The organism is Serratia sp. Tan611 (genome assembly GCF_905188235.1).
Classification (GTDB): Bacteria; Pseudomonadota; Gammaproteobacteria; order Enterobacterales; family Enterobacteriaceae; genus Serratia_B; species Serratia_B rhizosphaerae.
In genome coordinates this window covers 2,295,222-2,523,536 of record NZ_LR994655.1, presented here as the reverse complement: position 1 = coordinate 2,523,536, position 228,315 = coordinate 2,295,222, and the positions used below count along the sequence as shown (strand labels likewise).

Here is a 228,315-nt window from a genome sequence, read left to right as displayed (position 1 = left end):
AGTCCGCGCACCGAGGTGGTCGGCGTCAGCCTCAGCGACGGGGCCGCCATGTGGCACAGCCTGCAGGCGGGGAAACCGGTCAGCGTGCCGGAGACGCCAAGCCTGGCCGACTCGCTGGGCGGCGGTATCGGGCTTGATAACCGCCACACCCTGGCGCTGGTACGCGCGACGATGGACAGCCACTATCAGGTGCCGGAGACGGCCATCGCCCGGGCGATGGTCACCCTGCTGGAGCAGGAGAAGATGTTGCTGGAAGGGGCCGCGGCCGTCGGGCTGGCGGCGATAGAACACCACCGGATCCCGATCGCAGGCAAGGAGGTGGCGTTGGTGCTGAGCGGCAACAACGTCGCGCTGGAAACCTTCGATCGGGCCAGACAGGAGCAGGCACAGGATGCAGATCTATAACCGACAGCAGATTAGCGCCGTGGTGCGGCTGGATGCCGCCGCGCTGGCGGCGGTTGAGGCAGGATTCCGCGCCCTCGGCACGGGCAATGTGGTGCAGCCGCCGATCCTTTCGATGGCGCTGCCGGAGGTCAACGGCGAAGTGGACGTCAAAACCGCCTGGATCCGCGGCAGCGACAGTTTCGCCATCAAAATCAGCCCCGGATTTTTTGATAATCCCCGGCGCGGGTTGCCCAGCCTTAACGGGCTGATGGTGGTGCTGAGCGCCGAAACCGGCGTCCCACGGGCGCTGCTGCTGGATGAGGGCTACCTCACCGCCGTGCGTACCGCGCTGGCCGGGCTGCTGGCAGCCAAATATCTTGCCCGGCCGGAGAGCCGGCGCATCACGCTGATTGGCGCCGGCGAACAGGCGCGGCTGCAGCTGGCCGCCCTGCGTCTGCTGTTTCCGGTCGAACAGGTATCAATCTGGGCGCGGCGCACGGAGGCGGCGCAGCGGTTGGCCCGGGAACTGTCGGATGCCGGGCTACAGGCGACGGGATACCCGGAGAGCGGCGCCGCCTGCGCCGGGGCGGACATTATCGTCACCACCACGCCGTCCCGCGAGCCGCTGCTGTTTGCCGAGCACCTGCCTCCCGGCGTACACGTCACCGCCATGGGATCCGACAGCCCGGACAAGCGGGAGATTGATATCAGCGCCCTGCTGCATGCCGACCACGTCGTCTGCGATCTGCGCAGCCAGAGCGAGCACAACGGCGAGCTGAAAGCGTTTAACGGGCAGACGCCGCCCTTCACGGTGTACGAACTGGGCGCATTAGTTGCCGGCGGCACCCCGCTGCGCCTTACGCCGCAAGACATCACCCTGTGCTGCCTGAGCGGCACCGGGGTGCAGGACAGCGCCATCGCCGCCTTTGCGCTGGCGCAGTTGGAGCAGTTGGAGCAGTCGCAGTAACCCCGCGCCCTGGGTACAGGGTAAACAGGCCGGCGTTTCCCCGCCGGTCAGGGCTTCCACGCTTGCGATGAGTGATAAAACAGCATGTTGACGAAAACTTTGCCCTTCACACGCGAAGAGTACGACCAGCGGATCGCCAAAACCCGCGCCGCCATGGCGCAGCAAGGCATCGATCTGTTGGTGGTCAGCGACCCTTCCAATATGGCCTGGCTGACCGGTTACGACGGTTGGTCTTTTTACGTGCATCAGTGCGTGCTGCTGGGGTTGGAGGATGAACCGGTGTGGTTCGGCCGCCAGCAGGACAGCAACGGCGCGCTGCGCACCTGCTGGATGGCCGACGAGCGGATTATCGGTTACCCGGAGCGGCTGGTGCAGAATCCGGACGAACATCCGATGCGCACCCTGGCTCAGGAAGTGCTGCCGCTGTTCGGCTGGAGTCAGGCGCGCATCGGCGTGGAAATGGATAACTACTACTTCTCCGCCCTGGCCTTTCTGAACCTGCAGCTGAACTGCCCGCAGCAGGAATTTATCGACGCCACCGCCTTGGTGAACTGGTGCCGGGCGGTCAAGTCGCCGCGCGAGCTGGCGTATATGCGTATCGCCGCGCGCATCGTCGGCAGGATGCATGAGCGCATTTACCAGATGGTGGAGCCGGGTCTGCCGAAAAACATGTTGGTGGCGGAGATCCAGCGCTGCGCCATCGAAGGCTGGGTGGACGACGACGGCGTGCGTTTCGGCGGCGATTACGCCGCGATCGTACCGCTGTTGCCGGGCGGTGCCGACGCGGCCGCGCCGCATCTCACCTGGGATGACCGACCGTTCCGCCGCGGGGAAGGCACCTTCTTTGAGATCGCCGGCTGCTACCGTCACTACCACGCGCCGCTGTCGCGCACCATTTTCCTCGGCGACGTGCCGGATCACTTCCGGCGCGGTGAAGAGGCGCTGCTGTCCGGCATTGAGCTGGGGCTGGCCGCCGCCCGTCCGGGCAACACCTGCGGCGATGTCGCCCGGGCGCTGGAAGGCGCCATGCGTCGTGCCGGCATCGATCGCGGCGGCGCACGCTGCGGCTACCCCATCGGCATCAGCTACCCGCCGGACTGGGGCGAACGCACCATGAGCCTGCGCGCCAGCGACGAAACGCCGCTGCAGCCGGGCATGACTTTCCACTTTATGCCCGGTCTGTGGATGGATGACTGGGGGCTGGAGATCACCGAAAGCATCGTTATCACCGCACAGGGCGCCGACGTCCTGTGCGACTACCCACGACGTCTGTTCGTCAAATAAGGAGCCAACAGCATGAGTCATGAAAAGCCCAGCCCCGTGTATGCCGGGGTGGATTTCGGCCAGCCCGGCGTGCAGCACGGCTTCCTGAAGCTGCCCTGGTCCCACGACAACTCCGCCTGGGGCGCGGTGATGATCCCGGTGACGGTGATCAACGGCGCGCCGGGGCCGACGGCGCTGCTGACCGCCGGCAACCACGGCGATGAGTACGAGGGCATTATCGCCCTGCTGAAACTGGCCAACACGCTGCAGGCCGACGAGGTTCAAGGGCGGGTAATCATCATTCCGATGATGAACGCGCCGGCGGTACAGGCCGGTAAACGCACGTCTCCCATCGACGGCGGCAATCTCAACCGCAGCTTTCCCGGCGCGCCGGACGGCGGCGTCACCGCGCAGATTGCCGACTATTTTACCCGGGTGCTGGTGCCGATGTGCGACGTGGCGCTGGATCTGCACTCCGGCGGCCGCACGCTGGAAATAATGCCCTTCGCCGCGCTGCACGCGCTGGATGACGAGCGTCAGCAGGCCGATAACCTGGCCGCCGCGCAGGCCTTCGGCGCGCCGCTGACCGTGATGATGTATGAGCTGGACGCCAGCCAGCTGTACGACACGGTGGTGGAGAGCCAGGGTAAGGGATTTGTCACCACCGAGCTGGGCGGCGGCGGCACCACCACGCCGCAGCGCCAGCAGTTGGCGGAACGCGGCGTGCGCAACTTTCTGGCCCATCACGGCGTGCTGGCGGAGACGCCGCAGCCCTGGGAGGGAGAAACGCAGCTGCTTGATATGCCGGATGCATCCTGCTATGTACAAAGCGAGCACTGCGGCATTCTGGAATTTCTCTGCCCACTGGGCCAGCGCGTAAACGCGGGTGAACTGTTGGCCCGCGTTTATGACCCTTCCCGCAGCGGCCAGCCGCCGGTGGAGTACCGGGCGTTGCGCGACGGCATTGTGCTGGCGCGGCGCTTTCCGGCACAGGTTGCGATGGGGGACACGCTGGCCGTTATTGCCCGGGAGATCGTATCGCCATAGCGATTAACGGCCCCGGCGCGTCGGTCGCCATTAAGGATGTAATTACCGTATGAAACTCGATCGCTATGACCTGAAGATCCTCGACATTCTGAGTAAAGACGGCCGCATTACCAAGTCGCGGCTGGCGGAGTCGATAAACCTGTCCGTCAGCCCCTGCTGGGAGCGGGTAAAACGCCTGGAGCAGGCCGGACTGATCGAAGGATATTACGCCAGGCTCAACGCCCGGGTGCTGATGAAGCGCCTGCCGATTTGGGTATCGATCGAGCTTAAACAACATAACGCAGAGAGCTTTGCCCGTTTTGAAAAACGCGTGCTCAATACGCCAGAACTGACCGAATGTGTGGCAGTGGGCGGCGGCGTGGATTACTGGGCCAAATTCGAAACGCTGTCTATTGACGAGTATCAGCGTCTGATTGACAGCTGGCTGGATTCCGACCTGGGCATCGAACGCTATTTTACCTATATCGTCACCAAAAACGTAAAGTCCGTCGCGGCGCTGCAAAGCCTGCGCCGTGAAGGCGACATAGAGGTATAAACGCAGGGAATATGGGTAATGCCGTGGGCGGCGCTTCGTTCCCGCCGCCCCGCTCTCCAGATTAATCATGGAGAAAAATAATGAATAGCAACACATCACCTGCATCACAACATCATGCTGACGCCGTCCCCGATGTCACCATCATCGACAAATCCCTGGTGAAACGCGCCGTGGCGGCGGCCTCACTGGGCAATGCCATGGAGTGGTTCGACTTCGGCATCTACGGCTATCTGGCCGTGACCCTGGGGATGGTCTTCTTTCCGGAGATCAGCCCCGGGGCCCAACTGCTCTCCACCTATGCCGCCTTTGCCGTCGCCTTTCTGATCCGCCCGCTCGGCGGCATGTTTTTCGGCCCGCTCGGCGACCGTATCGGCCGCAAACGGGTACTGGCGCTGACCATGATCATGATGGCGCTCGGCACCTTCGCCATCGGCCTGATCCCGAGCTACGCCAGCATCGGCCTGTGGGCGCCGGCGCTGCTGATCGTGGCGCGCGGCGTACAGGGGTTTTCCACCGGCGGCGAATACGGCGGCGCCGCCACCTTTATTGCCGAATATGCGCCGGACAGAAAGCGCGGCCGGCTGGGCAGCTGGCTGGAGGTAGGCACCCTGCTGGGGCTGATCTTCTCCGCCGCGCTGGTCACCGCCATGACCCTGCTGCTGGGCAATGAAGCGATGCGTGAATGGGGCTGGCGGGTGCCGTTTCTGATCGGCGGCCCGCTGGGGCTGATCGGCGTCTGGCTGCGTCTGCGGTTGGAAGAGACCCCGGCCTTCGCCAAACATATGGAAAACAGCGCGCCGCCGCCGGGGCTGCGCCAGCAGTGGCGAGAGATTGTCACCCATCACCTGCGCGCCTTCCTGCTGTGCATCGGCATGGTGTTTATCCTCAATCTTGCCGACTATATGCTGCTGACCTGGATGCCCGGCTATCTGAACGTGGTGCTGGGGCTGAGTGAGCTGGAGGGGCTGACCATCGTGGTGGCGGCCATGCTGTGTATGATGGTGGTGCTGCCGTTTATGGGCGCGCTGTCCGACAAGATCGGCCGCAAGCCGCTGTGGACCCTCGGCTGCGTCGGTTTTCTGCTACTGACGCTGCCCTGCTTTTACGCGCTGGGCAGCAAAAACCTGGCGCTGACCTTTATCGGCATGCTGGTGATGGGGCTGCTGCTGACCTGCTTTCTCAGCACCGTGGCCTCAACGCTGCCGGCGCTGTTCCCCACCGCGGTGCGCTATGGCGGGCTGGCGATCGCCTATAACCTCTCCACGTCGCTGTTCGGCGGCACCGCGCCGCTGCTCAGCGCCTGGCTGGTCAACGTCACCGACAACCCGTTGGCGCCCGCCGGCTATCTGATGTTCGGCGCGTTGGTGGGGCTGATTGCGGTGCGGATGAGTAAAGAGAGCGCCTGTCAGCCGCTGGAAGGCTCGCCGCCGGCGATTGAGTCGCGGGCCGAGATTATGGATCACCTGTATCGGCACCAGCGCCGCAAGCGTCTGCGCCTCAGCGCCCTGTCCAGCGACGGCTGAGGATGAAAAACGCCGTCCGGCTGATGTTGCCGGACGGCGCAGGCAAGATAACGGGTCTGGCCGTCGCGCCAGACCCGGGTTAACGCGTTATTGCGCGGCGCTGATGCGCCAGACGCTGTCGCCGGCGTCATCGGCAATCACCACGCCGCCCTGCTTATCCATCGCCAGGCCGACCGGCAGGCCGCGCACCTGCTTCTGGTCGTCGGTCAGGAATCCGGTCACCACCGGCTGCGGCTTGCCGACCGGCTTGCCGTTTTCAAACTTCACCCACACCACCCGGTAGCCGTTGAGCGGCGTGCGGTTCCAACTGCCGTGCTCGCTGATAAACGCCCCGCCGCGGTACTGCGGCATATTGTCGCCGGTGTAGAACAGCAGCCCCAGCGGCGCGACGTGTGAGCTGAGCGCATAATCGGGCTTGATCGCCTTTTCCACCAGATCCGGCCGCGGCGGCTGTACGCGGCTGTCCACATGCTGGCCGAAATAGCTGTACGGCCAGCCGTAGAAGCCGTTCTCCTGCACCGAGGTCATATAGTCCGGCACCAGATCGGAACCGATTTCATCACGTTCGTTGACGATCGCCCACAGCTTGCCGCTTTGCGGCTCCCACTGCAGCCCGGTCGGGTTGCGCAGACCGCCGGCATAAATACGGCTGGCGCCGCTGTCGGCATCCACTTCCAGCACCGCCGCGCGGCGATACTCCGCGCCGATGCCGTTTTCCGTGATATTGCTGTTGGAGCCGACCCCGACATACAGCTTGCTGCCGTCCGGGCTGGCGAGCAGCGCTTTGGTCCAGTGGTGATTGAGCGGGCCGCCCGGCAGTTCGGTCACTTCAACCCCCGGCTCGCGGATCTCGGTTTGCCCCTCCTGGTAAGGGAATTTCACCAGGCTGTCGGCATTGGCCACCCACAGCGTGTTGCCGATCAGCTGAATGCCGAACGGCGAGCGCAGATTTTCGATAAAGGTATGTTTCTGCCACTGGCCGTCAACGTTACGCAGCAGCGTAATGCGGTTGCCGCCCGCGCCGCCCTTGCCGGAAGATTTCTGCACGATGCCCATAATCAGCTGCTTCGGCCGCGTGGTGGGCTTGGCCGGCCCGTTGGATTCGGCCACCAGAATATCGTTATTCGGCAGCACGTAAACCTGGCGCGGGTGCATCAGACCCTCGGCGATTTTTTCAATTTTCAGCCCTTCGGCCACCTTGGGCATCTCGCCCTGTTTCCAGGCGGTGCCTTCCGGCACCTGCATCGGCGGCATCAGGAAGTTTTTCGCCTGCGGCAGCTCCGGGTCTGGGCCTATCTGCTTTTGCGGATCCAGCTGTGAGCCGTTGTCGCACCCCGCCAGCAGGGCGCTGAGGACGGCGGCGGTCAGGACGGTATTGAGTTTTTTCATGGTCGGCTTCTCCTTAAGCGGCACGTTGACGTAACGCAAATTGCACATTGCCCAGCAGCAGCAGGATCACCACCAGGGTCGAAAGCGTGACGCCCAACGGCACCACCGCGTAGGCGTCGCGGCTGTGAATAAAGGCGTTGACGATTGCCAGCAGGATGGCCAGCAGGTTCAGCCAGAAGTGCAGTTTCGCCCCGCTCTCACGCGCGCTGCCGCTGAACCAGACCTGCACCAGATTAATCAGCCGTGGAATAATGGCGATCACCAGCCCGATGGCGATCAGCCAGCTGGCGGCGTGGGTCCACATCAGTACAAAAGTTTTCAGGTAAATAATGTCAAAGACCCAGGCGGCAACAAAGAATCCGAGCGGAATCGGGTTCAGCAGTTCATACAGCGCCACGGCAAGCGTCGATTTTCCCGAGGTATTATGGTGGATAGTCATTTCCGTCTCCTAAACGCATCCAAAGGTATGCGCAGCCGCCAACATGCGACCGCGCCTGTAATAGATTAGTAAAGATGATGGAACGTGCGGGCGCGCAGGACGAAAAAAACGCGAAAAAAAACAACGAAAAAATCAGGGGTAATCAAATTTAGAATCATCCTGCCCCCGATATATTGTGGCAATAAAATTAAGGGTATATTTCACCGGCGCGTGAATAGCCATAAATAACGTACGATATTTGATGATTAATAAACCATGCGCTATCGCTCTGTGACGGGTGACGCATTAATTGTTCATCGGCCGCGCTTCCCGCCTCAGGCCGCATGATTACTGGCCTGAGGCGCTCTCCAGCCGGTGTTGCGGCGGTGAAAAAACGTGCGTCTTACCATTAAAGCTCTACCATATCTGTGAAATAAGTCTCATACTTGCGCATCTTTATTGATTCCAGGGTCAATAAAGCGACCGGCCGAACGCTATTTTCGGCCCGGTGAAACAAAAAAACAGAATGCTTTTTGAGATTTGGCTTATTCTCAAAATGAAGCTTTTTTAATTCACGGTGGTTAATTCTATGGAAAAAAAACACCCCTCATCCATCCTGATCCTATTAACAGCACTGTTCGCTGCGTTAAGCGGCGTATATCTGTTAGTCGGCGGGATATGGTTGACCAAACTTGGCGGCTCGTTCTATTACATCGTCGCCGGTCTGGTAATGTTAATAACCGCATGGCTGCTGTATCGTCGTCGTGCTACTGCTTTACTGTTGTACGCCCTGTTCCTGTTGGGCACGGTGATCTGGGCGCTGTGGGAAGTCGGCCCTGATTTCTGGGCGCTGACGCCGCGTCTCGACGTCACCTTCTTCTTCGGTCTGTGGATGGTGCTGCCGTTCATTTACCGCAAACTGGTTGCCGGCGGCAAACTGGCCTACGGCGCGCTGAGCGCGGTGCTGGTGCTGACCGTGGTGGTGCTGGTCTATGCGGTGTTCAACGACCCGCAGGAGATCCACGGCACGCTGGACCCGGCGCAGACGCAGGCGGTGGTCGATCAGGCCGCGCAGGCTGACGGCGCTGACTGGCCGGCCTACGGCCGTACTCAGGAAGGTACCCGCTACTCGCCGCTGAAGCAGATCAACGACAAAAACGTCTCTCAGCTGAAAGAAGCCTGGACCTTCCGCACCGGCGATCTGAAAACCGAGAACGACCCGGGTGAGATCACCAACGAAGTGACGCCGATTAAAATCCGCGACACGCTGTATCTGTGCACCGCGCACCAGAAACTGTTCGCGCTGGACGCCGCTACCGGTAAACAGAAGTGGCAGTTCGATCCGCAGCTCAAATACAACTCGACCTTCCAGCACATCACCTGCCGCGGCGTTTCTTATCATGAAACACCGGCTGCGGCGCAGGCCGATGCCAATCATACGCCGGCTGCCCAGTGCGCCCGCCGTATTATCATGCCGGTGAACGACGGTCGTCTGTTTGCGTTGGATGCGGAAACCGGCAAACGCTGCCCGGACTTTGCCAACAACGGCGAGCTGAACCTGCAGAGCAATATGCCGTATGCGTCGCCGGGCCGTTATGAGCCGACTTCGCCGCCGGTGGTCACCGATAAAGTGATCATCATCGCCGGTGCGGTCACCGATAACTACTCCAACCGCGAGCCTTCCGGGGTAATCCGCGGCTTTGACGTCAACAGCGGCAAACTGCTGTGGGCCTTCGATCCGGGCAGCGCCGATCCGAACAAGATCCCTGCCGACGAACACCACTTCGTGCCGAACTCGCCGAACTCCTGGGCGCCGGCAGCCTATGACGCCAAACTGGATCTGGTTTACCTGCCGATGGGCGTTCCTACCCCGGATATCTGGGGCGGCGACCGTACGCCGGAAATGGAGCGTTACTCCAGCAGCCTGGTGGCTCTGCATGCCAGCACCGGTAAACTGGCCTGGTCTTATCAGACCGTGCACCACGACCTGTGGGACATGGATATCCCTGCCCAGCCGACGCTGGCGGATATCACTGATAAAGACGGCAAGAAAGTACCGGTCATTTACGTACCGACCAAAACCGGCAACATCTTCGTGCTGAACCGCGCCACCGGCAAACTGGTGGTGCCTGCACCGGAGCGCCCGGTACCGCAGGGCCCGGCGAAAGGCGACCGTCTGTCACCAACGCAGCCGTTCTCCGAGCTGACCTTCCGTCCGGAAGAGAAACTGACCGGTGCGGACACCTGGGGTGCGACCATCTACGATCAGCTGGTCTGCCGCGTGATGTTCCACAGCCTGCGCTATGAAGGCACCTTCACCCCGCCGTCCGAGCAAGGCACGCTGGTGTTCCCGGGCAACCTGGGGATGTTTGAATGGGGCGGCCTGTCGGTGGATACCGACCGTCAGGTGGCGATCGCCAACCCGATGGCGCTGCCGTTTGTCTCCAAGTTGATTCCGCGCGGTCCGGGCAACCCGATCGAACCGGATGAAAATGACAAAGGCGGCACCGGCTCCGAGTCCGGCATTCAGCCGCAGTACGGCGTACCGTACGGCGTAACTCTGAACCCGTTCCTGTCGCCACTGGGCTTCCCGTGCAAACAGCCGGCCTGGGGTTACATTTCTGCGGTCGATCTGAAAACCAACAAGATCGTGTGGAAAAAACGTATCGGCACCGTGCGCGACAGCTCGCCGGTTCCACTGCCGTTTAAAATGGGTATGCCAATGCTGGGCGGTCCTGTGACCACCGCGGGTAATATCTTCTTTATCGGCGCTACCGCAGATAACTACCTGCGTGCGTTTAACGTCAGCAACGGCGATAAACTGTGGGAAGCGCGTCTGCCGGCCGGCGGCCAGGCAACGCCAATGACCTATCAGGTCAACGGTAAGCAGTACGTGGTGATCGCCGCAGGCGGCCACGGCTCGTTCGGCACCAAAATGGGCGACTACATTGTGGCCTATGCCCTGCCAGACGGCACCGAAAGCAAGTAATCTGACGCGCTAACGCGTGTGAGTACAGCAGATGGCCGCCCTTCGGGGCGGCCATTTTTTTGTGATAGCTTAGGCAGGGAAAGTGGGGAGACGATCAGTCATTTCAACCCGCCATGAACGTTATCGTTATAGGGCGCGCTCTGCGCTCTATCTGAACCTGCGGTTACCTATCCAGACGATAAGTCCAGCGAGCAGTAGGGAGAGCGGGATAGTGATGTAGGCGTACAGGTCAATAATCCCTTCCGCGCCGTAGATATCGAGTCTTTCAGCCAGCGCATAAACCATTTTCTTCGGTAGTACGGCTGTTAGGATAAACATCAAGATGATATCCAGCACCACAAAGACTACAAGGCTCAAGAGTGTTCGTTTCATATGACTCTGACCTCACCATAAGCCCGAAGGTTGGAACCGGGAATGAATGTTATAATTATAGGACGCTCTCTGCGCCCTATCTGAACCTGCGGTTACCCATCCAGACGATCGGCAGAGAGAGCGCCGCAGACGCTATGAGAGTCACATCTGCAAGCAGGTTTGTTATTCCCTCCGCATCGTGGATATCAAGCAGGCTCGCCAGTGAGCGGATCAGACTATCCGGCATAATAGCCCCCAGAATAAACATCAGGACGATAGCCAGCACCACAAAGGCTATCAGGCTCAAGAGAATGCGTTTCATATCACTCTGACCTCACCGTAGGCGTAAAGGTTTGAGCCGGGGATTTTGAACTTTGGAGAGTTGAGGATACGCCACCGGAGCACATTGAATTCACGCTGATTGAACAGAGTGATGCAGCCCTCAGAAATCTTACGCGGCCCCGCTGGATGCAACCGGAATCCACCACGCATAACGCCCTGTGTGAACGTCACATCATCTATCTTTCCATCGTCCCGGAACAGGCCAAACCATAGACTTCTATCAGTTCTGTAAATGTGTTTGAGCATAGCATCACGTAGTGGCCCCATCCGCCCGCCGGTTGGCCTTTCTACGATGTAGTAGCGACCGTTGAGGAGTGCGCCAATGCTGGGGACATGCGTCATGTTAGGGTTGTTGCGCCCTTCACCAATGCCAGACCAAGCAGCAAAGGAGCCAAACCCATCAACACAGAGACAAGACATGTATTGATTATTCAAATGAAAGGTACATTTTAACTTCATGATATCTCACTCCTTGAGACAGTGAATAAGCCCCTTTTAATGTTAATGATTAAAGGTTGTTCAAGGCAATCAGACCGATCCTGTTTGTGGGTGTACAACAACCGAGGGTAAAAGATGGGAAAACAGGTGTCACACAGGCACTGCTTTAACTCGTCACAAAAAAAATCAAGAAATTGCGTCCTTCGGGGCGGCCATTTTTTAGCGACTTGCCGCACAAACCACCGTTCGGCAAGGTCGGCGGTTGCCCTGTCCCGGCAGATCGGGGAACATAGACGCCTACCTGCCGACAGAGCGAAACCACCATGACGACCCCAGCGCCCCACGCCGTATTTGACGGCCATAACGACCTGCTGCTCAAACTGTGGCTTGACCACCCCGACGATCCGGCCGGCGCCTTTTACCATCAGGTGGCGGGCGGCCATCTCGATTTTCCGCGTATGCGGCGCGGCGGTTTCGCCGGCGGGCTGTTTGCGGTATTTATCCCGCCGGTGGCGTATGTCGCCCAGCAGCGCGGGCAGTCTGAAGCGCAGGTGCAGGACTATTTCGATCCGCTGACCATCGTCGAGCAGCAGATCGCTATTATGCATCAGCTGGAGCAGGCGGCGCCGGAACGGCTGCGCATCTGCCGTACGGTCGACGATATCCGCCAGTGCCGGGCCGACGGACGGATCGCCGCGGTGCTGCATATTGAGGGCGCCGGCGCGCTGGACGCCGATCTGTCGCAGCTGGATCATTTCTATCAACTGGGCGTACGCAGCATCGGCCCGTTCTGGAATGTGCCCAACGCGTTTGGTGAAGGGATACGTGGCGCGTTTCCCGGCTCTCCGGACAGCGGCCCCGGCCTGACCGCCGCCGGCAAAGCGCTGATTGCCGCCTGCAACCGACGCCGCATCATGATCGACGTCTCGCATATGAACGAAAAGGCTTTCTGGGACACCGCCGCGCTCAGCAACGCGCCGTTGGTGGCGACCCACTCCAACGCCCATGCGCTCTGCCCGCAGCCGCGTAACCTCACCGACGCGCAGCTGGAGGCCATCGCGCACAGCGGCGGTATGGTCGGCGTCAACTTCGGCACCGCATTTTTGCGCGCCGACGGCAAACGAGACAGCGCCAATACCGATTTGACCGAAATTGTTAAACATATTGAGTTTCTAATCGCTAAACTTGGTGAAGACCACGTTGGATTCGGTTCGGATTTTGACGGTGTGAATGTGCCGCAGCCGCTGGGAGACGTCAGCGGGCTGCCGACGCTGATTCAGACGCTGTCGCTGGCGGGTTTTGACCAACCGCTGCTGGACAAGCTCTGTTGGGGCAACTGGATAAAAACGCTTGATGTCAACTGGCGCGCGTAGCCAAAAACTTTTACCCTTTAAAGGTTGCGAAGTTCATCACATTTATTCAACATCGCAGCGGCCGAATGTAAACGGTTTTCTAAATGGGCGCTTTTTGCCCGCGACTATAAAATAGGAGTACGACATATGACCACCTGGACTAAACCTGAATTCGTCGACCTGCGCCTGGGCCTGGAAGTGACGCTGTACATTTCCAACCGTTAATTGCCCGTCATGCCCGCCCTGTGCGGGCATCTCTTTGGTTTTCCCTTATCTGGTCCACACATGCAGATTAAAGTTCTCGGCTCTGCGGCAGGCGGCGGTTTCCCTCAGTGGAACTGCAACTGCAAGAATTGTCAGGGCGTGCGTAACAACACCATCAAGGCGTCGCGCCGTACCCAGTCCTCCATCGCCATCAGCGACGACGGTAAAAACTGGGTGCTGTGCAACGTCTCCCCCGATATCTGCCATCAACTGCTGGCTTCGCCTGAATTGAATAACCCCGACGTGTTGCGCGGTACCGGCATCGGTTCGATTATCCTGACCGACAGCCAAATCGATCACAGCGCGGGTTTACTCAATTTACGTGAAGGCTGCCCACATCACGTCTGGTGCACCCGTGAAGTGCACGACGATCTCAGCAACGGCTTCCCGCTGTTCACCATGCTGTCGCACTGGAACGGCGGGCTGATCCACCACCCGGTTGAACCGCTGGAGAGCTTCCAGACGGCGGTCTGCCCGACCATCCGCTTTACCGCCATCCCGCTGCTGAGCAATGCACCGCCCTATTCGCAGTATCGCCACCGTCCGCTGCCGGGGCATAACGTCGCCCTGTTTATCGAAGATACCGCACGCGGCAGCAACCTGCTGTACGCGCCGGGGCTGGGCGAGCCGGACGATGCCCTGCTGCCGTGGCTGCAGCGCGCCGACTGCCTGCTGATTGACGGCACGCTGTGGCGCGACAATGAGCTGGCGGACACCGGCGTCGGCCGCAACACCGGCAAAGACATGGGCCACCTGGCGCTGGCCGAGGAACAGGGCCTGGCGGCGCTGCTGGCTTCGCTGCCGGCAAAACGCAAAATCCTGATCCATATTAATAATACCAATCCGATCCTGGACGAAGATTCCGCCGAGCGTCACAGCCTGACGCAGGCCGGCATCGAAGTGAGCTGGGACGGTATGAACATCGACCTGTAGGTTAACGCCATGACACAGCAACATCCCCTTTCCCCGGCCGAATTTGAAGCGGCGCTGCGGGCGAAAGGCGCGTATTACCATATTCATCATCCGTACCATATCGCTATGCACAACGGCGAGGCGACGCGCGAGCAGATCCAGGGCTGGGTCGCCAACCGTTTCTATTACCAGACCAGCATCCCGATCAAGGACGCGGCGATTATGGCCAACTGCCCGCAGCCGGACGTGCGCCGCAAGTGGGTGCAGCGTATTCTCGACCACGACGGCTACGGCGGCGGCGAAGGCGGTATCGAAGCCTGGCTGCGGCTGGGCGAAGCGGTGGGCCTGCAGCGCGAGACTCTGCTGTCTGAAGAGCTGGTGCTGCCGGGCGTGCGCTTCGCCGTCGACGCCTATGTCAATTTCGCCCGCCGCGCCTGCTGGCAGGAAGCGGCCTGCAGCTCGCTGACCGAACTGTTCGCACCGCAGATCCATCAGGCGCGCCTTGACACCTGGCCGCAGCACTATCAGTGGATTGAGGCCGAAGGCTATGACTACTTCCGCAGTCGCCTCGGCCAGGCCAACCGCGACGTAGAGCACGGCCTGGCGCTGGCGCTGGAGTACTGCGACAGCGTAGAGAAGCAGCAGCGAATGCTGGAGATCCTGCAGTTTAAACTGGATATTCTGTGGAGCATGCTGGACGCCATGACCATGGCCTATACCCTGAACCGAGCGCCGTACCACACCGTGACCGATGCGCGGGCGTGGCATACCCAGAGGCTGGTGTAATGACCCTGAATCCAGAACAAACCCCGATGTTCCGCCGTGGCTACCGCCTGCAGTGGGAAGAGGTGCAGCAGAGCCATGTGATTCTGTACCCTGAGGGCATGGCCAAACTGAACGACAGCGCCGCCGCCATTTTGCAACTGGTGGACGGCAAATCGACGCTGCAAGGCATCATAGACCAGCTGAACGCGCGCTTTCCCGGCGCCGACGGGCTGGCGCAGGACGTGCTGGAGTTTTTCCAGAGCGCCTACGAGCAAAAATGGGTAATTTTCCGTGACTGAGAATGCTGTAAAACCGTCGGTTAACCCGCCGCTGTGGCTGCTGGCGGAGCTGACCTACCGCTGCCCGCTGCAATGTCCCTACTGCTCCAACCCGCTCGACTTCGCCGCGCAGGAGCAGGAGCTGACCACCGAACAGTGGATTGAGGTGTTCCGGCAGGCACGGGCGATGGGCAGCGTGCAACTGGGCTTTTCCGGCGGCGAGCCGCTGGTGCGCAAAGATTTGCCGGAGCTGATTGCCGCCGCGCGCGATCTGGGATTCTATACCAACCTGATCACCTCCGGCATCGGGCTGACGGAGAAAAAGCTGCAGACTTTCGCCGACGCCGGTCTGGACCATATCCAGATCAGCTTCCAGGCCAGCGATGAAACGCTGAACGCGGCGCTGGCCGGTAACCCGAAAGCCTTCCAGCAAAAGCTGGCGATGGCAAAAGCGGTCAAGGCGCTGGGCTACCCGATGGTGCTGAACTTTGTGCTGCACCGGCATAACATCGACCAGATCGACCGTATTATCGAGCTGGCGATTCAGCTGGAGGCCGACGACGTGGAGCTGGCGACCTGTCAGTTTTACGGCTGGGCGCAATTGAACCGCGAAGGCCTGCTGCCGACCCGCGAGCAGATTGCCGATGCAGAACAGGTGGTGCAGCGCTATCGTGAAAAAATGGCCGACAGCGGTAACCTGGCCAACCTGCTGTTCGTCACGCCGGACTACTACGAAGAACGGCCGAAAGGCTGCATGGGCGGCTGGGGCGCGATTTTCCTCAGCGTGACGCCGGAAGGCATGGCGTTACCCTGTCACAGCGCCCGTCAGCTGCCGGTGAAATTCCCGTCGGTGCTGGAGCACAGCCTGGAGCACATCTGGTACGAATCATTCGGCTTTAACCGCTATCGCGGCTATGACTGGATGCCGGAGCCATGCCGCTCCTGCCCGGAAAAAGAGCAGGATTACGGCGGCTGCCGCTGCCAGGCGTTTATGCTGACCGGCGATGCCAGCAATGCTGACCCGGTGTGTTCGAAATCAGCGCACCACGGCACCATCCTGGCGGCACGCGAGGCGGCGAACCAGACGCAGATCGGCATCGATCAGCTGCGCTTCCGCAACCGCGCCAACTCCCAGCTGATCTTCAAAGGTCAGGCCTAACCATGCCCCAGCCCCCGGTTACGCTGCGGCTCGCGAGCGGCCTGCAGCTGAAACTGCTGGCCGATGCGGCTGCCCCGCGCGCGGCGGCGTTGATGCAGATTGACGCCGGCAGCCACCACGAACCGTCGGCCTGGCCGGGGCTGGCGCATCTGTTGGAACATATGCTGTTTCGCGGCAGTCGCACCTTTGACGACGATCAACGCCTGATGAACTGGGTGCCCGCCCACGGCGGCCGCCTCAACGCCACCACCCGCGAAACGCAAACCCACTTCTTTTTTGAAATCGACGGCGAACGCTTCGCCGACGGTTTGGCGCGGCTGATCGACATGCTGGCCGCCCCGCTGCTGGCCCTGCCGGCGCTGGCGCAGGAGGTTGAGGTGATCGAGGCCGAATACCGTCTGTTGTGCAAAGACGCGGATACGCTGTGCGAGGCCGCGCAGCAGCAGGCGTTTGACGGCATCGCCGCCATGCGACGCTTCACCATCGGCAACCGTCAGGCGTTTGGCGAGGATATGCCGGCGTTACGCGCCGCCCTGTGCGATTTCCATCGTCGCCATTACCACGCTGCCAACATGACGCTATGGCTGCAGGCGCCGCTGCCGCTCGACACTTTGCGACAGCTGGCCGAGCGGCTGACGGCGACGCTCCCTGGCGGCGATGTGGTCCTACAGGCGGAACCGCCGCGGCTGATCCCGCAAGCCGATCGCCGGCTGTGTCTGCCGGGACTGCCGCAGCTACGCTTAACCTTTGCGCTTAACCAGCCGGACGCCGCCGCCCGTGACGGACTGCGCCTGCTGGATGCGCTGCTGCAGGACGAAGCGCCCGGCAGCCTGATGGCGCTGCTGCGCCGTGAAGCCTGCTGCGACGGCGTCCGGCTGCAGCATACGCCCTGCGCCGAAGGACGCGCGCTGCTGACGTTTATCTTTAGCGTCAACCGGGGCAGCGCGGCGGAAGCCGCAAGGATTGAAAGCGCCCTGCTGAACTGGCTGCGGCAGCTGCCGTCGCTCAGCGCAGCACAGCGCGAGCACTACATGCGGCGTGGCAATCAGGACTTTATGCGCTTGCCGCCGCTGGATCAGCTGCGGGCGCGGGCGTTCGGCCTGCCGCCGGCGACTGAAGATGCACTGTGGACGGCCTGCCTGGCCGCACTGACGGCGGGCAATCTGCGTCGTCTGCTGGTGACCCCGGAGGGAACGGCAACGCCGCGCATACTGCAAGGGTTACCGCTGGCGCTGGCCCCCTTTGTCGCCACCCACAGCGCGCGCATTGCGCCGCGCTATCGCTTTTATCCGCACAGCGACGCCCCGCCGCCGCCGTTGATGCTGCCCGCTGAACGGGCACCGCTGACATGGCATTCTGACGGCGATCATCCGCCGGTATTGCTGCTGCGCCCCGCGCCGGCAACGCCGCTGGCGTCGGCGCAGGCCAGTTTACTGACCTCGGCGCTACGCACGCTGGCGGCAGAAACGGCGCATCAGGGCGGCTATCTCGGCGTGACGCAGAGCCACGGCGTCTGGACGCTGCAGCTGTCCGGCGACGCCCCGCTGCTGGGCCGGGCGCTCAGCCAGATCAATCAGCGTCTGACTTCCCTTGACGATGCTCTTAAACAGGAGGCGGCGCGCAGCTGGCAGCGTACGCAGCTGCGCGCTCAGGGCGATATCGCCGTGCGCCGTCTGGCGGCGCAATTACCGGAGGTTCTGACGTCGCCGGGCGACGCGGTGTGCTGGCAGGCGACGCTGTTTGCCGGCGATGCGGCGCTGCATCAGCAGCTCAGTCAGTTGCTCTCCGCCTTTCCGGCGCAGATCGTCGCCGTGCAGGATGCCGCAATGATCACCGACGCACGGCCGGTGATACTCAGCGACGAAGATGACGATCGGACCCTGCTGCTGTTCTATCCGCTGGCAGACGTCACGCCGACGTCGCGACTGGCGCTGCGGCTGCTGGCGCAGCTGTATGCGCCCCGCTTCTTCCAGCGGCTGCGGGTCGAGCTGAATATCGGCTATGTGGCGCACTGTGCCTATCACCGCTGCGCCGATCGCGACGGCATGCTGTTTGCCCTGCAGTCGCCGCACTGCAGCCTTGCGCAGTTGCAGCGCTATACCCACGAGTTTTTACAGCAGATGCGGCAGGAATTAGCCGTGCTGAACGATACGGCGCTACAGCAGGCGAAACAGACGCTGGCGCAAAGCCTGCAACCCTCCGCCGGCGACTATTTGCAGCGCACGCGTGAAAGCCTGTTGGAACAGCGGCCAGACGCCGCCGCGCTGGCGGCGCTGGATTTGCCGGTGCTGCTTGACGGGCAGCGCCGGTTGTTCCCTTCGATCTAAATCTTCACATTAATCCTTTTTATACAACACATATCTGTAACGACAAAAACGAATCAAATGGTACAATAAAGCCTTCTTAACGGTTTAATTGCCCCGCCATGCGCCGCGTTCGTGGCGCAATACCGGCTAACGATTACACTTTGTTAACACACAACGATAAGTAACATGATTCGGGAGAGTCACTGATATGTCTGATACAAATGCCCGACCGGGCATGAAAATATGGTGCGCGCTATTGGGGATCGTCCTCGCCGCCACCGGGCTGTTTTTCGCCATTGCCGGCGGCAAACTGGTCTCGCTGGGCGGCAGTTGGTACTTTCTGATCGCCGGCGTGGTGACGCTGCTGGCGGCCATCCAGCTGTTCCGCCGCCGCTCGTCGGCGGTGGTGCTGTTCCTGCTGGTGTTTATCGGCACCCTGATCTGGTCGGTGATTGACGCCGGCTTCGACTTCTGGCCGCTGGTGTCGCGCCTGATGGTGCCGACCGGCCTGATGCTGCTGGCGTTTCTCACCTGGCCGGCATTGCGCAAGGCGGAAGGTAAAGCGCCGCTGGGCAAACTCTCCTACCTGCTGTCGGCGCTGCTGGCCGTCGGCATGGTCGTGACCTTTGTGCAGATGTTCCAGCCGCACCCGACCGTTGCCTTCAGCGGCGAGCCGCTGCCATTGGTGCCGGTGGATAAAGCCAAACAGCAAAAAGACTGGGACAACTACGGCAACACGCCGGGCGGCGACCGTTTTGTGGCGCTGGACCAGATCACCCGCGATAACGTTAAAGATCTGAAAGTGGCCTGGACCTTCCACACCGGCGATACCCCGATGAGCCCGGACGGCAACGGTGCGGAAGATCAGCAGACGCCGCTGCAGGTTGGCAACCGCATTTTCCTCTGTACCCCGCACAACAACGTGATTGCGGTTGACGCAGACAGCGGTAAAGAGATTTGGAAGCGTGAAATCAACGCCAAATCTCAGGTCTGGAACCGCTGCCGCGGTCTGGCCTATTTCGACGTTAACAAGCCGATCCCGCAGCCAAGCGTTCCCGGCTCCACCCCAGCCGCGCCGGTTGCGCTGGCGGCCGGCGACACCTGCCAGCGTCGTATTCTGATGAACACCATCGATGCGCGTCTGGTGGCGATTAACGCCGACAACGGCGAGTTCTGCCACAACTTCGGCCAGAACGGCATCGTCGATCTGAAAGCCGGCCTCGGCGACGCCGCCGATCCGAAATATCAGCTGACCTCCGCGCCGACGCTGGCCGGCACCACCGTGGTGGTGGGCGGCCGCGTGGCGGATAACGTTCAGACCGATATGCCGGGCGGCGTGCTGCGCGGCTTTAACGTGATCACCGGCGAGATGCGCTGGGCGTTCGACCCGGGCAACGACGATCCGAACGCGGCGTTGAAACCGGGCCAGAACTATGTGCGCAGCACCCCGAACTCCTGGGCGCCGATGTCCTATGACCCGGCGATGAACACCGTGTTCCTGCCGATGGGCAGCTCGTCGGTGGACCTGTGGGGCGCCAACCGCACCAAGCTGGACCACAAATACGGCGCGTCCATCCTGGCGCTGGACGCCACCACCGGTAAAGAGAAATGGGTCTACCAGACCGTGCATAACGATCTGTGGGACTTCGATATCCCGATGCAGCCAAGCCTGATCGACTTCCCGATGAAGGACGGCAGCACCAAACCGGCGCTGGTGTTTGGCGCGAAAACCGGTCAGATCTTCGTGCTGGATCGCCATACCGGCAAGCCGCTGACCGAAGTGAAAGAACTGCCGGTGAAAACCCGCAACATTCCGAACGAGCAGTATTCCGCCACCCAGCCGTTCTCGGTCGGTATGCCGCAGATTGGCGCACAGAAGCTCAGCGAATCGGATATGTGGGGCGCCACGCCGTTCGACCAGCTGATGTGCCGCATCAGCTTTAAATCGATGCGTTATGACGGCCTGTTCACTGCACCGGATACCGACGTATCCCTCAGCTTCCCTGGCTCGCTCGGCGGCATGAACTGGGGCGGCCTGTCGGTTGACCCGAACAACCACTATATCTTCGCCAACGATATGCGTCTGGGCCTGTGGGTGCAGATGATTCCGCAGAAACAGGAAGACGCCAATGCGCCTGCCAGCACCGGCGGTGAATCGGTGAATGCCGGGATGGGCGCGGTGCCGCTGAAAGGCACGCCATATGCGGTGAACAAAAACCGCTTTATGTCGCCGCTGGGCATTCCGTGCCAGAAGCCGCCGTTCGGCACCCTGTCCGCCATCGATCTGAAGACCCAGAAAGTGGTCTGGCAGGTACCGGCCGGCACCGTGCAGGACACCGGCCCGTTCGGCATCAAGATGCGTGCGCAGATGCCGGTCGGCATGCCGACGCTGGGCGGTACGCTGGCGACCCAGGGCGGCCTGGTGTTTATCGCCGGTACGCAGGACTACTACCTGCGCGCCTTTGACTCGTCAACCGGCAAAGAGGTGTGGAAAGCGCGTCTGCCGGTCGGCAGCGGCGGCACCCCGATGAGCTATATTTCACCGGAAACCGGCAAGCAGTACATCCTGATCTCCGCCGGCGGCGCACGTCAGTCACCGGACCGCGGCGACTACGTGATTGCCTACGCGCTGGATAAATAATTCCGTACAATAAGAACCAGCCCGCTTGGTCGCCAAGCGGGCTTTTTTATGGCGCCTGTGAACACTGGCTCAACGTTAAGTTTTTAACGTTGGCACTTTCTTCTAGTATTGGGGATATGTCCATATGACTATTTTAGGAAGGGGAAATAATTATAATGAATATTGTAATTATTACTTTTTTTATTAAAGGCCGGAGGCGAGATGCCCCCGACCTTAATTACATTTTCGTAGTCATCAGCTGTAGTCAAGATAAATTATTTTGGTTCTCACATAGGTTCGATACCCATGCTCACCGTCGTCTCCACCTAGACCTGAACTTTTCCAACCTGCGTGGTAACCATTAATTTCTTCTGGCCCCGTACGGTTGATGTACACCTCGCCACTTTCCAGTGCGTCAGTTAGCTGCATGGCGGTACTCAGGTCTCGAGTGTAAACATAGGCGCTCAATCCATATTCACTTCGGTTGGCCCATTCTACAACCTGCTCCAACGTCGTGAACTCAATCACTGGCAAAACAGGGCCAAATACCTCGCTTTGGAATATTTCAGCGTCCGCGGGCAAATCTGTAAGGATTGTTGGTGGGACCCAGAAACCTTTGCCTGTCAAGTCAGAGGGCGTGCCAGAGTATGCCACCTTCGCACCTTGCTCCTGTGCCTTGGCGATATGCTTTAACACATTATCGCGCTCTGCCGCACTGACTTTCGGGCCTATATCTGTTGACTCGTCGTGAGGGTCACCGATTGTCAGTTGACTTGCAGCCTTGAGCAGCGCTTCCATAAATTTTGGATAGATGCTGGTATGCACATATGTACGCTCATTAGAAATACACGCCTGGCCACAGTTGTACATACGAGAAGCCAGCGCAGCCTGGGCTGCGCGCTCAACATCAGCATCTGCCATCACGATAAATGGCGCCTTTCCTCCCAGCTCTAACGACACAGGCAAAATGTTTCCCACGGCAGCAGCCAGGATTTCACGGCCGGCACGAGTCGAGCCAGTCATAGTTACCAAGTTTGTCTGTGGGTGACGAACCAACGCATCACCGACCGTCCTGCCCTGGCCGGTCACAACGTTGACCACACCGGCTGGCAGGTTTGCCCGCTGGCATAGCGTAGCCATTGCTAAAGCAATTAAGGAGGTGTTTTCACTTGGTTTGATAACAATGGTATTGCCAGCTACCAACGCCGGCGCTAACTTACGAACAAACATCGCCAAAGGAAAGTTCCAAGGAATTATTGCAACCACAACACCAACAGGTTCGTCACGAATTATCGTGCTGCGTTGCTGATAGTTAGCAGCCATCAAGCTACCGGTCTGGCGAAAACCAAAGCCAGCGTAGTAGCGCAGCATGGTTAAGGCCATACTGACCTCATCACGGGCTTCCTTGATCGGCTTTCCCTGTTCGGTGACCAGCAGGCGAGCTAGGGCTTCAGCATTATCCTTTACTTGCACCATAACATCCTGAAGATAGTTGGCGCGTGCGGAAATACTCAGAGCAGCCCAATCTTTCTGCGCTTGGTGGGCATTTTCCACGGCTATGGTAGCAGTACTGCTATCACCCTCTGCCACTTGCCCGATTACCTCTTCCGTTGCCGGGTTGAGTGAGTCACGAACGGATTCGAAGGCATGCCATTGACCGCCGATAAAATGTGCTGGGACATCAGGCAATAGTGATTGAAATTGAGTGTCATGCATCGTCTGGCTCCTGTAGTTAAAAAGAGCAGCGCAGGGGCTTGCTGCTATGTGCCTAGACTAAACAGGCTTATATGTTCTATAAATTGAAAAATCATGAAGCCAACATTTCTAATTTGAGAATAACTCATGCAACTATCCCAATTACGTGCGTTCTGCGCGGTCGTTTCTACAGGCTCTATCACAGCTGCGGCCAAGGTACTCAATCGTGTGCCGTCCGGCGTGACGATCCGAATCCAGCAACTTGAAGATGATCTGCAATGCCAGTTATTCGTGCGAGAAAAAAAACGCCTCACGCTGTCTCCCGCCGGGAGACAGTTGCTGGAGTATGCACCTCAACTCATTGAACAGGCTGATAAACTGCGTTCTCTTATGCGTAATGAGCAGGCGCAGGGATGCTTGACGATTGGCGCGATTGATCTGGGGTTGATTGCGTTCATGCCGACCCTTATTGGCCGTTTCCGGGAGCGCTATCGCGGGGTCAATATGGATATACGCTGCGAACCATCGGAGAGACTGGTTGAACAAGTGCTCGACGGTACACTAGACATTGCCTTGACCGACGGCCCGGTACAGTCGCCTTCACTTGAAAGTGACTACGCGTTTTCCGATCAATTAGTACTGATTACGGAGAAAAACCATCCCATCGTCACCAATGCAAGTGAGTTATGTTGCCAGGAAGTCTATGGATTCAGACAAAACTGTTCATATCGGCTGCGGCTTGATAGTTGGTTGCTGAAAACTCCTCAGGCACATTTGAAGGTGGTTGAAATGGAGTCTTATCATACGATGTTCTCGTGTGTCAGCGCAGGAGTCGGGGCCGCCTGGATACCTCAGACTGTACTCGACGGGTTGCCAGGACGTGACTCGGTAAAGGTGCATACACTGGGCCCGTCGGCTCAAAGCGATCTCTACTTTATCTGGCGCAAAGGCCACTTGACCGATAATGCCAAGCGGATTTTACAACTGCATCATGTGGGATGAGCTAAATAGCCGCACCGAATAGTAGCTCACTTTGAGGGAGCTCAGCCCGGATTGTGCGTTCTGATCATCACAAACCGGACTGAGCGATGCCGATCATAGCACCAATTCCTCTTGACGAATGACGTCTGATGCAGAAAACGGATGACAAGAACCATGCCTGCGGGCTAACCGCGATGCTGATGCTGCTGCACGTGTCAGCGATGTTGCCCACACTCTCCGCTGCGCCCTTTCATCCGTTGTGCGCTGGATAAACTGGTTTACGCTTTCGGGCATCGAAGGTCTGAGCACATTAACCGACGGTCAGCACAATTTTGCCGATATGTTTACCGCTGTCCATTTCCTGATGGGCGCGCGCCACATCGTCTAATGGCCAGGTCTGGTAGATCAGCGGCGGGCGGCACTGGCCGCTTTCCAGCAGCGGCCAGACGTGCTGCTGCAGCTCGCGGGCAATCTGCGCTTTTTCTTCTTTGCTGCGTGCGCGCATGGTGGAGCCTGTCACCCGCGCACGCTTCAGCACCAGCTTCATCAGGTTGGCCTTTTCCGCCTCGTTGCCGCCGAGGAAGCCGATAATAATCAGCTGGCCGTCCTTTTTCAGTACCTCAATATTCTGGTTAAAGTAACTGCCGCCCATAATATCCAGCACCGCATCAACGCCTGCGCCATCGGTGTGCTTCTCAATCGCCGCAACAAAGTCATCGCGACGGTAGTTGATGCCGATGCCGCCCAGTTCGGCGATGGCGGCGCATTTCTCATCGCTGCCGGCGGTGGCGTAGGCGGTAATGCCCAGCGCCCGGCACAGCATCAGCGCGGAGGTGCCGATGCCGCTAGTGCCGCCGTGAATCAGTACGCTGTCGCCCGGCTTCACCCGCTGGTCGGCCAGCAGGTTGGCCCAGACGGTAAAGAAGGTTTCCGGCAGCGCCGCCGCCTGCTCCATGCTGAACCCCTGCGGTATCGGTAGCAGTTGGGTTTCCGGCACCACGCAGTATTCGGCATAGCCGCCGCCGTCGGTCAGCGCGCAGACGCGTTCGCCAAGGGCGAAACGCGTCGCCCCTTCCCCGCATGCCACGATCTCGCCGGCAATCTCCAGCCCGGGAACCGGCGTGACGCCGGCAGGCATCGGGTATATTCCCTGCCGCTGCATAATATCAGGGCGATTAATCCCCGCCGCCCGGACGCGGATCAACACTTCACCGGCGCCGGGGCGCGGCAGCTCGGCGCTGACTACCTGTAACACCTCGGGGCCGCCGGGTTCGCGGATAATGATTTGCTTCATACTGGTCGGCAGCGTCGTGCCGTTCGCTTCAACTGACATCTGTGTATCCCGTTTTACGTTAACTCTGTTACCATTTAGCTTAAACTTGGTACACGCAAGCCACAAATGCCAGTTTTAGAATTCATTGTTGCAATATTGGAACGTAAAGATGCAGAACCTGGATGATATGTATTACTTTGCCCGCGTGGTCGAACACGGTGGCTTCAGCGCCGCCGGGCGCGCGTTGGGCATTCCCAAATCACGGTTAAGCAGACGTATCAATGCGCTGGAAGAGCGGCTGGAGATCAAACTGATTAACCGCTCCACCCGGCAGTTTTCCGTCACCGAACTGGGGCACGCCTACTACCGCCACTGTATGGAGTTGACTGCGGCGGCGGAGGCTGCGCAGGCCATCGTGCACCAGAGCCAGACCGAACCGAAAGGCGGCATCCGCATCGCCTGCCCGACGGCGTTGCTGAACTTCCTGGTGACCGGCATGCTGGCGCGCTATATGAAACGCTATCCGAACGTCGAGATTTATCTGGAGAGCACCAATCGCCAGGTGGATATTCTGCGGGAGGGTTTTGACCTGGCGCTGCGTATCGACGTGCCGCCGCTGCCTGACAGCGGGTTGGCGAGCAAACGGCTGTCGCCCTGCACCTATCAGCTGGTCGCCAGCCCGCAGCTGCTGGAAACATACGGTACGATCGGCGATCCGGCGGCGCTCGACCGCTATCCCAGCCTGTCGGTCTCCACCGCCTATCAGTCGCACGAATGGCAACTGCACGGCCCCGACGGCGCGGAACGTCGTATCCGCCACAGCCCTAATCTGGTGACCGACGATATGATCACCCTGCGCCGGGCGGCGCTGGAAGGCCGCGGCGTGGTGCAACTGCCGACCTTTGTGGTGTACAAGGATCTCAAACGCGGCAAACTGAGCACGGTGCTGCCGGCCTGGCAGCCGAAGCCGGCGGAGGTAAACGCCCTGTTTCCGTCGCGGCGCGGTCTGATGCCCGCCATCCGTAGCCTGCTGGATGCGCTGACGGAAGAGTTCGCCCATATTGACGTGGCCGCGCTGTACGCCCGTTACCAGCAAAGCGGCGACGGCGACGCCTGTATTCTGATGGATGAATCCTGACGCCGTGTGCATTGCCGGGCAGCAACGCTAGCCGATAACCAGGATACCTAAGCGCTCCATCAGCTGCGACGCCTGATAGCTGTCCAGTTTGACCCCTTGCAGATCAACGTTGCGCACGTCCAGCTCGCCCAGTTCCGAATTGGTCAGGTCGCAGTGGGTAAAATCGGCGGCGCGCCAGTCGAACGAAGCAAACTCGCCGCCGGAAAGGTCGGAGCCGCTGAAATTTGCCCCCAGAATCTGAGCGCCGTTCCAGCGGTTTTCCCACAGTTCGCACTTCTCCAGCACCACTTTTGAAAAGTTGGCGTAACTCAGGTTGCTCTTGGTGATGTAGGCGCTGCAAAACCAGCTGCGCGAGGTGATCATGTTCATAAAGCTGGCGCCGCGAAAGTCCGCGCCCTGCGCTCGGCATTCACGGATTTCAATGCCCAATGCACTGACGTTTCTGAAATCCGTCATGGATAAATCACAGCTTTTGAAGCTGGCGTCCTTCAGCTGCGCCCGGCTGAAGCGGCACCCTAACCGGCTGTCGCGGTCGTAGAACGTGCAGCCGATAAACTCGCTGCCGGTCAGGTCCGCCCCCGAAAAATCACAGTTGTGAAAGGTCGCATTTTCAACTTTTGCACCGATAAAGCGGTTGCGGTCAATCTTTTCGCCATCCAGGGTCAGCGTCATAGCAAATACCTGTTTATCCATACATGAGTTGCGTATTGTAGCCCCCTTTTTGCCGCCGGGTAAACTGGTTAATAGCGCCTGGCCTGTGCTATTATTCGCCACGTTTCCTTTTCCCATCTCACCCTGAGGCATTGATGCTGGAGCATGTAATCATCTGATAATTGGTTTCCCATTTCTCTGAAAACGGGACTGATTATCACCACGCTAAAACTTTTTACGCTGACACCCGGTGTCGGTTCGTTTTTGCATATGATGATTACAGGTAATTAACAGCATGAATATCTCCCGTCAGGAACAGCGGACGCTCCACGTCCTCGCCAAAGGCGGACGCATCGTCCACACCCGGGCCGCCTCCGGCCGCGTAATCGCAGTGGAATGTTACAGTCGTGAAGGACTGCTGCTGAGCGACTGCACGCTTACGGTATTCAAAAAACTGCGGACGAAGAGACTGATTAAGTCAGTCAATGGCCAGCCGTACCGCATCAATACCACCGGCTTGGCGCACGTCCGCGCACAGCTCGACAACCGTTAAAACCCCATTGCCTACCGGCGTGATCGGCTCCGCCGGTAGGCTTATTGACGTGACAGCAATATCTATCAGGTAACGATATGAACATAACCATTAGTTTAGAAACTCCGCAGGATATCCCCCAGGTGCAGCAGGTGATTGCTGATGCTTTCGGCTCCCACGAAGAAGCGGCATTGGTGAATCAGCTGCGCCAGGACCCGGGCTGGCTTCCAGCGCTGTCGCTGGTTGCCAAAGACCGCCATGGTACGGTTATCGGCCACGTTGTCTGCACCCGCGCCAGCGTCGGCGCACATCCGGCGGTAACGTTGGCGCCGCTGTCGGTGCATCCGGCACATCAGGGTTCCGGCGTCGGCAGCGCACTCATGCTGGCCTGCATTGAGGCGGCGCGCGCCGCCGGCGAGAAAATCATCACCGTTCTTGGGCATCCGCAGTATTACCCGCGTTTTGGCTTTATACCGGCGGCCGGCTGTGGGGTGACCTGCCGCCTCAATAACGGCCCTGACGACGCCAAAATGGTGATGTCACTGGATGGCGCGCCGATTCCGCCCGGCGAAATGGGATTTTGCCGCCCGATGACCGAGGCGATTCAGGCCTATCAGCCGGCGGCGGATAACACGTCGGCAGCGCGTTAAGCCCTCCGCCCGCAGCGCCTGATAATAAGGCGCTGTTTTTTCGGTCGACATAGGCGAACCAGTATTGAAACGGCACGGAGATTAGGTAGTATCCGCTGTGCGAATTATGCACAGCGGCATAGTGAACAAGGACAGGAAGGATTCTTAGGGATGAGCAAACGTTCAGATATACTCGACGGAAAATACGCTGCGACTGAAAAATATGGTCTGGTTTATACAGAAGTACTCGGTTGGATTGATCTAGGCCATGCGCAAGGAACTGATATTCATGCTTTGCTGAATAAGCTAGCCCGTGGAGAATTATCCGGACATAAATACTATGATGTGACTTATTCTCAAGGCATGAGAGACCCATTTAACTTAATCCGCTCGGGTAAAATGATAACGTGGCGTATCAGACGTGGCCGCCCTTTTTGGGAGCAAAAAAGCATCGCGTTGGCGATGATGATGACACTGGCGCGAAAGTTTGAGGCTTTCCAGGGCACATTCCCTATCAACTTTGTGACTGACAGCGGATACAGCGGTGAAGATCTGGTTTCTGATTTGCTCGGTTTTTATCGCGCCGTGTCGATTCAGAACCCTTTTCCTATGCTGCGCCCGGTCAGCAAGGTGGAAGCGCTAAGACGCTGGGATCATTACGGAAAAATTGGCGCATGGAAAAACGAAGAATTTAAACCGCTATTGTTTCCCGACCCGAAAAAATTTCCTTATGCCAGACCACGTAAAGGCATGCTACCGCCGTTTATGCAAACGATCGTACCCTATAAGGATTTTTTATCGGGGAATGTGATTTTACCACGCCGTGATAAAACGTTTTTCGTTATAGGTACAGGTAACGGCAGGATGAAACTATGAAGACGTTTAGAATACTGACAATCGTGCTCGTTGCCATCGGCGCTATGTTCGCCTTCGCCTGGCCCTATATAAAAATGGAATTTGCCGGTAGCGCATACTATACCCAGCAAGATAGTCGGGAATATGCGTTCTACACGCCTGAACTGCTGAAAAACATGCCGCGTATCGCGGAGCACTATAGCTTTGAGTTTGGTAACGTCAGCGGGCCGGAGGCGCAGGTCTTTACCGTTAGATTCGACAACGCAACGGATACAAGCAAAATTCGCAGTTACCTAGCGTCTGCGGGCTATCAACCACAGTCTCGATGCGACGTTGAAGCAGAGTGCTGGCGCACTCCGCAGTCCAAAGATGTTGTGACCTTAATTAAATATACTTCGCCAAATAGCGTTGTGGTTCAAATCTACCGCAGTCCGCATACCGAGTAAGCCTGATGGGTTTCCCCTCATTCATTTTGAACAATGGCGGCAAGCGCTTTTTCAGGGTGTCGATCGGCATAACGGTTATGGGTATGGTTTTATTTTTCGCCTGGCCGTATATAAAAATGGAGTTTGCCAGCAGCGCATATATACCCAGAAAGAGCGACTGAACGGTCATCGCCAGCCAGCAGGCCAAATCCAAACGTAGCAATGTGATCAGCACTGCCCCTTGGCGTCGGGAAGAGATACACTGGTGAAAACAACAAGATTAAGGGAATGAAAATGCGCCAGAGAGTCATCGTGTGCCCGGTGATAAAAAACAACGGCGAGTATCTGCTGGCTAAAATGGCCGCCGATCGCGGGGTTTTCCCGGGACAATGGGCTTTGCCCGGCGGCGGAATGGAACCCGGCGAAACCATGGAAACCGCGCTAAGGCGCGAAATCATGGAAGAATTAGGCGAAAAACTCTGCATCACTGATGTTAAACCATGGGCGTTTCGTGATGATATCCGGACCAAAACCTATCCGGATGGAACCACCGAAGAAATTTACATGATTTATCTGATATTTGACTGTGTGAGCACCAACAGGAAGATTACGTTTAACGAGGAGTTTCAGGACGTTATCTGGGTGCCGGCCGAAGCGCTGAAAAGCATGGATTTGAATGAAGCGACCCGGTTCACGTTTGCCCAGAAGGGGCTCATTTAGCGCGCCAGCCCTGGCCTTCACGGCTTAAGGGCAAAAAGGCCGGCAGCGCTATCACGCCAACAGGCAAACCCGCGCCTCGTAAGGGCGCAAAGTATGTGACACCGTAACATCAGGATAATTCCCCAAGCTTGTTCATAAGGCTACGCGGATAAATCTGGTACACCACCGCCTCTTTCCACCACCGTTGTTTCATGCCTGCTCCTTCGGTTAGTGCGCCTGCTCGGAGGGAAGCTGGCGCGGGAACGCCCGGCCGTAATGATCAAACAGATAGCAGCACTCCACCGGCAGCCGCACGCCGACGGTCTCGCCCGCCGTAATCGGCGAACGCTGCGGATTACGCAGCACCCAGGGTTCGCCGGCGTTGCCGTTGTCCAGGTAGAGGTAGGTCTCGTTGCCCATATGTTCGACAAACATCACCTCCCCCTGATATTCGCACTCCTCCAGCCGGCCGCCCTGAATATGCTCCGGGCGGATGCCGAGGTTGACGCTTTGCCCTTCCGCCGCCTGCGGCGTCGCCACCGGCAGCACCAGCTGCTTGCCGTTATCCAGCTCCACCACGCTCTGCCGTTCGCCGGCGCGCTTGAGCACCGCCGGGATCAGGTTCATTTTCGGCGAGCCGATAAACTGGGCGACAAACTCATTGGCGGGATGATCATACAGCTCCAGCGGCGTGCCGACCTGTTCGATATGCCCTTTGTTCAGCACCACGATGCGGTCGGCCAGCGTCATCGCCTCCACCTGATCGTGGGTGACGTAAATAATGGTGGCGCCGAGGCGCTTATGCAGCGCGGCCACCTCCATCCGCATCTGTACGCGCAGCGAGGCGTCCAGGTTGGACAGCGGCTCGTCAAACAGAAACAGTTTGGGTTCGCGCACGATGGCGCGGCCGATCGCCACCCGCTGGCGCTGGCCGCCGGACAGGTCTTTCGGCTTGCGGTCGAGCAACTGCTCCAGCTGCAGCACGCGCGCGCTGTCGCGCACCCGGCGGTCGATTTCGCTTTTGCCGACCTTCGCCAGCTCCAGCGCAAAGGCCATATTCTGGTACACCGTCATATGCGGATAGAGCGCGTAAGACTGGAAAACCATGCCGATGCCGCGTTCGGCCGGCGAGTCGTCGTTGACGTAGTTGCCGTCGATATACATACCGCCGCCGCTGATCGCCTCCAGCCCGGCGATCATCCGCAGCAGGGTCGATTTGCCGCAGCCGGACGGGCCGACGATCACCACGAATTCGCCGCTGTTGATCTGCAGATCCAGCGATTTAATCACCTCGGCGTGGTTACCGTAGCGTTTTTGTAGTTTTTCCAGCGTGAGTTGCGCCATAGGGCCTCCTGTTTGCGACATCAAGAGCGGCGGAGCATCCATGCGCCCCGCCGCTGCGGCTTACTTCAGATAGTCCAGCCACGGGCTCTGGCGGGCGATCATCAGATCCACCAGCTCCGGAATGGCGCGGCACTTATCGTTCACCGAATCCACCAGCAGCGCCTGGATCACCAGATCGCGCGAACCGTTGATCACCGCCTCGGCGGTCAGGTCGTGCACCGCAATCTGGTTGCTGAGCAGCCCGCCGATACCGGCCGGCATCTCCACCTTAATGCCGTGAATGCCCTTCTTGTCGACGATCGCCGGCACCTCCACCGCGATAAACGCCGGCAGCTGTTTGATAAAGCCGCGGTTGGGAATATTTACCGCCGCCTCTTCATAACCGGCGTCGGTCAGCATGCCTTCCATAATCGGCACCACGCGCTCTTTTAGCTTCAGTTCAATGCGCGGTTCGACGTGGCCGAGATAGTTGCGGTAGAAGGTGTAGAAATCGAGAATGCCACGGTGATCGCTCACCTCGTAGGCCCAGCGGATATACTCGCCGAAGTGACTGTCGCCGGTGATCGGCAGGTGGTGGAACTTCTCCAGCACCTCTTTGAACAGCGTGCGGTCCGCCCACGGATAGAGACTGTCTTTGCCGCCGAGCGCGTCGCGTTCGGTGCTGCCTTCCGTCTCCACCAGTTTGCCGTGCTGGCGGGTGTAGGCCAGAATATCGCTGTAGCCCGGCAGGCGCTCAAAATAGCCCGGCGCCTTGGCGCGCACGTCCGGATAGGCGTCGCGGCCGCTGTCTTTGTAGCTGGCCTCCAGCAGTACGCTGAAGTGGTTCAGGCCGGCGGCGCGCAGCTGCAGGTTGCTGAACGGCGTGCCGAGCATTTCCGGCAGATAGCGCTCCAGCGAGGCGATTTCGTGACACATGCCGACAAAATTCAGCTCGGGGAACTTACGCTGCACCGTGGTGCAGATGCGGCTCATGGGGTTGGAGTAGTTAAACACCCAGGCATTCGGGCAGATGTCGGCAACGTCGGCACAGATATCGAGGATCGGCGGGATAATGCGCAGCGAATGGAACAGCCCGCCCGGCCCGCCGTTTTCACCGTAAACCTGCTGGATGCCGTACTGCTGCGGGATCTGCCAGTCCTGATCCCACAGGGCGAAGCGGTCGCCGACTTCGATGGAGATAATCACGAACTCGGCGCCCTGCAGCGCGCTTTTGCGGTCGGTGGTGGCGCTGACGCTGAACGGCAGATCCTGCGCCGCCAGGAAGTCGCGCGCGGTCTTTTCAGTTACCGCCAGCGAGGCGGGGTTGATGTCGTGCAGCACAATCTCACTGCCGTACAGCGTCTTGCTCTGGAAGATATCCCCCAGCGTACCGAAGCCGAACTGTGCGCTGCCGGCACCTACCAATACGATTTTTGTCGCCATTGCTTTTTCCTCTTACCTCAGGGTTAGTCGATATATCAGCCTTTTACGGCACCGTTCGTTAAGCCGCTGACGATGCGACGCTGGAAGATCAGCACCAGCACCACGATCGGCAGCGTGACAATCACCGAGGCGGCCATAATCGCCCCCCACGGCAGTTCAAACTGCGAGGCGCCCTGCAGCATGCCGATAGCCACCGGCACGGTGCGTTTGCCGCTGGAGATGACAAACGTCAGCGCGAACATAAATTCATTCCAGGCGCCGATAAACGCCAGCAGCCCGGTGGTCACCAGCGACGGCCCCATAATCGGCGCGAAAATGCGGCTGATAATGGTCCAGGTGCCGGCGCCGTCGACGATCGCCGCCTCCTCCAGCTCCAGCGGGATGGATTTCATAAAGGTGGTCAGCACCCAGACGGTGAACGGCAGCGAAAAGGTGGCGTAGGACAGTACCAGCGCCCCCAGCGAGTCATACAGTCCGAGAAAACGCACCAGCTCAAACATGCCTGACAGCACCGCCACCTGCGGGAACATCGACACGCATAAAATGGTGAACAGCAGATACTTGCGCCCGCGGAACGAGATACGCGCCAGCGCGAACGCCGCGGTGATCGACACCAGCAGGCACAGCCCCACCGTGACGCCGGCCACCAGTATCGAATTCAACAGGCTGCGGGCGATGCCGTTCTCCATCAGCGCGGTGACATAGTTGCCCCAGTGCCAGGCGTCCGGCAGATAGGCGACGCGGAACAGATCCTGCCCGCCGCGCAGCGAGGTAATCAGCGCATAGTAGAAAGGAAACAGGCAGATCACGCTGGCCAGCGCCGCACCGGCGTAGATCATCGCGCGATGGCCGAACTGCTGTTGTTGCCGCGTCAGTTTCATGCGCGTTTCTCCTTATCGTTCAGACGGGACAGCGTCAGGAAGCAGGCGGCGATGCCGGCCACCATCATAAAGACCAGTACCGAAGCGGCCGAACCGGCGCCCATCTCCTGGTAGCTGACCATCTGGTCGCGGGCATAGCCGGAGACCGATACCGTGGCCTCGCTGTTGGAGGTCAGCACGTAGATCAGGTCAAATACCCGCAGCGCATCCATTACCCGGAAGATCAGCGCCACGATCATCGCCGGCATAATCAGCGGCAGCGTAATGCGGCGGAAGCGCTGCCAGGCGTTGGCGCCGTCCACCCGCGCCGCCTCATACAGATCGCCGGGAATCAGCTGCAGCGCCGCCAGCAGCATCAGCGCCATAAACGGCGTGGTTTTCCACACGTCGGCGATCACCACCGCCCACATCGACAGCCCCGGCTCGGCCACCCAGGCCAGCGGCGTATCGATCAGACCGATTTTCAGCAGCAGGTCGTTCACCACGCCGTACTGGTCGTGGAACATCCAGCCCCACATTTTGGCGGAAACGATGGTCGGAATGGCCCACGGCACCAGAATGGCGGTGCGCACCAATCCCTGCCCACGGAATTTCTGATTCATCAGCAGCGCCAGCAGCATGCCGAACAGCAGCTCCAGCGACACCGACAACAGGCTGAAGCGCAGCGTATTGCCCACCGCCTGCCACCACAGCGGGTCCGCCAGCACGCCGTAGCTGCGTTCGTCAGCCAGATCGAGATAGTTGGCGAAACCGACAAAGCGCCATTCGCCCGGCATATCCAGCATGGCGTCGGTAAAGCTGTAAAACAGCGTGCGCAGCAGCGGCCAGCCGGCGATCGCCAGCAGTAACAGTAAGGCGGGCGTGACCAGCAGCCAGGCGATGCGGCTGCGTTTTTGCTGATAATTCAGTTTACGGCTCGTTTGCGCGCGCTTTTCCAGCGGAGGATGGGCCACCGTCAGAGACAAAGGTTGCGTATCGCGTTTCATGGCATAAGGCTCCTGATGGTTAATCGGCGGCGCTTAGCGCCATCCCCGGGCGCGAATGCGTTCCAGACGCGCCTGCAGCGTCTGCACGGCATCGGCGCCATCGCTGTCGCGACGCAATACGTTGAATGAGGTGTTGTAAATCGCCTTGGAGACCTGGGCGTATTTGCGTTGAGTCTGGGTTGCCGGCCGCGGCGTGGCCTTGGCCAGAATGCCGCTGAAGGTTGCCAGATACGGCGCCTGCGCCAGCACCTGCGGATCCTGATACAGCGCCTGGCGTGACGGCGCCCAGCCCAGCAGCGCCTGCGCTTTTTTCTGCGATTCGGCATCGCTGACGATTTTCAGCAGCGCCACCGCCGCCTGCGGATTTTTGGTGTAGCTGCTGATCGCCCACTGCCAGCCGCCCAGGGTGCTGACCGACTGGCCGTCGACGCCGCCCGGCACCGGCATCACGCCCACTTTGCCGCGTATCGCGCTGCTTTTATCCTGCGTCAGCACATAGGCGTACAGCCAGTTGCGCATAAACACCGCATCACCGTTCTGAAACAGCGCGCGCCCCTCTTCCTCCATATAGCCCAGCACGCCGGGCGGCGCGATGGTGCCGACCCAGCCGGCGGCCATCTCCAGCGCCCGCGCCGCGCGCGGATTGTTGATGGTGATGTTGCCGTCGGCGTCGATAAAGGTGCCGCCGCCCTGCGACGCCACCCACTCCAGCGCGTTGCAGGTCAGCCCTTCATAAGATTTGCCCTGAAACACCAGACCCCAGAGGCCTTTATGCCCGTTCTCACGCTCCGCCTGCTGAATGCGCGCGGCGATACGCGTCAGCTCGGCCCAGGTTTTCGGCGGCTGTTCGCCGTACTTCTCCAGCAGGTCTTTGCGGTAGTAGAGCGCGCCGGTGTCCATATAGGCGGGAATCGCCTTAACGCGGCCGTTCACCATGTCGTTGCGCCAGGCGGCGGGAAAAAAGTCCTGCTGCATATCGCTGACGTATGGCGTCAGATCGAGCAGATGTTTATTGAGCACGCCGATCCACACCGTGTCGGCCTGGAACAGATCGATGGCATTAGCGTCTCTGGCGGCAAACAACTGCTGAAACAGCGACAGCTTCTCGTCAGAGGCGCGGGGTAAATCGATAAAGGTCAGGATGTGCCCGGTCTGGGCTTCAAACCGCTGTTTGACGTAATGGCAAAACTCACGTCCTTCTTTGCTGGGCGAGCACTCCATCCTCAGCGTATCGGCCTGCGCCAGCGCCGGCAGCAACGCCAATGAGCAGGCGGTCAGGTTTAACAACAGTTTTCTCATGGCGTCCCCTGTGCGGAATCAATCGGCATAGGTGCACGCTATCGGCTGGGCGTCATTGGCGGAAATTGTTTTTCGCACCTACGATATAGAAATCTTCTATATCAACAGCGGAAAACATGATCGTGGACAAAATTCTGCGCCAGTTTATCGAAGTCGCCATGTTTAAAAATGTGAGTCATGCAGCAAACAAACTCTGCCTCAGCCAGCCGACGCTGACGCATAACATGAAGAAACTGGAAGAAAATCTGGGCGTGCAGCTGCTGGAGCGCACCTCCAGCGGCGTGACCACCACCCAGTATGGCGAGCTGCTGCTGGAGCAGGCGCAGATGATGCAGCGTATCTATGATAATACGCTGCTGAAGATGGCGGCGATCAAAGCGCGTCAGGCGCAGAGCCTGCGTATGGGCAGCGGCCACGCCTGGTGGTATATGTTTGTGCGCGACTGCTTTAACAATTACCGCGAGCAGCACGCGACGGTCAATATCCATATTGACCTGGGCAACCACCTGCGGCTGATGGATCTGCTGTTAGGCGGTGATATCGACCTGTTTATCGGCCATGAAATTCAGGGGCTGAACCCGAAGGCCGGCATTACCTTTCTGCCGCTGTTCGCCACCGCCGACACGCTGTTCGCCCGTCAGGATCATCCGCTACAGGGGCGCGCCGTGCGACCGGACGACCTGCTGGATTACCCCTGCGTAGAGCTGACGCCGGATGAAACCCGCTATCAGCATATGGTGGCGGATATGCAGCAGAAGAAGCTGACGCGCAACCGCCAGCATCTGGCGGAGCGGGTAATCTGGTCCACCAACTCGATGATGTCAGCGATTGATATGGTAAATGATTCTGACGCGGTGATGCTGACCTATCCCCGCTGTATGGCCGGCTACTTTGCCCGCTACGGCATTGCACCGCTGAATATGGAATCCCACAATGTGTGCACCGTGGGTATGTATCTGATACGGGAAAAGGCGGACGCGCCGCAGGTTCAGCAGATGCTGGCGCTGATGCGCCAGCATATCGAACGGCTGGGGCCGCAGCTTCAGTAGTCGCGGCCGGCGGATTCGCTCAGCGCCTGATACAACGGCCTGGCGTTGCCGGGGCCGACTACCAGTTGGTACTCAACGCCGCCATGTGTGTCCGGCACTTCCAGCAGGGCCTTGATGCCCTCCAGCCCGGCGATGCCGTCCCGGTTCAGCCTGCCATCTTCTTTGAGCGAAACGCGGATACGGCTGGCGCAGTAGCGCAGGCGATCCACATTCTGCGCACCGCCGAAGGCCGCCAGCAGTACGTCGGCCAAATTGCAAAGCGTCATAAGTCTCCCTCCGAAAGCATGGCGATATACTTTCAGCATAGAGCGGGCGTAAGAGGAAGGGAAATTGATTTAACCCACGGGGATATAGATTCTTTCTATGTCCGGCGTGCAGCAAGCAGAGGAGCAAGTCAGCATGCGCTATTCATCCGTGGATTTTTATCCACACCTGCCGGTTACTACGCTGGCGCCGTCATGGATTCAGCAAAACGCCACCACCCGGCTGTCGGAAAAGTGGCAAAAAGCGCTGGTTTCTTTTTTTGTCAGAAAAGCGCACAGCGTCAAGGAGGCGCAGCTTATCGGCAGCGGTTTTTTATATATGCTCGGCGGTGTTCAACCCTGCATCTTCACCGCGTCGCACGTGGTCAACGAACTGCTCCAGGGCGATACCCCTTTCTTTTCGATCAACGGTGAGAAATTCCGCTTCCGCAACCTGGAGTACTACCATAACGAGCAGCAGGACTATGCGGTGATTCCCTTCAGTCAAGAGATGCTGGCCGCCGAGCGCAGCTATACGCTGTTTCGCGGCGAGGAGCGGGCGCTTCTGAGGAAAACCTCCTCATTCGTCATTATGGGCTACCCATCCAACCGAAACCGGCTGCACGTGGATCGCAACAATGACGGGCTATACCTGCAAAACATCACCTTCCACCATTTCAGTTACGACACGGACAGCGAGGACATCTATTTTGCCTTCGACCCGAAGGCAAAAAAAAGCGGCTTTACCTATGAACAGGCGAGTAGCCGTACCTCGCTCTCTTCGCTGGCCGGCATGAGTGGCAGCGTGATAGCCCAGATTATGGAACATCAGATCACCGGGGATTTTACGCTGCGCGCGGTGGGTATCTTTAAAGAGCAGCCGAAAAAACGGCAGGGAAAGGATAAATTTTTGGTGGGATGTACGCTGATTCAGTTTGCCGATGAGGTGAACGACCTGATCCGGCTGAGGACGATTATGCGTAGTGAGGCGTGACAAAACGCCGGCCCAGTGGCGGGGCCGGCGCAGAGATCAGGAGCGTTGTTCCTCCTCATCCTCCGTCAGCTGCTGCTGGCGCTGCCTCATGACCACCACCTCCTGCGGACTGGAGAGATGCACCTGCTCCTGACGCAGCAGCTTGAGGATATTGAACAGCAGCTCGCTTTTGGTGGCGCCGACCATGCGCGGGCTGGCGACATAGCCGGTAACGCTGAGGATAATGCCCTCCGGGCCGAGCTGGCTGAAGCGCACATAAGGCGCCGGCGACTCCTGAATCGCCTCATATTCCTGGTAGGCGGTCAGCAGCAGGTTGCGCACCTGCTCGGGGTCGATCTCGGTCGGGAAGGTCAGCGCGATGGTCACCACCCCCTGCGCGTTGCCCATGGTGGCGTTACGCACGTTTTGCGAAATCAGCTGCGAGTTCGGCACGATCATGGTGGAACGGTCGCTGAGCTGGATCTCGGTAGCGCGCACGTTGATACGCCGCACGTCCCCTTCCACGCCGCCGATGCCGATCATATCCCCCACTTTCACCGGCCGTTCGGTCAGCAGTATCAGGCCGGAAATGAAGTTCTTCACAATCTCCTGTAGGCCGAAACCGATACCCACCGACAGCGCACTGACGATCCAGGCCAGGTTATTCCACTGGATGCCCAGCGCGGCCAGCGTGATCAGAATCAGCAGCACATAGCCGACGTTGGTGAACAACGTCACCAGCGAGGCGCGGATGCCGACGTCGTTGATGGTTTTCGGCAGCAGTTCGTTATTCAGCCAGCGGCTGCTGGCGCGCAGAATATAGCCGCCTATCAGCAGGCAAATCAGCGCGTTAATCAGATTGCCGGGCACGATATGCAGCTTTTTCAGCCCTTCGCCGCTGAGAATGGCGACGATTTTTTCCAGCAGCGAGTTCGGCGTGGTGGTGCCGAAGGTGCCGTTGAGCAGCGCCACGATCATCAGCAGCAACAGCCCGCACTTAAAGGCGGCGGTAAAGACGATGGTCAGCTGTTCCAGATGGCGCTCGCCAAGGCCGAGCGAGCGCATCAGCGAACGGCCGCTGGCGGTATGCGACGAGAAAATGGCGCTCCAGACGTCGGTGGAGAACTGAATCAGGAAATAGAACGCCATCAGCACCAGCGTCGTCCAGATCGCCTGATAAATCAGGAAACGGGCAAACGAGATATAACCGATGAGCAGCGCCAGCAGCACCACTAACGACACCAGCAGCGTGGCGAGCTGCGCCAGTCCGCCGATCATCGAGCGTTTTTCCAGCTGTTCGCCCTGCCGTTCGCTGCGCTGGCGCAGACGATGGGCGCGCAGCGTTATTGCCAACAGCACCAGCGCCATCAGCGCAGCCAGCAGGCCGTTGCTGAAAATGGTGGAGCCAAGGCTGGCACCAATCACGTTGTTAATCAGTTCGACCGTGCCAAACGCCAGCACCAGCGCCGCCAGCAGCGGCGAGAAGTTACGCAGGCCGGCGGCGATGGTGTCGTCAATGGCAGGCAGACGCCAGGAGGGACGACGGTTGGACAAAAATGCCCTTCCCAGACCGGCGATCAGCGCGCAGAAGATGCCCAGACGGGTGAAACCGTCGGCAAAGTCCTGCAGCATCGATGACAGTTCGGTCGCGCGGGTGAACGCCTGATACAACAGATTAAGCGCCAGCGCGGTGGTGCACAGCGTAATCAGCGCGGTGCCGAGTGCGGTAAAGCTGCGGCGCAGGCGGCCGTCCGGCAGATAGCGGATGCTGAACCAGGCGAGCGCCTGTTCGGAGAAATAGCGTCCCAGCGACCAGATCACCCCGGCCAACAGCAGCAGGCCAGCGGTGCCGTAACGCCACGGCGCCTGCCAGCTGGCGTCCCAGACGGCGCGCAGTTCAGCGGCGAACTCCGTCAGGCGCTGTTTGTCCTGCGGCTGCGGCGCAATCACCGGTGTCCAGAACGACAGGCTGAGCACGCTGCCGGAATTCAGCGCCAGTTGGGACTTGAACGCCACGCGGCGTAAATCGCCGATCTGCTGCGTCAGCTCATGGGCGCTGCCGCGAATGGCCTGCGAACGTTTTACCGAATCATCCAGCAGCTTTTTACTATTGTTCAGACTGTTACGCTGTTGCGCCACCGCGGCGGTTTCCGCCTGCGCACCCGGCGCCGGCGGCGGGCCGAGCACATCCAGCTGCCCTTTCAGCTTCTCCTGCATCGGCTGCAGGTCGGTCAGAAACTGTTCGGTATTGCCCGCCAGCTGCTGCGTACGCTCCTGCAGTTTGCTCAGTTGGTTATCGGTGGTGGCTTTGGAAACCTGTTGCTTAATATCGTCCAGCTCTTTTTGATAGTTTTTCAGCGCTGCGGCAATATCCTGCTGGCTCAGTTCGGCCCGCTCGGCAGGCTGCGCCTCTTCGGCGGCATAGCCGCTGTGCGGCGACAGCGGCAGCCCGAACAGCACCAGTAGCAACAGAACGATCTGTAACGGCCTTATCATAAATCTCGATGCCCAACATAGTTGATAGATAGATAAAACAGATGAGACAGCCGGGCTATCCCGTCTATAACAATAAACCGAGATTATGATAGCTGCTTAATGATAGGCAGAACATCGGAATCCTGCGCGCTGTGCGCAGAGCGGTAACGCAGGCCGTCAGCGCTGCGATTTATGGCGTTTTCGTTCACCGCGCCGGCCGACAAAGCGCCATATTACGCCCAGCAGCACCAGAGTGCCGGAGAAAGTCAGCAGCAGGCTGATAAAGAATTCGGATTCACCGGTGGAGGAAAAGTAGATCTCATTGATGCCGACGGAGATCATCAGGATGGCATATAGCAAAACAAAAATTGAAATAATCATGATAGCAACACACTGTGCAACCGCATCCAGGTTAGGTCGTTACGATCTCCTCCCCGTAATACGCAGTGTGATTGCGGGGAGGAGCTGACTGGGTGGATCGTTAAGATTCATTTAGTCGTCCCATTTGATGCTCATATAGGCTGCCAGCAGTCCCAAGGTGCTGATCAGGCCCAGAAAGCCGAGAAATACCGTCATGTTTCCCATTTTCATATCCTCAAGTTAAGTGTTTTCGATAGTGACCTCGCGTCGTCGCATTAAGAGTTTCAACCTCCCTATCCTTGATGGCATAAGTTGCCGTTTCAGATGTGCGGTGCTGGTGGTTTGATGGCAAAAAAACCGCCCCGCTACGCTGTTTATGCGGCGGGTCGTCAGGAGAGTAACCAAAGAGGGAGTGCAGGAAGCCTATCTCCGCGTCCAGGTTTTAGCACTATACAACGTATCTGAATGAAATATCAGAAGTTACCTTGGGCTAAACCTTAATCCGATCAAGCCTGTCTTAACCTTGGGCATCTCTCGATGTCGTCAGATCAGTAACCTGTGTTTGTATAGGAGCCTCGCCAAACGAGATATCGCTATAAACGTCGCGGGGATTATAAGCAGGATTGATTTATGTTGCCGATAAATATGCCTTTTGTTTAGGCGATGTTTAATAACCGCCGCTAACGCCTGACTCACCGCTCCTCTTTCGGTGTTTGGCTACAAAAAATCAGGTAATCTCCTATTTTGCTATAAAAGATGCAAACCGCTAATTAAAAAATTTATGCCACGGTTTATGTTGTCCGTTCGCAGGAACAGCGTTTTTTATATCAATCATGGATAGAAAATATGGCACTATACGGAAAATTTATAGTTAATGATGCGGATTATTCACCGCTGACTCTTTATGGTATCGGTACGTTTCTCGCCTTCTCCGGCAACGGGAATTACCGGAACGCGCCGGGGTGCGAAGCAATCCCCGACAACGGCCCAATCCCGGCGGGGAAATACTGGATTGTGGATCGCCCCTCTGGGGGCGTCAGGGAGCCAATAAAGACGTGGTTTAGTGACGTGGTAAACCGTCACTTATATAACGTGCCAACGAGTAAAAATGACTGGTTCGGACTATTCAGGGACGATGGTTCGATAGACGATTACACATGGATAAACGGGGTTAGGCGAGGAAACTTTAGACTACATCCGGGCACTCTGTCCCTTGGCTGCATTACGTTAAAACACCACTCGGATTTTGCTGCAATTCGTACCGCGTTGCTTAGAACTAAGACAGTCCCCGTCAGAAATACGAGATTTCGTGCTTATGGTATGATTGATGTGATTAGCCACGGAGAATGCAAGGTAAACGGATGAAAAAGTCATTTTTAATACTGGCAAAGATAGCTGTTTTCATCGTACTAATGATAATTATGGGTGCGTGGTTACCATATTACTATTTCATTAGAGTAAACATGAGTCATATCATGTCATTGGATACTGCAATATATATAACGGATATTATCGGTGGATATCCAGAGCCATATGATCTTGCAGCGCTATTAATTGCATTTGCTTTAAATGTTCTTATATCAATAGTGTGTTGCAAGTTGATCTTCATGTTAGCCCGGCGATTGAAAAAAACAATTACCCCGTCAAATTAAATCATGGCCGGTTAACACCGGCCGTTTTCCATCCGAGCGCCCGGGGAAACTACGCCCGGGCGTGTTCATATTCACGCTAGATTATACCGGCCACCACGCGCCGATCGCCACTCTCAGGCCTGCGGGTGTTACCTGCCTCATCCTGTCACTTCCGGGGTAAAAGCAATAACAATAAAATCAACATATTGAAAAGCTACGCCTATCGCAGCCATAGGTTAATAAAATCACCGGGGTAAACTACGATTAAGGAGCATCCGGCAGCAACAGCGCCGGATACGGTATGAGCGCCCCACGCCGGGGCGCCCTTTCATTAACGGGTATATGGCGCCCGCAGCGGCGCCGAGTCAAACGCCACACGGCTAAGCAAGGTTAATTATGGCACGCACTACCCCTATCGAACGTTACCGCAATATCGGCATCTCGGCACATATCGATGCCGGCAAAACTACCACCACCGAGCGGATTCTGTTTTACACCGGGGTCAGTCACAAGTTGGGCGAAGTGCACGACGGCGCAGCAACGATGGACTGGATGGCACAGGAACAGGAGCGCGGGATCACCATCACCTCGGCGGCGACCACCTGCTTTTGGAACGGCATGGAACATAATTATCCGCAGCACCGCATCAATATTATCGACACCCCGGGACACGTCGATTTTACCATTGAGGTCGAGCGCTCGATGCGCGTGCTCGACGGCGCGGTGATGGTCTATGACTCGGTGGGCGGCGTTCAGCCGCAGTCGGAAACCGTCTGGCGGCAGGCCAATAAATATCATGTGCCGCGGCTGGCATTCGTCAACAAGATGGATCGCGTCGGCGCCAACTTTTTCCGCGTGCGGCAGATGATGATCGACCGCCTGAAGGCCAACCCGGTGCCGATTGTCATTCCGATCGGCGCTGAAGATAACTTCAGCGGCGTGGTGGATCTCATCCGTATGCAGGCCATTTTGTGGGACGACGCCAGCCAGGGCATGACCTTCCGCTTTGAGGCCATTCCCGTCGAGCTGCAGGCCGAGGCCGACGAATGGCGGGAGAAAATGGTGGAAGCCGCCGCCGAAGGCTCAGAAGCGCTGATGGAGAAATACCTGGCCGGCGAAGCGCTGAGCGAGGCGGAGATTACCGCCGGCCTGCGCGCGCGCACCATCGCCGGCGAAATTCAACCCATGCTGTGCGGTTCGGCGTTCCGCAATAAAGGCGTGCAGCGCATGCTGGACGCGGTAATAGAATTGATGCCCTCGCCGCTCGACGTACCGCCGATGGAAGGCCACGATGAGGATGATCGGATCGTGGTGCGCCATGCCGACGATGAGGAAAAATTCTCGGCGCTGGCGTTCAAACTGATGACCGATCCGTTCGTCGGCCAACTGACGTTTGTGCGCGTCTACTCCGGCGTGCTGGCGAAAGGCAGCAGCGTCTACAACCCGGTGAAAGGCAAGAAAGAGCGCATCGGCCGCATCGTGCAGATGCACGCCAACGACCGCAAAGACGTCGATGAGCTGCACGCCGGCGATATCGCCGCCTGCGTCGGGCTGAAGGACGTCACCACCGGCGATACGCTGTGCGATCCCAACGCGATTATCACGCTGGAGCGTATGGTGTTTCCGGAGCCGGTGATCGCCCAGGCGATCGAACCGAAAACCAAAGCCGACCAGGAGAAGATGGGCATTGCGCTGCAGCGCCTCTCTTCCGAAGATCCGTCGTTTCGGGTACGTACCGATGAGGAGTCCGGTCAGACCATTATTTACGGTATGGGCGAACTGCATCTGGAAATCATCGTCGACCGCATGCGGCGCGAATTCGGCGTGGACACCAACACCGGCAAGCCGCAGGTGTCGTACCGCGAAACCATCCGCAGCAAAGTGAGCGATGTGGAAGGCAAATTCGTGCGCCAGTCCGGCGGTAAAGGCCAATACGGTCACGTGGTGTTAACGGTCGAACCGAACGAAGCCGGCAAAGGCTTCGAGTTTTTCGATGAGATCAAAGGCGGCGTGGTGCCGGGGGAATATATCCCGGCGGTGAAAAAAGGCGTTCAGGAGGCGCTGAACAACGGCATTCTGGCCGGTTTCCCGGTGGTGGACGTCAAGGTGCACCTGACCTTCGGCTCTTACCACGACGTCGACTCTTCGGAGCAGGCGTTTCGCATGGCGGCGATTTTCGGCTTTAAAGAGGCCTGCCGTCAGGCGAACCCGGTGATCCTGGAGCCGATTATGAAGGTGGAAATAGAGACGCCGGAAGAGTATGCCGGCGGCGTGATGGGCGATCTGTCATCCCGCCGCGGTCAGTTGCAGGGCATGGAGGATATCGCCGGCGGCGGCGGTAAGGAGATCCATGCCAAAGTGCCGCTGTCCGAGATGTTCGGCTACTCCACCACCCTGCGTTCAATGACGCAGGGGCGCGCCACCTTTACCATGGAGTTCAGCCACTACGCGGAAGCGCCGCGCAATGTGGCCGATGAGATCATCAGCCAACGCGCGCGTTAACCCCCTGTCTGCCGCCGTCGGCGGCAGACATTACGCCTTGCTGTCCAGCGAGACCACTACCGGCTCCGGCCGGATGCGCATGGCGTAAATCACCCCGATCATCAGACAGGCGATGCCGGCACTGGTCAGCAGCGGTGGCCAGCTCTGGCGCAGAATAAACGTGTAGGCCAACCCCGCCAGAATCTCGAACACGATCAGCGGCCCGACCAGCACCGTCGGTAAACGCTGGCTGGCTTCGTTCCAGCACAGCGTGCCGATCCACGAGCAAAAAATCCCGAGCACGACCATCAAAGCGACAAACACCCACGGTCTGGGGCCGAACGGCAAGGCAAACTCAGGCTGTGTCAGCGCCAGCTGACCACAGACCAGCAGATAACCGACCAGCGACAGTGGCAACGTCGCTACCCCCATTGCCGTCGCCCAAGTGGTCGGCCGCAGCTGCGGATGTTCGCGCAGCCAGCGCGCATTGCGCAGCGGATACCAGGTCCAGCAGGCTACCGCCAGCAGCGCCAGCGCCAGACCGCTGACGTAGCGCCAGAGATCCACAGGCACCGTGCTGCTGCGCAGTTCCGCGACATTGACCAGCACCAGCCCCAAGGCGATAAGCAGCAACGCCGGCGTCAACCGTCGCCAGGAGAGCCGCCCTTCATGACGGCCGTAACACAGGTTGGCGGTGACCGACATCACCACCGGCAAGGTGCCGATAATCATGGTGGAAATCGGCGCGCCGGTGCGTTGGATGGCACTGGCCAGACACACGTAATACAACAGGTTACCGATGGCGGTAAACTTCAGCGCTTCCAGCCAGTCCTGACGCCGCAGCTTTTTCAGCCGCTGGCGATCGAGCCAGGCCAGCGGCAGCGCGATCAGGCCAAACGCCAGATAGCGACCGGTGGACTGCAGCGCTGCAGGGTAATCCGGCACGATCAGCGGCCCGACGAAAATCAGCCCCCACATCAGCCCGGCAGACAGCGCAAACATAATCCCTAAAAACATGGTGACTCCATAAAAAGAGCCAGAGCGCATACGATAACGCTCTGGCAGTGTGCGAATAACCGGTAATGGGTGCCAATCTAACGCAATTAGGCATGGCTGGCTTGTAGCAAATTGCTGTTTTAAAAGTTATCAGGCAGAGAATACCTGTTTTTGATAACCGGCGGGAGTGACGCCGTAACGGCCGGCGAAGGCACGTGTCAGGTGCGCCTGATCGCTCAGCCCCACCGCCGCTGCGACCTGTGCAGCCGGCAACCCCTGCGTCAGCAGCTGTTTGGCACGATACAGGCGGATCGCCATCAGCATCTGGTGCGGCGTTACGTGGAATTCCGCCTTGAATTTACGTTGAAAGTGGAACGGGCTGAGCATCACCAGCGCGGCCAGCTGCGCCAGCGTCACCGGTTGGGCGTAGTTGTCCCACAGATATTCCCTCACCACCGCGAAACGGTGGGCGGTTTCAGAACGCGTCGGCCGCGCAAGCCGCGCGTGGGGGCGGAACGTATCGACGATATCCAGCAGCAGGCCGTCCTGCGCCAGCGGATCGTCTGTCCGCCACAGCGCGCTCAGCGTCACGGCAATGCGCTGAGAAGCCTGCGGATCGTGACGTACCGCATCGCTGAACCACATGTCCGCCTCGCCGCTGATTTGCGCCAGCGTGGCCGGTTCCAGATAGATCATGCGGTAATGCCAGCCGCCGTCGCTGGCGGATTCGCCGGTATGCAGTTCATCGGGATTCATCAGCACCAGCGAGCCGGGCGCCGCCAGATGCTGCGCACCCTGATAGCGAAAACGCTCCGCGCCCTGCACCACGGTGCCAATGCCGAAGGCATCATGCGTATGGGGCGCGAAGGCGTAGCGATCGATATAGGCATGATAAAGCTCTACCCCGGCATGCTGCGACAGATGGCGAAAATGGGCATGATCTTTTTTATCGGGGAATCTGTCGGGTACGCCTTGCATATCAGAGCATCCTGTTGGCAAAAAAATCCTGTAGCGATCATAGTAAAGAATTGCCTGGTTTTTGAGTAGTACGTTCACATCCTGTGCGTTGCCGGAGCGAAAAACCACACTGGGCTAGAATTAGCCTGGCGAACATGCCACTCTAGACGACTGGTCTAATCCCACTGAAGGAACCCATGATGAAAATTCTAATGGTGCTCACATCGCATGACCAACTGGGCGATACCGGCAAAAAAACCGGCTTCTGGCTGGAAGAGTTTGCCGCGCCCTATTATATCTTCAAGGATGCCGGCGTGCAGCTGGTGCTGGCTTCGCCGGCCGGCGGACAGCCGCCGCTGGACCCGAAGAGTAATGAAGAGGAATCGCAAACCGCCGATACCCGCCGTTTTGTCAACGACGCGCCGGCGGTAGCGGCGCTCTCTTCCACCCGGAAACTGGCGCAGATCGTGCCGCAGGAATTTGATGCGGTATTCTATCCGGGAGGTCACGGGCCATTGTGGGATTTGGCCGAAGACCACCACTCCATCGCGCTGATCCAGGAGACGCTGGCGCACGGCAAGCCGGTGGCCACCGTGTGCCATGCGCCGGGCGTGCTGCGCCATGTCAAGGATTCCCGCGGTCAGCCGTGGGTGAAAGGCAAGTCCGTCACCGGCTTCAGCAACAGCGAAGAGGATGCGGTCGGTCTGACTGACGTCGTTCCGTTCCTGGTTGAAGAGGTGTTGAAACAAAATGGCGGCCGCTATAGCAAAGGCGAGGACTGGGCATCGTACGTGATCACCGACGACCTGCTGGTGACCGGCCAGAACCCCGCTTCCTCGGCGGCCACCGCCAAAGCGCTGCTGGCGCTGTTGAATCAGAAGTAAGACATTAAAAAGAGGCCATATGTACCCAAATACGCAATTATTTATCGATGGTGAATGGCGCGACGCCGTCGCCGGTAAAACCCTGACCGTCACCAACCCGGCCACCGATGCCGTTATCGGCCAGGTGGCGCACGCCGGCGAAGCCGATCTGGAGCTGGCACTGGCCGCCACCGAGCGCGGTTTTAAGCTGTGGCGTGAAACCTCCGCCCACCGCCGCGCCGCCATTATGCGTCAGGCGGCGGTGCTGCTGCGTGAACGCGCCGGTGATATCGCCAAAGTGATGACCGCAGAGCAAGGCAAGCCGGTAGCGCAGGCAAAAGCCGAGATCCTCGGCGCCGCCGACGTGATCGACTGGTTCGCCGGCGAAGCCAGCCGCACTTACGGCCAGATCATTCCGTCGCGCCAGCAGGACGTTCAGCAGCAGACGCTGAAGCTGCCGGTCGGCCCGGTGGCCGCCTTCACGCCGTGGAACTTCCCGATTAACCAGATCGTGCGCAAGCTGTCCGCCGCGCTGGCGGCCGGCTGCTCGATCATTGTCAAAGGCCCGGAAGAGACCCCTGCCTCGCCGGCCGCGCTGATTCAGGCCTTCGTCGACGCCGGCATTCCGGCCGGCGTTATCGGCCTGGTGTACGGCACGCCGGCGGAGATCTCCGAATACCTGATCCCGCATCCGACCATCCGTAAAATTTCCTTCACCGGTTCCACCCGTGTCGGTAAACATCTGGCGGCGCTGGCCGGCCAGCATATGAAAAAAGCCACCATGGAGCTGGGCGGTCACGCGCCGGTGCTGATTTTCGACGATGCCGATCTGGATGCCGCGGCCAAAGAGCTGGCGGCCTCCAAGTTCCGCAACGCCGGGCAGGTGTGCATCGCCCCGACCCGTTTCCTGATCCAACAGGGCGTTTACGAAGCCTTCGTTGAGAAGTTTACCGCCGAAGTGAATAAACTGGTGGTGGGCAACGGCCAGGAGGACGGCGTCACCATGGGACCAATGGTGCTGGGCCGCAGCGTCGACGCGATTGAGACCTTTGTTGAGGACGCGATTGCCACGGGCGCCAAGCTCACCACCGGCGGGAAGCGTCTGGCCGGCAACGGTAATTTCTTTGCGCCGACCGTACTGCGCGACGTGCCGCTGAACGCGCGCGCCATGTCGGAAGAGCCGTTTGGCCCGGTGGCGCTGCTGCGTCCGTTCAACGACTATGACGAAGCCATCGCTGAAGCCAACCGCCTGCCTTACGGCCTGGCGGCGTATGCCTACAGCCGCAACATCGCCACCGTCAACGCGCTGGGTCGCGATGTCGAAAGCGGTATGCTGACCATTAACCATATCGGCTTCGGCCTGCCGGAAACGCCGTTCGGCGGCGTGAAAGACTCCGGCCACGGCACCGAAGGCGGCAGCGAAGCGATCGAAGCCTATCTGGAAACCCGCTTCGTCACCGTCGCTGGCCGTTAATTTACCCTCGCCCGTGCGATACACAACCGGTTAGCGAACGCTAACCGGTTTTTTTTATCCCCGTTTTCCGTCACGCCTGCCGCTGCATAAAACGACGGCGCCACGGCTGCAGCACCCACAGCGCCAGGCCGGCGGTGATAAAATCCAGCGCAATGGCGCAGCCGAATACCAGATGCCAGCCGCCGGTATATTGATACATCAGCGCCGCCAGCGGCCCGCCGAGGATGGAGCCAATGCCCTGCGACATGTATAACCAGCCGTAATTGGCGGTGGCATGCCGACTGCCGAAGGTATCCGTCAGCGTTGACGGGAACAGCGAAAAGATCTCGCCCCAGCCAAAAAACACCACGCCGGACAGCAGCACAAACAGTACGGCGTTATCGCGCGACATCAGCCACAGAGTCATCGCGCATCCTTCCAGGGCAAACGCGATAAACATGGTTTTTTCCCGGCCGTAGCGGTCGGAGATAAAGCCGAACAGCGGCCGCGTCAGGCCGTTGGTAAAGCGGTCGAGCGTTAACGCCAGCGGCAGCGCCGCCATGCCGAACACCACCACGTCAGCGATGCCGAAGTCACGGGCAAATATCGCCATTTGCGAGGTCACCATCAGGCCGGAGGTCGACATCATGGCCATCATCGCAAACATCAGCCAAAACAGCGGCTGGCGCAGCATCTCGCCGGAGCGGTACTGGCGCGACGACTGCGCCACAAAACGGCTGGCCGGCTCTGTCACCTCGTCCAGCGGCGCTTTCAGCCCCTGGCTGGCCAGCAGCCCGACCAGCGAAAAAATAGCGCCGAACAGCCACAGCGTGTGTTCAAGACCGTACGCAGCCAGACTGTTCGCTACCGGAAAGGTGGTCAGAATGGCGCCCATGCCGTAGCCGGCGGCAACCGCACCGGCGGCGAACCCGCGCTGCTGCGGGAACCAACGCACCATCAGCCCGACCACGCCGACATACACGATACCGGTGCCCAGCCCGCCAAGGCAGCCATAGGCCAGATACAGCCCGGTCAGGTTGGTGACCTGCGAGGCCAGCACCCAGCTCAGCCCCGACAGCAGCGTACCGATAGCGATCAGCCGGCGCGGGCCGAAGCGGTCGATCAGTTTGCCCTGAAACGGGGAGAAAAAGGTTTGCAGGATAATCAGCAGCGAGAAAGTCACCTGCAGCTCCGCCAGGCCCACGCCCATTTTCTCCGCCAGCGGACGGGTTAATAATGTCCAGACATATTGCGGGCTGGATATTGACGCCATACAGACCAGCCCAAGAAATAACTGAATCCATTTGGTGCGTGCGCTGACAACGACGGGAAGGTTAAGCGTAGTCATATTTCCTCCGGCAAAAGGCCAGGCGCCCTATTTGGCGCAGGCAACGATGCGTTATATTGAATAAGCGTGCTCACAGAGGTATGCATCAGGCATGCCACTATTAATAAGCCATTATTAAACAGTGGGTAACAACAGGTGTGCGCTATTTATTTGCGGCATAAACTCACTGCGGACGTGCAGCGGGAGTTATTTTAGTGCAGCCAGATTGTGCTTATTTTCCATTAATGAAAAATATCACTATGTCTATTAATTAAATCTATTACATCTTCACATGATCAATAAACGCCCGGAGCTTCGGCGCCAAATATTTTCTGCTGGGGAAATAAAGATAGAAGCCGGGGAAAGTCGGTAGCCATTCATCCAGCAGCGTCACCAGCTCACCGCGTGCGAGGTATGGCAGAAAGGTCTCCTCCATGCCAAAGCTGATACCGCCGCCTGCGCAGGCGGTGCACACCATCACGCCCATATCGTTCGTGGTGAGCTGAGGATTGACGGCCACATCAAAATCACGCCCCTGCTCGGCAAACTCCCAGCGGTAGGGAGAGGCACCAGGCTCTTTACGCCAGCCGATGCAGCGGTGATGAATCAGCTCATGCGGATGCTGCGGCGTGCCGTGCCATTCTTCCATTTGCGCCATATCACGAAACCCGACCTTCATCCGGCGTCCTGCCGTTTCTGCTGCTACTTTCTTTAGGCCGATCGCGGCGCCGCTCTGCAGGCTGCTGTCCGGTAAGGAAAAACCTAATAAGAATCTACCCTACAAGGAATCATTATGCAGACTCGTCTGTTCAAAATCCTGACGCTCAGCGCCGCCATCATGGCGACCAGCACCCCGCTGCTGGCGGCGGATCTCACCGCCGGCGCCGTCGCCGCACCGGATGAATACGGCGCCAAAGCGGCGGCACAGATCCTGAAGGCCGGCGGCAACGCGGTGGATGCCGCAGTAGCGACAGCATTTACGCTGGCGGTGACCTATCCGGAGGCCGGCAATATTGGCGGCGGCGGTTTTATGACGCTGTACGTCGACGGCAAACCCTACTTCCTGGATTACCGTGAAATCGCGCCAAAGGCCGCCAGCAAAGGCATGTACCTGAATGAAAAAGGCGAAGTGATTGAGAACCTCAGCCTGATCGGCAGTAAGGCCGCCGGCGTGCCGGGCACGGTGCTCGGGCTGTGGGAGGCGCACAAGAAATTCGGCAAGCTGCCGTGGGCGGAGCTGCTGACGCCGGCCATCGGCTATGCGCAACAGGGCTTTAAGGTCGCCGGCCAGCAGTATCAATACCGTGAAGACGCCAATAAGCTGTTTGCCGGCAAAACCAACTTTGGCGACTACTTTGGCAAGATGCAGCCGGGCGTAGTGTTTAAACAGCCGGAGCTGGCGAAAACGTTGACCAGAATTGCCGATAAAGGCGCGGCGGATTTCTATCAGGGGGAAACCGCCGCCCTGCTGCTCAGGCAGATGCAACAGGACGGCGGGCTGATCAGCGCACAGGATCTGAAAGACTACCGGGTGAAGTGGCGCGAACCGATGCAAATCAGCTGGCGCGGCAACACCCTGTATACCGCCCCGCTGCCCAGCTCCGGCGGTATCGCGCTGGCGCAGCTGCTGGGCATTAAAGAAGACCGCGCGGCAGACTTTATCGGTGTTAAGCTGAACTCGGCGCGCTATATCCACCTGCTGGCAGAAATTGAGAAGCGGGTGTTTGCCGATCGCGCCGACTATCTGGGCGACCCGGATTTCAGCGACGTGCCGGTAGCAAAACTGATCGCCGCTGACTATCTGCAGCAGCGTGCGGCAGAGGTCAATCCGCAGGCGATCTCCGCCACCGAGAAGGTGCGGCCGGGGCTGGAGAGCCACCAAACCACCCACTTCTCCATCGTGGATGCCGACGGCAACGCGGTCAGCAACACCTATACCCTGAACTGGGACTTTGGCAGCGGCGTGGTGGTCAAAGGCGCCGGCTTCCTGCTGAATGACGAAATGGACGATTTCAGCGCCAAGCCCGGCGTCGCCAATGCGTTTGGCGTGGTCGGCAGCGATGCCAACGCCATCGAACCGGGCAAACGCATGCTCTCCTCGATGAGCCCGACCATTGTCACCCGCGACGGTAACGTGACGCTGGTGATCGGCACGCCGGGCGGCTCGCGGATCTTCACCTCGATTTTCCAGGTGCTGAACAATATTTATGACTACCACCTGCCGCTGCAGCAGGCGGTGGCGGCACAGCGGGTGCATCATCAGCTGTTGCCGAAAGACACCATTTACTTCGACAGCTTCGCGCCGTTAACCGGCGAGGTGGCGGCACAGCTGAAGACGATGGGCTATACGCTGGAAGATCAGGGCTGGAATATGGGCGATATTCAGGTGATTCGGGTCAATAACGACACGCCGGAAACCGCTTCGGATCCGCGCGGTCGCGGCACCGGTCTGGTGGTCGCCAAGTAAACGCACAGCCCGGCAACTGCCGGGCTGTGGCCATTACGCTTTATTCAGCTTGCCGTTGACGGCCGCCGCGACGGTTTCATAGCGCTGCCGCATCTCCTGCGCCTCAAGGTAGTTGTCATACAGCGCCTGATAACGCTCGGCACAGTAAATCAGCACGATAGGCAGCAGACTGCAGAGATAAAACGGCACAAAACTTTGCGGCAGCTCCATCGCCTGGAAAAGCAGGCAGATCGCCACGCTCCACAGCGCTACCACCACCAGCCAGATAACCAGCCGCCACGGGCGCGTCAGCCTGGCAGTCAGCGACCAGGGCGCGCAGGGGGCGAAGTCCGCAGCAATATTGCCGATCAGCATATCGCCCAGGAGCACATAACGGCGTGGGCGGATGGCGAAGAAGAACATAAACAGCATCACTATCGTCAACAGAATCATAAACGCGACGATAAACGCCGGATTGCCGTAACCGGCCGCCAGACTGAACTCGGCCTTACGGCCGATGGGCAGCACCAGGGCAAAGTTGATCAGCAGCCCGAGCAGCAGATCCTCCGCCAGACAGCCCGGTAAACGCCGCGGCCGCGGCGTATGGCTTGCTTTATCTTTATGAATCATCATCGCCTGACGGATTAAAAAGGGAATGGAACGATACAACTGCCATAACATCACTGCCGGCAGCAGCACCACGCCCAACAGACCAATCAGCGGATAACGGTACTGCGGTCCGCACAGCCATGCCGCCAGGCTCAGCGCCACTACCACGCCCAGCGTCACCAGCGAAGCGCCAAGCGGCTGATAAAACAGCCTAGACGCGCCGCCCAGCGGCAGGTGTTCAATACGCCGTGCGATCTCCTCCGGCGTTTCGTACACCCGCATCGTATAGACCGTGTAAACCCAGTAGCCGCGCCCGTCACGCATCATGCTCCAGACGATCGACAGACAAATCGTCCCCAGCCCGGCCAGCATCTCCCACAGGCTGATATCGATCACATTGCGCAGCAGCGATGAGGTCAGCAACGCAGAAACCAGTACGACAGGAATGCGCGCCGCCCGCAGGTAGCGCGTGCTGAAGGTATCAAAATTCGGGATCATCCGCGTTACCCTGCCTGCCGCTGCGTGTCGCGCTGTAGCTGATAGTAATGCTGAATGTCATGCCCGCTTTCTGCGGCATAGTGCTCATGCAACAGATGGCCCAGTATTTTTTTATTGCCGATCTCCAGAAAACGGCGGTAGCCCATGCTTGACCACAGATCCATACTGTCGCGCCAGCGGACGGTATCGGTCAGGTGATGCGCCAGGTTCTCCTTAATCTGGGCGATGGCGTATTCCGCCCGGCCGCTGCGGTTCATAATCACCGGGCAGCTCGGCGAGGAGAACGGCAGCACTGCCAGCGCTTCACGCATCTGCGCCACGCCTTCCGCCATCAATGGCGTATGCCAGGCGCCGTTAACCGCCAGCTTGATGGTGGTCACACCCTGCCGCGCCAGCTGATTGATCAACGTTTTCAGCACCGCCACCTCGCCGCCGACCACCTGCTGCTGGCGGCCGTTGTCGCAGCAGACATTCAGCCGATCGCCCAACTGCATCTCGTCGATCAGCCGCCGCAGTGCCGCATACTCGTACGGTTTCACCACATACATCGCCCCTTTGCGCTGTTCCGCCAGTTGCTGCATGATGGCGGCCCGCCGGCTGACGGCGTGGAACAGGGTTTCCAGATTCATGACTCCGGCAGCGTACAGCGCGCTGTATTCGCCGGCGCTGTGGCCGGCATAGCCGCTTTCCGGCAGCGTATGGCGTTCGCGCAGCAGCGTCAGCATCGCCGTATTAACCGTGGTGACCGCCAACTGCTGATACAGCGTTTTGGTCAGCCGCGTCATCGGCCCTTTCTGACAAAGTTTCCGCATGTCGATACCGGAGATATCGCTGGCGCAATCCCACACCGCACGGGTGCCCGGTGAAACATCGCATACATCGCCGCCCATGCCGATCGTCGGCGATCCCTGCCCCGGAAAAATCACCATCCAGCCCTCGGCCAGCGTGGACGCCATAAAACGATTACCAACTGATTCGCATACCTGCATACAGATTCCCTTTTTCGCCAAAGATGCCAAATTCGCTGTCCCTGCGGCCAATACTGGCGACGGCGCCAGCGTACAATTCAATATTGTTTTTCATCGGCGCGCGGAGATGCACATTCAGTACCGTGCTGTAATCGACCAGATTGGCCATGCTCGACACGGACCAATCGATCTCCCCGACCCGTTCCTTGTTGGTACGGGTATAAAATGTCAGATAGTGTTTGCCGAACAGGTTGCCGCCGCGGCTGACGTTGGTGGTTTCCGCCGCCATCAGGCGTGAATATTGCTGAAAACTGTCGCGCACCACCGGCAGCCAGAACGGATCCAGCCGGTCGGCATAGCCTCCGTTGATAAACCTGATGGTATCAGTGTTATTACGCCATTCGCTGCGGCTGTACCCCTGGCTTTGGCCATAGTATTCCACGCCGAATTCCGTTTGTTCGGCCGTGGTATAACGCAAGCCGACGCCGATCTCCCCTTCAATGCCCTTGCCGTTTATCCGGTAGGCTTCTTCGCGATACGCCAGATCCTCACGCATGTCACGCGCGTAGCGGCTGTCCAGATGTCGCCAGGTTTCCCCGTGGGACACGGCGCCCTCAATGCTCAGGATCAGGTTATCGGTCAGATTGCCGCTGGCTCCCAGCGCCAGCGTTTTTTGCTGGCCCGCCAGCAGCGATACCGTCGGGTTGAATGTGTTCAGCCCGGTAGAGGTGTAACTGGCGTAATAGCGTTCGCTGCCGTTGGTGCGCAGCAGCGCATCCCATTCCGACGCTGCCTCGCGCCGCGGCGGAAAACGCTTCAGCCGCGGCAGCACCGCCAGCGTATAGGTGCCCTCTTTGCGGTACAGCGTGCCGCCGGCGCCGTAGCTGCCTTCATCGTATAATCCGCGCCAACTGTCGCCGGTGGCGTACACCCGCGCGGTGCGCAATCCGCCGCTGACGTTGCGCAGCAGATCGAGCGGCGCGCGTGAGAACAGATAGCCGCTGGTATGACGCAGTTTGCCGAGATCGAGATAGAAGTTATCGCGCACCGCCAGGCTGGCCACCAGTTCGTTGAGGATTGCCACGCCCTGCTGCCGTTTATCCTCCAGCTCACCGGGCCGGCGCGCCTGCTGCGTATAGGCGCCGCTGGCCTGCCCCTTGATGCTCAGCGTTTCGCCGAGGGTGCAGCGCGCCACCGACGTCAGATACAGGTTGGCGATGGCGTTGTTGCGAAACGCCGGGTCGTCGAACTTCCATAACGAACCGGACGTCAGCGCCGCCACGCCCTCCACGCCGGCGAAACCGCGCTGCAGCCGGCACTCCGCCGCCGCCCAGGCGTTACCGCCACAGGCCAGCAGCATCAGCCCCGCCAGCGGCAGCCGGTTGACGCGGTTCATCCGTTCAGTCTCATCAGGTACTCTTTCTGGAAATTACTCTCCGGCAGCGACTCCAGCTCCAGATTGCTGTATTGCATGGTGGTGTAATTGTCCTTGCGCAGCGCGTCTTCCACCACGATGGTGCCCGGCCGCAGGCGGCCCAGCGCCTGCTGGTAATCGCGGTAATAAGAGCGCTTGATCAGCACGCCGTCCGCCGACAGAAAGTCCGCCCGGCTGGGGTTGCCGGTGTCCTTTTCCACCCAGTAGTCGATCGCCGGGTAAGTCACATAAGGCCAGCGGCGCTTCAGCGTCAGCTTGTAGCAGGTTTTGTCGCCGCAGGCCTCTTCACCGACCAGCGTAGAGATGTAGGAATAATCAAAGTCCGCCGCCACCACGTCGCCGTTAGAGACTTGCCCCATCAGCCGCTGCTGACGCGATATCGGAATCGGCCGCCGCAGGTCGGGGGCGTAATACCACATCTTGTCCAGATCGGAGAGCAGCGCTTTGCCGCGATCGCGCGCCGGCGACACAAAGCGCACCAGCGCACGCGCGTCGCCTTTCTCATAGCGTTCCGACGGTTTATAAAAACGCATCGAAACATCCAGCACCTGCTGGTTCTCGGTAAGATCGCGCCCGCCGCGATGCTCGGTCAGCGTCAGGGTATAGCGGAACGGTTGCTCCGGCGCCCTGACCCGGTCCGCGTTGCGGATAATGTCGCGCGCACGCTGGTCTTCCTGCGTCAGTTTCTCCAGTTCGGTGCGATCCAGTGATTTCGGCAATGACTCATCGGCCCATACGCTGAGCGACATGCCGCATAGCAGCCAGCCGGCGATAATCGAAATTCTCATGGCCTGTTCTTCCGTAAATAGGGGTTAAGCTTCCAGCGACATGCCCAAATCAGCGATCAGCGTGGTGCCGCGTATTGCGCTTGAGCGATCGGAAATCAGGAACGAGACGATATCCGCCACTTCCTGCGGCTCCAGCAGCCAGCGGCGCGGCAAGTGCTCGTATCGGTCGTGCAGCGAGGGCCACAGATCTTTCAGAAACTGCGACATATCGGTGTTGACCATGCCGGCGCACACGCCGTTAACGCGGATATTGCGCGGATGCAGTTCCACTTCGAGGTAGCGCACCAGATTCTCCAGCGCCGATTTGGCGATGCCGAGCGGATATTTCGGCAACACCCGCTGGCTGCCCATGCTGGAAATGGCGCAAATCGTGCCGCCGTCTTTCATCAGCGGCGCCACTTCCTGCACGCAGGCGGTGTTGCCGATCAGGTTGGTGTTGAACAGCAGCTTCCAGTCGCTGCGCGTCATCTCCATAAAACCTTTGAACGGTGCGGCGGCGGCGTTCAGCACCAGGTGATTGATGCGTTCCACGCCGTCTGCCCGCAGCTTTTTCATCATCTCCTGAATATCACGCGTTTCACCGATGTCGGCCTTTGCCAACCGTACCTTGACGCGGGTTTCCGCCGCCTGAAAGCGCTGCAGGTTGGCGGCGCTTTTGCCCTGATCCTTGCGATAGTTGAGGATCAGGTCATAGCCTTCCGCCGCCAGCGTTTCCGCCACGGCCATGCCGATGCCGCGCCCTGCGCCGGTAATCAGTACGGTTTGTCCTTTAGTCATTCATGTTCTCCCTGAGTGTTAAACGAAACGGAACGCTTCTGCGATCACCAGTTTTGAGGCGCGACGCGCCGGAATAATGGAGGCAATCAATGCGGTCACCAGCGGCAAGGCGCAGGAGAACCAGAACAGGTTGATGTCCTGATCCCACATGACAAAGGCCAGATAGCCCTGGGTATAGCCCGGCGACGGCGGCATCGGAATGCCGTTGATATTGATGATGGAGGCGATCAGAATGCCGAAGCTGACGCTCAGCACCGAACCGATAATGCCGATAATGATGCCTTCCAGTACGAATAAGCGGCCGATATAAGATTGGCTTAACCCCAGCGCCCGCAGCGTGGCGATTTCGCGCGTGCGCTCCACCACGTTCATCATCAGGGTGTTGCCGATCATAAACACCACAATCACGCTGACGATGGATTTGATAAACAGGAAGATGCCTTCGAACAGGTTCACCACCTGGTGGTAGAACACCGCCAGATCGTCCCAGGAGCGCGCCTCCAGCGGCAACTGGTGCTGTTCAATCAGCCGGTTGATCTGCGCCAGCACCGCCGGCGTCCGCTCGGTATCCTGCAGCATGATGATGATCTTGCTGACATCACTGGTTTGCAGCAGTCGCTGCGCGGTTTTCAGCGGCAGTTTGATCGCCGTGTCGTCATACTCTTTAATGCCGGACTGGAACACGCCGCGCACCTGAGACGACATGGCGTTCTGCCCTCCCTGCGGGTTCACCACCAGCATATCCACCCAGTCGCTGTAGCCGGCCGACAGCGCATTGGCGATGCCGGAGCCGACGGTGATGTCCTGCTGCTCCACGCGCGACAGATCGCTGCCGGAAACAATGCGATCCAGCGAACCCAGCACCAGCGACGTCTCCGGCTCAATGCCCACGCCGGTAAAGAAGGTTGAGGTACCGGTATCGTACTGGGAAATAATGCCGGAAAACGCCAGCTGCCCGGTGACGGTGGCGATCTGCGGCGCGATCTGCGCATCCGCCAGCAGCAGCCGTTTCACCTCGTCATAGTTTTTGATGGTGTACTGCAGCGAATTATTGGCGCCGCCGGTGAGGTAGCCCTTCTCATACAGCTGAATATGCCCGAGGTTGGTGCGGATGGTTTGCTCCCGCAGCGCCCAGAACGAATAGTCGACAAAACCGCCGAAAATAAACACCGCCACGCCGCCCAGGGTGATGGCCAGCAGCGTTACGCCGGAGCGACGGCGCTGGCGGAACAGGTTAAGGAAGGTGTAACGGATATCGGTCGGCTTGCGCAGCGCGGTGACGACCACCACCAACAGCGCATACACGATGATGATATTGGAGATCCAGAACAGGATATTCATCATAACGCGCCCTCCGTCAGCGGCCGGATCACCAGGCTCAGCTCCGCAGGCGCCCACGCCGGTGCTGGCTGATTGCGCAGCGCCAACAGCCGTTGCCCCTCTTCCCCCTGCCTGCCCAGCGCCGTCCAGGCGGCGGCGGCCTTTTCCTGCTGCTTGCAGGTCTCCAGCGCGCGCGCCGACATCAGCGTGACCATCGGCCGCAGCGGCGCAGGCAGCGATGCGCTCTGCTGCAGATAGTCGGTATCTTTTACCGCCACCACGCAGCGGCCGTTGCTGGCCGGTACGAAAGCGTCCATCCGCGCCCGTAAAAAGCGCAAGCGCCAGTCGCCGTCATCGGTTTCCGCCGCCTCATCAATGTAGAAAAATCCCAGCTTGGAGGATTCGGCGGCGCGCAGGTAGTTCTTTTTCTTTAAAAAATCCGTGGCGATAAACAGCTGCCCGTAGCCATAGAACATCTTGCCGACGCTGTAATCCGCATGTTGCTCAAACTGCGCCTTCAGGCTGGCGGTGGCGCGGTTCAGATCGGCGATCGGCGCCTGCGCGTTAATCGTCAGAATGGTCTGTAGCCGCCCGCTCTCCGGCGCGGCGCGTTGGTCGGCGGCAGAAGCATTGACGCCGATGGCCAATAATATTGTGACACCGTAACGCTTAAGCATTGTGAAAGTCATTTTTCAGCTCTCCGTCCTTGATTTCCAGCACGCGTCTGGCCTGATCGCGCAATTTCAGCGAGTGGGTCGAAATCACAAAGGTGGTTTTCAGCTCCTGATTCATCGTCAGCAGCAAATCGACAATCTCCTGCCCGGTGCGGGTATCCAGGTTACCGGTCGGTTCGTCGGCGACGATCAGCCGCGGGCGCTTGACCAGCGCGCGGGCAATGGCCACCCGCTGCTGCTGGCCGCCGGACAGCTCGCCGGGCTGGCGGCGGTAGTGGTCGACCAGCCCCACTTTCTCGATCATGTCCATCACCTGATCCTGCGCTACGCGGCGGCTGAAGCCGTTGAGCATCAGTGGGTAATAGACGTTATCGAACACGCTCAGTACCGGCAGCAGATTGAAGAACTGGAAGACAAAGCCGATGGCGTCGGCACGCAGACGCGCGGTCTGTTTATCGTTCAGCGTCGCCAGATCGTTGCCCAGCAGATAGACGTGGCCGCCGGTTGGATAGTCGATGCCGGCCATCAGGTTCAGCAGCGTACTTTTGCCGCTGCCGGACGGCCCGCACAGCGCGATAAACTCGCCATCATGGATCTCGGTACTGATCGCCGCCAGCGCGGTGATTGCGCCGGGGCCTTTGCCGAAGCGTTTGCTGGCCTGTTGCAGGGACACCACGGGCAAGGGTTGTGCAGCGTGTATCGTCATAATCCTTTTTCCTGAACGTTGGGCGGTAAATGGGATGCCTCCGGCACCAGCCGCAGGCGGTAATCGGCAGAGATTTCGTACACCAGATAGCCGTCCCGGTTGACCCAGGAGCGGTGATTCGCGTCCCGTCGCGGGCCGCTGCTGACGATCTGGCACAGCCCTTTGGTCACGGCGCTGTCGCCGGGCAGCGTAAAATCGCCGACGTCGACATAACGGCTCTCGACCTGCACCACTTCACCGTCAATCGGCATCAGCATCCGGTGGCTGCGCTGCGTCCCCGCCTGCTGCGGCGAGCAGGGGTTGGGAAAGCGCAGGGCGAACAGCGGGAAATCAAACGTCTCTTTCGCTACCGTCTTCGCCTCCTGACGCCGCTCGTACCGTGTCGCCAGCGTCAACGCTCTTTCATTAGGACGCCAGCGGCCGCTGACCTGACGCGTCTTGCCGTCGTTATCTTCTTCAATCCGGTAGCTGAACCCGCCGTCGGCGCCGTAGCGCACTTCATCGCGGTAGCGGTACTGGTGCGAGCGCAGCAGCACCCGCCAACGAAACTGAATGCTGGCCTGCTGCAGGTAGCTATTGCTGTCCGGCTGCCAGCGCTGACTGACGCGGTATTCCCCGATCGGCACGTCGCCGCGCAGCGGCAGGATGTGGTACACCGCCTGGTAATCGGGCCGTGGCGCGGCCGAAAGCGGCGCGGCGGCGATCAGCATCAACAAGCCGTATTTCTTCACGGCATCGCCTCCGTCAGCCAGCTCTCCAGCAACCAGGCGCCGTCCTGGCCATCCAGCACGTTCAGCAGCGCATGGCCCGGCGGCATCGGGAACTGCTGCAGATAGCGCCAAAACAGCGCGGGGTTCATGCAGCCGCTGTCGCCGTACAGTTCGTTCAGCGCCCGATGTGCCAGCGTAACGGGCAGGCGATCGAACGCCTGCTGCTGCAGCTGACGCAGCGCGCCGGCCGGCGGCGTAACGCCCAGTACCTGACGGGTATTGGCGCCGCAATGCTGCAGCCAGCTGTCCGCCAGATACTGCGCGGCCTGGCGCGACGAGTCCGGCAGCCGCAGATAGCGGCTAAGGTGCAGCCAGGGGCCGCCGGGGGCGGTTTTTTTCAGGATCAGGCAGCCGATCCGTTCTACGCTGGCCTGGCTGTTGCTCTGCGTACCGCCGCGCGCGCGGGCATAACGCTGCATTTCCGAGAAGGTCAGCACCGGGATGCTGCGGAAGTGGCCGCAGATAATCACGTTGTCGCTGAGATCGCTGTTCAGCATGTCCTGCGCGATCAGCAGCGCGCTCATTAACCCGTTGCGCTCGCCGCGCAGCTTGCCGCTGAAGCCGTTGATGCCATAGTCGCGCACGATATTTTTCGGCAGGATGTCGACGCTCAGCGCATCGCGCCAGCTGTTGACCTCTTCAAAGGTAGTGGTTTCTCCCCAGGCGTCGACGTACAGCAACGCATTACGCTCATGGCGCAGCTGAAATTCACCTTTGGCGCCCAACTGCGCCACCGCCTGATGGCAGGCGTCGCCCAGGCCGTTCAGCCAGTCGCGGTAATTGGTTTTGCGCAGTGCCTCGGCGGGCAGCATCGCATCATCAATTCCGAAGCGGCGCAGCAGCCACTGGCGGCTGCCGGATCTGGCGTTGGCTTTTTTATACAGCGACGCCTCCCAGACGTTGAACCAGGTCGGCTGAAAACGCTGCAGCAGCGTGTTCGGCTCCAGCAGGGAAAAACCGGCCAGGCGGACGGCGTCCGCCGGTATCTGACGTTCAGACGGTTTACTCATGGGGGCTCTCCCGGCAGTCTGAGAGCACCATGGCGATCACCGAGCCATCCAGCCCGATGCCGGACTTGAGCAGGTGCGGGGTATGCAGAGGCAGCGGCGGCGCGTCCATATGCACATGGATCGGTAAAGCGGCGTCGACCGGATGACGGCCGGCGGCGGCCAGCAGGCGCCGCTGCAGCAGGGCATCCGCCGCCAGCATAAAGTCCAGCACGCCGCTGCAGGTGGCGACATAGCCCGCCTGCCCTTTGTAACTGACGACCGGAATGCCGCCTTTGCCCCACACTTTCTGCAGCGCCATCGCTTCGGCCTTGTCGCCGGCGACGGTGCCGTTGGCGTGCGGCAGTGCGCAGGCGATATCCTGCGGCGTCAGCCCGGCCGCCAGCAGCGCGCTGTCGATGGTTTGCGCAATGGTGCGAAAATCGGCGGTAAAGGCGCCGCCGCGCCCGCCGCTGCTCTGGCGGCACACCGAACTGCGGATGGCGACCGCCGGCGTGACGCCGCGCCGTCTGGCGTGATCTTCACTTTCAATCACCAACGCCACCGCGCCGTCGGCCAGCAATACGCTGTTGTCCTGATTGCTGAACGGCTGCGATTGTCCATTGCCGAGCATGCCTTGCCCGCCCATAAACACCACATCCTGCAGCACGATCTTCAGCCAGCCGGCCACCAGCGCCACATCGAGCCGGCCGGCGGCAATGCCGGCCTGTGCCAGATGCAGCGCCGTCAGCGAGGAGTTGCTGGCGCTGTACACCGAAGTTGGTGGCCAGTCGAGGCGATAAGTGTCGACAAAGCGGCGCGCCAGCGCGTCCTGCGCGTAACTGTCGGCATGCAGCCGTTTGATCGCCGGGAAAAACAGCAGATCTTCCACATCATTACGATCCTGATAGCCGGCAAAGTCGGCGATATTCGGCCGCACGCCGTTGCCGGCCAGGAATGCCCGCACGCGCGGCCCCTGCAAAGCGGACGCCTGCAGGCCGGCCATCGCCAGCGCCTCGTCAATCACCGGCTGCAGCTGCTGCCACGGCTCGGCGTCAGCGCGCGGTGCGTGCACCGTATGCGGATTACTGCCCAGCCGCAGGTTCTGCCAGTCATCGTCGTTGTCGAACCAGGGGGTGCCCGTCGCACAGCGTCCGGCGGAAATCGCCTCAATCAGCGCCGGAAAATCCGCCGCCAGCGGGCTGCACTGCCCCCAGCCGCTGGCTATCACCCGCGGTTTCACGCTGCCTTCCTCAGCACCACGGCGTAGTGGTTACCGCCTTCTGTGGCGCCGATCACCAGCGCCGTATTCACCGTCTGCTGCAGTGGCGCGTTAACGAAGTGGAAATCTTCGGCGCAGAATTCCTGCGTATACGGAATCGGCAGGATTTCACCGCGCCGCATGATTTCACTGACCACGGCGATATTGAGCAGGCCAATGCTCGATTCGACCAGACCGAACCAGCCGTTATAGTTGACCAGCGGCACCTTGCGACGCGCCTCACCCAGACTACGGCGCAGCGCGTCGACTTCCACCGCATTGCGCAGCGGCGTGCCGTCGCTGGTGCCGCACACCAGATCTAACTCATGCGGTTCGAGCGCCGCTTCCTGCAGCGCCTGTCCGATGGCGCGCGACAGCGAGGCCGACCGGGCCACAACATCATGGGGATCAAAGAAGCTGCCGTCGTTGTCTTTGCCGTAGCCGATGATTTCGGCGTGAATATGCGCCCCACGCGCCTGAGCATGCTGCAGATCTTCCAGGAGCAGCATCGCCGCGCCTTCACCGGGGATGTAGCCTTGTGCATGATTGCTGTACACCTGAAAAGCCGCCGCATCGCAGGTCAGCTGCAGATCGCCGCTGAGCGCCTGCAGATACACCGCGAAGGTGCTCATGTTTTCATCTGCGCCGCCGACGATTACCTGCGGCTGCAGCGCCTGACGCACCAGCTCGTAACCATAGGTCAGCGCCCCTAATCCGGCGTTGATGCCGGTCGCCAGCGAGGTGTTATACCCCTTGATGCCTTCGGAGATGGAACAGAAGGTGGAGATGGCGTTCATCAGCGAGCCGGGGAATTCCGACGTCCGCACTTTGGTCGGATCCGGGAACAGGCTCTGCAGATAGCGATCCACCGTCGCCTGCGGGCCTTTGGACATGCCGAGTATCATGCCCAGCGTCTGGCCGTCGCGTTTGATTTTGCGCCCGGCATCGTTCATCGCCTGCGTCAGCGCCAGCAGCGCAAAGGTGCTGATCAGGTTGGCCTTGCGCGGATCGAAGCGGCGCAGCGTCTTGCGCGGATCCAGACCGGTGATTTGGTGCAAGCCGGTCGCCTTGTCCAGTTCGGCGTCGATGTCCATACCGGCGAAGCGCTGGTTCAGGAAGGCGCGGGATTCACTGTTCTGGTTGACCGCACCCAGCATCTGCCGGAACTCTTCACGCGTCTCCTCATCCAGCAGCAGCGGTTGCAGACTGTCCGGCGTCTGCTGCTGCCACATACGCTGCAGCATCGCCTGCAGCGTGTGGCCGGCGGCGCTGACCGCGCCCATCCCGGTGATTGCCACGCGCTTCGGCGCGTAGACGCTGGGAGGACTCTGCTCCGGCTTTACGCTGGCGATGACGCAGCAGTTATTGCCGCCGAAGGCGTAGTTGTTTTTCATAAACAACCTGACGTCGCCGTCCTGGAACTCGTTAGGCACGTAGTTGAGATCGCAGTTGGGACGGGGGGTGGTGAAATTAAGCGTCGGCAGGATTTTGTTTTCCGGCAGCGTCAGGAAGCAGGCGATCAGCTCAATGATACCGGCGGAGCCGATATTGTGGCCGACATAGGCCTTGGTGGAGCTGACCGGAATGTCCATGATGTTGGGAAACACTTTCTTCATCGCCAGCGTTTCACAGCGGTCGTTGGCCTCGGTGCCGGTGCCGTGCGCGTTGATATAGCCGATATCTTCCGGCGTCAGCGCCGCATTCTGCAGCGCGTGGCGCATCACCTGTACCGCGCCCTCGCCGCGCGGATCCGGCGCGGTTTCATGGTAGGCGTCGCAGGAGGTGGCGTACGACACCATTTCACCGTAGATGGTCGCGCCGCGCGCCAGCGCGTGCTCATACTCTTCCAGCAGCAGCGCGCCGGCGCCTTCGCCGATCGACATGCCCGGCGAGCCGGAGAACGGGCTGGACGGCGTGCGTTTCATGGCATGCAGCGCATAGAAGCCGGCGAAGGTCGGCAGATAGATAGGTTCGGTGCCCACCACCAACGCGGTGCTGTTCTTGCCGTTCTGGATCAGGTCATAGCCGATACCCATGGCGTTGGTGCTGGCGGTACAGGCGGTGGCGACCAGTTCAAAGCCGCCCTTCAGCCCCAGCAGCGAAGAGACAATGGCGCTGCACGAGGCGAAACTGCCGGAAATGATGGCTTTCTGCAGTGAAAACGCCTCCATACGCTGCTCGATCAGCGGAATAAAGGCTTCGGTGCCGGCCGAGGAGACGCCGATAATTAACGCCGTTCTGTCACGCAGCGCGCCCGGCGGCAGTTCCCCCTGCTCCAGCGCTTCATGGCCCACCTTATAGGCCCACAGCGCGGCGTTATCCAGCGAAGCAACCATCTCGTCGGACAGTCCCGGCCAGCTCAGCGGCTGCAGCACTTCCGAAGCGTTGGCGTCTTCAAACCATTCCAGGTACTTTTCACTCGGTTTAATACCGCAGGTTTTATTGAGCAGCGCCTGCTTAAACTCAGGCACATTGGTGGCGATGGAGGAGAGGTGCCCCATCCCGGTTATCACCACGCGTTTGCGAGTAACAGTCATAATGTCTTCCGTGTCATGTCTTGCGTGTCGGCACACCCGAATTAAGGGTGACGCGCCCCGAACCGGGCGCGTCGTGAGCGTCAGGCCTGCGGCGGCTTGTCGGCCGATGCCTGCTCTGCCTGCTCCTGCGCGGCTTTTTCCGCCACTTCCTGTTCTTCCTTGATGCGCTGCCATTCAAACTGCTGCAGCAGATCGCGCGGACGCGTGCTGTCGACGTAGCTGTGCTCCGACGGGTTAATCAGGAAGCTGTAGTTGCGGGCGAACGGCACCGCAGCGGTGTTCACCGTCACCAGCGCGTCGCCGCACTGCACCTGATAGCAGTCGATATCCGCCCAGGCCCAGGCGTTGCGCAGCATCAGACGGCCAAGGCTGGCCTCCAGATCCGTGGAGTAGTCGCAGACGATCACTTCGCCGATGCACTCGCCGTTCAGCAGCACTTTATCGCCGCGCTGCGGCATCGGTTCACTGCGGCCGGCGATGGTCATGCCGACGGCGCGCTGGGCGACGCCCTGCTCTACGCGCTCGCCGATGGCCTCCTGACCGGTGAACTGGTCTTTGTCATAACGCACCGTCCACTGCATCTGCAGTTCGATCGGGCAGCGGCTGTAGTCATTGAACAGCCCCGGCTCCCAGCAAGGGTTCTCCAGGCGGGCCAGACGCTGATAATCCAGACCGCCGGTGCGCAGATCGAACTTCTCGCCGGCTTCCTGCAGTTGCCGCCATACGTCGGCCAGTTCGTCACGCGGCCCCATCAGCTTGTAGGAGAATTCGCCGTGCTTGCCGCTGCGCAGCAGGATCAGTTCGTCAACGTGCATATGCTCCTGGAACGGCAGGCCGATCACGTCCATACCGTACAGCTCCGCCAGCAGTTCCCAGGCGTACGGCCCTTCAAGGTGCAGCGTGCCCCAGTCCGGCGTCAGCGACTCGATGGTTTCAATCTCGTCAAACTCTTCCTCATTGCCCGCCAGCCGATCGCGCAGCAGCTGGCACAGAGCCTCGCCGGTCATCCATTCGGAAATCAGCAGGAAGCGTTCATCATCGCAGGCGATATACAGATCGCTGACGATCATGCCGTCGCGATCGAGGATCAGGCTGTACATCGCCTGTTCGTCACGGATGGAGGAGACATCGCCGGACACCACCTGGTTCAGCAGCGCCCAGGCGCTGTCGCCGCTGACGCTGGCAATGCCGAAATGCGAGTAGTCGACCAGTAGAATGTTCTTACGCAGCGCCTGGTGCTCGGCGGCGGCGTCGAAGTAGCGCAGTGGGACGGCGACGCCGTTGCGTTCGCCCATGATGGCGCCATTTTGCTGATGAATATCGCTCAGTTTCATGCCTTTTCCGCCTCTTCTGCTGCCTTGGCTGCCGCCATTTCTCCCTGCTTGCCGATCACAAACGACGCCAGGGTGTTCACACTGCGCATATAGGAAGGATCATCGCCCTCCTTCACCCGGATATTGAAGGTTTCATCGAGCAGTACGATCACCTCGGTGGCGTCTACCGAATCCAGCTTCAGCCCGCTGCCGAACAGTGGCGTATCGTCATCAATCTGCTGTACGTTCTGGTACAGGTTGAGGCGCTCGATCAGACCCGCCTTGATTTTTTCCAGTACCTGTTGTCGTTGTTCAATCACGGCGTTTAGCCCGGTGTTACTCATGGTGTTGGTTCCCCGCGGTTAGTTAATCTGTATGCCCTTGGCTTCCGCAATGCTGCGGTCGATGCGGAAATTGACGATACGGCCGGCGCAGGCGATATGACGCCCGACGCGGGCCTCCACTTCGTAATGGTGGAAGCCGTTGGGATCGGCGAACGCCAGCTTGCTGTGCACCTCAATGGTGTCGCCCGGATTCACCACGTGGCGGTACTTGACGTCCTGCGACGCCAGAAAACCGATAATGCGGTGGCGCTCGGCCATCACCCGCTCGACCCCTTCGGCATTCGCCAGCGAACGCGCCACGTCATCGAACTTTTTCAGCGGCGTTGCGGTTTCCCGCTCATGGCGCTGGCAGTAATCGCACAGCAGGCTGAAATACTCGCTGGCCTGGCCGAAAATCTCGGCGATCAGCACGCCCGGCATCACCGGGTTATCCGGGAAATGCCCCGGAATATACGGTTCATTGAAGGTGACGTGCTTGATCACGGTGATCGAGCCTTTCTCGCCGGGGGTAAAATCCACGATGCGGTCGACCATAAAAATAGGTGCTCGCCAGGCGCCCATCCGTAGCAGCACCGAAGGGGTAACCAGACTTTTGTTATAGTTAGGCATGCGACTTTCCTGTCTGTTAACGCATAATCAGGCCGCCATCGACGATCAGGGTCTGACCGACGATGTAGCTGGATGCGTCCGAACTCAAAAACGCCACCACGTTGGCGATCTCGTCGACATGACCAAGACGCTTGAGTGGAATGGCGGACATCACGTTGCGCACAATCTGGCGCGGGACTTTTTTTACCATGCGTGATTCGATCATCCCCGGCGCCACCGCATTCACGCGCACCCCTTTGGCGGCCATCTCGGCGGCCAGCGTGCGGGTAAAGCCGACGATGCCGGCCTTGGCCGCGCTGTAGTTGGTCTGACCGAAGCTGGACGTAACGCCGGATACCGACGAAATATTGACGATCGCCGCCTGACGCGCGAGGCGCAATAAGCGCATAAACTGCTTGGTCATATTGAAGGTGCCGTACAGGTTGACCTTGATCACCTGGTCGAACTCCTCAAAGCTCAGCGCGCTGAATAAATTATCTTTATAAATCCCAGCATTGTTAATTAGTACATGAATAGAGCCGGCCTCAGCATCGAGCGTATTCACCAGTTCATCGACGGACTGAACGTCCGAAACATTGCACTGATGAATATTTAGCGCCTGCCCCTGCGGATGTTTATTTTTTAATTTTTCCAGCCCGCTGGCATCATTGTGATAAACAGCATAAACCGTCGCGCCTTGGTCAAGATATTTCTTGCATATAGCCAGACCAATATCTCCGCTTGCGCCGGTAATCAGCACATTTTTCCCATTTAAATCAGGATATATCGACATAAATAATCCTTTATATTAACACGTCAACTGAATGCCGCCGCCGCAATAGCATGCGTCCGGCAATGTGAAATACTCAGCGTAGATTGCGCCAGACCACGTTCTTTCATCAGGCGTGCAAATTCACCCGAGAAAAAATAAAAAGGCCGGCCTAATTTATCGTGGCGCACTTCAATGTCGTGAAAGGCGATACCGAGGCGAAAGCCGGTTCCCAACGCTTTCACTGCAGCCTCCTTGGCCGCCCAAAAGCCGGCGACGCGCTCGCAGTTATGCGTAATGTCGCCCAGTTCTCGCCGCTCATCATCGGTTAAAAGGCGGAGCAATAATTTATCTCCGCTGCGTTTTATTGCCATTGCGACGCGATCTATTTCTATAATATCGACACCAAGATTCACTCTGACTTTATCCTTAGTCATGCAATCCAAAAAAATATTGCACGGCGAACGCGGGCAATATTTAACGGTTGGAATGGAGACATCCATTCCCGGAGGCTGAGTGCGAATTTTATTGATTAAGTACGGCGGAATCCCATCCGCGTCTGATGAAGAATGTTAGCGCATGTTATTTCAAACAATCAACAAAGCGCCAAATAAAAACAGCCGCGCATATCAAATTGGAGTTTTAGCCTAAAAAACAAAGAAAAAACAAAATCAATACGTGAAAAAATAAAAATAATCCAATTTAAAAACCACGGTAACATAGTGAATCGATATCTTGCGCTGCAAGAATAATCCTTGCGCGTTAAAATCATCCCAACCAGGCAGGAGTATTTTTTGAAAATAACCAAGAAATCACTTGAAGATTGATTATTGATATAAAAATATATCAAATAATAAAGCTGACTTGTGTTTAATTTTAACGGATAAATGCAGTAAAGCTCGCTCCATGCCTTAATGTCCGGATGGAGCGGCCTGCTTGTTTTAGACGGCGATACCGATTATTTCGCCAGTTGAGTGGAATAGTTGGCCGGCACCCAGCGATAACCGTTGCCCTGACGCTGCACATGACCCAAGCCCGGGAAGGAGATATGCGCAGCGGCCACCCAGAAGCCCTCTTTCGCCGCCTGCGCCAGGATGCGTTCGCGCGTGGCGATCGCCTGCCGCCGGTCGACGTCAAAGTGAATCGCCACCTGTGGTTCCGGCATCTGCACCGCTTTGGCGTGGATAATATCGCCCCACAGCACCAGCGTCTGCCCCTCGCTTTCTATGCGGTAGGTAACGCTGCCCGGCGTATGCCCGTAGGCCGCCTGCGCCTGAATGCCCAGCGGCAGCCGCGCCGGCGCGCTGAAGGTTTTCAGTTTGCCCGCGGCGATCAGCGGATTGAGCGCATCGGCGGATTCTTTAAAGGTGTGGCGCTGTCCCTCTTCCACCTTGCTTTGGTTGGCATCGTTCAGCCAGAAATCCGGATCGCGTTTATCAACATAGACATCCGCATTGGGGAACGTCGGTTTGCCCTGCTGCGACACACCGCCGGAGTGGTCGCCATGCACGTGCGTCAGCAGTACCGCGTTGATGCTGTCGGCCGGGTAGCCCGCCGCACGCAGGTTTTCCAGCAGATGGCCGCCATTGTTGCCGAACAGCTGGCCGGCGCCGGTATCCACTAGTACCCGCTGTTTGCCGTCGTCAATCACAAAGGTATTGAGCGAGGTTTCCGCCTGCGGCGTCATCGCGTCCTCCGCCATCCGGCGCTGCAGCGTTTCCTTGTCAATCGGCACCAACAGCTGATCGAGCGGGATGGTCACCGTGCCATCAGACACCGCGGTGACGGTCAGTTTGCCCAGCGTCATCCGGTAATATCCCGGTGCCTGCCGCTGCGTATCGGCGGCCTGAACCGCGGCGGTGGTCATTAGCAGGCCGGCGGCCAGCACTAAATGTCGTTTCATAAACTCCCCATATGAGATTTAACGTCGTCTTTAACGCTGGCAGAGATTATTGTATTGTCCAATAACATCATTCAAATTGATTAGGTTGATTGTGAACATCAGAGAAAATGATTTTAATCGTATCGATCTGAATTTACTGACGGTATTGCTGGTGCTGTACCGTGAACGCAGCGTGACGCGCGCGGCGCAGAAACTGTTTCTTGGCCAGCCGGCGGTCAGCGGCGCGCTGGCTCGCCTGCGCGAGATGTTTAACGATCCGCTGTTTATCCGTTCGGCCAAAGGCATGGAGCCGACGCCCCGCGCCGTATCGCTGGTGACGGAACTGACGCCGCTGATGGAAAATATGCAGCAGGTGCTGTTTCAACAGCCGGAGTTTTCCCCTGCCCGCGCCCGGCAAACCTTTCGTCTGGGCGTGACCGACTGGGTGGAAAGCTGGCTGATCCCGCCGCTGTATCAGTTTTTGCGCCACAACGCCCCCGGCGTCCGCCTGCAGGTGACGGCAACCGACCCGTTTCAGGACGCCGCGCTGCTGGTGCGGGACGAGATCGATCTGGCGATTTCCGTCGCCAATGACGCCCCGCACGCGGTGGTGCGCCAGGTGCTGACCACCATGGACTACCAAACTTTCTGGCACCCGCAGCAACAGCAGCCGCCGACGCCGCTGACGCTGGATGCCTATACCCGCGCCGACCACCTGCTGGTTTCCTACCGCGGTGCTGACAGCAGCCTGATCGATCGCCAGTTGGCCGAGCTGGGAAAGCGTCGCCGGGTGGTTTACACCACGCCCCATTTTGCCTCGCTGCCTCTGCTGCTGCAGCGCAGCGCGGCCTTCGCCACCGTGCCTGCAGGGCTGGCGGCGGGCTGGCGGCAGCATTACGGGCTGTGCGTCAGCCCGCCGCCGCTGGATATCGCCCCGTTTGAGGTAGCGATGCTGTGGCACCGCCGTCGCGATCGCGAGCCGGCGCTGCAGTGGCTGCGTCAAGCGGTGATCTCACTGCTGGCAGAGGCAGAATGCGCCGTCTGATGGCGTAAACAGACGGCGATTTTGCCCTGTTTTTCTCCCTTTGCTTTCTTTGCGTGCGGATTAGAGTGACCGTTGGTGTTGTAGCAAGTCTTACACAAGGTCTTTCTGAGCGTGACGAAACCTTTTTTACGCAGCGGCAGTCTGGATAAGCTGGTCGCTCTGGGGGAAAATGGCCAACCCATTTACGCCCAGGCGCAGTCAATCCGCGAGGCGCTGCGCCTCAAGAATCAACCGGCAATCGCAGACTGTCTGGCTATCCCGCAATTAAACCTCCGGCAAGATCGCATCGATTGGTATGCGCCGTTCAGCGGTGAGATCCGCCCGTGGACGGAGGCCGACGATAATGAACGACGTGCGGCGCTGGCGCAGCTGGACGCCTGCCTTACCGAAGTTGAGGTGCTCAGCCGCCAGGCCGTTGCCGCGCCGCAGGCGGCGCAGCAGCGCTTCGGTACTCTGTTGCGTTATCTGCTGCGCTTCCCTGATGCGCAGCAGGTTTATCTGGTCGACGGCAAACCGGTGCTGACGTTCTGGGGGTTTGACCATGCCGAACAAGGCGGCGGCAGTGACCCGTTTGCCTGCCTGCGGTCGGAGGAAGCCGCGCCGGTTACCGCTGCCGAAACGGCGATCGGCGCGCCCTCCGCGCCGCAATATGACGTCCGGCCGCCGCGCGCCGGCCGTCCAGGCTGGCTGCTGGCGGCTATCGTCATGGTCATGACGCTGGCCGCGCTGGGCTGGCAATGGCGGCAGTCTCACGACGCTGCGCCGCAGGCCGCCGCACCCGCGCCGGTGCTTCCGATGCCGCCGGCCGCACCGCCTGCGATCACGCCCATGCCGCCGTTGCCACTGGCAAAGGCGACGTTGCAGCCGGCGCCCCCTACGCCGGAGCCTGCCGCGCCGCCGAGCGATAACCACGCCCTGATCATGCCCGCCGCAGCGGTGAAAGCCGGTTCCACCCGTTTTCTTAACGGCGAATGGCGCGCCGTGCCGGATGTCAAAACGCCGCTGACCGGTCGGCTGCCCAGCCTGCGGTACCGGTTGCATAACGGTAAAGGCAGCCTCAGCATCCGCCAGGCGGATAACGTGCGCTGCCGGGTTGACGTCGAAACCGGACTGATGCCGTCCGGCAACCTGGTGATTAACAGCCGCACTAAGGCGCGCTGCAGCGACGGCTCCCGCTATCAGATACCGGAAATCGTCTGCCAGCCGCAGGAGGACCGCCCCGCCGCGTGCAGCGGCCGCTACGGCGCCGACACGCTTTACCCCATGACCATCACGCGCGAGAAAAAATGATGCTGGCGACCCTTCCCCATTACCCCGCACAGATCACGCTGGTGCAAAACAGCGGCGTACAGTTTCTGGACTTTGGTCTGCCGCCGGAGAATGCTGCACCAACGCTGCCCGGCGCCTATGTGCGTAAAACCGCCAACGGCCCGCTGCTGCGGCTGCGCTTCGATACGACGTCAGGCAAGCACTTGCTGAACCACGACGACAGCACACCGCCGGAAACGGTCCGACCGGAGCTGCGTCTGCCGTTTGAACGTTCGCTGGCACTGCTGGCAGAACAGTGGCTGCCGTTGCCTTTCTTCCGTTTCAGCCCGGCGGGCGGTTTTCTCAACGGCCCGGCAAACTGGGCGCGGATGCGCTTTACGCCGTTGACGCAGCCCGACGAGGATGGCTGCCTGTGGCGCATTACCCTGACGTTTGATACCCAGTTGCGGGAGGCGGATACCCCGTCGCTGGCGCCGGATGCGAATGACGTCAACGCCGGTCTGGCGTTTGCGCTGGCGCATCACAGCCGCGATCTCGACGAGTTTCTCGATCAGACCTGGGTCGACGGCTGGCTGCGGGACGTGTTCCGTCAGCAGGCCGCCGAGCGCGAGCAGCGCAGCGAAAACGCGCTGCGTGGCGCGCTGAAAGCGTTCGAATATCAGGCGCATTATCTGAACCTGCTGACGCTGCTGGCAGAGCGGCTGCAGCTGCCGGCGATCCGTCTGATCGCCGCCGGCGGACAAACGGCGCCGATTCCGGTCGATTTGATCCTCGACGTCGGCAATTCCCATACCTGCGGCATTTTAGTCGAGCAGCATGCGCAAGAGCGTGACGGCCTGAAGCAGACCTATGCGCTGCAGCTGCGGGATTTCAGCCAGCCGCACCAACTGCATCAGGCGCCGTTCTCCAGCCGGGTGGAGTTTGTTCAGACACAGTTTGGGCCGGAGAACTACTCTTTTCAGAGCGGTCGCGAGCGGGCATTCTGCTGGCCGTCGCTGGTGCGGGTCGGCGATGAGGCCAGCCGGCTGGCGGCGCAGCGTCAGGGCGCCGAGGGCGCCACCGGCCTCTCCAGCCCGCGCCGCTATTTGTGGGACGACGCCCCCTATGACCACGGCTGGCGCTTTAATCAGGCGCAGGAGCCAATGGCCGCCGCCGCACCGCTGTCGTTATTACTGAACGACGAAGGCCAGCCGTTATCTGGCCTCGCACCGTCACAGCAGCTGCCGGTATTCAGCGCCCAGTACAGCCGCAGCGCGCTGATGACGCTGATGCTGAGCGAGCTGCTGGCGCAGACGCTGATGCAGATCAACAGCGTGGCCCAGCGTCTGACCCAGCCGCACGGCAACACGCCGCGACGGCTGCGGCAGATTATCCTTACCCTGCCCGCCGCGATGCCAAAGCCGGAGCGCGAGCTGTTTCGCCGCCGCATGGCCGAAGCCATCGGTCTGGTCTGGACGGCGCTCGGCTGGCAGACGCACGACGCGCCGCCGCAGCCTGAGATCCAGATGGAGTGGGATGAAGCCACCTGCGGCCAGATGGTGTACCTGTATAACGAAACGCAGGTCAATTTTGCCGGCGACAGTAAGGCGTTTTTTGCCGCCATGGCGCGCCCGGATCGCCCTGCCGCACAGCGCGGTACGGCGCTGCGCATCGCCTCGATCGATATCGGCGGCGGCACCAGCGATCTGTCGGTCACCCAGTTCTCGCTGGACGACGGTCTGGGGCATAACGTAAAAATCATCCCGCAGCTGCTGTTCCGCGAAGGTTTTAAACTGGCGGGAGACGATATCCTGCTCGATGTGATCCAACGCTATCTGCTGCCTGCGCTGCGGCAGACGCTGGAGCGGGCCGGCGTGGCGCACCCCGCCGCGCTGATGGACACGCTGTTCGGCAATCAGGGACGGCTCGACGGCCTGTCAACGCGGCGGCAGCAAACGGCGCTGCAGCTATTTATTCCGCTCGGCCAGGCGATTTTACAGGCCTACGAAACGTACGATCCGCTGGACGCCGGCGCCGAACTGGCGGCCACCTTCGGCGAATTGCTGCCGCAGCGGCCGACCGACGGCGTACTGCACTTTATCAACGCAGAGGTGCAGCGCCAGCTTGGCGCCGATGCGCCGGCCTTCGACATTCTGCACACCCCGCTGCTGCTGCCTCTGCGCGATCTGCACGCGGCGTTTCTATCCGGACAGATCCGCATCAAAGCGTGCCTGCTGGCACTCAGCGAAGTGGTGGCCCATTACGCCTGCGATGTGCTGCTGCTGACCGGCCGCCCCTGCCGCCTGCCGGGCGTGCAGGCGCTGCTGCGCCATTTGCAGCCCCTGCCGGCGGGCCGCATGCTGTCGCTGGACGGATATCACGCCAGTCAGTGGTATCCGTTCGCCCGCCACGGACGTATCGACACGCCGAAATCCACCGCGGCGGTCGGCGCTATGCTGTGCTTACTGGCGCTGGACCTGCGCCTTGGCAGTTTTTATTTCAAGGCCGGCGATTTCCGGCCTTACTCCACCATCCGCTATCTCGGCATGCTGGATGCCCGGCAGAGCCTGAGCGACGATAACGTCTACTATCGCGATATCGATCTGGATCGCCGCGACTTCATGCTGGATAACCGCGCCTTTACCCTGCGCGGCCCGCTGCGCCTGGGTTTCCGTCAGTTGGACAATGCGCGCTGGCCCGCCTCGCCGCTGTACAGCCTGCATATTGTCGATACGCAACTGGCGCGCCGGCTGGCCGGCAGCGCGGTGCTGCAGATACGGCTGCGGGTTGCCGACGGTGAACGCTTCGAACTGGCCGACGCCACGCTGGACGATGGCGAAGCGGTGCCGCTGACGCACCTGCAGCTGAAATTAAATACCCTGGCGGCCGGCGACGGCGCGGCAAGCCATTACTGGATCGACAGCGGGAGCGTGTTTCCATCATGAGTGATATTTCTTTACCGGCGCAACGCCTGCACGACGTTGCGCAACGGGCGCTCGACTGGCTGCAGGACGCTCGCCATGATTCAGCGCGGCTGGCGGCGGAAGCGGAGAGTCTGGCGCTGCGCCTGCGCCGCTGTCGGCGCGACGCACGGCGGCTGACCATTGCCGCTGACGAGAGTTTCAGCCTGGGTATTTACGGCAATGCGCGGCAGGCAAAGGCCGCACTGCTACGCCAGTTGGGCGTTACCCCGCACCCCGTCGGGCAGCCGGCGCTGACGGTGCGCTATCACCAGACGCCTCAGCCGGCCACACCACGCCTGACGCTGCTGGAGGAAAACGACCTCGTTGGGCTGCTGTTTTTCGCCGCCGGCGCGCAGCCGCCGGATCGCCGGCAGCTGGCGACAGGTTTATCCGCCCTGCGCCGTCAGCCCCACGCGATACCGGCAGAGGGCGTTGACGAAGATCGGCTGCTGACGCTGTGGGAGACGCTGAGCCACTACCATCCGCAGCTCGCCGACGATCCGTTCTGGCCGGCGGCGCTAGCGCTGGCGCCCGGCCTGAATATCGATCAGCGCGCAACGCTGTTTGCTCCGCTGTGGGGAGAGCGGCCAGCGTTCACCGCCCTGTATCGTCAGCTGGCGCACCGGCTGCGGGAGCTCGGCAGCCGCCAGTTCACGCTGACGGAAGATATCGACACGCTGAGCGCGGTGATCGACGGTTCAGCAGCGGCCTGGCTCAACGGCGAAGGCGACCGCCATACCGTGCTGCTGCCGCTGACTGAGGCGCAGACGCCGCAGCGCTGTTCACAGGCGGAACTGGCGCTGCTGACGGCCGAACTGACGCTCACCACGCCGTCAGGCGACGGCATCTTTGGTCATCCCGTCGTTCTGCTGGATATCCCCGGCGTTTCGACAGGATGTGAGCAGGCGCTAACATCCTCTCTGCTGTCTGCCAAACGCCGCTGGCTGTTGCACCACTGCAGCGAGCGCAGCCAACCCACGCTGCTGCTGGTCAGCGGCGCGGCGACCGATCGACAGACAGTATTGCCGGCCGCCAAAGCGCTCAGCCATTGGCAACAAGGCGGACTGCCGGCCCCGGATGAGGCAGGCAAACCGGACCTGATCTGGTTGCTGACCCCGCGCAGCGCTGCGGCGCAGGATTATGAAGCCGCCGTGCAGCGCCATATCGGCGAACCGGGCGTACACTGGGGGACGTTGCTGGCGCAGGATGAACACGATCACCGGCGCCTGCTGGCCTATCTGACGACGGCGGTCGATAACCGCATCCGTCAGCGGCGGCTGACCAAACGGCTGCTGACGCTGCACACCGTTCTGACGAAAGCGGTGCTGGGCGACTGGCTGCCGGCGGCGGATGGTGATGAACGGCCGCAACAGCAGCAGGTCGCCCGGCGCCTGCTGCAGACGCTGCAGGCCCGCACCGGGGTGCACGGCGAGTTGCTGCAACAGCTGCTACCGCCGCAGGAAGCGCTGCTGCATCTCTATCAACAGCCGGCGCCGCTTACCGGCGGTGAGCCGTTGGGTATCGGTATCGAGCTGGATCTGCTGGCGCCGGTTGCGGACGGCAGCGATATTTCCCCGCCGACATCGCGTTTTGCCGACGCTGCATTCCGCCTGTGGCTGGAACATCTGCGCCGTCTGGCGGATAACCGCGCGCTGAAGCAGCAACTGGATATCGACAGCCGCTGTCTTAGCCTGCTGGCCGATACGCTGATTAACGCCGCCTGGCGGCTGGGCATTGACCGTCAGCTGCGCGACGCGCTGATGACCGACAGCGGCAATGCCCAACGTCAAACCTCACTGGCGCTCGGCGTACTCGGCGATTTTGTCGCCTGGCTGGGCTTCCAGCACTGCTTGCCGCAACGACGGCCAACCAGCCGCATCCAGCAGGGGCAGCCGATCTTTACCTCTCCGCACGCGCCGTCCGGCGATCTGACGCCGCCGCGTCTGACCCGGCTGGCGGCCGCACCGGTCAATAACGCCGCCTTCTATATTTATGACTGGCTGGTGGGATTAAATACGCTGGCGGCAGACAACGTCGGCCATCGCGCAGCGGCCAGCCTGCCGGCACGGCAGCAGCGGCGTTTGGCGCAGATCGTGGCGGCGCTGGATGATGGCAAATTGGCGGGGGAATAATTTACAGACTGTGACGTACGGGTCTTGGCTGTACCGCGTGAATAGCGGCCCGGAGTCACCGTTATCAGGTCAACATCCTTTCATCTTTCTGGAGATAAAATCTATCCCCTTATGGATAAGGTAAAACGCCACCACCGTCGCGGTGATGGATGTCAGACGCGCAGTCACCGTTTCAAAGTGAAAGAAAAAATAGACGCATAGCGCCAACATGAAGAAAAGCATCAGTTGAAACAGCACATCCCGGAAAAAACCAATGCCTCGTTTGAAAATTCCAGCGTTTTTCATTGCGCTTTATGTTCCAGAATCTGAAGTATCTTCATAAACTCCCCTTCGCCGTATCGGCTACGAACACTCAGTGCATTAATGAAAGGTTCCAGATACGGTTTCAGTAAGAAGTAAAAGAAGTCCCGGTTACCAGCCTGCCTTAATTTGTAGTACACCTGCACATTCTTGCGTTCTAACTCGAAAGATTTATATATGCAGTGCTCAATAAGCCCGCCGGTCGTCAATATGAAGCCCACTGAACCCGCTACGGTTTTAGATAAAAACGCAGCACTACCTGCTGCGATCACTCGATTGGCGATAGTAGCGGCAATGATACCCGTTGTAAGCACTCTTCCTGCAACCGGTGAAGCCATCCCTCGGTAAACGCGATCTTGCATATCTTTAGGAATATAACTCACAAAAACATCAATAATGATACCGATTGCTCGCATTATTTGGTGATGGTTAAGCATGCCTGAACGTATGGCTGTGATGAGACGGATTCGTTCTGTCTGCATACGCCAACGATTACCGGTATCGAAAACACTCAGCGCCAAATACCCTAGATCGATGGGCACCGACATAGCGCCACGCGTTAACCCGGTAATGGTTTCCGGTGACACTACCACCTTAGCTATCCGTTCTGCTATATCAGAGTAATCCATTTACTCCTAGTCCCTTATATTTTAAAAGTAAAAAGACCAATCATTGGTCTTTGCATTGGTATGGGGCCGTAGCCCCATACCGGAGACGATCAGTAACGATCGACGCTGACAATCTGCTCGAGAGGCAGTTTGCCGATGCGCGGATAAGGCTGGCTGACGCCTTTGCCGATCGCCACTATCAGGGCGATCTGGTAATGGTCCGGTTTGTTGACGATCTTGCCGACCGCGTCAAAGTCGAAGCCATCCATCGGACAGGAGTCATAGCCCTGCGCTTTGGCGGCCAGCATCAGCGTCTGGGCGAAAATACCGCTGCTGCGCATGATTTCATCGCGCTGCACCTGCGGTTTATCGCGGTAATACTGGTCAATCGCCGGATAGATAAACTGCTGCACCGGTTCTGCCGCCTCGTGCCAGATGTTTTTCACCTGTGATTCCCAGCTGGACAGGTCGCCGCACAGCAGCACCAGCATGGAAGCATCGGTCACCTGCGCCTGATCCCAGGCCGCTTCGCGGATCGCCGCACGCTGGGCGGCATCTTCTATCAGCAGCGGACGCCAGTGTTGCAGGTTAAATGCGCTCGGCGCATTCTGCAGCGCGATATCCAGCAGCGCTTTTTTCTCATCCAGCGTCATGACATGCTGGCTGTCGAACTGTTTGGTAGCCCGTCGTTGTGTAATCGCGTCAAGCGTATTCATCCGTTACCTCATAGAATTAACATTTAGCGTCGCCATTATTCTCAGAATATTTCGCCGGATGTCCAGCCTGCGCACGCAGACGCGCACGTTTTGTCATATTCCCTGCCGCAGGTAGGCGGCCATTTCGTCCTCCGGTACCATGCCGCCGCCGGTGGCCCACACCACGTGGCTGGCATTTGCCATCTGCCGTTCGCTCAGGCCTTGCTGCATCAGCCACTGCGGGTTAGCAACCACTCTCCACGGCCCCGGCATGCCGGCCAGCGCCGAAGGCTCCAGCCGGATGTGTTCATGGCGATCCAGCAGCGCCAGCAGCTGATACATCTCTTCATCGCTCAGGGTATAAAAGCCGTCCAGCAGGCGCTCCATCGCCCGGCCGACAAAGCCGGATGGCCGCCCCACCGCCAGGCCGTCCGCCGCCGTCAGGTTATCGATGCCGATATCCTGCACCGCAATCGCGTCGTGCAGGCCGGTATGCACGCCCAATAACATGCAGGGGGAATGGGTCGGCTCGGCAAACAGGCAGTGGACGTGGTCGCCAAAGGCCAGCTTCAGGCCGAACGCAACGCCGCCGGGGCCACCGCCCACGCCGCACGGCAGGTAGACAAACAGCGGGTGCTGTTCATCCACGACAATTCCCTGCCGTTCACACTGTTGTTTCAGCCGGCCACCGGCCACCGCGTAGCCGAGAAACAGCGTTTTTGAGTTTTCATCGTCAATAAAGAAACAGTGCGGATCCGCCGCCGCCTGCTGACGCCCCTGCGCCACCGCTACGCCATAATCTTCCGCATATTCGATGACGTTCACCCCGTTTTCCCGCAGTTTCTGCTTTTTCCAGTCGCGGGCGTCGGCGGACATATGCACGCTGACGTTAAAACCCAGTTTGGCGCTGATAATACCGATCGACAGTCCCAGATTACCGGTCGACCCCACGGCGATGCGGTACCGGCTGAAGAACGCGCGAAAATCGTCGGAGAACAGGCGCGTATAATCATCCTCCAGCTGCAGCAGCCCGGCGTCCGTCGCCAGTTTCTCCGCATGGGTCAGCACTTCATAAATGCCGCCGCGCGCTTTGATCGAGCCGGAGATGGGTAAATGACTGTCTTTTTTCAGCCATAGCCGTCCCGTCAGCGCACGCTCATAGCGGCCGTTCAGCGCCTGGCGCATCGCGTCGATCGCCACCAGTTCCGATTCGATGATGCCGCCCGCCGCGCGGGTTTCCGGAAAGGCGGCGCTCAGATAAGGCGCGAAACGCGTCAGTCGCTGCTCCGCCTGCGCCACCTCCTCCCGCCCCAGACCGACGAACGGCAGCCCCTTTTCCAGCGTGGTGGCGCGCGGATTAAACCAGGTGAGCGGCTCAAAGGCCTGCAGTCTGGCGACCAGCGGATAATCGTTTATCAGGGCATTCAGTTGTTGTTGATGCATAACGGCGGCTCCTTGCGGGGGGAATAACAGCAGCATGACGCAATATCTGTGATAACGGTATCTTTTTCCTGCATTTTCCCTCCCCGTTGCGGAGAGGGAAAACGTCGCTTACGCTTTATTGGCCGCCGCCTCCAGCGCGGCGATATCAATTTTACCCATTTTCAGCATCGCTTCGGCCACGCGCTGCGCCCTGGCGCGATCGTCACCCCGGATCAGCTCGCCCAGCCGTTTCGGCACCACCTGCCAGCTGATGCCCCAGCGGTCCTGCAGCCAGCCGCAGGGTTCGGTCTTGCCGCCTTCGCTGAGCGCCGTCCACAGCCGATCAATTTCCGCCTGATCGTCACATTCGGCGGCAATCGCAAAGCGGTGGGTAAAGGGATCGATCGGCTGCGCCTCAAAGGCCAGATAACGCTGATCGCCAAGGATAAAACCGGCCATTTTGACGCTGCCCGCCGGGCCGGACGGCGACTCTGCGGGTAGCGTTGTATGCCATTCCAGCCTCGAACCGGGAAACAGCGCGATATAACAGGTCAGCGCTTCTTCCATCTCTTGCGCAAACCACAGTTGCTGCCTGATGATGGCCATAGCGCCCCCCTTTACTCGTCGAGCAGCGTGGAGAAACCGCCAAAAATCATCCGCGCGCCGTCAAAAGGCATCTCATTACCAAACTCCTGCATCCGCGGATCGCTGCGCATCCTGCCGTTTGCCTCGTCGCGCACCTGTTTGGACGGGTACTCAATCCAGCTGAACACCACCACCTCATCAGCCGTGGCCTTTACCGCGCCGCGAAAATCGGTGAGTTTGCCGTCGGGCACGTCGTCCCCCCAGCACTCCACCACGCGCGTGGCGCCAAACTCCTTAAACAGCGGCGCGGCTTTCGCCGCGAGCGCACGATACGCCTCCTGATTGGCGGCGGGCACCGCCACCACAAAACCGTCTACATATGTCATGCTCAGGCTCCTCTGTCTTATCAGACAGTCAGGTTGTCGATGGCGCCGACGAAAAGCCGGCGCCCCCTACCATTTTAGTCGCTGAACAAGATAGTCACGCAGGTTAATCAGTTTTATCCGTCGCCGGCCGTGCGCTACCGCCGCCCATCACCTTATACAGCGTGATCAGATTTTGGTAATGGGTCTGCTGCACGGCGATCAGCGACTGACGCGCGCTGTACAGCGTACGCTGCGCCGTCAGCAGGTTCAGATAGCTGTCAACGCCGTGGCGGTAACGCAGCTCCGCCAGATGCGCATACTGCTGTGCCGCCGCGACGTTGCCGCGCTGCGCGCTCAGTTGCTGATGGAGCGTCGCGCGGCGCGCCAGCGCGTCCGACACCTCCTGAAAGGCGGTCTGCACCGTTTTTTCATAGCTGGCGACATCGGCCCGCTGCTGGGCGTTGGCGTAGTCCAGCGCCGCCGAGTTGTAGCCGCCGCTGAAAATCGGCAGGCTGATGCTCGGCGCGAACGACCAGATGCCGGCCCCCCGGCTGAACAGCGATGACAGCGACGCGCTGCCGACGCCGCCGCTGGCGGTCAGCGAAATGGTGGGGAAAAACGCCGCCCGCGCCGCGCCGATATCCGCATTGGCCGCCTTCAGCGTATGTTCCGCCGCCAGCACGTCCGGCCGGTTCAGCAATACCTGCGAAGAGACGCCCGCCGACAATTCCTTCATGCTGCCGGCCAGCGCGTCGATGCCGTCCGGCAACAGGTTGGCCGCCACCGGCTGGCCGACCGCCAGCACCAGCGCATTGTTGTCCTGTTCCACCAAGGTGGCGTATTCGGCCACGTCGGCGCGCGCCGCCTGATAAACCGTTTCCGCCGAGGCGACGTCCACCAGAGAGACAATGCCATGCCGCTGGTTGTTGCGCGTTACCGTCAACGAGCGCTGTGCGCTGGCCGCAGTATCCTGCGCCGCCGCCAGATTACTGCGGTCGGCCGCCAGCGCGATCCAGGCCTCCACCACAGTGGCAATCACCGTTAAGCGCGTGCTGCGCGCCGCTTCGGCGCTGCTCAGGTAACTCTCATACTGGGCGCGCGTCTGGCTGCGGTTCTTGCCGAACAGATCCAGTTCAAAGGCGCTGGTGCCGGCCTCCGCCTGATAGCTCTGACTGATGGTGGTGGCATTGCCGCTGCCGGTCAGCGCCCGCGAGCGGCTGCCGTCAAGGCCGGCGTCGAGGGTCGGCAGCAGCGAGGCGCGGCTTTCGGCATACAGCGCGCGGGCGGCGGCGATATTGGCGATCGCTTCGCGCAGATCGCGGTTGGCATCCAGGCTCAGCGCCACCACCTGCCGCAGCCGGGCGTCGGTGATATAGTCGCGCCACGCCAGCTGTGAATAGCCGTCCGTGTGGTCAGCCGCGGCGCTGTCGCCGAGCGTGACCGGCAGCGCCGGCCGCTGATAGTCAGGATCAAGGGAAAGGCAGCCGGCCAGTAGCCAAGGCAGGGAAAACACGGCCAGGCGTTGCCACCGTTTATTCTGCATCATGTGAAGCGCCCTTATCGGTCAGTCCCTGCGGTTTGCCGGAAAACACGCGGCGCACCAGAACGAAGAACAGAGGAACAAAGAAAATGGCCAGTACGGTCGCGGTCAGCGTACCGCCGAGGATACCGGTGCCGATGGCGATCCGGCTGTTGGCGCCGGCGCCGCTGGACAACGCCAGCGGCAGGATGCCGGCGCCAAAGGCCAGTGAGGTCATCAGGATCGGCCGCAGCCGCAGCGCCGCAGCCTCCACCGCCGCCGCCGTCAGCGTGGCCCCGCGCCGGTAAGCGTCTTCGGCGAACTCGACGATCAGAATGGCGTTCTTCGCCGACAGACCGATCACCGTCAACAACGCTACCTGGAAGTAAACATCGTTCTCCAGACCGCGCAGGCCGATCGCCAGCAGCGAGCCAATAACGCCCAGCGGCAGCACCATCATCACCGAAAACGGTACCGACCAGCTTTCATACAGCGCAGCCAGACACAGGAACACCACCAGAATCGAAATGGCATACAGCGCCGAGGCCTGCCCGCTGGTCAGTTGCTCCTGATAGGACAGGCCGCTCCAGGCATAGGTGGTGCCGGCAGGCAGTTGCTGCGCCAGTTTGACCATTTCCGCCATCGCCGTGCCGGAACTGACGCCGGATGCGCCCTGACCCTGAATCTCATACGCCGCCAGGCCGTTGTAACGCGACAGGTTCTCCGGCCCGTTGATCCAGCGGCTGCGGGCAAAGGCTGAAAACGGCGTCATGCTGTCGTCGCTGCCGCGCACAAACCATTTATCAATATCCTCCGGCTTGCTGCGGAATGGCGCATCGCCCTGCAGATAGACCTTTTTCACCCGGCCGCCGTCGATAAAATCATTGACGTAACTGCCGCCCAGCGCGCTGCTGAGCGTGCTGTTGATATCGCTGGTGCTCAGCCCCAGCGCGCCGGCTTTGGCATCGTCGACGTCCACCTGCAGCTGCGGCATATCCGGCAGCGTGTTGGCGCGCACCGCCGACAGCGCCGTATTCTCACCGGCCTGCTGCAACAGTTGGTTACGCATCGCCAGCAGTTGCGCCCGCGTGGTGCCGGCGCGCGCCTGCAGCTCAAAGGTAAAGCCGTTCGACTGGCCCAAACCAGGCACCGACGGCGGCGTCAGCGAGAAGATCTGCGCGTCGCGCTCGCGGGAGAAATAAGCCATCGCCCGTTTGGCAATCGCATCGGCGCTGTTCTCGCTGCCCGGCCGCTCGCTCCAGTTCTTCAGCGAGACAAAGCCCATGCCGGCATTCTGCCCGCTGCCGCTCAGGCTGAAGCCGGATACGGTGAACACTACGTTGACGTTGTCTTTCTCTTTGGTCAGGAAGTAGTCCTTGATTTTATTGCTGATGACCGCCGTTCGCGCGTCCGTCGCGCCGGCCGGCAGGGTGAACTGCACCATCACATACCCCTGATCTTCCGTCGGTAAAAAACCGGTCGGCAGGCGGAAAAACATCAGCGCGCAGCCCGCCAGCACCAGCGTATACAACAGCAAATAGCGCGCCGGACCGTGAATCACCCGGCCGATACGCCGCTGATAACGCGTCTGCAGCCGCTGGTAACCGCGGTTGAAGCGGCCAAACAGCCCGCGGGTGCCGTGTTGTTCATCTAATGGCTTCAGCAACGTGGCGCACAGCGCCGGGGTCAGCGTCAGCGCCACCACCACCGACAGCACCATGGAAGAGACGATGGTGATCGAGAACTGGCGGTAGATCACTCCGGTCGAACCGCCGAAGAACGCCATCGGCAGGAATACCGCCGACAGCACCAGCACAATGCCGAGCAACGCGCCGGTAATCTCCCCCATCGACTTTTCCGTCGCCTGGCGCGGCGGCAGCCGCTGTTCGCGCATCACGCGCTCCACGTTTTCCACCACCACGATGGCGTCGTCCACCAACAGGCCGATAGACAGCACCATGCCGAACAGCGTCAGCGTATTGATCGAGTAGCCGCATGCCGCCAGCACGCCGAAGGTGCCAAGCAGCACCACCGGCACGGCGATCGCCGGGATCAGCGTGGTGCGCAGGTTCTGCAGGAACACAAACATCACCGCCACGACCAGCACCATCGCTTCCAGCAGGGTTTTCACCACCTCTTCGATCGAGATATGAATAAAGTCGGTGCTGTCCAGCGGATAGGCCACCTTATAGCCCTGCGGCATGCCGCGCTGGAAGTCGGCGATGGCGGCTTTCACCGCCTGCGCCGTTGACAGCGCATTGGCGCCCGGCGCCAGCATCACCGCGATCCCCGCCCCCGGGTGGCCGTTGACCTGTGAATGAGCGCTATAATCTTCCGCGCCCATCTCCACCCGCGCCACATCGCCCAGGCGCACCAGCGCGCCGCTGCCGGCACTTTTGACGATAATCTGGCGGAACTGCTCCGCAGTCTGCAGCCGCGAACGCGACATTACCGTGGCGGTCAGTTGCTGATCGCCGCCCGACGGCAGCGCGCCGAGTTTGCCCGACGACACCTGGGTATTCTGCGCTTCGATAGCGCTGGTCACGTCTGACGGCATCAGCGAGTAGGACGCCAGTTTGGTCGGATTGAGCCAGATGCGCATGGCATGCTGCGCGCCGAACACCCGCACGTCGCCCACGCCCTGCACCCGCGCCAGCGTGTCCTGCATATTACTGACCAGATAGTCGGAGATATCGTTGGCGCTGCGGCGGTCGGTGTCATCGTACAGCGACATTATCAGCAGAAAGTCGCTCTGCTTTTTGGTCACCGTAATGCCCTGCGCCGTCACTTCGCTCGGCAGGCGGCTTTCCGCCTGCTGCACCTTGTTTTGCACCTGCACCTGGGCGATATCCGGGTCGGTGCCCTGATCGAAAGTGACATTGATGGAGACCGAGCCGTCGGAACTGCTGGAAGAAGAAAAATAGAGCAGACCGTCGAGGCCGGTCAGCTGCTGCTCAATCACCTGCGTCACGCTGTTTTCCAGCGTTTCCGCCGAGGCGCCCGGATAGGTGGCGGAAATGGCCACCGACGGCGGCGCTACGTCCGGGTATTGTGAAATCGGCAGCGAGCGGATCGACATCAGGCCGCACAGCATAATGATAATGGCGATCACCCAGGCAAAGACCGGGCGGCGGATAAAGAATTTCGCAAACATATTACTGCACCTTATCCTTGGCGGCCGTCACTTCGACAGCGTTGACCCGGCTCCCCGCCTTCACCTTATCGGTACCTTCGATAATCAGCCGGTCGCCCGCCCGCAGGCCGGAGGTCACCAGCCAGTTGCTGCCGACCACCCGGTCGGTAACCACGCTGCGCTGTTCAACCTGATTCTTCGGGTTCACCACCCAGGCCGTGGCGTTGCCGTCGGCATCGCGGCCGATCCCCTGCTGCGGCGCCAGAATGGCCTGCGGATCGACGCCGTTTTCCACCGTCGCCCGTACATACATGCCCGGCAGCAGCTGGTGCTGCGGATTGGGCACCACCGCACGCAGGGTAACCGAGCCGGTTGACTCGTCCACCGCCACTTCGGTTAACGCCAGTTTTCCCGGCTGGGCATAGGCGCTGCCGTCTTCCAGCTGAACCTTTACCGGCACCGTCTGCGCCGTTTGGGCGGCCGTCAGACGTTTGCGCAGCGTCAGCAGCTGGCTGCTGGACTGCGTCAGGTCGATATAAATCGGGTTAAGCGCACGGATGGTGGCCAGCGCGTCGCTCTGACCGGCGGTGACCAGCGCGCCGGGCGTTACGGCGGAAATGCCGATGCGGCCGGCAATAGGCGCCCGCACTTGGGTATAGTCCAGGTTGATTTTGGCGCTGGCGACCGCCGCGCGGTACTGCGCAACCGACGCAAGCGCCTGTTGATAGGTCGCTTGCGCATCATCGGCGTCCTGCTGAGATACGCCGTTTTCTTTTACCAGCGCCGCATAGCGCCGGGCCTTGAGGCGGCTGGATTTCACCGTCGCCCGGGCATTTTGCAGCTGCGCCAGCGCCTGATCGTAGCTGGCCTGATAGCTGGCCGGATCGATCTGATACAGCAACTGACCGGCTTTCACCTCCGCCCCTTCGGTAAACAGCCGCTGTTTGATAATACCGTCAACCTGCGGACGCACCTCAGAACTCATCGCGGCGGTCACCCGCCCGGAAAGCTCGCTGCTCAGCGTCACCGGCCGGGCCTGCAGCGTCCGCACGCCCACATCCAGCGGCCCCGCCGCCGGCGTGTCCGACGGCCGATCGCAGGCGCTTAACAGCAGCGACAGGCTGAGCAGCACAACACTTCTTACTTGCATAGAAAATCACCGACACATAGAGAATGAACGTTTATTCTCAATGATAAGGAGATCGCCGTCTGGCAACCGTCAGGATTGGGTAAAGGTTAACGACGCAGAGTGAAAAAGTGGTTAACAACGGCGAATATCGGCACACAGTGTGCAGAGGTGCAGAGGTGCAGCCAAAAACGGCGGCTGAGGGAAAAGTGCAATAAAAAAGGGCCGAACCGGATAGCGATTCAGCCCTGTTTATTGGCGTAACGTGATTACGCTTCGGCGTTGGCGGCCGCGGGTTTGACGCGCGCTTCCGTAGCCGGTTTCGCCTGTGCAGCGGCGGCTGGCGCGGGTTTTTCTTGCTTCTTGCCGGCGTTGGAAATCAGGTTAAACAGTTCGCCCAGGCCATAAATCACCCCCAGCAGAACCGCAACCATGACCGGCACCAGAATAACCACCGTAGCCAGGCTTTCTAACATCTCAATCATCGTCGTCTCCTGGTCAAAATAATCTCTGACGACGCATTTGGCCGTCAGTCGAAAAATGAGCGAAACATCCCCTCCCGAAGAGAGTGATTTCTCAGGGATTTTCCTCATCGAATAAGCGTGTCTTATATGTGACAAAAGTGGTCACACTTTTGACGTGGATCAATGTAACGTACACAGTTACATTAAATCAATGCAAAAAAATGCTCTTTAAAGAGCCAATGATTCACGGAATTGATTAATTAGGCAGGTTTGTTGTCGATGCGGGTTCACAGGGGGTGAAAGGATAGCCGGCACAGGCTTCTACCCGGCCGACGATATCAGCCAGCGTGGTTTTCTCCAACGCATGGTCCATCTGGCGGCTGATACGTTCAAACTCCCCTTCCAGTACGGGCACAATGGCGTGTCCGATGTAGCAGGCATCATTGGGCTTGGAGCGGTGCAGCGGGAAATAGGGCTGCTCTTCCACCGCATGGTAAATATCGCGCAGCGTAATGTCGTCGGCAGGCCTGGCCAACAAGGCGCCGCCTCCTTGCCCCATCTGCGAGTGCGTCAGCCCGGCCTCCGCCAGCGCGCCGAGAATGCGGCGCACCACCGTAGGATTGGTATTCACACTGCGGGCAATATCCTCTGAACGCACCGCCTGGCCGCGAAACAGCGTAATATTGGTAAGTATGTGAATAGCAACGGCAAAACGGGTTGAGGTAGACACGCTGGCACCTGCTGAATTTCTTATGACCGGATAAGAATGTCATATTAGTGACACGAGAGTCCCATACTGAATAGCAGGCCGCCAAAAGTCAATGAACGCGGCGTACGCCGTTAGCTTTTTGTGTCATTGATAACACAATTGCGCGTAGCGGCTCTTCACGCCGGGCGTGCCCCACCGTGCGGCATGGTTGGCTATTTCGCCCCAAACGGCGATTTCCCGCACAGGCAAATAAGATTCCCTCTACAAAAAATTAAGAATATTTCCCTATTTTATTTTTGAACGGCGGAATACATTCACTGCAACTTTTACCGAGGCATTAATCTTTACGTTGTCGTTTATTAATTCCTCACTTTTACCAGGAAACAATATGAACATTAAACGTGCCGCTGGCGTAGCTGTTTTGATTCTGTCAACGCTGTCTGTCACTGCGTGTGGCCACATGTCCAATCGCGATCGTAATACCGCTGTCGGCGCCGGCGTCGGCGCGCTGGGCGGTGCCGTACTGACCGACGGCAGCACCCTGGGAACCCTGGGCGGCGCTGCGTTGGGCGGCATCATCGGCCACCAGACCAGCCGTTAATCGCCCCTGTAATCCGACGTTGCCGCCGCTCCCTGGCGGCACGTCGGATAATTAATTTTCTTCCTTATTAATTAGTCCATTTCCTTTCTTCCGCGGGCAATGAAAAATGTCGCTGCACCGCCACCGTCTATTTTCTGGTTATTTTTATAGCGCAGCCACTTATTCCAGCGCTTTATCACCGGTTTCCTCAAAACGGGCCACCGCCAGCAGCGAGATTAATACGCAAATCATCATATACCAGGCCGGCGCCATTTTATTGCCGGTAACGTCCAGCAGCCAGGCGGCCACCAACTGCGCCGTACCGCCGAACAGCGACACCGCCACCGCGTAGGCGCTGGCCATATAGCTGGCGCGGATATGACGCGGGAAGCTTTCCGGCATCAGCGCATAGGCCGGCGCGGAACCCATGGTGTAGAACAGCATCAGCACGATCATCACCGACATCACCGCCGGCAAGGTGGGAAAGTGCGTCATGGCCCAGAATGCCGGGTACAGCAACAATAGCAGCATCAGGCGGCCGAACATCGCCAGCGGCTTGCGTTTGCGCAGTTTATCCGACCAGGCGCCGTAGATCGGGCACATGACAAATGAAATCACGCTGGTCGCCAGCGCCACCATAATCGACAGCCGCTCCGGCAGCCCCAGTTGCTGGATGCTGTAGGTCGGCAGATAGTAAATCATGATGTAGCTGGAAACCGACATGCCCATGATCGAAAACACCGTCAGCAGCCAGTTGCGCACGTGGCGCGCCTCGAACACCCGCCGCTCTGCCGGTTTGGCCGCCGGCGGCTCGTCAACGATATGCCGGCGCAGGTAAATGCCCACCGGCACAATCAGCGTGCCGAGCAGGAACGGAATACGCCAGCCCCACTCCGCCAACGCCTCCGCCGACAGCGTGAAGGTGAGGATCGCCGCGACGGCCGCTCCCAGCAGCGCTGCGGCCCCCTGGCTGGCGAGCTGCCAGCTGGCGCGAAAACCGCGGCGCTCGTCGGAACCGGTTTCCAGCAGCGTGGCGGTGGCGGCGCCGAACTCACCACCCTGGGCAAAGCCCTGAATCAGCCGCGCCAGTACGATCAGCGCCGGCGCGGCCACGCCGATAGCGGCGTAGTTGGGCGCCAGGCCAATCATCGCCGCCCCCAGCGCCATCAGCATAATGGTCAGCGTCAGCGCCGCACGGCGTCCTTTCTTATCGGCATAATAGCCCAGCACCACGCCGCCGAGCGGCCGGGCAACGAAGCCGATGGCAAAGGCGGAAAACGCCAGCATGGTGGAGATCACCGGATCGTGACTGGGGAAAAACTGCTTACTGATCGCCAAGGCGAAATAGCTGTAGACGGTAAAATCATAAAATTCGAGAAGATTACCGAACACGGCAGCGACAATAATCTTTCGCTGCGAGGTTTCAACCGTGTGCATAGACACTGCTCCTGTCTGTTAACCCTGTCTGTCATTAAAGCCGCGCCAGGCGGCGTGTTGTTGTTATGGTTATGCCGTGAGGAAACGTTCCGTCAGCCGCGCCCAATAAGCGGCGCCGACCGTCAGGTTAGCATCGTTAAAGTCGTAGGCGGCGTTGTGCAGCATGGCGCTGTCGCCATTGCCGAGACGCATAAAGCAGCCCGGGCGCTGCTGCAGGTAGTAGGCGAAATCCTCACTGCCGGCGATCGCGGGAAACGGCGCGACCACCTGTTGTTCGCCCAGCAGCTCTGTGGCTACCTGACGGGCGAACTCAGTTTCCTGTTCGTGATTGATCAGCACCGGGTAGCCCGGCAGGATATCGACCTCGGCGCGCGCGCCGTAACCGGCGGCATGCTGCTGCGCCAGCTGGCTGATGCGCTGTTTTAACTGTTCGCGCACCTGTGGATTAAACGAGCGTACGCTCAGTTCCATCGTGGCGCTTTGCGGGATAACGTTGGCGGCGTGGCCGGCATGCAGCGAGCCGATGGTGACCACCGCCGCCTCGGTCGGGTCAATATTGCGCGCCACCACCGTCTGCAGCGCCATCACCAGGCTGCTGGCGGCGACCAGCGGATCGACCGCCAGATGCGGCCGCGCCGCATGGCCGCCCTTGCCGTGCAGCGTGATGGTGATGGTGTCGCAGGCCGCCATAAAGGGACCGCTGCGGAACATCATGGTGCCGGCGGGATAGCCGGGATGGTTATGCATGCCAAAAATGGCGTCGCACGGGAAACGCTCGAACAGGCCGTCGGCGATCATGCGCTGCGCCCCGCTGTTGCTGCCGATCTCTTCCGCCGGCTGAAACACCAGGTGCAGGGTGCCGGAGAAGCTGCGGCTCTGCGCCAGGTAGCGCGCGGCCCCCAGCAGCATGGCGGTATGGCCGTCATGGCCGCAGGCATGCATCACGCCCGCCTGCCGGCTGCGGTAGTCGTGGTCACCACTTTCTTCGATCGGCAGCGCGTCCATATCGGCGCGCAGCGCCAGGCGCTTGCCGCCGTCGCCGATCTGCAGCGTACCCACCACGCCATAGCCGCCGATGCCGGTGGCGACCTGATAGCCCCACTGCCGCAGTTTGTCTGCCACCAGCGCGGCGGTGTGCTGCTCAAAATTGGACAGTTCAGGATGCTGGTGCAGATGACGCCGCAGCGCGGTCAGCTCCTCCTCCAGCGGCGCGACATCCGCCAGCCCCGTATAATTACCGTTACTTTTCATTTGGTTACACCAATAATTCAGCAAAGGGAACCATCGAGTCTAGCATCGGTTTTTTACTGCTCACATAACATACCGCGTGCTATTGTGTTGCTTTTAAGTCAACAGTTGAGGCAGCAACAATGCGTGGGGACAGCTTTGTCAGCGAGGTGGATGAACGCCAGCTGCGTTATCTGTATGAAGTGGCCAACTACGGCGGCGTGCGGGCCGCCGCCGATAAACTGGGCGTTAACGCCTCCGCCGTCAGCCGCCAGTTGGCCCAACTGGAACACAAACTCGATATGGTGTTGCTGGAGCGCCAGGGGCGCGGCGTCACGCTGACGGAAATCGGCCTGCATCTGGTGGATTTCTACCGCGAGCGGCTGCAGCGCCAGCAGGAACTGACCATGCAGCTGCAGGAGTTTCGCCAGTTAAAACGCGGCCATATCGCGATCGGCGTCGGCGAAGGGTTTATCGACCGGCTGCTCGGCCGCGCGCTGCGCGATTTCAGCGAGCACTACCCGGATATCGTGGTCGATGTGCGCTGCGGCTCTACCGCCGAGATTATCGCCATGGTGCGCGAAGGCCAGGTGGATATGGGGCTGTGCACCGGTGTCGATGACTTTGACCCGCTGCTGAAAGTGCGTTCATTCCGCGGTGCGCCCTTTTCCGCCGTGGTCAGCGTCAGCCATCCTTTGGCCAAACAGCGCAGCGTAACGGTGCGTGAACTGCAGAGCCAGCGGCTGATTTTTATGCCCGATCACTTTGGCGTGCAGCGCTATTTACACGCGCTGGCGCAGGCCGAGCAGATCCACTTCGCCCCGTCCTACCGCTGCAATATGTTTACCGCCGCACAGGCGATTGCCGCAGCCGGGCTGGGCGTGGCCTTTATGTCCAGCGACGCCACCCGCCATCCGGTCGACGAGCGGCGCGTCACGGCGATCCCGATCGATCATCCGATCGCCCGCGCCTTTCCCAGCCAGTTGATCTGCCGCGTCGGACGACGTATGACGCCGGCGGTCAGCTACCTGTGGAAACAGCTGGAGCACGGGATGATGCGGACGGGCGTGAAGTAGTAACGGGAGCAAGCAGCCTGCCGGAACGACATCCGGCAGGCCGTGGGGTTTAGCCTTTAATGTGTGACACCACGTTCAGCGGCTGGGCGTCCGGCAGGATATTCATATGTTCCAGCACCTGGCCCATGATTTTGCCGAACACCGGGCCGGCCACCGAACCACCGAAGTGCTTGCCGGCTTTCGGGTTATTAACCATCACCACCAGCGCCACCTGCGGATCGCTGGCCGGCGCAACGCCGGCGGTGTAGTTGATATAGCCGCCGTCGTATTTGCCGTTGGTACCCATTTTCTCCGCAGTACCGGTTTTTATCGCCAGACGGTAGCCCGGCACCGCAGCGCTGACGCCGCTGCCGCCCGGCAAGGCGTCACTTTCCATCATATGCACCACCGACTTCACCACCGAGGCCGGCATAACGCGCTGGCCCACCACCGGCGGCGTCACCTTGGTGATCGACAGCGGCCGATAAACGCCGAACGCACCGATCGCCGCGTACTCACGCGCCATCTGCAACGGCGTGACCCGCAGGCCGTAGCCAAATGAGAAGGTGGCGCGTTCGATATCCGCCCAGCGCGTGCGGTGCAGCGGCAGGTAGCCGCTGCTCTCATTGCCGATGCCCAGTTCGGTCGGTTTCCCCAGACCGAAGTTCTGATACACCGCCGGCAGAATGGTGGCAGGCATCGCCAGCGCAATATGCGACACCGCAATATCGCTGGATTTTTGCAGCACGCCGGTGATGCTCAGCTTCGACCAATGGCCCACATCGCGGATCAGATGGCCGTTGACCCGGTACGGCGTGGTGTCCAGCACGGTATCGGGCTGGATCAGGTGGCGGTTCAGGCCGACCATCACCACCAGCGGTTTCACGGTCGAACCAGGTTCAAAGCTGTCGCTGCTGCACACGTTGCGGATATTCTGCGACGGCGCGTTGGCGTAGTTATTCGGGTTAAAGGTCGGGTAGCTCGCCATGCCGAGCACTTCGCCGGTGTTGACCTTCACCAGCACCGCGCAGCCGGAATCCGCCTGGTTGGCGATCACCCCGTCGCGGATCTGGGCAAACAGCACATACTGAATAAATTTATCAATGCTCAGCGTGATGTTCGGCGGCGGCACCGGGTCGACGTTTTTCAGCACGTTAATCACCGCACCGTTGCCGTCTTTCTGGTACACCCGCAGGCCGTTTTTGCCCTGCAGCAGGTGGTTAAAGCCGCGTTCGATGCCCTCCAGCCCCTGGTTATTCTGACCGACGATGCCAATCAGCCCGGCGGCGTCTTGCCCCATCGGATAAAAGCGGCTGAAGTCCTGCTCGCTGCTGACCCCGGTCAGGTGCAGCTTCTTGATATATTCCGCATTGTCATCCTCCACTTTACGCGCCAGGTAGACGAAGCGTTTGCGGGCGTTACGCTGGATCAGCGCCTGAATATCGCTCAGCGGCATTTTCAGGATATTCGCCATACTTTGCCAGCGTTCGTCGCCGGTGTTGGTCTGGCTGTCGATAATATGTTTCGGGTCGAGCACGATATCGCGCGAAGATACGCTGACCGCCAGCGCTTCGTTGTGGCGATCGCTGATCATGCCGCGGTTGGTCGGCACCACCTGGGTACGCACCGAGCGCTGATCCGCCTGACTGGTCAGTTGCCGGTGCTCCAGCAACTGCAGATAGCCGACGCGCAGCATCAGCAGGATAAAGCAGAGCAGTATCCCAGCGCAGATCCAGCCAAAGCGCAGCGAAGAGTAATTTTTAACGTTTTTTTTTGAAGATGGTGCCACTGTTAACCCTGCGTTTTTATTCGGATTATTTATCCCTGCAGTCTACTCAGAAAAATCCAGTAGGAAGATTGCAGTTTGTAAGAAAGTAACAATAAGCTTCAGTTACTGTTGCACATCAGCACTGTCGCTCATCGGCGCTTTCACTTTTTCCGGCTCGCCGGCCGGCGGCGCGTTGGCCGGGTCGAAAATATGGTCGAGGATCGCCCTCGCGGTCGGCCCGGCCACCACGCCGTCTCCCCCGCCGTTTTCCAGAATCAGCGCCATCGCCACTTTCGGATGTTGGTACGGCGCAAACAGGGTGTAGAAAATATGGTCGCGCAGCCGCACCGGGATCATTTTGGCGTTATAGGTCTGGTTCTCCTTCAGCCCGAACACCTGCGAGGTGCCTGATTTGGCGGCGATGTGGTAAGGCGCGCTGTGGAACAGTTTATAGCCGGTGCCGTTGGGCAAGTTGGCCATGCCGTACATGCCGTTACGCACGATGCCCCAGTACGGCGAGTTGGGATCGCCGACCTGCGCGCTGGGCGCCGGCTGCTGATAACGGTTTATCTGCGCGCCGCGCTTCATCGAATACAGCAGATGCGGATTTTTCACCTTGCCGTTATTGAGCAAAATGGTCAGCGCTTTGACCATCTGAATCGGCGTGGCGATCCAGTAGCCCTGGCCGATGCCCACCGAAATGGTGTCGCCCTGATACCAGGTCTTTTTATGCACCCGCTGTTTCCATTCGCGGCTCGGCAGCACGCCGTTGTACTCTTCGTTCAGGTCGATGCCGGTCGGTTTGCCGTAGCCGAACTGGCTCAGCCAGCTGTGAATGCGGTCGATCCCCAGATCGAAGGCTACCTGATAGAAGAAGGTATCAGCGGATTCCTCAATCGCCTTGGTGACGTTCAGCATGCCGTGGCCGCTTTTCAACCAGTCGCGGTAGCGGCGTTTGGTGCCGGGCAGCGTCCAGGTCGGCGCGCCGAAATAGGTGGTGCTCGGCGTGATCACGCCGGAGAATAAGGCGGACAGCGCCATATAGGGCTTCACCGTTGACGCCGGCGGATACAACCCCTGGGTGGCGCGGTTAATCAACGGCAGATCGGGGTTGGACAGCAGCGATTTATATGATTTGTAGCTGATGCCCTTCACAAACGGGTTGGGATCGTAGCTCGGGCTGGAGACCATCGCCAGAATGCCGCCGTCGCGCGGGTCTTCCACCACCACCGCCGCACGCTGGTTTTTCAGCACCGATTCGATGTACTGTTGCAGGCGCACATCCAGCGTCAGGTAGATGTTTTTACCGGCCTGCGGCGGCTGTTCTTTCAGCAGCCGCACGATGCGGCCATGGTTATCCACTTCAACTTCCCGATAGCCGGTGACGCCGTGCAGCGCCTTTTCGTAATAGCCTTCGATGCCCTGCTTGCCGATATTATGGTCGGCCGCATAGTTCTCCATCTCCCCGTTTTCGGTCAGCCGTTTGATGTCGCGATCGTTGATTTTCGACACATAGCCCACCACGTGCGCCAGCTGCGCGCCGTAGGGATACTGCCGCTGCTGATAGCTGTCGACAGTGACGCCGTTGAAGCGGTATTGGTTGACGGCAAAGCGCGCCACCTCCGTTTCGCTCAGTTCGCTTTTTAACGTTACCGGCTTATAGCGGCTGGTGTGCGCCATCTGATCGCGGAAACTGCTGATATCGTCCGGCGTTAAATCGACGATCGGCGTCAACGCCTGCAGCAGCGCCGACATATTGGCGATTTTGCTGGGAATGACCTGCAGTTGGTACAGGGTGAGATTGCGTACCAGCGGCACGCCGTTACGGTCATAGATCAGCCCGCGGCTGGGGGCAATCGGCACCATTTTGATATCGTTCTGGTTGGAACGCGTCTGATAGAAATCGTGTTGTTTCACCTGCAGGCGGTACAGGTTGTAAATCAGCGCGCCGAAGCAGGCCACAACGACCAATAACGCCACGCCGGCGCGGCGGACAAACAGCATTTCCTCGGCGGAATGGTCGCGAATTTTCTCTTTTAATAGGGCCATGCGGGGCGGGTTACCTGTTTGACAGCTTATTCCCGCTGTAAAAACAACGGGTTGAAAAACGGCCAAGCATAGCGTTATTCATCACGCTGCCCCATGAAAAGGTTGCTAATGATGTGGCAGAAATGTTTCAGCATGTTTGAATGTGTCGCGAAACGGTAATTTCCTCCGGCGAAGGCATTGAGCCGTAAATCAGGGTGGTGCTACAATGTGATCAGGATCACACTACTGATCCTGCTTTTTCTTCACGTCGCTTCCACCGCTCTGCGTTATCGGCACGCCGAATTGAGACGGACGAACGCCAATTTTGTAGTCAAGGATCAGTTTCGATGAGTACCATAGCCACGGGCTTTATCATGATGCGCTGGGAATTGCTGAGCGCCGTCATGATGTTTATCGCCAGTCAGTTAAACGTTGTTTGCCGCAAAGCCAGCCGTAACGGCATGGCGTTTATCTTCAGCAGCCTCGGGCTGTTTACCACCATCTGGTTCGTCATGGGGTTAATGGGCATCACCCTGACCCAGGAAGGCGTGTCGCACTTCTGGGCGGTGAGCAAAGATGTGTTTATTGATGTGATGAGCAATATGCCGACCGACTGGCCGATCCCCTGAGCAGCATACGCGCCGGCCTGAAGACCGGCGCGTCACGCTTATGACGCCGGCGGCAGCGGGCAGCTGGTATCACCTTCCGGACACGCCAGCAACTGTTTGAACTCTGCGGCGCGCGCCTGCGTTTTATCCGTCAGGCAGTTACTCAGGACAAATCCGTGCAGCGAACCGCCTTCGCTGGCGCCGGCGCTGAACTGGCAGTCCGCATCACGAAAGCCAATCCAGGCGCGCTGCGCGGCAACCAGCCGCTTAGCGGCCGCCGCATCGCCTTTTAACCGGTTCTGTAGCTGTTTATACAGCGTATTAAGCTGCGCATCCGCCTGTTTGTACTCGTCTGCGGCGCAGATGTTCATTTCGGTCTGGCTGTTTTTATCGCCGCACGCCTGTGCCGCCCAGACCGTTTGCGATGTCGCCATCAGCAACGCGGCGCCCAACAGAGCTACTTTCATAATGCCTCCCGGCCAGTTTTGTTCTTTCGTTACGAATCTGCCTAGTGTGCTGTCAGTGTAATCCTCTTAATCAAACGGTGAGTTGTTTTTTATGATGGGGGTTTCTTTCGGGTACATCCATGAGTACAACATCTATCGCAGTGCGTTTTATTACCTGCTTTTCATTCGCCAAGTAAAGGCGAACTCATTGCGATCGCTCTGAGCACTTAAGGGCCGCTAACTTTTTCTCAGCTTTTTGCTGTACCAGCGTGAAGAATTCCTGCACCGTGGTTCCCCAACTCTCCGGGACAAAATCGGCAGAAAATTGTATAGCCATCTCCTCGCTCAGACGCCCGGCATAGGTGGCTTGGAACTCTCTCACCTCCTCAAGGATATCACCGATCACCTGATAGCCGTTTTGTTCTAGAAAGCCATCAATCACCCCCTCTACCGTTTCAGCATCGGTAAACAGGTCGTAGTCCTGGCCAAAGTAGAGGTTAATCAAATGGTTTAATTCGCTGAAATCTCCATGAAATCGCATAGTTACCTCAAAAATCGGGAAATGCAGTGAGTATGAAATAGGACTTACCCGTTGGCCGACGCCGCAGTACGGAGCCGGCGCACGGTGCTCAATCCTTCAGCTGTTTCTCCATAATATCCGCCGTTTCGGCCGCTGCCCCCTTATACAAATCCATATGCTTGTTCGTTTTCTTGCCGATATAAATAAACATGCCGGCCATCAGCAGGAACGGGCCGGCCACATATATCCCCAGGAAGCCCAGCCCGAAGAGCAACGGAACCAAAAGAATGATTGCGGAGATAATTAAGCAAACCCAGCCCAGCCGGCTAAAACTTTTGCCAAACTTCTGCACGCCATTGGTCTGAGCTTCCAATAATTTCCTGGTATGACTCATTAGCAAACTCCCTGTTTGTTATCGATGAAATTAAACCGTCTCAACCACGACGGTTGATATCGGCTGCGCTGATTCTATGCCTGAGCCAGATAAAATCAACGCCCCGGAACGCAAATTTACACCTTATAAAACAATAACATCGGAATCTCATTTGCTATGAAAAATAAAGACGAATGACTCATCATAAAAATGAATTCACGACTTCACCTGTAAACGAAATATTCACAAAAAACGGTCATTGCACGCGCTCAAAATATCTATTTAACACACAGCCCGGGGCGGCTGTTGTTGCTCCGTTCCGGCCACCACCATGCCGCTGATGATTTCTCTGGCTTCCTCTCATCAAATCCATCCTGTGGCGGTGAAACTTGCACGAACCGAGATAACCCATTAGGGTTAATTGTGACGTACGTCACAAAATCCACGCTGAGGCGCGCGCTCCGCATCTGCGGCGCCACGTAATGACCGATGGGGATAAGATGCTGACGCTGAAAGACAATTTGCTGATTTTTACCGATCTGGACGGCTCTTTGCTGGATCATGACAGTTACAGCTGGCAGGCGGCGCAGCCCTGGCTGGGCCGCCTCAGCGCCGCGCGGATACCTCTGATTATCGCCAGCAGTAAAACGGCGGCGGAAATTGCCATACTGCAACAGCGCCTTGGCCTGAGCGCCTTTCCTTTTATCGCCGAAAACGGCGCGCAGATCGTTTTCCCGCCCGGCTGGCGTCAGCCTGCGCGTATCTTTGGCGCGGACTATGCCGCCATTGTCAACGCATTGCACCGCCTGCACGCCAGTTTCGCTTTTCGCGGCTTTGCCGACGCCGACGATGCGACGGTGGCGCAGTGGTGCGGATTTACCCCGCAGGAGGCCCGGCTGGCGCGACAGCGCGCAGGCTCCGAACCACTGTGCTGGCTGGACGATCAGCAGCAGCTGGCGCACTTTCGCCATGCGCTGGCGCAACAGCGGCTGACGCTGACCCGTGGCGGCCGCTTTTACCATGTGATGGGACGCGGCGTCAGCAAGGGGCGCGCCGCCCGCTGGTTGATCCGGTACTATCAGCGACGCCATCAACGCCCTTTCACCACGCTGGCGCTGGGCGACGGGCCGAACGACCTGCCGCTGCTGCAGAGCGCGGACTATGCCGTGCTGATCCGCGCCCTGCGCTCTGAACCCCTTCCATTGCCAGCGACACGGCGCGGCCGGCTGTACCGCAGCCGACAAACCGGCCCGGCCGGCTGGAGCGAGGGACTGGACCACTTTCTGTTACCCGGTAAAGCGCGGAGGATTGCCCATGAGTGAGTTTTATCAGGATGGCATCATCACCAACTTCCATAATCTGACCCGTCGGCCAATTGCCGAGCTGGAGTATGAGCTACAGGTGTTCGCCGGCCGCACGCCGCTGGGGCTGATTTTACCTTCGCTCTATACGGAGCTTGAAGGGCCGGCGCTGGACCATATCGTCGAAACGCTGGCGCAGGTGCCCTATCTGCAGGAGATCGTCATTGGCCTGGATCGCGCCGACCGGCAGCAGTTTGAGCATGCCAAACGCTTCTTCTCCCGCCTGCCGCAGCGGCATCGTATCTTGTGGAACGACGGCCCGCGCCTCAGCGCCATCGCCAGCCGGCTCAGTGACAAAGGGCTGGCGCCGAGTGAACCCGGCAAAGGCCGCAACGTCTGGTTTTGCAGCGGCTATACGCTGGCGTCACGCCGCAGCAGCTGCGTAGCACTGCACGACTGTGACATTGTCACTTACGATCGTCAGCTTCTGGCCCGCCTGCTCTATCCGCTGGCCAATCCGCACTTTCATTATGATTTTTGCAAAGGCTATTACGCCCGCGTGGCGGACGGAAAACTAAATGGCCGGGTCGGCCGGCTGCTGGTATTCCCGCTGCTGAAATCGCTGCAAAAAGTGTATGGCAACTCAGACTTTCTGGAGTATCTGCGCAGCTACCGCTATCCGCTGTCCGGTGAATTCGCCATGCGCACCCATATTCTCAACAATCTGCGCATTCCCAGCGATTGGGGGCTTGAGATCGGCGTACTGTCGGAGGTGCAGCGCACCACCGCCACCAACCGCATCTGTCAGGTGGATATTGCCGATAATTACGATCATAAACATCAGCCGATGTCGGAACATGACCCCGCCGGCGGCCTGCAGCGCATGGCCATTGATATTACCAAGGCGCTGTATCGCAAACTGGCGATCCAGGGCGTCAGCATCACCAGCGACTCTTTTCGCGTGCTGCGCGCCACCTACTACCGCACCGCGCTGGATATGATTGACGCCTTCGACCACGATGCCAGAATCAACGGCCTGACGTTTGACCGCCACAGCGAGGAGTCAGCGGTGGAGCTGTTCGCCCAGGTAATTACGCAGGCCGGCCAGCAGTTTATGGACGCGCCGGCGGAGAGCAAACCGTTTGTACCCAGTTGGAATCGCGTGCAGTCGGCCTTCCCCGATATTCTGCAGCAGCTTTATCAGGCGGTGGAAGAAGATAATCAGTAGGCCGCTCAGGCCGATGTTGTACCCTGGCGCATTTGCTGCGGCGTCATGCCGTAATACGCCTTGAAGCGGTTGCTGAAGTGGCTGGCGGAGCTGAAACCGCAGGCCAGCGCAATCTGGGTCACCGGCAATACGCCGTGACGCAGCAGGTGCGCCGCCCGCTGCAGCCGCGCCCGCATCACGTATTGGTGCGGCGCCAGACCGGTATCGTGTTTAAACATGCGGGCAAAGTGAAATTCGCTGAGTCCGGCCTGCGCCGCCAGTTCACCCAGCAGCAGCGGCTGCTCCAGATGTTCATTGATAAAATCGCACACCCGGCGCAGCACCGCCGGCGCCAGCCCGCCGCGTACCGACGGCAGCCGCCACTGCAGCTGCGTATAATGCTGCAGCAAATGCGCCATCAGCATGCCGGCCGCGCTGCTGATGGTCAGTTGATTGGCGCTGTCCTGCCAGTCGACGTTCAGCAAAAACTGACGGTAGAGCCGCGTAATCTGCGTATCTTCGCCGAAAGAGCGCGCCTCAACGTTGATAGACGCCGGGCTGCGGTCCCAGGTCTGCTCGACCAGCTGCCGCAGATGACGATCGGTGCAATACAGATGAGCGAACGACAGATTGCTGCGCACGTCCCAGGTTGACTCATACTGACGCGGCATAATGCAAAAATGGTCCGGCCCGCCGCCGTTGCGCCAGCCGTCCGGCACCTTTTGGTAGCACTCGTAGCCGTCGGCGACGTACAGGCTGAGGGTATGGTGGTCGGCGCTTTCCTGAGTAATGCGATCGTCACAGTTGGACCAGGCCGCCAGCTCCACGCCGGACGCGAGATGCAGGTGATGATGCAGCCGGGCCTTATGCTCCTGCAGTGTGGTAAACGCCTTGTACGCTGACATGCCTGGCTCCGAGGATGATAAACAGGCTTCCAGTGTAAGGAGTCGCGAGCCGCGGCACCACTGCGCCGGTAAAAAAAGCGCAAGAATATGCAACTCGCCGCAGGCGTCTGCAAGCGCTCCACGGTCCGGCAACGCATAATCGCCCCTCTTTCCCGCTGGAGTGATTACCTGATGAATGCGTTGTTATACCTGGCGGTGGTGCTGATCTGGGGCACCACCTGGATTGCGATTAATCTGCAGCAACAGGGACCGGTCGCCATTCCGGTCTCCATCAGCTACCGTTTCGCTATCGCCGCGCTGGTGATGTGGCTGGCGCTGCTGCTGACCCGCAGGCTGCGCCGCATCAGCCTGCGCGACCATCTGTTCTGCCTCCTGCAGGGCTGCTGTGTGTTCGGCTTCAACTTTTACTGTTTCTATCTGGCCGCGGCGGCCGTCAGCAGCGGCCTGGAGTCGGTTATTTTCTCCATGGCGGTGCTGTTTAACGCGCTTAATGGCCTGATATTCTTCGGTCAGCGCCCCGGCCCGAACCTGCTGCCCGCCGCGTTGCTCGGCGTCAGCGGCATTGTCGCGCTGTTCTGGCACGAGCTGCGGGCCGCACAGCCGGCACCGGAGCTGCTGCACGGCGTGGGGCTGTGCCTGCTCGGCACGCTGGGTTTTTCGCTCGGCAATATGATCGGCAGCCGCCACCAGCGCCACGGGCTGGATATTCTGTCGACCAATACTTACGCCATGAGCTACGGCGCGTTGTTGATGGGGCTGCTGGCCTGGGCGCAGGGGGCGTCGTTTCAGATTGAGTGGAACAGCCGCTATCTGGGGTCGCTGTTATATCTGGCAATTTTCGGTTCGGTGATCGCGTTTGCCGCCTATTTCAGCCTGCTGGGACGCATCGGCGCCAGCGCCGCCGCTTACAGCACCCTGCTGTTTCCTCTGGTGGCGCTGACCATTTCGACGCTGTATGAGGGGTATATCTGGCATGGCAACGCGGTGATCGGCCTGTGCCTGATCCTGCTCGGCAACCTGGTTATGTTCAACAATCCCCGCTGGTTCAGACGGTTAGTGCAACGCCGCATCGCATAACCTGCATGCCTCATGGTGCAGTTGCCCGGCCGCCGTGATGCGTTACAGTGCAACGCTGGCCGGGAACCACAATAAATCAATGAGTTACAAGTTGGCACGATTCCTGCCCCTGCTCCTTGCCACGATTTTTCAGCAAGGAGAAGTGCAGATGCAAGACAGCCATACATTGAATGTAAAACGCAGACAGTTATTAAAACTTTCGGGTGCTCTGGCCGGCGGCGTCGCGCTGGCGGGACTGAGCCGCAGCGCCCTGGCCGATGCGCAGCCGTCGTCCTCGGCCGGCTTTACCACACCGACGGCCGAACATCCTATCCGCATCAATTTCAATGAAAATGCGCTCGGCATGTCGCCGCGGGCGCAGGCGGCGGCGCGCGACGCCGTGGTCAAGGCCAACCGCTACGCCAAAGAGGAAATTATCGCGCTGCGCAGCCAGCTGGCCGGCCGTTATCAACTGCCAGACGAGTCCATTCTGCTGACCGCCGGCTCTTCGGAGGGCATTCGCGCCGCTATCGAGGCTTACGCCACATTGGATACACAGCTGGTGATCCCGGCGCTGACCTACGGCGACGGCGAGCACTTCGCCGCCATCGCCGGGATGAAAATCACCAAAGTGCCAATGCTGGACGGCTGGCAGTTCGATATCAACGGGCTGAAACAGGCGGTTGCCAACCACGCCGGCCCGTCGCTGGTGTATCTGGTCAACCCGAACAATCCCACCTCCACCATCACGCCGGCCGACCTGATCGAACCCTGGATCGCCAGCAAACCGGCCAATACGGTGTTTATTGTTGATGAAGCCTATGCCGAATTCGTCAACGACCCGCGCTTCCGCTCGGTCGGCCCGCTGCTGAAACAGGGCGCCGACAACGTGATCCTGCTGAAAACCTTCTCCAAAATCTACGCCATGGCCGGCATGCGCGTGGGATACGCCGTGGCGCAACCGGCGCTGATCGCCCGCCTGGCCAATCACGTGGCCGGCGAAAAGATCAATTTTTGCGGCGTGGACGCCGCTCTGGCTTCGCTGCACGATGAGGCCTTCGTCACCTACAGCAAGAAAAGCAATGATACTTCGCGGCAGATATTGCTGAAGACGCTGGACGAATTAGGCCTCGACTATCTACCGTCGGAAGCCAATTTCGTGTTCTTTAAGCTCACCACGCCGCTCGCCGCCTTCCAGCAGCAAATGAAACAGGCAGGCATTCTGGTGGGACGTGCTTTCCCGCCGGCCGATGACTGGTGCCGCATCTCGCTGGGAACGCCGCAGGAAATGACCTTTGTCGCCCACACCCTGAAGCAGTTCCGCAGCCAAAAGCAGCTGTAGCCGTCCGTCGCCCCGCCGCCAGAGCGGGGCTATATGCCGCAGCGTTGACCGTTCTTTACCCTACGCGCACGCATTAGCCACTATACTCAGGACTCTTTCGCTTTTTATAAGGACTTCAGGATGTTAAAACTTTCCCGTTGCGCCCTGCTGGCGGGCGTGCTGTTGCCCTGCGCCGTCGGCGCCGCTGAAAACCCGCAATATGGCGTCGAACTGCAAGGTTTTCACTACCCTTATCCGCTGCAAAAATTCAGCTTCCGCTCGCAGGGTCAGACCTTAAACATGGGTTATATGGACGTCGTGCCCGACGGCGACGCCAACGGGCAGACCGTGGTGCTGATGCACGGTAAAAACTTCTGCGGCGCCACCTGGGAAGATACCATCAAGGCGCTGAGCAAGGCCGGTTACCGGGTGATCGCCCCGGATCAAATCGGTTTCTGCAGCTCCAGCAAGCCGCCGCATTACCAATACAGCTTCCAGCAGCTGGCGCAAAACACCCACGATCTGCTGAAAAAACTCAAGATCTCCTCAGCGACGCTGGTCGGCCACTCGACCGGCGGTATGCTGGCCACGCGCTATGCGCTGATGTATCCGCAGCAAACGCGGCAACTGGTGATGGTCAACCCGATCGGCCTTGAGGACTGGAAGGCGAAAGGCGTGCCCTGGCGCAGCGTCGATCAATGGTTTGAGCGCGAGCTGAAAACCAGCGCCGCCGGCATTAAACAGTATGAACAGAAAACCTACTACGGCGGCCGCTGGCAGCCGCAGTATGACCGCTGGGTCGATATGCTGGCCGGGCTGAACAACGGCCCCGGCAAACGGCTGGTGGCTTGGAACTCGGCGCTGATCTACGACATGATCTATACCCAGCCGGTCTATTACGAATTTAAAAACCTGCAGATGCCGACCACCCTGCTGATCGGCACCGACGATACCACGGCGATCGGCAGCGACATTGCCCCGCCGGCGGTCAAGGCGCAGATTGGCGACTATCACCAATTGGGCAAGCAGGTGGCGAAGCTGATCCCACAGGCGACGCTGGTCGAGTTCCCGGGTCTGGGCCATGCGCCGCAAATGGAACAGCCGGAGAAATTCCACCAGGCGCTGCTGAAGGCGCTGCGCTCACGGGGGTGAATTGGCAGAGTCGGCGTCAGCGCTCTACCCTTAAAAGGTAATAATCAACCGAGGGTAGCATTATGCGACGGATTATCGTTGGCGCCTTTCTCAGCCTGGACGGGGTGATGCAGGCGCCGGGCGCGCCGGAAGAAGATCGCGCCGGCGGGTTTCGCTACGGCGGCTGGACGGTGCCCTACTGGGACGACCAGATCGCCGCCGCCATGGGCGATCTGTTCTCCCGCCCGTTCGACCTGCTGCTGGGGCGCAGAACCTATGACATTTTCGCCGCGCACTGGCCCTATGTGGAAAGCGACCCTGCGGCCGGCAGTTTCGATCAAATCAGTTACGATGCGGCGCGCTTGTTCAATCAGGCGACCAAATACGTTGCTACCCATCACAGCGACACGCTCTGCTGGCAGAACAGCCACTCTCTGGGCCAGAATGTGCCGGCGGCGCTGAATGCGCTGAAGGCCGAAGACGGGCCGGATTTAATCGTGCAGGGCAGCGGCGAACTGGTACAGCAGCTGTTGTCCTACGATTTGGTGGATGAACTGCGGCTGCTGATTTATCCGGTACTGCTGGGAGACGGTAAACGGTTGTTCGCCGAGGGGCTGACGGCGATGGCCTTTACGCTGGAAAAAGCGCTCAGTACCCCCAGCGGCGTGGTAATTGCGCACTATCAGCGCGGCGGGGAAATCGAGCTGGGCACCTTCGCACTGGAACATGCCCGCGAGCCGGAACACCCCTGGTAAAATTGGTTATGGCAGAAGCTTTAGTTTCTGCAGCAATGAGTCGGCATGCCTGCGCTTAAAGGGCGCAGGGCACCTCATCTCAGGCAATCAACAGCCCCAGCAGCGCGCCGCCGGCCAGTACCCACAGCGGATGCAGCCGTTTGTGCATACTCAGCAGCGTGGCGACGCCAATCAGCAACGCCAGACGCCAGTTGCTGGCCGATGCCTCGGCGATCAACGCGCCGCTGGCGGCGACCAGCCCCACCGTTACCGGCACCAGCCCGGCCTGCACGTAGCGCCGCCACGGCCGATCCTTGAAACGCTTCCACACCTGCATCACCAGTAAGGTGACCAGCGACGACGGCACAAACTTGGCCAGCGAGGACACCAGCAACCCTGCCCAGCCGGCGACGTGCCAGCCGATCAGCGGCACCACCATCATATTCGGCCCCGGCGCCGCCTGTGCCATAGCGAACAACGCACTGAACTCCTGCGCGCTCATCCACTGATGCACCTCAACCACCTGTCGCTGCATCTCCGGCAGAATGGTGATGCCGCCGCCGAACGCCATCAGAGAAAGCTCGCTAAAGATGACCGCTAACGCGATAAGCACTGGAATCATAACCATTTTCTCCAGGCCAGCAAAATGCTGAGCGGCGCCAGCGTCAACATGGTCGGCAACAGCGGCAGACGCAGCCAGGCGATCGCCAGCAGACACAGCGCGGCGACCGCCAGCGCCAGCCAGCGGCCACGCAGCGGCTGCAACATTTTTAACGCGGTCGCCAACAGCAGCCCGGCGGCGGCGGCGGCCAGCCCGGCGAACAGATGCTGAATATGAGCGTCGTTCTGAAAACGCGCATAGACCGCGCCCAGGACAACCACAATTGCCGTCGGCGCGCAAATCAGCCCCAGCAGCGCGCTGCAGGCGCCGCGCAGGCCGCGAAACTCCATACCAACCGCCACCGACAGGTTAATCACATTGCCGCCGGGCAAAAACTGGCACAGGCCGAGCAGATCGGTAAACTGCTCGCCGCTCAACCAGCGCCGCTCTTCAACCAGCATCCGCCGCGCCAGCGGCAGCACGCCGCCGAAGCCGATCAACCCCAGCATTAAAAACCCCTGAAACAGCGCCCAGTTGCCGGGAACCACCGTTTCTGTTGATACCTTCACCATGTTCGTCTCAGCCATGACGCCTCTCACTTGCCGTTTGATGGCTGGTATGATGCGCGCACGCATGCCATGATGTCTAATGCATTTCCTGGATACAAACCATACCTTGAGGGTATTGATATGATTGAACTGCGCCGGCTGAAAGCCTTTGTCACCGTGGTTGAGGAAGGCAATATTACCCGCGCCGCCGAACGGCTGTGCATTCAGCAACCGCCGCTCAGCCGCCTGCTGCAGGGATTGGAGGAGGAACTGGGCGTGCAACTGCTGCAGCGCCTGCCGCGCGGCGTGCGCGCCACCGACGCCGGCGATGTGTTGCTCCGTGAGGCGCGGGCGCTGCTGGCACGCGCCGCAACGCTGGGGGATGCGGTACGCCGCGCCGCCCGCGGTGAACAGGGGCATATCGCCATCGGCTTTACCAGCTCGGCGGCGCTGCACCCGTTCGTGCCCAACCTGCTGCGCCGCTACCGCGAAATCCTGCCGGACGTCGCCACACAGTTGGAAGAGGCCGGCAGCGGGGAGTTGATGGATGCGTTGGTTGACGAGCGGCTTGACGCGGCCTTTGTGCGTTCGCCGGTCAGTGAAATTCCCGGTTTAAGTATTGAACCGGTGCTGCGCGAAAGTATGCTGATCGCCCTGCCGGTCGGCCACCGGCTGGCTGACAATGCCCAGACGCCGCTGCCGCTGACGGCGCTGGCCCATGAAGCATTTATTCTTTACCGCCGCCCGGCGGGACAAGGGCTGTACGACGCCATCCTCGCCGCCTGTTACCGCGCCGGCTTCAGCCCGCGCATCGTGCAGGAGGCCCCGCGCCTGCCGGCGACGCTCAGCCTGGTCGGTGCCGGCCTGGGGCTGTCAATCGTGCCGGCGTCGATGCGCCGCCTTGGCGGCGACGGCATCGTTTATCGCGCCATCCGCGATGCCGATGATCTGGCCGCGCCGCTGTATCTGGCGCTGCGCGGCAACCGACACTCGCCCATCGTCAGCCGTTTTCGCGAACTGGTCAGCGAAGCGGTGGCCGCAGAAAAGTAGCCTGCTTATTATTAATCGTGGGGCGTTTGCTCAAAACCTCGCCCCGTTCCCCCTATTTTCTCCACATTTGCTCGGCAGACTCATGACGGTATCTGTTAATCGTTTTAGTCAAAAGTCACGGTGTCATGTCATTGTTTAATTCTCTTTCCCGCCGGCTGATAGCCGTCGCAGCCGCCTGCGTCATGCTGTCCACAGTCTCTATTGCACAGGCTTCCGCCCCGCTCGCTCTGCACTCCCGCGCCGCTCTGGTGGTCAATGCCAAGACCGGCAAGACGCTGTATCAGAAACAGGCCAACCGACGTATGCCGATTGCCTCACTGAGTAAACTGATGACCGCCATGGTGGTGCTGGATAATAAACGCCCGCTGGGCAATAAAATAAAGGTGACCCGCGCCGACCGTGATTTACTGAAGAAAACCCACTCGCGTCTGACCGTCGGATCCGTCCTCAGCCGACGCGATATGCTGCATATTGCGCTGATGTCGTCGGAAAACCGCGCGGCGGCGGCGCTGAGCCGTTACTATCCCGGCGGGCGTCCGGCATTCGTCGCCCGGATGAACCGCAAGGCGCGCCAGATCGGTATGAAAAACACCCGTTTCCGCGATCCGACCGGGCTGACGCCGCGCAATGTCTCCACCGCGCGCGATCTGCTGAAAATGGTGAAGCACGCCTACCGCTATCAGACCATTCGCGCCTTCAGCACCGATAAGCAGCAGATTGTGCACCCCGGCCACGGCCAACTGGTGTACCGCAGTTCCAACGGTCTGATTAACAATCATGCCTGGGATATCCGGCTGCAAAAAACCGGCTACACCAACGAGGCCGGCCACTGTCTGGTGGTGCGCACGGTCATTAAGGGCCAGCCGATCGTGATGATTTTGCTGGGTTCACAGCAGCGCTATGGCCACTACAGTGACGCCATCCGCCTGAAGAACTGGCTGGAATCCTGACCCCGAACGGCCGCGTCACGCGCGGCCGTTGCCGATGTTTTCTGCTGTCGCCCCACTCCCCGCTATCTTGCTATCGCTTATTGCCGCGCACGGCGCGATAATCAACCGTAAACTCTTTTTCGGTTAAGGAAGCGCCCATGCCACAGTTTTCCTCTTTGTCGCCTGCGCCGATCGATGTGATCAGCATTCAGTCACAGGTCATTTACGGCAGCGTCGGCAACGGCATTGCCTACCGCACTCTGCTGGCCAAGGGGTTACAGGCGCTGCAGGTGCCGACGGTGTTATTCGGCTGTCCGCCCTATTATGGCCTGCCGCACGGCGGCGTGATCCCCGACGACTGGTTCGGCGGCTTTCTCGACGATCTGCTGGCGCGCGGTGTGGCCCAGCGGGCGCGTGCGGTCATTGTCGGCTATTTGGGTAATGACAGCCAATGTCAACTGCTGGCGAACTGGCTGCGGCGCGTCAGAGAACTCAATCCGCAGGTGTTGATCGTGATTGACCCGGTGATGGGCGATTACGGCGAAGGGGTTTACGTCAACCAGCGGCTGGTCGACAGCTACCGGTCACCATTCCTGCAACTGGCCGACGGGCTAACGCCCAACGGCTTTGAGCTGGAGCAGATCTGCGGTGAAACGCTGACCAGCCCGGAACAGACCATACGCGCCGCGCGGGCGCTGCTGAATGATGTCACCCGCTGGGTGCTGGTAACCAGCGTCCCCGACCAGCGGGCCGATCCACAGGAGATCGGTCTGCTGTGGGTTACCGCCGAGGAAGCCAGATCCATCAGCCATCGCAAAATTGACGCCAACGTCAAAGGCACCGGCGATATGTTTACCGCGCTGCTGGTCAGCCGGCTGCTGGCCGGCGAACCGGCGGAGAACGCCGTTTATCACGCGATTGAAGAGGTATGTGCCGCTCTGACGGAGGCGGCTCGTTACGGTTGGGGAGAAATTGGCCGTCTGTCGGCGTCAGAATAAAGCAGGCCGGCGCGGCACGCCGCGCCGCTCAACGTTTTTTCTTTTTGTTGAAGTCCAGATCGAATGCATACACCGCGCTTTGTAATTTGCGCATTGTGGCAGGACTGACATCGGTAAAACGGCAGGAAAGGCGGGAAAAATGCCGGTTATCCTCTTCATCTTCCGGGCTGACGTCGTGATCGTCGGAGATCGCCAGCAGTTCCATATTCACTTTGAAGGTGCCGTAACTGTCCAGGTTCAGCTGGACTTTGTGGAACATAAAGCCGGGGTGCAGAAACGACGGAACCTCGCCGTCCAGGCGCAGGCCGACGCCGCCCACGGAAATATCATGGATGCGCAATTGCAGAGGCGAACCGTCGGGGCAATCGCCGTGACAATAGAAATCGCGCCAGTAAGGCGTAGTAATCCGCGGCTGACGGCGACGTTGAATGTACTTCAGTTCTTTCGGCAGTTGGGCAGAAAATGCCTCGTTTTCCTGATGACGTATCCGCTCGGCGCTATCGACCAAAAACTCGATTTTGGCGTCATAGCCTTCAATCACCACCTGCAGCTGACCGCCGGTGCACTGCTGACAATCGCTGCAGTCAAAGACGATATTGCCGGCGCCCACGCTTAATAGCTGGCTGTAAAAGAATTGTTGCTGTTGATTAGCGATGCGCATCGGCGTGCGCTGCTTGTAGATATCTCGCAAAATGGCCAGAACTTCAAAACGCTCTTGCTTGATAAACAGTCCGTTATTGAGCTGCTCCACTCGTCTCTCCTGACTTTTTCACTCATACTTACAAATTCCTTACGCTTATCATTACTGCGAATAATCTTAAAGTCAAATTTACATATTTTTACATCTAAACAAAGAAATATCTGCTAGTTACGTATTTCCGGGTGAGGCAGCGGCAGGCGAAGCAACGCGTGCCCCTGACTATTCTTTTGTCAGGAGCAGCGTAAACGGCAGGATAACGGGTTAAGGCGTGATGCGCTGGCGGTGCTCGTCTGCACCCTGCGTCGGCTGATGGATGGCGATATAGCGCTGATAGCGGGCCGGTTTGAGTCTGGACAGATCGACCAGCACCAGCCCGTCGATACAGTTATTAAAGGCCGGATCGGTGCCAAAATCGATAAACTGTACGCCGCCCGGCTCGCACAGCTCGCTGTACTGTTTGTAAAGCGTCGGAATCGAACAACCCAGGTTATTCAGCAGGCTTTTCAGCCGAACCAGATCGCCCTGATAGTCATCGCCGGCAAACTGCGCCAGCACCTGCGGCAGCGAAGCAGGATAAGGCTGACGCGACTGGGCCAGCGGATTGTCAGAGGCAAAATAGAGCCGGTAAAAGGCAATCAGCAGATCCCGCGCCGCAACAGGCATGCCACCGGAGATCGACACCGGCCCGAACAGATAGCGATATTGCGGGTATTTGGCCAGATAAGCACCAATGCCCAGCCACAGATAGTCCAGCCCGCGTTTGCCCCAATAGGTCGGCTGAATAAAGCTGCGGCCCAGCTCAATGCCCTGCGCCAGTATCGGCATCATATCGCGGTCATAATCAAACAGGCTGTTGCTGTAGATGCCCGCCAGCCCTTTGCGTTCCAGCTGTTCGCCGGTGGGAATAAAGCGGTAGGCGCCGACGATATCCAGCGCCTCTTCATCCCACAGCACCAGGTGATAATAGTCGTCGTCGTAGCTGTCCAGATCGCGGCGGCGGCCGGAGCCTTCCCCCACCGCGCGGAATGCAATCTCCCGCAGGCGCCCCAATTCCCGCAGGATTGGCGAGCGCGCGTCATCCTGCCGCCGATAGAGGAAAATCGCTTTGCCATCGGGAGTTTTTCCCAGTTGTTCACAGGCTTTCAGCGCTTTTTTCAGTTCCTGGCGGTCTTCCGGCAAGGCAATGGGCGACTCGCTGGCAAACAGGCCGCTTTTCCCCTGACCCAGGCGGTACACATGGCGGCGAAAACGTTCGGCCAGATCGCGGGCGCTGGTGTGGCCGTCGTGCCAGCTGTTAAACGGAATCCGCCCGCCGATACGCATTTTGATGCGACCGCCGCGCTGCTGGAACATTTCGCGCACCAGCAGCAGCGTCGACAAAGGGCGATACGCCAGCGAGGCGAGATAAAACAGACTGCTGTTGCGGGCGCTGATATGAATCGGCACGATTGGCGCCCGTGCTTTGGCCGCCAGCCGCAGAAAGCCGGTATGCCAGTGGCCGTCGCGGATCCCCTGCGGGCTGATGCGCGATACCTCTCCGGCCGGGAACATAATCAGCACGCCCTGCCGTTCCAACTGCTGCTGCATGGCCTGGATCTGCTGACGGCTGGTCTTGTACGCCACATTGTCGACCGGGACAAACAGGCTGCTCAGCGGCTCGATATAGCTCAGCACCTGGCTGGCGACCACTTTCACATCCTGACGCACCGCCGCCACGGCGCGCAGCAGCGCCAGGCCGTCCAGCGAGCCTATCGGATGATTAGCCACCAGCACCACCGGCCCCTGGCTCGGGATATTCTCCAGATCGCCGTCCACCAGTTCACAGCTGAGGTTGAAGTAGTCCACCACCTGCTCAACCAGGTCAAGCCCGCGCAGATGCGGATAGTCGGCGGCAAACTGTTTGAATTCTTTTTCGAAGAGCAGATTTCTCAGCAGGCTACGCTGCCAGGCGGGGGGATTGCGATGCGGAAAAGCGTCTTGCAGCAAAGTGTCCAAGCTAAACATCGTGTTATCTCCTTGGCCTAGTCGCAGCAAAGTTAAGCCAGCGGTATGACTGCGACATGTCAGAAAGATGACGAAAAAATTAAACCTCCCGCCCCGCCGCACGTCCCGGGCGGTGAAAAAGGCATCAGGCTTTATTGAGCATAGTCCGGCTTTGAGCCTGATTCAAAAATACGCGCGCAACCCTGCTAATCCCTTGTGGGTAATGTGCAGGTTAATGTCCGAAAGCCGCCATCGCCGCGCGTGGTTTCATGTAATAATCGGCCCATCAGTGAAGAGGAGTGAACGTATGCAGACATTTTTAATTGACCGGATGCCTACGCCGATAGGTGAACTGGTGCTGATTGCCGATGAGCAAGGTCAGCTGCGCGCCGTCGACTGGAGCGACTATTACGACAAGCTGATCAAGCTGCTGAATACCCATTACCGCCGCGGCGGTTTCCAACTACAGGAGCAGCGTGACCCCGGCGGTCTGAGCAGCCTGATGCAGCGCTACTTTGCCGGCGAGCTGGAGGTCATCAACAATATCCCGGTCATGACCGCCGGCAGTGAATTCCAGCGCACCGTCTGGCGGCAGCTGCGCCGCATCCCCTGCGGGGAAACCATCACCTACGGCGAGCTGGCAAAACGTATCGGACGACCGACCGCCTCACGCGCCGTCGGCATGGCGAACGGCTCCAATCCCGTCAGCATCGTGGTGCCCTGCCATCGGGTGATTGGCTCCCAGGGCGCGCTGACCGGCTATGCCGGCGGCGTGGCGCGCAAACAGTGGCTGCTGAAACACGAAGGCTTTTTACCAAAAGATTTGCTGTAGCGTTTTTAAAGCCGCGCACCGGCCCGTGTGCGGTTTTTCATTTCAAATCATATAGTTTGCTCGCGAACAGCATAAAAGCACAGCGAAATGATTAAATATCGCACACTATGCCCCTATTCTTCCTATTGATACCCTTATAACCTGCCGCAAAAGATGTTAAAATTGACGCATATCAATTATTGCGTGAGCGTAATCTATGATCCCTGAAAAACGCGTGATCCGTCGTATCCAGTCCGGTGGTTGTGCGATCCACTGTCAGGACTGCAGCATCAGCCAGCTGTGCATCCCTTTCACCCTCAATGCCCATGAGCTTGACCAGCTCGACAACATCATTGAAAGAAAAAAGCCGATCCAAAAGGGTCAAACGCTGTTCAAGGCTGGTGATGAACTGAAGTCCCTGTATGCCATCCGTTCAGGAACCATCAAGAGCTACACCATTACCGAACAAGGCGACGAGCAGATTACCGGCTTCCATCTGGCCGGCGATCTGGTCGGCTTTGACGCCATCGGCTCGCTGAAGCATCCGAGCTTTGCCCAGGCGCTGGAAACTTCGATGGTCTGCGAAATCCCGTTCGAAACGCTGGACGATCTGGCCGGTAAAATGCCGAATCTGCGCCAGCAGATCATGCGCCTGATGAGCGGCGAGATCAAAGGCGATCAGGACATGATCCTGTTGCTGTCGAAAAAGAACGCGGAAGAGCGTCTGGCGGCGTTTGTCTATAATCTGTCGCGCCGCTTTGCCGAACGCGGTTTCTCGCAGCGCGAGTTCCGCCTGACCATGACGCGCGGCGATATCGGCAACTACCTCGGTCTGACGGTAGAAACCATCAGCCGCCTGCTGGGCCGCTTCCAGAAAAACGAAATTCTCAGCGTCAAAGGCAAATACATTACCATCGAGAATGCGGATGCCCTGTCGCAACTGGCCGGCACCCCGCGCATCAGCGTCGCTGCCGTCTGATACCATCGCCGGATCAATAATTTCTAATTATTGATCCGGCTCATCCTCTCTCCGCTGTTCTGTTTTTCAATGTTGGGTTACTCTGTAAATTAACAGACTGTTGATTTCAGCTGTAAGGAGGCCCTAATGGCGATGTATCAGAATCTTCTGGTGGCTATTGACCCCAACCAGGATGACCAGCCGGCGCTGCGCCGGGCGGTATACCTGGTCAAGCGGAATGGCGGGCGCATCAAGGCCTTCCTTCCTATCTATGACTTCTCTTACGAAATGACCACCCTGCTGTCGCCGGATGAACGTACGGCAATGCGCCAGGGCGTTATCAGTCAGCGCGCCGCATGGATCAAGGAACAGTGTCGCTTTTATCTGGAAGATGGCGTGCCCATCGAAATCAAAGTGGTCTGGCACAACCGTCCGTTTGAGGCCATTATTCAAGAGGTGCTGAACGGACAGCATGATTTACTACTGAAAATGGCGCATCAGCATGACCGGCTGGAATCGGTAATCTTTACCCCGACCGACTGGCATCTGCTGCGTAAGTGTCCGTGTCCGGTGTGGATGGTGAAAGACCAACCCTGGCCGGAAGGCGGCAAGGCGCTGGTGGCGGTCAACCTGTCCAGCGAAGAGCCGTACCACGACCCGCTCAATATTCGTCTGGTGCAGGAAACCGTCGAACTGGCGGAAAACGTTAACCAAACGGAAGTCCATCTGGTCGGCGCCTACCCGGTTACGCCGATCAATATCGCCATCGAGCTTCCCGATTTTGACCCCAGCGTTTACAACGACGCCATTCGCGGCCAGCATCTGATCGCGATGAAGGCGCTACGCCAGAAATTTGGCATCAATGAAGAGTTTACCCACGTCGAGAAAGGTCTGCCGGAAGAAGTGATTCCGGATCTGGCCGAGCACCTGCAGGCCGGCGTGGTGGTGCTGGGCACCCTGGGGCGCACCGGTATCTCCGCCGCCTTTATCGGCAACACCGCTGAACATGTGATCGACCATCTGAAATGCGACCTGTTGGTGATCAAGCCGGAAGACTTCAACTGCCCAATTGAGGCTGATGAAGATGATGAGCATGACGATGAGGACTAGAGCAACACGCCAGTCATAAACAAAACAGGGCCCCGCGGGGCCCTGTTGACGTCTGGCTGAGAATTACAGCTCGATAACGTCGAAGCGCACGTCCGGGTTGACGTCCGCATCGTAGTCCACGCCTTCCAGACCGAAGCCGAACAGGCGCAGGAACTCCTGCTTGTAACCGGTGTAGTCGGTCAGCTCGCTCAGGTTTTCCGAAGTGATGGACGGCCACAGGTCGCGACACGCCTGCTGCACGTCGTCACGCAGTTCCCAGTCGTCCATACGGATGCGCTGATGGTCGTCCAGCGCCTTGTCGTCGCCGTACAGACGGGTGCGCATCAGGCGGTAGACCTGCTCCATGCAGCCTTCGTGGATGCCTTTCTCTTTCATGATTTTGAAAGCCATGGAGATATACAGCGGCATCACCGGAATGGCGGAGGAAGCCTGGGTCACCACGGACTTCAGCACCGCTACGTGCGCAGTGCCGCCTTTAGCGGACAGATCGCCGCGGATAGCAGTCGCTGCGCGGTCCAGATCTTCTTTTGCCCGGCCGAGCGTACCGTGCCAGTAGATTGGCCAGGTCAAGTCGGTGCCGATATAGGAGTAAGCCACGGATTTCGCGCCTTCCGCCAGAACGCCGGCGCCTTCCAGCGCGGACATCCACAGTTCCCAGTCCTGACCGCCCATCACGGTGATGGTGTTTTCAATTTCTTCTTCCGTCGCCGGTTCAACGGTGGCGGAGACGATCTGATCCTTGTTGGTGTCAATCGCCGTGGTGGTGTACACCTCGCCGATTGGCTTCAGCGCAGAACGCACCACTTCGCCGGTTTCCGGCATTTTACGCACCGGAGAAGCCAGCGAGTAAACCACCAGATCGATCTGGCCGAGGTCCTGTTTGATCAGTTCGATCACTTTTTCGCGGCATTCGTTGGAAAACGCATCGCCATTGATGCTTTTCGCGTACAGGCCTTCTTCTTTGGCAGCCTTGTCGAACGCGGCGGAGTTATACCAGCCGGCAGTTGCGGGCTTGGTTTCGGTGCCGGCTTTTTCGAAGAACACGCCGATAGTGGCCGCGCCGCTACCGAAAGCCGCAGCGATACGGGAGGCCAGACCATAACCGGTGGAGGCGCCGATAACCAATACGCGTTTCGGGCCATCAGCGATAGCGCCCTGCTGTTTGGTATAGGCAATCTGACGACGAACATTGGCTTCACAACCCACCGGATGAGTGGTGGTGCAGATAAAGCCGCGAACCTTAGGTTTGATAATCATATTGGGTCTAGGATCCGTTAAATGGATGAAATCGGGACATAAGATACCGCATTACGCCCCTTAATTGTGATCTGATGTGTTGGATTGCACAAATTATGGCCCATCTGGCGTCAAATTCCGCATTTTTTACCCGTCCGCACGCCGGGATTGCCCTGATGAACGCCGGCGACATGCCGCCTGGCGGGCTTCAGTCGTCCGGCAAGGCCCAGTGCGGGTTCCACACCACTTCCCATAGATGCCCGTCCGGGTCGCGAAAGTAGCCGGCATAGCCGCCATAAAACGTCCCCTGCGCAGATTTGACGATCCCGGCCCCGGCGCGCTGCGCCGCCGTCATGATGGCATCAACCTCCGCCCGGCTGGCGACGTTGTGCCCGATGGAAAAGGCGGTCGAACTAATGGGCGTTTTCGCCAGTCCGGTGTCGTGCGCCAGGTCGTCCTGCGCCCAGATGGCAAGTTTGACCCCGCCGGATAGTTCGAAGAACGCCACCGCGCCGTGTTCAAACTCACGGCCGATAATACCGTCGGTCGGCAGGCCCAGACCGTCACGATAAAAAGCCAGGGATTTTTCCAGATCGGCAACGGCCAGCGTCAGCACGGAAATTCTCGCTTTCATCATTCACCTCAGGCAGCTTATCGGTGACATTGTCACTCAACGGCGCGCGTAATACGCGCTCCCCTTCATGCACTGTTGCTGAACTACTCAGCATAGGCGGCCAGGCGGTTGACCGCAAAAAAATGCCGGCCACGTAACGTGACCGGCATTGCAGTTTTCATCATGCCGACGCCTGACGATTACAACGCGTTTTTAATCGCATCCACGCTGGCTTTGGCGTCGCCGAACAGCATCTGGCTGTTTTCTTTAAAGAACAGCGGATTCTGCACGCCGGCGTAGCCGGTATTCATCGAGCGTTTAAACACGATAACGTTCTGCGCCTTCCACACTTCCAATACCGGCATGCCGGCAATTGGGCTGCGCGGATCTTCCAGCGCCGCCGGGTTAACGGTGTCGTTGGCGCCGATCACCAACACGGTGTCGGTATCGGCGAAGTCGTCGTTGATCTCGTCCATTTCCAGCACCACGTCGTACGGTACCTTGGCTTCCGCCAGCAGCACGTTCATATGGCCCGGCAGACGGCCGGCGACCGGGTGAATGCCGAAGCGCACGTTAATGCCGCGGGCGCGCAGTTTCTCGGTGATTTCCGCCACCGGATACTGCGCCTGCGCCACCGCCATCCCATAGCCCGGCGTGATGATCACCGAACTGGAATTACGCAGCAGTTCAGCCACCTCTTCCGCCGTAGTTTCCCGGTATTCGCCCATCTCTTCCGCCTCGCCGGTAGACGAACCGTCGGTGCCGAAACCGCCGGCAATCACGCTGATAAACGAACGGTTCATCGCCTTACACATAATGTAAGACAGGATGGCGCCGGAGGAGCCGACCAGCGCGCCGGTCACGATCAGCAGATCGTTGCTCAGCATAAAGCCTGCCGCCGCCGCCGCCCAACCGGAATAGGAGTTGAGCATTGACACCACCACCGGCATATCCGCCCCGCCGATCGAGGCCACCAGATGCCAGCCGAACGCCAGCGCGATCGCCGTCATCACCAGCAGTGCAAACACCTGCAGCCCTACGCTGTCGCTGGAAACGAACATCACCATCAGCAGGAAAGAGACCACCAGCGCCGCCAGGTTCAGTTTATGGCGGTTCGGCAGCATCAGCGGCTTGGAGGAAATTTTGCCGCGCAGCTTGCCGAATGCCACGATGGAACCGGTAAAGGTCACCGCGCCGATAAAGATGCCGAGGAACACTTCGCTCAGATGGATATTCTCCATCACCGGCTCCATCGGCGCGCCATGGTCCAGATAGCTGTTAAAACCGACCAGCACCGCCGCCAGGCCGACGAAGCTGTGCAGCATCGCCACCAGCTCCGGCATTTCGGTCATTTCCACCTTCTTCGCCAGATAAACGCCGATCGATCCGCCGATAATCATCGCGATAATGATCCAACCCACGTTGCCGGCGTCCGGCCCGAGGATGGTGGCAATCAGCGCAATCGCCATCCCGGCGATGCCGAAGCGGTTGCCCAGCTTGGAGGTTTCATGACGCGACAGCCCCGCAAGACTCAAGATAAATAAAATAGCGGCAACAATGTATGCTGCTGTAACTAATCCACCAGACATTGGTTACCCCTTATTTACGGAACATCTTCAGCATGCGCTGAGTGACGGTGAATCCGCCAAAAATATTGATGCTGGCAATCAGCACGGCGATAAAGGAGAGGAAACTCACCCAGCCGCCGTGGCCAATCTGCAACAGGGCGCCAACCACAATAATGCCTGAAATCGCATTGGTGACCGACATCAACGGCGTATGCAGCGCGTGGCTGACGTTCCACACCACGTAGTAACCAACCACGCAGGCCAGCGCAAACACGGTGAAGTGCGACAGGAACTCTTTCGGCGCGGCGTCCGCCAGCCAGCCGAACAGCACCACGGCCAGCGCCATCAGGCCGTACTTCAGCCACGGCGAAATCGGTTTTTTCTCCTCTTTGGCCGGCGGTTCCACGGCCTGCGCCTGCGGTTTCGGCTGGGCGGAAACCTGAATCGGCGGTGCCGGCCAGGTGATATCGCCGTCGCGCACCACCGTCACGCCGCGGATCACGCTGTCTTCAAAGTCGATATCCAGCTCGCCGTTTTTCTCCTTCGCCAGCAGATTCAGCAGGTTGACCAGGTTGGTGCCGTACAGCTGAGAGGACTGGGTCGGCAGGCGGCTCGGCAGATCGGTATAGCCGATGATTTTCACCCCGTTGTCGCTGGTGATGATGCGATCGGCGACGGTCAGTTCGCAGTTGCCGCCGGTTTGCGCCGCCAGATCGACAACCACGCTGCCCGGCTTCATGCTGGCGACCATCTCTTTGGTAATCAGCTTCGGAGCCGGCTTGCCCGGAATCAGCGCGGTGGTGACGATAATATCCACCTCTTCCGCCTGCGCGGCAAACAGCGCCATCTCCGCCTTGATAAAGGCTTCGGACATCACCTTGGCATAGCCGTCACCGCTGCCCGCCTCTTCCTCGAAGTCCAGCTCCAGGAACTCCGCGCCCATGCTCTGCACCTGCTCCTTCACTTCCGGGCGGGTGTCAAAGGCGCGGACGATCGCTCCCAGACTGCCGGCAGCGCCGATAGCCGCCAGACCGGCGACGCCGGCGCCGATAATCATCACTTTCGCCGGCGGCACTTTACCGGCGGCGGTGATCTGCCCGGTGAAGAAGCGGCCAAATTCGTGCGCGGCCTCTACGATGGCGCGGTAGCCGGCGATATTGGCCATCGAGCTCAGCGCATCCATCGACTGCGCGCGCGAAATACGCGGCACAGAATCCATCGCCAGCGTGGTAATACGCCGCGCCGCCAGTTTTTCCATCAGCTCAGGGTTCTGCGCCGGCCAGATAAAGCTGACCAGCGTGCTCCCCTCGCGCATCAGGGCAATTTCCTCTTCCTGCGGCGCGTTGACCTTCAGGATCAGATCCGACTGCCACACCTCTGCGGCGTCGGCCACCGTCGCGCCTGCCTGTTGATAAGCGACATCTTCAAAGCTTGCCAGTTTGCCCGCATCGTGCTCGATAGCGACGCTGAAACCCAGTTTCAGCAGTTGCTCCACCGTTTTCGGCGTAGCTGCGACGCGCGCTTCATTGGCCAACCGTTCTTTAGGTACACCAATACGCATAATATTCCCTTCCGGATTATGATCTTATTATCTTCCAACCCCATAGTGATAACGCCGTCCATTGACCCGTTGCCGAAGCGTGCCGGCGGATAAATGGCGGCGTTACCTATAACCTACTGAAAATAGGATCGATGATCTACGTTTGCTTAACCCATAGGATGAGTTTTTACATAAAAATGCATAAAGCGACATGACAGAGCGCAATTTTCTCTGAAAAAAATAACCAAAGTCCTAATGAAAACAGGCAGTTTTCTTACCGTGAGCCATCAGCGCAGGCACAGTACTCTGCGGCAATGCGGCATAAAAGTTATAAAAATGTGAATAAACAATGCTTATTCAAACAAAATCTTTATTATGGATGCTTATATCCGAAGACGATGAAAAAGAACGCCACGCCATTAACAGATTTGTCTCAGGCGATGACATAAAATGCTGAGACACCTGCCAAGATTACATGTAATAATCAATGGCTGAATAACACCTCAACAGTTCAGCACGTTATAAACGTTAATGCGCTAGGCGAAAGGATTTTTTATGAAGCTGAAGAACACGATCATCGCATCAGCCTTGTTATCACTTACCGCGCTGTCCGCTCATGCTGCGCAAGAGTTAACGCCTGAGAAAGCGGCGGCTATCAAGCCATTTGATCGCATCACCATCACCGGCCGTTTCAACGCCATCAACGAAGCCGCCACCGCCGTCTCTCGCCGCGCCGATAAACTGGGCGCAGACGCTTTCTATATTCAAGATATTAATAATAGTAACAATGGCGGCAACTGGCGCGTAACGGCGGACATCTACCACAGCGACGCGCCGGAAGTAGAGAAGAGCAACTATCGCGTATTCAACGGCGTGAAAGAGCTGCCGAAAGACAAGGCCTACCAGTTAGAGCCGTATGATACCGTCAGCGTCAGCGGTTTCTTCCGCAGCCAGCCGGACGTCAACGACGCCATCTCCAAGCAGGCGAAGAAAAAAGGCGCCGATTCCTTCTTTATCGTCCGTCAGGTTGACGCTAACAAGGGCGGCAACCAATACGTCACCGCTTACGTCTATAAAGCCGATGCGCCAAAACGCATCGTGCAGAGCCCGAACGCGATCCCGGCCGACTCCGAAGCCGGTAAAGCCGCGCTGGCCGCCGGCGGTGCCGCCGCGGCGAAGGTAGAGATCCCGGGCGTCGCCTCTTCCGGCTCACCAAGCCGTGAAGTCGGCCGCTTCTTCGAAACGCAGTCGTCAACCGGCAAGCGTTACACTGTCACCCTGGCCGACGGCACCAAAATCCAGGAAGTAAACAATGTGACCGCCGCGCAAATGCAGCCGTTTGACTCCGTGACCTTTACCGGCCACTTCAACAGCATGACCGACGTCTCCACCGAAGTGGCGAAGCGTGCGGCCGCCAAAGGCGCCAAGTACTATCACGTCACCCGCCAGTGGCAGAACAAGAGCGGCGGCAACCTGACCGTCAGCGCCGATCTGTTCAAATAAACCGCGTTTTACCCCTTCCGACGGGCAGCCCTGGCGCTGCCCGTTTTTCTTTCCGTCACGACTGAATAATTTTTTAACCGTTCCGCATATTCAATCATTGCATCCCGCTGCGTCCGTCCGTAGAATCTGCGCCGTTTTTCAGGGCTAATTGTCTAAACGCACGGTGATCGTCACCCTGTTTTTACTGCTCAATCGGCGCTCTCCAGCTGTTTATTCTGTATTCGGGATCCTTCATTGGAAAAAAAATTAGGTCTACTCGCATTAACCGCTCTGGTGCTCAGTTCCATGCTCGGCGCCGGCGTGTTCAGCCTGCCGCAAAATATGGCGGAAGTCGCCAGCCCGGCGGCCCTGCTGATCGGCTGGGGCATTACCGGCGTCGGCATTCTGTTCCTGGCCTTCGCCATGCTGCTGCTGACCCGGCTGCGTCCCGATCTGGATGGCGGTATCTTTACGTATGCCAAAGAAGGCTTCGGCGAGCTGGTCGGCTTCTGCTCCGCCTGGGGCTATTGGCTGTGCGCGGTGATTGCCAATGTCTCTTATCTGGTGATCGTCTTCGCCGCGCTGAGCATTTTCACCGACCGCGGCGGCGCGGTGATCTTCGGCGACGGCAACACCTGGCAGGCGCTGGTGGGGGAATCCATTCTGCTGTGGGTGGTGCATGCGCTGGTGCTGCGCGGCGTGCAGACCGCCGCCAGCATCAACCTGGCCGCCACGCTGGCCAAGCTGCTGCCGCTCGGGTTGTTTGCCGTGCTGGCGGTGATCGCCTTTAAGATGGACGTATTCACCCTCGACTTTACCGGCGTCGCGCTCGGCAAGCCGGTGTGGGAGCAGGTAAAAAACACCATGCTGATCACTCTTTGGGTATTTATCGGCGTGGAAGGCGCGGTGGTAGTGTCGGCACGGGCGCGCAACAAGAAGGATGTCGGGCTGGCCACCATGCTGGCAGTGGTGTCCGCGCTGGCGGTATACCTGCTGGTGACGCTGCTGGCGCTCGGCGTGGTGCCGCGCAGCGAACTGGCGCAGATGCGCAACCCGTCCATGGCGGTGATGATGGTCGATCTGCTCGGCCCGTGGGGCGATGTGATTATCGCCGTCGGCCTGATTATCTCGGTATGCGGCGCCTACTTGAGTTGGACCATTATGGCGGCCGAAGTACCGCTGCTGGCCGCGCAGCACGGCGCCTTTCCGAAAGTGTTCCGCCGGCAGAATAAAAACCACGCCCCGTCCGCCTCGCTGTGGCTGACCAACGGCGCGGTGCAGATTGCGCTGGTGCTGATCTGGTTTACCAGCAGCAACTATAACTCGCTGCTGACCATCGCCTCGGAAATGATTCTGGTGCCCTATTTCCTGGTCGGCGCCTTCCTGTTCAAAGTGGCGCGGCAGCGCAATGACAAACGCCTGATCGTGGCGGCAAGCGGCGCCTGCCTGTATGGCATCTGGCTGCTGTATGCCTCAGGGCTGATGCATCTGCTGATGTCGGTGCTGCTGTACGCGCCGGGGTTGCTGGTGTTTATCTATGCCCGTCGCGGCCATGATGACGTGAAATTGCTGAACAAGCTGGAAAGAAGCAGCATTCTGCTGCTGCTGTTGGCCACCGTGCCGGCCGGCTGGTTTATGCTGCAGTAATGAGTGAGGACGGCCGGGTGAAAACACCCGGTCATTTTTCCTGCGTGCTGATGGTGATGCGCTCACCCACCTGCGTTAATACCACGTTTGTCGCACACTCCTGCTGAATCGCCGCCAGTTGAGTTTTATCCAGCGCATAAGGCAGCAGAATATCAAATACCGCCAACCCCTGCTGTTGCCCAAGATCGATCAGACGCACAATATTGGTTTCATCGCTGACCTGGGTGGACACCACCTGCAAAGCCAACTCTTTTAACTGTTCTGTACGCGTTTGCGTGGATACCACGCGTGATTTCAGCACCATGCCAAAAATAGGCATAACGCCGTAAATTGCATCAATAAAGCGCCAGTGCTTCTTGCACGATGCAGACAGAAATTCCATGTAGTCAAAGCAGATTGTTTCACTGCGCGCGACGGATGCAAGGTGACCGTTACTCATCCCCTCAGTTCCTCTTTTGGCCAGCGTATACCTGTCGCCCTGGATATTTAGGGTATATTACATCCTGAAATGGATAATCGATGCGAAGCTATAACGATTTTACGCCGTATAATGGCATAATTCCCCTATTGTTTGCCAGCCTGTTCAGGAGCTTTAATCGATGGAACCCTATGACTCTGCGCCGGTAGTGATCACCGGCGGCGCCCGCCGCATCGGCCTGGCGCTGGCCAAATCGCTGCTGCAGCGCCAGGTGCCGGTAATCGTCGCCTACCGCAGTGACTATCCGGCGCTCGCCGAACTCAAATCGCTGGGCGCCACCTGCATTCAAGCCGACTTCTCCACCCATGACGGCATCTACCAGTTTGCCGCGCAGGTGCGGGAAACCACGCCTAAACTGCGGGCGCTGGTGCATAACGCCAGCGCCTGGCAGGCCGAATCGCCACAGACGCCGCCGGAGCAGGTGATGGCGTCGATGCTGCAAATCCACGTTTACACCCCTTACCTGCTGAATCAGCTGCTAGAGCCCTGCCTGCGCGGTCAGGGACAGGCCGGCGCCGATATTATCCACCTGACGGATTACGTGGTGGAGAAAGGCAGCGATAAGCATATCGCCTACGCCGCCAGCAAGGCGGCGCTGGATAATATGACCCGCTCGTTCGCCCGCAAGCTGGCGCCGGAGGTGAAGGTCAACGCCATTGCGCCGGCGCTGATTATCTTTAACCCCGGCGACGATGAAGCCTATCGCCAGCAGGCGCTGCAAAAATCGTTGATGAAAGTCGCCCCCGGCGAAAGCGAAGTGGTCGAACTGGTGCATTACCTGCTCGGCAGCCGCTATGTAACCGGCCGCACCCACGGCGTCGACGGCGGCCGTCCGCTGCGCTGATCGTTGCCGAGCGGAGCATGGCGCAACGTACAGCGGCGCGCTATGCTGAATGCCGTCTTGCTGATAACTCCCCGGAAAAAATGCACAAAATTGTTTTTGTAGAAGACGACGCCGACGTCGGTAAATTAATCGCCGCCTATCTGGGCAAGCATGATATTGACGTCTTGGTCGAACCGCGTGGCGACACCGCCCTGGAGCGCATTGCGCAGGAGCAGCCGGATCTGGTGCTGCTGGATATTATGCTGCCCGGCAAAGACGGCATGACGCTGTGCCGCGATTTGCGGCCGCAGTTTCACGGCCCGATTGTGCTGCTGACGTCGCTTGACAGCGATATGAACCATATTCTGTCGCTGGAAATGGGTGCCAACGACTATATTTTGAAAACCACGCCGCCGGCGGTGCTGCTGGCGCGCCTGCGCCTGCATCTGCGTCAGGGCGCCGCAGGGCATGAAGATCCCGCCGCCCTGACGCCGCACAACGCGCTGCATTTCGGCCTGCTGTGCATTGACCCGGTCAACCGCCAGGTGACGCTGGCGGACGAGACCATCACCCTTTCCACCTCGGACTTTGACCTGCTGTGGGAACTGGCGACCCACGCCGGGCAGATTATGGACCGGGAGGCGCTGCTGCAAAACCTGCGCGGCGTCAGCTATGACGGACTGGATCGCAGCATCGACGTCGCGATTTCCCGCCTGCGCCGCAAGCTGTACGACAATGCGCTGGACCCCTTCCGCATCAAAACCGTACGCAACAAAGGCTACCTGTTCGCCCCCAACGCCTGGGAACAGGCGCAGCCATGAGAAAACTCTTCGTACAGTTCTTCCTGCTGCTGTTCGTCTGCTTTCTGGTGATGGCGATGCTGGTCGGGCTGGTGTACAAGGTGACCGCCGAACGCGCCGGCCGCCAGTCGATGGACGACCTGATGAAAAGCTCGCTGTACCTGATGCGCAGCGAACTGCGGGAAATTCCGCTCAAGGACTGGAACAAAACCATTGATACGCTGGATCTCAACCTCTCCTTCCAGCTGCACATTGAGCCACTGGGCAAGCAGAAACTGAGCGATGAGATGAAAAAGCGGCTGCGGCTGGGGGAAATCATCGCGCTGGACGATCAGTACACCTTTATGCAGCGCATTCCGCGCAGCCACTACGTGCTGGTGGTTGGCCCCATTCCCTATCTGTTCTATCTGCATCAGGTGCGGCTGTTGGATCTGGTGGTGCTGCTGCTGATTGGCCTGTCGCTGGCGCTGCCGGTGTTTCTGTGGATGCGCCCGCACTGGCAGGATCTGCTGAAGCTGGAAAACGCCGCGCAGCGCCTCGGCGCCGGACATCTGGACGAGCGCACCCATTTTGATCCCACTTCCAGCCTGAACCGGCTCGGCGTGGCGTTCAATCAGATGGCGGACAATATCAACACTCTGATCGCCAGTAAGAAGCAGCTGATTGACGGCATCGCTCACGAATTACGCACTCCGCTGGTGCGGTTGCGGTACCGGCTGGCGATGAGCGATAACCTGTCCGACGGCGAACAGCAGGCACTGAACCGCGATATCGGCCAGTTGGAATCGCTGATCGACGAGCTGCTGACCTATGCGCGCCTTGACCGCCCGCAGGTGGCGCTGAATATTGAACCGATCGACCTGCCCGGCTGGCTGCAGGACAAAACGGAAGATCTGCGGCTGATGCATCCCGAGCGCGATATTGCACTGGATATCCCCCATCGCGGCGACTTCGGCGGCGTGGATCTGCGCCTGATGGAGCGGGTGCTGGATAACCTGGTAAACAACGCGCTGCGCTATGCGCAACGGCGCCTGCGCATCGGCCTGTGGTTTGACGGCAACATCGCCTGCCTGCAGGTGGAAGATGACGGGCCGGGCATTCCGCCGGATGAGCGCCAGCGTATTTTCGAACCGTTTGTACGCCTGGACCCCAGCCGCGACCGCGCCACCGGCGGCTGCGGCCTGGGGCTGGCCATCGTGCACTCCATTGCCGTTGCCTATCAGGGGCAGGTTTTCGTCGACGCCAGCCCGCTCGGCGGCGCCAGTTTCCGCTTCAGCTGGCCGGTAAAATCCCCTGCCTTGTTAAATGCCGAGCCGACAGCGCGTTAAGGGGATAAGGGCAATCCCGTTCAGACTGGTTGCGGATATATCAAGCGAGAGTGAACGAACGACTACGTTTTTGTATCCGCATCACTCGCCATGTAAACGCATACGTTTAATGTCACGCTGCGGAGATTCACCAAATTCCCGGCGGTATTCGCGACTAAACTGCGAAGCACTTTCATAACCAACGATTAAAGCAGCGCTGCCGGCGTCCAGATGCTTGCTCAGCATCTGTTGTCTGGCCTCCTGTAGCCGGAGCTTCTTCTGGTACTGTAGCGGGCTCACCCCCGTCACCGCCCGAAAATGTTGCCGAAACGTGGATGGGCTCATATAGGCACTCGCGGCTAATTCATCTATGCAGACAGAACGCGTGAAATTCTGTTTAAGCCAGCCAACCACCCTGGCAATATTCTGCCCCGGAGAGCCTGCCGTTGCCAGATGCCGGAGCTGGGGGCCATGATTACTGGCCAATAAGCGGATAATAATTTCCTGTACGATGAGCGGCGCGATCGGGCCGATTAAGTCCGGCTCGGCCAAGAGCTTTATCAGACGTTGCAAAGCGCCCGTTACCCCTTCATCCAGAGGCTCAACAGACAGCGGATTAAGCAATGTTTCCCTTACAGGCTTCGCCGAAGGCATAAGCGCAGCAGTCTGTACCACAGTCCGGGGATCAAATGTCAGCACCAACCCCAGAAAGGGCTCATCCTGGCTTGCCTGAGTAACATGGGAGACCACTGGTAGATCTATCGTGGTCAGCATAGACTCACCTGCGCTGTACCGGGTTAGTTTCCCCGCCAGCATGACCTCTTTCGCTCCCTGCACCACAACGCCCAGTCCCATCTGATAAATACAGTGCACGGGCGCCGTGGGCACACTACGGCGATGAATGGTGAGTGAAGAAATGGCCGTAGAATAATCACCATCGTTTTGGGCAATCTCTACAATCATATCCGCAATATTTTTTTGGTCGGAATTCGGATTTTCAGTGGCCATATATGCACAACAGAACGATAATTTTAATGATTTCCTAAATTTACCATTATCAAAGCCGACTTTGCACCTTTCAATAATGATTAATCATTTTAGGCAATTTTTTCGGCGAATATGACAAGGGCATCGGATAAGAAAGGACTATGATTACGCTCATACTTCACTTGGATGGATGAGAGGTCGATGCCTGATTTGTTTGATTCCTACACGCTTAAAGATATTACCCTGCGCAACAGGATTGTCGCCTCACGCATCCCGACGGCCTTGCTTCCGTCGCTATGCACCATGCCGGCGCCGAGTGGCGCGGGAGTTTAACCTCCCCCGTTTTGCCGGTTCCGTACGCGTACTGGCTGCAAAACCGGACAAAATAGTGAGTGACAATAAAGCAGCAATTAACCCCGTACTAAGGAAACTGAGATGACAGACAATATTAAAGATAAAGTAATTGTAATAACCGGTGCTTCAAGCGGTATGGGTGAAGCTGCAGCTCGTCACCTTGCCAAAAAAGGTGCCAAATTGGTACTTGCAGCCCGCCGCTCCGATCGTATAGATGTGTTGGCCAAGGAAATCAATGATCAAGGCGGAACTGCAATTGCTGTAGCAACCGATGTAACCCGTGAAGATGACGTTAAAAAGCTCGTTGATACTGCCGTTAACCAACTGGGTCGCATTGATGTACTGATTAATAATGCCGGTGTTATGCCGCTATCGCCGCTCGATCAGGTTAAAGTGAATGAGTGGAATCAGATGATCGATGTGAACCTCCGTGGTGTTCTGCATGGCATCGCCGCCGCCCTGCCATATATGAAAGCCCAAAAGTCGGGACACATCATCAATACGGCATCCGTTGCCGGCCACCTGGTCTTCCCGGCATCCGCCGTTTACTCTGCCACAAAATATGCGGTACGCGCACTCACCGAGGGGCTGAGAAAAGAAGCCTGCGCTTATAACGTCCGTGCAACCATTATCTCTCCAGGGGCGGTATCTACAGAGTTGCTCGAGCATATCAGCGATAAAGACGTTCAGGCTGTCAATCAGGAGTACGTAGGAAAAGTTGGCGTTCCGCCGGAAACCTATGCCCGCATGGTTGCTTTTGCCATTAGCGAACCCGAAGATGTGGGTGTTAACGAGATTATTTTCCGACCAACAGCCCAGGATTTGTAAGCCTGTACGACAAAAGCGGGAGAGTCTGGCAGACGGCTCTCCCACATTCAAAAAATACTCTGTGTACAGGGAGTTACGCGGTTTCCCCCGGAGGAATTACGGGGTTATATCTTACCGGCATCCGCACTGAAATGATTGATAAATTAGTCATGGAACGGCTCCCCGCCATTTATACCAGGACGTACTACTTATCGCGTTCCGAACAGAATATTCTATGTATGGCATAGCTACAAAGTATCGATAATAGGTGAATCGACTATCCACACACCTAACTCTAATATACCCCCCCTGATTTAACCGCGTAACCATCATGGATATCATGATTTGCCAATGAGAGTAAAAAGCACCGCCGCTGTTTAGTAAACACCGGCGGCTGCGCATGACTGTTTTCACAAAAGCGATATTCGCTGCCTTACCCTGTCCGGTTGCCGCTTGCCTGCGCCACCTTTCCCTTATAGATTGCTGCCTATCGGCGGAGCAAAGCCGCCCGCAGCGGCCGGCAACCATAAGGATAGCGACAAGATGGCCAATATTCGCGACGTTGCCCGGCGAGCCGGCGTTTCCATCAGCAGCGTGTCAAACCTGCTTAATCATCGCGCCCATCAGATGAGTGAAGAGACGCGGTTGCGCATTGAGCGAGCGATGGACGAGCTGCATTACCGGCCGCAGAGAATGCCGCCGCGCACTAGCGGGCAGCCGACGATTATCGGTTTACTGGTGCCGTCGATTGTCAATCCCAGCTTTTCGGCGCTGGCGCATCAGGTCGACCTGTCTGCCCGGGCATACCGCTACCGCGTGCTGCTCGGTAATTCATACCGTCAGGAAGAAGAGGAACGCGCCTTTATCACCGATATGTTCGCCCACGGCGTGCGCGGCATTATCGTCGCGGCGAGCGATATCCGCCAAACGCACTTTGTCCGCTGTGCCGAACAGGGGATGAGAATTGTCAGCTACGACAACCGTTTTAGCGGCAGTATGGCCGCCGATACCCGGCTGGTCGACAGCGTCTCTATGGACAACGTTGAAGCCGGCCGGCTGGCGGCGAACCACCTGATTGAGCGTGGCTGCCGGCAGATTGTTTTTGCCACCGAGGCGGCCCTCACCCTGAGCCGCAGCAATAAAATCGACGGTTTTCTGGCGGCGTTGCGCAGCCATCAGCTACCGGCGTATGAACGGGTGATAGAAGGCAACGCCAGCAGTGAATATGGCGATACGGAGATGTTTGAACTCGGCCGGGCGCTGGTAAGCCGTATACTCGCCATGACGCCCCGTCCGGACGGTATTGTGGCAATCAACGATGCGCTGGGCATTGGCCTGATGACGGGGCTGCGCGCCGCCGGGGTGCGCATACCGCAGCAGATATCCATCGTTGGCATCGACAATATTTCGCTGGCCGGATTTTCCGAACCGGGACTGACCTCGGTAATGCCGCCGCTGGCCGCTATGGCGCAGCTGATGGTCGAACGCTTAATTAAACGCATCAACGATCCTCTGCTGCCGCCCGGTGAATTTCTTTTTCCGCCGACCTTGATCGGCCGTCAGTCAGTAAAAGATTAGCGCCAATTCGGCACGGCGACAGATATATTTCGACGCTGGGGGCTCCCCTGCGTTATCGGCAGCGGTATACGTAAATCAATAGGAATAAATAATGAATACCAATAACCCACTAATAATGCGCTAACACGCAACGTCATCACATCAGGCAATCGTTTATTAATTAACACCGGCGAGCATTAAAGCCGGGGACGGAACACGCCAATAAACAAAACTTGGATAAATAACCATGAACAAAAGAACGCCGCAGGATATTGAACGCAGCGCAATAAGAAAGCTGACGCTGCATATCGTCCCCTTAATGATTCTGTTATATTTTCTGGCCTTTCTTGATCGTAACAATATGGCTTATGCCGCCATAGCGTTGGAAGACAGCCTGGGGCTCACGGCCTCTGCATTCGGTTTTGCCTCCGGTATTTTCTTTATCGGCTATTTTATGTTTGAAATCCCCAGCAATGCCGGCACGATCAAGTTCGGCCCGCGTATCTGGTTCGCCCGCATCCTTATCTCATGGGGCATCTTCGCCACCCTGATGGGCTTTGCACGTACGCCGATGGAGCTGTATATCTGCCGTTTTATGCTGGGTGTCTGTGAGGCCGGCTTCTTCCCCTCCGTGGTCTACTATTTTACCGTATTTTTCCCGGAAAAATACCGCACCAAAATTCTGGGCATGTTTATTATCGTCCAGCCTTTATCCAACGCCATCGGCTCACCGATTTCCGGTTTTATCCTTAATATTGACAACGGCTGGTTTGGCCTTGAACCCTGGCAACTGCTGTTTATTATTGAAGGCGTGCCGCCGATTATTATCGGCCTGATTATTCCGTTTATCATAAAGAACTCACCAAAAGACGTCGGTTACCTTGACGTGGAGGAGAAAGCCTGGTTAATGAATAATAACCAGCGTACCAAATCCGGATCACAAATAACGCTGGGTGATTTCTTTAACGGTATTAAAAACAAAAAATATCTGATCTACGCCCTGCTGAATTTCGGCATGGTCTGCGGCATTTACGGTTTTGGCATGTGGCTGCCCTCCATCCTTACCGCCATTTCCGGCAACGATATTTTCCACGTCAGCCTGCTGGCGCTGATCCCCTATGGCCTGGGGGCGCTGCTGGTTTATCCGTGGAGCCTGTGGGCCAGTAAAACCCGGCAAATCGGCATTTTTGCCGGCATCAGCATGGTGATGGCCGCCATCGGTCTGGCCGGCGCGGTAGTCTTCTTCCAATACAACCTGTTCGTCTCGCTCTCTTTCTTATGTCTCGCCGCCGTCGGTATCTACACCGCCGTTCCGCCGTTTTTATCCATGCCCGCCAATATTTCGTCGGGCGCGTCGGCCGCCGCCGGCCTGGCGGTGGTGAGCTGCATTGGCAACATCGGTGGCTTTGTCGCCCCCTATGTGGTGGGCGTGCTTAACGAATTTACCCACAGCAGCATTCCGGGGCTGGTTTTCCTGGCGCTGTGTCTGCTGGTCACCGGCCTGATTTGCATTTTCTACTGCGCCAAACAGCGCGAAGGCGTCATCAGGGCGTAACTCACTTTTCCCCCTTAACACGAGGTATTCACCATGGGCAATCTTAGCGGCAAGAAAGTCTTTATCACCGGCGCGGAGCAAGGCATCGGCCGGGCCACGGCAGAACAGCTGATCCAGGCCGGCTGCGATATTTATTTGCATTACCACAGCGGCGAAGAAGGCCCCAAAGCGCTGGTAGAGTTGGCGCATTCGCTGGGGCAGCGCGCGGCCTATGGCTACGCGGATTTAATCGAGACCGCAGACGCCGAACGCTGCGTGCGCGCCGGGGCGGAGTTTCTCGGCGGCATCGATATTTTGATCAATAACGTCGGCGGCATCGTCGGTCGTAAGTGGCTGGGAGAAATCGATCGCCAGTTCTGGCAAACGGTGCTGGATGTGAATATGACCACCATGCTGAACGTGACGCAAAGCGCGCTGCCATTCTTGAAGGCGGCAGCAGACGGCGCCAGCGTCGTCAATCTGGCCTCGCTGGCCGGCCGCGCCGGCGGACATTCCGGCTCGCTGGTCTACTCGTCCTGCAAGGGCGCGGTGCTGACCTGGACACGTTCGCTGGCGGCGGAACTGGGTGAACACGGCGTCCGGGTGAACGCGGTGGCTCCCGGGTTGATCCTCGGTACGCGTTTTCACGATCGCCACACCACCCAAGCCTCGGCGGAAGAAACCGTCCGCGCAATCCCGCTGGGCAGAGCCGGCACGCCGCAGGATGTGGCGCGCGTGATCGCCTTCCTGGCGGCGGAATATGACGGATTCGTCTCCGGTGCCACCATTGATATCAACGGCGGCATTTACCGCATGTAACCTACCGGCCGGCAGTCCGAAACGGCTGCCGGCATTTCAGACAGAGAACCAACATGATTAAATCAGAACTTATCCACCCGCCTCTGCTCGGCGCGCTGGCGGCATGCGGCCACAAAAGTCAGCTGTTAATCGCCGATGCCAATTACGCGGTAACCAGCAACGCCCGTAAAGACGCGACCGTGGTGTATCTCAATCTGTCGCCGGGGATGATCCCCGCCGCGCTGGTGCTGGAGAAAATCCTGACCTGTATCAATGTGGAACATGCCGCCCTGATGACGGCGCCGGCGGATTTTCCCCATACTGCGGCCGACGACTACCGACGCTTGCTGCCTACCGACTGCCCCATCAGCTATCTGGAGCGGGAGCAGTTTTACGCCGAGGTCAAATCCGAACGTACGGCGTTGATTATCGCCTCCGGCGAGCAGCGGCGCTTCGCCAATCTGCTGCTGACGGTCGCCCCGGTTTTTTGACTCTCCGCTGGGAGACCTAATCCATAGCGCACGTTCTTACCGATTACGCGGCGGCCGCAGAGTGCCGCCCTGTTGCACTCTATATGTATGTTGTAACTAAAATGGGAGCGGCGCACCGGCAAATGTGATAAGGCCAGTGCATTTCCCCATCGGTCAGTGCGGCGCCATATGCTGCGCAATCAGCGTCGCCAGTGGTAAACGCAAAGGTTGCGGCAGGTCATGCCCCATATCCGGCACAATATGCAGCCTGGCATGGGGAACCGCCCGCGCCACGGCAGCTCCTCCGGCCTTGCGCACCATACGGTCGGCACTGCCGTGGATCACCAGCGTCGGCGCCTGAATGTTCCGGCTGTAACGCCGCAGATCGCCGCTGCCCAGTAAGGCGGAAAACTGACGCTGCAGCCCTTCGCTGTCGCCGCCGCGCTGCAATAGCCGGCTGACCAGCGCATCCAGCTCCGCTTCCTGCATCGGGTAACGTTTACTGGCCAGCAGACGCAAACGAGTTTTACAGTAATGGTGCTGCTGTGCGCGCGACGCCTTAACGGGAAACGGCCGCAGCAGCTGGAATAACAGCGACGGCGCCGGCGGCGGCAACAGCGGTTGATTGGTGCTGGAAAACAGCACGATCAGGCTGCGCACTCGCTGCGGATACTCCGCCGCCAACACCTGGGCAATCATGCCGCCCATTGAGCCGCCCAACACATGCGCCTGCCGAATGTGCAGATGATCCAGAAGCTGAACGGCATCGGCCGCCATATCCGCCAGCGTATAAGGTACCGCACTTTGCCAGCCAAGCTGGGCGCGCAGTATCAGCAGCCACAGCGGCTGCCGGCGATGCCCGTGGGTTTTGCCGGACAGGCCGGCATCGCGGTTGTCAAAGCGAATCACCCGGTAACCCTGTTCAACCAGCGCCCGGCAAAACTCATCCGGCCACAGCAGCATCTGTGCGCCAATGCCCATTATCAGCAATAAGGGCGGCGCGCTTTCGTCACCCCAGTCTTCATACGCAATCGGTATGTCGCCGTTTGGCGCAACCCCGCTCCGCACCGCAATCTGCTGCATAAACAACCTCTTAATCTCCGCCTCGCTGAGGCCAGTGTAGCATGTACATGCCGTTACACGCCGAAACCAATCATGCACGGAAAGCCGGCGGCGCTTTCCCTATGCTGTTATCCACGGCCCCGCAGTGGGGTTAAGACACGAAAAATCACTTGAGGAACCGACAATGAAAAAAACATTAGCTCTGGTTGTTGCCGCTGCAATGGGCCTGTCCAGCGTCGCATTTGCCGCCGATGCCGCCACCGCAGCCCCGGCTAACAGCACCCACGTCAGCCACCATCACGCCAAGGCCAAAAAAACCGTGGTGCAGAAAGCCCAGGCGGCGAAAAAAACGCACAAGCACGCCAAACAACAGAAAAAAGCGGCGCACTGATCTGCCGGGGCACTCCGCCCTGACCACGTATGACGTTCATCCAAACACCCGGCCTGCCGGGTGTTTTTTATCGGAGGCTGTCATCTATGCTGCGCCGTTATCTGTTCGAAATCGTACTGGCCGTACTGATCCTCTGCGGCCTGATCGCCGCGGCGTTTTATCTCTGAGCATTGGCGTCCATGCACGCAGAATTTATTGAAAAATCAATCAACGAACGTTTCAACACGTCAATTTCCGTCTATAGTAGACATTCAGTGAGTTTATGGATTACCCCGTATCAGGCAAGAGATCTATGCGCATATCCGCTTTGCTGTTGTTGTGCTCATTTCCACTGATTAGCGCCGGCCCGGCCCGGGCCGACGGTCCCTCCCATGCGGAGAAAACCCGCCTGTTTTTTGGTAAAGACGACCGGATAAAAGTGAGTGAAACCCGCGGCTGGCCCTGGCAGGCTATCGGCCAGATCGAGACCGTCAGCGGCAATTTATGCACCGCCACCCTGATTTCACCACATCTGGCGCTGACCGCCGGCCACTGCGTGCTGGCACCGCCCGGCGTGCTGGATAAAGCGGTAGCGCTGCGTTTTATCGCCCAGTCCAAAGGCTGGGCTTACCAAACGGATAATATTGAAACGCTGGTTGATCGGAAGCTGGGGAAGAAACTGAAACCGGACGGCGACGGCTGGATCGTGCCGCCGGGCGCGGCGGCCTATGACTTTGCGCTGGTACGGCTCAAGGATGCGACGCCGCTGCCGCTACGGCCGCTGCCGCTGTGGCAAGGCGATACGCCGACCCTGACGCAGGCGATGAAACAGGCCAGAAGGCTGATTACCCAGGCCGGCTACCCCGAGGACCATCTGGACAGTCTGTACAGTCATCAGAACTGCACGGTGACCGGCTGGGCGCAGCAAGGCGTGCTGTCGCATCAGTGCGATACCCTGCCCGGCGACAGCGGTTCACCGCTGCTGCTGAAAACGGCAGACGGCTGGCGCCTGATCGCCATTCAAAGCTCCGCGCCGGCGGCCAAAGACCGCTACCGTGCCGACAACCGGGCGCTGGCGGTCACCGCTATTTATGCCCAGTTGCAGGCACTTGAACAGCAAGAATAGCGCGAGCCGGCGTGGAAGACAGACCCGCGCCAGGCGTTAAGCCGACAGCTGCTCAATAGTCTGCAGAATACGTTTATCAGACACCGGATACGGCGTACCCAACTGCTGGGCGAACAGGCTGACGCGCAACTCCTCGATCATCCAGCGCACCTCCTTCACCTCCGGCTCTTCCCGGCGCTTTGGCGGCAGCTTGTTCAGCCACTGCTGCCACGCCTGCTGAATCTGCTCCACCCGCAGCATCTGGGCGCGGTCACGGTGCGGGTCGATCGCCAGCTTCTCCAGACGACGTTCAATCGCCTGCAGATAACGCAGCGTATCCGGCAGACGCTTCCAGCCGTTGTTGGTGACAAAACCGCGGTACACCAGCCCGGCCAGCTGCGCCTTGATATCCGACAGCGCAAGCGCCAGCGACATATCCACCCGTCCTTTCAGGCGTTTGTTGATATTAAACACCGCGGTCAGGATCTGTTCGACCTGCTGCGCCACCTCCACCACGGTGTCGTTCAGCTCGGCGCGGATACGCTCCTGCAGCTTGGCGAACGCCTGCTCCTGCCACACCGGACCGCCATACTCGGCAATCAGCTTGTCGATACCGCAGGAGATGCAGTCGTCGATCAGATCCAGCACCTTGCCGTACGGGTTGAAGTACAGTCCCAGCTTGGCCTTGTTCGGCAGTTTTTCATGCAGATACTTGATCGGCGACGGAATATTCAGCAGCAGCAGGCGGCGCGTGCCTTGCCACATCGCCTGCTGCTGCTCCTGCTCGCTGTCGAACAGGCGGATCGCCACGCTGTCTTTTTCATCGACCAGTGCCGGGTAAGCCTTCACCGAGTAACCGCCGCGTTTTTGCTCGTAGAACGCCGGCAGTTCACCGAAGCTCCAGATATGCAGATCGCTCTGCTCCAGTCCGTCATCGGCCACCGCCGACAGCGTTTCCTGCACTTTCTCTTTCAGCTGCAGCTTAAGCGCCGTCAGGTCTTTCCCTTCGCGCAGGGTCTTGTGCTTGTCGCCCACCACACGGAAGGTCATTTTTAGATGATCGGGCACCTGTTCCCACTGCCAGTCATCACGTGACACCGTCACGCCAGTCATGCGGCGCAGCTCGCGCTCCAGCGCATCCAGCAGCGGCATCTCCAGCGGCGTCACCCGCCCCAGGAAGGCTTCAGCATAGTTCGGCGCCGGTACAAAATTGCGCCGTACCGGTTTCGGCAGCGATTTGATCAGGGCAATCACCAGTTCACGGCGGATTCCCGGGATCTGCCACTCGAAACCGGCTTCTTCAACCTGATTAAGCAACGGCAGCGGAATATGCACCGTCACGCCGTCGGCGTCGGTGCCCGGCTCAAACTGATAGCTCAGCCGCAGTTTCAGGTTGTCCTGATGCCAGTAATTCGGGTAATCCAGCGCGCTGATTTTATTCGCCCCCTCTTTGATCAGCATCGCTTTCTCAAAGTTGAGCAGATCCGGCTGCTGCTTCGCCGCCTGTTTCCACCAGTTATCAAAGTGGCGCGCCGAGACGATGTCGGCCGGAATGCGGCGATCGTAGAAGCTGAACAGCGTTTCATCATCCACCAGGATGTCGCGCCGGCGCGATTTGTGTTCCAGCTCTTCAACCTCTGCCCGCAGCTTCAGGTTGGCGCTGAAGAACGCATGGCGCGTCTGCCAGTCGCCCTCCACCAGCGCATGGCGGATAAACAGTTCCCGGCACAGCAGCGGATCGATATTGCTGTAATTGACCTGGCGCGCCGCCACAATCGGCAGGCCGAACAGCGTTACCTTCTCGCTGGCCATCACCGCACCCTGCGATTTCGACCAGTGCGGCTCGCTGTAGTGCTGCTTCACCAGATGCTGCGCCAGCGGCTCAATCCACTCCGGCTCGATACGCGCCGCAATGCGCCCCCACAGCTTGCTGGTTTCCACCAGTTCCGCCACCATCACCCACTTCGGCGGCTTTTTAAACAGGCCGGATCCGGGGAAGATGGAGAAACGCGCGTTGCGCGCGCCGGTAAACTCCTGCTTATCCGTGTCTTTCTGGCCGATATGCGACAGCAGCCCCGTCAGCAGCGCCGTATGTACGCTGCGTAAATCTGACGGCTCGCTGTTGATCGGCAGCCCCAGCTCCTTCACTACCTGGCGCAGCTGGGTGTAGATATCCTGCCATTCGCGCACCCGCAGATAGTTGAGGAAATCGGTGCGGCACAGGCGGCGGAACTGGCTGGAAGAGAGCGCCTTCTGCTGCTCTTTCAGGTAATCCCACAGGTTGACGAAGGTCAGGAAGTCGGAATCTTTGTCGGCGAAGCGGCGGTGCTTCTCATCGGAGGCCTGCTGTTTATCCAGCGGCCGCTCGCGCGGATCCTGGATCGACAGCGCCGCAGTGATGATCATCACTTCGCGCACGCTGCCACTGTTGCTGGCTTCCAGCACCATGCGCGCCAGACGGGGATCGATCGGCAATTGCGCCAGCTGCCGGCCGCGCGCGGTCAGCTGATAGTGACCGTTCGGCGCACTGTTAATCGCCCCCAGCTCTTCCAGCAGGCGCACGCCGTCCTGCACGTTGCGCTTATCCGGTGCTTCCACAAACGGGAAGGCGGCAATATCGCCCAGCCCCAGCGAGGTCATCTGCAGAATGACCGACGCCAGGTTGGTGCGCAGAATTTCCGGGTCGGTAAACTCCGGCCGCGACAGGAAATCCTGCTCCGAATACAGACGGATGCAGATGCCTTCCGATACGCGGCCGCAGCGCCCTTTACGCTGGTTGGCCGACGCCTGGGACACCGGCTCAATCGGCAGGCGCTGCACTTTGGTGCGGAAGCTGTAGCGGCTGATGCGCGCGGTGCCGGGATCGATAACGTATTTAATTCCCGGCACCGTCAGCGAGGTTTCCGCCACGTTGGTCGCCAGCACGATGCGTCGCCCATGGTGCGACTGGAATACCCGGTTCTGTTCACTGTTTGACAGCCGTGCATACAGCGGCAGCACCTCGGTATGCGGCAGGTTCAGCTTGTTCAGCGCGTCGGCGGTATCACGGATTTCACGTTCGCCGCTCATAAAGATCAGGATATCCCCCGGCCCTTCGCGTCCCAGTTCGTCCACTGCGTCAAAGATGGCCTGCAGCTGATCGCGTTCACCGTCGTCGGCGTCATCCACCACCGGACGGTAGCGCACTTCCACCGGATAGGTGCGGCCGGAAACCTCAATGATCGGCGCATTATTGAAGTGGCGCGAGAAGCGCTGCGGGTCGATAGTGGCGGAGGTGATGATCACTTTCAGATCCGGACGCTTCGGCAACAGCTCGCGCAGATAGCCAAGAATAAAGTCGATGTTCAGGCTGCGTTCGTGCGCCTCATCGATAATCAGCGTGTCGTACTGCATCAGCAGGCGGTCCTGCTGGATTTCCGCCAGCAGAATACCGTCGGTCATCAGTTTGACCAGCGACTGTTCGCCGACCTGATCGTTAAAGCGCACCTTATACCCGACGCTGCCGCCGAGCGGCGTGTCCAGCTCATCGGCAATGCGGTTGGCGACGGTGCGTGCCGCCAGACGGCGCGGCTGGGTATGGCCGATCAGCCCTTTCACCCCGCGCCCCAGCTCCAGGCAGATTTTCGGCAGCTGAGTGGTTTTCCCCGAGCCGGTTTCACCGGCGACGATCACCACCTGATGGTCGCGAATCGCCTCCAGAATCGCCTGCTTCTTCTGACTGACCGGCAGCCCCTGCGGATAGCTGATGGCCGGACAAGACGCGGCGCGCGACTGCACTTTCTGCAACGCCACCGCCATGTCGCCGGCGATTTCATCGGCGACCGCCTGCTGTGCATCGGAATTTTTGATTTTGCGCGCACCATGCAGCCGGCGCTGCAGGCGCTGTTGATCACGGAGCATCAGCTCGCCCAGTTGGGAAGATAATGCCGCGAGCGGAGATTTCACGTTTGGTATTCCTTGTTTCCGCGCTGCGCAACGGCTGGTCGGCAACGCCATTTAAATAAGTTCAGCATCACAACGCTGTTAGCCCGACAGAGTAACACAAGGCGTTTTTTCTCCATAACCCCTCTGTTTCCGCAGGCAATTGTCTTTCAATAAAATCGAACAAAGGTCTCGAAATATTCCGCTATCCCTGTAGGCAAAAGCCAAATAGAGTGTAATCCATGCGAGGGGCGCTAAGTCCTGCAGTTCCCCATCCTCACCCAACGGCCTTAACACGGCGGGTATTACGATTACGTAAGGAATTTACGATGAGCAAATTACTGGTTCTGAAATCGAGCATCCTGGCAAACTACTCACAGTCTAACCAACTGAGCGACTTCTTCGTTGAGCAGTGGAGCAAAAACCACGGCGGCGACACCATCACCGTACGTGACCTGGCGGCTAACCCGGTGCCGGTGCTGGATGGCGAACTGGTCGGCGCCATGCGCCCTTCCGACGCGCCGCTGACCCCGCGTCAGCAAGAAGCGCTGGCGCTGTCCGATGAGCTGATCGCCGAGCTGCAGGCCAACGACACCATCGTCATCGCCGCGCCGATGTACAACTTCAATATTTCAACCCAGTTGAAAAACTACTTCGACCTGATTGCCCGCGCCGGCGTGACCTTCCGCTACACCGAAAACGGTCCGGAAGGCCTGGTGAAAGGCAAACGTGCGATTATCCTGACCAGCCGCGGCGGCGTTCACAAAGGTACGCCAACCGACCTGGTTGAACCTTACCTGCGCCTGTTCCTGGGCTTCATCGGCATCACCGACGTGGAATTCGTGTTTGTCGAAGGCGTGGCCTATGGCCCGGACGTTGCCGGCAAAGCACAGGATGACGCCAAAGCTGTGCTGACTCAGGTGCTCACCGCCTGATAAACCGTCGAGGGCGCCGCGTGCGCCCTCAACGATTTCCCTGCCTGTTATTTCTGTTATTTCTTCAGCCACTGGCCGTTAATGCCGCGCACGTATTCCCCCGACGCCGCACGCGCCACCAGCTTCTGCCCGGTCATGCGCGCCACATCGTCCAGCGCAATATGGTTGCCCTCGGCAATCTTCTGATACTGTTCCGTTCGACCATCGTTGATGCGTTTCACCAGCGCCAGCGTATCGTTATCCTGTTTCAGCGGTGCGACATAGCCGCTCAGCGTTTCGCCGACGCGCCCCTGCTGTTTCGCCTCGTCCAGCGTCAACGCCATCACGCTGCCGCTCAGCAGCCAGCCGGCGCCAATCAGCCATAAATATCGCTTTTTCATTTACCCCACTCCTAGAACAGATCGCTGCGGTTTTTCAGCATATTTTCAACGTCTTTATCCACTTTGATATGGATTTCATGTTCGATCTTGACGTTCATATTGATGGTGATCGGCTCTTTCGGCGTCGCCACCTCAATACGCGGCACGCAACCGCTGAGCAGCACGCTGCCGACAACGGCCGCCAGAGCCGGCCCGGTGATGATCTTCATGGTTGTTCCCCTGGTTGTGCGAGGGCCTGTTCCAGCCACTCCTGCAGGTTGTCGCCAAAGCGCAGGCTGCGCCACAGCTGAAACACGTTTTCCTGATGGCTATAGTTCAAAATAACCTCTCGTTTGGCGTTTTTCTGCGGGTTAACCCCGTCGATTCTGGCCGTTAACGTCAGTACGCCCAGGTTGTCGAGATCGACCCTGGCCTGTGAGCGATGAATTTCCATATAGCGCAACCAGTCGATGGCCGCGCCGGTCGCCATATTGTTGCTGGCGATGGCGTCGGCCATATCCTTATCCAGCCGCAGCGTCAGCAGGCCGGCGTTGGCGATCCAGCCGTTGCGCACCAGCCATTGCGAGTTATTCAGGTACAGCGGCAGCTCGCCGTTCACTCGGCCGGACATGGCGAACTGTTTCGGCTTCAGCGCGGTAAACAGCGCGCTGAGGTCGACGCGATCCAGCTTCAGCACCGCAGCGTCATGCTGCGGCAGGCGCAGCGCCGACAGGCCGATGTGGCCGTTCAGCATATCCACGCCGACATTGCTCAGCGTCAGCGGCTGGCGTTCACTGTAGGGGTAGTAACCCTGCAGATTCGCGGTGATGTTCTGCATCTCAAACAGGTTACTCAGCGATTTAATGCGCAGCGTCACCGGCTGCTTGGCACCCAGCAGCCACTGGTGGTTCTGCAGCCGGTAAGACATGACGAAATCCAGACCGCTCATTTCGCCGTCCTTCATCCACATGCCGCCGTTTTTCACCACCCAGTGGCCGCCGGCGGCGAAGCCCTGTTCACGCGCGGCGGAGAATGCCGCCTGGGCGTAAAACTCGCCGTCGCGCAGCGTAATATTCAGATCCGGCGCCAACAACGGCTGGAACACCGCCAGGCGCTGCTTCGGCCACCAGCCTTCCCCGCGCAGGCGCTCACCGTCCCAGCGGCCGCGCAGCGCAATCGGCCCGATATCCTGCGCCTGCAACTTACCCTGCCACTGGAAGTTCTGCGGATCGCGCCCCTGCAGCCGCAGCGCCAGCGTCGACGCCGGCAGATGACCGCCGCCGTTGAAACTGACCTTATCCGCCACCAGCTGCAGTTCACCGTTCAGCGACGGGAGTGCGTCATCGCGCTGCCAGCGCAGCGGCTTGTTCAGCGTCAGGCGCGGCGCGGCCACCGTGACCATGCCATATTTCAGCCGATCAAAGCCGGTGGAGAGGCGATCGAGCGTCAGGAGGCTGTCCTGCCAGTCGCCGCTGCCCGCCACGTCCCACTTCGCCTGTAGCGGCGGCAGCTGGCCGTTGCCCCAATAGCGCCACTGCCAGCGCCCTTTGTCCGGCCAGAAATCTTGCGCCAGACCGTCCAGATGCAGTCTGAAACGTCCCCAATAGCTGTCGCTGGCGCGAATAATCGACTGCAGACGGCCGGTAATGCCATTGGCGGTGACTTTTACCCCGGCCAGCGGCAGACGCGCCTCTTCCAGCTTCATTTCCGGCGAGGCGTTGCCCCAGGCGCGCAGCAGCGAACCGGGCCGCAGCTCCAGCGTCGGGTTGAGAATAGAACCGCTGACCACGCCGGGAATCGACGCCGTCAGGGAAAAATCGGCCAGATTGGCCTGCCCGGTCAGTTGGAAGTCGAGATTGCTGCGCGTCAGGCCAACGCTGCCCGGCCCCAGCGTCAACACCGCATTGCCCTTGCCGTTGTGCCCGGCGGTGATCACATTCAGCCGAGCGCTGATTTGCGTTTCATCCAGTCCTTTGCTCCAGTCATGCAGCGCAATGTTGACGCCGCCGCTTAGCGGCTGGTCAATATACGGCCAGCGCCATTCGCCTTTGTCGATGCGGATTTGCTGCGGCGTGACCGACCAGGGCAAGGTTGCCAGCGGTTGCTTATCGCCTTTTTCCGTCAGCGTCACCACCCCTTGCCCCTGATGCCAGTTAATGTCCATCAGCAGCGGCTGCTGCAGATAGGCGGTTTGCACCTCGCCCCGCAGTTTGCCCTGCGGCGGCAGTGCGGCGAAATCGCGCGCTATGGTGATATCGCCGCTGAACCGCAGCGGATGTGGGCTATTGGGCGGCAGTACATTCAGCGAAGAGATTGCCAGCTGCTGCTGGTTATTCAGCAGCGCTTCCGCCTTGAGATTTTTACCCTGATAAAACAGCCGTTGGCCCGCAGCGGTATTATGCAGCTGCAGTTTGCCGGCATAGTGCTGCCAGGGCAGGATAGAGAGTTGGTTGATGCTCAGATCGAGCGCCGGCAACTGGCGCTGCAGCGCATCCAGGGTCAGCGGCGCGCCGTCGTCTTCGCCGGCGGGCAACTGGCTCAGGCAGGCGCTGTCAACGCTAAGTTTGTCGCTGTCCAGCAGCCAGCGACCGCCGCGATAATGCAGACGCGTCGCGCCCAAATCGGCCAGCAGGCACTGCTGCACTTTATATTGCGCCCCCGGCAACGATAGGCCACCGTTTTGCCAGCGCAGCGGCCCCTGCAGCGTCAGTTGGCTGCCTGCCGGTAGCCAGTACGCCGCCACGCGCGGCAGCCAGCGCGGCACCGTTTGCCACAGCACCAACAGCAGGATCAGGATAGCCACCACAATCCCTATGAATATTCTCAATCGTTTAGCCATTAAATGATTGCTTCATTCCTAGATAAGCATGCCCGCAGTTGCATTAAGTCTATGCCGGAAAGGGGAATTATGATGGCATGATTTTAGACCAGGGTGAAGTTAGATAGGACACGGGAAGCCCCTTTCTGCCATTTTCACCGATCTTTATCCGTCATTTGTCGATTTTGCTTACATATTAGCCGCCTGGCGCACGGCGCATTTCAGACTTTTGTTATTGTCGTTGCTGCTGATGATTAATAGTCTGGCAATGATTCTAATAAGTAAGTTGTATACCCACCGTATCCTAGCGTGATGGTATATATGAAGAAGCCATTTCCCCACCATGAATGTGGGGATTTTTTTGCCCGCGCCGTCCCCTATCCCCACCCGGTCCATAATGGCTAACTAATTGTCAAAATTGGCAAAAAACACTAAACTAGCCATAATATTCTCGGTGGAGAAACCACAATGAAACTGGCGATATACAGCACAAAACAGTATGACCGCAAATACCTTGAGTTGGTAAATCAGCAGTTTGGTTACGAACTTGAGTTTTTTGATTTTCTGCTCAGTAAGAAAACGGCCAAAACCGCAATCGGCTGCAAGGCGGTGTGTATTTTCGTCAACGATGACGGCAGCCGCGAAGTGCTGGAAGAGCTGGCGGCGTTAGGCGTAGAGATTCTGGCGCTGCGCTGCGCCGGTTTTAACAATGTCGACCTGGCCGCCGCACAGCAGCTCGGCATCAAGGTGGTGCGCGTACCGGCCTATTCGCCGGAAGCGGTGGCGGAACACGCCGTCGGTCTGATGATGAGCCTGAACCGTCGCATCCATCGCGCCTACCAGCGCACCCGCGACGCCAACTTCTCCCTGGAAGGACTGATCGGCTTTAATATGCATAACCGTACCGCCGGGGTGATCGGCACCGGTAAAATCGGCGTGGCTACCATGCGTATTCTGAAAGGCTTCGGCATGAAGCTGCTGGCCTACGACCCTTACCCCAGCGCACAGGCGCTGGAACTGGGCGCGGAATACGTCGATCTGCCGACGCTGTACGCCCAATCGGACGTTATCACTTTGCACTGCCCGCTGACGCCGGAAAATCATCACCTGCTGGACGCGCAGGCCTTTGCCATGATGAAAGACGGCGTGATGATCATCAATACCAGCCGCGGTGGCCTGGTTGATTCCGCCGCCGCCATCGACGCGCTCAAACAGCAGAAAATCGGTGCGCTCGGCATGGACGTGTATGAAAACGAACGCGATCTGTTCTTTGAGGACAAATCCAACGACGTGATTCAGGATGATATCTTCCGCCGGCTGTCGGCCTGCCATAACGTGCTGTTTACCGGCCACCAGGCCTTCCTGACGGAAGAGGCGTTGACCAGCATTTCTGAAACCACACTGCAGAATATCGATCAGCTGACGCGCGGCGAACCCTGCGCCAACCAGCTGCATGGCTGAAACACAGGGAACAACAACCTCAGGAGAGCAACAATGAAATCATGGATCCCGCTGGCGCTGGCCAGTACGCTGCTGGCCGGCTGCGCCGGCGGTACGCCTGCCGGCAAGCCGGTACAGGAAAGCGATCTGCTGCATCACAACTTTGTGCTGCAGAGCGTGGACGGCGTCGCCGCCAATGCACAACAGGGGCGCGGGCCAAGCATTGAATTCGGCGAGAAGATGCATATCTCCGGTTCAATGTGCAACCGCTTCTTCGGCAACGGCCAGTTGGACAACGGCGTGCTGACGGTTAAAAACCTGGCCTCGACGCGAATGATGTGTGCCGACCCGCTGCGTAACCAGTGGGATCAGGTCATCGGCAGCGTGCTGAATAACGGCGCGCGCGTCACGCTGGATGCCCAGCAGCTGACACTGAGCGACGGTAAACACACGCTGGTCTATACCCTGAAAGACTGGGTGCAATAAGCCCGCATTATCCTCCGGGGGCGGCGTTTAGCCGGCGCTGGCGCAGGCCCCCTGACCTAATGCCCACTCCTCGCACTGCTTGCCGTCCGGCATCTGACACATTCTGACCGCCTCGCCATTCAGCGTATGGGCAATGGTGGTGGTGCCGCCGACGTTGGCGCAGTGTGCGCTGGTCGGTAAGTGGTCAATTCTGGCGCTGGTGCCCTGCTGCTGCGGTTCATCATTATTGCTGCTGCACGCGGCCAGCAGCAAAACGGCGCCGGCCAGCGACCATTTGTGTATTTGCATTGCCATTGTTTTTCTCCTGAACCTGATTATATAAAAAATAACAACGCCTCTTGATGGGCATATGATCGTGCAATTAATACAAACCTGTACCCGAAATAATTCAAGTTGCAGGAAGGCAGCAAGAGAAGTAACCCTGATAAACTTACTCGGTAAGTGATTCGGGTGACTGAATGCGGCCAACACACCTGTAACTTGGAGTATGACGGGTGTATTTAATTTAGCCTGTTCGTTTAATAATGAGAATACATCGCCGCCATTATTTTGCGCTTTTTTGCGCCAGCCGAAACTTTATCACTGTCAGACACTCCTTATCACCATCGGTCGCAGGCAGAATTACGGCGCAAACGGCCGTCGGCGCGTGCTGGGCAGCAGCACGGCACGCCGCATTTTCTGCCACGTTGAAAGTGCGGCTCAGCGCGTATGCTATAGGCGCTAAGAGATTAGCATTCCACTATTTTTCAGTTAATTAACTGAGCTCTTCACCCCGCATGATTAACGTCATGCGGGCTTTTTTATTCATCGTAATATTAGTGAGCGCTGGTTTTTGACAATAGGTTAATCACCAATACTCCGGCGACGATTAATCCCATGCCGATAATTGCCGGCCAGTCGAGTTTCTGGTTATAAATAAATACCGCAGCGATAGACACCAAAACGACGCCCATGCCGGACCAGATCGCATACACAATGCCCAGCGGCATGCTTTTCACCACCATCGACAGGCCCCAAAAGGCCACGCCATAGCCCAGCACCACCACCAGCGAGGGCCACAGGCGGGTGAACCCTTCCGACGCCTTCAGCATGGTGGTGGCAACCACCTCGGCGATAATCGCCATGGTTAAATACATTAATCCCGTCATTTGTCCCGCTCTCTGTTAATAGCCAACGCCGCCATGATGGCAATAAAGCGCTAAATTATGGTTAAACCGCACCGCCACCGCCAGCGGATAATGCGATTTCCTTGCGACATATCAGGTTACAACGTTCCGACGCTGAAACCGCGCTCTGCACACAAACGTGATAAAGAACGCGATTTTCCCTCTGCTAGACTTTATTTAACGCTGTTTTTTTCACCCGGCTCCAGGGCATTTTTTTCCGCATGGCGCAACGCCATGGCTGAAATAAGGTACTTTCCATGATTACGACAGATGGCAACCATGCCGTTGCGTCGGTGGCTTACCGCACCAGCGAAGTCATCGCAATTTATCCTATTACGCCCAGCTCCACCATGGCCGAGCACGCGGACGCCTGGTCCGGTGACGGCCGCCAGAATATTTGGGGGGATACACCACGGGTGGTAGAAATGCAGTCGGAAGGCGGCGCGATCGCCACCGTGCACGGCGCCCTGCAGACCGGCGCGCTGTCGACATCGTTTACCTCCTCGCAGGGATTATTATTGATGATCCCGACGCTGTATAAACTGGCCGGCGAACTGACGCCGTTTGTGCTGCACGTCGCCGCGCGTACGGTGGCCACCCATGCCCTGTCGATCTTCGGCGACCATTCGGACGTGATGGCGGTACGCCAGACCGGCTGCGCCATGCTGTGCGCCAGCAATGTGCAGGAGGCGCAGGATTTTGCCTTAATCTCGCAGACGGCAACCCTCAACAGCCGTATTCCGTTTATTCATTTCTTCGACGGCTTCCGCACCTCGCACGAGATCAACAAAATCGTGCCGCTCAGCGACGATACCCTGCGGCAGATGATGCCGCAGGCGGCGATCGCCGCCCACCGCGCCCGGGCGCTGTCGCCGGAACGCCCGGTGGTACGCGGCACCTCCGCCAATCCGGATACTTACTTCCAGTCCCGCGAGGCCGCCAACCCGTGGTACGCGCAAACCTATCGCCACGTCAGCGAGGCGATGACGCAGTTCGCCGCGCTGACCGGTCGGCAGTATCAGCCGTTTGAATACTACGGCCACCCCGATGCGCAGCGGGTGGTGATACTGATGGGGTCGGCAATCGGCACCTGTGAAGAAGTGATTGATGCGCTGCTGGCGCGCGGTGAAAAGGTCGGTATGGTGAAGGTGCGTCTGTTCCGCCCGTTCTCGGCGGCCCACCTGCTGGAGACGCTGCCGGCCAGCGTGCGGAAAATCGCCGTGCTGGACCGCACCAAAGAACCGGGTGCGCCGGCCGAACCGCTGTATCTGGATGTGATGAGCGCGCTGGCCGAAGCCTTCAGCCGCGGTGAGCGCGATACCCTGCCGCTGACGATCGGCGGCCGCTACGGCCTGTCATCCAAAGAGTTCGGCCCCGACTGTGCGCTGGCGGTGTTTGCCGAACTGGAACAGGAACGGCCACGCCCGCGTTTCACCGTCGGCATCTTTGATGACGTCAGCGGGCTGTCGCTGCCGCTGCATGATAATCCGCTCCCCTCTCACGCCACGCTGGAGGCGCTGTTTTACGGCCTCGGCAGTGACGGCTCCGTCTCAGCGACCAAGAACAATATCAAAATCATCGGCAACGGAACGCCGCTGTTTGCCCAGGGCTACTTTGTCTACGATTCGAAAAAGGCCGGCGGCCTGACGGTGTCGCACCTGCGCGTCAGCGAACGGCCGATCAATTCCGCCTATCTGGTCAGCCGCGCCGATTTTATCGGCTGCCACCAGGCGCAGTTTATCGATAAATACCAGATGGTCGAACGTCTGAAAGACGGCGGGATTTTTCTGCTCAATACCCCTTACGGCGCTGACGAAGTGTGGGACCGGCTGCCGCAGGAAGTACAGGCGCTGCTTCAGCAACGCCAGGCGCGCTTCTATATTATCAACGCGGCCAAACTGGCGCGCGAATGCCAGCTTGGCGCGCGCATCAACACCGTGATGCAGATGGCATTTTTCCATCTGACGCAGGTTCTGCCGGATGACGTCGCTCTGCAACAGCTGCAGGACGCCATTGCCCGCAGCTACAGCAGCAAAGGCCAGGAGATCGTCGAGCGCAACTGGCAGGCGCTGGGGGCAACGCGCCAGGCGCTGACCGCCATTCCGCTGCGCTCCGTCAACCCCGCCAGCCCGCAACGCCCGCCGGTGGTGGCCGACGCCGCGCCGGACTTCGTCAAAACCGTCACGGCGGCGATGCTGGCCGGGCTGGGAGATGCACTGCCGGTATCCGCCTTCCCGCCGGACGGCACCTGGCCGGTGGGCACCACGCAGTGGGAAAAACGCAATATCGCCGAAGAGGTGCCGATCTGGCGGCCGGATCTCTGTACCCAGTGCAACCACTGCGTCGCCGCCTGCCCGCACTCGGCCATTCGCGCCAAAGTCGTGCCGCCGGCGGCCATGGAGCACGCGCCGGCCAGCCTGCAGTCGCTGGATGTCAAAGCGCGCGATATGCGCGGGCAGAAATACGTGCTGCAGGTGGCGCCGGAAGACTGCACCGGCTGTAACCTGTGCGTGGAAGTCTGCCCGGCCAAAGATCGCCAGCAGCCGGAGATCAAGGCGATCAATATGGCCTCGCGCCTGGAACATCTGGCGGAAGAGAAAGCCCATTACGACTTCTTCCTGCAGCTGCCGGAAATCGATCCGGCGCAGCTTGAACGCATCGATATCCGCACCTCACAGCTGATTACGCCGCTGTTCGAATACTCCGGCGCCTGTTCCGGCTGCGGCGAAACGCCTTATATCAAGCTGCTGACCCAGCTATACGGCGATCGCTTGCTGATCGCCAACGCCACCGGCTGTTCGTCCATCTACGGCGGCAACCTGCCCACCACGCCGTACACCACCAATGCCGCCGGCCGCGGCCCTGCCTGGGCCAATTCACTGTTCGAGGACAACGCCGAATTTGGACAGGGCTTCCGCCTGACGGTCGATCAGCATCGGCAGCGCGCCTTGCGTCTGCTGGCGTCGCAGGCCGATCGTCTGCCGGCGGAGCTGGTCAACGGGCTGCGGATGGATGACATCGCACCCGCCCTGCGGCTGAAGCAAATCGCCGAGCTGCGCACCCAGCTGGCGCAGTTCGATGACGGTAACGCCCGCCAGCTGGCCGACGATGCCGATCATCTGCTGGATAAATCCATCTGGCTGATCGGCGGCGACGGCTGGGCCTATGATATCGGTTTTGGCGGGCTGGACCACGTGCTGAGCCTGACGGAGAACGTCAACGTGCTGGTGCTGGATACCCAGTGTTACTCCAACACCGGCGGCCAGCAGTCGAAGGCCACGCCGCTTGGCGCGGTGACCAAATTCGGCGAACACGGTAAACGCAAGGCGCGTAAGGACCTCGGCGTCAGCATGATGATGTACGGCCACGTGTATGTGGCGCAGATTTCGTTAGGTGCGCAGCTGAATCAGACGGTAAAAGCGATTCAGGAGGCGGAAGCCTACCCCGGCCCGTCGCTAATTATCGCCTACAGCCCGTGTGAAGAGCACGGCTACGATCTGGCGCTGAGTCACGACCAGATGAAACAGCTGACCGCCAGCGGTTTCTGGCCGCTGTACCGCTTCGATCCGCGCCGCACGCAGGAAGGCAAAGCGGCGCTGGCGCTGGATTCACGGCCGCCGAACAGCGATCTTGCCGCCACCTTGCTGAAGGAGCAGCGTTTCCGCCGCCTGAACAGCCTGCAGCCTGAGGTCGCCAGCGCGTTGTATCAGGAGGCCGCGCAGGAGTTGCAGCAGAAATACGACTTCCTCAGTCTGCTGGCCGGCAAGGCGGAAAAATCGGCCAACGAGTAAATCCTACCGGGCGCGCTGAATGCGCGCCCGTCATTTGGGGTAGTGACATCAATTCTCAACGCTTGCATAAAACAACATAGACGTCCCAGGCTATTTTACTGCCTTTTTCCCCTTTTAGTTCGACACGTTCCTTTATTCCCTTTACACATCCAATAAAAAAATAAGAAAAAGTCCTGTTTTTCATAAAAACATGCGGGGATGTTTTAAAAAAATCCATTCGTTTATGTTTGTTTCGGTGTAAAAATAGCGTTTATTGATATGAATCAAGGATAGAAAATATGGCACTATATGGAAAATTTATAATTAACGATGCGGACTATTCTCCGTTAACGATTTATGGCATCGGTACATTTATGGCATTCTCTGGAAAAGGCGCGTACAGGAATACTCCAGGATGCGGCATGGTTCCCAATGCAGGCCCGATCCCCGCTGGCAAATACTGGATAGTTGATAGGCCGTCAGGTGGCAGCATGTGGCACGTTAAAACATTTCCCTATGATGCATGGAACAGATTTGCACGGAATATACCAACGCCCAGCTGGGACTGGTTTGGGCTATATCGAGACGATGGAGCGATAGACGACTATACATGGATAAATGGAGTAAGGCGCGGGAATTTCAGATTGCACCCCGGTGCAGTTTCCCTCGGCTGTATTACACTAAAACACCATTCCGATTTTGCCGTAATACGCAATGCGCTACGAAGAACGAGAGGAACAAAATTAAAAGAAAACATTAAATCATACGGGGTTATAGACGTGATAAGCAATGGCGAATGTGGGGTTAGTCATGGTGACGTGGTTTAAGATATTAGCAAAGACAGCGTTATTCATCGCGCTACTGATAACTTTGGGCTTGGTGCTACCTTACGAATACATTTATGAATGGCTAATTATAAATATGACGGAAGGCACGGCCGCTCGAATATCTGATTTTTTTTGCGGATACCCGGAACCGCTTTATTACACTTACACGTTAATATGCTTCCCGATAAATTTAATGCTATCCATTATTGCATACAAGATAATTATAATAGCATTTAATCGGATGGATAAAGGCCGGTAGTTCCGGCCTTTTTTTATCAGTACACCTTCCAGGCAGAGGACGCCAGCGGATCGTTACCCTACTCGCGCCAGCAATAGAGGCACCGGCCTGCACCGTAAAGTGGTGATTATTTTTCACCATCGCGAATATGGACGTAGCGAAAAACAGCGTCTGCGGTTTGTATTCATGCCACGAATGGCAAAAGGAAAGCAGGCACCTCACTATGCGCTATTCTCGATCGGGGCGCGATGGGATGCCGCAGTAAAACGTGCTGGCATTCGTCGCCGTAATCCGTACCATACTCGCCAAACTGCACCTATGCCGTGAGCCGTGTTGATCGCGCTGCGGTCAGGATGCCACTGCATGTAGCACCGTGGGCGCGGATGGATTTTTCCTATCCGCCCGTTGAATGGTAAACTGGCCGCTAACGGCGCCATGTCCATAGTGCACCCCAATGAGAACGAGCACGATTTAAATGTCAGAAAAACAAACAGTGAGCCAGAAAGAACAGTACAACCTCAATAAGCTGCAAAAGCGCCTGCGCCGCAACGTAGGCGAGGCCATCGCCGATTTCAATATGATTGAGGAAGGCGACCGCATCATGGTGTGTCTGTCCGGCGGCAAAGACAGCTACACCATGTTGGAAATTCTGCGCAACCTGCAGCAGAGCGCGCCGGTTAACTTCTCGCTGATAGCGGTCAACCTGGACCAAAAGCAGCCGGGCTTCCCGGAACACATCCTGCCGGCCTATCTGGACGGACTGGGGGTGGACTATCAGATCGTAGAAGAAAATACCTACGGCATCGTTAAAGAGAAAATTCCAGAAGGCAAAACCACCTGCTCACTGTGCTCGCGCCTGCGCCGCGGCATTCTCTACCGCACCGCCAGCGAACTGGGTGCCACCAAAATCGCGCTGGGCCACCACCGCGACGATATTCTGCAGACGCTGTTCCTCAATATGTTCTACGGCGGCAAGATGAAAGGCATGCCGCCCAAGCTGATGAGCGACGACGGCAAACACGTGGTGATCCGTCCGCTGGCCTACTGCCGTGAGAAAGATATCGAGCGCTTTGCCCAGGCGAAAGCCTTCCCGATCATTCCCTGCAACCTGTGCGGTTCACAGCCGAACCTGCAGCGCCAGGTGATCGGCGATATGCTGCGCGACTGGGATAAACGCTACCCCGGCCGTATTGAAACCATGTTCAGCGCAATGCAAAACGTGGTGCCTTCGCACCTGTGTGATACCGAACTGTTTGACTTCAAAGGCATTCAGCACGGCGACGAAGTGGTAAACGGCGGCGATCTGGCGTTCGATCGCGAAGAGCTGCCGCTGCAGCCGGCCGGCTGGCAAGCCGCAGAGGCTGACGAGATCGTCGCCGCACCTGAACGGCTGAACGTATTGGAAATCAAGTAAGTCTACACGCCATCCACCCTGCGGCGGATGGCGTTTTCCCCCGCCGAGCTTTACGATCCCGCTCACATTTGACGCTAAAAAACCGCCTGTCGTCATCGGCTTTGCTCTATACTGTTTTTTCATACAGTAATATGGAGTTTACTTACCGATGAATATCACCCCTTGTCTGTCCCACGTCTCCATCGGAACCAACCATTTCGACCAGGCGGCGGATTTTTACGATCGGGTACTGTCCGCCTTGGGCTGTCGCCGCGTGCTGGAGCACCATGGCGCCATCGGTTATGGCCGCGACTACCCCGAATTCTGGCTGCAAACCCCGCTCGACGGCAAACTCGCCAGCATCGGCAACGGCGTCCATATCGGTTTTTTCGCCACCAGCAAACAGCAGGTTGATGAATTCTATCGTCAGGCGCTGCAGGCCGGCGCAACGGATGAGGGCGCCCCCGGCTCCAGGCCGCACTACGGCGAGCAATATTACGGCTGTTTTGTCCGCGATCTGGACGGGCATAAAATTGAAGCCAGCTTCTGGGATGAAGCGGCGGCCTAGTTCGGTATCGTGGTCAACAGCAGCCTGACCGCGCGGAAAAAAGACGAAAAAAATGCCGGTGATAACACCGGCATCGTGTGAATCAAATTTGCTATGCAGTAATTCTAAAAATAAGAAAGTAAGACAATTATGGAGCGCAACGCCCATCGCTTGACGTTGCATTCACCTGCGGGAAGAATAATGCCGCATTCTCCGACGGCAAATGTTGATTTCGCGCAACTTTAATCAGGTTTTGCCGTATTTTCTTCTCCGATGACTACAGCCAGCGGCGACGTTTCAGCCACCAGGCTACGCCCGCTCCCAACGCCACCAAAAGCAGGCAAAACAGCGCAAAGCCGAAGGGTTTGTCACCGCCGGGAATACCGCCCAGGTTGACGCCGAACAGCCCCGTCAGGAAGGTGGCTGGCAGAAACACCATCGCCAGCAGCGACATCGTGTAGGTACGCCGGTTCATGGCATCCGCCATCACGGTGGTGATTTCATCGGCGAGTATCGCCGTACGCGCAATGCTGCCGTCCAGATCGTCCAGACCGCGCCCCAGTCGGTCGGCAATATCCTGCATACGCCGGCGGTCGTCATCGCTCATCCAGCTCAGGCGGTCGCTGGCCAGGCGAGAAAAGACATCCCGCTGCGGCGCCATATAGCGGCGCAACACAATCAGCTGCTTGCGAATCAGCGCCAACTGGCCGCGTTCGGGGACCTGCTGATCCAGCAGCGCATCTTCCAGATCGATAATTTTATCGTGCAACTCCTCGATAAACTCGCTGGCATGGTCGGTCAGCGCATCGCTGATTTCCACCAGCCAGTTGCCACAGTCGGTCGGCCCCACGCCGTTTTGCAGTTCGTTGACCACCTCATCAATGGAATACACTTTACGGTGACGCGTGGAGACAATCATCTTATCGGTGATAAACACGCGAAAAGTCACCAGCTGGTCAGGACGGGAATTAACATTAAAGTTGATGCCGCGCAGCGTAATCATCGTGCCGTCCCCCTGCCGCGTCACCCGCGGCCGGGAGCTGTCGCCGGCCAGCGCATCGCGTACAGAATCCGGCAGCAGCGGCGTTTCGCTCAGCCATTGCAAACTTGCCGGATGAGCATAATCCAGATGCAGCCAGCAAGGCTGCTGACTGGTGATGCTATCCTGCGGGCCAATCGGCGTTACGCCGCCCTTGCCATCCAGCCGAAACGCATACACCGCATCGGCAATTTGTAGCTGGCTGCCGTCAATGACGTCCATTTGCCACCCTCTTATTTTTATTCATTAGCGCAAAGTTTAGTCTTTATGCTTTTTAAATCAAAGAAGAAGCCGGTAAGCAGCGGTGTCAAAAGCGGGCAAAAAAGCCGCACCTCAGCGGGTAATTATTGCCCTTTATGATTCATTAACATTTCCACATCTTTTTTAATTCCAAACAACAATAAAAAATAAACAAAAGTAGGTTTACCTCAATTTTCATCGGCATATACTTGCGTCTACCTACGAGGAGGTAGTGTAGTTATGTTAAGAGACCATTTGAAAATAGATAAAAGCCATACGCTGGAGAAGGTTAATCACATCCAGCTGCGTCACCAAGGTCAGGAAGAGATTAGCGAATTTATCGTTAAGGACGCCGGCGGAAACCCCATCGGCAAGGTTTCCGTGTATGACCACCTGAGTACCCGCCGTTCCTACCCAACCTCCTACCGTGTGACTCAGACCGACATGGCTGGCCGCGTTGTCGTTGATACCCTGAGAGAAGTTCTTTAACGCCGTCAGCTGAGGACCGTGTGAGAACAAAAAAACCCGCTATTTCAGCGGGTTTTCTGTTTCCGCCATGCAACAATCGTTCGCTGAACTCAGCACTCCCTGACTCCATGCGTAAAAAGCGCGCACTGCGGGAGGAAGGTATCTGTTCTGCGGATACACCAAGGATAAGGGTAAATCAAAAGCGTCGTCGTGCAGGCACGCAATAAGCGCTCCGCTACGCAAATAGGGAGTAGCCAGATAGCTGGCCACGCGAATTAACCCCAGCCCCTGTACGCCGGCCTGTATGTAGGCATCCGTATCGTCTACCACCAGCGTTTCCGGCATACGGATCGCCCGCACGGCGGTATCATGCGCAAAAAACCACTCTGTCGTGCGCCCGGTCCGGTGGTTAAGGTATCCCACCGCGCGATGGCCGTTCAGATCGTCCAGACACTTCGGTTCGCCATAGGTATCAAGGTATTGTGGTGCTGCCAGCACCACCCATTTAAAATTCGCCAGCGGACGGGCCACCAGCGTGGTGGAGTCCTCAATTCTGCCCGCCCGGATCGCACAGTCGTAGCCCTCCCGTATGAGGTCCTCCACATGATCGCTTGAGCAAAGCATTAGCTCCAGCTCGGGATAATGCTGCAAGAACGTCTGAATTTTGGGGATGATGCAGTGCCGGGCCAGGGATTGCGGCATACCGACTTTAAAGCGCCCTTTGGGTTGGCCAGATTTACCGGGGAATGAGGACTCCATGGCGGCAATATCAGCAAGCAGCCTTTTACATTCCGTGTAGTATCCCTCTCCGTCGGACGTCACGCTGAGCTTGCGTGTGGTTCGCTGTAACAACTGCAGCCCAAGGTAAGCTTCCAGTTCCTTAATCACCCGGGATACCGTTGAGCGCGGCATCCCCAGCACTTCCGCCGCCTTGGCAAAACTCTGTGTCTCAACGACATGCGCATATACCCGCATTGATTCCAGTCTATCCACCTTCTCCCCCTGAATGCGCACCCTGATTATCCCATATTAACGAACAGTCTAACCTACACCCGCTGACTTATCGAATGTAGCTCTCCACCGTAAACTTGCCCCACATTCCATCAACACCAGCAGTGAGGTGCAAAATGCAACAACATGACATGAACGCAGATAAACGAGTATTGGTGCTGGGAGCGGGACAACTGGGAGATGCGGTACTGGATGCGCTGCTGCCGGCGGTCACACCGCGCAACGGGGCTGTTTCCGTCATTGTTTCGCCCGCTTCCCGCGATAAACACGGTAAACTGCAGTCGGCAACGCATCAAAAACATGCTGATGCCGGCGCAACCTTTATCGGCGTAGACTTGGCCGCCTGTTCGGCTGAACAGTTAAGCAGGATATTTAAGCCGTTTGATACCGTTATTAACTGTATGGGGTTCGTTGCCGGGGCCGGTACGCAGCTCAAGATCACGCGCGCGGTGTTACATGCCGGGGTGCGGCGATACTTCCCCTGGCAATTCGGCGTTAATTACGATGTGGTCGGTAAAGGAAGCGGCCAGCCCGTCTGGGATGAACAGTATGATGTCCGGACGCTATTACGGGCGCAGAGCACCACGGAGTGGGTGATTATTTCAACCGGCATATTCACCAGCTTCCTCTTCGAACCGGCATTCGACGTCGTCAATTTATCGGCCAACACCATCAACGCGCTGGGAGGATGGGACACTCAGGTCACCGTCACCTCGCCGGCCGATATCGGCCGACTGACCAGCGCCATCTATTTACATCAGCCGCGGATCGTCAACGACGTCATCTTTGTCGCGGGGGAAACAACATCATACCGGCAACTGGCCTCAACGATTGAACACGTTACGCAACGGCGCTTTACCAAAAACGTGCTCACCCTGCCGGCGCTGCTGGAGGCCCTGCGTTTACGCCCGGATGACCAGATGCTGCGCTATCGCGCCGCGTTTGCCCGGGGTGACGGCATGTGGTGGCCAATGCGCGACACCTACAATGCGCAAAATGCGATTCAGACCCAGGATATTGCCTCCTGGCTTACGGCATCTATTTAGCCTCCGACAAGAAACGGCCGGCGCGTAACCACGCACCGGCCGCTTTGTTGAGGAAACAACACCCGTCAATGCTTGACGATATACATCGTCTGGCTATAGGCCACGTCTTCCGGGTTGGTAATCGGATAACCTTTTACCCAGGGTTTGATCAGGCGGCCATTGGTGTACTGATAAATCGGCGCGATCGGCGCCTGATCGGCCAGGATCTGCTCCGCCTTGTTGTAGTCGGCGTTCAGCGCCGCCGGGCTGGTGCGCCGGCTGGCTTCCGCCAGCACGCGGTCATAGTCTGCGTTGCGGAACTTGGCGATATTGCCGGCATGCGAAGAACCCAGCAGCGACAGGAAGGTGGACGCCTCATTGTAATCCCCCACCCAGGAGGCGCGGATCACGTCGAAGTTGCCGGTATTACGGCTGTCGATATAGGTTTTCCACTCCTGATTCTGCAGCTTAACATTCACCCCCAGCTTTTTCTTCCACATCGAGGCCACGGCAATGGCGATCTTCTGATGGCTTTCCGAGGTGTTATACAGCAGCGTCAATTTCAGCGGGTTATCCGGGCCATAGCCGGCAGACTGGATCAGCGCCTTGGCCTGCGCATCCAGCTCCGCCTGCGACTGCTGCTGCAGCAGGCTATCTTTGGCTTTGAAGCCGGCGGTCACGTCCGGCGTAAAGTGGTATGCCGGCTTTTCACCGGTGCCCAGCACTTTTTCAGCGATAATCTTGCGATCGATGGCGTAAGACAGCGCCTTACGCACCCGCACATCGTTGGTTGGCGCACGCTGGGTGTTAAACGCATAGTAATAGGTGCCCAACTGATCGGGGGTATAGACCTGATCCGGAATATCCTTCAGCAGTTTGCGATACATATTTTTCGGGAAGGATTCGGTGATATCGATATCCCCCGCCAGATAGCGTTTGGTGGCGTTGGATTCCTGATTGATCGGCACAAACGTCACCTTGGTCAGCACGGTGTGTTTATGATCCCAATAGTGTTCATTCGGCACCAGCACCAGCTTCTCATTCACCACCCGCTGCTGCAGTTTAAAGGCGCCGTTGCCGACCAGGTTGCCTACCTTGGTCCAGTCGCTGCCGTATTTCTCCACCACCGCTTTCGGCGCCGGGAACAGGCTGAAGTTGGCGGTCAGGCTGACAAAGTACGGCACCGGCTTATTCAGCTGTACCTTCAGGGTATGGGCGTCCACCGCCGTCACCCCCAGCTTTTCGGCAGGCAGCTTACCGGCGATGATCGCCTCGGCGTTCTGGATCCCCGCCAGCTGGGCAAACCAGGCAAAAGGCGACAGGCTTTTCGGGTCCACCAGCCGCTGCCAGCTGTAGACGAAATCGTTCGCCGTGACAGGGTCACCGTTTGACCAGCGTGCGTCTTTGCGCAGGGTAAAGAGGAAGGTCTGGTTATCCGACGTCTGCCAACGGCTGGCGACGCCGGGGATAATATTGCCCTGCGCATCCTGATTCACCAACCCTTCAAACAGATCGCGCGCCACCTGCGCCTCCGGCAGGCCAACCGCTTTAATCGGATCGAGCGACGCGGGCTCATCTTTAATATGGCGCACGATTTCCTGCTTATCGGCCAGGGCCGTACCGGCCGGCACCTGCGCCGCACTGACGCCAAAGCTCAGGCAGACGGCCGCTGCGCAGCCTGCCAAACGGAAACCCCGTTGAATTTTTTTTCTCGCCATCGTTATTATCCCGCGTTAACCATCTGAATTTTTTATCATATACCCAAAAGCGCCGCGGCGCATCATGGCGGCGGCGGCCCTGCGGGAAAAACAACGCCGGCGGTGTGAAAATGCGATAACGGCCGCGCTTTGCACCGCCGGACGCTGGCCGGCGGCGCGGCCTGAAGGCTTAATCGTAGAGATGAACGGTGCGGATGCGGTAGGTAAACTCTTCACCCTCTTCTTCATCAAAGATGGTGAACTGAGCGTTCTCTTCCAGCGGTTTTAGCTGAATATCGGTGGTTTGCAGCTGGCGGTCGTTAACGTCGTCATAACCGTAATCGAGGTAGAAACTGTTTTTCTGGTAGTCCACATGCAGGGTAAACGGGTAGTTGGATTCATCTCCGCGCCCATCATCATTTTTCACCACGCCGAACCACTCCCCCTGGCGGATTTGATTCTCATCATCCACGCCGCACAACAGCGTGAGCGTGTCCTGCTCGTGTTCCGTATAACTGGCGACTATTCTGGCGACTGGCATGTTAAATCTCCTTGCTGATTATCGGCTTGGCTGTCTGCTTAGTATAACAAGCGGCAGCCGTATCGGCAGCGAACATTACGCCACGCCGCCGCTGATCGCTCAGATAAGACGCAGAGCAACAATGTTGTGGGAAAGTCACACAAAAGCGTAATACACTGAATAAAATAACAATGCATTTTCACCCACTGGCGATACAGGGCGACACCATGACTCAACAACGACCGCGTAGCGAACGCGGCCAGCTGGCCGTGGCTGGAGAAAGTTACGGAAAATCGTTATTAGGCGCACCGCTGCTTTATTTCCCCGCCGTAGCACGTGGCCCGGACGCCGGGCTGATCATCGCCGGCACGCACGGTGATGAAAATGCCGCCGTCGTCACCCTGTCCTGCGCATTGCGCAGCCTGTCTCCCGCCGCGCGGCGCCACCATGTGGTGCTGGCGGTCAACCCGGACGGCTGCCAGTTAGGATTGCGCGCCAACGCCAACGGTGTGGATTTGAACCGCAACTTCCCCTCGGCCAACTGGCGTTCCGGCGATACGGTCTACCGCTGGAACAGCGCCGCGCCAACGCGGGAGGTCAAGCTGTCAACCGGCGGCCGGCCGGGTTCCGAACCGGAAACGCAGGCGCTCTGCCATCTGATCCACCGGCTGAAGCCGGCCTGGGTGGTCTCTTTTCATGAACCGCTGGCGTGTATTGAAGATCCGGCCAGCTCGCACCTTGGCGTCTGGCTGTCGCACAAATTCGCCCTGCCGCTGGTCAGCAGCGTCGGCTATGAAACGCCGGGTTCGTTCGGCAGCTGGTGCGCCGATCTGTCGCTGCCGTGCATCACCGCCGAACTGCCGGCCATCTCCGCCGATGCCGCCAGCGAACAGTATCTGGATGCGATGATTGAGCTGCTGACCTACCCGCAGTAATCCCGCGCTTATACGTCGCCCAGCCGGATGACGCCGCAGGCAAAATCCAGCCCCGGCTCAACATCCTGCGCCAGCCAGGTCGGCCCGTCCAGATCGATAAAACGGGCCGCCGGCGCCAGCGGCAGCGCCGCCGTCACCGCCCGTGAGGTGCACAGCATGCAGCCGAGCATCAGCGTAAAGCCTTGGCTGACGGCCTGCTCGGCCAGCGCCAGCGCTTCGGTCAGGCCGCCGGTTTTATCCAGTTTAATATTGACCATCTGATAACGGCCGGCAAGCCGGGCCAAATCGGCGCGGGTATGGCAGCTTTCATCGGCGCAGATCGGCAGCGGATGGATAAAGTTCGCCAATGCCTCATCGTTATCGGCCGGCAGCGGCTGCTCCAGCATCGCCACCTGTAAATCCGCCAGCAGCTGGCAGCGCGCCGCCAAACCTTCAGCCTGCCAGGATTCGTTGGCGTCGACGATCAGCGTCGCCTCCGGCACCGCGCCGCGGACCGCCACCAGCCGCTCGCTGATGAGCCGGTCGTCCAGCTTGATTTTCAGCAGCGTCGCCCCACGGCGGTTAAGCTCCAACGCGGCCCGGGCCATCGCCTCCGGCGTATCGATGCCGACGGTTTGCGCCGTCGTGACCTGCGGCGGCGGGTTCACCCCCGCGCGCTGCCACAGCGTTTGCGCCTGTTGGCGACACGCCAGATCCCATAAGGCGCAGTCCAGCGCATTGCGCGCCGCGCCGGCCGGCATCAGCTGCTGCAGCGCGTCGCGCGACAGGCCGCGTTCAATGGCCGGCCTGACCGCCTCCAACTGAGCCAGCACCGAGTCTTCGCTTTCGCCATAGCGCGGGTACGGCGTGCATTCCCCCACGCCACAGACGCCCTGCTGTTCGATTTCCACCACTACCACGTTGGCCGTGCTGCGGCTGCCGCGTGAAATCACAAACGCGGCGCGCAGCGGCCAGGCCTGTGGGTAAAAACGCATGCTTCTCATCACCGCTCCTGGTTGAATAGTACGCGTAATATCAGCGCTGTACGCAAGGGTATGCCAATATATACAACTGTTTAGCCAATTTTGTATACCCAAGCGGCATGCATTGACATAGACTGACGGCAAGGTGTGAACCTAATGTTAAAATGGGCGTGAGCCGCTCGCCGATTAGGTGCACATCTTTTGTATAAACACCTGTCAAAGGAATCAAGTCATGACTCAGACCGTAAAGTTCCAGAGTAACCCCGTTGCCGTTGCCGGCCAACTGCCGAAAGCCGGCGAACAGGGCAAACCGTTCTCCCTGGTGGCGAAAGATCTGTCAGACGTTGCGCTGGGCAGCTTTGCCGGCAAACGTAAGGTGCTGAATATTTTCCCAAGCATCGACACCGGCGTCTGCGCCACTTCGGTGCGTAAATTCAACCAGTTGGCCAGCAGCCTGGATAACACCGTGGTGCTGTGTATCTCCGCCGACCTGCCGTTCGCCCAGTCCCGTTTCTGCGGTGCGGAAGGCCTGAGCAATGTAGTAACCCTGTCCACCCTGCGCGGCGCCGAGTTCAAACAGACTTACGGCGTAGAAATTGCCGACGGTCCGCTGGCGGGCCTGACCGCCCGTGCCGTGGTGGTGCTGGATGAGCAAGACAACGTGCTGTACAGCGAACTGGTGGACGAAATCACTTCTGAACCGAACTACGACGCAGCCCTGGCGGCGCTGAAGTAATTCGCGCATAAAAAAGCCCGGTCAGTCCGGGCTTTTTCTCGTCATTATTCCTCAGCGTCTTCCGCCGGTTTGCGGCTGCTGAGGCCGTAGTCACGCAGTTTATTGGCAATTGCGGTATGTGAGACCCCCAGGCGCTTCGCCAGTTTGCGCGTGCTGGGATAGGTACGGTACAGCCGGGTCAGCACCGAGCGCTCAAAACGCTTGCTGATCTCATCCAGCGTCCCGTCAATCGCCTCATCCCCCAGCGACATCTCGACCTCAAACTCCGGCAGCACGATATCCTGCGGGCGCAGTTCAAAGCCTTCGGTCTGGGTCAGTGCGCGATAAATCGCATTTTTCAGCTGACGTACGTTCCCCGGCCAGCCGTACTTGCTCAGGAAACTGTTCAGATCGCTCGACAGCTTCGGCCGGGCGACGCCCTGCTCATCGGCAAAGCGCGCGACAAACAGTTCGGTCAGCGGCATGATGTCCTGCGGGCGCTCGCGCAGCGGCGGCACCGTGATGGTCAGCACGTTCAGGCGGTAGTAAAGATCCTCACGGAACTCGCCGCGCTGCACCAGCTCAATCAGGTTTTTCTGCGTGGCGCAGATCACCCGCACGTCCACGTGCACTTCATGATCCTCGCCAACGCGGCGGAAGGTGCCGTCGTTCAGGAAACGCAGCAGTTTGGTCTGCATCCGCGGCGACATTTCGCCAATCTCGTCCAGCAGCACCGAACCGCCGCTGGCCTGTTCGAAGAAGCCCTTTTTCGCCGCACCGGCGCCCGGATAGGCGCCCGCCGCATGGCCGAACAGCTCGCTTTCCGCCACGTCATCCGGCAGCGCCGCACAGTTGAGCGCCAGGAAAGGCTGTTTGCCGCGCGGGCTGCGCAGATGGCAGGCGCGGGCCAGGATATCTTTGCCGGTGCCGGTATCGCCGACAATCAGCAGCGGTGCATCCAGCATCGCCAGCTTGCGCGCCTGTTCCAGCACCTGGCGCATTTTCGGGCTGACCGCCACGATATGATCGAACTCGGTGTCATCGTTCACCGACAGATTCTGCAGCTGCCGCCCCATACGCGCGGTGGATTTCAGCATTACCACGGCGCCGACCACGTCCGGCTGCTGGTTTTCATCTTCCAGGTGGATCGGCGTGATATCCATCAGGAAATCCTGACTGCGGATCACCACCCGCTCAGCGTGCGGTGCGGCGTGTTCATTCTCCAGCCAGCGGCTGAAGCTGTAGCCGCCAATCAGCTGCCCCGCCGTCTGGTTGCGGATTTTATCTTCGTTCAGGCCAAACAGCGCCAGCGCCGCCGGGTTGGCCAGCTCGACCTTACCTTTCATATCAATGGAGAATACCGGCTCCGGCATGGATTCCAGCAGCGCGCGCAGCGCCCGGTGTTCGCGCTCGGAAGGCATGAAACTGACGGTGCGCACGTCGGTGACGCCGGCGATGCGGCGGATTTCCGCCATCAGGGCGCGGAAGGTATCAAAATCAAGCTGGGAAAAATTAAGGTAAATCCGGCCGATAGGATCGATTTCGATACCGCGTAAATCAATGCTGCGTAATACCAAGAGATCCAGCAATTCTCGGGTAAGACCGATCCGGTCTTCGCAAAATACTTCCAAACGCATCAGTATTGGCCTTATCTGCAGGTTTTGCGTACACGGGATGAGTGGCGCTCATCATACTCTCTCACCCCGGACAGAAGAAACGTTCCGTCAGCAAAAGTTGACAGAACGCTGATTTATCATTGTGGTTATTGATTCTAATCGCAAATGAATAACACCATCCGCGTCATTTTAGCTTATTGCCAGATATTTATCATGACTCGGAGATTATTTTTGGATAATTATCACGAAATTACAGCAGGATGTTCTTTCGTCAACGCTAGCTTACGCCACACGGAAAAGCGCCGCACCGGACGGTGCGGCGGCGGGATTATCAGGCTTTCTTGTCGCCTTTTTTCATCACGTCCTTCAGTTGGCCGACTAACTGGCCGCGGAAATCGCTCAGCTTGGGCTTATCATCCTCCAGCCACGGCAGCGGCCGACACAGCTCCATCGCCTTAATGCCCAGACGCGCGGTCAACAAGCCGGCGCCGATACCCTGCGCGGCGCGGGCGGACAAACGCGCCGCCAGATCCTGCGACACCCAGTCCATCCCGACCTCGCGCACCAGTTCAGAGGCGCCGGCAAAGGCGATGTTCAGCAGCACCAGCCGGAACAGGCGAATACGGCTGAAATAGCCCAGTTCGATGCCGTACAGCGCGGCGATGCGGTTGATCAGCCGAATATTGCGCCAGGCGATAAACGCCATATCCACCAGCGCCAGCGGGCTGACGGCGATCATCAGCGTCGACTCGGCCGCAGAACGGCTGATCTCGCGCCGCGCCTGATTATCCAGCACCGGCTGCACCAGGCGCGCGTACAGCGCCACCACTTCACGGTCGTTCTGGGTCTCATGCAGCGACGCCTGCCAACGCTGCAGCGCCGGATGCCCCTGATCCAGCCCGGCCTGACGCGCCAGTTTTTCGCAGAACTCGCGCCCTTTGCCCAGCCCGTGGCTGTGCAGCAGTTCCCGCGCTTCGTCACGCTCTTCGGCGCGCTGGCGCAGGCGGTACAGGCGGCGCCATTCCGCCACCACCGAGCCGACGCCGGCACCGACGATCAGGCCGCCGGCAACGCCGCCGCCGAGCGCGATCCAATCCTGCTGCAGCCAGGCCTGATGCACCCACTGCACGCCCTGCGCCACCACGCTGACGCCGAACAGCGTCAGCCCGGCGGTGACCATTTTACGCCACAGGCTGCGCTTCGGCTTCAGCGCCGCATTGACGATGCCTTCAACGCGCCCTTCTTCCTCCTCCTTTTCCAGCTCCGGCGCGGCGGGAAAGAAGTTATCCGCCTGCTGTTCGTCAAAGGCCATACCGGCGCGCAGCGTCGGCTCCTGCGGCGGCTGCAGCGGCTCTTCAAAATCGATACGCGGTTTTATCGGCTCGCTCATCGCACTTTATCTCCCAGCAAAAACTCCATCACCGCGTCCAGACGAATATGCGGCAACGGACTGTCCACGCTCATGGCGCGCGGACGAAATTCATCAAAGTGGAACCCCTGCTGCTGCCAGAACGCCGGCCCCGGCAGGCGTGCCGGCACTTCGCCGGGGAATACCGTCAGCGGTGCGCCGTCCGACAGACGGTTGCCTTTCAGCGCCGGAATACGCTGCCCCTGATGGTCCACCATGCCGCTCTCGGTCGCCTGCACCGAAGCCAGCCCGACGCAGTCCATGCTGATGCCCTCAAATGCCGCATTCTGCCAGGCTTCCTGCACCAGTTGCTGCAGCAGCGACACCAGATTGGCGTGCTGATCGGCGGTAATATGGTCGGCTTTGGTGGCGGCAAACATCAGTTTGTCGATGGTGGGCGAAAACAGGCGGCGGTACAGCGTACGCTTGCCGTAGTGGAAGCTCTGCATCAGTTGGGTCAGCGCCAGGCGCATGTCGTTAAACGCCTGCGGCCCGCTGTTAAGCGGCTGCAGGCAATCCACCAGCACAATCTGGCGGTCGAAACGCACAAAGTGTTCTTTGTAGAAGTTTTTTACGATCGACTGGCAGTAATAACCGAAGCGGGCGCGCAGCATGCCGATATTGGTGTGCTTGTCGGCCTGCGCCAGTTTTGATTCGCTGCCGGCGTCGACGTTCGGCCAGGGGAAGAACTGCAGCGCCGGCGCGCCGGCCATATCGCCCGGCAGCACAAAGCGTCCCGGCTGGATAAAGTGCAGCCCTTCGGCCTTACAGCGCAGCAGATAATCGGTGTAGGCCTGCGCGATCGCCGCCAGTTTATTTTCATCGGCCGCCGCCAGCGGATCCAGCGCGTTGCACAGCGCCAGCCACGGTTTGGCCCATTCGGCACGATCGCCCTGCAGCAGCCCGGTCATCTGACGCGACCAGGTCAGGTAGTCCTGTTCCAGCATCGGCAGGTCGAGCAGCCATTCGCCCGGATAATCGACGATCTCCAGATACAGCGTCGAGGTTTCTTTAAAGTGGCGCAGCAGGGAATCATTGGAGCGGTAGCGCAGCGCCAGGCGAATTTCGCTGACGCCGCGGGTGGGGGTCGGCCAGGTCGGCGGCGTGCCGTACAGCTGCGCCAGCCCCTCATCATAGGTAAAACGCTGAATGCCGAGATCGCGCTGCGGGATGCGTTTTACCCCCAGCAGGCGCTCTTCACGCACCGGCGAAAACAGCGGCAGCCGCGCGCCGCTGTGGACATGCAACAGTTGATTGACTAGTGCGGTGATAAAGGCGGTTTTTCCGCTGCGGCTCAGGCCGGTCACCGCCAGACGCAGATGGCGGTCCATACCGCGGTTGACCAGCGAGGTTAACTCATTTTTTAATCGTTTCATTCTTCTCCTTGGCATAAATACCCAAAATCACTCAGCGCTGCGGCGGGGCTGCGTCGGCCACCGCTCAAGGCAGCAGCGACTTAGCGGGTATAACGCCCGAATGCCTTATTCAGCCCCTTGCGGAACATCGGCTCCAGCACCATCGCCAGCAACAGGCGCAGCGGTTTACGGCTGACGGTTCTCAGCAGCCATGAGGTGGCCCCCGCCGGGCCGTAACTGAGTAACGCTATGATGATGACTTTAGACAATCTCTTCAACATTGCACCAGCTCCTCGTTGGAAAGTGGCGGATTGGCCGCCGTTGGCGGCGTGGTTTACTCTGGTCATAACTGCCCTCCGGCAAAGGTGACGGCGGCGTCCGGCACGGCAACCGTCAATTACAGCTGACGGAAACGGCTCTGTACGCCGAAGGTATCCGAGGTCACGTAGCGTTCAACCTGGCGCAGCTGGCGCTCGCCGCTGCCCAGTTCATACTCCAGCTGATCCAACAGCTGGCGCGGCGTACGCTGATGTTCGCCGTCGAAACGGCTCGCCGGCGCCGCTTCCAGCAGGTAGCCCATGGCGAAATAGGCGACGACGGTAAAGAAAAACAGGCCGAAGATCATCGACAGCACCACCATCACGCGGATCAGGCGCACCGGTACGTCAAAGTAGTGCGCCAGGCCGGCGCAAACGCCCTTCACCATACCCTCTTCAGGTACGCGATACAGTTTTTTACTGCCCAGCAAATTGCCCATCAAGACTGCCTCCAGTTCGGATGTTCGGCATCCAGAATCTCTTCCAGCGCCTGAATACGTTCGCGCATGCGTTTGGCGTCTTCCGTCAGCTGCGCCAGCCGCTGCATTTCCTGATGCGTCAGCTGGATCCCGTTCTGTTGCCGATTGCTGTAATGCAGCCAAAGCCAAATCGGGGCGACGAACAGCACAAAAATCGTCAATGGAATGGCTAACAATAACGCACTCATTTCAACTCCTTGTTATTCCCGCCTGCCGGACGCCGCGCTGCGGCGTCGGCAAGCCGGGTTTCTGTTATCGGACGGCGGCCGCCGGACGGCCGCAAAAAACGGTTACTCTGAGCGGTTCATCTTGGCTTTCAGCGCCGCCAGCTGCTCGCTGATGGCATCATCCGCCTTCAGTTCGGCGAATTCCTGATCCAGGGTTTTCTTTTTACCCAGGCTGATGCTTTCAGCTTCCGCTTCCATATGGTCGATACGGCGCTCAAACTGCTCGAAACGCGCCATCGCTTCATCCAGCTTGCCGCTGTCCAACTGACGGCGCACATCGCGGGAAGACGACGCCGCCTGATGACGCAGCATCAGCGCCTGCTGACGCGCGCGGGTTTCGGTCAGCTTGCTTTCCAGTTCGCCGATTTCGCTCTTCATCCGGCTCAGGGTTTCTTCCACCGTCTCCACTTCATGGGTCAGCGTGGCGATCAGATCGGACACTTTCTGTTTCTCAATCAGCGCCGCCCGCGCCAGATCTTCTTTATCTTTGCGCAGCGCCAGCTCCGCTTTTTCCTGCCAGTCATCGAGCTGCTTCTCACCCTGCTCGATACGACGCAGCAGCTGCTTTTTCTCCGCCAGCGCGCGCGCCGAGGTGGAACGCACTTCAACCAACGTGTCTTCCATCTCCTGAATCATCAGACGCACCAGCTTCTGCGGATCTTCCGCCTTATCCAGCAGCGTATTGATGTTGGCGTTCACTATGTCGGCAAAACGAGAAAAAATACCCATAATTCACTTCCTCTTGGTGTCAGTGGCGTCTTCAGCGCCGTCTTAAGTCATACTGCGGACGCCAAGATATAATCAAGATGCGTGCCAACTTTTATTTCACTGATATTAAAGGACTATTTATTTTTGACTCTGCCGTGCCATGCTGTAAAGTGATTATTTTCACCAACTATTGGCGAATTTCATCATGAGCGAGCAGATCGACCCCCTGATGGGCGAAGCAAACGCCTTTGTAGAAGTATTAGAACAAGTCTCGCAGCTGGCAACCCTGAACAAACCGGTGCTGGTGATTGGCGAACGCGGTACCGGCAAAGAGCTGATCGCCCACCGGCTGCACTACCTGTCCAACCGCTGGCAGGGGCCGTTTATCTCCCTCAACTGCGCGGCGCTGAATGAAAATCTGCTGGATTCCGAACTGTTCGGCCATGAGGCCGGCGCGTTTACCGGTGCGCAGAAGCGCCATCTGGGGCGTTTTGAACGCGCCGACGGCGGTACGCTGTTTCTTGACGAGCTGGCGACAGCGCCGATGCTGGTGCAGGAGAAGCTGCTGCGGGTGATTGAATACGGCCACCTTGAGCGCGTGGGCGGCAGCCAGCCGCTGCAGGTGGACGTGCGCCTGGTGTGCGCCACCAACGACGATCTGCCGGCGCTGGCGGCGGCCGGCAAATTCCGCGCCGATCTGCTCGACCGACTGGCGTTTGACGTGGTGCAGCTGCCGCCGCTGCGCCAGCGGCAGCAGGACATCATGCTGCTGGCGGAGCACTTCGCCATCCAGATGTGCCGCGAACTGGCGCTGCCGCTGTTTCCCGGCTTTACCGCCCGCGCCCGTGAGACGCTGCTCGGCTACGGCTGGCCCGGTAACGTGCGCGAACTGAAAAACGTGGTCGAGCGTTCGGTATACCGCCACGGCAGCAGCGAACAGGCGCTGGACCAAATCGTGATCAACCCGTTTGCCCGCAGCACGCCGGCGGATACACCGGCCGCGGAAGCGCAGGCCGCCGGCATCCCCGCGCTGCCGCTGGATCTGAAAGGCTGGCAGAGCGAGCAGGAGAAACGGCTGTTGGAGCAGGCGTTGCGCCAGGCGCGTTTTAACCAACGCAAAGCGGCGGAACTGCTGGGGCTGACCTACCATCAGCTGCGCGGCATGCTGAAGAAACATGCGCTGCAGCCCGGTGAAGAGCCGTCCGCCTGAGGCCCAGGTCAGCAACGCCATAATATGCGCCCGCAGCCACCGGTGTGCCGGATCGCGGTGGCTGCGCTCGAGCCACAGCATCACCATCTCGAACCCCGGCACGGCCACCGGCGGCTCCCGCACCTGCAGAGCGGCATTGCCGCGCGCCAGCCGTTCCGGCGGCAGAACGGCGGCGACTTGACATCCCGACGCTGACGCTGCGCGCGGATCTCGCCCCGGGACAAGGCGGATTAGGCGTACATCGCGAATAAATGGGGATCGACAGGCAAAAAAAAAAAGCCAGCACCCGAGCTGGCTTGAAAATAATACTGGAAGCAATGTGAGCAATGTCGTGCCTTTCACGTCAGCGCCGCGGGAGCGGCCTTCCGTGAACTGCGAGGTGATGATAATGGTTCTCAATATCAGCTGTAAAGCTTTTTGTTGAGAATTTTTCTCATCTCCACAACAACATTGTGCAATTACCAGGCAGGAAACGGGTCAGCCATCTCCAACCAATACGCCAGACCGGCCGCCATCTCCGCATCGCTCAGCAGACACGCATCCAGCCGGCGCACCATCTCCGCCTGCGGCAGATGCTGACCGATAAACACCAGCTCCTGGCGCATATCGCCAAACGGTTCAACCCAACGTTCCAGAATCTGCGCCCGCGTTTCCTCATCCTGCGGCCAGTTATCCTGCGGAATGGCGCGCCAGAACAACCCCGCGACGCCGTAGCGGGCAATGCCGCCGGCCTGGCTCCACTGCCCGGCGTGCTGCGGCCGCGTCGCCAGCCAGAAAAAACCTTTCGAACGCAGCAAGTTGCCGCCGGCCCAGTCGCCGTTAATCAGGCGATAGAATTTGTCCGGCGCAAACGGCCGACGGGCGCGGTAGACAAAGCTGCTGATGCCGTAATTTTCCGTTTCCGGCAGATGCTCGCCGCGCAACTCCTTCAGCCAGCCCGGCGCACGCTGCGCCTTTTCAAAGCTAAAGCGATGAGTGTTAAGCACTTCGTCCAGCGGCAGCGTGCCCGGCGCGATCGGGATAATCTTCGCCTCGGTATTGAGACTGGCCAGCAGCGCCGTGACCTCCGCCAGCTGCTGCGGCGTCAGCAGGTCGGTTTTACCGATCAGTATCACGTCGCAAAACTCGATCTGTTCAATCAACAAATCCGCCACGCTGCGCAGGTCATCCTCCCCCAAGCTTTGCCCGACTTCCTGCAGACTAGCCGCCTGCTGGTACTGCTCAAGGAAATTAACGCCGTCCACCACCGTGACCAGCGTGTCCAGCCGGGCAAACTGCGACAGGCTCTCTCCCGCCTGATCCTCAAAGGTAAAAGTCTCCGCCACCGGCAGCGGCTCCGAAATACCGCTGGATTCAATCAGCAGGTAGTCAAAGCGGTCGGCCTGCGCCAGCTCACGTACCGACACCAGCAGATCTTCCCGCAGAGTACAGCAGATACAGCCGTTGCTCATTTCCACCAGCTTTTCCTGCTGGCGATCGAGGGTGACTTCGTTGGCCAGCAGCGCGGCGTCGATATTCACCTCGCTCATATCATTGACGATCACCGCCACGCGCATGCCCTGACGGTTGTTCAGTATATGGTTAAGCACCGTGGTCTTGCCGGCGCCAAGAAAGCCGGAAAGCACCGTAACCGGAAGTGGTTGCATGGCAGCCTCACTAAAATTCGTTGCGTAATGCCTGATAGCCGCGCACCAGATCGACATTGGTGGCGGCCACCTCCTCTGAAAATTGCAGCGCGTCGGGTTCCACCTGGCCATAGCGCGACAGATCGCTGTCTGCACCGACCCGTTCGGTGGACGGGATATAGCACTGCTCCGGCAGCGTCACGCCGTCCACCACCGCGTTATAACGCACCACGCAGCCGCTGCGCAGATGGCAGTTGAACAGCACGCTGTTAAAACCGACGAACACCCGGTCATCGATGCGGCACGGCCCGTGCACAATGGCACGGTGGGCGATGGAGCTGTAGCTGCCGATGGTTACCGCCGCGCCGCTTTTGGAATGGATCACCACGCCGTCCTGAATATTGGAGTGGGCGCCGATCACAATCGGCGCCATATCGCCGTCGGCGTTAACTTCATCGGCGCGAATCACCGCGTAAGGCCCGACGTACACGTAATCGCCGATAATCACCCGCCCGCAGATAATCGCAGTGGGATCGATATAGGCTTGGGCGGAGACCTGCGGCAGATGGCCGCTGGGATTTTTACGCAGCATCAGCGTCCTCCCGCCAGCTCAGTCGGGCTACCGCGTTATGCGCATGCAGGCTTTCCTGATGCTCCACCCGCACGCTGAAGGCGCGGTAGCAGCAGGAGCGGCGCAGGGCGTCATACAACCGGCGCGCGGCATCTTCACAAAACATCAGGTTGCGGCCGTTAGCCAATGCAAACGCCTGCTCGTCCTGACGCTTGACCAGCGTCTGCACCGGCGTCCCCAGCGCATGCTCGATGCGGTCGATCAGCGAAATCACCGGCAGTACTTTTTCATCGCCGGACAAGGTGACCGTCACCCACGCCCAGCTGCGCTGGCTGTGCGGCGTCGCCGGCATGCCGTGCGTCCCCAGCCAGTCAGCCACCTGCTGCGTCCCGACCGTTTCATCATCCGCCTCGATATCGACCAGAAACTGCTGCTGCGCCGCCTGACGGCTGAGAGCCGCCGACGCCGGGCAGGTGGATGAATAAGGCACGCCGACCTGCAGCGTCAGCGTTGGCAGCAGCTCCAGCGCTGCGGTAATGCGCAGCGGGTAACTTTTCCAGCCGCGCTGCGGGCTGATCAGCGCCGGACGCGACAGCAGCAGTTCCCCGCCGATCTCCAACTGCACCCGATCGCTGTCCGTACTCTGCGACTGCAGACATTCGGCCAGCGTGTTGATAATGCGTCGCGGCGTCAGTTCCCCCTGCGTCAGCGCATCCAGCGTCAGATACAGGCGCGACATATGAATGCCGCGCGCGCCGTCACGGTTGGCGCAGACGTTAACGCCGACGCTTACTTCGGCATTTAGCGGACGCCCCGCCACCTCCAGCGGCAGCGCGATGCCCTGCATTCCCACCCAGTCAAGGGCGATATCGCTCATCTCCCCGTGTCCGCTCTGCACATCCGGCAGCGGCTGACGGTGAGCCATAGCCGTATTTCCCATGTTTCCCCTGCAGTTGTTAGTGACCAGGCAAAAACGGTAACACGAAATAGATATGTTATAACATAACATTTTGTCTTTTTTTCCGCCTGCACGGCGCCGTGACGCCCGGTTGGTCAATCAAGCCGCAGAAAAATCGACGTTTTTATCTGAAGAATTGGGCAGTTCGCCAGAGTACGGTACACTAACGCTATCGCTTATTAACCCATGAAGCCTCTATGCGTGGTTTACCCATTTGGATCCTGTCGTTATGCCTGGGCAATTCGCTGATGGCCGCCGCTGCGGCTGCGCCCGCGGCTGATGCTCCGGCGCCCCTGCCGGACGTACATCAGAGCGGTTTTGTCTATTGCGTCAACGGCATCCTGAACACCTTTAATCCGCAGATGGCCAGCAGCGGCCTGACGGTCGATACGCTGGCGGCGCAGCTGTACGATCGCCTGCTGGATGTTGACCCCTATACCTACCGGCTGATTCCGGAGCTGGCGCAACGCTGGGAGGTGCTGGACAACGGCGCTACCTATCGTTTCCACCTGCGTAAAGACGTGCCGTTCCAGCACACCGCCTGGTTTACGCCAACGCGTAAAATGAACGCCGACGATGTGGTATTCAGCTTTGAGCGGGTGTTTAACCACAAGCATCCGTATCACGACGTCAACGGTGGCGAGTATCCTTACTTCGACAGCCTGCAGTTTTCCGATTCGGTGCAAAGCGTGAAAAAGCTCGACAACTACACCGTCGAGATCCGCCTGCAGGCGCCGGACGCCTCGTTCCTGTGGCATCTGGCTACCCACTATGCACCGGTGCTGTCGGCAGAGTATGCCGACAACCTGAGCAAGGCCGGCGACCAGCAGATGATAGACCGCGAGCCGGTAGGCACCGGGCCTTTCCTGCTCAATGAATACCGCTCCGGGCAATATATCCGCCTGGCGCGCAACCAGGCCTACTGGAAAGGCGAACCGCGTATGGCGCAGGTGGTGATTGACCTGGGCGCCGGCGGCACCGGTCGCCTGTCGAAACTGCTGACCGGCGAATGCGACGTACTGGCCTATCCGGCCGCCAGCCAGCTTTCCATTCTGCGCGACGATCCGCGCCTGCGTCTGACGCTGCGGCCGGGGATGAACATCGCCTATCTGGCCTTCAACACCCGCAAACCGCCGTTCAATAACCTGAAGGTGCGTCAGGCCATCTCGCTGGCGATCAACAACCAGCGTCTGATGCAGTCGATTTACTACGGCACCGCCGAGACCGCCGCGTCGATTCTGCCGCGCGCCTCCTGGGCGTATGACAATGACGCGCACGTCACCGCCTACGACCCGCAGCAGGCGCGCCGCATGCTGAAAGAGGCCGGCATCGACAATCTGCAGCTGAAGCTGTGGGTGCCGACCGCCTCGCAGTCCTATAACCCCAGCCCGCTGAAAACCGCCGAACTGATCCAGGCCGATCTGGGCCAGATCGGCGTGCACGTCACCATCGTGCCGGTGGAGGGCCGCTTCCAGGAGGCGCGGCTGATGGAGATGAATCACGACCTCACCCTGACCGGCTGGGCCACCGACAGTAACGACCCGGACAGCTTCTTCCGGCCGCTGCTGAGCTGCGCGGCAATTCGCTCGCAAACCAACTATGCTCACTGGTGCGACCCCGGTTTTGATGAAACGCTGCAAAACGCCCTGCTGTCGCAGCAGCTGGCGCAGCGCATTGACAGCTACCGTCAGGCGCAAAAAATTCTGGAGCAGCAGCTGCCGGTGCTGCCGCTGGCGTCATCGCTGCGTCTGCAGGCCTACCGTTATGACATCAAGGGACTGGTGCTCAGCCCCTTCGGCAACGCATCATTCGCCGGCGTGTATCGTGAAACGGCGGAGGGAGAAAAACCGTGATTATCTTTACTCTGCGCCGCTGCCTGCTGCTGATTATCACCCTGTTTTTCCTGACGCTGGTAGGCTTCAGCCTGAGCTACTTCACGCCGCACGCGCCGCTCAGCGGCGCCGGGCTGTGGGATGCCTACCAATTTTATTTCACCAGTCTGCTGCACTGGGATTTCGGCGTGTCCAGCATTAACGGCCAGGCGATTGACGAACAGCTGCGTGAGGTGTTCCCGGCCACCATGGAGCTGTGCATTCTGGCCTTTGCCCTGGCGCTGTTTATCGGTATCCCGCTTGGCATTATCGCCGGCGTGATGCGCGGCAAATGGCAGGACACCGCCATCAGCACCTTTGCGCTGCTGGGCTTCTCCATTCCGGTATTCTGGCTGGCGCTGCTGCTGATGCTGTTCTTCTCGCTGCATCTGGGCTGGCTGCCGGTTTCCGGCCGTTTCGATCTGCTGTATCAGGTGCAGCCGGTCACCGGCTTTGCGCTGGTCGACGCCTGGCTGTCCGATTCGCCGTACCGCAGCGAAATGATCGCCAGCGCGCTGCGCCATATGATTTTGCCGATCGCCGCGCTGGCGGTGGCGCCGACCACCGAAGTGGTGCGGCTGATGCGCATCAGCACCGACGAGGTGTTCAGCCAGAACTATATCAAGGCGGCGGCCACCCGCGGCCTGTCGCGCTTTACCATTATCCGCCGTCACGTGCTGCACAACGCGCTGCCGCCGATCATCCCGAAGCTGGGGCTGCAGTTCTCCACCATGCTGACGCTGGCGATGATCACCGAAGTGGTCTTCAGCTGGCCGGGTCTGGGACGCTGGCTGATTAACGCCATTCGCCAGCAGGACTACGCCGCCATTTCCGCCGGCGTGATGCTGGTCGGTTCGCTGGTCATCACCATCAACGTGCTGGCCGATATCCTGGGTGCGGCAACCAACCCATTGAAACATAAGGAATGGTATGCCCTTCGATAACGTATACCGCGAAAAGAAAATGCCGAGCCCGCTGCGCTATACCTGGCGGATATTTTACGGCGACGCGCTGGCGATGATCGGTTTTTACGGCGTGATTGCGCTGGTGCTGCTGTCGCTGTTCGGCAGTCTGCTGGCGCCCTATGCGCTCGACCAGCAGTTCCTCGGCTACCAGCTGCTGCCGCCTTCCTGGTCGCGCTACGGCAACGTGTCGTTCTTCCTCGGCACCGACGATCTGGGGCGCGATCTGCTGAGCCGGCTGCTGACCGGCACCGCCGCCACCTTCGGCTCGGCGCTGGTGGTGACGCTGGGCGCCGCCTTCTTCGGCGTGATCCTCGGCGTGCTGGCCGGCGTGACCCACGGCCTGCGCTCGGCGGTGCTGAACCATATTCTCGATACCCTGCTGTCTATCCCGTCGCTGCTGCTGGCGATCGTGGTGGTGGCGTTTATCGGCCCGAAACTGGAGCACGCCATGCTGGCGGTGTGGCTGGCGCTGTTGCCGCGCATAGTGCGCACCATTTACAGCGCGGTGCATGACGAGCTGGAAAAAGAGTATGTGGTGGCGGCGCGGCTGGACGGCGCTTCAACCCTGCAGATCCTGTGGTATGCGGTGCTGCCCAATATCGCCGCGGTGCTGGTGACCGAGTTCACCCGCGCGCTGTCGATGGCGATCCTCGATATCGCCGCGCTCGGCTTTCTCGACCTCGGCGCGCAGCTGCCGTCGCCGGAATGGGGCGCCATGCTCGGCGATTCGCTGGAGCTGGTATATGTCGCGCCCTGGGCGGTGATGCTGCCCGGCGCCGCCATTCTGATCAGCGTGTTGCTGATCAACCTGTTGGGTGACGGCATGCGCCGCGCCATTAATGCGGGAGTGGAATAATGCCGTTGCTCGATATCCGCAATCTGACGATTGAATTTATGACCGCCGACGGACCGGTCAAGGCGGTAGACCGCGTCAGCATGACGCTGAGCGAAGGCGAAGTACGCGGGCTGGTGGGTGAATCCGGCTCCGGCAAAAGCCTGATCGCCAAGGCGATCTGCGGCGTCACCAAAGATAACTGGCGCGTCACCGCCGACCGTCTGCGCTTTGACGACATCGACCTGCTGCAGCTGACGCCGCGCGAGCGCCGCAAGCTGGTGGGCCACAACGTCTCCATGATTTTCCAGGAGCCGCAATCCTGTCTTGATCCGTCCGAAAGCATCGGCCGGCAGCTGGCGCAGGCTATCCCCGGCTGGACCTATAAAGGCCACTGGTGGCAGCGCTTCAACTGGCGGCGTCGCCGGGCGATTGAGCTGCTGCACCGCGTCGGTATTAAAGATCACAACGATATTATGGGCAGTTTCCCCTATGAGCTCACCGAAGGGGAATGTCAAAAAGTGATGATCGCCATCGCGCTGGCCAACCAGCCGCGTCTGCTGATCGCCGATGAGCCGACCAATGCGATGGAGCCCACCACCCAGGCGCAGATTTTCCGCCTGCTGGCGCGGCTGAATCAAAACAACAACACCACCATTTTGCTGATCAGCCATGACTTGCAGATGATGAGCAAATGGGCTGACCGGGTGAACGTACTTTACTGCGGCCAGACGGTGGAAAGCGCCCGCTGCGAGGAGTTGCTGGCGGCACCGCATCATCCGTACACCCAGGCGCTGATCCGCGCCATGCCGGACTTCGGCCGTTCGCTGCCGCACAAAAGCCGGCTCAATACCCTGCCGGGGGCGATCCCGTCACTGGAACATTTGCCCATCGGCTGCCGGCTGGGGCCGCGCTGCCCTTATGCGCAGAAAAAATGCATCGAAACCCCGCGCCTGCGTGCGGTGAAGAATCACCTGTTCGCCTGCCACTTCCCGCTCAATATGGAGGAACAGTGAGATGGAAACGCTATTGGAAGTGCGCAACCTGAGCAAAACCTACCGCTACCGCAGCGGTCTGTTCCGTCGTCAGCACGTCGAAGCGGTCAAGTCGGTGAGTTTTACCCTGCGCGAACGCCAGACGCTGGCGATTATCGGCGAGAACGGTTCAGGCAAGTCAACGCTGGCGAAGATGCTTTCCGGCATGGTCGAACCCAGCGCCGGTGAACTGCTGATCGACGACCATCCGCTGAACTACGGCGACTACCGCTACCGCAGCCAGCGTATCCGCATGATTTTTCAGGACCCCAGCACCTCGCTCAATCCGCGTCAGCGCATCGGGCAGATTCTGGACGCCCCGCTGCGCCTGAACACCGATCTGGAGCCTGAGGAGCGCGAGCGGCGCATTAACCAGACGCTGCGCCAGGTCGGCATGCTGCCGGACCACGCCTATTACTACCCGCATATGCTGGCCTCCGGCCAGAAACAGCGCGTAGCGCTGGCAAGGGCGCTGATTCTGCAGCCAAAGGTGATCGTCGCCGATGAGGCCCTAGCCTCGCTGGATATGTCGATGCGCTCGCAAATCATCAACCTGATGCTGGAACTACAGGAGAAGCACGGCATCTCCTATATCTATGTCACCCAGCATTTGGGAATGATGAAACACATCAGCGATCAGGTGCTGGTGATGCATGAAGGGGAAATCGTCGAGCGCGGCAGCACCGCCGAGGTGCTGGCGGCGCCGCTGCATGAACTGACCAAGCGGCTGATCGCCAGCCACTTTGGCGAAGCCCTGACCGCCGACGCCTGGCGGCGCGACGGCGGAGGCCGCTTCTGACATCAACTTCCGGGCGGTGTCGGCGCCGCCCGGAGGCCGTGCCTGCGCGGCGGGCCGTTACCCGTCAGGCGCAAATACAAATTACATTTTTGTGATATATCATTATATTTTATTCCCTTCAGTTATTGATTAGCACGTAACATTATTTTATCTCGCTATTCGAATCAGTGAAGATATCCCTACGTTGAGTTGATTAAACAACAGGATATCTCACTGATGACGAGTCCACGCCTCAGGGAACAACAGCGCCAATATCATAGCCAGTGGTATCATGAAACCCAGTGCAGCGTACGCGGCGATATGCCGTTAGAGCCGCAGGCCGCCCTGATCCGCGACCGCTTTTTGCTGGGACTGGGCGAGTTTGCCGACCCGGCATTGAATCAGGCGCTGATCGCCCGGGCGCCGCTCTTCAGCGCCTCGCTGGCGTGCTGCAGCGTACTGTTTCCCGAGCAGGTCGCGCTGTCGCGCCACGTGACGTTGTCACCATACGATCGCCTCTGTACCGCGCTGACGGTGGCGCAGGTTACCGGCGTGCAGTCGCTGTGTAGCCACTACGCCGCCCGCCTCGCCCCGCTCGACAGCCCCGACGCCTCCCGTGAAAGTAATATCCGCTTAGCGCAAATCACCCAATACGCCCGCCAGCTTGCCACCCAGCCCACGCTGATCTGTCGTAAGGCGCTGCAGCAGTTGAGTGATGTCGGCCTGAGCGTAGCGGATATCGTCTCCTTCGTGCAGATTATCGGTTTTGTCAGCTATCAGGCGCGGGTAGTCGCCGGCATCGCCGCGCTGGCGGGCCGGCCCGCTGCGGTGGCACCAGGCTTCACCACCCAGCAGGACGCCGAGGCGCTGCGCCTTGATGAACGCCCGCCGCTCTGGCGGTCACGCCTGACGCTGCTGCAGCCCGAAGAGGCGGCGGCCGAACAGCTGGACGTGCTGGATCAGAGCCATCCGGACGCGCGGAGTGAGGATTACTACCTGCTGCTGGCCCATGATGCCGCCGCCCTGCGTGAACGCAACGGCGTATTTAACGGTATTCATGGCAGTAATGATGAAACGAGCCGTCGACTGATGGCGCTGGCGGCGCTCTGCACCTCACGCATCAACGGCAGCCGCTATTGCGCCGCCAGCGTCGCCGCCGATCTGCACAACCCGCCGCTGGTGCACGCCCTGTGCGACAGCATCGACGCCGGCTATCAGCTTGCGGCGGATCCCCGGCAAAAGGCGGTGATTCAGATCGGCAGCGCGCTAACCCGCAGCCCGGAAAAGTTTACGCCGCACAGCGTACAACCGCTGTTTCAGCAGGGCGCAACGCAGGCGCAGGCGCTGGATCTGATACTGACCAGCGCGCTGTATGCCTGGGAGAACCGTCTGCGCTATAGCCTGGGCGATACGCTCAGCATCGGCACGGAAGACGAAGAGTAATTTACTGCAGCAGCCAACTTTGGGCCGCGTCAAAGAAATGCTGGGCCAGCGGCGTCGCCCGGCCCGGCTCGGCCACCACCACCGCCGCGTGGCGCGTCATCGGCGCTATCGCGATCGAACGGCGCTGCAGCTGCGGCGTCATTTCCGGCAGTAAATTGCCGCGCGGGAAGATGCCACAGCCTAAACCGACGAAAATCCCCTGCAGCAGTTGCAGCAGCGAGCTGGTTTCCAGCCGCGTATGCAGCGTTAACCCGGCGTCGCGGAAGTTCTGATCGATATAGCGGCGGAAATAGCGCGACGGTTCCGCCAGGCACAGCGGCAAGTCGGCGACCTCACGCAGCGTCAGCGGCGTATCGCCGACCAGCTGCGGAAAGTGCTGCGGATGAAACAGCAGATCGACGCCGCTGTCCTCCAGCGGCTGCGACTGGAAATGCAGCTCGTGCAGCGTCTGCAGCTCGAAAAAACCGATGCCGATGTCTACCGTATGGGCGGTCAGGGCCTCCAGCAGCTGATCGGCGCTGAGTACCGAAACGCGGAAATCCAGCCGGGGAAATTTGGCGCTGACCGACTTCAGCAACTGCGCCAGCATGATGCTGCACTGCGGCACCGCACCAATCACCAGCGTTCCGTTCAGCCCGTGCTTGAGCGATTCCACCTCCAGCTTCAGCCCCTGATACACCGAGACGATTTCCCGCGCCCAGGCCAGCACGCGTTCGCCCTCTGCGGTAAAGCCTTCAAAATTATTGCCGCGGTTGATCAACGCCACGCCCAATTCTTTCTCCAGGTTTTTCAACCGCATAGATAGCGTCGGCTGGCTGACGAAACTGGCTTCCGCCGCCCGGCCGAAATGGCGTTCGCGCTCAAGATTACACAGATAAATCAGTTGCTTAATATCCATTAATTCGCTCGGATGATGACATCTAAACCAAGTATATCATTAAGCAGCAAAAAGCGGGCCCGTGCGGCGTCGGCCGGGCCCGGAGGGAATAGTTATACTTTGAGTTTTATGTAGTCCACCAGACGCGAGAAGATCCCGCCCTGATTAACCGGCTGCAGCGCCACCAGCGGCAGCGTTTCCAGCAGTTTACCGTCGTCGCTGATGCGTACTTCGCCGACGGTCTGGCCCGCCTTCAGCGGCGCTTCCAGCCGTTTGCCGTTCAGCACGTACTGCGCCTTAAGCTTCTGCACTTCGCCCTTCGGCAGACTGAGCGCGTGATCCTGCTGGACGCCGACCTGCACCTGCGACTTATCGCCGTACCAGACCGTCTCATTGCCCAGTGCGGCGCCGGCCTTGAACACCTGCACGGTGTCAAAGTCGCGCAGCCCCCAGGTCAGCAGTTTACGCGCCTGCTCTTCACGCCCTTTCGAGCTTTTACCGCCCATCACCACGGCAATCATACGGCGGTTGCCTTCGGTGGCGGAGGCAATAATGTTAAAGCCCGCCGACGCCGTATGGCCGGTTTTCAGGCCGTCAACGTGCAGCGTTTTATCCCACAGCAGGCCGTTGCGGTTCTGCTGCGTGATGCCGTTCCAGGTCAGCGATTTTTCGCTGTACATATGATATTCCGCCGGTTCGCTCATGATGATCGCCCGCGATATCTGCGCCAAATCCCCGGCGGTAGTGAACTGACCCGGCGCATCCAGGCCGTGCACCGTTTCAAAGTGGGTGTTTTTCAGCCCGAGCTGCGCCGCTTTCTGGTTCATCAACTGTACGAAAGCCGCCTGACTGCCGGCCACGTAATCGGCCATCGCCACGCAGGCGTCATTGCCGGAGTCAATGATAATGCCACGGCTGAGATCGCGCACCGTGACCCTGTCACCTGGCTTTAAGAACATCAGCGAGGAGCCTTTAAATACCGGGTTGCCGGCGCCCCAGGCGTCCTGGCCCACCGTCACCACGTCATCCAGCCCAATTTTGTGCTGATCGAGGGCGTGGTCGACCACCAGGCCGGTCATCAGTTTAGTCAGGCTGGCGGGATTGCGCCGCTCGTCAGCATGATCCTGCGCCAAAATCTGGCCGGTGGTATAATCCATCAATACGTACGAAGCCGCATCGATTGGCGGCGGGGTCAGCGCAGGAACCTGCGCCGGCGTTGCTGCCGCCTGGGCTGCCAGCGGCAGTAACATTCCACATACAACGGCCAATACACTAGGCTTCACGACGATATCCTCTTCATATTTCTCTGTTTTAGGCGGGCTAGACTGCACCAAACGGCGCGGCAGCGGAATCACCAGTCTTTTACAGCAGATAACAGAGTGCAACCATTTGTATGTGTTATGCCGATCCGGTAATAAACCTTGCCGCCCGCAAGCCGCGCCGTCACGTTTTGGCGAAAAAAACGGCGCGCCGGCTTTAAAATCCATTCCGGTTGTTATCAGACGTTGCCGGATGTTGCCGCCCGCCACACGCTTCCTGCAAGACAGGGTATACTCAGCACAGCGTTACAGATAAAGCATCAAGGAGAAAAATTATGCCTCTGAACGAGTTATTAAACCTGCCGGGTGTCGCCGACCAGCCGGAAAGCGTTACCGATGGTTATGTGTTTAACCACACCATGATCCGCGTAAAAGATCTGAGCAAGGCGCTGGACTTCTATACCCGCGTGCTGGGCTTTACGCCGGTATATAAAGAAGACTTCGCCGAGGCGGCGTTTACCATCGTGTATCTGGCCCGCGTCCCGCGCGACCAGATCCCGCAGGATGACGAGCAGCGCAAGCAGTGGGCGCTGAGCCAGCCGGGCATCCTGGAGCTGACGCACAACCACGGCACGGAAAACCAGCCGGATTTCCAGTACCATAACGGCAACAGCGAACCGCGCGGCTTCGGCCACCTGTGCGTCACCGTGCCGGACGTACGCGCCGCCTGTGAACGCTTTGAACAGATGGGCGTCACCTTCCAGAAGCGCCTGCACGAAGGGCGTATGAACTACGTGGCGTTCATCAAGGATCCGGACGATTACTGGATTGAGATCCTGCAACCGACGCCGCTGCAGGCGTAATCGCCCCGCCGTCCCGGCCGCTCGTCGGGACGCTTTTCCGCCCCCTGCCCGCAGAATGACCAAAAATAGTCCGCCTCGCCGGGAAAAGCGCGACGTCAGGCTTGCCCGCAGCGGGTGATTCGCGTAAAACTGTCAGCCGCAAATCTTGCCACTCACAACCCATTCACTGGACGATATGTTTCAAGATAACCCGCTGCTGGCGCAGCTTAAACAGCAACTTCACTCTCAGACCCCGCGCGTTGAAGGCGTAGTAAAAGGGACTGAGAAAGGCTTTGGCTTTCTTGAGGTAGACGGTCAAAAAAGCTATTTCATCCCACCGCCGCACATGAAAAAAGTCATGCACGGGGATCGCATCGTCGCCACGCTGCATACGGAAAAAGAGCGCGAAATCGCGGAGCCGGACTCGCTGGTCGAGCCGTTCCTGACGCGCTTTGTCGGCCGGGTGCAGAAAAAAGACGATCGCCTGTCTATCGTGCCGGACCATCCGTTGCTGAAAGACGCCATCCAGTGCCGCCCCGCGCGCGGCCTGAGCCACGACTTCCAGGCCGGTGACTGGGCGGTGGCCGAGATGCGTCGTCACCCGCTCAAGGGCGACCGCACGTTTTACGCCGAACTGACGCAGTACATCACCCACGCCGATGACCACTTCGTGCCGTGGTGGGTGACGCTGGCGCGCCACAATCTGGAGAAAGAAGCGCCGGAGATGGCGGAAACCCACGCGCCGAGCGACGCTCTGCAGCGTGCAGATCTGACCGCGCTGGATTTTGTCACCATCGACAGCGCCAGCACCGAAGATATGGACGACGCCCTGCTGGTGCAGGAGAACGCTGACGGTACGCTGCAGCTGACCATCGCCATCGCCGATCCGACCGCCTTCGTCGATGAAGGCAGCGCGCTGGACGACATCGCCCGCGTGCGCGCCTTTACCAACTACCTGCCGGGCTTCAATATCCCGATGCTGCCGCGCGACCTGTCCGACAACCTGTGCTCGCTGCGCGCCAATGAGCGCCGTCCGGTGCTGGCCTGCCGCGTCACCATCGCCGCCGACGGCGCCCTCGGCGACGATATTCACTTCTTCGCCGCCGAGATCGAATCAAAAGCCAAGCTGGTGTACGACGAAGTTTCCGACTGGCTGGAAGGCGTCGGCGACTGGCAGCCGCCAAGCGACGCCATCGCCCAGCAGATCACCCTGCTTCAGCGCGTCTGCGCCGCACGCAGCTCTTGGCGTCACCAGCATGCGCTGGTATTCAAGGATCGACCGGATTACCGCTTCGTGCTGGGCGAGCAAGGCGAGGTGCTGGATATCATCACCGAGCATCGCCGCATCGCCAACCGCATCGTTGAAGAGTGCATGATCGCCGCCAACGTCTGCGCCGCCATCGTACTGCGCGACCGTCTGGGCTTCGGCATCTACAACGTGCATAACGGCTTCGACCCGGCGCTGGTTGAACAGGCCGTCACCGTGCTGCAGGCCAACGGCGTTGAAGCCGACGCCGAGAAGCTGCTGACGCTGGACGGGTTCTGCGAACTGCGACGCCATCTGGACGCTCAGCCGACCCAGTTCCTCGACAGCCGCATCCGCCGTTTCCAGACCTTTGCGGAAATCAGCACCGAACCCGGCCCGCACTTTGGCCTGGGGCTGGAAGCCTACGCCACCTGGACCTCACCGATCCGTAAATACGGCGATATGGTCAACCACCGCCTGCTGAAAGCGATCATCAGCGAACAACCGGCGGAGAAACCGCAGGACGCCATGACGCTGCAGCTGGCGGAGCGCCGTCGCGCCAACCGCATGGCAGAACGCGACGTCGGCGACTGGCTGTACGCCCGCTTCCTGCAGGACAAAGCCGGCACCGATACCCGTTTCAATGCGGAGATCATCGATGTGACGCGTGGTGGCCTGCGCGTACGCCTGCTGGATAACGGCGCCGTCGCCTTTATCCCGGCGCCGTTTATCCATGCGGTGCGCGATGAGCTGGTGTGCAGCCAGGACACCGGCACCGTGCAGGTGAAAGGCGAAGTGGTTTACCGCCAGAGCGATACGCTGCAGGTCAATATTGCGGAAGTGCGCATGGAAACCCGCAACGTGATTGCCAAACCGGCGGCGTAACCCTCCGCGCTCCCCGCGTTGGGAGGCCGACAATACCGAGGCCGGGCTGACTGCCCGGCCTTTTTATTGGCCGCCGCCGATATCGCTGTGCTTTCACGTCATTTCATCACATTGTTTTTACAATAAAACAATACTAGCCTCACATTTCTTCGCCGCCCGGCTTCTCTTCCCGCCTAAAACTCCTATTTTTAAGCTGTTACACATTATTCATAACAACATCTCTGTTCATCTCTCTGCACACCAAGGAGTTGTTTACCATGAAGAACGTCAAGTCCGGAATTATCTGGCTGGTGGTGGCGTTGGTCGGAGCCGGCGCGTTTGCCATGCTGGCGCTCAGCCGCGGCGAACACGTCAATGCAGTCTGGCTGGTGGTGGCGTCCGTCGCCTGTTACAGCATCGCCTATCGCTTCTACAGCCTGTTTATCGCCAAAAAGGTGTTTGAACTGGATGACCGCCGGCTGACGCCCGCCGAACGGCACAATGACGGCCTGGATTACGTGCCCACCAACAAGTGGGTGCTGTTTGGCCACCACTTTGCCGCCATCGCCGGCGCCGGCCCGCTGGTGGGGCCGATACTGGCCGCACAGATGGGCTTCCTGCCCGGCACCATCTGGATCCTGATCGGCGTGATGCTGGCCGGCGCGGTGCAGGATTTTCTGGTGCTGTTTATCTCGACCCGCCGCGACGGCCGTTCGCTGGGGGAAATGGCCAAACAGGAACTGGGGGCCTTCGCCGGGGTGATAACCATGCTCGGGGCGCTGGGGGTGATGATTATTATCCTGTCGGCGCTGGCGCTGGTGGTGGTCAAAGCGCTGGCGGACAGCCCGTGGGGGCTGTTCACCATCGCCGCAACCATTCCTATCGCGCTGTTTATGGGCATTTACATGCGCTTTATTCGCCCCGGTAAAATCGCCGAAATCTCGCTGATCGGCTTTGTGCTGATGCTGCTGGCGATTATCTACGGCGGCAACGTGGCGCAGCACCCTTACTGGGGGCCGTTCTTTACCCTGCACGGCACCACGCTGACCTGGGTGCTGGTGATTTACGGCTTTGTCGCGTCGGTGCTGCCGGTCTGGCTGCTGCTGGCGCCGCGCGACTATCTGTCGACCTTTATGAAGATCGGCGTCATTATCGGTTTGGCGGTGGGCATCGTGTTCGCCATGCCGGAGCTGAAAATGCCGGCGGTATCGCGCTTTATTGACGGCAGCGGCCCGGTGTTCTCCGGCGCGCTGTTCCCGTTCCTGTTTATCACCATCGCCTGCGGCGCCATTTCCGGCTTCCATGCGCTGGTATCCAGCGGCACCACGCCGAAACTGGTGGAGCGCGAAAGCCACATGCGCTTTATCGGCTACGGCGCGATGCTGATGGAGTCCTTCGTCGCCATTATGGCGCTGATCTGCGCCTCGGTGCTGGACCCCGGCGTCTACTTCGCCATGAACTCGCCGGCGGCGCTGATCGGCACCACGGTGGAAAACGCGTCGCAGGTGATCAACGGCTGGGGCTTTGTGGTAACGCCGGAAACGCTGTCGCTGATCGCCCGGGAAGTGGGCGAAAACTCGGTGCTGTCGCGCGCCGGCGGCGCGCCGACCTTTGCCGTCGGCATGGCGCATATTATCAGCGAGGTGTTCAACAGCCGCGCGATGATGGCCTTCTGGTACCACTTCGCCATTCTGTTCGAGGCGCTGTTTATTCTGACCGCCGTCGACGCCGGCACCCGCGCCTGCCGCTTTATGGTGCAGGATCTGGTGGGCGTGGCGGTTCCGCGTCTGGCGAATAACCGCTCCTGGTTCGGCAACCTGGCCGGCACCACCGTAGCGGTGGCCGGCTGGGGGTTCTTCGTCTATCAGGGGGTGATCGACCCGCTCGGCGGCATCAACACCCTGTGGCCGCTGTTCGGCATCGGCAACCAGATGCTGGCCTCGATGGCGCTGATCCTCGGCACCGTGGTGCTGTTCAAAATGAAGAAGCAGCGCTACGCCTGGGTCACCATCGTGCCCACCGTCTGGCTGTTCGTCACTTCGATGACCGCCGGCTGGCAGAAGATTTTCCATGAAAAGCCAAGCATCGGCTTCCTGGCGCAGGCAAACAAGTTCTCTGCCGGCATCGAGCACGGCGAGATTATCGCGCCGGCCAAAACGCTGCAGGATATGCAGACCATCGTGTTCAGCAACCAGATTAACGCCGCGCTCTGCGGGTTCTTTATGCTGGTTGCCGTCACCATGCTGATTTCGGCCTTCTTCGTGATCCGCCGCGCACTGCGCTCCAATACGCCGACGGTGCAGGAAAGCCCGGTAACGCTGCGGGAGGAGAGCCGCCAGGCCTGAAGCCTGCAGCAAAGACGGTTTCCGTAACGGAATAAGCATTGCCGTCGACGCACGGCAATGCTTTCCCCCCTCAACACCGCACGCATGGGGATGACGGCGTGGGCATTACCCGCTACTCTATGCCGCAGTTTGCCTTAACCCGTTATCCAGGAAGCCGTTTATGTCCCACGCTGAATACAATCGCATTGGCGGTTGGCTGTTGGCCCCCATGGCCTATCTGATCGTCACCCTGCTCAGCGCCACCCTGATGCTGGCGCTGTACGCGATGGCGATTATCACCCCGGAGTCGCGCGAATATCTGCTGACCAACGCGCAGGCCTTCACGCTGCAGTGGTACTTTTCCGTGCTGACAACGCTGGCAATGTGGGTCTTTACCCTGTGGCTGCTGTGGCTGTTCTGCCACCGTTCGCACCGCTTTCCCAAACTGTTTCTGGTGTGGCTGCTGATCACCGTGCTGCTGGCGATCAAATCCTTCGCCTTCGCGCCGATTCCCGACGAAGTGGCGGTGCGCAGCCTGGGCTGGCCGCTGCTGATGGCGGCGATTTTTGTCCCTTATCTGCGTCGCTCGCAGCGGGTGAAACAGACTTTTACCGAATAATTTCAGCAGGAAACGCACGATTCGAACGGTAATTCGTGCGTTTTTTGACCAAAACAGAACGAAAAGGTATGATCCCTGCGATTCATAGGTTGTCGTTCTACCGCTGATTTCCGATAATAAGCGGCTTTTCTTTTTTTAGGCGTTGCAATGACCGAATACCTGCTTCTTTTTGTCGGCACCGTGCTGGTGAACAACTTTGTCCTGGTGAAGTTTCTTGGCCTCTGCCCGTTTATGGGCGTCTCCAAGAAGCTGGAGAGCGCCATCGGCATGGGCATGGCGACCACCTTTGTAATGACCATGGCGTCTATCAGCTCCTGGGTGATCAACACCTTTATTCTGGTGCCGCTCGATCTGATTTACCTGCGGACGCTGGCGTTTATCCTGGTAATCGCCGTGGTGGTGCAGTTCACCGAAATGGTGGTGCGTAAAACCAGCCCGGCGCTGTACCGTCTGTTAGGCATCTTCCTGCCGCTGATTACCACCAACTGCGCGGTGCTCGGCGTGGCGCTGCTCAATATCAACCTGGGCTACAACTTCCTGCAGTCCGCCGTCTACGGCTTTAGCGCCGCGGCGGGCTTTTCGCTGGTGATGGTGCTGTTCGCCGCCATCCGTGAACGTCTGGCGGTTGCCGATGTACCTGCGCCGTTCCGCGGTTCGTCCATCGCGTTGATCACCGCCGGGCTGATGTCTCTGGCCTTTATGGGCTTTACCGGTCTGGTGAAATTCTAATGAGCGCGTTGTGGATTGCCGTTGCGGCATTAAGCGCCCTCGGGCTGCTGTTTGGCGTGGTGCTCGGTTTTGCCGCGCGCCGTTTTGAGGTGGAAGAAGACCCGGTTGCCGAGCAGATCGATGAGATCCTGCCGCAGAGCCAGTGCGGCCAGTGTGGTTATCCCGGCTGCCGCCCCTACGCCGAGGCGGTCGCCAACGGCGAGATGATCAACAAATGTGCTCCGGGCGGCGAGCAGGTAATGCTGAAACTGGCCGAACTGCTCAACGTCGAGCCTCAGCCGCTGGACGGCGGTGAGGAAGTCGCCCAGCCGGTGCGTAAAGTGGCGTTTATCGATGAAGCCAACTGCATCGGCTGCACCAAATGTATTCAGGCCTGCCCGGTAGACGCCATCGTCGGCGCCACCCGCGCCATGCACACCGTTATTGCCGATCAGTGCACCGGCTGCGATCTGTGCGTCGCGCCGTGCCCGACCGACTGTATTGAAATGATCCCGGTCGCCGCCACCACCGCCAATTGGAAATGGGATATGAAGACCATCCCGGTGCAAGTCATTCACGTGGAGCAACATGTTTAATCTGTTCACCGCCTTTAAAAAAGATCGCATTTGGGATTTCGACGGCGGGATCCATCCACCTGAAATGAAGACGCAGTCCAGCGGTGCGCCGCTGCGCACGGCACCGCTGCCCGACACCTTTATCATCCCGCTGCAGCAACACCTGGGACCGGAAGGCGAACTGCTGGTGCAGGCCGGCGACAGCGTACTGAAAGGCCAGCCGCTGACCATGGGCCGCGGCCGTACCCTGCCGGTACATGCCCCCACCTCCGGCACGGTGATCGCCATCAAACCGCATATCACCGCCCACCCGTCCGGGCTGGCCGAACTGTGCGTGATTATCCGTCCTGACGGCGAAGACCGCTGGTGTGAACGTCAGCCGGCGGCCGACTATCGCCAGTTGGACGCCGACGAGCTGCTCCAGCGCATCCATCAGGCCGGTATTGCCGGCCTGGGCGGCGCCGGTTTCCCGACCGCCAGCAAACTGCAGGGCGGCGCCCACGGCGTCGAAACGCTGATCCTCAACGCCGCCGAGTGCGAGCCTTATATCACCGCCGACGACCGCCTGATGCGCGAGTGCGCGGAAGAAATTCTGCAGGGCACCGATATCCTGCGTCATCTGCTGCAGCCTAAAACCACGCTGATCGGCATCGAAGACAATAAACCGGAGGCCATCGCCGCTCTTAAAGAAGCGCTACGCGAGCATCCGGGCATCGGTCTGCGGGTGATCCCGACCAAATACCCTTCCGGCGGCGCCAAGCAGCTGACCAAGATTCTGACCGGCAAAGAAGTGCCGCATGGCAAACACTCTTCCGCCATCGGCGTGCTGATGCAGAACGTCGGCACCGCCTTCGCCATTAAACGCGCCATCGTCGACGGCGAACCGTTAATCGAACGCGTGGTGACGCTGACCGGCGAGGCACTGAGCCAGCCGGGTAACCTGTGGGCGCGCATCGGCACCCCGGTGGAGCATCTGCTGAAATTCGCCGGTTTCCGGCCGCAAAGCCAGCAGATGGTGGTGATGGGCGGCCCGCTGATGGGCTTCACCCTGCCCGCGCTCAACGTGCCGATCGTGAAAATCAGCAACTGCCTGCTGGCGCCGACCGTGGATGAAATGGCGCCGCAGGAGCCGGAACAGTCCTGCATCCGCTGCGGGCTGTGCGTCGACGCCTGCCCGGCCGGGCTGCTGCCACAGCAGCTGTACTGGTTCAGTCGCGGCCAGGAGCACGACAAGGCGCGCCAGCATAATCTGTTTGACTGTATCGAGTGCGGGGCCTGCGCCTATGTGTGCCCGAGCAATATCCCGCTGGTGCAGTATTACCGCCAGGAAAAGGCGGAAATCAAGGCGATCGATCAGGAAGCGGCGCGCGCCGCCGAAGCCAAAGCGCGCTACGAAGCCAAACAGGCGCGTATGGAACGCGAGAAACTGGCGCGTGAAGAGCGCCACAAGAAGGCGGCGGTCAAGTTGACCGATAACGACCAAAGCGCCGTTCAGGCGGCGCTGGCGCGCGTACGCAGTAAAAACGATGCGGCGACCGGTGAAGTACAACCGGGCGCTACGCCGGATAACAGCGCCGCCATCGCCGCCCGCGAGGCGCGCAAAGCGCAGGCGCGGGAACGCAAAGCGCAGCAGCCGACGGTTGACGTGCCTGCGGTTGACGCCGCTGAGACTGACGATCCGCGTAAAGCTGCCGTTGCCGCCGCGTTGGCGCGGGTAAAAGCCAAGAAAGCCGCCCAGCAGGCCGACGATGCACCGGCTGAAACCCCGGTGCCTGCCGCAGCGGACAGCGATGCCGATCCGCGCAAGGCCGCCGTTGCTGCCGCTATCGCCCGCGCCAAAGCCAAGAAAGCCGCCCAGCAGGCCGACGATGCACCGGCTGAAACCCCGGTGCCTGCCGCAGCGGACAGCGATGCCGATCCGCGCAAGGCCGCCGTTGCTGCCGCTATCGCCCGCGCCAAAGCCAAGAAAGCCGCCCAGCAGGCCGACGATGCACCGGCTGAAACCCCGGCGCCTACCGCAGCGGACAGCGATGCCGATCCGCGCAAAGCCGCCGTTGCTGCCGCTATCGCCCGCGCCAAAGCCAAGAAAGCCGCCCAGCAGGCCGACGATGCACCGGCTGAAACCACGGTGCCTGCCGCAGCGGACAGCGATGCCGATCCGCGCAAGGCCGCCGTTGCTGCCGCTATCGCCCGCGCCAAAGCCAAGAAAGCCGCCCAGCAGGCCGACGATGCACCGGCTGAAACCACGGCGCCTGCCGCAGCGGACAGCGATGCCGATCCGCGCAAGGCCGCCGTTGCCGCCGCTATCGCCCGTGTGAAGGCTAAAAAAGCCGCTCAGCAACCGGACGTCGCACCGGCTGAAACGCCGGCCCCTGCCGCAGCGGACAGCGATGCCGATCCGCGCAAGGCCGCCGTTGCCGCCGCTATCGCCCGTGTGAAGGCTAAAAAAGCCGCTCAGCAACCGGACGTCGCACCGGCTGAAACGCCGGCCCCTGCCGCAGCGGACAGCGATGCCGATCCGCGCAAGGCCGCCGTTGCCGCCGCTATCGCCCGTGTGAAGGCTAAAAAAGCCGCTCAGCAACCGGACGTCGCACCGGCTGAAACGCCGGCCCCTGCCGCAGCGGATAGCGATGCCGATCCGCGCAAGGCCGCCGTCGCTGCCGCCATCGCCCGTGTGAAGGCCAAAAAAGCCGCTCAGCAGGCAGAAACGGAAAAACAGTCCTGACCAAAACGCCTCGCGTAGCGCGAGGCGTTTTTACTTCGTCGCATACACAAGATAAAGGGTAGAGAAAAGATCGTGAAGGTGCGGGGTTCCCCACGCGGCGTACGCAACCCTGAGTAAACGGATTGCCAGCCGGCGTGTGAAATTAGTCGATAGAAATCAGGTAGGTATAGTCAACGTCAATCTGACGCAGTTTAGCATCCATTTGCCATTCGTTAATCTCGATAATCTCCATCTCCACGCTGCCCTTCACGTCATGACGCAAACCCGGCATCACATGAGTGCTCAGGTAGGCAAAAAACTGGATGCACTCTTTGGCCGAGCCCTTATGGGTTATTGAGATATATTCCCGCGGCGGCAGCGTAATATTGTCGGTATGATGACCGGACACAATATCCTTACGGTGCTGCGCCTCGACCGCCATCGAATGGATGCCAGAACAAAGCCCCTCATGTTGCAGCCGGGCGGAGTAGATGCTGTAAACCTTGCGGCAGCCGACGTCCAGCCCCTTGAAAAAGTCGTTGAAGATTTCATCTTTCATCGCCATGCAGGAGTCGTGCTCAATCTCTTGTTCTTCAAAATCCAGCTGGCGTGAAAAACCGACCAGCTGCATTTCCGGCAGCGTCAGCCGTTTGACTTCCGGGTAGTAGCCTTTGTCATACTGCGCCTCGAAGCTAAAGCGCGGCATCAGATTTTTTACGTCCCATTTTTCCATGGAACGGTAGCGGTTTGGCGTGGTGCCAAAGCGCTGTTTAAACATGCGGGTAAACGTTTGTTGTGAATCGAAGCCCAGTTCGTCAGAGATATCGATAATTGAGCGGTGGGTAATGCGCAGGGCCACCGCCGCACGGGTCAGGATACGCGAGCGGATATAGGTCGCCAGCTGAATGCCGGTGATGCGCTTGAATTTACGTTGCAGATGCCATTTGGAGTAACCGGAGATGCGTGCCACTTCATCCAGGTTCGGGCGTGTTTCCAGATGTATTTCAACCCACTCGATCAGCTCTTCAATAAAAAATATGTCTTCATTCGTCATTATTATCAATTCACTAACTTAGTAAGACTCGGGATAGTAACCTGTATACATTATATCATGGTTGATATTTTGTGCGAAAAAATGTACCCAAAATAACATGTTAGGATTGTGGGATTAGGTTCTGCGCGATTTTATACTGCGCCCCCGTATTGTCTAGGATTAAGCTAACGCAAAACGTTGCTGAATAAAACCACAGTATGGCATGAATAATGCGAAAAATGGCGGTCAAACGCCCCGTGTCCTGATCATTGCTGCGGCGTTTTTGCGCTGGGAACAGGTTTTAAAATCCACGCTGAAATATCGCGTAAAGCATTCTCCTCCCCGGTGCAACGCCCTCGGCGGCACAGGGCCTCAGCCCTGAATACGGCCGAAAGAAATGAAAAACAATGTGACAGATAATAGTGATAGCGCGCTGTTCAATGTAAACTACGCCGGTTCTGTTCATTCGGCAGGAAGCCGCACGGCCGGATACCGGGCTTTCTGACAACGCCATCGCGTTGAGAGCCCCCATATTTTACCCGCGCGCAGGCACCGCTCCACACTCGGCGGCCCTGCGGGATATGAATTTAAGTCGTTGTTTTTACATTAAACTGACGGCAAGTTATTGATAAAGTAATCCTGTCATAATGGCGGGACAAACAGGTGTAGTGACTCTATGAAGTTTAGGCCGGTAAAACAGTCTGCCACCAAAGGCTTACATATCGCCAGTTCCCCTTTTACCCACAATCAGCAGAGTACCAGCCGCATTATGCTCTGGGTGATGCTGGCGTGCATTCCGGGGCTGGGCGCGCAAATCTGGTTCTTCGGCTATGGTTCTCTCGTACAGACGGCGCTGGCAATGGCCACCGCCCTGCTGGCGGAAGGCACCGTGCTGGCATTGCGCAAACAGCCGGTGCGCGCCCGACTGGCCGACAACTCTGCCCTGCTCACCGCCCTGCTGCTCGGCATCAGCCTGCCGCCGCTGGCGCCGTGGTGGATGGCCGTTATCGGCACGCTGTTCGCCATCGTGATCGCCAAGCAGCTGTACGGCGGCCTGGGACAAAACCCGTTCAACCCGGCGATGGTCGGCTACGTGGTACTATTGATCTCCTTCCCGGTACAGATGACCAGTTGGCTGCCGCCGGAAGCGCTGCGCGCCGAAGGGTTACCGTTTCACGATGTGCTGCTGAGTATTTTCAGCGGCCAGACCAGCCAGGGACTCTCCCTACACCAGCTGCAACTGGGCGTTGACGGCGTCAGCCAGGCCACGCCGCTGGACGGCTTTAAAACCGGCCTGCGCAGCGGCCATTCGGTAGAACAGGTGCTGCAGACGCCGATATTCGGCGGCGCGCTGGCCGGCATCGGCTGGCAGTGGGTGAACCTCGGTTTCCTCGCCGGCGGGCTGTTTATGCTGGGACGCAAGCTGATTCACTGGCAGATTCCGTTCAGCATGCTGGCCGCCATCGCGCTGTGCTCTACCCTCGCCTGGCAGCTTGACCCGGCGCATCAGGCGTCACCGCTGATCCATCTGTTCTCCGGCGCCACCATGCTCGGCGCGTTCTTTATCGCCACCGATCCGGTCAGCGCCTCCACCACGCCGAAAGGCCGCCTGATCTACGGCGCGCTGATCGGCGTGCTGGTCTGGCTGATCCGCGTTTACGGCGGCTATCCGGACGGCGTGGCCTTCGCGGTACTGCTGGCCAATATCACCGTGCCGCTGATCGATCACTACACGCAGCCGCGTGTTTACGGCCATCGCTAAGGAGCCATCATGCTAAAATCAATGCGCAAGCATGGCACCACGCTGGCCTTGTTCGCCGCAGCCACCACCGGTATGACCGCGGTGGTCAATGCGTTAACCCAGAAAACCATCGCCCATCAGGCAGCGCTGCAGCAAAAAACGCTGCTCGATCAGGTGCTGCCGCCTGAACATTACGATAATGATATGCAGACGGAGTGCTATCTGGTCAGCGATCCGGCGCTGGGTGACACGGCCGCACACCGGCTGTATCTGGCGCGCAAACAGGGCAAACCGGTGGGCGCCGCGCTGGAAACCACTGCGCCGGACGGCTACTCCGGCGCGATAAAACTGCTGGTCGGCGCTGATTTCAGCGGCACCGTCTTCGGCAGCCGGGTGGTTGAACACCATGAAACGCCGGGCCTGGGTGATAAAATCGAGCTGCGCCTCAGCAACTGGATCACCTTCTTCAGCAACCAGAAGATCGAAGGGCCGGATGATAAGCGCTGGGCGGTGAAAAAGGACGGCGGTATGTTTGACCAGTTCACCGGCGCCACCATCACGCCGCGCGCGGTAGTCAACGCCGTGCGCCGTACCGCGCTGTATATGGAGACGCTGCCGACTAAACTTGACCACTTACCTGCCTGTGGAGCAGCCAATGAGTGAAGCAAAAGAGTTAATGATTCAGGGGTTGTGGAAGAACAACTCCGCGCTGGTGCAGCTGCTGGGGCTGTGCCCACTGCTGGCGGTGACCTCCACCGCCACCAACGCCCTCGGCCTCGGGCTGGCGACCACGCTGGTGCTGATGATCACCAACGGCTCCATCTCCGCCCTGCGGCGGCTGGTGCCGAGTGAAGTGCGTATCCCGATCTATGTGATGATTATCGCCGCCGCGGTCAGCATCGTGCAGATGTTGATCAACGCCTATGCCTTCGGCCTGTACCAGTCGCTGGGGATTTTTATTCCGCTGATCGTCACCAACTGCATCGTGGTCGGCCGCGCCGAAGCGGTCGCCGCCAGAAAACCGGTCAACCTGGCGCTGATCGACGGCCTGTTTATCGGCCTGGGCGCCACCGGCGCGATGTTCGTGCTCGGTTCAATGCGTGAGCTGATCGGCAACGGTACACTGTTTGACGGCGCCGATATGCTGCTGGGCAACTGGGCCAAGGTGCTGCGTATTGAAGTGGTGCATTTCGACAGCCCGCTGCTGCTGGCGATGCTGCCGCCGGGCGCCTTTATCGGCCTCGGGCTGATGCTGGCGGCGAAATATGTGATTGATGAGAAAATGAAAGCGCGCAAGGCGCAGGCAATCGCCGACGCGGCGCCGGAGCACGGAGAGCCAGAGAAAGCCTCATGAATAAACAAAAACGCCTGGAAATACTGACCCGGCTGCGTGACAACAACCCGCACCCTACCACCGAGCTGACATTCAGCACGCCGTTTGAGTTGCTGATCGCCGTGCTGCTGTCGGCGCAGGCCACCGACGTCAGCGTCAACAAGGCCACCGCCAAGCTGTATCCGGTAGCCAATACGCCGGCGGCCATGCTGGCGTTGGGCGTGGACGGCGTTAAAGAGTACATCAAGACCATCGGCCTGTTTAACAGCAAGGCGGAGAATGTGATTAAGACCTGCCGCATTCTGCTGGAACAGCACGACGGCGAGGTGCCGGAAGATCGCGCGGCGCTGGAAGCGCTGCCCGGCGTCGGCCGTAAAACCGCCAACGTGGTGCTGAATACCGCCTTCGGCTGGCCGACCATCGCCGTCGATACCCATATTTTCCGCGTCAGCAACCGCACCGGCTTCGCACCGGGCAAAAATGTCGACCAGGTTGAAGAGAAGCTGCTGAAGGTGGTGCCGGCCGCGTTCAAGGTCGACTGCCACCACTGGCTGATTCTGCACGGGCGCTATACCTGCATCGCGCGTAAGCCGCGCTGCGGCTCCTGCCTGATTGAAGACCTGTGCGAATATAAAGAAAAAGTCTACCCAGACGCCTGATCTGCCGCCGGGCGCATACCACGTCCGGCCTCTCCCTATTGACGCCTCTTTTTTATCAAAAATGTGATATTGCGCAGCATTAACCTCGGCAAGATCGTGGATTTCCGCAGAATCTGATATTCCACTTAATTTCAAGCGAAAAATTAGCATAAAATTGCGGCCTGTATCACGATTCAGATTAAACAATGCATTCACAACTTGGCTACAAGTTTTGCGATATTTCTATAATTCCGCAAAACAAGCGATATGCATGACATTGCAACAGATTATCACCCACACCCATTGATATGGTCTAAAAAAAATCCAAATAGCAGAACATATCACTAGATGCGGCTTGGATATCTTTTAAACAAAACAAAAGCTCGGCAAATCAAAAAAACTCAAACGTTAATTCTGCATAACATTTGCAACATAGTTGTTTCCCTGCCTCGTCGTTATATGTAACCGAATATGACAAAGAGCTTGCCAGGTTGACAAAGATAGTGAACATTAACCGCCGTCATCCCATCTTATAACAACGCAGAAGGATGCTTTCGGCATCACCTTTTGTATTTTCCTGTCACTTATGACGGGTTGTGAAAAATCGAGGTACTTGTGTCAACAGCAAACAACAAACACCCGGAAGACATCAGCCTTAATGCTTTTAAGCAGCCGAAAGCATTCTACCTGATCTTCTCTATCGAACTCTGGGAACGCTTCGGCTACTACGGCCTGCAGGGCATCATGGCGGTGTATCTGGTCAAGATGCTCGGCCTGAGCGAAGCCGACTCCATCACCCTGTTCTCCTCGTTCAGCGCCCTGGTCTATGGCTTTGTCGCCATCGGCGGCTGGCTGGGGGATAAAGTGCTCGGCACCAAACGCGTCATCGTGCTGGGAGCGCTGGTGCTGGCGGCCGGTTATGCCATGGTGGCCTACTCCGGCCACGATATTTTCTGGGTTTACCTCGGTATGGCGGCCATCGCCGTCGGCAGCGGCCTGTTCAAGGCAAATCCGTCCTCGCTGCTGTCCACCTGCTATGAGAAAGATGACCCGCGCCTGGACGGCGCCTTCACCATGTATTACATGTCGGTGAACATCGGTTCCTTTATGTCGATGCTGGCTACCCCGTGGCTGGCGGCCAAATATGGCTGGAGCGTCGCCTTCTCCCTGAGCGTGGTCGGTATGCTGATCACTCTGGTCAACTTTATGATGTGCAAGAAGTGGGTGAAGCAGCACGGCTCCAAGCCGGACTTCAAGCCGCTGCACCTGCCGAAGCTGCTGATGGTGCTGGTAGGCATCGTGGCGCTGATCGCCATCTCCACCTGGCTGCTGCACAACCAGACGATCGCCCGCTGGGCGCTGGCGATTATCTCTGCCGGCATCGTGCTGGTGTTCGCCAAAGAGACCTTCACCATGCAGGGCGCCGCGCGCCGCAAGATGATCGTCGCCTTCCTGCTGATGCTGGAAGCGGTGGTGTTCTTCGTGCTGTATGCCCAGATGCCGACCTCGCTGAACTTCTTTGCGATCCATAACGTGGAGCACAGCATTCTGAGCATTCCTTTTGAACCGGAACAGTATCAGGCGCTGAACCCGTTCTGGATCATGGTGGCCAGCCCGATTCTGGCGGCCCTGTACAATAAAATGGGCGACCGCCTGCCGATGCCGCACAAATTCGCCTTCGGCATGATCCTGTGTTCCGGCGCTTTCCTGGTGCTGCCTTGGGGCGCCAGCTTCGCTAACGACGCCGGTATCGTATCCGTTAACTGGCTGATTCTGAGCTACGCGCTGCAGAGCATCGGCGAGCTGATGATTTCCGGCCTGGGTCTGGCGATGGTGGCGCAGCTGGTGCCACAGCGTCTGATGGGCTTTATCATGGGCTCCTGGTTCCTGACCACCGCCGCCGCCGCGCTGATCGCCGGTAAAGTGGCCGGTCTGACCGCAACGCCGGCCGGCGAGCTTAACGACGCTCACGCTTCACTGGCGGTTTACAGCCACGTCTTCCTGCAGATCGGCATCGCGACCGGGGTGATCGCCATCCTGATGATGCTGACCGCGCCGAAGCTGCACCGCATGACGCTGGACAACCCCGAGGACGCCACGCAGAAAGCGCCGGCGACCTCCGCCAGCCACTGATTGCTTCTGACGCACAAAAAAGCCGGTCAACTGACCGGCTTTTTTTATGCTGTCGTTTACCCTACCGCCTAGCCTGCGCCGTTCAGGCTGTGCCAGAGGAACTCGCTGACCAGCGCGGCGTTAAACGCCGACTGTTGCTTATCCGCCGCGGCGCTGTGGCCGCCGGCGGTATTTTCATAAAAGTACGCCTGCTGATAGCCCATCTGCTGCATACGCGCCGCCATTTTACGCGCATGGGCCGGATTGACCCGGTCGTCGCTGGTGGCGGTCAGGAACAGCACCGGTGGATAGGCAACGTCCGCCTTCAGGTTATGGTACGGCGAGAAGGTGCGGATATATTCCCACTCCTGCGCCTTATCCGGGTCGCCGTATTCGGCAATCCACGACGCACCGGCCGATAGCTTGGTGTAGCGCCGCATATCCAGCAGCGGCACCTCACAGACGATACAACCGAACAGCTGCGGATAGTGCGTCAGCATATTGCCGACCAGCAGGCCGCCGTTACTGCCGCCGCGCGCCGCCAGCCTGCGTGACGATGTCACTTTTCTGTCCATCAAATCCTGCGCCACGGCGGCAAAATCCTCATAGGCGCGATGGCGGTTCTGCTTCAGCGCCGCCCGGTGCCAGGCCGGGCCGTACTCGCCGCCGCCGCGAATATTGGCGATAACATACACGCCGCCCCGCTCCAGCCAGGTCGGCGCGCGCGCCCCCAGATAGCTCGGCAGCAAGGAAACGTCGAAGCCGCCGTAACCATACAGCAGCGTCGGGTTATCACCGTCCAGTCGCAGCCCTTTATGCGCCACCTGGAAATACGGCACTCGCGTGCCGTCTTGCGACGTCGCAAAGTGCTGGCTGACCTGATACTTATCGGCGGCAAAGTCCTGCGGCGCCTGCTTCAGCAGTTCAGGTTCGTCCTCATCGTCCAGACTGCCCAGATACAGCGACGTCGGCTGCAGGAATCCGCTGACCGTCAGGAAATAATCATTGGTCTTATTGTCAATGCCGCCGGCGGCGACGGTGCTCAATTCGACCGGTACGCCCAGCGGCCGGGAGTGCCAGCTGTCGCCCTGCGGCGTCAGCACCTCCAGGCGGTTGGCCACATCCTGCATAATGCCGACGATCAGGTGGTCGCGCGTCGTACTATAGTCGCTCAGCGCCTGGTTGGCGCTGGGGGTAAACAGGACTTCCAGCTTCCGCCTGCCGGCCAGATAGTCGTCGAATTTGGCTGCCAGCAGCGCGCCGGCCGGATAAGTCCGCCCCTCCAGCTGCCAGTCGCTTCTCGGTTTAATCAGCAGCCAGTCGCGGTGGCTGTTGATCTCCGCATCAGACGGCACCTCAATACGCTGCTGTTCGCCGTTGGCATGTAGCAAGAAGGTTTCCTGCCGATAGAAGTCGATCATGCGCACGATATAGTCGCGCTCAAAACCGGGCGTATCGTCGTGATACGCATAGGCGCGCATATCCTCCGGCTGCGCCTGATACAGCGTTTCCGCGCTGTCCAGCGGCGTCCCCCGCCGCCAGCGCTTCACCGTACGCGGGTAGCCGGACTGGGTCAGTGAGCCGCTGCCGAAATCGGTGGCGACGAACAGTTCGTCGGCACTGGCCCAGGACACCACGCTTTTCGCCGCCGGCAGGCGGAACCCCTGCTCGACAAAACGTTTGTTGTGTAAATCGAACTCGCGCACTTCCACCGCATCGCCGCCGTCCGGCGACAGATTAATCAGGCAATAGCGATGTTCTGGCTCCAGCGACTGCGAACCGTGATACACCCACTCTTTCCCTTCCGCTTTGCCCAGCGCATCGATATCCAGCACCGTTTCCCAGGCTGGCTGCGGCTTGCGGTACTCGTCCAGCGTGGCGCGCCGCAGCAGGCCGCGCGGATTTTTCTGGTCCTGCCAGAAGTTGTAGTAATAGTCGCCAAATTTGGTGACCCAGGGGATCTGCGTCTCTTTATTCAGAATATCCAGCACCTGTTTTTCCAACTGCGGAAAGGCGCTGTCCTGCGCAAACTGCTGCAGCGTGCGCTGATTCTGCTGTTTGACCCAGTTGAGCGCTTCGCTCCCCTGCAAGGGTTCCAGCCACAGCTGATCGTCCGCGGGCGGCTGCGCGCCCGCCATGGCAAGGCGGATACTGTTAGGCAGTGAAGTCATGGCGATAACGGCTCCTGCGGTTTGTGCACCGAGTTTAAGAAATTGACGTCGATTAGCGAACGGCACCATCAAGCTCCTTTTGCTGTGCGGCATAACCGGCACGGTTAAACAATCAAATGAGAGTGATTATCAACAAACTACCCATTCACCGCCATGCTGTCAAAACGCGGCGAGCGGGTTAAGTACGCGGGTAATGGATCAGATCGTGAATATGCACCGCCTGCGCACTGCTATTGCGGTAGGCATGGGGACGGTCGGCCTGAAAGCGCATCGCCTCGCCGGCCGCCAGACGGTGCCAGCGATCGTCGATCGCCAGCTCCAGCTCGCCGCTCAGCACCACCACATGTTCGATCACCCCCGGCTCGTGGGGCGTCGATTCGCTGAAGGCGCCGGGCGCCAGCTCGATGGCGAACATATCAAAGCCCAGTTGCGCGTCAAACGGGAACAGCGGCGTCACACGCATGGCGGCGTTCTCCTGCATAAAGGCCGGCAGCGCTCCCTGACGGTGCAGCGTCGGCGTAGGCGGCGATGACGGCGCCAGAAAAGCGGAAAACGCCACGTTAAAACCGGTGGCGATTTTCCACAGCGTTGCCACCGTCGGGCTGGACTCCTCACGCTCAATTTGTCCCAGCATTGCCTTGCTGACGCCGGTTTGATCGGCAGCCTGGCTCAGGCTCCAACCGCGCTGATGACGCAGTGCTTTCAGGGTTTGCGCCAGATGGCCGCTCATTGGTTGCATCATTTCTCCTCGCATTGCTGGGCCGATTATAGCGCCTTGTGCGCTATAACGCACAGTGCTATGCTCGGCGCAATCGTGCGCTATAACGCACAAACACCAGGGGATAGGATGAAACGGGCAAGCGGCATATTCCTGCCGGCATTGATCGCCGGCTTTGTCGCCGTACTGGTAGGCTATACCAGTTCGGCGGCGATTATCTTTCAGGCGGCCGCGGTCGCCGGCGCCAGCGCGCAGCAAATCGGCGGCTGGCTGAGTATGCTCGGGCTGGCGATGGGCGTCAGTTCACTAGGGCTGTCATGGTATTACCGCACGCCGATTCTCACCGCCTGGTCAACCCCCGGCGCGGCGCTGCTGGTGACCAGCCTGCCCGGCACCTCGCTGCCGGAAGCCATCGGCGTGTTTATCTTCGCCTCCGGGCTGATTCTGTTGTGTGGCGTCACCGGACTGTTCGCCCGGCTGATGCATATTATTCCGCCGCCGATCTGCGCCGCGATGCTGGCGGGCATTCTGCTGCGCTTCGGGCTGGACGCCTTCGGCGCGCTGCAGAGCAACCTGCCGCTGGCCGGCGCCATGTGTCTGACCTATCTGCTGGCGCGCCGTCTGCTGCCGCGTTACGCCATTGTGCTGACGCTGCTGGCCGGGCTGGCGGTCGCCGCGCTGCAGGGCACGATCGCGCCGATACCGTTACACGGCGCCATCGCACCGCCCGAGTTTATCGCGCCGCAATTCAGTCTCTCTACACTGCTAGGGATCGGCGTTCCGTTCTTTATCGTCACCATGGCGTCGCAGAATGCGCCGGGGATTGCCACGCTCAGCGCCGCCGGCTATCAGGTTCCCACCTCGCCGCTGATTAGCTGGACCGCGCTTACCGCGTTGCTGCTGGCGCCGTTCGGCGGCTTTTCCGTCTGCATCGCCGCAATTACCGCCGCCATCTGTATGGGGCCGGACGCGCATCCGGATCCGAAACGACGCTATCTGGCCGCAATGGCGGCCGGCGGCTTTTACCTGCTGGCCGGGCTATTCGGCGGCGCTATCGGTCTGCTGCTCAGCGCGCTGCCTGTAGCGCTGATCCACACTATCGCCGGGCTGGCGCTGCTGGGCGCCATTGGCGGCAGTCTGCAGCGTGCTCTGCACGATGAACGGCAGCGCGACGCTGCGCTGATTACTTTTCTTATCACCGCCTCCGGCATTACGCTGTTTGGCGTCGGCGCGGCGTTCTGGGGGCTGGTTGGCGGCGTCTTCGCCCATCTGCTGCTGGCGTGGCCGGCACGGGCAATGCGCTGAAGACGGGTCGCATCCGGGCGGATATTCTGGTTAACTGAGATCCAGCGCGTTGGCCGACTCTGCTTGTACAACGCTCACTCCATGAATAAGTGACGGGGTAACGAATCTATGTCTGAACATGCCGCACAGCTACGCCAGAAACTGATCCGCAATTACCATCAGATCGCCAAACGCCACGACAGCCGTCCGCCGCTGTACGACAGCCTGTCAGCACGGCTGGGTACCGGCACCGCCGCCAGCAAGCTCGGTGCCTCCATCGATACCGTCGCCCCCGGCAAACGCTCCTGCCCTTATCATTTCCACTACGGGCAGGAAGAGATGTTTATCATTCTGGAAGGCTGTGGCACCCTGCGCGTGGCCGGCAAAATGCTGCCGGTCAGCGCCGGCGATACCATTTTTATCCCGCCGGGGCCGGACTATCCTCACCAGCTCATCAATAGCTCCGACGCGCCGCTGACCTATCTTTCCATCAGTACCCGCGAACAGCCGGAGCTGGTGGAGTACCCGGATTCCGGCAAGTATCAGGCCATGGCGTTTACCGGCGATTATCAGGCGCGCTATCTGCAGCGACCTTCAGCATCGCTCGATTACTGGCAGGATGAACCCTGAGTCGTCCGGTGGCGACAGCCCCAGCGCGGTCGCCGCCAGTTCAGCCACGCGGAAATCGATATCCGCCGTATCGCCGTCCTCCATAAACCAGGCGGCGGACAGCCCGGCCCAGGCCAGGATCCACTGCAGCAGACGTCGCCTCTCAAAGCCGGCCAGCGCGCAGACCTGCTCAACGCGCCGCTGAAAGCGCTGCGGATCGGTGGCGATGCCGTAATTGGGATTGCAGAAGATATTGGCGTAATCAAAACCGCGTTCGCCATACAGGCGCTTGGGATCGATGGCCAGCCAGCCGCGTTCGCCGAAATCCAGCACGTTGTCATGGTGGATATCGCCATGCAACACGCACTGCTCGCGCGGGCTACCCAGCAGTTCCGCCGCCACGCTGGCGCTCAGCCGCAGCATGCCGCCGTGCGCCTGCGCCGCCGGCCACAGCGAACCAAACCACTGGTCCAGCGCTATCAGCGTCGGCAGCGGCTGCGCGCGCGGTTTGTGCAGTCGGGCGACCACCTGGCACAGGATTGCCGTTGCCCGCTCGTCATCACCGGTACGCACCAGCTGGGTCAGCGACTGCGCCCCCTGCGCGCGCTCCAGCAACAGCGCGTCGCCGTGACAGGCCAGCACCTGCGCCGCGCCGTCGCCCTGCCACCAGCACATCAGCCGTGCACCGAATTTTTCCTCCGGCTCACGGGCAATTTTCAACATCGCCGGCGCCCCCTGGTGGCGCACCGGCATCAATAGGCTACTATGGGTTTCAAATGCCTTACCGTCCGGCGTCAGCGCCCAGCGCTGCAGGTAGGGAGTAAAAGCCTGATTCATCGCCCTCTCGCATCTTGATAGCTGAAAGTGCGGGCGCACGTTATGCCGCCCTGTCAGCCCAGTGTATCGATTTTATTGCCTTCGCCTTAAGGGGAAATTACGTATGTCTGAACTAAAACGCATTAATTACCCATTTTTAACCGCGCCCGGCGGCCCGTATGTGCATGCGGTGCGCCATGGCGATCTGTTGTACGTTTCCGGGCTGACGGCATTCGGCGGCGAGGCGCAGGGAGAGACGGCCGCTCGGCAAACGCAGGCCGTTTTGCAACAGCTGGACGCCATTGCCCGTTATGAGGGCGGCAGCCTGGCAACGCTGATTAAACTGACGGTGTTTCTGACCGATATCGCCGACCTGCCGTCGGTGCGTCCGGTGCTGGCGGATAAACTGACAGGCGCGCTGCCGGCCTGCTCCCTGCTGGCCGTCAGCGCGCTGTTTTCTGCAGATGTGAACGTTGAGATCGAAGCCGTTATCGCGCTGTAAGCGGCGTCACAGCGCCCCTTCGTCTACCACGCAGGGGCCAACGGTGATCCAGGCGCGGGCGATTTTCCCCTGGGTAATCTCATAAATCACCAGCACGTCCATACTGCCGCGTCCGTTGGGAAAATTACGCGTCACCCGCAGTTGATCGACCACTTTATTGGCAACCACAATACGCTTTACGCGCTCGGCAAACAGGCTCGGCTCGCGAAAGCGCGCGATATGGTACTCGCGAAGTTCCGCCTTGCCGCTGGCCAGCAGTTTGTCGGGATGTTGATAGTACTGCGCATCCTCGGCCCAACAGGCGAGAAAAGCGTCGATATCCCGCGCGTTGTGAGCCTCAAGCTGCTGTTGCACCAACTCTTCCGGTCGTAACGTTCGATGGTTCATCACATTCTCCTCGCGGTGGTTACAGTGCGGCTATCTCCGTCACCCGATGCTGAAAAACATAGGGGTCTGAAATCAAACCATATGCCTCATCATCCGGATAAGTGACCGCCTGTTGATAATGCTCGCCGGCAAATTGCCTGATGGCCTCCAGCGACTCCCAATACGTAGCCAGAAAAAAGTGCACGTAGTCGCCCTGCAGTTCCTGCCGGACAAAAGCGCCACAGTTTCCAGCCGTTGCCTTAGCATGCTGCACGCCTGTGACAGCCAGATGATCGGCAAAACCCTGCCGATGTTGTTGCGGCACGCAGCCGTGCCAGGTACGAACGATCATACCGCCCTCCAGGGTGAATAAAAAATCACATTATCAGAATAAACAAGCGACCGGGTAGTAAAAGCATCTTCCCGGCATGCCGATCTGCCCCTCTCTGCCGCCATCACTCAGAAAAAACTCAGATTAACCGGTTCGGTAATCATCAAATCTCTGCTAATTTATTTCTAATAAAAATCCCAGACAGGAAAATCATGCAGAAAAAACCAGTGCTCGACGAAGCCAGACAGTTGAAACGCCTGAACGCGGCAACGCGGCGGCAGTCCCACGTCTATAAATGGTTTGCGCTGATCGCCGCATTGGATACCCTGCTGGTGTACTGTTATGACCAGGATATGCGTAATATGGTGTTTTCCGGCGCGGTGGCGCTGGTGTGCGGCTATCTGTGGATCCGCGATCGCAACAAGGCGCGCGCCTACCGGCGCGAGTTTGACCGTAAATTCGGCGTCCGGGACGATGTCTGACCCCAGACAGCGATCGTCCGCACCGCGCTATTAGCGAAACTCATCAGCCTTCGGCCATCATGAATAACAATGTTATCAACCTGTTATAAATTGACAGCCCGATCGGGAGTATTCATCATCATCCCCTATTATCCCGTTATGAGAACGCCATCATGCCGCTGTACTATCCCCCGACATACCGCCCGAGTGCGCCGATGTTTGCCGGCGGCCTGATCGATACATTGCAGAAGCAGCCGCTCGTCTGACCGGGGCGCTGTCCTGTCAGATGAGCTGGCAGCACGACGCGCAACGCCCATTCGCTGCTTTTTCATCTGGCCTCTCTCACGGTCACTCAGAAGGAATTTTTATGGCCTCTTTTTCCGGTATTTGGGTAGCGTTAGTCACCCCGTTTAATCAACACAACGTCGATTTTCCCGCGCTAAAACGTCTGGCGCAGCATCTGCTGGCCACCGGCGTCGACGGGTTGGTGGTGTGCGGCACCACCGGCGAAGCCGCCGCGCTCGATAAAGAGGAGCAACTGGCGGTGCTGGACGCGGTGCTGGAAGTGGCGCCGGCGCACCAGGTCGTCATGGGGCTGGCCGGCAACAATCTGACCGCCACCCTGCAGATGCAGCAGGCGATTGCACAGCGCGACATTGCCGGCGTGCTGGTTCCCGCACCTTATTACATCCGTCCGTCGCAGTCCGGGCTGGTTGAGTACTTCACCACGCTGGCCGACGCGTCGCACGTGCCGGTGATCCTGTACAACGTGCCTTATCGCACCGGCGTCACCCTTGAGCTGGACACGCTGCGTCAGATTGCCCGCCACCCGCAGGTGAAAGCCATCAAAGAGTGCGGCGGCAATCCGGACGTCACCATGGCGCTGATCGACGACGGCGAGATTGACGTGCTGACCGGCGAGGACAACCTGATTCTCTCCACGCTGTGCCTCGGCGGCACCGGGGCGATCTCCGCGTCGGCACATCTGTACCCGGAGCGCTTTGTGCAGCTGGTGCAACAGGTCGCCGACGGCGACCTGCCCGCCGCGCGCGCCAACTTCTACGCACTGCTGCCGATGATCCGTCAGATGTTCAGCTTCGCCAACCCGGCGCCGGTGAAAGCCGCGCTGGCGCAGCAGGAACTGCTGCGCAACGAGCTGCGCGCGCCGATGCAAACCGCGCCGCTGGCGCTGCAGCAGCAAATTGCCGCCACGCTGGCGCAACTGCAGCCGCAGGATGAAGCCGTCAGTGAAATTTGTTAGCTGAAGCGCGGCAATTTCATCGCGGCGGCGCTAGGATAGAGGGTTAGGCACGCACGCCTTTTATCCTTATCAAGGAGTCAAACGATGAAACTGTTCTATAAAGCCGGCGCCTGTTCCCTGTCTCCGCATATCGTGCTGCGCGAGGCGGGGCTGGACTTCACCGCGGAAAAAGTCGATCTGGTCAGCAAAACCACCGAGAGCGGCGCCGACTATCTGGCGATTAACCCTAAAGGACAGGTTCCGGCACTGCTGCTGGATGACGGCAGTCTGCTGACCGAAGGCGTGGCAATAGTGCAGTATCTGGCGGATCGGGTGCCCGATCGCCAACTGATTCCGCCGGCGGGCACGCTGTCGCGCTACCATGCCATCGAGTGGCTGAACTTTGTCGCTACGGAGCTGCACAAGGGCTTTACCCCGCTGTTCAACCCTAAAACGCCGGAAGCGTATCTGGCGATGGCGCGCGCCAAGCTGGAGCAGCATTTCCACTATCTCGACGACGTGCTGGCGCAGCAACACTACCTGCTGGGCAGCCGCTTCTGCGTGGCGGACGCCTACCTGTTTACCGTGCTGCGCTGGGCGGTAGCGCTGCAGTTCGATCTGCAGCCCTATCCGCACCTGACCGGCTATATGAAGCGCGTGGCGGCACGCCCGGCGGTCGCCGCAGCGCTGAATGCCGAAGGCTTGCAGTAAGTGTTTGTCTTCCCCGCCGCAACGGCGGGGAAAGAATTATGCCCCGAGCTTCACCGCCGCAAAATGGCAGCGCGGGTTGACGATATAATCCTGCGCGGCAACCACCTGCAGTTCATACTCGCCCATCTCCTTGGTGGTCAGCATCACTTCATACACCGCCGCCGTCACGTGCTCCAGCGCCTGGTCCAGCGCCTTGCCCTGCAGCAGATCCACCAGCAGCAGGCCGCTGGTCAAATCGCCCACGCCCACCGGCTGACGGCTGCCGAAGTCCACCAGCGGACGGCTGATATGCCAGGCTTCCTCCGCCGTCACCAGCAGCATCTCAAACGCGTCGTGACTATACCCGGCGCGGCTCAGGTGTTTCACTAGCACCACTTTCGGCCCGCGCGCAATCAACGCGCGCGCGGCATCAACCGCCTGATCGACGGAGGCGATCTCACGCTGGCTGAGCTGTTCCAGTTCCAGCACGTTCGGCGCCACCATATCGCTGCACGGCAACGCCTGCTGACACAGAAACTCCGCCACGCCCGGCGCCACGATGCAGCCCTTTTCCGGGTGACCCATCACCGGATCGCAAAAATACCAGGCGTCGGGATTCGCCTGTTTCACCTGGCGCACGATATCCAGAATATGGCTGCCCTGTTCGGGAGAACCGATATAGCCGCTCAGCACCGCGTCGCAGCGCTGCAGCTGGTCGATATCCGCGATGCCCTGGGCGATCTCGCTCAGGTGGCTGGCGGGCATCACGCAGCCGGTCCAGCGGCCGTACTGCGTATGGTTGGAAAACTGCACGGTATTCAGCGGCCAGACGTTGACGCCCATGCGGCGCATGGGGAACTCCGCGGCGCTGTTGCCGGCATGACCGAACACCACGTGTGATTGAATGGAAAGAATGTTTTTCATTGGCGTGCGTAAATCTCAAAGGCCGGGAGCGTACCGTTCCTGACCGGGTAATGACAAAGGGGCCGCTGCGGGCCCCTTTCTGTTAATTGCGATTACTGCCACTCAACCAGGCAGTAATGTTTTTTACCACGACGCAGCAGCGTATAGCGGCCGAACAGGCGGTCGTCGTCGCTGAAAACGTATTCCGCGTTGGACTGCTTCTCGCCGTTCACGCTTACCGCATTGGAGCCGATCATGGTGCGCGCCTGGCCGCGTGACGGCACCAGCTCGGCGTTAACCAGCGCCTGCTGCAGATCGGCGTCTTTATCCAGCTTGACCGACGGCATACCGTCCTGCGCCAGCTGCGCGAAATCGGCTTCGGTCATCTCATGCAGCGCGCCGGAGAACAGGCTCTGGGTAATACGCTGCGCCGCCGCCAGCCCCTCTTCGCCGTGCACCATACGGGTCACTTCTTCCGCCAGCACGTACTGGGCGCGCGGCGCCTTGCCGCTGTTGCGGTCTTCCTCTTCCAGCGCGTTGATATCTTCCAGGCTGATAAAGGTGAAGAACTTCAGGAAGCGGTACACGTCCGCATCCGCGGTGTTGATCCAGAACTGGTAGAACTTGTACGGGCTGGTTTTTTCCGGCGCCAGCCATACCGCGCCGCCTTCGGTTTTGCCGAATTTGGTGCCGTCCGCCTTGGTGATCAGCGGCACGGTCAGACCGAACGCCTGCTGTTGATGCATACGGCGGGTCAGGTCGATGCCGGAGGTGATGTTGCCCCACTGGTCGGAACCGCCGATCTGCAGTACCACCTGATGACGACGGTGCAGCTCGGCAAAGTCGTAACCCTGCAGCAGATTGTAGGAGAACTCGGTAAAGGAGATGCCGACATCGTCACGGTTCAGGCGCTGCTTCACCGCTTCTTTGTTGATCATCTGGTTAACGGAGAAGTGCTTGCCGATGTCACGCAGGAAGGTCAGCACGTTCATATCGCCGAACCAGTCGTAGTTGTTGGCAGCGATGGCGCTATTGTCGCCGCAGTCGAAATCGAGGAACGGCGACACCTGTTTGCGGATCTTCTCCACCCACTCGTTAACGGTATCCGTGGTGTTCAGCTTGCGTTCCGCCGCCTTGAAGCTCGGATCGCCGATCAGACCGGTCGCCCCGCCCACCAGCGCCACCGGTTTGTGGCCGGCGAGCTGAAAACGCTTCAGGCACAGCAGCGGCACCAGATGGCCCAAATGCAAGCTGTCAGCGGTCGGATCGAAGCCGCAATACAGCGCAATTGGCCCTTGCGCCAGTCGCTCTGCTAACGCTTCCTCGTCCGTCACCTGGGCCACCAGGCCCCGCTCTTGCAATTGTTGAATCAGGTTGATGCTAGCCATCAAGTTCTCCATGTATAAACGAATGCACCTTTGCCGGTACACGGCCTTCCGCCCAGTGGCGAAATAATAAAATCGGAATGAAGCGCATAGAATAAAGCGCCGGCCTCAACTCTGCCAGCGCTTAACGGTATTTTCTGCGCGTCAGGGCGCCAGTCGGTCAATTTTCCAGTCATTCCCGTCGCGCTGGTACAGGAAACGGTCATGTAAACGGTGTTCGCCGCCCTGCCAGAACTCAACGGAGTCGAATCTGACGCGGAAACCGCCCCAGAAACTAGGCAGCGGCACCTCGCCGGACTGGAATTTCTGCTTCAGCTCGAGGAACTTGCTCTCCAGCACGCCACGCGCCGAGATGCGCGTTGACTGCTGCGACACCCAGGCGCCGATCTGGCTGTCTTTTGGCCGGCTGCTGAAGTATTTCATGACTTCCAGCGTCGACAGGCGCTCCGCCGTGCCGAGGAAACTGACCTGCCGGTCCAGCGTATGCCAGGGAAAATGCAGGCTGATTTTCGGGTTGTGCGCCAGCTGTTGCGCCTTGCGGCTGCCAAGGTTGGTGTAAAACACCAGCCCTTTGTCGTCATAGTGCTTCAGCAGGACAATACGCTGATACGGCTGCCCCTGCTCATCCACCGTCGCCACGCACATGGCGGTGGGATCGGCCAGGCGCGCTTCGCAGGCCTGCTGCAGCCAGCGCTCAAACAGATCCAGAGGGTTTGCCGTAAGGTCCTGACGACGCAGGCCGCCACGGGTGTATTCGCGGCGCAGGTCCGCGACATCAAACTGAGAGTTATCAGACATCTGGTGTATCAACCAACCAAAAAATAGGTGGGATTATTCTGCGCCCGACGCGCCATAATCTCAATCTTTACCGCACGCCGGGCGCCATCTCAGTTCACCAGCGTGCAGTCGCTCATAATCACTTTATCGTCACGTTCGACGAACGCGCTCTGCCCCTTGGACCAAAACGTATATTTGCCGTCGCCGTATTTGGCGCCGGAGGCGGCCAACTGCTGCTTCAGCGTCAGCTGCTGGCCATCCAGCAACAGGTTGACCGTGCTGTCTTCACCGTTAAGCGCCACGGTCAGCGGCGTGGTGCCGCACTGGTAGTGCAGCACCTGGCTCTGCTGCGGCAGGAAATAGCTGCACCCGCCGAGCGCCAGCGTCAGGCCGGCAAGAAGAAGTTTTTTCATCGGGTTATTCCTTGTAGTCAGGCGATCGTTTTTATCCTAACAGAGCGGACGCCGGTGCGATGGGAAAACCGGATAAATCCCACCGAGCAGCGTTTCGCGGCTGGCGCCGGTCACCGACGGCAGGTTGCCCGGCTGGCCGGACAGGGTACGGAACGCCAGCCAGGCAAACGCCAGCGCTTCCATATCGTCACCGCTGATGCCGAAGCTGTCGGTGGTACTGACTTCGGTGCCGGGCAGCAATGCCGCCATGCGCGCCATCAGTAGCGGATTGCGCGCCCCGCCGCCGCACACCAGCAGCCGTTCACTGCCGCCGGCCAGCATCACCTGTTCACAGATAGTGACGGCGGTCAGTTCTACCAGGGTGGTCATCACATCCGCCGCGCTGACGCCCGGCAGCCGCGCCAACTGCTGCTCCAGCCAGCCGATATTGAAATATTCCCGTCCGGTGCTTTTCGGCGCCGGCAGCGCAAAATAAGGATCGGCCAGCATCTGCTGCAACAGCGGCAGGCAAACCCGCCCGCTCATCGCCCAGGCGGCATCTTTGTCATACGGCTGCTGGCGATGGCGCCATACCCAGGCGTCCATCAGCATATTGCCCGGCCCGGTGTCAAAGCCGCGCACCGGCATCCCCGGCAGCAGCATAGACAGGTTGGCGATACCGCCGATATTCAGCACCATGCGCCGCTCCGCCGGATGCGACAGCAGCGCCTGATGGAACGCCGGCACCAGCGGCGCGCCCTGCCCGCCGTAGGCCATATCGCGGCGGCGAAAATCGCCGACGGTGGTAATGTTGGTCAACGCGGCGATGCGGTTATTGTCACCCAGCTGCATCGAAAAACGCGTGTCTCCTTCCGGCTCATGCCAGATGGTTTGCCCGTGGCAACCGATGGCGGTGATCTCATGGGCCGGCACGCCGGTTTGCTCCAGCAGCCCCAGCACCGCTTCACCGAACAGCGTGCCCAGCCTGGCGTCCAACTGCCCGACGGCGGAGACCGTGGTCGGCTGGCCCTGGCACATGCCGAGGATTTCATGCTTAAGCGCAATCGGCAGCGGATGGCTGTAGCTGGCCTGCTGCGCCACCATACGTTCATCAATGGCGGCCAGCACCACGTCTACCCCGTCCAGACTGGTGCCTGACATAACGCCGATATAGCGGCCTGACTTCATAAACCTGTCCTTTCCCCGTCGCGGGTCTGCTTAACCGTTGTCACTCAGACAAATAAACCAGAATTAATCTATTAACGCCATGAATTAGGATGCCTTTTTTGCGATTGTGAGAGAAAACGTTTATTTTTAGCACGCGCCAGGCGCACGTTTTACCCTGAGCCGTACGGCGATACACTGTGATAAATTTAAACAGCTGTTTATTATTGGTTGAACGGTGCACGATTATGCTGGAAGGAGAGGTAAGGTGCGGCACGCGCGGCCTAATAGGCATTTGCGCAGCTTTGAGCCATACTTTGTCTATCTTTCACTGACTCTCGCCTGGGATGGCCAGGTTATGGAACACTAAAATCAGGAGTTTTATATGATCAAACGTCTTATCGTTGTTGCTCTAGCCGGGCTGACGCTGGCCGGTTGCGCCAATGATTCCATGTCCGGCGACGTTTATACGTCGGCACAGGCGAAGCAGGTGCAGCAGGCCAGCTACGGCACTCTGGTATCCGTGCGTCCGGTGAAAATCCAGGGCGAAGGCGGTTCTAACATGCTCGGCACCATCGGCGGCGCAGTGATCGGCGGCTTCCTCGGCAACACGATCGGCGGCGGCACCGGCCGTAGCCTGGCCACCGCAGCAGGCGCCGTCGCCGGCGGCGTGGCGGGCGACCAGATCGGCGACGTTGCCGGCCGTACTTCCGGCGTCGAGCTGGAAATCCGTCCGGACACCAAAGGCGACAACATTGTCGTGGTGCAGAAAGCAGGCGCCACCAAGTTCAGCCCGGGCCAGCGCGTGCGTATGGCGCGCTCCGGCAATACGGTTACCGTATCTCCGCTGTAACACGCTGTTTCCCAACGTAAAACCGGAGGCCCTGGCCTCCGGTTTTATGTTTTGCTGCTGTAAATGTAATCGTGCAAAAATCTTGAAGATTATTGTTTGTTTTGTAGGTCGGTAATGTTCTGCTCAAGCTTGCCAATCAGCGTCACCAACAGCTGTACCTCTTCCGGCCTGATGCCGTTCAGGATTTCACCGCGTGTCGAACTGATAACGCTGTCCACCTCGCGGATAATCGGCGCGGCGGCCTCGGTCAGTTTAATGCGTTTCGCCCGCCGGTCGTTGGCGCAGATATGCCGCGTGATCAGCCCCTTCTCTTCCAGTTGATCCAGCGTACGCACCAGCGAGGGTTGTTCAATGCCAATCGCCTTCGCCAGCTGAATCTGCGACTGCTCCGGCGGCAGCCGGCTGATATTGTGCAGCGTCACCCAATGCGTCTGGGTGAGCTCCAACGGTTTTAGCCGATGATCGATGAGCGCGCGCCAAACACGAACCAATCGTGCTAAATCCGAACCTAAAGTTGATTCCACTTACCCCTCCTTATAATTAGCATGCTAATATTAATCTCCCAGACCATACTCTATTTTGGGTAAATCACATTAAAAATACAAATGTATATAATGGATATTCTCAAAGCCGTCAGTAAACTTAGCAGTATTTGGTTACCAAATACTCGAATATATTACACATTTGCACGTAGGAATAGTTAAATTGATTACGCCATGGTTACATTCGAGCGCAGCACTGCCCGATTTGGTATTGGGCGCATCGCTTTATTTCCCCCCCATGTTTAAAGCATTCTTACTAGGTCTGGTTTTTTGGTTGCTGGTGCATCGCCTGCTGCGCGACTGGCTCTATTCCGGCGAAATTTGGCATCCAATGTTAATGGATTTATCCATTTTCGTCATTGCCGTGAGCGGCTCTTTGTGGATCTTAGCGAGTTTGTAACCGATGAAGTATAAAACATTAAAATATTTTTCCACGGTCATTGTCTGCGCCATCGCCATTTGCGCCGGTTGGTGGCTGTGGAATTATTATATGCAGTCTCCCTGGACCCGCGATGGCAAAGTACGCGCGGAACTGGTCAATATCACCCCGGAAGTCTCAGGCCGGCTGACCAAAATAACCGTACACGATAACCAATATGTTTCCGCCGGCAGTCTGATATTTAGCCTGGACGCCGAGCCTTACCGCATCGCGCTGGCGAATGCCGAGGCGGCGCTTGCCAAAGCGCAGTCCGACCTGGCGAAGGCCGAACATGAAGCCGCCCGCCGCCGCGGACTGCCGCGCGATGTTATTTCCAGCGAAGCGCTGGACGCTGCAAATTTAACCGCACAGGCAATGAAAGCGGCTTATAAAGCCGCTCAGGCAAATCTTGAACAGGCAAAATGGAATTTAAGTAAAACGCAAATTTATGCGCCGACGGACGGTTATATCACTAATTTACAGGCGCGGGTGGGTAACTATGCCAGCACCGGCACCCCGCTGGTGGCGCTGGTCGATGTGCACTCTTTTTATGTGCTCGGTTATTTTGAAGAGACCAAACTCAAGCATATTAAAGAGGGAAACAAAGCGGATATCACTTTATATAATGGCAATGTGCCTTTACAGGGACAGGTCGAGAGCATCGGTCGCGCTATTTATGACCAAAGCGTCGAAAACGGCGGCAATTTATTAATGGATGTGAAACCCAATGTGCCCTGGGTACGTTTGGCGCAGCGCGTGCCGGTACGGATAAAATTGCTCAATGTGCCCGCCGACCTGCCGCTGGTCGCCGGCACCACCTGCACCATTTCTATACATCAGAAAGGTTAATCAATGAATCTGCCGTTTCTGGAATGGAAACGCACGCCGTGGGGGCGCGCCACCGGCGGCCAGTGGCGCTATGCGCTGCGTAATTCGTTGGCAATGTGTCTGGCGCTCTGGGTAGCGTTCGCCCTTGATCTGGACGAGCCCTACTGGGCGCTCACCTCGGCGGCGGTGGTCAGTTTCCCCACGGTGGGCGGCGTTATCAGCAAGAGTATCGGCCGGATTATCGGCAGCCTGATCGGCGCCGCCGCATCGGTCGCCATCGCCGGCCACTGCCTGAACGATCCCTGGCTGTTCACGCTGTTTATCGCCGCCTGGATCGGGCTGTGCACCTATATTTCCAACCACTACCAGAACAATGTCTCCTATGCCTTCGCCCTGTCGGGCTACACCGCCGCCATTATCGCCTTCAGTACGGTGAACGTGACGGACACGCTGGATATTTTCAACCTTGCCCAGGCGCGCGTCTGCGAGGTGATTACCGGCATCCTGTGCGGCGCGCTGATGATGATGATCCTGCCCAGCACCTCTGACGGCGAAACGCTGCTGACCTCCCTGCGCCGCATGCATCTGCGCCTGCTGGAGCACGCCGCCATGCTGTGGCAACCGGAGGTGACGCCGCAGATCCGCACCTCCCACGAAGGGGTCATCAGCCAGATCCTCACCATGAATCTGCTGCGTATTCAGGCGTTCTGGAGCCACTACCGGCTGCGCCGGCAAAACCATGTGCTCAACTACATGCTGCACCTGCAGCTGCGCCTGACCAGCGTAATTTCCAGCCTGCGGCGTATGCTGCTCAACTGGCCGGATCCGCCGGCCAATCTGGAGCCGGTACTGACACAGCTGCTTGACGAACTGCGCAATGCGCATACCGACAAATACCGGCTGGCGAAAATCCTGCAGCAGATCGCGCCGCTGGATGAAACGGACTATCGCCACCATGCTTTTTTCCTGCGGCTGCGCGACTTCTGCTGGCTGTATCTGCAGGCCAACCGCTGGCTGCTGCAGCTGGAAAACGCCACGCCGGTCAGCAATATTCAGCCTCCGGCGGTCAGCGCGCTGGCGCGCCATACCGACAGTTATGAAGCGGCCTACAACGGGCTGCGCACTTTTTTAAGCATCGTGCTCGGCTGCGCCTACTGGATCAACACGCAGTGGGAGGCCGGCAGCGCCGCTCTGACGCTGACCGCCATCAGTTGCGTGCTCTACTCCGCCACGCCGTCGCCGATCAAAAGCATCACCACGCTGTTAAAAGCGCTGGTGCTGCTGTCCGTCGGCTGCTTTGTGGTGAAATTCGGTCTGATGGTGCAAATCGATGATTTCTGGCTGTTCTGCGCCTTTCTGTTCCCGGTGCTGGTCACCATGCAAATGCTCAAGCTGCAGAATCCCCCCTACGCCGCGCTGTGGGGACAGCTGATTGTCTTTATGGGCTCTTTTCTTACCATCACCAACCCGCCGAGTTACGACTATCAGTCATTCCTCAATGACAATATCGGCAAGATCGTCGGCGTTCTGTTGGCCGGGCTGGCCTTCCAGATCCTGCGCCCCAGTTCGGACAAGCGCAAAAGCCGGCGCATCATCCGCGCCCTGCGGCGCGATTTTATTGACCAACTGAGCCAAAAGCCGCAGCTGCGCCAAAGCCGGTTCGAATCGCTGATTTACCACCGCATCAGCCAGTTGAATCAGAGCCAGGACCAGGAGGCGCGCACCTGGCTGCTGCGCTGGGGCGTGGTGCTGCTGAACTGCAGCCATATCGTCTGGCAGCTGCGTGACTGGCAGACGCGCTCCGACCCGCTCTCGGCGGTGCGCGATCGCTGTATTCACTGCCTGCGCGGCATTATGACGGAAAGAGGCGTTCAGCACCGTTCGCTGGATGCGACACTGCGGGAGTTACTACGGATAGGCGATGCGCTGGCGCAGCATCATGACGCGGCGGCGCGGGAATTGGCCGGGCTGGTGTGGCGGCTATACTGCTCGCTGCAACAGCTGCGGCAGGCTATCGCGCCGCCGCAGGACGATGGGGCCGCCGTCATAACGGCCCCATCCTGACGCACGGTTATTTGATCACCCCGCAGGCGAAGCGGTCACCGCCGCCGCCCAGCGGTTTCGGCCGATCGGCATGGTTATCGCCGCCGACGTGCACCATCAGCGCCTTGCCTTCAATGTCGCTGATTTTTTTCAGCCTTGGCGCCAGCACCGGATAGCTGGCGGTGCCATCTTCGGCAACGTAGATAGCCGGTAAGTCTCCCAGGTGGCCATCGGCATACGGCCCCAGGTGTTTGCCGGTTTTTTCCGGGTCAAAGTGGCCGCCGGCCGCCAGCGCCGCCACCGCCTTGCCCTCTTTCATCGCCGGCTCGCAGCTGCCGTTCTCATGTACGTGAAAACCGTGGATGCCTGCGGGCAACGCTTTGAGCTGCGGTGTAAACTGCAGCCCGTACGGCGTTTCGCTGATGGCGATCTTACCAAGATCCTGACCGATGCCCTGCGCGGTCACCAAATGAATATCCACCTCTTCCGTTGCCGCCTGGGCAACGCCGCAGGCCAGCAGGCCGATTGCCGCACACCAAAAATGTTTCATAAATCAACCTCTCCATTCACGTCCGTTATCGAACTTTGAGTATAGAAGACGAGCCTCGCCGCACCCGACCGGAGCGCAATATTGCCTGCCCGGCTCGCATAATTATCCATCTGTGCTAATACTTCTTTACCGCTTGTGGTCAGTCATCTGACCAGTTGTCGTTCGGTTTATCCTGTTTAACTTAATCCCGGCTGCCGAAGATCATCAAGCGAATCACCAACATAACGGCAACCGGCATCAAAAGGAACCGGCTATGGGCATTTTTGATTATCGTGAGACGGACGCCGCTGCGTCCAAAACGCTGTTTGCCGACGCGATGGCGATCTCCCACTATGCATACCATAACATCGATAACGGCTTTGCCGTCGGCTATCAGAATAACGGCTATGGCCTGGGGCTGCCGCTGACGCTGGTTGGCGGTATCCTCGGCAGTACCGACTCGCAGGGCGCGCTGCCCGGCATTCCCTGGAACCCGGATGCGGAAAAGGCCGCGCTGGAGGCGGTCACCGAGGCCGGCTGGACGCGGGTCGATGCTCAGCAGTTGGGCTACCAGGGTAAAACCGACGCCCGTGGCACCTATTTCGGCGAAACCAGGGGCTATGAAACCGCACAGGCTGAAGTGCTGGCGAAGTATGACGATGCCGGCAAGCTGACCGAGATCGGCATCGCCTTCCGCGGCACCAGCGGACCGCGCGAATCGGTCATCAGCGACAGTATCGGCGATGTGATTAACGATCTGCTGGCCGGCTTCGGCCCGGCGGGTTATGCCGACCACTACACGCTTAACGCCTTTAATACGCTGCTGGGCGACGTGGCGCGCTTTGCGCAACAAAACGGCCTGACGGGCGAAGACGTGGTGGTCAGCGGCCACAGCCTGGGCGGCATGGCCGTCAACAGTATGGCCAGCATGAGTGACGCTAACTGGGACGGTTTCTACGCACACGCCAACTATGTGGCATTCGCCTCACCCACTCAGCACCAAGGCGACGATCGGGTGCTGAATATCGGTTACGAAAACGACCCGGTGTTCCGCGCCCTCGACGGCAGTACGCTGACCGCCGGTTCGCTGGGGGTGCACGACGGCGTAAAAGAGAACGCCACCAATAATATCGTCAATTTTAACGATCACTACGCCTCCGCCGCCTGGAACGCGCTGCCGTTTTCCATCCTGAATATTCCCACCTGGCTGTCGCACCTGCCCAGTGCCTATCAGGACGGTCTGACGCGCGTGCTGGACTCGGCGTTTTACGATCTTACCGGGCAAAATTCGACGGTGATCGTCACCAATCTGTCCAACGTGACCCGCGGCTCGACCTGGGTGGAAGATCTCAACCGCAATGCCGAGACGCACAGCGGACCGACCTTTATCATCGGCAGCGATGGCAATGATCTCATCAAAGGCGGTCAGGGCAACAATTACCTCGAAGGGCGCGCCGGCGACGATACCTTCCGCGACGGCGGCGGCTATAACTGGATCCTCGGCGGTGACGGCCGCAATACGCTGGATATCCAGCAGCCGCTGCAGGATCGCGAAGTGGCGTACGACGGCGTAAACCTGTATCTGCGCGACGCCGACGGCGGGATTACCCTTGCCGAGAATATCTCTACGCTGCGCAGCAAAGAGTTGCAGCTCGTCGTGCTGAATAAAAACGTCGATCATCAGGTCACCGCCGATGGCCTGCTCTCTGCGTCGGGGCTGACCGCTTACGCCGACTCGCTCAACGGCGGCGACGGCGGCGACAGCCTGACGGCAACGCAGGCCGGCGGCTGGCTGTTCGGGCTGGAAGGCGACGATACGCTGAACGGCCAGCTCGGCAACCATACGTTTGTCGGCGGAGCCGGCAACGACCAACTGCAGGCCGGCGGCGGCGGCAATACGTTTCTGTTCAGCGGCAGCTTCGGCCACGATCGGCTGGAGGGGTTGCAGGCAAGCGATAAGCTGGTGTTTATCGGCGCCGGCAGCCAGGTCGAATACCATGAAGCGGATAACAATCTGACTATCGGGCTGGGCGACAGCAGCGTGACGCTGGTCGGCGTCAGCCCGCAGTCGCTGCAGGACGGCCAGCTGATTGTGGCCTGATTAATGCGCCGGCCGACAGTGGCCGGCGCACGCCGTCAGGGAACGTCATACCCCAGCGCCGCCTTGCGGATGCGGAACCACTGCTCGCGGCTCATCGTCAGCTCCAGCGCCCGCAACGCCGATGTGACGCGTTCGATTTTACCCGAACCAATAATCGGCAGCGGCGCGGACGGCAGACGCATCACCCAGGCGTAAACCACCTGTTCAATCGTGTCGGCGCCGATCTCCTGCGCCACACTGTGCAGTTCGTTGCGCAACGGCTGGCTCTCCGCGCCGCTGAACAGCCGTCCGCCCCCCAGACAGGACCAGGCCATCGGCTTGATGCGCAACTGCTGGCACTGGTCGAGCGTGCCATCCAGCAGCGCCGGCTGATGTAGCGGCGAGATCTCGACCTGATTGGTGACCAGCGAAAACGGCAGACGGGACTGCAGCAGCGTAAACTGCGCCGGGGTGAAGTTAGACACGCCAAAGTGGCGCACCTTACCGCTTTTGTGCAGATCGACAAAGGCTTCGGCCACCTCGTCGGCGTCCATCAGCGGATCGGGACGGTGAATCAGCAGCAGATCGAGATAGTCGGTATGCAGCTTTTGCAGCGAATGCTCGGCGCTGCTGACGATATGACTGCGGTCGGTGATGTAATGACCGATCGGGTTGCCCGGCTTGGCGGTGGTGGCAATGCCGCATTTGCTCACCAGTTCCAGCCGCTGACGCAGCGCCGGCTGCAGCCGCAGCGCGTCACCAAATGCCTGCTCGCACGCATAGCCGCCATAGATATCCGCGTGGTCGGCGGTGGTGATCCCCAGCTCAAAGTGCTGCTCGATAAACCCCAGCAGCTGTTGCGGCGACATGCCCCACTCCATCAGCCGCCAGTAACCGCAGACCATACGGGAAAATTCCGGCCCCTGCGGCGCCAGTTGAATACGATGACCCATGTTCAGACCTCATAACGGTGTTTTCCCCAGCATACACAAGCCGGCGACGTAGGGAAACGCAGCGCGCGGCGGCCCGTGCGCAGGATCGGAAAATTCATGGGAAAAGTGCTCAGAATAGCGAAGGCTGATCGGGGTTTTGTTCTTCCGCCGCCTTATTGGCACGCTGCAGACGCAGCAGCCGCTGGCGGCACAGGCGCAGCACGTCGCGCTTTTGCGCATCGCTCATGTTCATCCAGCCGAAGCGCTCCTCGCGGCTGCGCAGGCAGCCACGGCAGTATCCGCGCTCGTCGGCCTGACAAATGCCGCGACACGGGCTGGGAATGTCGAAGAACTCAAGTTGCTGCGGCACACCACCTCCTGACTCGTCCCTTAATTGAAGACGTCATCGGCGTTGATGGCAAGCGACTTTTCCGCCAGACGGCGAAAATAATCGCGTAGATAGCGCAGCGCCTGGCGGGTTTTCTCCGGCATTGCGCGTTCCAGCGTCAGCGCATGCAACCGCAGCGGCGTCGGCCGCCAGGCGGGCAACAGCGCAATCAGCTCGCCGCGCCGCAGTTCATCGCCAATCTCATACAGCGGCTGACCGGAGATGCCAAGCCCCATACGGGTAAAGGCGCGCATCACATGCATACTGTCGCTGACGATCTGGCCCTGCGCCTGCCGCAGCCTGAAGGTCTCCCCCGAGGCATGGTGCAAATCCAGCGGAAAAGCGGCGTTGTTGCCGCTGATCCAGCGGTGCTGCTGCAGCGCCTGCGGCGTTTCCGGCACGCCGTGCTGGCTCAGATAGCGCGGCGCAGCGCACAATACCATCGGCCACTCGCTCAGAGCGTGCGCGATCATCGAGGTGTCCGCCAGCTGCCGGCTGACCCGCAGCGAAATATCCACCCGCTGCTCAATCATATCCACCACCCGGTCATCCGCCAGCACGCGCAGCGTCAGCTGCGGATGCGCCTGCAACAGCGGCGCCAGCGCCTCGGCCAGCGGCCCGCCGCCGATACCGACGGTGGTGGCGATGCGCAGCTCCCCCACCAGCGTGTCCCGCAATTCCGCCAGCCGCTGCTGCGCCTGTTGCGCCTGTTGCAGCATGGCTTCGCAGCCGGGATAAAACGCCGCGCCGGCCTCGGTCAGCGCCAGTTTGCGCGTGGAGCGGTGCAGCAGCGGCACGCCAAGCGAACTTTCCAACGCGCGCAGGTGCTGGCTGACCGCCGATGACGACATGCCCAGCCGCCGTGCCGCCGCCGCCAGCGATCCTTCGGCCACCACCACGGCAAACACCGCCATTCGATTGAGTTTATCCATCACTATAAAGTTTTACTTAATAAAGAAAGCATCAATATGGCACTAATCAAATCTATTGTTAAGATCTAGAGTATCTGCATCACGCCGGGGCACGACCTCGGCCCCACGGTTGCCTTATCACTTATCAGGAGCAAGCAGATGAAAATTGCCATTATTGGAGCCACCGGTTTTGTAGGCCGTCGCGTAGTGGATGAAGCCCTGTCGCGCGGACTGGACGTCACCGCCATCGCCCGGCAGAAAAAAGATTTACCGGACAACGCCCGCCTGCATATCGCACTCGGCGACGTGGCCGATACCGACTGGCTGACCACGCAGCTGCGCGGGCAGGATGCGGTGATCAGCGCCTTTAACCCCGGCTGGGGGGAAGATAACCTGTATGACAAAACCGTGGCCGGCATGCAGCAAATTCTCAGCGCGGTGAACGCCGCCGGCGTCACGCGTTTTCTGGTGGTCGGCGGCGCCGGCAGCCTGCAGGTCGCACCCGGCGTAGAACTGGTCGATACGCCGGAATTCCCGGAAAATATTCGCCCCGGCGCCCGCGCGGTGCGTGATTTGCGCAACCAGCTGCTGCAGAACCACAGCCTGGAGTGGACCTATCTGTCTCCGGCCGCCATGCTGGAGCCGGGCAAACGCACCGGCCAATTCCGCCTCGGCACCACCAGCCTGCTGATGGACGGCGATGCGCCGGCGCATATTTCGGTGGAAGACCTGGCGGTGGCGATCGTCGACGAAATCGAAAAACCGCAGTTTATCCGGGCGCAGTTTACCGCCGCCTACTGATATCGCCAGCCCGGCCGCTCCGCGCGGCCGGCATGCCTCTAAGGTTATCTTAAGTTTCACCCGCTAGATTGCCCTGCATGACTTTCTACAGGATGACAATGCGGCAATGCGGTTACTACCAAAATTTTCATGCGGCAGCCTGAGCTTTATCCTAGGCTGCGCGCTGTTCTTTACGCTATTTCAAAATGCGCTGTTTTTGCATACGGCGTGGTCATATATCCGTTTCGGCAGTTTCAACAACCTGCTGTTCGCCGCCACCATGCCGGTGGTGATCTTCTGCGCGCTGAACATCATTTTCAGCATGCTGACCATCCCCTATCTGCGCAAACCGTTAATGATTGTTTTCCTGCTGGGCAGCGCTGCGGCCAACTACTTTATGTATAGCTATGGCGTCGTGATCGACGGCGATATGATGCAAAGTGCCGTTGAAACCAATGCGCAGGAGATCGGCGCGCTGCTGACGCCGCAAATGGGGCTGTGGCTGCTGCTGCTTGGCGTGCTGCCGGCAGCGGCGGTGTCTATCGTCAGGATTCGCCAGACCCGCCCGTGGTGGTACACGCTCGGCCTGCGCGCCGCCAACGTGATGCTGTCGCTGGTGGTGATTCTGCTGATCGCTGCATTATTCTATAAAGACTACGCGTCGCTGATTCGCAACAACAAAAGCGTGGTGAAAATGCTGACGCCGTCGAATTTTATCGCCGGCGCCATCAAGCTCACCGAACAGCGCGAACTCACCCGCAGCCTGCCTCTGGTGAAAATCGGCGAGGACGCCCATAAGGGGCCGTTGCTCCGCGCCGAGCAGAAAAAGACGCTGGTGATACTGGTGGTCGGCGAAACCGCGCGCGCGGAAAACTTCTCGCTGGGCGGCTACGGGCGCGTCACCAACCCGCGCCTGCAACAGGACAGCGTGATCTATTTTAAAAACGCCGCCTCCTGCGGTACCGAAACCGCGGTATCGGTCCCCTGTATGTTTTCGAATATGACGCGCAGCAGGTATAACGCCACCCTGGCCGAGCATCAGGAGGGACTGATGGACGTTTTGGCCCATGCCGGAATCAACGTGCTGTGGCGCGATAACGATAACGGCTGTAAAGGCGCCTGTGACCGGATCCCTCACGTCGATATGACCAAACTGCAACTACCGCAGGATTGTGAAGGTGACGTCTGTATGGACAGTGTGCTGCTGTATCACCTGCGGGACTATATTGATAGCCTGAAAGACGACGGCGTGATTGTGCTGCACCAGATGGGCAGCCACGGCCCGGCCTACTACCGCCGCAGCACGCCTGAGTTCCGCCGTTTTACCCCGACCTGCGACAGCAATCAGATCCAGGACTGTAGCCACCAGCAACTGATCAATACCTATGACAATTCGCTGCTGTACAGCGACGCCATGCTCGACAGCACCATCAAACTGCTGCAGCAGTACAGCGACCGTTTCAATACCGCGCTGGTATACCTGTCGGATCACGGCGAATCGTTAGGGGAAAATGGTATGTACCTGCACGGCACGCCGTATCTGTTCGCACCGAGCCAACAGACGCACGTACCGTTCCTGATGTGGATGTCGGCAGACTATCAGCGCAGCTTCGGCATTAACCGCCAGTGCCTGCAAAATATCGCGCAGCGGGATGCCGTCTCGCAGGATAATCTGTTCCATACCCTGCTTGGCATGCTGAACGTGCAGACCCGGCAGTATCAGTCTCAATTGGATATTCTGCAGCGCTGCCGCAGCGACAGCGCTTAACTTCCCTGCGCCGCTGAGGCACAATACTCACCATCATGGCCGGCGCCTCAGCGTCGGTTTTTTTCTTTCCCTCTTGATCTAGACCAACTGGTCTATTATGCTCAGCCTCATGACGACGAAACATACGCATTGCAACACAGATACACGCGAACACCTGCTCGCCACCGGCGAGTCACTCAGCCTGCGCCTGGGGTTTACCGGCATGGGCCTGAGCGAACTGCTGGCTACCGCCGGGGTGCCCAAGGGCTCGTTTTATCACTACTTCCGCTCGAAGGAAGCCTTCGGCGAAGCCATGCTGCAACGCTATTTCGCGCATTATGACATCGCCATGCTGGCGTTGTTCAACGACAGCGGCAGCGATGCCCGCCACCAGTTGCTGAGCTATTATGCGCAGGCCATCAGTTTTCACTGCCGCAGCGAATGTCACAATTCGTGCCTGGCGGTAAAACTGTCCGCCGAGGTCAGCGATCTGTCGGAACCGATGCGTCATGCGCTGGAAACCGGCAGCGCGCAGGTGATCGGCCGGTTGCAGGACGCGATTGAACGCGGTATCCGCGAAGGGTCGCTGGCGATAACCATGAGCCCGGCGGCCACCGCCGAAACGCTGTACGCGCTGTGGCTCGGCGCTTCACTGCGCGCCAAAATTCGTCGTTCGGTTGCGCCGCTCACCAGCGCGCTGGAAAGTATTGAACTGCTGCTGCGCCCTGCGCAGCCTTAAGCCCTCCCCTGGGATGCCAAGATCCGACATCACAGGGGTTTTATTTAATGTATCACTAGTCGACCGGTCTATTCAGGATAGGATGCTTTATGAAAATTGAAAAACTATTTACCCCGCTGAAGGTTGGCGCCGCCACATTGCCCAACCGCGTATTTATGGCGCCGCTGACGCGCCTGCGCAGCATTGAACCGGGCGATATCCCGACGCCGCTGATGACAGAGTACTACGCCCAGCGCGCCAGCGCCGGTTTGCTGATCACCGAAGCGACGCAAATCTCCTTCCAGGCTAAGGGTTACGCCGGCGCGCCGGGGCTGCATACGCCGGAACAAATTGCCGCGTGGAAAGAAATCACCCGGGCGGTGCATGAGAAAAACGGCCATATCGCCGTACAGCTATGGCACGTAGGCCGCATCTCTCATACCAGCCTGCAGCCGGGCCAGCAGGCGCCGGTCGCCCCGTCCGCCATCAACGCCGACACCCGCACCACCGTGCGCGATGAAACCGGCGCCTGGGTACGCGTGCCGACCTCTACGCCGCGCGCGTTGGAAACGGCGGAAATTCCCGGCATCATCAATGATTTCCGCCAGGCAACCGCCAATGCGCGCGAAGCCGGCTTTGATTACATTGAGCTGCACGCCGCACACGGCTACCTGCTGCACCAATTTATGTCGCCGGCTTCCAACCAGCGCAGCGACCAGTATGGCGGCAGCATCGAAAACCGCACGCGTCTGACGCTGGAAGTGGTCGACGCCAGCATCCAGGAATGGGGCGCCGAGCACGTCGGTATCCGTATTTCACCGCTCGGCCCGTTCAACGGCCTGGATAACGGTGAAGATCAGGAAGAAGCGGCGCTGTACCTGGTGGAAGAGCTGAATAAGCGCAACATCGCGTTCCTGCATATTTCCGAACCGGACTGGGCCGGCGGCAAGCCTTACTCTGACGCCTTCCGCGATGCGGTGCGCGCGCGCTTTAGCGGCGTTATCGTCGGCGCCGGCGCCTATACGGCGGAAAAGGCCGAAGCGCTGATCGAAAAAGGCTATATCGACGCCGTGGCCTTTGGCCGCAGCTATATTGCCAACCCGGATCTGGTCGAACGTCTGCAGCA

Annotated in this window: 211 protein-coding genes, 5 pseudogenes and 1 riboswitch (2 of these 217 running past the window's edge); of the genes and pseudogenes, 107 read left to right on the top strand and 109 right to left on the bottom strand. The window is 59.3% G+C overall.

Features of this window, described 5'->3' with window-relative positions:
• From eutB to TAN611_RS11855, 6 genes are all read left to right on the top strand, one after another.
• Nucleotides 1-405, top strand: partial view of a hydroxyectoine utilization dehydratase EutB gene (eutB, locus tag TAN611_RS11880; protein WP_105231185.1) — the final stretch only. Its footprint begins 609 nt before the window's first position; only the last 405 of its 1,014 coding nucleotides appear in the window; its start codon lies off the left edge, out of view; it ends in the stop codon at nt 403-405.
• A complete protein-coding gene (locus tag TAN611_RS11875) occupies nt 392-1,351 on the top strand; it encodes a cyclodeaminase (protein WP_203066484.1) in 960 nt (319 codons plus the stop codon). Before eutB ends, TAN611_RS11875 begins: the two co-directional genes overlap by 14 nt.
• An 84-nt stretch (nt 1,352-1,435) precedes the next feature.
• Nucleotides 1,436-2,635 carry an ectoine hydrolase DoeA gene (gene doeA, locus TAN611_RS11870; RefSeq protein ID WP_203066483.1) on the top strand — a complete coding sequence of 400 codons (1,200 nt, stop codon included), beginning with the start codon at nt 1,436-1,438 and terminating at the stop codon, nt 2,633-2,635.
• 12 nt (nt 2,636-2,647) lie between these two features.
• Nucleotides 2,648-3,661 (top strand): N(2)-acetyl-L-2,4-diaminobutanoate deacetylase DoeB, encoded by a 1,014-nt coding sequence (doeB, locus tag TAN611_RS11865; RefSeq protein ID WP_203066482.1) that lies wholly within the window; start codon nt 2,648-2,650, stop codon nt 3,659-3,661.
• A gap of 49 nt (nt 3,662-3,710) precedes the next feature.
• A complete protein-coding gene (locus TAN611_RS11860) occupies nt 3,711-4,196 on the top strand; it encodes an Lrp/AsnC family transcriptional regulator (RefSeq protein ID WP_105231181.1) in 486 nt (161 codons plus the stop codon).
• A gap of 80 nt (nt 4,197-4,276) precedes the next feature.
• Nucleotides 4,277-5,719 carry an MFS transporter gene (locus TAN611_RS11855; protein WP_105231180.1) on the top strand — a complete coding sequence of 481 codons (1,443 nt, stop codon included), beginning with the start codon at nt 4,277-4,279 and terminating at the stop codon, nt 5,717-5,719.
• 87 nt (nt 5,720-5,806) lie between these two features.
• Here the strand turns inward: TAN611_RS11855 and TAN611_RS11850 are convergent, their stop codons facing one another.
• Nucleotides 5,807-7,108 (bottom strand): sorbosone dehydrogenase family protein, encoded by a 1,302-nt coding sequence (locus TAN611_RS11850; protein ID WP_105231179.1) that lies wholly within the window; start codon nt 7,106-7,108, stop codon nt 5,807-5,809.
• Between the two features lie 13 nt (nt 7,109-7,121).
• A complete protein-coding gene (locus TAN611_RS11845; RefSeq protein WP_370447007.1) occupies nt 7,122-7,541 on the bottom strand; it encodes a DUF2231 domain-containing protein in 420 nt (139 codons plus the stop codon).
• Nucleotides 7,542-8,115: 574 nt separating this feature from the next.
• On the opposite strand from TAN611_RS11845, the gene TAN611_RS11840 reads away from it, so the two are divergent.
• Nucleotides 8,116-10,515, top strand: a complete 2,400-nt coding sequence (locus TAN611_RS11840; RefSeq protein ID WP_105231177.1) for a glucose/quinate/shikimate family membrane-bound PQQ-dependent dehydrogenase — start codon at nt 8,116-8,118, stop codon at nt 10,513-10,515.
• A 147-nt stretch (nt 10,516-10,662) separates the two neighbouring features.
• Here the strand turns inward: TAN611_RS11840 and TAN611_RS11835 are convergent, their stop codons facing one another.
• From TAN611_RS11835 to TAN611_RS11825, 3 genes are all read right to left on the bottom strand, one after another.
• The gene (locus TAN611_RS11835; protein WP_111737076.1) at nt 10,663-10,887 is read right to left on the bottom strand and encodes a hypothetical protein; all 225 of its coding nucleotides are present in this window, start codon (nt 10,885-10,887) and stop codon (nt 10,663-10,665) included.
• A 76-nt stretch (nt 10,888-10,963) separates the two neighbouring features.
• Complete coding sequence (locus TAN611_RS11830; RefSeq protein WP_105231176.1) at nt 10,964-11,188, bottom strand: hypothetical protein; 225 nt, start codon at nt 11,186-11,188, stop codon at nt 10,964-10,966.
• Nucleotides 11,185-11,667 (bottom strand): DUF2778 domain-containing protein, encoded by a 483-nt coding sequence (locus tag TAN611_RS11825; protein WP_203066481.1) that lies wholly within the window; start codon nt 11,665-11,667, stop codon nt 11,185-11,187. The genes TAN611_RS11830 and TAN611_RS11825 overlap by 4 nt, the downstream gene beginning before the upstream one ends.
• A gap of 302 nt (nt 11,668-11,969) precedes the next feature.
• On the opposite strand from TAN611_RS11825, the gene TAN611_RS11820 reads away from it, so the two are divergent.
• The 8 genes from TAN611_RS11820 (at nt 11,970) to TAN611_RS11785 (ending at nt 21,323) form a co-directional block, all read left to right on the top strand.
• On the top strand, nt 11,970-13,019 hold the full coding sequence (locus TAN611_RS11820; RefSeq protein ID WP_111737078.1) for a dipeptidase: 1,050 nt from the start codon (nt 11,970-11,972) through the stop codon (nt 13,017-13,019).
• Nucleotides 13,020-13,145: 126 nt separating this feature from the next.
• A complete protein-coding gene (pqqA, locus tag TAN611_RS11815) occupies nt 13,146-13,223 on the top strand; it encodes a pyrroloquinoline quinone precursor peptide PqqA (RefSeq protein ID WP_004937827.1) in 78 nt (25 codons plus the stop codon).
• A 60-nt stretch (nt 13,224-13,283) separates the two neighbouring features.
• Nucleotides 13,284-14,195, top strand: a complete 912-nt coding sequence (pqqB, locus tag TAN611_RS11810; protein ID WP_111737079.1) for a pyrroloquinoline quinone biosynthesis protein PqqB — start codon at nt 13,284-13,286, stop codon at nt 14,193-14,195.
• A gap of 9 nt (nt 14,196-14,204) precedes the next feature.
• The gene (gene pqqC, locus TAN611_RS11805; protein ID WP_105231170.1) at nt 14,205-14,960 is read left to right on the top strand and encodes a pyrroloquinoline-quinone synthase PqqC; all 756 of its coding nucleotides are present in this window, start codon (nt 14,205-14,207) and stop codon (nt 14,958-14,960) included.
• Nucleotides 14,960-15,238 carry a pyrroloquinoline quinone biosynthesis peptide chaperone PqqD gene (pqqD, locus tag TAN611_RS11800; protein WP_105231169.1) on the top strand — a complete coding sequence of 93 codons (279 nt, stop codon included), beginning with the start codon at nt 14,960-14,962 and terminating at the stop codon, nt 15,236-15,238. Before pqqC ends, pqqD begins: the two co-directional genes overlap by 1 nt.
• On the top strand, nt 15,231-16,376 hold the full coding sequence (gene pqqE / locus TAN611_RS11795; RefSeq protein WP_105231168.1) for a pyrroloquinoline quinone biosynthesis protein PqqE: 1,146 nt from the start codon (nt 15,231-15,233) through the stop codon (nt 16,374-16,376). Before pqqD ends, pqqE begins: the two co-directional genes overlap by 8 nt.
• Before the next feature lie 2 nt (nt 16,377-16,378).
• On the top strand, nt 16,379-18,703 hold the full coding sequence (pqqF, locus tag TAN611_RS11790; RefSeq protein WP_203066480.1) for a pyrroloquinoline quinone biosynthesis protein PqqF: 2,325 nt from the start codon (nt 16,379-16,381) through the stop codon (nt 18,701-18,703).
• Nucleotides 18,704-18,890: 187 nt separating this feature from the next.
• Nucleotides 18,891-21,323, top strand: coding sequence for a glucose/quinate/shikimate family membrane-bound PQQ-dependent dehydrogenase (locus TAN611_RS11785; protein WP_203066479.1), 2,433 nt, complete (start codon nt 18,891-18,893; stop codon nt 21,321-21,323).
• A gap of 234 nt (nt 21,324-21,557) precedes the next feature.
• On the opposite strand, the gene TAN611_RS11780 is transcribed toward TAN611_RS11785, so the two are convergent.
• Nucleotides 21,558-23,018 (bottom strand): aldehyde dehydrogenase family protein, encoded by a 1,461-nt coding sequence (locus TAN611_RS11780; RefSeq protein WP_203066478.1) that lies wholly within the window; start codon nt 23,016-23,018, stop codon nt 21,558-21,560.
• Nucleotides 23,019-23,144: 126 nt separating this feature from the next.
• Between TAN611_RS11780 and TAN611_RS11775 the strand changes: the two genes are divergently transcribed.
• Both TAN611_RS11775 and TAN611_RS23520 read left to right on the top strand, forming a co-directional pair.
• Complete coding sequence (locus TAN611_RS11775; RefSeq protein WP_203066477.1) at nt 23,145-23,999, top strand: LysR family transcriptional regulator; 855 nt, start codon at nt 23,145-23,147, stop codon at nt 23,997-23,999.
• Nucleotides 24,000-24,127: 128 nt separating this feature from the next.
• A pseudogene (locus tag TAN611_RS23520) lies at nt 24,128-24,303 on the top strand (IS630 family transposase); the annotation flags it as partial.
• Here TAN611_RS23520 and TAN611_RS11770 read toward each other — a convergent pair.
• Nucleotides 24,289-25,272, bottom strand: a complete 984-nt coding sequence (locus TAN611_RS11770; RefSeq protein ID WP_203067779.1) for an NAD(P)H-quinone oxidoreductase — start codon at nt 25,270-25,272, stop codon at nt 24,289-24,291. The pseudogene TAN611_RS23520 and the gene TAN611_RS11770 sit on opposite strands and share 15 nt — an antisense overlap.
• Nucleotides 25,273-25,420: 148 nt before the next feature.
• Between TAN611_RS11770 and TAN611_RS11765 the strand changes: the two genes are divergently transcribed.
• Nucleotides 25,421-26,389: a LysR substrate-binding domain-containing protein gene (locus TAN611_RS11765; protein WP_105231162.1), complete on the top strand. Its 969-nt coding sequence runs from the start codon at nt 25,421-25,423 to the stop codon at nt 26,387-26,389.
• A gap of 27 nt (nt 26,390-26,416) precedes the next feature.
• Here TAN611_RS11765 and TAN611_RS11760 read toward each other — a convergent pair whose 3' ends face one another.
• Nucleotides 26,417-27,061: a Qnr family pentapeptide repeat protein gene (locus TAN611_RS11760; RefSeq protein ID WP_203066476.1), complete on the bottom strand. Its 645-nt coding sequence runs from the start codon at nt 27,059-27,061 to the stop codon at nt 26,417-26,419.
• A 274-nt stretch (nt 27,062-27,335) separates the two neighbouring features.
• On the opposite strand from TAN611_RS11760, the gene TAN611_RS11755 reads away from it, so the two are divergent.
• From TAN611_RS11755 to nudI, 5 genes are all read left to right on the top strand, one after another.
• Entirely contained in the window at nt 27,336-27,593 is a 258-nt protein-coding gene (locus TAN611_RS11755; protein ID WP_105231161.1) for a YjhX family toxin, read from the top strand.
• Nucleotides 27,594-27,670: 77 nt separating this feature from the next.
• Nucleotides 27,671-28,222: a GNAT family N-acetyltransferase gene (locus tag TAN611_RS11750; protein WP_203066475.1), complete on the top strand. Its 552-nt coding sequence runs from the start codon at nt 27,671-27,673 to the stop codon at nt 28,220-28,222.
• A 150-nt stretch (nt 28,223-28,372) separates the two neighbouring features.
• Nucleotides 28,373-29,077, top strand: coding sequence for a hypothetical protein (locus tag TAN611_RS11745; protein WP_105231159.1), 705 nt, complete (start codon nt 28,373-28,375; stop codon nt 29,075-29,077).
• Complete coding sequence (locus tag TAN611_RS11740) at nt 29,074-29,502, top strand: hypothetical protein (protein ID WP_105231158.1); 429 nt, start codon at nt 29,074-29,076, stop codon at nt 29,500-29,502. Before TAN611_RS11745 ends, TAN611_RS11740 begins: the two co-directional genes overlap by 4 nt.
• A 273-nt stretch (nt 29,503-29,775) precedes the next feature.
• The gene (gene nudI, locus TAN611_RS11735; protein WP_203066474.1) at nt 29,776-30,201 is read left to right on the top strand and encodes a nucleoside triphosphatase NudI; all 426 of its coding nucleotides are present in this window, start codon (nt 29,776-29,778) and stop codon (nt 30,199-30,201) included.
• Between the two features lie 207 nt (nt 30,202-30,408).
• Here the strand turns inward: nudI and TAN611_RS11730 are convergent, their stop codons facing one another.
• Genes TAN611_RS11730 through TAN611_RS11710 form a run of 5 tightly spaced genes read right to left on the bottom strand, consistent with a single transcriptional unit; the run spans nt 30,409 to nt 36,112 of the window.
• Nucleotides 30,409-31,524 carry an ABC transporter ATP-binding protein gene (locus TAN611_RS11730; protein WP_203066473.1) on the bottom strand — a complete coding sequence of 372 codons (1,116 nt, stop codon included), beginning with the start codon at nt 31,522-31,524 and terminating at the stop codon, nt 30,409-30,411.
• A gap of 60 nt (nt 31,525-31,584) precedes the next feature.
• On the bottom strand, nt 31,585-32,946 hold the full coding sequence (locus TAN611_RS11725; RefSeq protein WP_203066472.1) for an alpha-glucosidase: 1,362 nt from the start codon (nt 32,944-32,946) through the stop codon (nt 31,585-31,587).
• A gap of 35 nt (nt 32,947-32,981) precedes the next feature.
• Nucleotides 32,982-33,827: a carbohydrate ABC transporter permease gene (locus tag TAN611_RS11720; protein WP_105231154.1), complete on the bottom strand. Its 846-nt coding sequence runs from the start codon at nt 33,825-33,827 to the stop codon at nt 32,982-32,984.
• A complete protein-coding gene (locus TAN611_RS11715; protein WP_203066471.1) occupies nt 33,824-34,813 on the bottom strand; it encodes a carbohydrate ABC transporter permease in 990 nt (329 codons plus the stop codon). Before TAN611_RS11715 ends, TAN611_RS11720 begins: the two co-directional genes overlap by 4 nt.
• A 33-nt stretch (nt 34,814-34,846) precedes the next feature.
• Nucleotides 34,847-36,112, bottom strand: a complete 1,266-nt coding sequence (locus tag TAN611_RS11710) for an ABC transporter substrate-binding protein (protein WP_203066470.1) — start codon at nt 36,110-36,112, stop codon at nt 34,847-34,849.
• Nucleotides 36,113-36,228: 116 nt separating this feature from the next.
• Between TAN611_RS11710 and TAN611_RS11705 the strand changes: the two genes are divergently transcribed.
• The gene (locus TAN611_RS11705) at nt 36,229-37,161 is read left to right on the top strand and encodes a LysR family transcriptional regulator (RefSeq protein WP_203066469.1); all 933 of its coding nucleotides are present in this window, start codon (nt 36,229-36,231) and stop codon (nt 37,159-37,161) included.
• On the opposite strand, the gene TAN611_RS11700 is transcribed toward TAN611_RS11705, so the two are convergent.
• A complete protein-coding gene (locus tag TAN611_RS11700) occupies nt 37,155-37,427 on the bottom strand; it encodes a PTS transporter subunit EIIB (RefSeq protein ID WP_203066468.1) in 273 nt (90 codons plus the stop codon). The two genes, TAN611_RS11705 and TAN611_RS11700, sit on opposite strands and share 7 nt — an antisense overlap.
• A 133-nt stretch (nt 37,428-37,560) precedes the next feature.
• On the opposite strand from TAN611_RS11700, the gene TAN611_RS11695 reads away from it, so the two are divergent.
• Nucleotides 37,561-38,397 (top strand): serine protease, encoded by an 837-nt coding sequence (locus TAN611_RS11695; RefSeq protein WP_203066467.1) that lies wholly within the window; start codon nt 37,561-37,563, stop codon nt 38,395-38,397.
• Between the two features lie 36 nt (nt 38,398-38,433).
• Here TAN611_RS11695 and TAN611_RS11690 read toward each other — a convergent pair whose 3' ends face one another.
• From TAN611_RS11690 to mgtS, 3 genes are all read right to left on the bottom strand, one after another.
• Nucleotides 38,434-40,872, bottom strand: a complete 2,439-nt coding sequence (locus TAN611_RS11690; protein ID WP_203066466.1) for a DUF3772 domain-containing protein — start codon at nt 40,870-40,872, stop codon at nt 38,434-38,436.
• A gap of 156 nt (nt 40,873-41,028) precedes the next feature.
• Complete coding sequence (locus TAN611_RS11685) at nt 41,029-41,232, bottom strand: hypothetical protein (RefSeq protein WP_105231148.1); 204 nt, start codon at nt 41,230-41,232, stop codon at nt 41,029-41,031.
• Nucleotides 41,233-41,343: 111 nt separating this feature from the next.
• Complete coding sequence (gene mgtS, locus TAN611_RS11680; RefSeq protein WP_145961125.1) at nt 41,344-41,436, bottom strand: protein MgtS; 93 nt, start codon at nt 41,434-41,436, stop codon at nt 41,344-41,346.
• Between the two features lie 195 nt (nt 41,437-41,631).
• Nucleotides 41,632-41,805: riboswitch (M-box (ykoK) riboswitch) on the bottom strand.
• Nucleotides 41,806-42,057: 252 nt separating this feature from the next.
• On the opposite strand from mgtS, the gene TAN611_RS11675 reads away from it, so the two are divergent.
• Entirely contained in the window at nt 42,058-42,576 is a 519-nt protein-coding gene (locus tag TAN611_RS11675) for a DUF2778 domain-containing protein (protein ID WP_105231147.1), read from the top strand.
• A 662-nt stretch (nt 42,577-43,238) separates the two neighbouring features.
• A complete protein-coding gene (gene fusA / locus TAN611_RS11670; protein WP_111737090.1) occupies nt 43,239-45,344 on the top strand; it encodes an elongation factor G in 2,106 nt (701 codons plus the stop codon).
• A gap of 30 nt (nt 45,345-45,374) precedes the next feature.
• Here the strand turns inward: fusA and TAN611_RS11665 are convergent, their stop codons facing one another.
• Together TAN611_RS11665 and TAN611_RS11660 are read right to left on the bottom strand one after the other, a co-directional pair.
• Nucleotides 45,375-46,340, bottom strand: a complete 966-nt coding sequence (locus tag TAN611_RS11665; RefSeq protein ID WP_111737091.1) for a DMT family transporter — start codon at nt 46,338-46,340, stop codon at nt 45,375-45,377.
• A gap of 129 nt (nt 46,341-46,469) precedes the next feature.
• The gene (locus TAN611_RS11660) at nt 46,470-47,297 is read right to left on the bottom strand and encodes an AraC family transcriptional regulator (RefSeq protein ID WP_203067734.1); all 828 of its coding nucleotides are present in this window, start codon (nt 47,295-47,297) and stop codon (nt 46,470-46,472) included.
• Nucleotides 47,298-47,476: 179 nt separating this feature from the next.
• Here TAN611_RS11660 and TAN611_RS11655 point away from each other — a divergent pair, with 179 nt between their 5' ends.
• Together TAN611_RS11655 and TAN611_RS11650 are read left to right on the top strand one after the other, a co-directional pair.
• A complete protein-coding gene (locus TAN611_RS11655; protein WP_105231142.1) occupies nt 47,477-48,160 on the top strand; it encodes a type 1 glutamine amidotransferase domain-containing protein in 684 nt (227 codons plus the stop codon).
• A gap of 19 nt (nt 48,161-48,179) precedes the next feature.
• Nucleotides 48,180-49,613, top strand: coding sequence for an NAD-dependent succinate-semialdehyde dehydrogenase (locus tag TAN611_RS11650; protein WP_111737093.1), 1,434 nt, complete (start codon nt 48,180-48,182; stop codon nt 49,611-49,613).
• A 70-nt stretch (nt 49,614-49,683) separates the two neighbouring features.
• On the opposite strand, the gene oxlT is transcribed toward TAN611_RS11650, so the two are convergent.
• Nucleotides 49,684-50,940, bottom strand: coding sequence for an oxalate/formate MFS antiporter (oxlT, locus tag TAN611_RS11645; protein ID WP_111737094.1), 1,257 nt, complete (start codon nt 50,938-50,940; stop codon nt 49,684-49,686).
• A 259-nt stretch (nt 50,941-51,199) separates the two neighbouring features.
• A pseudogene (locus TAN611_RS11640) lies at nt 51,200-51,556 on the bottom strand (LysR substrate-binding domain-containing protein); the annotation flags it as partial.
• A gap of 156 nt (nt 51,557-51,712) precedes the next feature.
• Here TAN611_RS11640 and ggt point away from each other — a divergent pair.
• Nucleotides 51,713-53,386 carry a gamma-glutamyltransferase gene (gene ggt, locus TAN611_RS11635; protein WP_203067733.1) on the top strand — a complete coding sequence of 558 codons (1,674 nt, stop codon included), beginning with the start codon at nt 51,713-51,715 and terminating at the stop codon, nt 53,384-53,386.
• Nucleotides 53,387-53,419: 33 nt separating this feature from the next.
• Here ggt and TAN611_RS11630 read toward each other — a convergent pair whose 3' ends face one another.
• From TAN611_RS11630 to TAN611_RS11545, 18 genes are all read right to left on the bottom strand, one after another.
• The gene (locus TAN611_RS11630) at nt 53,420-54,472 is read right to left on the bottom strand and encodes a hypothetical protein (RefSeq protein ID WP_105231138.1); all 1,053 of its coding nucleotides are present in this window, start codon (nt 54,470-54,472) and stop codon (nt 53,420-53,422) included.
• A gap of 5 nt (nt 54,473-54,477) precedes the next feature.
• A complete protein-coding gene (locus TAN611_RS11625) occupies nt 54,478-55,428 on the bottom strand; it encodes an ACP S-malonyltransferase (protein ID WP_238404535.1) in 951 nt (316 codons plus the stop codon).
• 7 nt (nt 55,429-55,435) lie between these two features.
• The gene (locus TAN611_RS11620; RefSeq protein WP_105231136.1) at nt 55,436-56,836 is read right to left on the bottom strand and encodes a hypothetical protein; all 1,401 of its coding nucleotides are present in this window, start codon (nt 56,834-56,836) and stop codon (nt 55,436-55,438) included.
• Nucleotides 56,833-57,663, bottom strand: coding sequence for an outer membrane lipoprotein-sorting protein (locus tag TAN611_RS11615; RefSeq protein ID WP_232251546.1), 831 nt, complete (start codon nt 57,661-57,663; stop codon nt 56,833-56,835). Before TAN611_RS11615 ends, TAN611_RS11620 begins: the two co-directional genes overlap by 4 nt.
• A gap of 24 nt (nt 57,664-57,687) precedes the next feature.
• Nucleotides 57,688-58,440 carry an SDR family oxidoreductase gene (locus tag TAN611_RS11610; RefSeq protein ID WP_105231135.1) on the bottom strand — a complete coding sequence of 251 codons (753 nt, stop codon included), beginning with the start codon at nt 58,438-58,440 and terminating at the stop codon, nt 57,688-57,690.
• An 18-nt stretch (nt 58,441-58,458) separates the two neighbouring features.
• A complete protein-coding gene (locus tag TAN611_RS11605) occupies nt 58,459-59,784 on the bottom strand; it encodes an FtsX-like permease family protein (RefSeq protein ID WP_105231134.1) in 1,326 nt (441 codons plus the stop codon).
• Nucleotides 59,781-60,449 carry a hypothetical protein gene (locus TAN611_RS11600; RefSeq protein ID WP_187043110.1) on the bottom strand — a complete coding sequence of 223 codons (669 nt, stop codon included), beginning with the start codon at nt 60,447-60,449 and terminating at the stop codon, nt 59,781-59,783. Before TAN611_RS11600 ends, TAN611_RS11605 begins: the two co-directional genes overlap by 4 nt.
• Nucleotides 60,430-61,140, bottom strand: a complete 711-nt coding sequence (locus tag TAN611_RS11595; protein ID WP_105231132.1) for an ABC transporter ATP-binding protein — start codon at nt 61,138-61,140, stop codon at nt 60,430-60,432. Before TAN611_RS11595 ends, TAN611_RS11600 begins: the two co-directional genes overlap by 20 nt.
• Nucleotides 61,137-61,871, bottom strand: a complete 735-nt coding sequence (locus TAN611_RS11590; protein WP_203067731.1) for a DUF6134 family protein — start codon at nt 61,869-61,871, stop codon at nt 61,137-61,139. The genes TAN611_RS11595 and TAN611_RS11590 overlap by 4 nt, the downstream gene beginning before the upstream one ends.
• Entirely contained in the window at nt 61,868-62,920 is a 1,053-nt protein-coding gene (locus tag TAN611_RS11585; RefSeq protein ID WP_105231130.1) for a hypothetical protein, read from the bottom strand. The genes TAN611_RS11590 and TAN611_RS11585 overlap by 4 nt, the downstream gene beginning before the upstream one ends.
• Nucleotides 62,913-64,139, bottom strand: coding sequence for a beta-ketoacyl synthase N-terminal-like domain-containing protein (locus TAN611_RS11580; RefSeq protein ID WP_203067730.1), 1,227 nt, complete (start codon nt 64,137-64,139; stop codon nt 62,913-62,915). Before TAN611_RS11580 ends, TAN611_RS11585 begins: the two co-directional genes overlap by 8 nt.
• Nucleotides 64,136-66,694 (bottom strand): beta-ketoacyl-[acyl-carrier-protein] synthase family protein, encoded by a 2,559-nt coding sequence (locus TAN611_RS11575; RefSeq protein ID WP_111737101.1) that lies wholly within the window; start codon nt 66,692-66,694, stop codon nt 64,136-64,138. The genes TAN611_RS11580 and TAN611_RS11575 overlap by 4 nt, the downstream gene beginning before the upstream one ends.
• Before the next feature lie 80 nt (nt 66,695-66,774).
• Nucleotides 66,775-68,028 carry an aminomethyltransferase family protein gene (locus tag TAN611_RS11570; protein WP_203067729.1) on the bottom strand — a complete coding sequence of 418 codons (1,254 nt, stop codon included), beginning with the start codon at nt 68,026-68,028 and terminating at the stop codon, nt 66,775-66,777.
• On the bottom strand, nt 68,025-68,351 hold the full coding sequence (locus TAN611_RS11565) for an acyl carrier protein (protein WP_105231126.1): 327 nt from the start codon (nt 68,349-68,351) through the stop codon (nt 68,025-68,027). The genes TAN611_RS11570 and TAN611_RS11565 overlap by 4 nt, the downstream gene beginning before the upstream one ends.
• 18 nt (nt 68,352-68,369) lie before the next feature.
• A complete protein-coding gene (locus TAN611_RS11560; protein ID WP_105231125.1) occupies nt 68,370-68,960 on the bottom strand; it encodes a 3-hydroxyacyl-ACP dehydratase FabZ family protein in 591 nt (196 codons plus the stop codon).
• Nucleotides 68,961-68,976: 16 nt separating this feature from the next.
• A complete protein-coding gene (locus TAN611_RS11555) occupies nt 68,977-69,732 on the bottom strand; it encodes an SDR family NAD(P)-dependent oxidoreductase (RefSeq protein WP_105231124.1) in 756 nt (251 codons plus the stop codon).
• Nucleotides 69,733-69,755: 23 nt separating this feature from the next.
• Nucleotides 69,756-70,145: a holo-ACP synthase gene (acpS, locus tag TAN611_RS11550; RefSeq protein WP_238404534.1), complete on the bottom strand. Its 390-nt coding sequence runs from the start codon at nt 70,143-70,145 to the stop codon at nt 69,756-69,758.
• A 521-nt stretch (nt 70,146-70,666) separates the two neighbouring features.
• The gene (locus TAN611_RS11545; RefSeq protein ID WP_111737103.1) at nt 70,667-71,611 is read right to left on the bottom strand and encodes an MBL fold metallo-hydrolase; all 945 of its coding nucleotides are present in this window, start codon (nt 71,609-71,611) and stop codon (nt 70,667-70,669) included.
• Nucleotides 71,612-71,699: 88 nt separating this feature from the next.
• On the opposite strand from TAN611_RS11545, the gene TAN611_RS11540 reads away from it, so the two are divergent.
• The 4 genes from TAN611_RS11540 (at nt 71,700) to TAN611_RS11525 (ending at nt 78,978) form a co-directional block, all read left to right on the top strand.
• The gene (locus TAN611_RS11540; RefSeq protein WP_238404540.1) at nt 71,700-72,635 is read left to right on the top strand and encodes a LysR family transcriptional regulator; all 936 of its coding nucleotides are present in this window, start codon (nt 71,700-71,702) and stop codon (nt 72,633-72,635) included.
• A gap of 111 nt (nt 72,636-72,746) precedes the next feature.
• Nucleotides 72,747-73,925 carry an SrfA family protein gene (locus TAN611_RS11535; protein ID WP_203067728.1) on the top strand — a complete coding sequence of 393 codons (1,179 nt, stop codon included), beginning with the start codon at nt 72,747-72,749 and terminating at the stop codon, nt 73,923-73,925.
• Nucleotides 73,925-76,828 carry a virulence factor SrfB gene (locus TAN611_RS11530; RefSeq protein ID WP_203067778.1) on the top strand — a complete coding sequence of 968 codons (2,904 nt, stop codon included), beginning with the start codon at nt 73,925-73,927 and terminating at the stop codon, nt 76,826-76,828. The genes TAN611_RS11535 and TAN611_RS11530 overlap by 1 nt, the downstream gene beginning before the upstream one ends.
• Nucleotides 76,825-78,978 carry a virulence factor SrfC family protein gene (locus TAN611_RS11525; protein WP_203067727.1) on the top strand — a complete coding sequence of 718 codons (2,154 nt, stop codon included), beginning with the start codon at nt 76,825-76,827 and terminating at the stop codon, nt 78,976-78,978. Before TAN611_RS11530 ends, TAN611_RS11525 begins: the two co-directional genes overlap by 4 nt.
• A gap of 69 nt (nt 78,979-79,047) precedes the next feature.
• Here the strand turns inward: TAN611_RS11525 and TAN611_RS11520 are convergent, their stop codons facing one another.
• From TAN611_RS11520 to TAN611_RS11470, 11 genes and pseudogenes are all read right to left on the bottom strand, one after another.
• Nucleotides 79,048-79,263 carry a hypothetical protein gene (locus tag TAN611_RS11520; protein ID WP_105231119.1) on the bottom strand — a complete coding sequence of 72 codons (216 nt, stop codon included), beginning with the start codon at nt 79,261-79,263 and terminating at the stop codon, nt 79,048-79,050.
• Nucleotides 79,260-79,907 carry a hypothetical protein gene (locus TAN611_RS11515; RefSeq protein ID WP_203067726.1) on the bottom strand — a complete coding sequence of 216 codons (648 nt, stop codon included), beginning with the start codon at nt 79,905-79,907 and terminating at the stop codon, nt 79,260-79,262. Before TAN611_RS11515 ends, TAN611_RS11520 begins: the two co-directional genes overlap by 4 nt.
• A gap of 89 nt (nt 79,908-79,996) precedes the next feature.
• Entirely contained in the window at nt 79,997-80,602 is a 606-nt protein-coding gene (locus tag TAN611_RS11510) for a nitroreductase family protein (protein WP_105231117.1), read from the bottom strand.
• A gap of 93 nt (nt 80,603-80,695) precedes the next feature.
• Nucleotides 80,696-82,024, bottom strand: coding sequence for a D-serine ammonia-lyase (locus TAN611_RS11505; protein ID WP_203067725.1), 1,329 nt, complete (start codon nt 82,022-82,024; stop codon nt 80,696-80,698).
• 108 nt (nt 82,025-82,132) lie between these two features.
• Nucleotides 82,133-82,609, bottom strand: coding sequence for a VOC family protein (locus TAN611_RS11500; protein WP_105231115.1), 477 nt, complete (start codon nt 82,607-82,609; stop codon nt 82,133-82,135).
• 11 nt (nt 82,610-82,620) lie between these two features.
• On the bottom strand, nt 82,621-82,974 hold the full coding sequence (locus TAN611_RS11495) for a DUF1428 domain-containing protein (protein WP_105231114.1): 354 nt from the start codon (nt 82,972-82,974) through the stop codon (nt 82,621-82,623).
• A 103-nt stretch (nt 82,975-83,077) separates the two neighbouring features.
• The gene (locus tag TAN611_RS11490; RefSeq protein WP_203067724.1) at nt 83,078-84,499 is read right to left on the bottom strand and encodes an efflux transporter outer membrane subunit; all 1,422 of its coding nucleotides are present in this window, start codon (nt 84,497-84,499) and stop codon (nt 83,078-83,080) included.
• Complete coding sequence (locus tag TAN611_RS11485) at nt 84,486-87,626, bottom strand: efflux RND transporter permease subunit (RefSeq protein ID WP_203067723.1); 3,141 nt, start codon at nt 87,624-87,626, stop codon at nt 84,486-84,488. Before TAN611_RS11485 ends, TAN611_RS11490 begins: the two co-directional genes overlap by 14 nt.
• 1 nt (nt 87,627) lies before the next feature.
• Nucleotides 87,628-88,755 carry an efflux RND transporter periplasmic adaptor subunit gene (locus TAN611_RS11480; RefSeq protein WP_197949470.1) on the bottom strand — a complete coding sequence of 376 codons (1,128 nt, stop codon included), beginning with the start codon at nt 88,753-88,755 and terminating at the stop codon, nt 87,628-87,630.
• A gap of 329 nt (nt 88,756-89,084) precedes the next feature.
• A pseudogene (locus TAN611_RS23515) lies at nt 89,085-89,216 on the bottom strand (AcrZ family multidrug efflux pump-associated protein); the annotation flags it as partial.
• Between the two features lie 235 nt (nt 89,217-89,451).
• Nucleotides 89,452-89,925, bottom strand: coding sequence for an Rrf2 family transcriptional regulator (locus tag TAN611_RS11470; RefSeq protein WP_105231109.1), 474 nt, complete (start codon nt 89,923-89,925; stop codon nt 89,452-89,454).
• Between the two features lie 367 nt (nt 89,926-90,292).
• Here TAN611_RS11470 and TAN611_RS11465 point away from each other — a divergent pair, with 367 nt between their 5' ends.
• Nucleotides 90,293-90,505: a glycine zipper 2TM domain-containing protein gene (locus TAN611_RS11465; protein ID WP_105231108.1), complete on the top strand. Its 213-nt coding sequence runs from the start codon at nt 90,293-90,295 to the stop codon at nt 90,503-90,505.
• Between the two features lie 159 nt (nt 90,506-90,664).
• Here TAN611_RS11465 and TAN611_RS11460 read toward each other — a convergent pair whose 3' ends face one another.
• Together TAN611_RS11460 and TAN611_RS11455 are read right to left on the bottom strand one after the other, a co-directional pair.
• Nucleotides 90,665-91,921, bottom strand: a complete 1,257-nt coding sequence (locus TAN611_RS11460; RefSeq protein WP_203067722.1) for an MFS transporter — start codon at nt 91,919-91,921, stop codon at nt 90,665-90,667.
• A gap of 69 nt (nt 91,922-91,990) precedes the next feature.
• Complete coding sequence (locus tag TAN611_RS11455) at nt 91,991-93,172, bottom strand: M20 aminoacylase family protein (RefSeq protein ID WP_203067721.1); 1,182 nt, start codon at nt 93,170-93,172, stop codon at nt 91,991-91,993.
• A 119-nt stretch (nt 93,173-93,291) separates the two neighbouring features.
• Here TAN611_RS11455 and TAN611_RS11450 point away from each other — a divergent pair, with 119 nt between their 5' ends.
• Nucleotides 93,292-94,224, top strand: coding sequence for a LysR family transcriptional regulator (locus tag TAN611_RS11450; RefSeq protein ID WP_105231106.1), 933 nt, complete (start codon nt 93,292-93,294; stop codon nt 94,222-94,224).
• Between the two features lie 49 nt (nt 94,225-94,273).
• Here the strand turns inward: TAN611_RS11450 and TAN611_RS11445 are convergent, their stop codons facing one another.
• Nucleotides 94,274-95,992, bottom strand: a complete 1,719-nt coding sequence (locus TAN611_RS11445) for a penicillin-binding transpeptidase domain-containing protein (protein WP_187043121.1) — start codon at nt 95,990-95,992, stop codon at nt 94,274-94,276.
• 102 nt (nt 95,993-96,094) lie between these two features.
• Nucleotides 96,095-98,020 carry a penicillin-binding protein 2 gene (gene mrdA, locus TAN611_RS11440; protein WP_172606279.1) on the bottom strand — a complete coding sequence of 642 codons (1,926 nt, stop codon included), beginning with the start codon at nt 98,018-98,020 and terminating at the stop codon, nt 96,095-96,097.
• Between the two features lie 326 nt (nt 98,021-98,346).
• On the opposite strand from mrdA, the gene TAN611_RS11435 reads away from it, so the two are divergent.
• Entirely contained in the window at nt 98,347-98,628 is a 282-nt protein-coding gene (locus tag TAN611_RS11435; protein ID WP_105231104.1) for a YjcB family protein, read from the top strand.
• Nucleotides 98,629-98,666: 38 nt separating this feature from the next.
• On the opposite strand, the gene TAN611_RS11430 is transcribed toward TAN611_RS11435, so the two are convergent.
• From TAN611_RS11430 to TAN611_RS11420, 3 genes are all read right to left on the bottom strand, one after another.
• Nucleotides 98,667-99,074 carry a lysozyme inhibitor LprI family protein gene (locus TAN611_RS11430; RefSeq protein WP_105231103.1) on the bottom strand — a complete coding sequence of 136 codons (408 nt, stop codon included), beginning with the start codon at nt 99,072-99,074 and terminating at the stop codon, nt 98,667-98,669.
• Nucleotides 99,075-99,258: 184 nt separating this feature from the next.
• Nucleotides 99,259-99,594 (bottom strand): contact-dependent growth inhibition system immunity protein, encoded by a 336-nt coding sequence (locus TAN611_RS11425; RefSeq protein ID WP_203067720.1) that lies wholly within the window; start codon nt 99,592-99,594, stop codon nt 99,259-99,261.
• A gap of 88 nt (nt 99,595-99,682) precedes the next feature.
• Nucleotides 99,683-99,946, bottom strand: coding sequence for a hypothetical protein (locus TAN611_RS11420; protein WP_111737118.1), 264 nt, complete (start codon nt 99,944-99,946; stop codon nt 99,683-99,685).
• Nucleotides 99,947-100,446: 500 nt separating this feature from the next.
• On the opposite strand from TAN611_RS11420, the gene TAN611_RS11415 reads away from it, so the two are divergent.
• Together TAN611_RS11415 and TAN611_RS11410 are read left to right on the top strand one after the other, a co-directional pair.
• A complete protein-coding gene (locus TAN611_RS11415) occupies nt 100,447-101,268 on the top strand; it encodes a mannosyl-3-phosphoglycerate phosphatase-related protein (protein WP_111738060.1) in 822 nt (273 codons plus the stop codon).
• On the top strand, nt 101,261-102,475 hold the full coding sequence (locus TAN611_RS11410; RefSeq protein ID WP_111737119.1) for a glycosyl transferase: 1,215 nt from the start codon (nt 101,261-101,263) through the stop codon (nt 102,473-102,475). Before TAN611_RS11415 ends, TAN611_RS11410 begins: the two co-directional genes overlap by 8 nt.
• Before the next feature lie 5 nt (nt 102,476-102,480).
• Here the strand turns inward: TAN611_RS11410 and TAN611_RS11405 are convergent, their stop codons facing one another.
• Nucleotides 102,481-103,359 carry an AraC family transcriptional regulator gene (locus tag TAN611_RS11405; RefSeq protein WP_105231099.1) on the bottom strand — a complete coding sequence of 293 codons (879 nt, stop codon included), beginning with the start codon at nt 103,357-103,359 and terminating at the stop codon, nt 102,481-102,483.
• 171 nt (nt 103,360-103,530) lie between these two features.
• Here TAN611_RS11405 and TAN611_RS11400 point away from each other — a divergent pair, with 171 nt between their 5' ends.
• The 4 genes from TAN611_RS11400 (at nt 103,531) to TAN611_RS11385 (ending at nt 107,622) form a co-directional block, all read left to right on the top strand.
• Nucleotides 103,531-104,436, top strand: coding sequence for a DMT family transporter (locus TAN611_RS11400; RefSeq protein ID WP_203067719.1), 906 nt, complete (start codon nt 103,531-103,533; stop codon nt 104,434-104,436).
• A 148-nt stretch (nt 104,437-104,584) separates the two neighbouring features.
• Complete coding sequence (locus TAN611_RS11395) at nt 104,585-105,757, top strand: histidinol-phosphate transaminase (RefSeq protein ID WP_111737121.1); 1,173 nt, start codon at nt 104,585-104,587, stop codon at nt 105,755-105,757.
• Between the two features lie 120 nt (nt 105,758-105,877).
• Nucleotides 105,878-106,888: an alpha/beta fold hydrolase gene (locus TAN611_RS11390; protein ID WP_111737122.1), complete on the top strand. Its 1,011-nt coding sequence runs from the start codon at nt 105,878-105,880 to the stop codon at nt 106,886-106,888.
• 62 nt (nt 106,889-106,950) lie between these two features.
• A complete protein-coding gene (locus tag TAN611_RS11385) occupies nt 106,951-107,622 on the top strand; it encodes a dihydrofolate reductase family protein (RefSeq protein WP_111737123.1) in 672 nt (223 codons plus the stop codon).
• Between the two features lie 79 nt (nt 107,623-107,701).
• Here TAN611_RS11385 and TAN611_RS11380 read toward each other — a convergent pair whose 3' ends face one another.
• Together TAN611_RS11380 and TAN611_RS11375 are read right to left on the bottom strand one after the other, a co-directional pair.
• Complete coding sequence (locus TAN611_RS11380; RefSeq protein WP_105231094.1) at nt 107,702-108,223, bottom strand: chromate transporter; 522 nt, start codon at nt 108,221-108,223, stop codon at nt 107,702-107,704.
• The gene (locus tag TAN611_RS11375) at nt 108,220-108,789 is read right to left on the bottom strand and encodes a chromate transporter (protein ID WP_105231093.1); all 570 of its coding nucleotides are present in this window, start codon (nt 108,787-108,789) and stop codon (nt 108,220-108,222) included. Before TAN611_RS11375 ends, TAN611_RS11380 begins: the two co-directional genes overlap by 4 nt.
• A gap of 96 nt (nt 108,790-108,885) precedes the next feature.
• Here TAN611_RS11375 and TAN611_RS11370 point away from each other — a divergent pair, with 96 nt between their 5' ends.
• From TAN611_RS11370 to pdxY (TAN611_RS11360), 3 genes are all read left to right on the top strand, one after another.
• Complete coding sequence (locus tag TAN611_RS11370; protein WP_105233332.1) at nt 108,886-109,800, top strand: LysR family transcriptional regulator; 915 nt, start codon at nt 108,886-108,888, stop codon at nt 109,798-109,800.
• Between the two features lie 182 nt (nt 109,801-109,982).
• Entirely contained in the window at nt 109,983-110,750 is a 768-nt protein-coding gene (pbpG, locus tag TAN611_RS11365; RefSeq protein ID WP_238404533.1) for a D-alanyl-D-alanine endopeptidase, read from the top strand.
• 137 nt (nt 110,751-110,887) lie between these two features.
• Nucleotides 110,888-111,727, top strand: coding sequence for a pyridoxal kinase (pdxY, locus tag TAN611_RS11360; RefSeq protein ID WP_203067717.1), 840 nt, complete (start codon nt 110,888-110,890; stop codon nt 111,725-111,727).
• Nucleotides 111,728-111,755: 28 nt separating this feature from the next.
• On the opposite strand, the gene TAN611_RS11355 is transcribed toward pdxY (TAN611_RS11360), so the two are convergent.
• A complete protein-coding gene (locus TAN611_RS11355; protein ID WP_111737124.1) occupies nt 111,756-112,478 on the bottom strand; it encodes a flagellar brake protein in 723 nt (240 codons plus the stop codon).
• Between the two features lie 210 nt (nt 112,479-112,688).
• Nucleotides 112,689-114,431 (bottom strand): lysophospholipid acyltransferase family protein, encoded by a 1,743-nt coding sequence (locus TAN611_RS11350; RefSeq protein ID WP_105231089.1) that lies wholly within the window; start codon nt 114,429-114,431, stop codon nt 112,689-112,691.
• 286 nt (nt 114,432-114,717) lie between these two features.
• Here TAN611_RS11350 and ogt point away from each other — a divergent pair, with 286 nt between their 5' ends.
• The 3 genes from ogt (at nt 114,718) to uspE (ending at nt 117,289) form a co-directional block, all read left to right on the top strand.
• On the top strand, nt 114,718-115,242 hold the full coding sequence (gene ogt, locus TAN611_RS11345) for a methylated-DNA--[protein]-cysteine S-methyltransferase (RefSeq protein ID WP_187043128.1): 525 nt from the start codon (nt 114,718-114,720) through the stop codon (nt 115,240-115,242).
• Between the two features lie 196 nt (nt 115,243-115,438).
• Nucleotides 115,439-116,200 (top strand): FNR family transcription factor, encoded by a 762-nt coding sequence (locus tag TAN611_RS11340; RefSeq protein ID WP_105231087.1) that lies wholly within the window; start codon nt 115,439-115,441, stop codon nt 116,198-116,200.
• Between the two features lie 126 nt (nt 116,201-116,326).
• Nucleotides 116,327-117,289 carry a universal stress protein UspE gene (gene uspE, locus TAN611_RS11335; RefSeq protein ID WP_105231086.1) on the top strand — a complete coding sequence of 321 codons (963 nt, stop codon included), beginning with the start codon at nt 116,327-116,329 and terminating at the stop codon, nt 117,287-117,289.
• Nucleotides 117,290-117,352: 63 nt separating this feature from the next.
• Here uspE and fabV read toward each other — a convergent pair whose 3' ends face one another.
• From fabV to pntA, 4 genes are all read right to left on the bottom strand, one after another.
• Nucleotides 117,353-118,546, bottom strand: coding sequence for an enoyl-ACP reductase FabV (gene fabV / locus TAN611_RS11330; protein WP_105231085.1), 1,194 nt, complete (start codon nt 118,544-118,546; stop codon nt 117,353-117,355).
• 187 nt (nt 118,547-118,733) lie between these two features.
• The gene (locus TAN611_RS11325; RefSeq protein ID WP_197710659.1) at nt 118,734-119,162 is read right to left on the bottom strand and encodes a VOC family protein; all 429 of its coding nucleotides are present in this window, start codon (nt 119,160-119,162) and stop codon (nt 118,734-118,736) included.
• Nucleotides 119,163-119,338: 176 nt separating this feature from the next.
• The gene (gene pntB / locus TAN611_RS11320; RefSeq protein ID WP_054305037.1) at nt 119,339-120,727 is read right to left on the bottom strand and encodes a Re/Si-specific NAD(P)(+) transhydrogenase subunit beta; all 1,389 of its coding nucleotides are present in this window, start codon (nt 120,725-120,727) and stop codon (nt 119,339-119,341) included.
• Nucleotides 120,728-120,737: 10 nt separating this feature from the next.
• A complete protein-coding gene (gene pntA, locus TAN611_RS11315) occupies nt 120,738-122,267 on the bottom strand; it encodes a Re/Si-specific NAD(P)(+) transhydrogenase subunit alpha (RefSeq protein ID WP_203067716.1) in 1,530 nt (509 codons plus the stop codon).
• Nucleotides 122,268-122,801: 534 nt separating this feature from the next.
• On the opposite strand from pntA, the gene ydgH reads away from it, so the two are divergent.
• Nucleotides 122,802-123,749, top strand: coding sequence for a DUF1471 family protein YdgH (ydgH, locus tag TAN611_RS11310; protein ID WP_105231082.1), 948 nt, complete (start codon nt 122,802-122,804; stop codon nt 123,747-123,749).
• Nucleotides 123,750-123,983: 234 nt separating this feature from the next.
• Nucleotides 123,984-125,375 (top strand): amino acid permease, encoded by a 1,392-nt coding sequence (locus TAN611_RS11305; protein ID WP_105231081.1) that lies wholly within the window; start codon nt 123,984-123,986, stop codon nt 125,373-125,375.
• 31 nt (nt 125,376-125,406) lie between these two features.
• Here the strand turns inward: TAN611_RS11305 and TAN611_RS11300 are convergent, their stop codons facing one another.
• Nucleotides 125,407-125,814: a hypothetical protein gene (locus TAN611_RS11300; RefSeq protein WP_203067715.1), complete on the bottom strand. Its 408-nt coding sequence runs from the start codon at nt 125,812-125,814 to the stop codon at nt 125,407-125,409.
• Between the two features lie 160 nt (nt 125,815-125,974).
• Here TAN611_RS11300 and folM point away from each other — a divergent pair, with 160 nt between their 5' ends.
• The 3 genes from folM to rstB all read left to right on the top strand — a co-directional run bounded on the left by folM (nt 125,975) and on the right by rstB (nt 128,804).
• Nucleotides 125,975-126,697 carry a dihydromonapterin reductase gene (gene folM / locus TAN611_RS11295; RefSeq protein ID WP_105231079.1) on the top strand — a complete coding sequence of 241 codons (723 nt, stop codon included), beginning with the start codon at nt 125,975-125,977 and terminating at the stop codon, nt 126,695-126,697.
• Nucleotides 126,698-126,777: 80 nt separating this feature from the next.
• Nucleotides 126,778-127,497, top strand: coding sequence for a two-component system response regulator RstA (rstA, locus tag TAN611_RS11290; protein ID WP_105233330.1), 720 nt, complete (start codon nt 126,778-126,780; stop codon nt 127,495-127,497).
• Complete coding sequence (gene rstB, locus TAN611_RS11285; protein ID WP_203067714.1) at nt 127,494-128,804, top strand: two-component system sensor histidine kinase RstB; 1,311 nt, start codon at nt 127,494-127,496, stop codon at nt 128,802-128,804. The genes rstA and rstB overlap by 4 nt, the downstream gene beginning before the upstream one ends.
• An 81-nt stretch (nt 128,805-128,885) precedes the next feature.
• Here rstB and TAN611_RS11280 read toward each other — a convergent pair whose 3' ends face one another.
• A complete protein-coding gene (locus TAN611_RS11280; protein ID WP_105231077.1) occupies nt 128,886-129,791 on the bottom strand; it encodes an AraC family transcriptional regulator in 906 nt (301 codons plus the stop codon).
• Between the two features lie 414 nt (nt 129,792-130,205).
• Here TAN611_RS11280 and TAN611_RS11275 point away from each other — a divergent pair, with 414 nt between their 5' ends.
• The 5 genes from TAN611_RS11275 to TAN611_RS11255 all read left to right on the top strand — a co-directional run bounded on the left by TAN611_RS11275 (nt 130,206) and on the right by TAN611_RS11255 (nt 135,311).
• Nucleotides 130,206-130,952 (top strand): SDR family oxidoreductase, encoded by a 747-nt coding sequence (locus tag TAN611_RS11275; RefSeq protein WP_105231076.1) that lies wholly within the window; start codon nt 130,206-130,208, stop codon nt 130,950-130,952.
• Between the two features lie 522 nt (nt 130,953-131,474).
• Nucleotides 131,475-132,509: a LacI family DNA-binding transcriptional regulator gene (locus tag TAN611_RS11270; RefSeq protein ID WP_105231075.1), complete on the top strand. Its 1,035-nt coding sequence runs from the start codon at nt 131,475-131,477 to the stop codon at nt 132,507-132,509.
• Between the two features lie 226 nt (nt 132,510-132,735).
• The gene (locus TAN611_RS11265; RefSeq protein WP_187043130.1) at nt 132,736-134,043 is read left to right on the top strand and encodes an MFS transporter; all 1,308 of its coding nucleotides are present in this window, start codon (nt 132,736-132,738) and stop codon (nt 134,041-134,043) included.
• Between the two features lie 33 nt (nt 134,044-134,076).
• Nucleotides 134,077-134,841 carry an SDR family NAD(P)-dependent oxidoreductase gene (locus TAN611_RS11260; protein WP_105231074.1) on the top strand — a complete coding sequence of 255 codons (765 nt, stop codon included), beginning with the start codon at nt 134,077-134,079 and terminating at the stop codon, nt 134,839-134,841.
• A 53-nt stretch (nt 134,842-134,894) separates the two neighbouring features.
• Entirely contained in the window at nt 134,895-135,311 is a 417-nt protein-coding gene (locus tag TAN611_RS11255) for an RbsD/FucU domain-containing protein (protein WP_111737130.1), read from the top strand.
• Between the two features lie 153 nt (nt 135,312-135,464).
• Here TAN611_RS11255 and TAN611_RS11250 read toward each other — a convergent pair whose 3' ends face one another.
• Nucleotides 135,465-136,373: an alpha/beta fold hydrolase gene (locus TAN611_RS11250; RefSeq protein ID WP_105233328.1), complete on the bottom strand. Its 909-nt coding sequence runs from the start codon at nt 136,371-136,373 to the stop codon at nt 135,465-135,467.
• 163 nt (nt 136,374-136,536) lie between these two features.
• Between TAN611_RS11250 and asr the strand changes: the two genes are divergently transcribed.
• Both asr and TAN611_RS11240 read left to right on the top strand, forming a co-directional pair.
• Nucleotides 136,537-136,743, top strand: coding sequence for an acid resistance repetitive basic protein Asr (asr, locus tag TAN611_RS11245; RefSeq protein ID WP_203067713.1), 207 nt, complete (start codon nt 136,537-136,539; stop codon nt 136,741-136,743).
• A gap of 292 nt (nt 136,744-137,035) precedes the next feature.
• The gene (locus TAN611_RS11240) at nt 137,036-137,848 is read left to right on the top strand and encodes a serine protease (protein WP_203067712.1); all 813 of its coding nucleotides are present in this window, start codon (nt 137,036-137,038) and stop codon (nt 137,846-137,848) included.
• Between the two features lie 36 nt (nt 137,849-137,884).
• Here the strand turns inward: TAN611_RS11240 and hrpA are convergent, their stop codons facing one another.
• A complete protein-coding gene (gene hrpA / locus TAN611_RS11235; protein WP_105231070.1) occupies nt 137,885-141,772 on the bottom strand; it encodes an ATP-dependent RNA helicase HrpA in 3,888 nt (1,295 codons plus the stop codon).
• A gap of 305 nt (nt 141,773-142,077) precedes the next feature.
• On the opposite strand from hrpA, the gene TAN611_RS11230 reads away from it, so the two are divergent.
• A complete protein-coding gene (locus tag TAN611_RS11230) occupies nt 142,078-142,683 on the top strand; it encodes an FMN-dependent NADH-azoreductase (RefSeq protein WP_105231069.1) in 606 nt (201 codons plus the stop codon).
• A 56-nt stretch (nt 142,684-142,739) separates the two neighbouring features.
• Here TAN611_RS11230 and TAN611_RS11225 read toward each other — a convergent pair whose 3' ends face one another.
• The 3 genes from TAN611_RS11225 to TAN611_RS11215 are packed head-to-tail and all read right to left on the bottom strand — an operon-like array spanning nt 142,740 to nt 145,881.
• Nucleotides 142,740-143,063, bottom strand: a complete 324-nt coding sequence (locus TAN611_RS11225; protein WP_111737131.1) for a YdbL family protein — start codon at nt 143,061-143,063, stop codon at nt 142,740-142,742.
• 11 nt (nt 143,064-143,074) lie between these two features.
• Nucleotides 143,075-143,272 carry a YnbE family lipoprotein gene (locus tag TAN611_RS11220; RefSeq protein ID WP_105231067.1) on the bottom strand — a complete coding sequence of 66 codons (198 nt, stop codon included), beginning with the start codon at nt 143,270-143,272 and terminating at the stop codon, nt 143,075-143,077.
• Nucleotides 143,269-145,881: a YdbH family protein gene (locus TAN611_RS11215; protein ID WP_203067711.1), complete on the bottom strand. Its 2,613-nt coding sequence runs from the start codon at nt 145,879-145,881 to the stop codon at nt 143,269-143,271. The genes TAN611_RS11220 and TAN611_RS11215 overlap by 4 nt, the downstream gene beginning before the upstream one ends.
• Nucleotides 145,882-146,328: 447 nt before the next feature.
• Here TAN611_RS11215 and TAN611_RS11210 point away from each other — a divergent pair, with 447 nt between their 5' ends.
• Both TAN611_RS11210 and hslJ read left to right on the top strand, forming a co-directional pair.
• Nucleotides 146,329-147,321 carry a 2-hydroxyacid dehydrogenase gene (locus TAN611_RS11210; protein WP_105231065.1) on the top strand — a complete coding sequence of 331 codons (993 nt, stop codon included), beginning with the start codon at nt 146,329-146,331 and terminating at the stop codon, nt 147,319-147,321.
• 33 nt (nt 147,322-147,354) lie between these two features.
• A complete protein-coding gene (gene hslJ / locus TAN611_RS11205; RefSeq protein ID WP_105231064.1) occupies nt 147,355-147,786 on the top strand; it encodes a heat shock protein HslJ in 432 nt (143 codons plus the stop codon).
• A 27-nt stretch (nt 147,787-147,813) separates the two neighbouring features.
• On the opposite strand, the gene TAN611_RS11200 is transcribed toward hslJ, so the two are convergent.
• Both TAN611_RS11200 and TAN611_RS11195 read right to left on the bottom strand, forming a co-directional pair.
• Nucleotides 147,814-148,074, bottom strand: coding sequence for a DUF333 domain-containing protein (locus TAN611_RS11200; RefSeq protein ID WP_105233326.1), 261 nt, complete (start codon nt 148,072-148,074; stop codon nt 147,814-147,816).
• A 527-nt stretch (nt 148,075-148,601) separates the two neighbouring features.
• Nucleotides 148,602-148,934, bottom strand: coding sequence for a multidrug efflux SMR transporter (locus TAN611_RS11195; protein ID WP_105231063.1), 333 nt, complete (start codon nt 148,932-148,934; stop codon nt 148,602-148,604).
• A gap of 275 nt (nt 148,935-149,209) precedes the next feature.
• Between TAN611_RS11195 and nifJ the strand changes: the two genes are divergently transcribed.
• The 5 genes and pseudogenes from nifJ to TAN611_RS11175 all read left to right on the top strand — a co-directional run bounded on the left by nifJ (nt 149,210) and on the right by TAN611_RS11175 (nt 155,748).
• Nucleotides 149,210-152,743 (top strand): pyruvate:ferredoxin (flavodoxin) oxidoreductase, encoded by a 3,534-nt coding sequence (gene nifJ / locus TAN611_RS11190; RefSeq protein WP_203067710.1) that lies wholly within the window; start codon nt 149,210-149,212, stop codon nt 152,741-152,743.
• Between the two features lie 278 nt (nt 152,744-153,021).
• Nucleotides 153,022-153,549 carry a DUF2778 domain-containing protein gene (locus TAN611_RS11185; RefSeq protein WP_203067709.1) on the top strand — a complete coding sequence of 176 codons (528 nt, stop codon included), beginning with the start codon at nt 153,022-153,024 and terminating at the stop codon, nt 153,547-153,549.
• Between the two features lie 340 nt (nt 153,550-153,889).
• A pseudogene (locus TAN611_RS23510) lies at nt 153,890-154,099 on the top strand (site-specific integrase); the annotation flags it as partial.
• 163 nt (nt 154,100-154,262) lie between these two features.
• Nucleotides 154,263-155,201 (top strand): tRNA 2-thiocytidine(32) synthetase TtcA, encoded by a 939-nt coding sequence (gene ttcA, locus TAN611_RS11180; protein ID WP_105231060.1) that lies wholly within the window; start codon nt 154,263-154,265, stop codon nt 155,199-155,201.
• 148 nt (nt 155,202-155,349) lie between these two features.
• Complete coding sequence (locus TAN611_RS11175; protein ID WP_105231059.1) at nt 155,350-155,748, top strand: VOC family protein; 399 nt, start codon at nt 155,350-155,352, stop codon at nt 155,746-155,748.
• Between the two features lie 256 nt (nt 155,749-156,004).
• Here TAN611_RS11175 and zntB read toward each other — a convergent pair whose 3' ends face one another.
• Nucleotides 156,005-156,988: a zinc transporter ZntB gene (zntB, locus tag TAN611_RS11170; RefSeq protein WP_105231058.1), complete on the bottom strand. Its 984-nt coding sequence runs from the start codon at nt 156,986-156,988 to the stop codon at nt 156,005-156,007.
• A 258-nt stretch (nt 156,989-157,246) separates the two neighbouring features.
• Between zntB and TAN611_RS11165 the strand changes: the two genes are divergently transcribed.
• On the top strand, nt 157,247-157,495 hold the full coding sequence (locus tag TAN611_RS11165; protein ID WP_203067708.1) for a hypothetical protein: 249 nt from the start codon (nt 157,247-157,249) through the stop codon (nt 157,493-157,495).
• 39 nt (nt 157,496-157,534) lie between these two features.
• On the opposite strand, the gene TAN611_RS11160 is transcribed toward TAN611_RS11165, so the two are convergent.
• On the bottom strand, nt 157,535-158,467 hold the full coding sequence (locus TAN611_RS11160; protein ID WP_111737138.1) for a LysR family transcriptional regulator: 933 nt from the start codon (nt 158,465-158,467) through the stop codon (nt 157,535-157,537).
• 134 nt (nt 158,468-158,601) lie between these two features.
• On the opposite strand from TAN611_RS11160, the gene TAN611_RS11155 reads away from it, so the two are divergent.
• Nucleotides 158,602-159,531: an aromatic alcohol reductase gene (locus TAN611_RS11155; RefSeq protein WP_203067707.1), complete on the top strand. Its 930-nt coding sequence runs from the start codon at nt 158,602-158,604 to the stop codon at nt 159,529-159,531.
• A gap of 65 nt (nt 159,532-159,596) precedes the next feature.
• On the opposite strand, the gene TAN611_RS11150 is transcribed toward TAN611_RS11155, so the two are convergent.
• Both TAN611_RS11150 and TAN611_RS11145 read right to left on the bottom strand, forming a co-directional pair.
• Complete coding sequence (locus TAN611_RS11150; protein ID WP_197952144.1) at nt 159,597-161,228, bottom strand: ABC transporter substrate-binding protein; 1,632 nt, start codon at nt 161,226-161,228, stop codon at nt 159,597-159,599.
• A gap of 169 nt (nt 161,229-161,397) precedes the next feature.
• Nucleotides 161,398-161,748 (bottom strand): hypothetical protein, encoded by a 351-nt coding sequence (locus tag TAN611_RS11145; RefSeq protein WP_105231054.1) that lies wholly within the window; start codon nt 161,746-161,748, stop codon nt 161,398-161,400.
• 206 nt (nt 161,749-161,954) lie between these two features.
• On the opposite strand from TAN611_RS11145, the gene mpaA reads away from it, so the two are divergent.
• Entirely contained in the window at nt 161,955-162,662 is a 708-nt protein-coding gene (gene mpaA, locus TAN611_RS11140; protein ID WP_105233322.1) for a murein tripeptide amidase MpaA, read from the top strand.
• 8 nt (nt 162,663-162,670) lie between these two features.
• Here the strand turns inward: mpaA and ycjG are convergent, their stop codons facing one another.
• The gene (gene ycjG, locus TAN611_RS11135; protein WP_203067706.1) at nt 162,671-163,645 is read right to left on the bottom strand and encodes an L-Ala-D/L-Glu epimerase; all 975 of its coding nucleotides are present in this window, start codon (nt 163,643-163,645) and stop codon (nt 162,671-162,673) included.
• A gap of 211 nt (nt 163,646-163,856) precedes the next feature.
• On the opposite strand from ycjG, the gene tpx reads away from it, so the two are divergent.
• Nucleotides 163,857-164,360, top strand: coding sequence for a thiol peroxidase (gene tpx, locus TAN611_RS11130; RefSeq protein WP_203067705.1), 504 nt, complete (start codon nt 163,857-163,859; stop codon nt 164,358-164,360).
• 44 nt (nt 164,361-164,404) lie between these two features.
• On the opposite strand, the gene tyrR is transcribed toward tpx, so the two are convergent.
• From tyrR to pspA, 7 genes are all read right to left on the bottom strand, one after another.
• Nucleotides 164,405-165,976 (bottom strand): transcriptional regulator TyrR, encoded by a 1,572-nt coding sequence (gene tyrR, locus TAN611_RS11125; RefSeq protein ID WP_105231051.1) that lies wholly within the window; start codon nt 165,974-165,976, stop codon nt 164,405-164,407.
• 310 nt (nt 165,977-166,286) lie between these two features.
• The gene (locus TAN611_RS11120) at nt 166,287-167,345 is read right to left on the bottom strand and encodes a YcjF family protein (protein WP_105231050.1); all 1,059 of its coding nucleotides are present in this window, start codon (nt 167,343-167,345) and stop codon (nt 166,287-166,289) included.
• Nucleotides 167,342-168,739: a YcjX family protein gene (locus TAN611_RS11115; RefSeq protein WP_105231049.1), complete on the bottom strand. Its 1,398-nt coding sequence runs from the start codon at nt 168,737-168,739 to the stop codon at nt 167,342-167,344. The genes TAN611_RS11120 and TAN611_RS11115 overlap by 4 nt, the downstream gene beginning before the upstream one ends.
• A gap of 80 nt (nt 168,740-168,819) precedes the next feature.
• Nucleotides 168,820-169,065, bottom strand: a complete 246-nt coding sequence (gene pspD / locus TAN611_RS11110; protein WP_203067704.1) for a phage shock protein PspD — start codon at nt 169,063-169,065, stop codon at nt 168,820-168,822.
• A 50-nt stretch (nt 169,066-169,115) separates the two neighbouring features.
• The gene (gene pspC / locus TAN611_RS11105) at nt 169,116-169,475 is read right to left on the bottom strand and encodes an envelope stress response membrane protein PspC (protein ID WP_105231047.1); all 360 of its coding nucleotides are present in this window, start codon (nt 169,473-169,475) and stop codon (nt 169,116-169,118) included.
• A complete protein-coding gene (pspB, locus tag TAN611_RS11100; protein ID WP_160031181.1) occupies nt 169,475-169,702 on the bottom strand; it encodes an envelope stress response membrane protein PspB in 228 nt (75 codons plus the stop codon). Before pspB ends, pspC begins: the two co-directional genes overlap by 1 nt.
• Before the next feature lie 102 nt (nt 169,703-169,804).
• Entirely contained in the window at nt 169,805-170,470 is a 666-nt protein-coding gene (gene pspA / locus TAN611_RS11095; RefSeq protein ID WP_111737142.1) for a phage shock protein PspA, read from the bottom strand.
• 184 nt (nt 170,471-170,654) lie between these two features.
• Here pspA and pspF point away from each other — a divergent pair, with 184 nt between their 5' ends.
• Nucleotides 170,655-171,659: a phage shock protein operon transcriptional activator gene (gene pspF, locus TAN611_RS11090; protein WP_111737143.1), complete on the top strand. Its 1,005-nt coding sequence runs from the start codon at nt 170,655-170,657 to the stop codon at nt 171,657-171,659.
• Nucleotides 171,660-171,668: 9 nt separating this feature from the next.
• Here the strand turns inward: pspF and TAN611_RS23505 are convergent.
• The 4 genes and pseudogenes from TAN611_RS23505 to folE2 all read right to left on the bottom strand — a co-directional run.
• A pseudogene (locus tag TAN611_RS23505) lies at nt 171,669-171,818 on the bottom strand (LysR family transcriptional regulator); the annotation flags it as partial.
• A gap of 299 nt (nt 171,819-172,117) precedes the next feature.
• Nucleotides 172,118-173,305: a zinc metallochaperone GTPase ZigA gene (zigA, locus tag TAN611_RS11085; RefSeq protein WP_203067703.1), complete on the bottom strand. Its 1,188-nt coding sequence runs from the start codon at nt 173,303-173,305 to the stop codon at nt 172,118-172,120.
• A 10-nt stretch (nt 173,306-173,315) separates the two neighbouring features.
• Complete coding sequence (locus tag TAN611_RS11080; protein WP_187043139.1) at nt 173,316-173,876, bottom strand: carbonate dehydratase; 561 nt, start codon at nt 173,874-173,876, stop codon at nt 173,316-173,318.
• The gene (folE2, locus tag TAN611_RS11075) at nt 173,866-174,795 is read right to left on the bottom strand and encodes a GTP cyclohydrolase FolE2 (protein ID WP_111737145.1); all 930 of its coding nucleotides are present in this window, start codon (nt 174,793-174,795) and stop codon (nt 173,866-173,868) included. The genes TAN611_RS11080 and folE2 overlap by 11 nt, the downstream gene beginning before the upstream one ends.
• A 215-nt stretch (nt 174,796-175,010) precedes the next feature.
• Here folE2 and sapA point away from each other — a divergent pair, with 215 nt between their 5' ends.
• From sapA to TAN611_RS11045, 6 genes are all read left to right on the top strand, one after another.
• Entirely contained in the window at nt 175,011-176,666 is a 1,656-nt protein-coding gene (gene sapA, locus TAN611_RS11070; RefSeq protein ID WP_105231040.1) for an ABC transporter substrate-binding protein SapA, read from the top strand.
• Nucleotides 176,663-177,628, top strand: coding sequence for a putrescine export ABC transporter permease SapB (sapB, locus tag TAN611_RS11065; protein WP_111737146.1), 966 nt, complete (start codon nt 176,663-176,665; stop codon nt 177,626-177,628). The genes sapA and sapB overlap by 4 nt, the downstream gene beginning before the upstream one ends.
• Nucleotides 177,615-178,505, top strand: a complete 891-nt coding sequence (gene sapC, locus TAN611_RS11060) for a putrescine export ABC transporter permease SapC (RefSeq protein WP_111737147.1) — start codon at nt 177,615-177,617, stop codon at nt 178,503-178,505. Before sapB ends, sapC begins: the two co-directional genes overlap by 14 nt.
• A complete protein-coding gene (sapD, locus tag TAN611_RS11055) occupies nt 178,505-179,497 on the top strand; it encodes a putrescine export ABC transporter ATP-binding protein SapD (protein ID WP_105231037.1) in 993 nt (330 codons plus the stop codon). Before sapC ends, sapD begins: the two co-directional genes overlap by 1 nt.
• Before the next feature lies 1 nt (nt 179,498).
• Entirely contained in the window at nt 179,499-180,314 is an 816-nt protein-coding gene (gene sapF / locus TAN611_RS11050; protein ID WP_105231036.1) for a putrescine export ABC transporter ATP-binding protein SapF, read from the top strand.
• A 216-nt stretch (nt 180,315-180,530) separates the two neighbouring features.
• Nucleotides 180,531-181,736, top strand: a complete 1,206-nt coding sequence (locus tag TAN611_RS11045) for a peroxidase (protein ID WP_187043141.1) — start codon at nt 180,531-180,533, stop codon at nt 181,734-181,736.
• A gap of 1 nt (nt 181,737) precedes the next feature.
• On the opposite strand, the gene TAN611_RS11040 is transcribed toward TAN611_RS11045, so the two are convergent.
• Together TAN611_RS11040 and dacD are read right to left on the bottom strand one after the other, a co-directional pair.
• Entirely contained in the window at nt 181,738-182,634 is an 897-nt protein-coding gene (locus TAN611_RS11040) for a LysR family transcriptional regulator (RefSeq protein WP_111737148.1), read from the bottom strand.
• A 92-nt stretch (nt 182,635-182,726) separates the two neighbouring features.
• Nucleotides 182,727-183,896 (bottom strand): serine-type D-Ala-D-Ala carboxypeptidase DacD, encoded by a 1,170-nt coding sequence (gene dacD, locus TAN611_RS11035; protein ID WP_105233318.1) that lies wholly within the window; start codon nt 183,894-183,896, stop codon nt 182,727-182,729.
• A gap of 311 nt (nt 183,897-184,207) precedes the next feature.
• On the opposite strand from dacD, the gene gloA reads away from it, so the two are divergent.
• The 7 genes from gloA to rsxC all read left to right on the top strand — a co-directional run bounded on the left by gloA (nt 184,208) and on the right by rsxC (nt 193,775).
• The gene (gloA, locus tag TAN611_RS11030; protein WP_111737149.1) at nt 184,208-184,735 is read left to right on the top strand and encodes a lactoylglutathione lyase; all 528 of its coding nucleotides are present in this window, start codon (nt 184,208-184,210) and stop codon (nt 184,733-184,735) included.
• Nucleotides 184,736-184,910: 175 nt separating this feature from the next.
• Nucleotides 184,911-186,845 (top strand): exoribonuclease II, encoded by a 1,935-nt coding sequence (locus TAN611_RS11025; RefSeq protein ID WP_111737150.1) that lies wholly within the window; start codon nt 184,911-184,913, stop codon nt 186,843-186,845.
• Nucleotides 186,846-187,102: 257 nt separating this feature from the next.
• Nucleotides 187,103-189,169 carry a carbon starvation CstA family protein gene (locus TAN611_RS11020; RefSeq protein WP_105231032.1) on the top strand — a complete coding sequence of 689 codons (2,067 nt, stop codon included), beginning with the start codon at nt 187,103-187,105 and terminating at the stop codon, nt 189,167-189,169.
• 160 nt (nt 189,170-189,329) lie between these two features.
• Nucleotides 189,330-189,767 carry a DUF2569 domain-containing protein gene (locus TAN611_RS11015; protein WP_105231031.1) on the top strand — a complete coding sequence of 146 codons (438 nt, stop codon included), beginning with the start codon at nt 189,330-189,332 and terminating at the stop codon, nt 189,765-189,767.
• A gap of 147 nt (nt 189,768-189,914) precedes the next feature.
• The gene (gene rsxA / locus TAN611_RS11010; protein ID WP_015672219.1) at nt 189,915-190,496 is read left to right on the top strand and encodes an electron transport complex subunit RsxA; all 582 of its coding nucleotides are present in this window, start codon (nt 189,915-189,917) and stop codon (nt 190,494-190,496) included.
• Nucleotides 190,496-191,071, top strand: coding sequence for an electron transport complex subunit RsxB (rsxB, locus tag TAN611_RS11005; protein WP_105231030.1), 576 nt, complete (start codon nt 190,496-190,498; stop codon nt 191,069-191,071). Before rsxA ends, rsxB begins: the two co-directional genes overlap by 1 nt.
• Nucleotides 191,064-193,775 (top strand): electron transport complex subunit RsxC, encoded by a 2,712-nt coding sequence (gene rsxC, locus TAN611_RS11000; RefSeq protein WP_203067702.1) that lies wholly within the window; start codon nt 191,064-191,066, stop codon nt 193,773-193,775. Before rsxB ends, rsxC begins: the two co-directional genes overlap by 8 nt.
• A gap of 142 nt (nt 193,776-193,917) precedes the next feature.
• Here rsxC and TAN611_RS10995 read toward each other — a convergent pair whose 3' ends face one another.
• Nucleotides 193,918-194,808: a helix-turn-helix domain-containing protein gene (locus TAN611_RS10995; RefSeq protein WP_105231028.1), complete on the bottom strand. Its 891-nt coding sequence runs from the start codon at nt 194,806-194,808 to the stop codon at nt 193,918-193,920.
• A 655-nt stretch (nt 194,809-195,463) separates the two neighbouring features.
• Between TAN611_RS10995 and rsxD the strand changes: the two genes are divergently transcribed.
• The 5 genes from rsxD (at nt 195,464) to dtpA (ending at nt 200,632) form a co-directional block, all read left to right on the top strand.
• A complete protein-coding gene (rsxD, locus tag TAN611_RS10990; RefSeq protein ID WP_203067701.1) occupies nt 195,464-196,549 on the top strand; it encodes an electron transport complex subunit RsxD in 1,086 nt (361 codons plus the stop codon).
• A gap of 9 nt (nt 196,550-196,558) precedes the next feature.
• Nucleotides 196,559-197,191 carry an electron transport complex subunit RsxG gene (gene rsxG / locus TAN611_RS10985; protein ID WP_111737154.1) on the top strand — a complete coding sequence of 211 codons (633 nt, stop codon included), beginning with the start codon at nt 196,559-196,561 and terminating at the stop codon, nt 197,189-197,191.
• Nucleotides 197,184-197,882 (top strand): electron transport complex subunit E, encoded by a 699-nt coding sequence (locus TAN611_RS10980; protein WP_105231025.1) that lies wholly within the window; start codon nt 197,184-197,186, stop codon nt 197,880-197,882. Before rsxG ends, TAN611_RS10980 begins: the two co-directional genes overlap by 8 nt.
• Nucleotides 197,879-198,520 carry an endonuclease III gene (gene nth, locus TAN611_RS10975; protein WP_105231024.1) on the top strand — a complete coding sequence of 214 codons (642 nt, stop codon included), beginning with the start codon at nt 197,879-197,881 and terminating at the stop codon, nt 198,518-198,520. The genes TAN611_RS10980 and nth overlap by 4 nt, the downstream gene beginning before the upstream one ends.
• Before the next feature lie 594 nt (nt 198,521-199,114).
• A complete protein-coding gene (gene dtpA, locus TAN611_RS10970) occupies nt 199,115-200,632 on the top strand; it encodes a dipeptide/tripeptide permease DtpA (protein ID WP_105231023.1) in 1,518 nt (505 codons plus the stop codon).
• A 68-nt stretch (nt 200,633-200,700) separates the two neighbouring features.
• Here dtpA and TAN611_RS10965 read toward each other — a convergent pair whose 3' ends face one another.
• Together TAN611_RS10965 and TAN611_RS10960 are read right to left on the bottom strand one after the other, a co-directional pair.
• Nucleotides 200,701-202,782, bottom strand: coding sequence for a prolyl oligopeptidase family protein (locus TAN611_RS10965; protein ID WP_203067700.1), 2,082 nt, complete (start codon nt 202,780-202,782; stop codon nt 200,701-200,703).
• 178 nt (nt 202,783-202,960) lie between these two features.
• Nucleotides 202,961-203,521, bottom strand: coding sequence for a helix-turn-helix domain-containing protein (locus TAN611_RS10960; protein ID WP_105233316.1), 561 nt, complete (start codon nt 203,519-203,521; stop codon nt 202,961-202,963).
• Nucleotides 203,522-203,629: 108 nt separating this feature from the next.
• On the opposite strand from TAN611_RS10960, the gene TAN611_RS10955 reads away from it, so the two are divergent.
• Together TAN611_RS10955 and TAN611_RS10950 are read left to right on the top strand one after the other, a co-directional pair.
• The gene (locus tag TAN611_RS10955) at nt 203,630-204,805 is read left to right on the top strand and encodes a benzoate/H(+) symporter BenE family transporter (protein ID WP_203067699.1); all 1,176 of its coding nucleotides are present in this window, start codon (nt 203,630-203,632) and stop codon (nt 204,803-204,805) included.
• Between the two features lie 108 nt (nt 204,806-204,913).
• Nucleotides 204,914-205,414, top strand: coding sequence for a cupin domain-containing protein (locus TAN611_RS10950; protein WP_203067698.1), 501 nt, complete (start codon nt 204,914-204,916; stop codon nt 205,412-205,414).
• Here TAN611_RS10950 and TAN611_RS10945 read toward each other — a convergent pair.
• Complete coding sequence (locus TAN611_RS10945; RefSeq protein WP_105231019.1) at nt 205,379-206,230, bottom strand: aminoglycoside phosphotransferase family protein; 852 nt, start codon at nt 206,228-206,230, stop codon at nt 205,379-205,381. The genes TAN611_RS10950 and TAN611_RS10945 overlap by 36 nt on opposite strands.
• A gap of 103 nt (nt 206,231-206,333) precedes the next feature.
• Between TAN611_RS10945 and TAN611_RS10940 the strand changes: the two genes are divergently transcribed.
• The gene (locus TAN611_RS10940; RefSeq protein WP_160031205.1) at nt 206,334-206,711 is read left to right on the top strand and encodes a RidA family protein; all 378 of its coding nucleotides are present in this window, start codon (nt 206,334-206,336) and stop codon (nt 206,709-206,711) included.
• A gap of 6 nt (nt 206,712-206,717) precedes the next feature.
• Here the strand turns inward: TAN611_RS10940 and TAN611_RS10935 are convergent, their stop codons facing one another.
• Together TAN611_RS10935 and TAN611_RS10930 are read right to left on the bottom strand one after the other, a co-directional pair.
• Nucleotides 206,718-207,098 carry a nuclear transport factor 2 family protein gene (locus TAN611_RS10935; protein ID WP_105231017.1) on the bottom strand — a complete coding sequence of 127 codons (381 nt, stop codon included), beginning with the start codon at nt 207,096-207,098 and terminating at the stop codon, nt 206,718-206,720.
• A 19-nt stretch (nt 207,099-207,117) separates the two neighbouring features.
• The gene (locus tag TAN611_RS10930) at nt 207,118-207,429 is read right to left on the bottom strand and encodes a hypothetical protein (RefSeq protein ID WP_111737159.1); all 312 of its coding nucleotides are present in this window, start codon (nt 207,427-207,429) and stop codon (nt 207,118-207,120) included.
• A 191-nt stretch (nt 207,430-207,620) separates the two neighbouring features.
• Between TAN611_RS10930 and TAN611_RS10925 the strand changes: the two genes are divergently transcribed.
• From TAN611_RS10925 to gstA, 3 genes are all read left to right on the top strand, one after another.
• Entirely contained in the window at nt 207,621-207,890 is a 270-nt protein-coding gene (locus TAN611_RS10925; RefSeq protein WP_105231015.1) for a hypothetical protein, read from the top strand.
• 346 nt (nt 207,891-208,236) lie between these two features.
• Nucleotides 208,237-209,130, top strand: coding sequence for a 4-hydroxy-tetrahydrodipicolinate synthase (gene dapA, locus TAN611_RS10920; protein ID WP_203067697.1), 894 nt, complete (start codon nt 208,237-208,239; stop codon nt 209,128-209,130).
• Nucleotides 209,131-209,214: 84 nt separating this feature from the next.
• Nucleotides 209,215-209,820: a glutathione transferase GstA gene (gene gstA, locus TAN611_RS10915; protein WP_105231013.1), complete on the top strand. Its 606-nt coding sequence runs from the start codon at nt 209,215-209,217 to the stop codon at nt 209,818-209,820.
• Nucleotides 209,821-209,856: 36 nt separating this feature from the next.
• Here gstA and pdxY (TAN611_RS10910) read toward each other — a convergent pair whose 3' ends face one another.
• The 5 genes from pdxY (TAN611_RS10910) to anmK all read right to left on the bottom strand — a co-directional run bounded on the left by pdxY (TAN611_RS10910) (nt 209,857) and on the right by anmK (nt 214,444).
• Nucleotides 209,857-210,723: a pyridoxal kinase PdxY gene (gene pdxY / locus TAN611_RS10910; RefSeq protein ID WP_203067696.1), complete on the bottom strand. Its 867-nt coding sequence runs from the start codon at nt 210,721-210,723 to the stop codon at nt 209,857-209,859.
• 92 nt (nt 210,724-210,815) lie between these two features.
• Complete coding sequence (gene tyrS, locus TAN611_RS10905) at nt 210,816-212,090, bottom strand: tyrosine--tRNA ligase (protein WP_105231011.1); 1,275 nt, start codon at nt 212,088-212,090, stop codon at nt 210,816-210,818.
• 141 nt (nt 212,091-212,231) lie between these two features.
• Nucleotides 212,232-212,885: a pyridoxamine 5'-phosphate oxidase gene (pdxH, locus tag TAN611_RS10900; protein ID WP_105231010.1), complete on the bottom strand. Its 654-nt coding sequence runs from the start codon at nt 212,883-212,885 to the stop codon at nt 212,232-212,234.
• An 89-nt stretch (nt 212,886-212,974) separates the two neighbouring features.
• Nucleotides 212,975-213,277: an MliC family protein gene (locus TAN611_RS10895; protein WP_105231009.1), complete on the bottom strand. Its 303-nt coding sequence runs from the start codon at nt 213,275-213,277 to the stop codon at nt 212,975-212,977.
• Nucleotides 213,278-213,313: 36 nt separating this feature from the next.
• Nucleotides 213,314-214,444, bottom strand: coding sequence for an anhydro-N-acetylmuramic acid kinase (gene anmK, locus TAN611_RS10890; RefSeq protein ID WP_105231008.1), 1,131 nt, complete (start codon nt 214,442-214,444; stop codon nt 213,314-213,316).
• A gap of 361 nt (nt 214,445-214,805) precedes the next feature.
• On the opposite strand from anmK, the gene TAN611_RS10885 reads away from it, so the two are divergent.
• A complete protein-coding gene (locus TAN611_RS10885; protein ID WP_105231007.1) occupies nt 214,806-215,273 on the top strand; it encodes a glycine zipper 2TM domain-containing protein in 468 nt (155 codons plus the stop codon).
• 89 nt (nt 215,274-215,362) lie between these two features.
• On the opposite strand, the gene slyA is transcribed toward TAN611_RS10885, so the two are convergent.
• Complete coding sequence (slyA, locus tag TAN611_RS10880; protein ID WP_105231006.1) at nt 215,363-215,797, bottom strand: transcriptional regulator SlyA; 435 nt, start codon at nt 215,795-215,797, stop codon at nt 215,363-215,365.
• 256 nt (nt 215,798-216,053) lie between these two features.
• Here slyA and TAN611_RS10875 point away from each other — a divergent pair, with 256 nt between their 5' ends.
• From TAN611_RS10875 to TAN611_RS10865, 3 genes are read left to right on the top strand one after another with little or no spacing between them, the layout of a single operon-like run.
• A complete protein-coding gene (locus tag TAN611_RS10875; protein ID WP_232251679.1) occupies nt 216,054-216,215 on the top strand; it encodes a DUF1656 domain-containing protein in 162 nt (53 codons plus the stop codon).
• 3 nt (nt 216,216-216,218) lie between these two features.
• A complete protein-coding gene (locus TAN611_RS10870; RefSeq protein ID WP_197952120.1) occupies nt 216,219-217,082 on the top strand; it encodes an HlyD family secretion protein in 864 nt (287 codons plus the stop codon).
• A 3-nt stretch (nt 217,083-217,085) separates the two neighbouring features.
• Nucleotides 217,086-219,125, top strand: coding sequence for an FUSC family protein (locus TAN611_RS10865; RefSeq protein WP_203067695.1), 2,040 nt, complete (start codon nt 217,086-217,088; stop codon nt 219,123-219,125).
• 7 nt (nt 219,126-219,132) lie between these two features.
• Here the strand turns inward: TAN611_RS10865 and sodC are convergent, their stop codons facing one another.
• Entirely contained in the window at nt 219,133-219,654 is a 522-nt protein-coding gene (gene sodC, locus TAN611_RS10860) for a superoxide dismutase family protein (RefSeq protein WP_203067694.1), read from the bottom strand.
• A gap of 253 nt (nt 219,655-219,907) precedes the next feature.
• Between sodC and TAN611_RS10855 the strand changes: the two genes are divergently transcribed.
• Nucleotides 219,908-221,734 (top strand): polyurethanase, encoded by a 1,827-nt coding sequence (locus TAN611_RS10855; protein WP_203067693.1) that lies wholly within the window; start codon nt 219,908-219,910, stop codon nt 221,732-221,734.
• Nucleotides 221,735-221,769: 35 nt separating this feature from the next.
• Here TAN611_RS10855 and TAN611_RS10850 read toward each other — a convergent pair whose 3' ends face one another.
• The 3 genes from TAN611_RS10850 to TAN611_RS10840 form a co-directional block, all read right to left on the bottom strand.
• Nucleotides 221,770-222,666, bottom strand: a complete 897-nt coding sequence (locus TAN611_RS10850) for an aldo/keto reductase family oxidoreductase (protein ID WP_203067692.1) — start codon at nt 222,664-222,666, stop codon at nt 221,770-221,772.
• Nucleotides 222,667-222,775: 109 nt separating this feature from the next.
• On the bottom strand, nt 222,776-223,015 hold the full coding sequence (locus TAN611_RS10845) for a DUF1289 domain-containing protein (protein ID WP_105230999.1): 240 nt from the start codon (nt 223,013-223,015) through the stop codon (nt 222,776-222,778).
• Between the two features lie 20 nt (nt 223,016-223,035).
• On the bottom strand, nt 223,036-223,965 hold the full coding sequence (locus tag TAN611_RS10840) for a LysR substrate-binding domain-containing protein (RefSeq protein ID WP_187043158.1): 930 nt from the start codon (nt 223,963-223,965) through the stop codon (nt 223,036-223,038).
• A gap of 138 nt (nt 223,966-224,103) precedes the next feature.
• On the opposite strand from TAN611_RS10840, the gene TAN611_RS10835 reads away from it, so the two are divergent.
• The 4 genes from TAN611_RS10835 to TAN611_RS10820 form a co-directional block, all read left to right on the top strand.
• Nucleotides 224,104-224,745 carry an NAD(P)-dependent oxidoreductase gene (locus TAN611_RS10835; protein ID WP_105230997.1) on the top strand — a complete coding sequence of 214 codons (642 nt, stop codon included), beginning with the start codon at nt 224,104-224,106 and terminating at the stop codon, nt 224,743-224,745.
• Between the two features lie 106 nt (nt 224,746-224,851).
• Entirely contained in the window at nt 224,852-226,492 is a 1,641-nt protein-coding gene (gene eptA, locus TAN611_RS10830; protein WP_203067691.1) for a phosphoethanolamine transferase EptA, read from the top strand.
• Nucleotides 226,493-226,589: 97 nt separating this feature from the next.
• Complete coding sequence (locus TAN611_RS10825) at nt 226,590-227,210, top strand: TetR/AcrR family transcriptional regulator (protein ID WP_203067690.1); 621 nt, start codon at nt 226,590-226,592, stop codon at nt 227,208-227,210.
• A gap of 89 nt (nt 227,211-227,299) precedes the next feature.
• On the top strand, nt 227,300-228,315 hold the 5' portion of the coding sequence (locus tag TAN611_RS10820; RefSeq protein WP_203067689.1) for an alkene reductase. It continues 88 nt past the right edge of the window; only the first 1,016 of its 1,104 coding nucleotides appear in the window; it begins with the start codon at nt 227,300-227,302; its stop codon lies beyond the right edge, outside the window.

What these genes read in the sequence shown, in the direction of transcription:
- TAN611_RS11875 (WP_203066484.1), top strand. Translation starts at nt 392, where the DNA reads ATGCAGATCTATAACCGACAGCAGATTAGCGCCGTGGTGCGGCTGGAT.
- doeA (WP_203066483.1), top strand. Translation starts at nt 1,436, where the DNA reads ATGTTGACGAAAACTTTGCCCTTCACACGCGAAGAGTACGACCAGCGG.
- doeB (WP_203066482.1), top strand. Translation starts at nt 2,648, where the DNA reads ATGAGTCATGAAAAGCCCAGCCCCGTGTATGCCGGGGTGGATTTCGGC.
- TAN611_RS11860 (WP_105231181.1), top strand. Translation starts at nt 3,711, where the DNA reads ATGAAACTCGATCGCTATGACCTGAAGATCCTCGACATTCTGAGTAAA.
- TAN611_RS11855 (WP_105231180.1), top strand. Translation starts at nt 4,277, where the DNA reads ATGAATAGCAACACATCACCTGCATCACAACATCATGCTGACGCCGTC.
- TAN611_RS11850 (WP_105231179.1), bottom strand. Translation starts at nt 7,108, where the DNA reads ATGAAAAAACTCAATACCGTCCTGACCGCCGCCGTCCTCAGCGCCCTG.
- TAN611_RS11840 (WP_105231177.1), top strand. Translation starts at nt 8,116, where the DNA reads ATGGAAAAAAAACACCCCTCATCCATCCTGATCCTATTAACAGCACTG.
- TAN611_RS11835 (WP_111737076.1), bottom strand. Translation starts at nt 10,887, where the DNA reads ATGAAACGAACACTCTTGAGCCTTGTAGTCTTTGTGGTGCTGGATATC.
- TAN611_RS11830 (WP_105231176.1), bottom strand. Translation starts at nt 11,188, where the DNA reads ATGAAACGCATTCTCTTGAGCCTGATAGCCTTTGTGGTGCTGGCTATC.
- TAN611_RS11825 (WP_203066481.1), bottom strand. Translation starts at nt 11,667, where the DNA reads ATGAAGTTAAAATGTACCTTTCATTTGAATAATCAATACATGTCTTGT.
- TAN611_RS11820 (WP_111737078.1), top strand. Translation starts at nt 11,970, where the DNA reads ATGACGACCCCAGCGCCCCACGCCGTATTTGACGGCCATAACGACCTG.
- pqqA (WP_004937827.1), top strand. Translation starts at nt 13,146, where the DNA reads ATGACCACCTGGACTAAACCTGAATTCGTCGACCTGCGCCTGGGCCTG.
- pqqB (WP_111737079.1), top strand. Translation starts at nt 13,284, where the DNA reads ATGCAGATTAAAGTTCTCGGCTCTGCGGCAGGCGGCGGTTTCCCTCAG.
- pqqC (WP_105231170.1), top strand. Translation starts at nt 14,205, where the DNA reads ATGACACAGCAACATCCCCTTTCCCCGGCCGAATTTGAAGCGGCGCTG.
- pqqD (WP_105231169.1), top strand. Translation starts at nt 14,960, where the DNA reads ATGACCCTGAATCCAGAACAAACCCCGATGTTCCGCCGTGGCTACCGC.
- pqqF (WP_203066480.1), top strand. Translation starts at nt 16,379, where the DNA reads ATGCCCCAGCCCCCGGTTACGCTGCGGCTCGCGAGCGGCCTGCAGCTG.
- TAN611_RS11785 (WP_203066479.1), top strand. Translation starts at nt 18,891, where the DNA reads ATGTCTGATACAAATGCCCGACCGGGCATGAAAATATGGTGCGCGCTA.
- TAN611_RS11780 (WP_203066478.1), bottom strand. Translation starts at nt 23,018, where the DNA reads ATGCATGACACTCAATTTCAATCACTATTGCCTGATGTCCCAGCACAT.
- TAN611_RS11775 (WP_203066477.1), top strand. Translation starts at nt 23,145, where the DNA reads ATGCAACTATCCCAATTACGTGCGTTCTGCGCGGTCGTTTCTACAGGC.
- TAN611_RS11770 (WP_203067779.1), bottom strand. Translation starts at nt 25,272, where the DNA reads ATGAAGCAAATCATTATCCGCGAACCCGGCGGCCCCGAGGTGTTACAG.
- TAN611_RS11765 (WP_105231162.1), top strand. Translation starts at nt 25,421, where the DNA reads ATGCAGAACCTGGATGATATGTATTACTTTGCCCGCGTGGTCGAACAC.
- TAN611_RS11760 (WP_203066476.1), bottom strand. Translation starts at nt 27,061, where the DNA reads ATGACGCTGACCCTGGATGGCGAAAAGATTGACCGCAACCGCTTTATC.
- TAN611_RS11755 (WP_105231161.1), top strand. Translation starts at nt 27,336, where the DNA reads ATGAATATCTCCCGTCAGGAACAGCGGACGCTCCACGTCCTCGCCAAA.
- TAN611_RS11750 (WP_203066475.1), top strand. Translation starts at nt 27,671, where the DNA reads ATGAACATAACCATTAGTTTAGAAACTCCGCAGGATATCCCCCAGGTG.
- TAN611_RS11745 (WP_105231159.1), top strand. Translation starts at nt 28,373, where the DNA reads ATGAGCAAACGTTCAGATATACTCGACGGAAAATACGCTGCGACTGAA.
- TAN611_RS11740 (WP_105231158.1), top strand. Translation starts at nt 29,074, where the DNA reads ATGAAGACGTTTAGAATACTGACAATCGTGCTCGTTGCCATCGGCGCT.
- nudI (WP_203066474.1), top strand. Translation starts at nt 29,776, where the DNA reads ATGCGCCAGAGAGTCATCGTGTGCCCGGTGATAAAAAACAACGGCGAG.
- TAN611_RS11730 (WP_203066473.1), bottom strand. Translation starts at nt 31,524, where the DNA reads ATGGCGCAACTCACGCTGGAAAAACTACAAAAACGCTACGGTAACCAC.
- TAN611_RS11725 (WP_203066472.1), bottom strand. Translation starts at nt 32,946, where the DNA reads ATGGCGACAAAAATCGTATTGGTAGGTGCCGGCAGCGCACAGTTCGGC.
- TAN611_RS11720 (WP_105231154.1), bottom strand. Translation starts at nt 33,827, where the DNA reads ATGAAACTGACGCGGCAACAACAGCAGTTCGGCCATCGCGCGATGATC.
- TAN611_RS11715 (WP_203066471.1), bottom strand. Translation starts at nt 34,813, where the DNA reads ATGAAACGCGATACGCAACCTTTGTCTCTGACGGTGGCCCATCCTCCG.
- TAN611_RS11710 (WP_203066470.1), bottom strand. Translation starts at nt 36,112, where the DNA reads ATGAGAAAACTGTTGTTAAACCTGACCGCCTGCTCATTGGCGTTGCTG.
- TAN611_RS11705 (WP_203066469.1), top strand. Translation starts at nt 36,229, where the DNA reads ATGATCGTGGACAAAATTCTGCGCCAGTTTATCGAAGTCGCCATGTTT.
- TAN611_RS11700 (WP_203066468.1), bottom strand. Translation starts at nt 37,427, where the DNA reads ATGACGCTTTGCAATTTGGCCGACGTACTGCTGGCGGCCTTCGGCGGT.
- TAN611_RS11695 (WP_203066467.1), top strand. Translation starts at nt 37,561, where the DNA reads ATGCGCTATTCATCCGTGGATTTTTATCCACACCTGCCGGTTACTACG.
- TAN611_RS11690 (WP_203066466.1), bottom strand. Translation starts at nt 40,872, where the DNA reads ATGATAAGGCCGTTACAGATCGTTCTGTTGCTACTGGTGCTGTTCGGG.
- TAN611_RS11685 (WP_105231148.1), bottom strand. Translation starts at nt 41,232, where the DNA reads ATGATTATTTCAATTTTTGTTTTGCTATATGCCATCCTGATGATCTCC.
- mgtS (WP_145961125.1), bottom strand. Translation starts at nt 41,436, where the DNA reads ATGGGAAACATGACGGTATTTCTCGGCTTTCTGGGCCTGATCAGCACC.
- TAN611_RS11675 (WP_105231147.1), top strand. Translation starts at nt 42,058, where the DNA reads ATGGCACTATACGGAAAATTTATAGTTAATGATGCGGATTATTCACCG.
- fusA (WP_111737090.1), top strand. Translation starts at nt 43,239, where the DNA reads ATGGCACGCACTACCCCTATCGAACGTTACCGCAATATCGGCATCTCG.
- TAN611_RS11665 (WP_111737091.1), bottom strand. Translation starts at nt 46,340, where the DNA reads ATGTTTTTAGGGATTATGTTTGCGCTGTCTGCCGGGCTGATGTGGGGG.
- TAN611_RS11660 (WP_203067734.1), bottom strand. Translation starts at nt 47,297, where the DNA reads ATGCAAGGCGTACCCGACAGATTCCCCGATAAAAAAGATCATGCCCAT.
- TAN611_RS11655 (WP_105231142.1), top strand. Translation starts at nt 47,477, where the DNA reads ATGAAAATTCTAATGGTGCTCACATCGCATGACCAACTGGGCGATACC.
- TAN611_RS11650 (WP_111737093.1), top strand. Translation starts at nt 48,180, where the DNA reads ATGTACCCAAATACGCAATTATTTATCGATGGTGAATGGCGCGACGCC.
- oxlT (WP_111737094.1), bottom strand. Translation starts at nt 50,940, where the DNA reads ATGACTACGCTTAACCTTCCCGTCGTTGTCAGCGCACGCACCAAATGG.
- ggt (WP_203067733.1), top strand. Translation starts at nt 51,713, where the DNA reads ATGCAGACTCGTCTGTTCAAAATCCTGACGCTCAGCGCCGCCATCATG.
- TAN611_RS11630 (WP_105231138.1), bottom strand. Translation starts at nt 54,472, where the DNA reads ATGATCCCGAATTTTGATACCTTCAGCACGCGCTACCTGCGGGCGGCG.
- TAN611_RS11625 (WP_238404535.1), bottom strand. Translation starts at nt 55,428, where the DNA reads ATGGCGTCCACGCTGGCCGAGGGCTGGATGGTGATTTTTCCGGGGCAG.
- TAN611_RS11620 (WP_105231136.1), bottom strand. Translation starts at nt 56,836, where the DNA reads ATGAACCGCGTCAACCGGCTGCCGCTGGCGGGGCTGATGCTGCTGGCC.
- TAN611_RS11615 (WP_232251546.1), bottom strand. Translation starts at nt 57,663, where the DNA reads ATGAGAATTTCGATTATCGCCGGCTGGCTGCTATGCGGCATGTCGCTC.
- TAN611_RS11610 (WP_105231135.1), bottom strand. Translation starts at nt 58,440, where the DNA reads ATGACTAAAGGACAAACCGTACTGATTACCGGCGCAGGGCGCGGCATC.
- TAN611_RS11605 (WP_105231134.1), bottom strand. Translation starts at nt 59,784, where the DNA reads ATGATGAATATCCTGTTCTGGATCTCCAATATCATCATCGTGTATGCG.
- TAN611_RS11600 (WP_187043110.1), bottom strand. Translation starts at nt 60,449, where the DNA reads ATGACTTTCACAATGCTTAAGCGTTACGGTGTCACAATATTATTGGCC.
- TAN611_RS11595 (WP_105231132.1), bottom strand. Translation starts at nt 61,140, where the DNA reads ATGACGATACACGCTGCACAACCCTTGCCCGTGGTGTCCCTGCAACAG.
- TAN611_RS11585 (WP_105231130.1), bottom strand. Translation starts at nt 62,920, where the DNA reads ATGAGTAAACCGTCTGAACGTCAGATACCGGCGGACGCCGTCCGCCTG.
- TAN611_RS11575 (WP_111737101.1), bottom strand. Translation starts at nt 66,694, where the DNA reads ATGACTGTTACTCGCAAACGCGTGGTGATAACCGGGATGGGGCACCTC.
- TAN611_RS11570 (WP_203067729.1), bottom strand. Translation starts at nt 68,028, where the DNA reads ATGAAACTGAGCGATATTCATCAGCAAAATGGCGCCATCATGGGCGAA.
- TAN611_RS11565 (WP_105231126.1), bottom strand. Translation starts at nt 68,351, where the DNA reads ATGAGTAACACCGGGCTAAACGCCGTGATTGAACAACGACAACAGGTA.
- TAN611_RS11560 (WP_105231125.1), bottom strand. Translation starts at nt 68,960, where the DNA reads ATGCCTAACTATAACAAAAGTCTGGTTACCCCTTCGGTGCTGCTACGG.
- TAN611_RS11555 (WP_105231124.1), bottom strand. Translation starts at nt 69,732, where the DNA reads ATGTCGATATATCCTGATTTAAATGGGAAAAATGTGCTGATTACCGGC.
- acpS (WP_238404534.1), bottom strand. Translation starts at nt 70,145, where the DNA reads ATGACTAAGGATAAAGTCAGAGTGAATCTTGGTGTCGATATTATAGAA.
- TAN611_RS11545 (WP_111737103.1), bottom strand. Translation starts at nt 71,611, where the DNA reads ATGAAACGACATTTAGTGCTGGCCGCCGGCCTGCTAATGACCACCGCC.
- TAN611_RS11530 (WP_203067778.1), top strand. Translation starts at nt 73,925, where the DNA reads ATGCTGGCGACCCTTCCCCATTACCCCGCACAGATCACGCTGGTGCAA.
- TAN611_RS11525 (WP_203067727.1), top strand. Translation starts at nt 76,825, where the DNA reads ATGAGTGATATTTCTTTACCGGCGCAACGCCTGCACGACGTTGCGCAA.
- TAN611_RS11520 (WP_105231119.1), bottom strand. Translation starts at nt 79,263, where the DNA reads ATGAAAAACGCTGGAATTTTCAAACGAGGCATTGGTTTTTTCCGGGAT.
- TAN611_RS11515 (WP_203067726.1), bottom strand. Translation starts at nt 79,907, where the DNA reads ATGGATTACTCTGATATAGCAGAACGGATAGCTAAGGTGGTAGTGTCA.
- TAN611_RS11510 (WP_105231117.1), bottom strand. Translation starts at nt 80,602, where the DNA reads ATGAATACGCTTGACGCGATTACACAACGACGGGCTACCAAACAGTTC.
- TAN611_RS11505 (WP_203067725.1), bottom strand. Translation starts at nt 82,024, where the DNA reads ATGCATCAACAACAACTGAATGCCCTGATAAACGATTATCCGCTGGTC.
- TAN611_RS11500 (WP_105231115.1), bottom strand. Translation starts at nt 82,609, where the DNA reads ATGGCCATCATCAGGCAGCAACTGTGGTTTGCGCAAGAGATGGAAGAA.
- TAN611_RS11495 (WP_105231114.1), bottom strand. Translation starts at nt 82,974, where the DNA reads ATGACATATGTAGACGGTTTTGTGGTGGCGGTGCCCGCCGCCAATCAG.
- TAN611_RS11490 (WP_203067724.1), bottom strand. Translation starts at nt 84,499, where the DNA reads ATGATGCAGAATAAACGGTGGCAACGCCTGGCCGTGTTTTCCCTGCCT.
- TAN611_RS11485 (WP_203067723.1), bottom strand. Translation starts at nt 87,626, where the DNA reads ATGTTTGCGAAATTCTTTATCCGCCGCCCGGTCTTTGCCTGGGTGATC.
- TAN611_RS11480 (WP_197949470.1), bottom strand. Translation starts at nt 88,755, where the DNA reads ATGCAAGTAAGAAGTGTTGTGCTGCTCAGCCTGTCGCTGCTGTTAAGC.
- TAN611_RS11465 (WP_105231108.1), top strand. Translation starts at nt 90,293, where the DNA reads ATGAACATTAAACGTGCCGCTGGCGTAGCTGTTTTGATTCTGTCAACG.
- TAN611_RS11460 (WP_203067722.1), bottom strand. Translation starts at nt 91,921, where the DNA reads ATGCACACGGTTGAAACCTCGCAGCGAAAGATTATTGTCGCTGCCGTG.
- TAN611_RS11455 (WP_203067721.1), bottom strand. Translation starts at nt 93,172, where the DNA reads ATGAAAAGTAACGGTAATTATACGGGGCTGGCGGATGTCGCGCCGCTG.
- TAN611_RS11450 (WP_105231106.1), top strand. Translation starts at nt 93,292, where the DNA reads ATGCGTGGGGACAGCTTTGTCAGCGAGGTGGATGAACGCCAGCTGCGT.
- mrdA (WP_172606279.1), bottom strand. Translation starts at nt 98,020, where the DNA reads ATGGCCCTATTAAAAGAGAAAATTCGCGACCATTCCGCCGAGGAAATG.
- TAN611_RS11435 (WP_105231104.1), top strand. Translation starts at nt 98,347, where the DNA reads ATGAGTACCATAGCCACGGGCTTTATCATGATGCGCTGGGAATTGCTG.
- TAN611_RS11430 (WP_105231103.1), bottom strand. Translation starts at nt 99,074, where the DNA reads ATGAAAGTAGCTCTGTTGGGCGCCGCGTTGCTGATGGCGACATCGCAA.
- TAN611_RS11425 (WP_203067720.1), bottom strand. Translation starts at nt 99,594, where the DNA reads ATGCGATTTCATGGAGATTTCAGCGAATTAAACCATTTGATTAACCTC.
- TAN611_RS11415 (WP_111738060.1), top strand. Translation starts at nt 100,447, where the DNA reads ATGCTGACGCTGAAAGACAATTTGCTGATTTTTACCGATCTGGACGGC.
- TAN611_RS11410 (WP_111737119.1), top strand. Translation starts at nt 101,261, where the DNA reads ATGAGTGAGTTTTATCAGGATGGCATCATCACCAACTTCCATAATCTG.
- TAN611_RS11405 (WP_105231099.1), bottom strand. Translation starts at nt 103,359, where the DNA reads ATGTCAGCGTACAAGGCGTTTACCACACTGCAGGAGCATAAGGCCCGG.
- TAN611_RS11400 (WP_203067719.1), top strand. Translation starts at nt 103,531, where the DNA reads ATGAATGCGTTGTTATACCTGGCGGTGGTGCTGATCTGGGGCACCACC.
- TAN611_RS11395 (WP_111737121.1), top strand. Translation starts at nt 104,585, where the DNA reads ATGCAAGACAGCCATACATTGAATGTAAAACGCAGACAGTTATTAAAA.
- TAN611_RS11390 (WP_111737122.1), top strand. Translation starts at nt 105,878, where the DNA reads ATGTTAAAACTTTCCCGTTGCGCCCTGCTGGCGGGCGTGCTGTTGCCC.
- TAN611_RS11385 (WP_111737123.1), top strand. Translation starts at nt 106,951, where the DNA reads ATGCGACGGATTATCGTTGGCGCCTTTCTCAGCCTGGACGGGGTGATG.
- TAN611_RS11380 (WP_105231094.1), bottom strand. Translation starts at nt 108,223, where the DNA reads ATGATTCCAGTGCTTATCGCGTTAGCGGTCATCTTTAGCGAGCTTTCT.
- TAN611_RS11375 (WP_105231093.1), bottom strand. Translation starts at nt 108,789, where the DNA reads ATGGCTGAGACGAACATGGTGAAGGTATCAACAGAAACGGTGGTTCCC.
- pbpG (WP_238404533.1), top strand. Translation starts at nt 109,983, where the DNA reads ATGCTGTCCACAGTCTCTATTGCACAGGCTTCCGCCCCGCTCGCTCTG.
- pdxY (WP_203067717.1), top strand. Translation starts at nt 110,888, where the DNA reads ATGCCACAGTTTTCCTCTTTGTCGCCTGCGCCGATCGATGTGATCAGC.
- TAN611_RS11350 (WP_105231089.1), bottom strand. Translation starts at nt 114,431, where the DNA reads ATGTTTAGCTTGGACACTTTGCTGCAAGACGCTTTTCCGCATCGCAAT.
- ogt (WP_187043128.1), top strand. Translation starts at nt 114,718, where the DNA reads ATGCAGACATTTTTAATTGACCGGATGCCTACGCCGATAGGTGAACTG.
- TAN611_RS11340 (WP_105231087.1), top strand. Translation starts at nt 115,439, where the DNA reads ATGATCCCTGAAAAACGCGTGATCCGTCGTATCCAGTCCGGTGGTTGT.
- uspE (WP_105231086.1), top strand. Translation starts at nt 116,327, where the DNA reads ATGGCGATGTATCAGAATCTTCTGGTGGCTATTGACCCCAACCAGGAT.
- fabV (WP_105231085.1), bottom strand. Translation starts at nt 118,546, where the DNA reads ATGATTATCAAACCTAAGGTTCGCGGCTTTATCTGCACCACCACTCAT.
- TAN611_RS11325 (WP_197710659.1), bottom strand. Translation starts at nt 119,162, where the DNA reads ATGATGAAAGCGAGAATTTCCGTGCTGACGCTGGCCGTTGCCGATCTG.
- pntB (WP_054305037.1), bottom strand. Translation starts at nt 120,727, where the DNA reads ATGTCTGGTGGATTAGTTACAGCAGCATACATTGTTGCCGCTATTTTA.
- pntA (WP_203067716.1), bottom strand. Translation starts at nt 122,267, where the DNA reads ATGCGTATTGGTGTACCTAAAGAACGGTTGGCCAATGAAGCGCGCGTC.
- ydgH (WP_105231082.1), top strand. Translation starts at nt 122,802, where the DNA reads ATGAAGCTGAAGAACACGATCATCGCATCAGCCTTGTTATCACTTACC.
- TAN611_RS11300 (WP_203067715.1), bottom strand. Translation starts at nt 125,814, where the DNA reads ATGAGTAACGGTCACCTTGCATCCGTCGCGCGCAGTGAAACAATCTGC.
- folM (WP_105231079.1), top strand. Translation starts at nt 125,975, where the DNA reads ATGGAACCCTATGACTCTGCGCCGGTAGTGATCACCGGCGGCGCCCGC.
- rstA (WP_105233330.1), top strand. Translation starts at nt 126,778, where the DNA reads ATGCACAAAATTGTTTTTGTAGAAGACGACGCCGACGTCGGTAAATTA.
- rstB (WP_203067714.1), top strand. Translation starts at nt 127,494, where the DNA reads ATGAGAAAACTCTTCGTACAGTTCTTCCTGCTGCTGTTCGTCTGCTTT.
- TAN611_RS11280 (WP_105231077.1), bottom strand. Translation starts at nt 129,791, where the DNA reads ATGGCCACTGAAAATCCGAATTCCGACCAAAAAAATATTGCGGATATG.
- TAN611_RS11275 (WP_105231076.1), top strand. Translation starts at nt 130,206, where the DNA reads ATGACAGACAATATTAAAGATAAAGTAATTGTAATAACCGGTGCTTCA.
- TAN611_RS11270 (WP_105231075.1), top strand. Translation starts at nt 131,475, where the DNA reads ATGGCCAATATTCGCGACGTTGCCCGGCGAGCCGGCGTTTCCATCAGC.
- TAN611_RS11265 (WP_187043130.1), top strand. Translation starts at nt 132,736, where the DNA reads ATGAACAAAAGAACGCCGCAGGATATTGAACGCAGCGCAATAAGAAAG.
- TAN611_RS11260 (WP_105231074.1), top strand. Translation starts at nt 134,077, where the DNA reads ATGGGCAATCTTAGCGGCAAGAAAGTCTTTATCACCGGCGCGGAGCAA.
- TAN611_RS11255 (WP_111737130.1), top strand. Translation starts at nt 134,895, where the DNA reads ATGATTAAATCAGAACTTATCCACCCGCCTCTGCTCGGCGCGCTGGCG.
- TAN611_RS11250 (WP_105233328.1), bottom strand. Translation starts at nt 136,373, where the DNA reads ATGCAGCAGATTGCGGTGCGGAGCGGGGTTGCGCCAAACGGCGACATA.
- asr (WP_203067713.1), top strand. Translation starts at nt 136,537, where the DNA reads ATGAAAAAAACATTAGCTCTGGTTGTTGCCGCTGCAATGGGCCTGTCC.
- TAN611_RS11240 (WP_203067712.1), top strand. Translation starts at nt 137,036, where the DNA reads ATGCGCATATCCGCTTTGCTGTTGTTGTGCTCATTTCCACTGATTAGC.
- TAN611_RS11230 (WP_105231069.1), top strand. Translation starts at nt 142,078, where the DNA reads ATGAGCAAATTACTGGTTCTGAAATCGAGCATCCTGGCAAACTACTCA.
- TAN611_RS11225 (WP_111737131.1), bottom strand. Translation starts at nt 143,063, where the DNA reads ATGAAAAAGCGATATTTATGGCTGATTGGCGCCGGCTGGCTGCTGAGC.
- TAN611_RS11220 (WP_105231067.1), bottom strand. Translation starts at nt 143,272, where the DNA reads ATGAAGATCATCACCGGGCCGGCTCTGGCGGCCGTTGTCGGCAGCGTG.
- TAN611_RS11215 (WP_203067711.1), bottom strand. Translation starts at nt 145,881, where the DNA reads ATGGCTAAACGATTGAGAATATTCATAGGGATTGTGGTGGCTATCCTG.
- TAN611_RS11210 (WP_105231065.1), top strand. Translation starts at nt 146,329, where the DNA reads ATGAAACTGGCGATATACAGCACAAAACAGTATGACCGCAAATACCTT.
- hslJ (WP_105231064.1), top strand. Translation starts at nt 147,355, where the DNA reads ATGAAATCATGGATCCCGCTGGCGCTGGCCAGTACGCTGCTGGCCGGC.
- TAN611_RS11200 (WP_105233326.1), bottom strand. Translation starts at nt 148,074, where the DNA reads ATGCAAATACACAAATGGTCGCTGGCCGGCGCCGTTTTGCTGCTGGCC.
- TAN611_RS11195 (WP_105231063.1), bottom strand. Translation starts at nt 148,934, where the DNA reads ATGACGGGATTAATGTATTTAACCATGGCGATTATCGCCGAGGTGGTT.
- nifJ (WP_203067710.1), top strand. Translation starts at nt 149,210, where the DNA reads ATGATTACGACAGATGGCAACCATGCCGTTGCGTCGGTGGCTTACCGC.
- TAN611_RS11185 (WP_203067709.1), top strand. Translation starts at nt 153,022, where the DNA reads ATGGCACTATATGGAAAATTTATAATTAACGATGCGGACTATTCTCCG.
- ttcA (WP_105231060.1), top strand. Translation starts at nt 154,263, where the DNA reads ATGTCAGAAAAACAAACAGTGAGCCAGAAAGAACAGTACAACCTCAAT.
- TAN611_RS11175 (WP_105231059.1), top strand. Translation starts at nt 155,350, where the DNA reads ATGAATATCACCCCTTGTCTGTCCCACGTCTCCATCGGAACCAACCAT.
- zntB (WP_105231058.1), bottom strand. Translation starts at nt 156,988, where the DNA reads ATGGACGTCATTGACGGCAGCCAGCTACAAATTGCCGATGCGGTGTAT.
- TAN611_RS11165 (WP_203067708.1), top strand. Translation starts at nt 157,247, where the DNA reads ATGTTAAGAGACCATTTGAAAATAGATAAAAGCCATACGCTGGAGAAG.
- TAN611_RS11155 (WP_203067707.1), top strand. Translation starts at nt 158,602, where the DNA reads ATGCAACAACATGACATGAACGCAGATAAACGAGTATTGGTGCTGGGA.
- TAN611_RS11150 (WP_197952144.1), bottom strand. Translation starts at nt 161,228, where the DNA reads ATGGCGAGAAAAAAAATTCAACGGGGTTTCCGTTTGGCAGGCTGCGCA.
- TAN611_RS11145 (WP_105231054.1), bottom strand. Translation starts at nt 161,748, where the DNA reads ATGCCAGTCGCCAGAATAGTCGCCAGTTATACGGAACACGAGCAGGAC.
- mpaA (WP_105233322.1), top strand. Translation starts at nt 161,955, where the DNA reads ATGACTCAACAACGACCGCGTAGCGAACGCGGCCAGCTGGCCGTGGCT.
- ycjG (WP_203067706.1), bottom strand. Translation starts at nt 163,645, where the DNA reads ATGAGAAGCATGCGTTTTTACCCACAGGCCTGGCCGCTGCGCGCCGCG.
- tpx (WP_203067705.1), top strand. Translation starts at nt 163,857, where the DNA reads ATGACTCAGACCGTAAAGTTCCAGAGTAACCCCGTTGCCGTTGCCGGC.
- tyrR (WP_105231051.1), bottom strand. Translation starts at nt 165,976, where the DNA reads ATGCGTTTGGAAGTATTTTGCGAAGACCGGATCGGTCTTACCCGAGAA.
- TAN611_RS11120 (WP_105231050.1), bottom strand. Translation starts at nt 167,345, where the DNA reads ATGAGCGAGCCGATAAAACCGCGTATCGATTTTGAAGAGCCGCTGCAG.
- TAN611_RS11115 (WP_105231049.1), bottom strand. Translation starts at nt 168,739, where the DNA reads ATGAAACGATTAAAAAATGAGTTAACCTCGCTGGTCAACCGCGGTATG.
- pspD (WP_203067704.1), bottom strand. Translation starts at nt 169,065, where the DNA reads ATGACCAGAGTAAACCACGCCGCCAACGGCGGCCAATCCGCCACTTTC.
- pspC (WP_105231047.1), bottom strand. Translation starts at nt 169,475, where the DNA reads ATGGGCAATTTGCTGGGCAGTAAAAAACTGTATCGCGTACCTGAAGAG.
- pspB (WP_160031181.1), bottom strand. Translation starts at nt 169,702, where the DNA reads ATGAGTGCGTTATTGTTAGCCATTCCATTGACGATTTTTGTGCTGTTC.
- pspA (WP_111737142.1), bottom strand. Translation starts at nt 170,470, where the DNA reads ATGGGTATTTTTTCTCGTTTTGCCGACATAGTGAACGCCAACATCAAT.
- pspF (WP_111737143.1), top strand. Translation starts at nt 170,655, where the DNA reads ATGAGCGAGCAGATCGACCCCCTGATGGGCGAAGCAAACGCCTTTGTA.
- zigA (WP_203067703.1), bottom strand. Translation starts at nt 173,305, where the DNA reads ATGCAACCACTTCCGGTTACGGTGCTTTCCGGCTTTCTTGGCGCCGGC.
- TAN611_RS11080 (WP_187043139.1), bottom strand. Translation starts at nt 173,876, where the DNA reads ATGCTGCGTAAAAATCCCAGCGGCCATCTGCCGCAGGTCTCCGCCCAA.
- folE2 (WP_111737145.1), bottom strand. Translation starts at nt 174,795, where the DNA reads ATGGGAAATACGGCTATGGCTCACCGTCAGCCGCTGCCGGATGTGCAG.
- sapA (WP_105231040.1), top strand. Translation starts at nt 175,011, where the DNA reads ATGCGTGGTTTACCCATTTGGATCCTGTCGTTATGCCTGGGCAATTCG.
- sapC (WP_111737147.1), top strand. Translation starts at nt 177,615, where the DNA reads ATGCCCTTCGATAACGTATACCGCGAAAAGAAAATGCCGAGCCCGCTG.
- sapD (WP_105231037.1), top strand. Translation starts at nt 178,505, where the DNA reads ATGCCGTTGCTCGATATCCGCAATCTGACGATTGAATTTATGACCGCC.
- sapF (WP_105231036.1), top strand. Translation starts at nt 179,499, where the DNA reads ATGGAAACGCTATTGGAAGTGCGCAACCTGAGCAAAACCTACCGCTAC.
- TAN611_RS11045 (WP_187043141.1), top strand. Translation starts at nt 180,531, where the DNA reads ATGACGAGTCCACGCCTCAGGGAACAACAGCGCCAATATCATAGCCAG.
- TAN611_RS11040 (WP_111737148.1), bottom strand. Translation starts at nt 182,634, where the DNA reads ATGGATATTAAGCAACTGATTTATCTGTGTAATCTTGAGCGCGAACGC.
- gloA (WP_111737149.1), top strand. Translation starts at nt 184,208, where the DNA reads ATGCCTCTGAACGAGTTATTAAACCTGCCGGGTGTCGCCGACCAGCCG.
- TAN611_RS11025 (WP_111737150.1), top strand. Translation starts at nt 184,911, where the DNA reads ATGTTTCAAGATAACCCGCTGCTGGCGCAGCTTAAACAGCAACTTCAC.
- TAN611_RS11020 (WP_105231032.1), top strand. Translation starts at nt 187,103, where the DNA reads ATGAAGAACGTCAAGTCCGGAATTATCTGGCTGGTGGTGGCGTTGGTC.
- TAN611_RS11015 (WP_105231031.1), top strand. Translation starts at nt 189,330, where the DNA reads ATGTCCCACGCTGAATACAATCGCATTGGCGGTTGGCTGTTGGCCCCC.
- rsxA (WP_015672219.1), top strand. Translation starts at nt 189,915, where the DNA reads ATGACCGAATACCTGCTTCTTTTTGTCGGCACCGTGCTGGTGAACAAC.
- rsxB (WP_105231030.1), top strand. Translation starts at nt 190,496, where the DNA reads ATGAGCGCGTTGTGGATTGCCGTTGCGGCATTAAGCGCCCTCGGGCTG.
- rsxC (WP_203067702.1), top strand. Translation starts at nt 191,064, where the DNA reads ATGTTTAATCTGTTCACCGCCTTTAAAAAAGATCGCATTTGGGATTTC.
- TAN611_RS10995 (WP_105231028.1), bottom strand. Translation starts at nt 194,808, where the DNA reads ATGACGAATGAAGACATATTTTTTATTGAAGAGCTGATCGAGTGGGTT.
- rsxD (WP_203067701.1), top strand. Translation starts at nt 195,464, where the DNA reads ATGAAGTTTAGGCCGGTAAAACAGTCTGCCACCAAAGGCTTACATATC.
- rsxG (WP_111737154.1), top strand. Translation starts at nt 196,559, where the DNA reads ATGCTAAAATCAATGCGCAAGCATGGCACCACGCTGGCCTTGTTCGCC.
- TAN611_RS10980 (WP_105231025.1), top strand. Translation starts at nt 197,184, where the DNA reads ATGAGTGAAGCAAAAGAGTTAATGATTCAGGGGTTGTGGAAGAACAAC.
- nth (WP_105231024.1), top strand. Translation starts at nt 197,879, where the DNA reads ATGAATAAACAAAAACGCCTGGAAATACTGACCCGGCTGCGTGACAAC.
- TAN611_RS10965 (WP_203067700.1), bottom strand. Translation starts at nt 202,782, where the DNA reads ATGACTTCACTGCCTAACAGTATCCGCCTTGCCATGGCGGGCGCGCAG.
- TAN611_RS10960 (WP_105233316.1), bottom strand. Translation starts at nt 203,521, where the DNA reads ATGCAACCAATGAGCGGCCATCTGGCGCAAACCCTGAAAGCACTGCGT.
- TAN611_RS10955 (WP_203067699.1), top strand. Translation starts at nt 203,630, where the DNA reads ATGAAACGGGCAAGCGGCATATTCCTGCCGGCATTGATCGCCGGCTTT.
- TAN611_RS10950 (WP_203067698.1), top strand. Translation starts at nt 204,914, where the DNA reads ATGTCTGAACATGCCGCACAGCTACGCCAGAAACTGATCCGCAATTAC.
- TAN611_RS10945 (WP_105231019.1), bottom strand. Translation starts at nt 206,230, where the DNA reads ATGAATCAGGCTTTTACTCCCTACCTGCAGCGCTGGGCGCTGACGCCG.
- TAN611_RS10940 (WP_160031205.1), top strand. Translation starts at nt 206,334, where the DNA reads ATGTCTGAACTAAAACGCATTAATTACCCATTTTTAACCGCGCCCGGC.
- TAN611_RS10935 (WP_105231017.1), bottom strand. Translation starts at nt 207,098, where the DNA reads ATGAACCATCGAACGTTACGACCGGAAGAGTTGGTGCAACAGCAGCTT.
- TAN611_RS10930 (WP_111737159.1), bottom strand. Translation starts at nt 207,429, where the DNA reads ATGATCGTTCGTACCTGGCACGGCTGCGTGCCGCAACAACATCGGCAG.
- TAN611_RS10925 (WP_105231015.1), top strand. Translation starts at nt 207,621, where the DNA reads ATGCAGAAAAAACCAGTGCTCGACGAAGCCAGACAGTTGAAACGCCTG.
- dapA (WP_203067697.1), top strand. Translation starts at nt 208,237, where the DNA reads ATGGCCTCTTTTTCCGGTATTTGGGTAGCGTTAGTCACCCCGTTTAAT.
- gstA (WP_105231013.1), top strand. Translation starts at nt 209,215, where the DNA reads ATGAAACTGTTCTATAAAGCCGGCGCCTGTTCCCTGTCTCCGCATATC.
- pdxY (WP_203067696.1), bottom strand. Translation starts at nt 210,723, where the DNA reads ATGAAAAACATTCTTTCCATTCAATCACACGTGGTGTTCGGTCATGCC.
- tyrS (WP_105231011.1), bottom strand. Translation starts at nt 212,090, where the DNA reads ATGGCTAGCATCAACCTGATTCAACAATTGCAAGAGCGGGGCCTGGTG.
- pdxH (WP_105231010.1), bottom strand. Translation starts at nt 212,885, where the DNA reads ATGTCTGATAACTCTCAGTTTGATGTCGCGGACCTGCGCCGCGAATAC.
- TAN611_RS10895 (WP_105231009.1), bottom strand. Translation starts at nt 213,277, where the DNA reads ATGAAAAAACTTCTTCTTGCCGGCCTGACGCTGGCGCTCGGCGGGTGC.
- anmK (WP_105231008.1), bottom strand. Translation starts at nt 214,444, where the DNA reads ATGAAGTCAGGCCGCTATATCGGCGTTATGTCAGGCACCAGTCTGGAC.
- TAN611_RS10885 (WP_105231007.1), top strand. Translation starts at nt 214,806, where the DNA reads ATGATCAAACGTCTTATCGTTGTTGCTCTAGCCGGGCTGACGCTGGCC.
- TAN611_RS10875 (WP_232251679.1), top strand. Translation starts at nt 216,054, where the DNA reads ATGTTTAAAGCATTCTTACTAGGTCTGGTTTTTTGGTTGCTGGTGCAT.
- TAN611_RS10870 (WP_197952120.1), top strand. Translation starts at nt 216,219, where the DNA reads ATGAAGTATAAAACATTAAAATATTTTTCCACGGTCATTGTCTGCGCC.
- TAN611_RS10865 (WP_203067695.1), top strand. Translation starts at nt 217,086, where the DNA reads ATGAATCTGCCGTTTCTGGAATGGAAACGCACGCCGTGGGGGCGCGCC.
- sodC (WP_203067694.1), bottom strand. Translation starts at nt 219,654, where the DNA reads ATGAAACATTTTTGGTGTGCGGCAATCGGCCTGCTGGCCTGCGGCGTT.
- TAN611_RS10855 (WP_203067693.1), top strand. Translation starts at nt 219,908, where the DNA reads ATGGGCATTTTTGATTATCGTGAGACGGACGCCGCTGCGTCCAAAACG.
- TAN611_RS10850 (WP_203067692.1), bottom strand. Translation starts at nt 222,666, where the DNA reads ATGGGTCATCGTATTCAACTGGCGCCGCAGGGGCCGGAATTTTCCCGT.
- TAN611_RS10840 (WP_187043158.1), bottom strand. Translation starts at nt 223,965, where the DNA reads ATGGATAAACTCAATCGAATGGCGGTGTTTGCCGTGGTGGTGGCCGAA.
- TAN611_RS10835 (WP_105230997.1), top strand. Translation starts at nt 224,104, where the DNA reads ATGAAAATTGCCATTATTGGAGCCACCGGTTTTGTAGGCCGTCGCGTA.
- eptA (WP_203067691.1), top strand. Translation starts at nt 224,852, where the DNA reads ATGCGGTTACTACCAAAATTTTCATGCGGCAGCCTGAGCTTTATCCTA.
- TAN611_RS10825 (WP_203067690.1), top strand. Translation starts at nt 226,590, where the DNA reads ATGCTCAGCCTCATGACGACGAAACATACGCATTGCAACACAGATACA.